This window comes from Mycobacterium sp. IDUB_1 (assembly GCF_055419625.1).
In genome coordinates, this window is sequence record NZ_JBVAYA010000001.1 from 1,677,711 (window position 1) to 1,902,255 (window position 224,545).

A 224,545-nucleotide genomic window follows, 5' to 3' on the forward strand; every position below is an offset into this window, starting at 1 on the left:
CGTTTGGAGATCGTCGCCGAGCGAGAAGCGATGGTCGATCGAGAAGTACGTCTCCGAGAAGCAGCTCTCACTCATCGATCGGAACCTCAATCGTCGCCATGAATAGCAAGAATCCCGACGCGCGCCGTGTCGAAGCATCGCACGATGCGGTCGCGGACCCACACGAGTGGGTCGGCATAGGCTTCGTACTCCTGCCTCGCCCTCTCGGCGATGTCCTCGAGAGATCCGGCGGGTCGTTCGGTGAACGCTGTCAGGAATTGCCAGTCGGGGCTGTTCACGCCGAACTGATGAGGAGCGTCGGACGTCGCGATCATGACGTTCGTTTCGCCCTCCCTGGATGACCGGTAGATCTGAATCCTGCAGTCGGGCAAGCGGTAAAAGACGATGTGGCGCTCGCGGCCGCCGCTGTCGGGGTTATCGTCGATCTGGTCGAGAACGAAGCCGCGAACCGCCAACACAGGCCCGACGATTGCCTCGACATCGTCAAGGAAGCCGCTTGTCATCGACATACTATGACGACCGGTGCTCGACTCATACTGGCGTTCCCCGATTCCATCCCGGCCGCTCGATCAGTCGATCGTCTTGGTCGCGATTTCGGCTCGACTCTGCGAATTCAGCTGCGACGAAGCGGTTCTGCAATAACGCGCGATACTCATCGGCGGCGAGTTCGTAGTACTCCTCATAGTCGACGACTCCGCTGCTCACAGGAATCGAGAGGTATGCCGTGCCGGACTCATCTTCGATGCCGAGGGAGTACCGATCCTGCGCGGAAAAGTACGAGTCAACGTAGACCACAGGCACACCCCTCAAGCGGACGGATCGAGCCGACTGTCCGAGTCAAGCCTACGACTCGTAGCGGTAAGGACCTTGCACCATTTCATGACGACCGGAACTGTTGGGCGAGCGCGTAGTCGCTCAACGAGCGGCCCCGCGATCGGAGCCAGGTGCGAAAACGATGACATCGTCGTGCTCCCGCCGACGGCAGGCCTCGGCGAAAATTGCGGCGTCATCGTCATTGACGATGAACTCGTCGTACTGATCCTCGGTCAACCAGTAGTACTCGATGTAGTCGATCACGCTGTTGGAGACTGGGATACCGAGAAAAGGTCGTCGCGAGACCTCTTCTCGACCGAGCCAATAGCGGCCGTTTTGTGCGAAGTGGGTTTTCGAAAATTGCATGTCACTCAGTGCTCTTGCGGACTGATCGCGGTGATTGTCCCATTTCTGCCTGGCTTACTCTTGCGATATCGTCTTATTTTGTCCCGCAACCTAGGCCGATTGCATGCCGCCGTTGACCAGCCTTTCGATTTCCTCAACCGGCGTCGCCATCAAGTGGCTGAAGATCGTTGCACTGGCGGCTGATAGCGCCGCCGCTCCTTCGCTGCCCCGGATCTCCACGAAGCCTTCGCGTATCTCGCTGACCTCGATTGACGGCGCATAGCCCCTCTTGTAAAGATTGGTCCCCAAGGGCCCCGACGCGAGATTGCTTCGTATAAGTGTTGCCCAGTTCCATATCAAGTACTTTTCCGCCAGATCAAAGTTCGAGAACTTCGCTACTGCGGGATAAAACCTTCTTCGGTCATTGGTCACGTCGATCACCCACCAGCCACCGTCGCGCCTCAGGTGATACGTCTGATCATCGGACTTGAAGACGGCGTCTTGTTTACCGTCCTCGATGATGACCGATGGTTTCCACATCCCTGCCCACGCCGTCCATCTGAGCCAATTGGTACGTAATCGCGAAAAGTCGCGCATAGCTACCTCGCTACTTCGACAGTGGGAACGCTGGGCGACCTTTAGGATCGGAGTAACTCTCTTTAAATACTTGCAGTGGCGCCGACATCCAGTGCGAGGTGCGTACGAGATTAGCTATGTCGGAGATATCCGAAGTGGCGGACATGACATCCTCTCCGTCTTCGTCCACGAGCCTTGACTGACCGGGCACAGATAAATCGATGCGGAAACCTCGGGCCACCTGATCGGCGCGAACGGGAATGCTCAGACGTGGCAATCGCATCCGGCTTCGTCTATCCGCGCCAAAGAATCCCCAGAAGAAGCGTTCGGCCACGTCCGAGTTTCTCGCGCCGAAAAGGTGCTGTTCGCCGCCCGAACGGCTCGCGTTCGTGACATCGATCCAACCGGGTCCATCTGCACTGATTCGAAAGTAGTATCTTTCTTCGCCGCCCTGGTTGAAGAATCGCATGGGCTCTCCGTAACCCTCTGGCTTCCAGGTAAATCCAGATTCAGCAGCCCATGTGACGAGGTCTGGCGATATTTCCATCGGGTTCATTCGAGAATCCCGAGATCGATGAGTTCGTTGATGGTCAACATTCTGCGCTCGTCCGGTTGGTCTCGAGAGAAGACCGTTGTGCCCTGACGGTGACGGTCCTCGATGTTCGCAGCACACGACTTTCGATCCGCATCAACCCAACACTTCTCATATGCGCGGTGGCGTGAAGCGCCCGGGCGAATGGATGGGGACCGGTGGTAAAGCTAGCGCCGTCTCGACTTGCCGCGTGACCAACGCATCAAGTTCGATTTTGTTGGCAGGCAAGCCAGGTGCTGAGCCCGGTTCCTCTAGGAGCACGACCGGATTCTCGAGTCCATCTACGTGAACGAAACCGACCGGCAAAAGCAGGGTCCCCGGCAGCAGAACAGTCTCCATCTCATCGGGGTGTCGGGACAACGGTCCTATGAATCGTCCGCTGGTTGTTGCAATTGCCGCGACGCGCTCCGAGGTGAAGTTTTCACTGGCGACTCGCGGATTGACTGAGGTAGGCAACAATCCGGGAAGCGTGATTGCGTAGCTCGGCGGTGCGCCGGTCATGCCTCGGTATGTGATCCCCGGAAGTGCTGGTAGACGGGAGATCTGCTCGACCAGATCGGTGCTCATGCGGATGCCTTCTTCATTGCTGAAACAGTCGCGGCGGCCGCGCGCTGCAAGACGTCTTCATTCCTCGCCTCGCCATGTATGTTCCATTGCCAACTACCCACGTACTTTGGCCACCGATCTTCCATGGCCGGGAATCCGACTTGCAGTTCGGGTAGAGGCGCAACCATCAGCGCTGGCTTTGACCATTCCTTGATCATCTCGATGATCACCTCCGGCGCGTTCCCGACGTACACGGCCGCGTCGTCACCGGGTTGACCCAGCAGGTATGCATCGGGAGGACCCTCTCCGGGCAGGCTTCTATTCACCGCGACCCACAACGAGTTCCGCCCCTCGCCAATGTGAACCGCGTTGTTCGTCCATACCAAGGGCTGCTCTGACGCGAGCAGGCCGTTGCAGAGATTTGTCATGGGGTCGTCGCGGTGTCGCCATAGGGAGTGCTTCGGAATGCAACCGCCAACATCCCATTTTCTCGCATATGGCCTGGATAGACCCTGGCCGACGCGCCTTCGCGCGGAGAGCTCTTTCATCACGTGGGAAGTTCGCTTCTCGGCGTCTGTCATGGTCCAATCTGCCTTAAGGCTATTCGCATTATTCCGTCGAGTCCCATCTCCATCGACATTACTTCGAATTCAGACGAACGAGGAAAGAGGATTTCTGCCTCGTCGACGTACTGCGATAGTTCCGCTATATTCACCCCGTTGTGACCTTGCACGGTGATAACGGTCGGCGTCGTACCCTCGCCAGCCCTCATAGCGAAAAGCTCGGCTACCCGTTGATCTAGCGAGGTGCTGAAGTACCCGGGATCGTGAAAAGCGCTGCCCGGCTGCAATTTCGCAAGTAGTTCATCCGGAGCATGCATACCTCTCCACGTTGTTGACGTAGCGTCCGAGGGATCAATGCGATATGGCGGAAGCGACGAGAGTCCGTCGTCGATGTGTATGATTCGTTCCTCTAACAGCGCACGTTGTGCATCCGTCATATCGGCTATCGAGTGTGCGTCTAGAACCAGGCGTTGGGTGTAGGTCAGTGGATCCGTGTTGCGCAGGTAGGGATTGATCGCCTCATAGTTCTCAGTCGAGTAGTGATAAATCGCCGCGACACCGTCGGTGCTGATCTGCGGGTACGCTTCCGATACCCGGCGAGTCCACTCTTCGAACCTTTGGGGATCGATTAAGCCCTCGGGGAGCCTGTATTCGGCATTGATCGCGCTCAAATCCGGGAGATGCCCACCGACGATGCCGTGGTTCGGCGGTGGGTCATACAATCCTGTGTGCGGCGGATTGTTCGGAATATCGGGCCCAGGCGGCGGGTCGAATGACTGCTGCGGTGCCGGCAAAGTGGGTTGGTGGGAGGGAGGCGCCGAACCATCCGAGGAAACGCCGGGCTCAGCGCTCGGCGCCTCCACCGGCGCCTTGCCGCCCGCACCCGGAACACCCTGCGCCTCTGGAACTTTGATGCCATCCAGCTTCTCGCCGATTTGCCCGGCCTTGGTGCTGATTCCCTCGGTGGCTGACGCGGCGCGAGTGCCCGCGGCCGCAGCAGCGTCTCGCGTGCCTGCGCCGGCAGCCCGTGCCTCGGCGCCTGCTACGCGTGCTTCCGCGGATGCCGCGCCGGCGGCCGGCCCGGCCTCCCCGGCACCGGGTAGGAACATCGTCCCGAACTGCGCCACGTTGTACCCCAGCGCGCGGAATGGGTCGCCGTTCTCGACATCCTTCCAGTCGACCATCTCTTTCGCGGCGTCAAGACTGCCCTGCGGATCCGAGATCACCTTCTCCGTCAGTAGCGCCGGATTGGTCAGCATCGCAGTCGAATCCGCGAGACTCTTCCATGTCTCGAGCGCACCTTGCGGGTCGTAGGCAAAGCGTCCCGGGTCGAGAGCCTGCAGCCCCTCAGCCGTGACCCCGAGGAACTTCAGTCCGCCTGCAGGCAGACTGGTCAACGCCCTGAAGTCCTGCGACAGCGCGGTACCGACGTCCTCGCCGAACGCTTCCACGAATTCCCTGGAGGCCCAGCTCTGCAGCGATGTCGTCGCTGAATCGAGCGCATTCATGCTCTGGCTGAACAACGTTCGGGAGGCATCGGCCTGCCGCTTCATGTTGGCCAGCACCGTCTTGATCTCGTCGGCGACCTCCTGGACCTTCTGCCACGGGTTCTCGCCGCTGAAGAAGTCGCCCAGCGCGTCGAGGACTCCACTGATGCTCAGCTGGTGCAGCAGTGCCCGGATCGCATTCTGCGTCGCTTCGACGTTCGCTGCGAAAGCTTCTACTTGCGCAGCCAATTCGTTTGCTTGCGCGGCGATGTCAGTCAGACCGCGGCTGATCTGCCCTGTGGCGTCACCCATGTGACCAGCCTCGGGAATCTGTTGTCCCGCGAACGCCGCACCAGCTGCAGCCACGGGTTCCGCCACCGCGCCGACCGCGGTGCCGAACGATCGCCAGGCCGCTGCAGCCGCCCGCATCTCTCCGGGATTTCCATCGGGCCAGACGTCGCCCACCAACGATTCGACGACCGTCCATGCCAGCGGCGCCACGACCCCGCTGCCCATTGGTGGCGGCATCGACGGTGCCGTGAACGCATCAGGCGCGGTGGGCTGATGCACAGATGTCTCGCCACCGCCCACCGTCGACGCGGCGTTGGCTCGCTCGTAATTGAACGCCGACATCTGCACGCCGAAGCCCACTTTGCGGCAGGCATTCACCGCCGACGCCGCGGCGTCGAGAAGTGACGCACCTGCCTGTGTGTAGGTCTGCCGGAAGAGGAGGCCCGCAGCGTCGTGCCCGAATAGTGCCCCGGCTCCTGACAGCGCGGTCGACAGGGTGTGTACCGCGGTGGCGACGGTGACGCCGTCACTGGCAACGGCCGCGCCGGTTCCGGCGAGCGTGACGGGGTCGACGGTGATGGGAGCCGTCACGGGCTAGCCCCACATACGCAGATTCGTCTGAGCCGCCGACGAATAGTTGCCGTGCGCGGTCTCGGCGATCGACCGGAGGCGCGCCAACGCATCACGCATCTCTCGGGCGCCCTCGTTCCACCGTGCCTGGGCTGCCTGCTCAGCCTCGCCGGCATCCCCATGCCACGACGTACCCAGCCGGGCCACGCTGCTCTCGGCCTGCGCCAGGTGCGCCGCCAGCTCCGAGTCGAACGCGGCCATGCGATCCACCGCAGCGAGCAGTGCGGCCGGGTCGGCGCTGAACGCACTCATCAGAGACCAGCTCCGGACACCTCGTCGCCAGATGCCTCATCGGTGAATGAGTACCGTTCGGCCGCCTCCTGCAACAAGCTTGACATCCGACTCAGCCCCTCGGCCACCGCAGCCGCGCCGTCATGCCACTCGCGCCAGACCCCGGTGTAGGCAGCGGCCGCTTGCCCGGACCAGCCTCCGCCCAGCAGTTCTGAGATGTCGGTATCGAGGGAGCCGATGTCCGAACGCAGCGTCTGCGCGAGAAGGTCGAGCTCACCCGATACGGCGACCAGCTCCGACGTCGATACCTGCAGACGCGACACGTCCACGACTCCTTTGCAGTCGAGCGGAATCCCGCCGACCAGCCTATGACTGCCGCGAGGGGGGTCTGAACACCAATTCGTGCTGTTCAGATTGGTGATTGACAGCAAAGAATCGTGCCGTCGATCTTGATGACGGGGGGATTCCCCGATTCCTCATCCCCAATACGTCAGTACCGTCAAAATGGTCAGATCAGGACTCGTCGCTGCAGAATCCAGGGTGGGCAATGAAACGCATCGCCGTTTTGCTCGGAGCACTTCTCATCGCGCCGTCGGCAGGTGTGGCGAACGCGTCGACGGCACTGCTTCTCGGCGGTAAGGGGATCTACGCCGAGCTCAGTGAAGAGCAGATGGCCAACGCCTTCGGCGGCTACTTCTCCACCTACGACCGCCGCATCAACGTCCCCTTCCCGGGCAAGGAGTTCTACTCCTCGGTCAAGATCGGCACCGAGAATCTCTACAACGCCGTCTACGACCCGCAGTACGCCGGACCCAAGACCATCGGCGGCGTCTCCGAAGGCGCGCCCGCTGTCATGGAGGTCCTGCGCCGCCTCGAAGCCGACCGCGAAAACACCACGGATGGTAAGGAACCACCGCCGCCGTCGGAACTGAACGTCGCCGTCTACGGATCGCCCAGTGGCCACTGGATGGGCAAGCTGGCGAACCTCCCGATGCCCGTCACGCCCTACAACATCATCATCGTCACGGCCCAGTACGACGGCATCGCCGACTTCCCCGACAACCCGTGGAACATGCTCGCCGTCTCCAACGCGATCATGGGCGCCGCGATCCTGCATGTGAAGCAGTCCGAATTCGACATCCGCAACAACGACACCTACTACACCGTGGAGACGAACGAGGCCGGCGGCACCACCACCACCATCCTCATCCCGACCGCGGTTCTGCCGATCCTGCAGCCGATGGTCGCGTTCAACTTCGACCCCGACTTCGTCGCGGCGCTGGACGCCAAGCTGCGTCCGAAGATCGACAAGGCCTACAAGCGGACGCCGATGGAGTACGGCATCCCGGACACCCTCAACGGACCGCCCGGAGAGACGCCGACGGTCGCCCGCCAAGATGCCGCCGACGAACAGGACGCGGTCACCGAGTCCACCACCAAGGCCACCAAGAAGAGTTCCGCAACGTCATGGAAGGACGCGGCCGCCGAGCGTCGCGAGGAGCGTAAGCGTCTCCGCGCTGAGGCGCGGGCTGAAAAGCAGGCAGTCAAAGAGGATTCGGACGATACGCCGTCCGTCACCCGGCCTCGTGAGTCCGAGGACAAGGACACCACGTCTACAAACGATCGCGACACGACCAAGCCTGCTGACAAGCCCGAGCACGCCGCGGCGACGTCATCGTCGAGTGACGCCGAGTAACGACAGTCACGCCGCCCCCTGACTCCCGTCGCGCCGCCATGCGCAGACGATACGAGTGAGCACCGACAAAGTTCGCGCACAAAAGTCAGGATGACTGACCGGACGCCGACAATGTCGCTACAGCTGGGCTTTCGCCGCACATGGGTACCGCTGCGGCCCTGCACTCCAAAGTGATTCAACCGCAACGCGATTTGCGTCAGGCCGAGTGGGTAACTGTACGTTCGAGATGATGGACGTATACAACCTCGCCTTCGAATGGACCGAGACCAACCGGCACTGGCTGCTCGAAGTTCCCATCCGGATCGTTGCCTACATCCTGGTCGTGCTGATCGCGCGCTTGCTGCTGCACCGGATGATCGACCGCGCCGCCACCGGTCGACACAACAAAACCCACGACGACGCGGCGGGCAAGAAACCGCCCTTGCTGCGTGGTCTGCGGGACCGCGCACCCTCGAACGCCCGCACCGCCGAACGTCGGCAGCAACGGGCTCAGACCATCGCCTCGGTGCTGAAGTCCAGCGTGTCGATCGTGCTGCTGATCTGGGTCGTGCTCGGCATTCTCAACGTGCTCGGCGTGAACATCGCCCCGTTCATCGCGTCCGCCGGCGTCGTCGGCCTTGCGATCGGATTCGGTGCGCAGAACCTGGTGCGCGACTTCGTGACCGGCGTGTTCATGCTGCTCGAGGATCAGTACGGCGTCGGGGACACCGTCGACCTCGGTGACGCCGTCGGCGAGGTGGAGAGCGTGGGCCTGCGCGTGACCACGGTCCGCGACATCGACGGCACCCTCTGGTACGTGCGCAACGGCGAGATCGCCCGCGTCGGCAACATGAGCCAGGACTACGCCGTCGCCCGCATCGAGGTCCCGGTCGCGCTCGGCGCCGACGTCGAGCGCGCCGAACAGGTCGCCCTCGACGCCGCGCACACTGCCCTTGAGGACCCCAAAATCGCTGCCAAGGTGCTCGGCGAACCGGAGATGCTCGGGGTCCAAGAGCTGCGTCCCGACCAGGTCACGCTGAGGATGACGGTGAAGACCCGTCCCGGTGTCCAGTGGTCGGTGCAGCGCCGGCTGCGTCGCGAGATCCTGCGCGCCTACGACGAGAGCGGCATCGAACTGCCGTACCCGCCCTCGCGCTACGCCGCGGCCGTCAACTCCGAGTAGATCTACGCCGCGAGCTTCTCCGGCACGTCGTGCTCCTCGGGCACGTCCTCGGCGGGGCGGTAGCGCTGCAGATAGCGCTGGACCTGCGCGTTACCAACCGGCTTCGACCAGGCGTTCTTGCCGCGCCGTGAGCCGGCGATCATCGCCACGATGAACACCACCAAGGCCGTGCCGTACGCAACGGCAGCGGCACTGCCGGTGGCGATCGCGTGCACGAAGAGGCCGAGCGCAACGAAGGTCAACAGGAAACTGAGGTAGGCGAACATCGCCATGGTTCTCCTTTCGCCAGAAGCGCTACGCTCACCGTAGCGCTACGTTCAGTGTAGCGTTTTGTCCGACGGGTGTATTCCGGGCGAGGGGAGCGATGATGGCGACGACGAGAGCCGACGTGGACGTAAAGATCGCCGCGGCGACTCTCGAGGTGCTCCGGACCAGGGGCCCACGGGCGGTGACGGTCGAGGCCGTGACCGCACGCTCCGGCGTGGCGAAGACGACGATCTACCGCCGATACAGCGACCGCCGTGACATGCTGGCCGCCGCGCTGTCCTCGATCAGCACAACGACCCCACTCGGCGCACAGACCGACCCGCGCGACCGCCTGCGCTGGGTGGTCGACCACGCCGTCGACGCCGTCGAGGGCGGCATCGGCTTCGGTGGTTTTGCCGCGCTGCTCACCGACGACGACCCCGAATTCGCCGAGGTGTTCCGGCGCATCCTGGCCGAACAGCGCGCGACGCTGGAATCGGTGGTCACGCACACCTGGCCCGGTGTCGACGCGGCGACGCTGATCGATGCGATCGTCGGCGCCTACACCGCCGAGCGGGCCCGCACCGGGGCGGTCGCCGACGGCTGGCAGGACCGCCTGTTCGCGGTGTTCTGGCCCGCGGGCAGCTCAGGCTGAGTCCCGCACCGCCAGATAGTGGTGCGAGGTCGCCGCGCCCTCGACGAGGTCCTCGACCCTGGCCTCGACCGCCTGATCCTGGTTGGTGAGCCGGGTGTAGTGCTGGTGCATGTGCTCGCCCCACGAGCGCACGACGAACGTCTCCACGAACGTCGACTCCTCTTCCACACTGCGGAACAGCCGCCACTGCGAGGCGCCCGTGCGCTGCCGCGAGCGGCCCAGCACCGTCATCGCGGCGATGAAGCGCTCCTCGTTCTCGGGAAGCACCCGATACGACGTGAGCACGAGAACCGGGCCGTCCAGCGGTTCGGGCTCGAACACCAACGAGGGTTCGGGCCAGTGCGACGACGGGGTGAGGTCCAGGTTCCCTGTCTTCGCGTGCAGCGGCCACCACAGTGACGACAGCCCGCAGACCAGCAGCAAGCCCACGCTGACCAGCAAGCTGGTGACGCTGGTGGTCGCGCCCGCGAGCACGCCCCAGACGACCGAACCCAGGGCCTGTCCGCCCATGAAGATCAGCTGGTAGACCGACAGACCGCGCGCCCGCACCCACGCCGGCAGGCTCAGCTGCATCGACGCGTTGAGCGTCGACAACGACAGCAGCCACGACGCGCCGCCCACCACCAGCGCCGCGATCACGATCCCGAACACCGGCACCAATGCCAGCACCGCCGTCGCCGCGGCGAAGCCCACCGCGCCGAGCGTCAGCAGGATGTTCGCGCCGAAGCGCGACCGTAGCCGCGAGAGCACCAGGGCACCGAGCAGGGCGCCGACTCCGAGCGCTCCGAGCAGCAGCCCGTACCCCGCCGAGGACAACTGCAGTTGGTCGGCGGCGATCACCGGCAGCAGTCCCCACAGCGCGCTCGCGGGGGCGATGAACAGCGCGGTGCGCAACAGGATGCGCCGCACGATCGGCGAGCTGCGGATGAAGCGACCGCCGGCGCTCAGGGCCGCCATCGCCCGCTCGGGCGGATAGTCGTGCTGCACCGGCGGGCGGCGCCACCACAGCAGCACCGCGACGATCCCGATGAACGACACGGCGTTGAGCCCGAACACCAGCGTCGGACCGGCCAACGACACGAGCGCGCCCGCGATTGCGGGCCCGATCGCCCTGGCGCCGTTCATGCTCATGCTGCCCAGCGCGGCAGCCGCGGGAATCTGTTGTGGTGGAACCAGATCCGGCTGGATCGCCTGCCAGGCGGGCATCGTCAGCGCCTGCCCGCAGCCGATCACGAACAGGACGATCAGCAACACCGCCGGCGTCGTCAACCCGAACCCGGTCAGCGCTGCCAGGAACGCCACCCCGGCCGCCATCGCGCCCTGCGTCGCAAGCAGCAGCCGCCGCCGATCCACCAGGTCGGCCAGCACCCCGGAGGGCAGCGCCAGCAGCATCACCGGCAGCGTCGTCGCGGTCTGCACCAGCGGCACCAGCACATCCGCGCGCGGATCGCCGACGAGCATCCACTGAGCGCCGACGGTCTGCATCCACGTCCCCAGATTGGAGACCAACTGCGCGATCCACAGCGCACGAAAGACCGGCGAGCGCAGCGGCGCCCAGGTCGAGCTCGTCACGTCGACAATTTTGCGTCGAGAAGCTTCAGCGCGTGCGGGACTGCGTGCTCGGGCAGCGGCGTGTTGTGGGCGGCTCCGAAGATCACGCCGACCATCGCGCCGGCAAGCACCCGCCGCTCGTCCTCGGGGGTGGGCTCCTCGAGCCGGTCCTGCAAGGCATCGGTGATGAGCTCGATCAGTTTGATGAACTCCGCGTAGATCAACCCGTGCGCCTCGGGCACCTGATACAGCAGACGCTGCCCGACGAGATCGTCCTGCCGATCCTCGTCGGACAATCCGCCGAACACCTGCGCTGCGGCGTACTCGTAGGCGGCGATGGGGGTCAGGTGCCGCGGGGCAACGCGGAACGCCGCCACGATCAGCGGCGAATGATCCGCCGAAATCAGCACCGCTTCCTTGACCTTGAAGTAGCGGTAGAACGTTCGCGGCGAGACCTCAGCGGCCTCGGCGATCTGCTCGACCGTCGTGGCGGCAAAGCCCTGCACGGTGAACAGCTCGAACGCCGCGCGGCGGATCGCGCGGCGGGTCTGTGACTTCTTGCGCTCGCGCAGCCCGAGTAGCGGGTCCGTCATCGGTGACCCATGACGCTTGCGGCGTACTCGAAGACCGGCTCGCGCAGCGCGGTGACGTCGTCGCCGCGGGTCAGCGCATTGGTCACCAGCGTCGACACCGCCGCGACCAGCGCCTGGCACGAGAACCGCGCGGCATCGTCGTGGGCGTCGAAGATCTGCGCGACGCCGGCGACGAACTCCTGCTGCAACTCCACCCGCGTGCGCATCGCGTCCGGGCCCGCCGCATAGACCTCGAGCAGGTAGAGCCGGGCGGTGATGGGGTCGGCCGCGATGAACCCGAGGTAGCGGTCCAGCATCACCGCGAAGCGCTCCATCGGGGTGCCGTCGACGGGCAGGGCGCGGATCGCCGCGACGATGAGTCGCTGGGCGCGCGCATAGCCGGACATGAAGAGGTCCTGCTTGGAGTCGAAATGCTCGTAGAACGTGGCGCGGGAAACCTTGGCCTCCCTGATGACGTCGTCGACCGTGGTGTTGGCGAACCCGTTGACCGACATCACCGTCGCGAGCGCCTTGAACAGGCGCTGCTTCTGGTTGGCCGCCACCTCGGCTCGGCTGAGGTGGTGGCGGCCGGCGGCGAGCCGCTCGGACACTGGGTCGCTCCCTTGTGAACGGTTGCCCCATCGGCATGGGCTTTGCGGATGCGAGGGCGTACGCAGTATGGCAGACCTGGCCTCGACGTTTGAGGTAGCAAATCCTTAACATTTCTCAGAAACGGCGATGTTTATGTACGATGCTCTTGGTTTCACTCGTCGGCACTGTCGAGGCGCGCGCAGTTGAGGGGTTGAGCGAAGCCTGTGCAGCGGCGTGCCGGTCCCGATGTCTGTTGATGGGGGAGCAGTGGCCATCGGGGCCGGCGTCGTCGCTTCCGTTCGTATTCTGTCGGAGTGCAGATGCTGGGCCTGATCGGTGGCATGAGCTGGGTCAGCACCGCGCACTACTACCGGGTGATCAACGAACTCATCGCAGACCGTCTCGGCGGACTGCATTCGGCGCGCATCGTGCTCGCCTCGGTCGATTTCGGCGAGATCGAGGCACTCAAACTCGCGGGGGACTGGGATGGAGTTGCCGCGCGCCTGGTCGACGAGGGACGGCGCCTGGAGGACGCCGGTGCCGATGCGCTCGTGTTGTGCACCAACACCATGCATTACGTCGCCCCGGCCATCGAGGCTGCCGTCACGGTGCCGTTCCTGCACATCGCTGACACGACTGCGCGGGCCGTGAAGGCGGCCGGGCTGACCCGAGTCGGCTTGCTGGCCACCGCCTTCACGATGGAGCAGTCGTTCTACGTGTCGCGGTTCGCGTCCTTCGGGGTGGAGGTGGTGACGCCCGACGCCGACGACCGTGCTCTGGTGAGCCGGATCATCTATGACGAGTTGTGCCACAACGTCGTTCGCTCTGAGTCGCGGGCTTTCTACCGCGACGTCGTCGCGCGGATGGCCGGGGTGCAGGGCGTGATCCTCGGTTGCACCGAAGTCGAACTGCTGCTCGGCCCCGACGACGTGGCCGTGCCCGTGTTCCCCACGACGCTGCTGCATGCGCAGGCCGCGGTCGACTTCGCGCTCAGTGGGCCAGCGCCGGAACCTTCGCCCGCATCTGGTGGCGCAACTCCGTGAACTCCGCGATGGAACGGGTCGCCACCGTGGCCACCGGCCGGGCGTTGCGGCCCGTCGCCTCGGTCTTGCTGACCATCACCACGCTGTCGATGTAGGGCTGGATCGTCGTCGCGTTCTGCACCGTCGCGACGATCACCAGCTGGAAGCCGAACTTGCGGAACGCCTGCAGCGCCTGCTGAGCGAACTGCGGATCGGACTTGGAGAACGCCTCGTCGAGCATCAGCTGCGCGAACACCGGCTTGTTGTCGGTACTTTCGGGGCTCGCCAGGTTGAAGCTCAGCGCGCCGGCGAGACAGAACGCCATCAGCTTCTCCTGCTCGCCGCCCGAGTTGTCGCCGGCGTTGCTGTGCGTGCGGATCAGCTCGTCGGACGCGACGTCCCACTCGGCGCAGTCGAAGGTGAACCGGTTGCGCACATCGAGCGCATCGCGCGTCCACGCCTTGTCCTCCGGCGCCGTCGACGCCAGCCGGTTCCGCAACCGCAGGATGTCGGCGTACTGGTCGAGGATCGCCTGCTTGTCCCCGAGCCCGACCTCGGCGATGCGCCTGCTGATCGCCCGCACGATCTCCGTCAGCTCGGATGCCGCGGTCAGGCTGCGCGGTGTGGCGCGCAGCGTCAGACGGGTGCCGCGGTTGAATTCGACTGCCCCCAAACCGGTGTTGACCCGCTCGATCTGCTCGGCGATGCGGCGTGCTTCCTGCTCGGCCACCCGGTGCAGCGTCAGGATCGCATCCGGCGCCTGCTCGGTGACCAGCCGCATCATCCGCTCGTAAGCCTCGGGCAGCTCACGTTCGTCGATGTGCCGGCATAGCGCCACATAGTCGTGCACGCGCTCGTCGAAATTCTCCGAGTCGTTCGGGATCGCGTCGGGGAACGCCGTGTCGAACGTGTTCAGGATGCGGGCGAGCTCGTCGTAGGAGCGGCGCCGGCTCTCCCGCAGCTGCTCCCGTTCCTTCTTGATCGCGCCGAACAGTGCATCGCGGAAGGGCTCTGGGTCCAGCAGCTCGAGGCTGACGGGAAGCTGCGCGCAGTAGCGAGTGAGCAGCTCCGTCAGCGGCTCACTGACGAACGCCGGCGACAGCCGCTCCTCCAATTCGAGCAGCCGCGTCCGCCGGGTGTCCAGATCGTCGCGGCGGGTCTGGATCGCGCCGCGACGCGTCATCAATTTCTGGATTTGCGACCAACATTCGTCGGCGCGTGCGTTGAGAGCCTCGATGTCGGGGTTGTCGGCCAGCAGCAGCTCGTACTGTTCGCGCAACCGGTCGGCGTGCCCGTCGGCGGTCTCGGCGTCGATCTGGCTCCACTGCGGGAACTGCTCGCAGATCGCTTTGCACGCCGCCGCGCGGTCCCGCCACTGCTGACGCTGCGCGGCGATGTCGTCGGCGGTGCGGCGCGCCTTCTGGTACGCCTCCTCGGCGGCGGCCAGATCGACGGTGAGCGCGTTGATCTTCGCCGACACGTCACCCTGGTACAGGTACTCCGACTGCTTGAGCGGGCGCCGGTCGTCCTTGATCGCGAGCCGATCGGAATCCTTGTACAGGCCCGTGTCGGTGACGGCGCGGCGGAACCGGGCGAACACCTCAGGGGTGTCCACGCAGACGTGATCGCCTGCGGCTGTGACGACGTCGACGGCCTCGGCCGCACACGGATGTGAGGGGTCGACGGGAAAGAGCTTTCCTGCCAACGTGTTCGGCTCCGGCTCGACCGGATCAGCACCCAGCATCTTGGCCCGCACATGGTGCAGCGCCAGCCGGCCGCGCATGTTAGTCTCGTTGACGAATGCCAGCACCGCCGTCCAGTGCTGATCGGGCACCATCAGACGCAACCCGACCCCGCGCAGGACCTTCTCGACCGCCGTGCGCCAGCGGGTCTGATCGGCCCGCAGATCCATCAGCTCTGCGACATAGGGCAATTCGGCGGCGTCGACACCGACGGCCGCGCAGATCTGGTCGCGCATCAGCAGCGCGAACTCGGGCAGTGCCGATCCGACGTGTTCGACGCGTTTGAGTTCCTTGGCGGCGTCGTCGCGGGCCATGCGGGCGGCCTTCTGCGCGTACTCGGCGTCGGTGGACGCCTCCCGGTGGCGTTCCACCTTGGCGAGCAGTTCTGCGGCCTGCTGCAGGAGCTCTTCGCGAAGGTTCCAGAACTCGTCCGCGGTGTCGGGGACGTCGAGGTCCTGCGCGGTCAGCATGTCCTCGTAGGCGGCGCGGCGGCGCGAGACCTGCTCTGCCTCGGTCTCCGCGGCGGTCACCTGGCTCTGCAGCGGACCGATGTCCGCGCTGGTGCCGCTGATCTGTGCGTTGAGCGAATCTGCCTCGGCCTTGGCGAGATTCAGCGCTCGGGTGACGTCTTCGTACTCGTTGTCGAGCTGGTCGATCGTGGTGTCGAGCTGGCCGATCTGCGCCGGGCACTGCGCGAGACGGACGTGGTCGGTGTACGCGCGCACCATCGGAAGGTCGACGAGGTCGATGATGCCGAGATCGCTGGATTCCGACGCGTAGCGCTGCTGGATCTTCTCGATGTCACCGAGGATCTTGCGTTTGCGCTGCGCGACGGCCAGCAGCTCACGGGCCTCCACCAGCGGGTCGATCTGCTTGAGCGCCTCGGGCAGCCGGGCCAGGCTGCCCGGCTCGTCGAGCATGAACTCGCGCACGAACTGCTCGAGGCCGCCGACGCTCTTGAGCGACTTGGCTTTTCCGAGCAGCTGCTGGGCCGCGTCGGACGCGCGGATGCCGATGGTCGCGTAGAGCTGCGCCAGGTACTGCGATTCCACCTTCGTGGTGAACCGCCAGCCGTCTTCCTTGAACACACTCGTGTCGAAACGCCCTGCCGCCCACCGGTTACAGACGTCCTCGATGCCGAGATCGCCGTCGCCGAGCACGAACCGGCTCGACGAGTCATTGCGCGACTCGCCCGTCAGCCACTTGAGCACCAGGCCCGTCACCGTGCGGCCGGAGTCGCTGGCATAGGTGACCGCGACCGCCGACCACGCCGTCCCGTCGCCGCGCAGATACATCACCCGGCTGGTGCCGCCGTCGCTGCGCTGGCCCCACGCGCCACGCACGTACTTGTCCACCGTGCGTCGGCCCGCGCTCGAGCCGGCCGCGGTGTTGTCACCCGAGGCGTTGAAGTTGCGTCGGTTGAACGGCAGGAAGCCCAGTGAAATGGCATCCAGCAGTGAGGATTTGCCACTACCAGAGGCGCCGGCGATCAGCGCGCCGCCCTCGCTGAAAGGAATCGAGTGGTATCCGTCGAACACGCCCCAGTTGATGACCTGCAGCCGCGCGAGGTGGAACTGCTCAGTCAAGGTCGGTCTCCTGGTCCTGCGCGGTGTGTACGCCGGTGGTCAGCATCTCGAACTGCTGCTGCAGCTCGGTGATGACGCTGGCCGTCATCACCGCGGTGATCACCGGGCTGATCGTGTAGCTGTCCTCGTCGTCGCGGCTGCGGCGCAGGATCTCCAGACCCATGAGCCGGGCGATCGCCGCGTCGATGCGGCCCGTGAACGTGACCGCGTCCCGGTCCACGTCGTTGAGCACACCGGAGAACAAGCCGTGCATCTCCTCTCGCGAGATCAGCACGCTCTGCCCGCCCGCGGCGCGCATCATCTGTGCCAGATGCAGGGCCAGGATCGAGTCGTACGTGCCGAGCGGTTCGCGGCGTAAGAGCTTGATGCCCTTGGCCGATTCGTAACGGGCCTGCTCGACGAACGCGACGTCGGTCCCGTCCACGATGCGCAGCAGCAGATCCAGTTCCGAGAGCCGCACCGAGAGTTGATGGCGGTACTCGAGCACCCACGCGTAGATGTCGGCGTCCGATTCGGCGCTGATGTAGCGGCGCGTCAGAAGGTGCTGCAGAGCCCAGCAGGCACGGTCGGGGAGTTCGGAAACGTCGCCGTCGAACCGCGGCCGGCGCTGATGCGGCGGACGGGCGGTCTGGTCGACCTGCGGTAGGTCGGAAAACCCGGCGAAGTCGGTGGTTGCATCGGTACTCACGGGGTTACTCCCACGGCAATCGGTTCGGTGAAAGTCACGTCGGGAACGGCGATCTCGCGGTCACGGCCGTCCAGGGATCGGAACCGGACCGTCGTGGACGCTCGGCTGGACTCCTGGGGTTGCTTGAGCGCCCACGACCACAGGACGATGACGTGACCGAGGTAGGCCCCTTGCCCGGACGTGTCCAGTTTCGCCACGGCGTCCGGCAGCGACACCGGCAACGCGCTGTTGATCATCTCCGCCATCGCGGCCGCGTCGACCTGCGTGGTGAGCGCCGCGAAGCTGGTGAGGTCGACATCACCCTCGGCGGGCGCGGCCGGCTTGGGGTTGGACAGGTCGCCGATCTTGAAGCTGAGCGCACCGACGGAGCTGATCGCGTGCCGGGCCAGCGGCAGTTCGAGATCGAGGCGCGAATCGGTCAGCGAGGTCTTGAGCAGCGCCCGCGCGGCACCGATCGCCTCGTTGAGCTGGCGGGCGATGCCGCGGCTCTGCTCGAGAGTGCCGAATGCGGTGAACCGCTTCACCCGCTGCGCGCAGCGCTGCTGGATGCGTTCGACCTCGTCGATCTGATGGCCAACCAGTTCGAAGAAGCCGGCCATCACCGACCGCAACGCCGGGTCCAGATCCGGTAGCGCCCCGGCGACCGCGGCCACGTCGGCCTCGAACTCGGCGCGCTGGTCGGGGTCGTTGATCATGCGCAGAAAGGCGCGGTGGCTGTCGCGGCCCTGTGAATCCCACGCGGCCTGGTAGTCGGCGTACATCTGCCGCTGCCGATCGCGGTAGGCGACGTTGCTGTCGATCGGCTCGTCGAGCGCCGCGGTCGCCTGCTCGATCATCGTGCCGTACTGGCCGATGTCGGTGATCAGGCGTTCCATCTGCAGGGCGATCGCGCGGGCCTCGTCGTGGGCGTCCGTGACATCGGGGGCGGGCCGTTCCCCGGAGTCGAGTTCCTCGAGCTCGCGGCGCAGCGCGTCGATCTCGGCTTCGATGCTCTTGCGGATGCGGGCCGGATCGTTGCCGACCCGGATCGCGACCTGCTTGAGCCGGCCGGCGATGCCGGTGATCGACCCGCCGGTGGCGATCGTGTCCTGGCGCCGCATGCTGCGCAGGAAGTCCAGCGCACGCCGCGCGTCCTGGGTGAGGTAGCAGACGTTCTGGTCGCTTCTCTCATCGACGATCCGGTGCAGCCACCCCTGGCTGGCCCAGGACTTGACCAGCGCGAGGCCGGGCTGATCGTCTCCGAGGTCGGTCAGATCGCGCTCGATACGGACCACGAGATCGGTCTCGGCGACCACGCCGCCGCTCAGGTGCCGGTCCATCAGCGTGGCGTAGAGGTTCAGGTTGGTGGCCGACAGCAGCCGCACCGTCGGGGAGGCCTGCAGCTCGCGGTTGCGCTCGAGCAGCTCGGTCGCCGACAGCTGGTCGTCCACGCACCCTCCTTCTGGTCTCTGGCCGGAGGCCCCAACATAGGCCACGGCGGGGACACCACCGCCGTCCGCGGGGGAGTGTCGCGATGTTTCCGGCGCGTCGTGTGACGGGTGTGACCAGCGGGATTGTCGGGTCTGGTGAGGGTGTCGTCCAGGCCCTCGGCAGGCCGGCCTGGTTGACTGCTCGGATGACCTCGGCGCGGTGGCACACCCCTGCCGTCAGGCTGCTGGGCGCCGCGATCCTGGGCCTGGCAGCCGGCGCTGTGGCGTCCGTCGAGTTCGGGTGGTTCGCGATCCTGATCGGCTGGGACGTGCTCGCGCTCACCTACCTGGTGTGGACGTGGTCGGTGCTGTGGCGATTCGACGCCGACCAGACCGCGTCGCATGCCGAGGTCGAGGAGCCGGGCCGCAGCACCGTCTTCGTACTGATCCTCGTCGGCGCGCTTGCGAGCCTGGTCGGTGTGGGCCTGCTGCTGGCCAACGCGCGGCCCGAGTACATGGGTGCGGTTGCGCCGTTCATCGCGGTGGCCAGCGTGGTGATCTCCTGGTTCGCCGTGCACACGCTCTTCGCGCTGACGTACGCGAAGATCTACTTCCGCGAAAAACCCATCGGTGGAATCGATTTCAACACCTCGGAGCCGCCACGCTACAGCGACTTCGCCTACGTGGCCTACGCCGTCGGCATGAGCTTCGCGATCTCGGACACCAATCTGACGTCATCGCGGATGCGGGCGACCGCACTCAAACACGGTCTGCTGTCCTACCTTTTCGGCTCCGTGATCGTCGCCTCCGTCGTGAACCTGATCGCCGGCGGGCTGTAGCTCACACCAGCCCGAGATCCCGCAGCGAGGCCACGGTGTCGCGCATCGTCTCCGCCAGCGGGCGCGGCTGCCAACCGAGCGTGGCCTTGGCCTTCGCGTTGCTGATCTGCGGCCGTGTGCCCGACGCCTCGTCGGCACGGTCGACCCCGATCAGACGCGCCAGCTCACCGAATGTCACCGCCGGCTCGTCGGCCACCACCAGGAAACGTTCGCCTGCAGCGTCGTTCGTGGTCATGGCGCGTACATGTGCGTCGGCGACATCGCGGACGTCCACGACGCCGAAGTACTGCGACGGCGGGAACTCGCCACCGGTGAGCATCGAACGCACGATCTGTACCGACGTCGAGAGATGCGGACCCAGCGTCGGTCCGAAGATCCCGACCGGGACGATCGTCGTCAGCTCCAGCGCGCCGCCCTCGCTGTCGATGAAGTCCCACCCAGCCCGCTCGGCAATCGCCTTCGACCTGATGTAGGCGGTGTTCTCGTCGGCCGGATCGGTCCAATCCTTTTCCGACCAAAGCTGTTCGGTACTCGGTGAGTACCCCACCGCGGCGAACGACGACGTCATCACCACCCGCGTGCACCCTGCATCACGTGCATGGCGCAGCACTCGCAACGTGCCGTCACGCGCCGGCGCGATGACCTCGTCGTCGGTGCGCGGGTTCTGTGCCGGGAACGGGGACGCGACGTGCATGACGACGTCGGCGCCGGCGACGGCGTCCGCCCAGCCGTCATCGGAACCGAGATCGGCGTACGCGAATTCGACGGTGTCGGAGTCGAATCCGCCCGCGGCCACGGTCTCGCGGACGTTGTCGGCGCGAGTCGGAGCCCGGACCGCGGCGCGCACCCCATAGCCCTCTGCGAGAAGCTGATTGACGAGATGACTGCCGACGTACCCGGCCGCGCCGGTTACCAGGACCAGGTCGCTCACGTCGCGGCCAGCCAGTCGGCGAAGCGGAGCGTGCCCAGCCGGGCACCGTCGCCCGTGACCAGGCTGTCGGTGTCGAGGTGCGCGCCGAAGTAGGTGGCTGCGTCGTCGTCGACCACGGCTGCATCCTCACCCCGGTGGGCCAGTACTGCGCGCGCCAGGTCGGCGAACGTCATCTTCTCCGGACCGCCCACCTCGACGATGCCGTTGGCAGGAGCGCCCTGCGCTGCGTCGGCGACCGCGGCCGCCACCTCCGCCGATGCGATCGGCTGGATTCGGGCCACCGGGACGCGGTACTCACCGCTCACAGCCAGCGATCCGACGATGAGCTCGGCGAACTCATGGAACTGCGTCGCACGCACGATCGTGAACGGCAGCCCGGAGTCGGCGATCGTGCGTTCCTGGACGACCTTGGCCCGCATGTAACCGCTGTCGGTGATGCCGTCCGTGCCGACGATCGACAGCGCGACGTAGTGCTCGACCCCGGCACCCGCGGCGGCCTTGACGAGGTTCGCCGATGCCTTGGTGAAGAACTCGAGCGCTGGATCACCCTCCAGCTGAGGCGAATTGGCGACATCGACCAGTACCGCCGCCCCGGCGAGCGCGTCGTCGAGCCCCTCCCCGGTCAGCACGTTTGCGCCCGTGCGCAGCGATGCCCCGACGACGTCATGCCCGGCTGCGGTCAGAATTTCGACTACTTGAGTGCCGATCATTCCCGACGCGCCCACCACTGAAATCCTCATGACTCCACTCTGACAGTCGGGGCCCGAGAAACAACCCCCGGAAAGTCCGTAGTCTTGAGCGCCATGACGGCGGTGTTCGTACATGGCAATCCGGAGACCCCCGCGATCTGGGGTCCGCTGCTCGCGGTCCTCGGCCGCGACGACGTGGTGCTGCTGACGCCGCCGGGTTTCGGGGCGCCGCTGCCCGACGGGTTCGGTGCGACCTTCCTGGAGTACCGCGACTGGTTGGAAGACGAGCTGTCGTCGATCGAGGGTCCCATCGACCTCGTCGGCCACGACTGGGGTGGTGGGCACGTCGTCAACCTGGTCATGCACCGGCCCGAATTGGTGCGCAGCTGGGCCAGCGACGTCGTCGGATTGTTCGACCCGGAGTACGTGTGGCACGACATGGCGCAGGTGTGGCAGACGCCCGGGGCGGGCGAGGAGTCACTGGACGCCATGCTCGGCGGTGACCTGACCGCGCGCACCGACCTGATGATGTCGTTCGGCATCCCGGCCGACGTCGCCGCGGCGATCGCCGAACACCAGAACGCCGACATGGGCCGGGCGATCCTGGCGCTCTACCGGTCGGCTGCGCAGCCCGCAATGGCCGAGGCGGGGCGGGAGCTCGAGCGGGCTGCCGCGCGGCCCGGTCTGTCGCTGCTGGCCACCGACGACGCCTTCATCGGCGCCCACGACAACCGGCGTCGCGCCTCCGAGCGCGCCGGTGCGCGCATCGAGGTGCTCGAGGGGCTGGGGCACTGGTGGATGGTGCAGGACCCGCACCGCGGCGCCGAGGCTCTGAACGCGTTCTGGGCGACGCTCTCCTGAGCCCTGCGGGGTGCTGAGTCAGGACTTGCGTGCAGTGGCTGCCCTCTGCTTTTTGGTGTCGGCCAGCTGCTCGAGTCGTTCTGCCTGAGCCCGACTTTCGTCGGCTTCGGACTGCTTGGCGTGTGCGCTGTTCAGCTGGGACTGTGCAGCTGCAGTGGCCTTGCCTTCGTTGACGCGGATGTTCTGCTGCGTTGCACGTTTGGCCTCATCGACTGAGTCCTTCCGGCGTTGCGCGACTTCGTCTGCCTGGTGCTTGTCCGCTTCTGCACGCTCGCGGGCAGTCTGTGTTGCCCTGCTCTTGCGCTCCTCGGCGTCGGACCACGCGCGCCTGATGTCGCGGTTGGCCGATGCGCGCGCCTGCTTGCTCTTCTCGGCAACGTTGTCGACTGTGGATCTCAAGTCCGCTGCCGCGTGCGCTTCCTTGCGCGCGGCGGCTGCATCGATGCGGGCGGCACGACTGAGTGCGGCACTGCGCTCGGCAAGAGCCTCACCGCGCATCTGGAGCTCCGAGTCGCCCAGCGCGTTGCCGACGGCCGCGTCGATCAGGCCGAGTGAGCGCTCGTACAACAGACGTGCGGGAGCTTCCGCGTCCATGCGCACGAACAGCCTGTCCTCGATCACCTGGAGCGGGAACCGGGCGATCTTGTACTGCAGACCCAAGACGGCGAAGGGGATAGTGGTGATTCTCATCGATGACTCCTGCGGCTGGCCGGTGCTCATGGCAGATCGGCTTCGTGGGTGAGGCGCGCGGCGCGTGCCCTGATGCGGTCGGCTTCTTCGTGGGCGTTGGTGGTGACGTGCTCCACGGTCTCCCGCTCGTCGACGGCATGCGCGACATCCTGCGCGGCCGCCGACATCTGGGCCTGCTCTTCGGCCTTCGCCTGTTGCACATCGTGCTGCGCGTCGACATCGGCCTGAACCTTTTTCTCGGCGGCCTGTGCAGCGGCGGCGCGTTCGGCCTCGCGCTTCTGATCCTGCTGCTGCTCGTGCACCGCCCGCTCGGTGGCCGCGGCTTCGGCGTTGACCGCGCTGCGCTCCTGCGCACCCCGCCGCTGTGCTTCCGCTGCCTCCGCGCGGGCCTGCACTGCTTCGGCGTCGGCGACCGCCTCCACGGTGTTGGCGTGTTTGTGCTCTCGGGCCGCCATCTGCTCGAGTTGGCCCTCGGCGGTCATCGAGTCGTTGCCAGTCACCGCCCCGACGAATTCTTTGGCCTTGCCTTTCACCATGTCGATCAGACCTTTGCGGGCTCGGCCGGCATCATCATGCTCTGTCATTGTTTCTCCTTGTGTGACAACACGATCGGCGTCGTCGTGAGGCGACCTCGGTGTCGTTGGAAATCGGAACTCTGATCGCTTGCGAGCGGGAAATCAGTCCCGCACTCGTCGTGCCAGCGAATTACCGACGCCGGTGAGGATCTGCGTGGGCCGTTGCTGCTCGCCTTGCTGTGCGCTCAGGATCAGGATCGTGCCCGTGAGTACGGGTAATGCCCACTGCAAGTAGCGCAGCTGACGTTGTGCGTCTGCCACCTCGTCTGGAGTGGCTGCCGTTGGATCTGTCGCCCCTTCTGCCGGAGTCCCATCGCCATCAGTAGTTTTGGCGCCGAGTAGTCCGCTGTACGCGGTGGCGCCCAGCGCTGCACCGGTGAGGAGGGTCTTCGCGATGGTGTTGGACGTGACGCCCGACTGGTGCCTGGCTCGATCGCGATTGGCATAGAGGATCGCGGCGCCACCCAACAGGTGCGCTCCGATGGCCACGGCGCTGACGGGTGCCCATTTGGCCCAACCCACGGCGGCAACGCGGAGGCGGTCATGCGAATCGCGAACAGAGGCAGCAGCGCCGTTGACCCCGACAGCCCCCATCAGTGAACCGCCGAACCACGCTGCGGCGCCGAGGTCGTGCAGGGATCGAACGAGCGTATTGCGTGATGACATGAAGACCTTTGAGATCGTGAGTACGTCGTGGATGCCGAGTGGCTGTCCCGGTCAGTTGGCAACGTCGGGACTCGACGCGACTACACAAGCTCACATGGTGTCTGCGACGAATCACATTCGGGTCGAATGAGATTCGATCTTGACTTGGCTGACTCTCTTGAGTGTACGCCTTGCCTGCTGCCACTCCGGCGATGTTTCTCCGAGCGCGCTATCGGGTACACCTCTCCGCCAAAGAGCGGATCAGTTTCGCTCCCAGAATCGGTCGATGACGCCGGCGACGGATTCGACCGCAGTCAATTCCCCGACGCCCAGCCCGGCGTTGACTGGCGCCAGCCGGTAGTCGCGGAGGGCGACCGCCTTGTGGAGAGCATCTGTCGCTGCGCTGTCGATGTCCTGCTCGCGGCCGCTCCAGCGGTCAGTGAAAGCGTTGCGTAGCAATCGTTCCGGCGTGTCTTCCGGCCACGGGTAGCCGAGTGCGACGTCGAAGACGCGAGAGATGACAGTGTCGTCGGCACTCGCGGTGATCATTGCCTGACGTGCCCCGTCCGGGAGCAGAGACTCTCGGCAGGCTGCGAACGCCGTGCCGATCCACGCACCTACCGCTCCGGCGGCGAGCACGTCGGCCAGCGATCTCCGGGACGCGATGCCGCCTGCGGCCAGCACGGGCAATTCCGTGTGGTCCAGGATCTGCGCAAGCAGCGCCGAGAGTGCCATGCGGGGCTGACCATGGCCGCCGCCCTCGGCGCCCCGCGCGACCAGCACGTCGACGCCGGCGTCTTCGGCTCGTCGCGCCTGGTCGAGATCAGCGACCTGGGTGGCGGTCAGCGCACGGGCATCGTGGGCGGTGTCGACCCACGAGAAGTCGTCGCAGAAGCTGACGGACAGCAGGGTCGGATGTGCCGCGAGGGCGGTCTCCAGCAGGCGGGGGTCATTGCGCACCCGCCAGCCGATCAGGCCGATGCCGAACGGGATGTCGAGGACGTGTGGCAGTTCTGTGAGCAGAGTGGATGGTGTTGCGCTGCTGCCCATTCCGATCATGCCCAGGCCGCCGGCGCGCGAGACCGCTGCGGCCAGCTTCCCGCCGGCGACCCCACCCATCGGTGCGTTGAGGATCGGGACCACGAGATCGAGCATGAAATGATCGTAGGCAGATGTGCTGCGCTCGGTGTGTGGCGAGCGCACGCTGCGGCACGCGACGCGCCGGGTGGCGGCGTGCAGACGCGCGCGCTCGCGGGGAAACGGGGGTAACTTGCATGGGCACTATAAAACTCCCCGTCTCGAGAGTGAGGTCCTGTGAGCGACGACATCGTTCGGCTGATGGAAGAGAACCTGCTTGCGGTGTTCAACGAGCGTGATGCCGATGCCCGGCTCGCGGTGGTGCGCCGCAACTACGCTGCCGACGTTCGGTGGTCAGACGCCGAGGAGACCGTGGTCGGCCAGGATCCATTGCACGCGAAGGCGCAGGTGCTGCTGGACGGGCCGCTGGCCGGGTTGTCGTTCACCCAGGCCGGACCGGTGCATCAGGTGGCCAACATGGGCTACCTGAACTTCGAGGTCTACGTGCCGGGCACCCGCGATGTGCTGGTCGCGGGGTTCGACGTCGCGCTCATCGAGAACGGCGTGATCGCGCAGTTGTTCACCGTTCTGACCCAGGAGCCGGCCACGCCATGAGCGCGATATCGGCCGCGGCGCGCAACTGCCGGCGGGACGCCCCGTCGCGTGCCTTGGCCGACAATCCCCGCAGCACCAGGTCGATGTAGTCGGTCAGCGCGGTCACGTCGACGGTTGCGGGCAGATCACCAGCTCGCTGGGACCGGCGTAGGCGGCGGGCGATCGCATCGCGGCCGGAATCGCGGCGTGCGCGCAGCGTCGGGTCGGAGATGACGAAGCAGCCCGGAGGGTGCGCCGGACGGGTGTACAGCTCGACGGCCCGGTCGAGCATCGTCGCGAACACCTCGTGCGCGGTAGGCGCCTCGAGCGCCGGCGGCACGACCGCGGACCGCTCGTAGAGCTCGACTGTGGCGTCGAACAGCGCCTGCTTGTCGCCGAAAGCGGCATACAGACTCGGTGGGGAGATGCCCATGGCTGCGGTCAGATCGTTGATCGAGGTGCGGTCAAAACCTCTGTCCCAGAACAGATGCATCGCCGCCTGCAGCGCTTCTGCGCGATCGAACTTCGGCGGCCGGCCCACCGTCTGATCCTATGCACCTTCGCGGGGCCTCTGCTAGCGTCGTCGCTTGAACGACCACTACAAAAAAATCGAGAGGCCGCCATGAGCTACGCGATCATCGGTTCGGGGAACATCGGCTCTGCGTTGGCGGGACACTTCGCCCGCACCGGCATCGACGTCGCCGTCGCTGCGTCACGCGGCCCCGACACCGTCGCCCCGTTGGCGCAGCGCCTCGGGCCGAACGTCACCCCGTCCGACGTCTCCGACGCGCTTCAGGCCGGGGTGGTGATTCTGGCCGTCCCGTTCGACGCGGTGCAGGCGCTCGTCGGCCAGGTGCCGGACTGGTCCGGCAGGATCATCGTCGATGCCACGAATGCCATTGACTACAACGACTTCTCGCCAGCGGACCTCGGCGGGCGCGCGTCGTCGGATCTGGTGGAGGAGTGGGCGAGCGGAGCCCGCGTGGTGAAAGCCTTCGGACACACGTGGGCCAAGGTGCTCGCTCGCGAGCCCGGGGACGGCCGCGGCGGGCGGCGGGTGCTGTTCGTCTCGGGCAACGACCCCTCTGCCAATGGCGAGGTCGCGGCACTGATGGAACGCTTCGGCTTCGAGCCAATCGATCTGGGCCGCAACGACGCCGGTGGGCTGCTCCAACAGTTCGGCGGACCGCTGACCACCCGTAGCTTCATCTCGCAGGCGATCGGGGGAGCGTCGCCAGGGGAGATGGACCTGGTGTAGCGCGCCCGCGGTGCGGGCCGTCACCAGTGCGCGGCGAGGAAGGTGCGGAGCGAGGTCGGGGGGCGCCCGGTGATGTCGCGGACGGTTGTCGTCACGAAGTCCTGCTCGCCGGCGCGGATGCATTCGTCGAGCCCGGCCAGCACATCCGCGAAAGTCTGCGGATAGCCGGCAGTGGCCAGGCGGGTTGCGAGTTCGGCCACCGAGACGTCGACATGGCGGATCTGCTCACCGAGCACGTCGGACGCGATCGCCGCGGCATCGGTGTAGGACAGCGACTCCGGGCCGGTCAGGAGCAATTCTTCACCGACGTGCTCGGAGGCGACCAGAGCTTCGACGGCGACGGCGGCGATGTCGTCGGCGTCGATGAAGCCGAGCCGGCCCGCGCCGGTGGCCGTGACGATCTCGTGCGTCTGCCGAATGCTCTGCGACAGCGGGTGGGGACCGACGAAGTTCTGCATGAACCACGAGGGCCTGAGCACGCTGGCTTCGGCGAAGGTGTCGGCGACCATCGCGTGGATCTCGCCCAAACCGGGCTCGCCCCGCTTGATCGCCGACGAACTCAACGCCACGACCCTCTGCACCCCCTGCGCCACCGCCTGCTCGAGGAAGGCGCGCACCATCGGCACCGGATCGGCAGAGCTCGTCGGAGCGACCAGGTACATCGCCCGCACACCGCTCAGCGCCGCGGCGAAGGTCGTGTCGTCGGCCCAGTCAAAGGCGACCGCATCCGGATCGGTGCGATCAGGGTGCCGGCTGGCCGCTCGCGCCCGGTACCCCAGGGCGCGCAGGCGGGCGACGACGGGCGTGCCGGTGTTGCCGGTCGCCCCGAGGACCAGGACGGGATCAGTCATTCCTGACGCCCTTCGCCAGGAGGTCTCCGTCACCGAGCGCCGCGGCGGCTGCAGCCGGGCTCCAATAGTCGCGGTAGTGCCGCACTCCGTCGGGGCCGACGGTGATCACGCCGACGTAGTCCATGTGGTACGGCGAGTTCGATTGCAGGACAACGCCGTCGGCGGAGAACTCCAGGATCACGGTCTCCGGGTCGAGGGTGTGGTGGCGCCGCAGCTCGGTCACGGTGTCGATGCGTAGGATGTTGCTGTAGTCCTTGAGGTAGTCCTGGACGTCTGCGCGGCTGTGCAGCACCGGATAGTCGGCCGCGGCGAACGGGAACTCCATCGACCCGTCAGGCGCCCATTGCGCGGCGAAGGCGGACATGTCGTTGCGGCGCAGGCTCTCGAGCAGGGCGTCGATCACCTCGTCGGCGTGGGCCCGGCGGTCTTCATCAGTTGGCTGAGTCATACGAGACGGAACGGTGTCGTCTCGTTTACTATTCCTGAGATGACGAATCTGCGAGCCCAGGTCACCGATGGAATCGTGGAAGCGGTGCTCGACGAGCTGGCCGCGGTCGGTTTCGGGCGGCTGTCGATGGACGCGGTGGCGCGGCGGGCGCGGGCCGGTAAGGCCGCCCTGTATCGGCGGTGGCCGTCGAAACAGGAGATGGTGCTCGACGTCGTCGCCGGGCTCAGCGTTCCCGCCGCGGCCACGGTGCCGTCAGACGATCTGCGGTCCGACGTCGCAGCGCTCGTCACCGGGGTCGACGAGTGGCTGAACGACTCCCGGATGTCGCGCATACTGCCCGACCTGCTTGCCGAAGCCATGCGCAATCCCGCGCTGGCGGCAGCGCTGACCGATCGTGTCGGGGCCGCCCGGCGCGGCTACGGACAGGCGGTGATCGACGCGGCAATTGCTCGCGGCGAGGTCTCCTCGAATGTCGACAGCGAGTATGTGTTGGATCTGGTTGCCGCGCCGGTGTTCTGGCGGATTTGCGGGCGCCGACAGCAGACCAGCCCGGAGTTCCTCGACCGGGTGGTCGACTCGGTGCTGCACGCCATGGGGTTCCGTGCGCATTGAACGCGCGCTCGGTGGCCGGTGAGCGCGCGCAGAGGCACGCGACACGCCGCGCGGGGATGTACAGACACGCGCGCTCGCGGAACGGGGGCGTCAGCGCACGACGATCGTGTGGTCGGTGCGGGGGACCAGCTCGCCGATGACCGGCGCGCCGGGGATCTCGCCGGCGATCAGCAGCCCGCCCGAGGTCTGCGCGTCGGCCAGCAGCAGCGCCTCGTCCTCGTCGACCGACAGCTCGATGTGCGGACGGACCCACTCCAGGTTGCGCCGCGTGCCGCCGCTGACGTACCCGTCCCGCAGCGCCTCCCGGGCGCCGTCGAGATAGGGCACGGCGCCCGCATCGAGCACGGCTGTCACCCCGCTCGCGCGTGCCAGCTTGTGCAGGTGCCCGAGCAGACCGAAGCCCGTGACATCGGTGGCGCAGCGGACACCGGCCGTCAAGGCTGCCTGAGATGCCTCGGCGTTCAACGTCGTCATCGCATCGATCGCCTGCTCGAAGCGTTCCCCGGTGTTCTTGTGCCGGCTGTTGAGCACACCGATGCCCAGTGGCTTCGTCAACGACAGCGGCACACCGGCCACGCCGGCGTCGTTGCGCAGCAACCGGTCCGGATCGGCGATGCCCGTGACCGCCAGGCCGTACTTCGGTTCGGGATCGTCGACGCTGTGTCCGCCGGCGAGGTGGCAGCCCGCCTGCACGCAGACGTCCATGCCGCCACGCAGCGTCTCGGCGGCCAGGTCGAACGGCAGCACGTCGCGCGGCCAGCCCAGCAGGTTCACCGCCACCACCGGCCGCCCACCCATCGCGTACACGTCGGACAACGCATTGGTCGCCGCGATCCGGCCCCAGTCGTAGGCGTCGTCGACGACGGGAGTGAAGAAGTCCGTCGTCGCGATGAGCGCGGTGCCGCCCTCGATCCGGACCGCGGCAGCGTCGTCGCCGTCGTCCAGGCCGACGAGCAACTCGCCGAGAGCATTCACCGGCGTCCGGTGCCGGAGCCCGCGAACCACCTCTTCGAGCTCGCCGGGCGGGATCTTGCAGGCACAGCCGCCGCCGTGGGCGTACTGCGTGAGCCGGTGCGTCATGGCGTCCATGCTGCCCTGCCATGATGGGGAGGTGGCTCAGGGAGGCGTATCCGGTCTGGTGACCGGCCCGATCTTCAAAATCGCTGAGCGGCAGTTCCTGTCGCTGGCGGGTTCGATTCCCGTCCGCCTCCGCCATTTCCCCCGCGATTTCGGCGTGATCGACGTCGCGGAGCGCAGACAACCACGCCGAAATCGCCATGAGTGACCCGCGCCGTCGGGTGCCGCGCACTGACGCCGTGCTCGCCGATCCGCGGCTGGTCGCCGCGGCTGACACGCTGGGCCGCGTGCTGGTCAAGGGTGTGGTGGCAGACGCACAGCAGCGGGCTCGCGCCGGGGAGATCGACCCCGAGCAGGTCGCCGATCACGCGGTCGCATCGCTACCCACGAGCGCAGCCACGCTGCGGCCTGTCATCAACGCGACCGGCGTCGTCGTGCACACCAATTTGGGCCGCGCCCCGCTGTCGCAGGCGGCGATCGACGCGGTGACCACCGCCAGCGGCGCCACCGACGTCGAGTTCGACCTCGCGACCGGGCGCCGGGCCCGCCGCGGCAGGGGTGCGCTGGCCGCCCTGGCCGCCGCGGTGCCCGCCGCCGAGGCTGTGCACGTCGTGAACAACAACGCGGCCGCGCTGCTGCTGACCGCGATGACGCTCGCGCCCGGCAAGGAGATGATCGTCAGCCGCGGCGAGCTCATCGAGATCGGCGACGGATTCCGGCTGCCCGAGCTGATGACGTCCACCGGCGCCCGCATCCGCGAGGTCGGGACCACCAATCGCACGCACCTGCGCGACTACGCCGACGCGATCGGGCCCGACACCGGCTTCATCCTCAAAGTGCACCCGTCGAACTACCACGTCAGCGGTTTCACCTCGACGGTCTCGGTGCGCGACCTCGCGACGCTCTGCCGGGGCGAGCGTAGCGACGGGGGAAATTCGGTGACGCTGGTGGTCGACATCGGCTCGGGCCTGCTGAGCCCGCACCCGCTGCTGCCCGACGAGCCCGACGCGGCAACCGTGCTGCGCCACGGCGCCGACCTGGTCACCGCCAGCGGTGACAAGCTGCTCGGCGGTCCGCAGGCCGGGTTGCTGTTCGGTGCGGCTGAGCTCATCGAACGACTGCGCCGACATCCCGCGGCCCGCGCACTGCGCGTGGACAAGCTGACGCTGGCCGCGCTGGAGGCCACGCTGGTCGGACCGCCGACGCCGGTCGCGCAGGCGCTGACGGCCGACGTGGCCGAGCTGCGGACTCGAGCCTCGAGGTTGGCGGTTCAGGTGCCCGGCGCCGAGGTCGTCGACTGCATGTCCGCGGTGGGCGGCGGCGGCGCTCCGGACGTCGAATTACCCAGTGTCGCAATCGCTCTCCCTGTGCAGTACGCCGCCGCGCTGAGGACCGGTGAGCGTGCGGTGGTCGGACGTATCGAGGACGGTCGCTGCCTGCTCGACCTGCGCACCGTTGCGCCAGAAGACGATGAGGCGATGCTCGAGGCAGTGCGGTCATGTATGTCGTAGCGACGGCAGGACACGTCGACCACGGCAAATCGACTCTGGTGGAACGGCTCACGGGTATGGGGCCGGACCGGCTCGCCGAGGAGCGGCGTCGTGGCCTGACCATCGACCTCGGCTTCGCGTGGGCCGACATCGCCGGTCGGGAGATCGCATTCGTCGACGTCCCTGGCCACGAACGCTTCGTCGGGAACATGCTCGCCGGCGTGGGGCCCGTCCCGGCCATCATGTTCGTCGTCGCCGCCACCGAGGGCTGGATGCCGCAGTCCGACGAGCACGCCGCCGCACTGCGCGCCCTCGGCTTGCGCCACCTGCTGGTCGTCATCAGCAAGGCCGACCTCGCCGACCCGGCATCGGCCATCGCTGATGTGCGTCAGCAGCTCCCCGACGCAAGGATCGTGCTCGGCACCGACATCGATTCCGTGCGAAGCGAACTCGTGGCGCTCACAGACCGTCTACCGGCGCCGGATCGAGATGCCGATGTGCGGCTGTGGGTGGACCGGTCGTTCACGGTTCGTGGCGCCGGCACCGTCGTCACGGGCACGTTGGCGGCCGGCACCATCCGCGTCGGTGACGAGCTGGTACACAACGGCCGTCGCGTGACCGTGCGCGGCGTGCAGTCCCTCGGCCGAGATCATCAGAAGGTCGCTGCGGTGGCACGCGTCGCCGTCAACCTCCGCGGCGTCGACCACCACGACATCACGCGCGGCGACACCCTCTGTACGCCCGGAGCCTGGCGCGGTACCTGCGAGATCGACGTCGCGCTGCGGGCAGCCGGAAAACTGCAGCAGGAGTTGGTGCTGCACATCGGATCCGCGTCGATGCCCGTCCACGTGCGACCGCTGGGCGATGCAGCGGCACGGCTGCGACTGCCGCGCGCGCTGCCCCTGCGCATCGGCGACATCGGGCTGCTCCGCGATCCCGGCGAACACCGCATTGCCGCCGGAATCGAGGTGCTCGACGTCGCGCCGCCGGCCTTGCAGCGGCGCGGCGATGCCCGTACCCGGGCAGCCGAACTCGCCACCGGGCGGGTCTCGCCACCGGTGTGTGCACGCGTGAAAGATCTGCGCGCCAGGGGTTTCGAGCCTGTGGGCGAGCGCGTGGGGGAGTGGGTGGTCGACGCGAAGTGGTGGGCGCAACGGCGCGAGGACCTGGTGAGCGCGGTGGCGCGCTGGTCAGCCGGGCATGACATCGCCGCGGGCATGCCGACCGAGGAGCTGCGGCGCGACCTCGAGTTGCCCGCCATCGAGCTCGTCACCGCATTGGCCGCCGGCACCGGTCTCGAAGTCGCCGACGGCCGGGTCCGGCGGCCCGGTGCCGCGCTGCCCGATCGCGTGGAGAAAGCGGTGTCCACGCTCGAGGAGTGGCTGGCCGCCGAGCCGTTTCGCGCGCCGGACGCCGACGAGCTGGCCGAGCTGCACCTAGGGCCGAGGGAGCTGGCGGCGGCGGTGCGGGCAGGCCGGCTGGTCAAGATCGCCGACGGCGTGGTGCTCGGTCCGCAGGCCTACCAGCGCGCCGCCGAGGTCCTCGCCGGCGTGCCGCAGCCGTTCACCGTCGCCGACGCCAAACGGGCGCTGGACACCACCCGTCGGGTCGCCGTGCCCCTTCTCGAGGCGCTCGACGCGCGCGGGGTCAGCCGACGCCGTCCCGACGGGACGCGCGTTCTGGCTCCGTGACCGCAGTGTTCTTGGGAGTGGCGCGCAGCGAGCCCGGATGGGCCTTCGCGCTGGGGTCCTTGCGGGTCTTCGCCAGGCTGGCGATGGTGGTGACGGCGAGGATCACGACGATCACCACCAGGCTCAGGTAGGTGTTCACCTCGGGGATGTTCGGGTTGACGTCGACGTGGCCCCAGTGCAGCACCAGCTTCACACCGATGAACGCCAGGATGATCGACAGGCCCGTCGACAGATACACCAGCCGATCCAGCAGGCCCTTGACCAGGAAGAACAGGGCGCGCAGACCCAGCAGTGCGAACGCGTTCGCGGCGAACACGATGTAGGGCTCGGACGTGACCCCGAAAACCGCGGGAATCGAGTCCAGCGCGAACAGCAGATCCACACTGCCGATCGCGATCAGCACCGCGAGCAACGGCGTGGCCATCTTGCGGCCCTGAATGCGGGTGGTCAGCTTCCCGCCGTCGTAGTCGTCGCTCAGAGGCAGGAACTTGCGCGTCGCCTTGATCATGATGTTGTTCTCGACGTCGGGGTCCTCGTCGCGGTGCCGGAAGAGCTGCACCGCCGTCAGGATCAGCAGGATGCCGAAGATCAGGAACATGAACGAGAACAGCGACAGCAGCGTCGCGCCGACGGCGATGAAGATCGCGCGCATGATCAGCGCCAGGATGATGCCGAACGTCAGCACCTTGTGCTGATGTTCCTCGGGCACCGCGAACGTCGCCATGATGATCACGAACACGAACAGGTTGTCGACCGACAGGCTCTTCTCGACGATGTAGCCGGCGAAGTACTGCGTGCCGAAGTCGGTGCCGTAGGTGGCCATGAACCACACCCCGAACGCGATCGCGACGGCGATGTAGAACACCGACCACGCAGTGGCTTCCCGGAATCCGACGCGGTGGGGGCGAACCGCGGCAAGGATCAAGTCGACGGCGAGCAGAGCGACGATCAGACCGATCGTCACCCCCCAGGTCAGAAGGCTGATCTCGAGCATGCACCCTTTGTACAGGAGGTTCGAAGGTTAACCTGCTGTTCACCGGGTAGTCCCCGCCTTGCCAACGCGCACAACCGGCGGTTGGATCGGTGGTGTCGCGGGTGAAGGAGGCGGTGGGTGGATTTCAAGAAGTTGATCGAATCCTGGCCTGTGTACCGACAACTCACCGGCGATGACAAGCTCGGCCGCGGCCATGCCGCCCAGTCGCGGCGTTCGCTGACCCTGACCCCGCGCACGGCCGAAGCCGACCACGTCGCGCACTCGGTGTGCCCCTTCTGCGCCGTCGGCTGCGCGCAGAAGGTGTACGTCAAAGACGACAAGGTCGTCCAGATCGAGGGCAACCCCGACAGCCCGATCTCGCGCGGCCGGCTGTGCCCGAAAGGCTCGGCCAGCAAGCAGCTGGTGACCGGGCCGCAGCGGCTCACGAAAATCCGCTATCGCGCGCCGTACGCCACCGAGTGGCAGGACCTCGATCTCGAGACCGCGATGGACATGGTCGCCGACCGCGTGCTCGACGCCCGCGAGAAGGGCTGGCAACAGTTCGATGCCGACCGCAACACGCTGCGCCGCACGATGGGGCTGGCCAGCCTCGGCGGCGCCACGCTCGACAACGAAGAGAACTACCTGATCAAGAAGCTGTTCACCGCGCTGGGCGCCCTACAGATCGAGAACCAGGCGCGTATTTGACACAGCGCCACGGTTCCCGGTCTGGGGGCCTCCTTCGGTCGCGGCGGGGCGACGGACTACCAGCAGGATCTCGTCAATTCGGACTTCATTGTCATCATGGGGTCGAACATGGCCGAGGCGCACCCGGTCGGCTTCCAGTGGGTGATGGAGGCCAAGGCGCGCGGGGTCGAGGTCGTCCACATCGACCCGCGGTTCACCCGCACCAGCGCGTTGGCCGACCGGCACGTTCCGCTGCGCGCCGGTAGCGACATCGCGTTCCTCGGTGGGGTGATCAACTACATCCTGTCCAACGAGCTCGACTTCCGGGAGTACGTCACCGCGTACACCAACGCGTCGTTCCTCGTCGACGAGGGCTACCAGGACGCCGAGGATCTCGATGGGTTGTTCTCCGGGTACGACGAGGCGACCGCGTCCTACGATCCGGAGACCTGGCAGTACCAGAACACCGACGCCGAGGGCGGCGGGTCGAGCGCCAAGGAGCACGCCGCACCGGATCAGCAGGGCTCCGGCGGGGCTCCGATCCAGGGTGCGGCCGACATCCCGAGCGACCCGACGCTGCAGGACCCGCGCTGTGTCTACCAGATCCTCAAGCGGCACTATGCGCGCTACACCCCCGAGATGGTCGAGCGGGTGTGCGGGGTGCCGTCCGAGCAGTTCCTGGACATCGCACGCCAGTGGACGTCGGCGTCGGGCCGCGACAAGACTGCCGCACTGGTGTACAGCGTCGGCTGGACCCAGCACACGCTGGGCGCGCAGTACATCCGCGCCGGAGCGATCATCCAGCTGCTGTTGGGCAACATCGGCAGGCCCGGCGGTGGCGTGTTCGCACTGCGCGGCCACGCGAGCATCCAGGGCTCCACCGACGTGCCGACGTTGTTCAACCTGCTGCCGGGCTACCTCGCGATGCCGCGGGCCGGACAGGAGACACTGGCCGACTACGTGGACGCGATCACCAGTCGCAATCAAAAAGGCTTCTGGCACAACGCCGATACCTACATGGTGTCGCTGCTCAAGGAGTACTGGGGCGACGCGGCGACGCCGGAGAACGACTTCTGCTTCGATTACATGCCGCGCATCAACGGCGACCACGGCACCTACCGCACCGTGATGGACATGGTGGACGGCAAGGTGTTCGGCTACTTCCTGCTCGGGCAGAATCCGGCCGTGGGGTCCGCGCACGGAAAGTTACAGCGTCTCGGCATGGCGAATCTGGATTGGCTCGTGGTGCGCGATCTCGTCGAGATCGAGAGCGCGACGTTCTGGAAGGACGGGCCGGAGATCGAGACCGGGGAGATCTCGCCCGAGACGTGCCGCACCGAAGTGTTCCTGTTCCCGGCGGCGTCGCACGTCGAGAAGGCGGGTACCTTCACCCAGACCCAGCGCATGCTGCAGTGGCGTGAGAAGGCCGTCGAGCCCCCGGGTGACGCCCGTTCGGAGCTGTGGTTCTTCTATCACCTCGGCCGCATCCTGCGCGAAAAGCTCGCCGGCTCAACCGATGAGCGCGACCGTCCACTGCTCGATCTGTCGTGGAACTACCGGATGGACGGCGACGAACCCTCGGGGGAGGACGTGCTGCGACGCATCAGCGGCATCGACGTCACCACCGACCGCGCCGTCAGCGGCTACACGGAACTGAAGGCCGACGGGTCGACGATGTGCGGCTGTTGGATCTACAGCGGCGTGTACGCCGACGAGGTGAATCAGGCCGCCCGCCGGAAGCCGCACACCGAGCAGGGGCCCTACGACAACGAATGGGGCTGGACTTGGCCGTTGAATCGGCGGGTGCTGTACAACCGGGCGTCGGCCGATCCGGCAGGCAAGCCCTGGAGCGAGCGCAAGAAGTTGGTCTGGTGGGATCCGGACAAGGGTGAATGGACCGGTTACGACGTACCGGATTTCGAGAAGACCAAGCCGCCGGATTACCGTCCCCCCGACGACGCGGTAGGGGTGGCGGCGCTGCGGGGTGACGACCCGTTCGTCATGCAGGCCGACGGCAAGGCCTGGCTGTTCGCCCCCAACGGGGTGCTGGACGGCCCGCTGCCCACCCACTACGAACCGCATGAATCGCCGGTGCGCAACCCGCTGTACCCGCAGCAGGGTAATCCGGCGCGCAAAGTGTATGGGCGAGAGGACAATCCGTCGAATCCGTCATGGCCTGACGCGCACGGCGACGTGTTCCCGTTCGTGTTCACCGCGGCCCGACTGACCGAACATCACACGGCGGGCGGAATGAGCCGGCAGCTGCCGTATCTGGCCGAGCTGCAACCCGCGCTGTTCGTGGAGGTGTCGGCCGCGCTGGCGGCCGAGCGCGGGCTGACGCACATGGAGTGGGCGCACGTGGTGACCAGCCGCGCGGCGGTCGACGCTCGGGTGTTCGTCACCGAACGCATGCGGCCGCTGCGCGTGGATGACCATGTGGTGCATCAGGTCTGGATGCCCTACCACTGGGGCGGCTCGGGGCTGATCGACGGTGACGTGGTCAACGACCTCCTGGGTGTGGTGGCCGATCCGAACGTGTTCATCCAGGAGAGCAAGGTCGCGACGTGCGACATCCGCCCGGGACGGCGGCCGCGTGGGCCTGCGCTGCTGGAGTATCTGGCGGACTACCGCGAGCGGGCCGGGATCACCAAGGCCACCGGCACCGATCTGGACACCACTCGGGTGTCGCCCGATCACACGGAGGAAACGCCATGAGCGGCAACAGCTTCTACGGCCCCCTGCCCGATCCGGCGGGCGACGCGGGCTATGACGAGCATCCGCCGCGGGTCGGCTTCTTCACCGACACGTCGGTGTGCATCGGCTGCAAGGCGTGTGAGGTGGCGTGCAAGGAGTGGAATGACGTGCCCGTCTCCGGTGAGGGCGACGGATTCAACCTGCTCGGTATGTCGTTCGACAACACCGGCAATCTGGGGGCCAACTCGTGGCGGCACGTGGCGTTCATCGAGCAGCCCGGTAAAGCGCCCGTCGACCTCGGGATGCCCGAGGTGACCGAGAAGGCCATCGAGATGGTGGGCGAATTGCCGGACTTCCGCTGGTTGATGGCCTCGGACGTCTGCAAGCACTGCACGCACGCCGGCTGCCTGGACGTCTGCCCGACGGGTGCGCTGTTCCGTACCGAGTACTCGACCGTCGTTGTGCAGCAGGACATCTGCAACGGCTGCGGGTACTGCGTCTCCGGTTGCCCCTACGGCGTGATCGAGCGGCGGGAGGGTGACGGCCGGGCGTGGAAGTGCACGCTCTGCTACGACCGGCTGCACGACGGGCTCGAGCCTGCCTGCGCCAAGGCGTGCCCGACCGACTCCATCCAGTTCGGGGTTCTCGACGAGCTGCGGGAGCGTGCCGCGCAACGCCTGGATGCGCTGCACGAGCGCGGCATCACCGAGGCGCGGCTCTATGGCGAATCGCCCGACGACGGCGTGGGTGGCGACGGGGCGTTCTTCCTGCTGCTCGACGAACCCGAGGTGTACGGGCTGCCACCGGATCCGGTGGTACCCACGCGCGACGCCGGGGCGATGTGGCGCTACGCCGGCATGGCCGCCTCGGCGCTGGCGGGTATCGCAGTGTCGGCGTTCGTCGGGAAGCAGACCTGATGCGCGAAAAGCTCAGCGACACTGACGCATCAGACCGCAACGCCCAGACTCGACACCGTCGCGGCGGGCGAGAGGACATGGCGGTACCGACGGCAGAGTTCCGGTCTTATTACGGCAGGCAGATCCTCAAGACGCCGGTGTGGAACTGGATGATCGCGGCGTATCTGTTCAGCGGCGGACTCTCGGCGGGCTCGGCACTGCTGGCCGCCGGGGCCGACCTGACGGGCCGCACGCAGCTGCGTCGGGTGTCGCGGCTCGGGGCGCTGGCGAGCCTGCTGGCAAGCATGTACTTCCTCATCGGGGATCTCGGCCGGCCCGAGCGGTTTCACCACATGCTGAGGGTGGCCAAGCCGAGTTCACCGATGAGCATGGGAACGTGGATTCTCGGCGCCTACGGCCCGGGTGCCGGATTGGCCGCCGTCGCCGAGCTGTTGCCGTCCCGGTTGCGGCGCTCACTTCCGGGGCGGCTGCTGATGTGGGCGGCGCGGCCCGCGGGCCTGGAGGCTGCCGCTGTCGCCCCGGGGGTGGCGTCCTACACCGCGGTGCTGTTGTCGCAGACGGCGGTTCCCGCGTGGAACGAGGCGCACCCCTACCTGCCGTTCGTGTTCACGGGCTCGGCCGCTGCGAGCGGGGCCGGCCTGGGCATGCTGGCTGCCCCGGTGTCGGAGAGCGGACCTGCGCGGCGGATGGCAGTTGCGGGGGCAGCGTTGGAAGTGGTCGCGTCGCGCGCCATGGAACGCAAACTCGGGTTGGTCGGCGAGGCGTACACCACCGGCCGACCGCACCGGTTGCGTCAGGCGTCGGAACTGCTCACCGTCGGCGGAGCCGTGGGCGCCGTTATCGCCGGTCGTCGGCGCTGGGCCGTCGCAGCCTCGGGCGCCGCGCTTCTGGCGGGCAGTGCGTTGCAACGCTTCGGCGTGTTCGAGGCGGGTGTGGCCTCGACACAGGACCCGAAATACGTGGTGGTGCCGCAGCGGGAGAGATTGGCGCGCCGAGAGGCGTAGCCGTGTCGCGAGTGTGCGTCCTGATACGGGCTCGGTAGCGTCGACTGATGACCTGGATGCTGGACCCTTCGCACGGCGAGCTGCTGGTGACCACCGGCGTCACCGGCCCTGCCGCCGCGATGGGGCATCGGCTGGTCCTCGCGATGACGGCATGGCACGCGACGGTGACGTGGTCCGGCGACGAACCAGCCGGGGTCGACGTGATCGTCGACGTCGACTCCCTGCAGGTGCTGCGCGGCGAGGGCGGAGTCAAAGGCCTCTCCGGCGTGGAGAAGTCGCTCGCTCGCTCCAATGCGCTGAAGACGTTGGACGCCAAGCGCTTTCCGCAGATCCGGTTCTCGGCAGACCAGATCGTCACCGCTACCGACGGGGGCTACCAGCTGACCGGCACGCTCGAGATCCACGGCAAGACCCGCCCGCGGTCAGTGGACCTTCGCGTCAACGATCTGGGCGCGGCGTGGCGCATGACGTGCGACGCCGCGGTGAGCCACGCCGACTTCGGTCTCACGCCGTACTCGTTGATGATGGGCGCCGTGAAGGTCGCCGACCCCGTGACCGTGTCGTTCCGCGCGGAGTACCCAAAGGACTGACGACGAGTGACCTACGGAGCGGGCTTGCGTTCCGTGATGAGCTTCTCGCCGCGGTCGTAGTCGTCGTCGGCGTTGAACGTGAGAACCCCTACAGTCGCGCCGTCGGATGAGTACCAGACGGTGAAGCCGTCGTCGTGCTCGACGAATCGGCTGTCGTCGTACCCGTCACCCCAGGCGTGGTACTTGACGTCGGCGTCGCCGATCGACGTCCAGAACCCCGGCACACCAGACCACGTCGGCTCGTCGTCGCCGGCTGCCGCCGCTCCGGCGACCTCACCCTGGTCAGCTGCGTCCTGCCAGTGTTCGATCGGCAACGCCCGCCCGGCGCCCGCATTGACCGCAACGGCGACGTCACCGGCGGCGTACACCCCGGACACACTCGAGCGCATGTGCTCGTCGACGAGAATGCGACCGTCCTGCATGGCCAGGCCCGCCGTCTCGGCCGCCGCACTGTTGGGTGTCACACCGGTGGCCGCCAGCACGACATCGGCGATCAATACGTCGCCGTTGTCGAGATGGACTGACCGATCGTCCAGTGAGGTCACCTTCGCGCCGCCGACATACCGGGCTCCTGCCTGCTCGACCAATTGCCGAAGGCGTTGCCCGGCCTCGTCGCCGAGACGCTTCTGCTGAGGCACCTCATCGGGGGCGACGAGGGTCACCGAGAGCCCCCGCATCGCCATCGAGGCCGCGGCTTCACAGCCGATGAAGCCCGCACCGATCACCACCGCCGTCTGCGCTGCACCGACGGCGGCACGCAGCTTCTCCGCATCGTCGAGCGACCGCAACTGCAGTGCACGTTCCCCGCCGGGCACCGGAAGCGGACTGGGACTCGCCCCGCACGCGATGACCAGCGCGTCGTAGGCGTATCGCTGCCCGTCGGCGACCACCACGCGCTCATCGACGTCGATGCGTTCCACGGCGGCGCCATGGGTGACCTCGACGGCGTGCTCGTCGAACCACTGCTGCGGATGCATCTCGACGTCGTCGGTCTCACCGCGCAAGAATTCCTTGCTCAGCGGTGGTCGGCTGTACGGGTGCCGGCCGTCGGCGGTGAGAATGCGGATCGGACTGTCGGGACGTCGAGCGCGGTAGGCCTCGGCGGCACCCAGACCCGCCGGGCCGCTGCCAATGACGAGCAAGCCGGGATCAGACATCGGCCCGGCATACCCACTGAACCTCGGCTCACGCCTGTGCCGCGGGGGCGCTTAGCGCTGGTGCGACCGGCCTCCGGACGTCGCGGGACGGCGGGACCGCCGACGCGCAGAACCCGGCGAGCGCCGCGGTGCGGCCGAAGCCGAGGGGCGCGACGGCGCGACCGCACGCTCGACCGGAGCCCGGTACGGCGCGACCTCACCGGCCACCTTGTGCACAGCCTCGGAATGGGCGGTCACCTGCTGAGGAGCCACCTGAATCCCGGCGCGACGCAGCAAAGCCTGTGTCTCCCTGCGCTGTTCGGGCAGAACCACCGTGACGACGTCGCCTGCGCTGCCGGCACGAGCGGTGCGGCCGGACCGGTGCAGATACGCCTTGTGCTCGGCGGGCGGATCGATGTGCACGACGAGTTCGATGTCGTCGACGTGTACGCCGCGGGCGGCGATGTCGGTGGCGACCAGCACGCGGACCTCGCCCGAGCTGAATGCGGCCAGGTTGCGATCGCGAGCCGGCTGAGACAGGTTGCCGTGCAGGTCAACTGACGGAATACCGGCATCGGTGAGCTGCTTGGCCATCTTGCGGGCGTGATGCTTGGTGCGCATGAACAGGATTCGGCGCCCGGTGCCCGACGCCAGCCGGTGCACCAGATCCTTCTTGTCCTGAGGGCCGGCGACGTGGAAGACGTGGTGCGTCATGGCCGGCACATGCGATTCCGGGGTGTCGACCGAATGCAGCACCTCGTTGCGCAGGAAGCGCTTGACCAGCTTGTCGACGCCGTTGTCCAGCGTCGCGGAGAACAGCATCCGCTGCCCGCCGGCCGGGGTGGCGGCAAGGATGCGGGTGACACCAGGCAGGAAGCCGAGATCGGCCATGTGGTCGGCTTCGTCGATGACCGTGACAGCCACGCTGTCGAGGCTGACCAGCTTCTGCTTCATCAGGTCTTCGAGCCGGCCCGGGCAGGCCACCACGATGTCGACGCCGGCACGCAGCGCCGTGACCTGCCGGTGCTGTGAGACGCCACCGAAGATGGTGGTGACAGTGAGGTTGTTCACAGCGGCCAGCGGTGCGAGGGCAGCCGAGATCTGGGTGGCCAATTCGCGCGTCGGCGCCAGGACGAGGCCTGTCGGATGCGACGGGCGGCGCTTGCTGCCGGCGAGGCGGCTGACCAGGGGCAGGGAGAATGCCAGCGTCTTGCCGCTGCCGGTCTTGCCGCGGCCGAGCACGTCTCGGCCGGCCAGGGTGTCGGGCAGGGTCTCCTGCTGGATGGGGAACGGGGAGGTGATCCCACGCGCGGTGAGCGCGTCGATCAGGGGTTGGGACACGCCGAGATCGGCGAAGTTCTTGTCGCTGTTCAACTTTCGATTGCCTTTCAGGCATTGGTGTGCCAAGGCGGCGCAACGTCGGGCGCGGTCCTCAACACAGGGTGGCGAGAGTGCCGGTGGGCACCATCGATCGCCGTGACTTATCTGTGTAGGTCCGCGAGCCATCAGGCCGGGGCGGCCTGGCAAGAGTGCCGGCGCCACTGTCGATGGCTTGCGTTTCACGACGCACCGGCCTGGTGTGAACCGGCCGGTGTGACTCCACCCTACCGCACGTGATCAGGCGAGCCGAATGTTGCGAAGGATGTGACAAGGGCCACCCGCCCACCCTGAGCGACTTTGTCGGCGGAAATCGAGCTCACCTCACCAACCGCCGACACTGTCGCTGACAGTGGGCCGACACCACGGTCAATCCTGGGCTGCAGCTCCCAGCGCCAGGAGCGACACCAGGTCGTAGGCCACATGCGCAGCCGCCACCCCGGTCATCTCAGCGTGGTCGTAGGCAGGTGCGACCTCCACGACATCCGCGCCCACCAGGTTCAGGCCGCGGAACCCGCGCAGGATCTCCAGCAGCTCGCGGCTGGTGATGCCGCCGGCCTCCGGTGTGCCGGTGCCGGGTGCATGGGCGGGGTCGAGGACGTCGATGTCGATCGACACGTACACCGGGCGCGTGCCCACCCGGGTGCGCAGCCGGTCGATGACCTCCCGCACCCCCTGGTAGTACACGTCGGCCGACGTCACGATCCCGAAGCCGAAGCGGCGGTCGTCCTCGAGGTCCTTCTTCCCGTACAGCGGGCCGCGGGTACCCACGTGGCACAGCGCCTCGGTGTCGAGGATGCCCTCCTCGACGGCGCGGCGGAACGGGGTGCCGTGGGTGTAGGCCGCCCCGAAGTAGGTGTCCCACGTATCGAGGTGCGCGTCGAAGTGCACGAGCGCGACGGGCCCGTGCGTGGCCGCCGCGGCGCGCAACAGCGGCAGCGCGATCGTGTGGTCGCCGCCGATGGTCACCAGCTTGGTGTTGTCGGCCGTGAGCTGCGCGGCGGCACCCTCGATGGTCTCGATCGCCTCGTCGATGTTGAACGGGTTGGCCGAGATGTCCCCGGCGTCGGCGACCTGCACGAGCTCGAACGGCGACACGTCCATCGCGGGGTGATACGGCCGCAGCAGCCGCGACGCCTCACGCACGTAGGTCGGGCCGAAGCGCGCGCCGGGACGATAGGACACCCCGGAATCGAACGGGACACCGGCGACGACGATGTCCGCGCGCGTCACCTGATCCAGGCGGGGCACCTTCGCGAACGTGGCCGGTCCGGCAAAGCGTGGGGTGACAGAAGCGTCGACGGGTCCGACAGGCATGGCTCAATCCTCCGAGACGATAGGGATGTTGGCGGCGGGCCCGGCGGGTGCCAACCGGGGGCCTTCAGGCCCGAACACGTCGGCCGGCTCCGGAAACAGCCGCAGCGCAAGCGGATACAACACCGCGGCCAGGCCGAGACCGACGGGGATGCTCAGATCCACTCCGGCGGCGAGATCGCCGAGCGGTCCGACGAACTGGCCCGGCAGATTGACGAAACAGATCGACAGCGCCGCCGCGATCAGCCACGCCCCGAGCCCCCGCCAGTTCCAGCCGTGGCTGAACCAGTAGCGACCGCCCCGCTGACGCCGGTTGAACACCTGCAGGGCATCCGAGTCATACCACCCGCGACGGGTGAACCAGCCCAGCATCATCACCACCATCCAGGGCGCCGTGCACGTGACGATCAGCACCGCGAACGTCGAGATGCTCTGCACCACATTGAAAGCGAAGCGCCCGACGAAGATGAACACGATCGCCAGCGTGCCGATGAAGACGGTGGCCTGCACTCGGCTGAAGCGGGGAAAGACGCTGGAGAAGTCCAGGCCCGTCCCGTAGAGCGCGGTGGTGCCCGTCGACATGCCGCCGATCAGCGCGATCAGGCACACCGGGACGAAGTACCACCCGGGGGAGACGGCGAGCAGGCCGCCGACGTAGTCACCGCCGTCGATGAATTCCGGTGCGGTGGTGGCCACGACGGTCGCGGTGACGAGTCCGAAGAGGAACGGCACCAGCGTGGCGATCTGCGCACCGAACGCGGCGAGCATCGGTTGCCACGACGGGGTGTCGCGGGGGATGTAGCGGGCCCAGTCACCCAGGAACGCACCGAAACTCACCGGGTTCGACATCACGATCAGCGCGGCGCCGACGAATGACGGCCAGTACAGCGGATCGCCTGCGGTCAGGGTGCCGGCGTAGGCCGGGTCGAAGACGCCGCCGAACGCGAAGATGCCTGCCAGGAACAGCAGGGTGGCGGCGACGACGGCGATCTTGTTGACCAGCAGCATGAATCGGAACCCGTAGATGCAGACGACGAGCACCAGGAGCGCGAACACGCCGTAGGCCACGCCGACGGCGATGTCGTTGTCCGGCAACCCCATTGCGCGGTTGGCGCCACCGACGAGCACGTCTCCCGACGTCCACACCGAGATCGAGAAGAACGCGATCGCGGTCAGCAGTGACAGGAACGAACCGACCACGCGGCCGTGCACGCCCAGGTGAGCCGACGACGACACGGCGTTGTTGGTGCCGTTCCGTGGGCCGAACAGCGACATCGGCGCGAGGATCGCTGCCCCCAGCAGCAGGCCGGCCAGCGTCGCGAGCACGGCGTCGCGGAACGAGAGTCCGAAGATGATCGGGAACGTGCCCAGGACGACGGTGGCGATGGTGTTCGCGCCGCCGAAGACCAATCGGAACAGGTCGAGGGGGCCGGCGGTGCGCTCGGCGTCGGGGATGGGCTCGACACCGTGGACCTCGACCTCGGTGGCCTTCGGTGGAGCGGTGCGGCCGGTGGCGGCAGTCGAGGTCATGAGCGGCTCCTGGGGAGTGTGATCGGGACAACGTTAAAACCACTCCCGGTGTGGCGCAATCGATACGATCACGCTCGGACCTCATGTGATCGTGAAATGCCGACTGCAGGTGCCACTACCGTCTTTGATGACAGAATCACGCCAGGCGTACGCACGATCTGGTGGCAGGGTGAGGCGGAAAATTCGTGGACGAAATTGACGGCGCGATCGTCGGCCTGCTGGAGCAGGACGGCCGACTGACCCATCTCGAGATCGCCGCGGCGGTCGGACTGTCCCGGTCGGCGGCCGCGACCCGGGTCCACCGACTGCTCAGCACGGGTCAGGTCGTGGTCCGGGGCGTCGTGCATCCGACGGTGCTCGGCCGCGGCGCGCTCGCGCACCTCGGCATCGTCGTGTCGGGTCGGGCTGCGCCTATCGCGCATGCGCTCGCCACGCGCAGCGATGTCGCGTTCCTGTCGTTGACCAGCGGGCCCCACGGGATGGTCGCCGAGTTCCGGGCAGGGTCGATGGCCGATATCGACCGGGCCATCGGAGAGGTGCGGGCAGTGACGGGAGTGGTCGGCGTCGACACGTTGTCGTATGTGGAGGTGGTCCGCGACGTGGTCGGCCCGGTCGGGGAGGTCGGTGTCACGGTCGACGACGTGGACCGCCGGCTGCTGCGTGCGCTGCAGGACGACGGCCGTGCCTCCTATGTCGATCTTGCTGCGGCCGTAGGACTTTCGGCCGCCGGTGCGCGACGGCGGGTGGTTCGGTTGGTGGCGAACAACGTCGTGCGGGTCGGTGCCGTGGTGCGGCATTCGGGGCAGGATCGGCAGAGCGCGCTGGGGCTGGGAATCCGGCTGGCCGGGGCGCCCGAGCCGGTGGTCGCCGCGCTGCGCGCGATGCCCGCGGCGATCTTCGTCGCGCGGGTGCTGGGTCGGTGTGACGTGCTGGCCACGGTACGGGCCTTCTCTGCGGCTCAGCTGGTGGACGTCGTCGACGAGATCAGGGGTCTGGCCGGTGTCACCGCCGTCGAGAGCTGGGTGCACCTCGACGTGGTCAAGGAGAACTACGCGTCGGGTTTTCCGGAGTGAGTGTGGCCAGCACGTCGTCGACCTCCGCGGCCGTCGTCGCCCAGGAGCACACCAGCCGCCACACCGGCTCCCCGAGATCGGGCTGGTGCACCTGATAGGACCGCGACACCCGTTCGGAGGCAAGCGGACTCAGCCGCACGAACACCTCGTTCGCCTCGACAGGCGAGGCCAAGCTGAGGCCGAGACCCTCGAGGCCGGCGCCGAGCGCGCTCGCCATCGCGTTCGCATGAGCGGCGGCGCGCAGCCACAGCTCGTCGGACAGCAGCGCCAGGAACTGAGCCGCCACATACCGGTGCTTGCTGGCCAGATGGCCGATCTGCTTCTGCACGAAGCTGATTCCGGGGAAGTGTTCGGGCCGGCGAACCAGGATCGCGTCGCCGAACAGCAGGCCGTTCTTGGTGCCGCCCACGGTCACGATGTCCGCGTCGCCGACCGCGTCGATCGGTGACACCTGTTGGCTGGCAATGGCATTGGCCACTCGGGCGCCGTCGACGTGGACGAGCAGACCGAGGTCGTGGGCGTGATCGACGAAGCCCTTGATCGCCGGCGCCGACCAGACGCGCCCGTTCTCGGTCGACTGCGTGATGGTCACGATCCGTGGCTGCGAGTGGTGCACCGGGCCACGGCGGGTCACACGGCGGTCCAACTCGTCGGTTGCGATGATGCCGTCGCTGCTCGGGAGCCGCGTCAACTGCGCACCCGAGAGTCTTACCGGGCCGCCCGCCTCGTCGAGCAGTACGTGCGCGACGTCGCTGCACAGGATCTCGTGCCACGGCTGCACCGCCGAGCTCAGCGCGATGATGTTCGCCGCCGTGCCGGTGAACGCGTAGAGCACCTCGGCACCGGGGGAGTCGAACGCCTCTCGCAGCGCGGCGGCCGCCTCGGCGGTGACGGCGTCGTCCCCGTAGGACGGCGCGGGTCCGGTGTTGGCGCGGACCAGCGCCTCGAGGACCGCGGGGTGTGCGGGTGCGGCGTTGTCGGACGCGAAGGCGGCGGAGACAGGCACGCTTGCCATTGTGCCCCCGGTCAGCGGCCGGCGAGCCAGGCGAAGAACTCCTCGGCCTCGAACACGGGCTTGCCGTACTCGGAGGCCTTGCGCGCCTTACCCGACTGCGTGCCGGCCTCCGCTGTGACGAGCACGTCGCAGCGCGTCTTCGACACCGTCTTGACCGGCACCAAACCGGCTGCTGCCGCCAGCGCCTCCATCTCCGGGCGCTCGACGATGCGTCCCGCGGGATCCTGCGCGGTCCCCGTGAAACAGATGCGCGTGCCCGCAGCGAGTACGGCGTCGATGTCGCGGTCGTCGGCGGCGTCGGCGAGGTCCGCGAGAAGGTCGACCCCGAGCAGAACCGACGCGGAATGCAGGCGTGCGCGGACGTCGGCAGGCAGGCGCACCGCCGATGCAGCACGGCTCAGCTGGTCGGCCACCGTCTGTCGCGCCGCTGCGTCCCACGTCGACCTCGTCTCGGACACCGCGCCCGGCGCCGGCTGCGTGCCGAGCAGCACCGCCCCGACGTCGCGGTTGATCCGTAGCAGGGCTGAGAGCCCGGGCAGGTGCTCGGGCGCCGGTGTCGGCGCCGACGGATCCCGGCTGACCAGCAGCCCCGCGGACTCGACCGCATCGGGCTCGTCGAACGCCGTCGACCCGTCGCTGATCTCCAGATCGCGGTGGGCGTGCATCGCGGCGCGCGCCCGCTCCAGCGCGGTGCGTCCGGTCGCGCGCTCGCCCCGGAGGTCGACGCCCAACGGCATCGCGGTGACATAGCCGAGCCGCTTGAGCTCGAAGTCGATCAGGCCCAGCTGCTCGTCGACCTCGGGCCCGACCGGCGTGAAGCCCGCGAGCATCGGCGCGATCACCGCCCACGCCTCGCGCAGCGTGGGGGCCAGTAGTACGTCGGCCACCGAGATGCCGTACGCCGTGCGCGCGTCGGCCAGATCACGCTGGGGGTTGATCAGCGTCGACACCGCCGTGCCGTCGTCGAACGCGACCGCGAACTCCACTGGCCGCGGCCGCGACATCCGGCCCTCGTCACCCACCGTCAGCATCCCCAACGCGCAGAACCGGCGCGGCCTTGCGCCGTCGTCGCCCCGCAGGAACCGCGCGATCCGCCGATCGATCTTCAGATCCTTCGGCAGCACAGGCCTTTTCAGCACCAGACCGGACAGTGAGGTGCAGCGGCTCAGCGCCACGTAGAGCTGCCCGGTGGAGAACATGCCGCCGGTCAGGTCGACCACCACGCGGTCCAGGGTCTGCCCCTGGCTTTTGTGGATCGTGATCGCCCACGCCAGCTTGAACGGCAGCTGCGTGTAGGAGCCGATCACCTCGCGGCTCAGCGTGCCGCCGTCGAGCACCGGCCGGGTGGCCTCCCAGCTGAACGGGGCCACGTCGACGCACGAGCCGTCCGGGAACTCCACCTCGACCACGGCGCCGTACCGGTCGTAGCCGACCCCGACGACGCGACCGATGCTGCCGTTGACCCAGCGGTCGGCCTGATCGTTGTTGCCCATCATGATCTGCGCGCCCACCTTGAACCGCAGCGTCTCCTCGACCGGTGGATCGAACAGGCTCAGATCACCGGAAACCTTTGCCTGATGGACGAACTCGTCACCGGAAAGCCTCTCGAGCTGCTGCCGGTTGCGCGCCGTCACCAGACGGTTCGTGGGGGCCAGGGTCAGCCAGAACTCATCGTCGGGCGGGACGAAGTCCTTGTCGGCGCGGGCGTTGAGCTGCTCCTGGGCGTGTCCGAGGAGCACGCCCTCGCGGATCTCGTTGAGAATGGCCGTCATTCGGTCATCGCCGAGCTGGCGGAACACGGTGGTCAGCGAGACGGTCGGGAAGTCCTCACGGCGGAACGACTGAGCCGAGAAGAAGTACGGCGTCTCGTAGGTGGAACTGAAGTACCCGGTTTCGTGCTCGCTGACCACCGGCGGCAGCTGATACAGGTCACCGACCAGCACGATCTGCACGCCCCCGAACGGGGTGCCCGGCGCGGGACCGAACCGGGAGAGCGCCGCCGCGATCATGTCGAAGATGTCGGCCCGCACCATCGACGCCTCGTCGATGATCAGCGTCTGCAACGACGCCAACGTCCTGGTGAATCGGCCGGGCCGGTAGTCGCCGCCGCGCACGTCGGACAGCGTCGTCGTCGCCCGGAAACCGAACAGCCGGTGAATGGTGTACCCGTCGACATTGAGCGCGGCGATACCTGTCGGCGCCACCACCACGACGCTGCGATCGGTGTCGGCCAGGAACCGGCGGATCAGCGTCGACTTGCCGGTGCCGGCCTTGCCGGTCAGGAACACGTGCCCGCCGGCGCCGAGTCGGTCGAGTGCGTGGCGGAACTCGTCGGTCAGGACGATCACGGCTTGGACCGCCAGGCCCGCCAGCCGCGGTGCGCGGCGTACGCCCCGGCGCCGGCGGTCAGGCACCACACGACGATCGCGGCGATCAGCAGCGGCGCCGAGAACGAACCGAAGGACGAGCCCAGCGCTGTGTAGGCGAACGCCTTGGGCGCCGAACCGATCACCGCGCCGGCCGCCATCTGCCACACCGGCACGCCGAAGGCGCCGAACGTGTAGGACGCCAGTGCATCGTTGATGCCCGGCACGAAGCGCTGACCGACCACTGCCCACAGCCCGCCGCGGCGGATCAGCGCGTCCACTTTCGCGGAGCGCTCGGGCCCCAGCAGCGCGTGAGCGCTCTCCCGCCCCGCGCGCCGCCCCGCCACGGACGTCAGCACCGCCGAGCCCACCGTGGCACCCAGCGTGACGAACGTGCCGAGCACAGGGCCGAACAGGAAGCCGCTGCCGGCCGCCAGCAGCGGGCCGGGCACCAGCACCGCGCCCAGGACCGAGGACACCGCCACGTAGACCAGCGGCGCCAGCGGGCCGGCGGACTCGATGAACGAGCGCACCTCGGCGACGTCGATGACCTGGCGTATCGCGGTCAGGTAGAACAGCACGGCCAAGACCGCGACGAACAGCGCGAGCCGCACGATGTGGCGGCGTCGCGACGTCTCCGGAGTGTGTTCGGGGTCAACCATGCCGAGAGCCATCCTGCCGTAGCGCTTAAGTTGGCAGGGTGACTGCGACGCCGGGGGAGCTGACGGGAACCGAACGCGCGGTGCTGCTGGTCTTGATGGCCCGGGCCAAGCCCGTGCCGAATTCCGAGCTGGCAGCTCTGGGCCCCGCGCTGGACAAGGCGGGACGGGAGAAGCTGAACCGTTCGGGGTTGATCGATTCCGAGCGGGTCGGCAACCGGTACGTCCACGAGTTGACCGACCGCGGCTGGCGACTGTGCCGCGAACTGCTCGATGCGCCACCACCAGCGCGAGCCACCGGTCCGGCGAAGGCATTGCAGACGATCCTCGCGGGGTTGGGCCGCTACCTCGAGACCGCGCACCTGAGTCTGGCGGACGTGTTCGGCCCTGGGGACGCGCCAGCGCACACGCCGACTGTCGAGGACCGCATCCGCGCGGTCTACACCGAGCTGGCACCGCGGCCCGGCGGCTGGGTGCCGCTGCGCCGGCTGCGCGCCGAGCTCGACGCCCCGCGCGACGCCGTCGACGCCGCGCTGGCCGCGCTGCACCGCAGGCCGGGGGTGAGTGTGATCCCCGAGGAGAACCAGAAACAGCTGACCGACGAAGACCGTGCCGCCGCCGTGCTGATCGGTGACCGGCCCAAGCATCTGATCGCGATCGAGGGCTGATGGACGCATCACAGCGAGAAGCGCTGACCGCGCTGCGCCTGACCTGGGCGCCCACCAGCGACGACCTGTGGCGTCCGCAGGCCGCCACTCACGTCAGCGGGCTCAACGACGCCGCGGTCGACGACGTGATGGCGGCGTTCGGCGACGCGCAGGCCGACCCGGAATCCAGCCCCCTGGGTGTAGTGATCCGCGGCCCCGCCGGCTCGGGCAAGACGCATCTGCTGGGCCAGATCCGTGAGCGCGTGCAGACCGACGGCGGCTTCTTCTTCGTCGTCGAACTGCTCGACGCGGCCAGCTTCTGGGAGTCGGTGCGCAGCGGCGTGCTGGAGAGCCTCGGCAGACCGGGACATCGGCTGGAGACCCAACTCAAGGACGTGCTCTGGGAGCTGGCCTCGCTGGCGCATGTCTCCCGTGCCGATCGGCGGGCGCTGGTCGGCGACGACGACCTGGACGCCGAGACGCTGTACCGCTTCGTGATGGCCCTGGCCAAGGAGCCGTCGGCGAAAGAGACGGTGCGGCAATGCCATCAGGCGCTGCGCGCACTGGTTCTGCTGGCGTCCAACGACTTCATCGCCCACGACATCGGCGAGGGATTCCTGCAGGGCAGTGAGGAGTTCACCGCCGAGGAGCGTGGCCCCTGGGGATTGCGGACCGCGCCCGCCTCGGCGCAGGAATGCGTGCGCGACATCGCCAGGCTGGTCGCGCTGGCCGGCCCTGCGGTGCTGGCCGTCGACCAGATCGACACGCTGATCGCGCAATCGCTTGCCGCCACAGGCCAATCCGCCTCCGACGACGGTGACACCGGCGGGGACATCGTTCTCGAGCAGGTCGCCCACGGGTTGATGGCGGTGCGGCAGACGATGCGGCGGACCGTGCCGGTGGTGGCGTGCCTGCCCGCGGTGTGGGAACACATCCGGGACACGGCGACCGCCAGTGTGGCCGACCGCTTCCGGGTCACCGGGGTGCTCACGCCACTGCCGACCGCCGACATCGGGCGGGCGATCCTGGAGCGCCGCTTCACCGCCAGCTATCGGGCGGTCGGCTTCACGCCGCCGTACCCGAGCTGGCCGATCGCGCCCGAAGCGTTCGACGACGCGCCGTCCTACACGCCTCGACAGCTGCTGATCCGCGCGGACACCCACGTCCGCGAGTGCCTCAAGCACGGCGACGTCGCCGAACTGCACCACCTGGCGGGCGAGGACGTGGTGTGGGAGACGTTGTCGGACAGTGGGTCTGGTCAGGAGGGCGCGGTCCTCGATCGCCGGTTCGCCGAGTACCGGCGGCGTGCGGTGCCGTCGGCGGCGACCGCCTCCGATGGCGAGGACATCACGATGCCCGAACTGCTCGGCGCGGCACTGACCGCGTGGATCGCCGAACGCGACGGTGAACAGACCTTCGCCTGCGACCCGCCGCCAGGAACGCATGTCACGCTGCACGCCCGGCTGCGCGAGACGCTGGACAGCACGACCGAGGACGAACGGCACTGGGCCTTTCGCGCCGTCGCGGCCGACAATGCCAGCGCCGCGCTGAGCCGGGTTCGAAAAGCCATCACCGCAGCGGGTTTCGGGCCTGGAGCCGGCCGGCGCCAGCTGTTCCTGATCCGGAACACGCCCTGGCCGACGGGGAAGAAGACCGCCGAGGAGCTCGCGGCGTTCCACGCGTGGGGTGGCGCGACGGTTCCGGTGTCCGAGGACGACGTGCGGACGATGGCCGCGCTGCGCGACCTGTTCGCCGAGGACGATCCCGGACTGGCGGGGTGGTTACGGACGCGTCGGCCCGCGCACCGGATGACGCTGCTGGCGGACACCCTCGGTGAGGGGGTGGTCGAGGACGAGCCCGAGATCGATACCGGGAGTGAGCCTGTGGACGAGCCCGTCGACGAGACGCCCGCCGTCGACGTCCCCGACAGCGAGGTGCCGCTGGGCCGCGACCTCCACAGCGGCGAACCGGTGTCGATCCCGATGTCGGCGCTGCGCACACACGTCGCGATCTTCGCCGGATCAGGATCGGGCAAGACCGTCCTGATCCGCAGGTTGGTCGAGGAGTGCGCGCTGCGCGGCGTGTCCTCGATCGTGCTGGACCCGAACAACGACCTCTCCCGACTGGGCACCGTGTGGCCGCAGAAGCCCGACGGGTGGCACCGTTCCGACGACGACCGCGCCGAGGACTACCTGCGCTCCACCGAGGTCACGATCTGGACGCCGCGACGCACCAGCGGTCGTCCGCTGAGCTTCCAGCCGCTGCCCGACTTCGCCAGCGTCGTCGACGACCACGACGAATTCTACGAAGCCGTCGAAGCTGCGTGCTCGGCGCTGGAACCGCAGGCGCTGATCACCGGCAAGACCCCGAAGGCCACCCGCGCGCGGGCAGTGTTGCGAGAAGCCCTGCAGCACTACGGCAGAACGACCGATCCGACGTTGGCCGGATTCGTCGGTCTGCTGGCCGATCTGCCGGAGGACGTCAGCAACATGGCCGGCGCGCACGAGATCGCCGACGACCTCTCCCAGAATCTGCGCGCCGCGATGGTCAACGACCCGCTGTTCGGCGGCGCGGGCACCCCTGTGGACCCGGGGATTCTGCTCACCCCCTCCGACGGTTACCGCGCGCGGGTATCGGTGATCAGCATGATCGGGTTGCCGTCCGACGAGCAGCGGCAGAGCTTCGTCAACCAGCTGCAGATGGCGCTGTTCGCGTGGATCAAACGCAACCCCGCGGGCGACCGGCCGCTCGGTGGCCTGCTCGTGATGGACGAGGCGCAGAACTTCGCTCCCGCACGGGGTTTCACGGCGTGCACCCGCAGCACGTTGGCTCTCTCGTCCCAGGCCCGTAAATACGGTCTGGGGCTGGTGTTCGCCACGCAGGCGCCCAAGGGGCTGAACCTGAACATCCCCGGCAACGCGGCCACCCAGTTCTACGGGCTGCTCAACGCGCCCGCGCAGATCGAGACGGCGCGCGAGATGGCCAGGGCCAAGGGTGGACTCGTCGACGACATCAGCCGGCTGCGGGCGGGCAACTTCTACGTCGCGACCGAAGGAGAGTCGTTCCACCGCGTCGTCGAACCGTGGTGCCTGTCCTACCATCCGTCGAGCCCGCCGTCGGCCGACGAGGTCCTCGCTCTGGCGGCGCAGCGATGAGCGGCACGGACGTCTTCATCAGTACCGCGGAACTGGCCGGGATGCTCGAGCGCGGCGAGCCCGTCACGCTGCTCGACGTCCGGTGGTCGCTGCCCGAACCCGACGGGACCGAGGCCTATGGGCACGCTCACCTGCCGGGCGCGGTATACGTGTCGCTCGACGACGAGCTGTCCGACCACAGCGTCACCGGGCGAGGCAGGCACCCGCTGCCGTCGGGCGCGGCGCTGCAGGCCGCCGCGCGGCGCTGGGGCGTCCGCACCGGCGTTCCGGTGGTGGTCTACGACGACTGGAACCGGGCCGGATCGGCGCGGGCCTGGTGGGTGCTGACCGCCGCCGGTATCCCGAACGTCCGCATCCTCGACGGCGGCCTGTCCGCCTGGCGCGGTGAATTACGTTCGGGCACCGAGGTCGTCGAGCCCGGTGACGTCACCGTAGCCCACGACGACCTGTACGACGGTGCGTTGCCGACGGTCACCGCCGACGAGGCGGCCGCGGCGCCGGTGCTGATCGATGCCCGCGCGCCCGAGCGGTTCCGCGGCGACAGCGAGCCCGTCGACCCGGTGGCCGGACACATCCCCGGCGCACGCAACGTCCCCAGCACCAGCCTGCTCGCCGCCGACGGGACGCTGGCCGACGATCTCACCTCTCGGTTCGGGTCCGTCGGCGCACACCCCGCCGTCTACTGCGGGTCGGGTGTCACGGCGTCCCTTGTCGTGGCCGCCCTCGCGTCGGTCGGGGTGGACGCGGCACTGTTCCCGGGCTCGTGGTCGCAGTACAGCGCCGAGTCAGTGCGCCCGGTCGCTCTCGGCGAGTGACCCCGTCTCCTCGAGATCGAGGACGGGGGTGGGCCGCTGGAAGCCGCGCGTCACGACGGCCAGCCAGACGAAACCGATGGCCAGCCAGATCAATCCGATGGTCAGGGCCTCCCCGGACAGGCTGGTCCACAGCCATACCGTCAACAGGAAGCCGATGGCCGGCAGCACCACGTTCAGCACGACGTTGCGCTGCCGCTGATCGACGAAGTAGTGCTTGATCACCGACAGGTTGACCACCGAGAACGCCACCAGCGCACCGAAACTGACCACCGATGCCAGGATCGCGAGATCGATCACCAGTGCGAGCAGCGAGATGACGCTGACCGTGATGATGGCGTACACCGGGGTGCTGAACTTGATCGAGACGTGGCCGAACACCTTGCGCGGCAGGATGCCGTCACGGCCCATGGCGAACAGGATGCGCGCGACCGACGCCTGTGAGGTGAGCGCCGAACCGAGCGCGCCGGCGACGTAGGCGGCCGTGAAGAACACGTTGGCGAACGACCCGCCCGCGGCGAGCATCACGTCCGTCGAGCCGGTGTCGACGGATTCGAACTGGTTGGACGGGAACACCAGCTGCGAGACATACGACAGCACGATGAAGATGATGCCGGACACAATGGTCGCGATCATGATCGCCTGCGGCACGGTGCGTTTGGCGTCGCGGGCCTCCTCGGACAGCGTCGACACGGCGTCGAAACCCAGGAACGACAGGCACAGGATCGCGGCACCGGCCAGAACCGGGCTCATGCCGCCCGCGCTGCCGTCGCCGGTGAAGGGTGCCATCAGATCGACGGTGCCGTAGCCGGAGATCTTCGACAGCGCCAGCGCGATGAACACCACGATGAAGATCGCCTGGATCGCGATGATCAGGAAGTTGGCCCGCGCCACCGACACGATGCCGACGATGTTGAGCACCGTGACGATCGCGATCGAGACGAGCACGATCACCCACGCGGGAAGCGCGGGGACGGCGGCGTTCAGATACAGCCCGATCACCAGGTAGTTCAGCATCGGCAGGAACAGATAGTCGAGCAGCAGTGACCAGCCGGCGAGGAAGCCCACGGGCGCACCGAACGTCCGCTGTGTATACGTGTAGGCGGAACCCGCCACCGGGATGGCGGCCGCCATCCGGGCGTAGGACAGCGCGGTGAACACCATCGCGATCGTGGTGACGACGTAGGACGTCGGCACCCGGCCGCCGGAAGTCTCGGTGACGATGCCGTAGGTGGTGAACACCGTCAGCGGCACCATGTAGACGAGGCCGAAGAGCACCAGCGACGGCAGGCCCAGTGCCCGTTTCAGATGACCCTCGTTGGGGTCGGCGAGGAACGCGCCCGAATCTGTGCTCATGTCAGTTCTCTCCGTTCTCGGCCCGGTAGGCCGGTGCGCCGCGCAGGTAGGTGGCGCGGATGCCGATACCGGGAAGATCCAGCGGCGGCACGGCCCGTGGGTCGCGGTCCAGCCATACCAGGTCGGCGCTCGCCCCCGGGGCGATAACGCCCCAATCGTTATCAGCGAACGCCTGATTCGCAACGCCGGCGGTATATGCCGACAGTGCGCGCTCCACAGGCAGGATCTCGTGCGGCGTCCAGCCGCCCTCCGGCTCGCCCGCGGCGGTGCGTCGTGAGGCCGCCACGGCGATCCCGTCGAGCGGGGCGCCGGAGGACACCGGCCAATCCGAGCCGAAGCCCAGCGGCGCGCCGGAGGTGTCCAGCGTGCGGATCGGATACTGACGGTCCGAGCGTTCGGTGCCGAGCCGGGGGACCGTGAGGACCGTCATCAGCGCGTCGAGCTGCGCCCACAGCGGCTGCATGTTCGGGATCACGCCCAGCGCGGCGAACCGCGACAGGTCGGCCTCGTCGATGAGTTGGCAGTGTGCGATCACCGGCCGACGATCGCGAGGACCGTTCTGTGCGACAACGTATTCGATGGCGTCGAGGGCCTGGCGCACCGCGGCGTCACCGATCGCGTGGATGTGGATCTGCAGTCCGAGCTCGTCGACGCGTTGGGCGGCGTGCGCCAGCGAGTCGCCTTCCCAGTTCCGCATCCCGCGGTTCTCGTGCGCGTGCATTCCGGTGCAGTAGGGCGCCAGCAGCGCACCGGTCTCGTTCTCCACGACTCCGTCGGCGAAGAACTTCACCGTGTTCGCGGTGAGCAGGGGGTTCGCGGCGTCGGCCACCGCGCGCTGCTGCTCGGCGAAATGGGTGACCTGGCTGTCGAAGTGGCGCGGATCGCCGTAGAGAGCGAGGTTGAAACGCATGCGCAAGGCACCGCGGCGGGCCGCCTCGACGTACGTGGCGACATCGGCCGGTTCGACCCAGGCGTCCTGCACCCACGTCACGCCGCGGGAGAGGTAGTAGTCGGCGGCGGTACCGAGAGCCCCGATGCGGACGTCCTCGTCGCGCGGGGGCATCACGTTCATCACGAGATCGGTTGCGCCCCACTCGCGCAGCGTGCCGAGCACCGATCCGTCGTCGCGGTGCGGGATCTCGCCGAGCGCCGGGTCGGGAGTGTCGGCGGTGATGCCCGCGCGCTGCAGCGCCACGCTGTTGCACCACACCGTGTGGTAATCCCACGCGCGCAACACCACTGGCCGATCCGGCACCGCCGCGTCGAGCCAGCGCGCGTCGAACAGCCCGCCGGGGGCGAGGCTGCCGTCATAGGAGGCGCCGACGATCCAGTCCTCGTCGGGATGATCTTCCGCATACTGCTTGACGGCCAGCACGATCTCGTCGACCGATGTGCACGGCCGCACGGCCGGCCCGACGGACTCCAGGCCGCCGTAGAGCGGATGGGCGTGTCCGTCGCCGAACGACGGCATCAGGAAGCCGCCGCCGAGATCGATCGTCTCTGCCTGTGCGGCGCTTGCTTTCGCGTCCTCACCGAGGGCGGCGACGACACCGTCGACGACGAGGACGGCGTCGGTCTCCGTCTCGCCCGTCCACACCACGCCACCTGTGAACAGCGTCGCGCTCACGCGAGCACCAGAGTGAAGGTCATCGAACTCCTAAAACGAATGAAGTTCGTTTATTGTGGACTCACTCACCCGACCGTGCAAGAGGGGAGCACGACGTGGGCCGACCCCGTACGCCTCTGCTGTCGCCCGACCGGATCGCCGAGGCCGCCCTGGACCTGGTGATCAGCACCGGTGGCTTCACGATCGCCGGGGTCGCCCGCAAGCTGCGGGTGCGCCCGTCGTCCCTGTACAACCACGTCGGCGGCCGCGACGACGTGGTCGAACTCCTGCGCGAGCGCGCGATGTCCGACGTCGAGCTGCCCGTCGACGACCCCGAGCGACCGTGGCGCGATGTGGTCGCCGACATCGCACGCTCCTACCGGCGCAGCTTCGCCCGCTACCCGCAGCTCATCCCGCTGCTCACCGAGTACGCGGTCAACAGCCCGCAGGCCATCACGATGTACAACGCGTTGGCGGCCACTCTCACTCGTGCGGGCTTCGACCCGGCAGACACTCTGCGGTCCATCACACTGGTGGATTCCTACGTGCTCGGCTCCGCGTTGGATGTCGCCGCGCCGGACCAGCCGTGGCGCCACCGCGAAGAAGTCGGGCCGGAATTGGCCGCCGCACTGGAGACCGGAGCACCCAAACCACAACGCGCCGACGACGCGTTCGAGTTCGGTCTCGCGGTGCTGTTGCGCGGGCTGGGGTGAAATCACCCGGATTCAAAGGGTTTCGTCGCCGCACCTGACTGCGGCAGCATCGCCAGGAGTGAGCACCTCGCGCAATGACGTGTGCCTGCAGACCGACGTGCTGGTGATCGGGGGTGGGCCCGCGGGAACGTGGGCCGCGATCCGAGCGGCGGAGGCCGGCGTCGACGTCGTGCTGGTCGACAAGGGCTACACCGGCACGAGCGGCGCGACAGCGTCAGCAGGCACAGGAGTCTGGTACGTCGAGCGCGACCAGCGTGAGGCGGCTGTCCTCTCCCGCGAGAAGCTCGGCGCGGGCCTGACCGATCGCACCTGGATGATGCGCGTGCTCGACGAAACCTACTCGCGGATGGACGAACTCGCGCGGGTGCAGCGCTACCCGTTTCCGATCGGCCCTGACGGCTGCCTCGTCAAAGACGACCTCCAAGGGCCCGAGTACATGCGCCGCCAACGGTTACGGGTGCAGAGGCTGGGCGTGCGCATCCTCGATCACACGCCGGCGCTGTGTCTACTCCTCCACGACGGTGTCGTGTCTGGAGCCGAGGCCGTCGAACGCAGCACCGGTCGAGGCGTACGGATCGACGCGGGCGCCGTGGTGATGGCCGCCGGAGGGTGCGCATTCCGGTCGAAGACGCTGGGGTGTGACGTCGACACCGGTGACGGTGCCCTGATGGCCGTCGAGGCGGGCGCAGTGCTCTCGGGGATGGAATTCTCCAACGCGTATGCGATCGCCCCCAAGGGCACCGGTATCACCAAGAACGCCTTCTACAACTGGGCGACGTTCTACCGTGCCGACGGATCTGTTCTCGACATCCCGCGCTCCAAAGACCGCACGGTGCTCGCGCAGACGTTGCTCAGCGAACCGGTTCTGGCCTGCATCGACCGCGCAGCACCCGCACAGCAGGCGATGATGCGCACCGCGCAGCCCAACTTCTTCCTCGGCTTCGACCGGCTCGGCATCGACCCGTTCACCGAGCCCTTCGAGATCACCCTCGTGACCGAAGGCACCGTGCGCGGCACCGGCGGTGTCCGTATCGCCGGAATCGACTGCGCCACAGATGTTCCCGGACTCTATGCGGCCGGCGACACGGCCACCCGCGAACTGATCACGGGCGCGTGGACGGGCGGCGGGGCGCACAACGCGTCCTGGGCAGCCTGCTCCGGGGGATGGGCAGGCACCGGGGCGGCGGACTTCGCGAGGCATCGGGGTCGGCCCGCGCCCGAGGCCGTCGCCACCGAGGGTTCCGAGATCACCGCACACCGCGGCGTCGTCGACGACGTGAAGAGTCAGGTGTTGCCCTACGACATCAACTGCCTCCGCCACGGCGACCGGCTCGGACCCGCGTTGGCCGTGTTGAACGATCTATGGAACTCGACTCGGACGTCACCGCGAGCGACGGGCGAAGACCGGTTCCGCGCTCGCGAGGCGGCTGCCATGCTGGCCCACGGCCGGTGGATGTACCACGCGGCGTTGGCGCGCACGGAAAGCCGCGGGATGCATCGCCGATTCGACCATCCCGAACCCGACCCGGCGCAGTCCCACCGATTGATCACCGGTGGGCTCGAGGAGCTGTGGTCAGTTCCCGAGCCGCGATGGTTGGATGACCGGAGACACGCCGCATGATCGAGATCGTCGACAGTGATCGGTGTATCGGGTGTGACCGCTGCATCGACATCTGTCCCACCAGGGTTTTCGACCGTGGCGCCGACGGAGTGCCGGTGATCGCGCGCCACCTCGACTGCCAGACATGCTTCCAGTGCGAGGCCTACTGCCCTGTCGACGCCCTCTTCGTCGCCCCGATCGTCGAACCGGCGCCTGTCAGCTCACCACTGCGCAGCCTCGAACACGTCGAGAGCGCTGGCCTGCTCGGCTCGTATCGGAGTGCGCTGGGGTGGGGCAAGGGGCGAACTCTGGTTGCGCGCAACGCCATTCAGCCGGACATGGCGTGAACGCTCAGGGCTTCGGATCGTCGCGGTCGTAGTCCCGGAAGGAAGAGACCCGGCGGCTCAGCAGCCAGACCACCAGAAGCATGGCGAGGCCGCCTGCTGTCAGCGGACTCCAGATCGCGAATGCGCTGGCCACCGCGCCGGTCACCACATCGCCGACCCGCGGTCCCCCTGTCACGATGATCGAGAAGATGCTCTGCACTCGGCCTCGCAACTCATCGGGCACCGCGGCCTGCAGAATCGCCCCGCGGAAGATCGCCGACACCCCGTCGGCCGCGCCTCCGACCGCCAGAGTCGCTGCCAGCGCCGCGATCGCGGCAGTCGCCGTTCCGTGTGCCGGTCGCGCCAGCGCGATCAGGATCACGACACCGCCGGCGACGATGGACGCCGCGTAAAGATAGGACACCACCAGGATGGCGACGCCCTGCCGACGCACTGTGCCGGTCCAGCCGGAGAACAGTGCGTTGACCATGGCGCCCGCCGCCGACGCCGCGACCAGCACGCCCACGGTCGTGACGCCGCCGCCCAACGTCACCGCCCCGAGTGCGGGGAACAGCACCCGCGGCTGGACCAAGGCCATCGCGACGAGATCGAGTGTCAGCGCGAATCGGATGTTGTCGGCGCGCCGCAGATAGCCCAGGCCGTCCCGTACCGCCCGCAGCGCGCCGAGCTGCCGCACCCGGTCCAGCGGCCGCAGGGCCGGCAGGGACCACACCCCTATGAACGCTGCGGTGTGCAATACCGCGTCCACCAGGAATGCGGTCTGGAATCCGCCGGCCCCGACCGCCGCGGCACCCAGCAGGGGACCGATCGTCGCCATCAGACCCATGTTGATGCCGTTGAGTGCGGCGGCCGCCGGCAGCAGTTCGCGGGGCAGTAATCGCGGCACGATGGCGCGGCGAGTGATGCCTCCGACCGTGTTCGCCACCGAATTGACCGTGGCCGCGGCGTAGAGGATCCACAGCGACGTGCCGCCCAGCCAGGCGTGGCCGGTCAGCACGAGGATCGCCATCCATGACACCACGGAGGCGACCATCGCGACGCGACGTCGGTCGAACCTGTCGGCCAGAGTGCCTCCGTACAGGCCGATGACGACCATGGGAGCCAGAGCGATACCGGCGATCAGCGACACCGCGAACGTCGACGAGGTGATGGAGTACACCTGCAGGGCGACGGTGACGACCGTCATCTCCTGCCCGATGCTGCCCAGTGCGGTGCCCGCCCACAATCGGCCGAAGGCGCGGCTTTCCCGGAACGGGGAGAGGTCGAGCAGGAGCCTGCGGCGCGTGCCGGGCGGGCTCACCGCGCGAGGCTGCGGGACGGATCGGCGGTCCACTCCGATGCCGACCCCACGTAGAGGCGCGCCCGCACGCCCAGAATTGACAGCACGAACACCTCCGATGACGCGGCGACCCCGCTGCCGCAATACGCCGCCGGTTCGGTGCCCGCCGCGATGCCGAACGCGGCCGCGGTGGCGCGCAGAGCGTCATCGGGCAGTAGATACCCTGCTGCGTCGAAGTATTCGACGATCGGAGCACTGCGAGCGCCGGGTATGTGTCCCGCAGCCGCGTCGAACGGGTGTGAGAATTTGGCGGCGGGGCGGGCGTCGAACAACAATCCCTGGTCGGCGAATCCGGGCACCTCATCGATCTCCACGACCGGCAGACCACCCGGCCGGATGGTGAACGCGGATTCCGGCCTGCCCGTCTCCGATTCGCCGACAGCGATCTCGCCGCGCCACGCGTCGAAGCCGCCGTCGAGCACACGGACCGAGTCGATGCCGGCCCACCTCAGCAGCCACCACGCCCGTGCCGGTGCGGCAGAGCGCGGCGTTCCATAGACGACGACCTCGGTGTCGGAGTCGATTCCCCACCGTCGGACCGTCTTCTCGAAGTCTGCGGGGTCAGGCAGCGGACGCTTGCCATTACGGCCCGTGCTCGTTCCGGCGAGATCGCGGTCCACATCAACGAAGACGGCGCCGGCGATGTGCGCAGCCCGGTAGGCCTCAGGGTCGGGCCGGTCCTCCTCGGCGACGAAGCGAACGTCCAGCACCACGGTCTGCGGCCGGCGGGCGAGTTCCTCGGCGTCGATCAGGTGAGCCGAGCGCGCCGTGTCACCCATCAGTTTTCTCCTCACTCTGAACGTGCCTGTTCCCGAGTTATGTTTCATAACATTGCGAGCGGCACGCGGGGTCGGGAAAAACTACGCCTGACGCAAACTCGCCCGACTTATTCTCGTGGCAAGGGAAATTATGGACGGTCGCCCGCAAAGCTCCTTAATGTGCTTGCACAGCAATGGTTTTGTATCAATTGCGAAGTGACACAAAAGGAGCGTGATGGCTCTCATCACCCGCAGCATCGTCTCGGTCGAGGAGCTCGATGCCGGCCTCGGCGACCCGAACCTGGCCGTCATCGAGGTCCATGCCACCGCTCCCGAGCGCGCACTCATTCCCGGCGCGCGGCCTGTGTACTGGAAGGACCTCGCCTGGCATCCGCTCGAGCGGGAGCTCGCCACCGGAGCGGAGCTGTCCGCGCGGCTGTTCCGTCTCGGCGCCGGCGAAGGGTCGCGCATCGTTCTGGCCGGCGACCCGACGCAGTTCGCCGCCTACGTGCTGTGGGCGCTGCGCGTCCGCGGATACGACGACATCGCCTATCTGGACGGGGGGTTGGAGGCATGGCGGGCATCGGGTGCCGACTCCGACCGCACCGTGGAACGGGTCGCCCCCCGCTCACCTCTGCCGGTTCCCGAACCCACCGCCGAGCACGAGAGGCTGCGCATCGGCCGCGACGACGTGCGCGCGCTGCTGGATCGCGACGACGTCGTGATCGTGGATTACCGCACCCCCGAGGAGTACAGCGGCGCACGGGTCAGCGGACCGAACGCCCCTCTCGACCACGGCGCCGAACGGCACGGTCGGATTCCCGGCGCCCGGCACCTGTTCTTCCGCGACCTGCTCGACGCCCACGGGCGGCTGCGGGACCGTGCTGAACTGCAGCGCATTGTCAGCGAGAAGATCGGTGCCACAGACAATCTCGTGATCAACTACTGCCGACTTTCGCACCGCTCGACACTGGGTTGGATCGCGCTGTCCGAGGTGCTCGGCATCGACAACGTCCGTGTCTACGACGGCTCCTGGACCGAGTGGGGCAGCATCGTCGGCTTCCCCATCGAAAAATAGCGGCGCGACAACGAAAGAACCACATGAGCTTTCCTCACGATTCGATCACCCTCAATCTCAACCTGATTCCCGGCGGTGTGTTCCCCGGAGCATGGCGCGCAGGAGACGGCGACGCCCACCAGTACTCGAGCCTCGAGCACTACATCGAGGTCGCCAAAATCGCCGAACGCGGGCTGTTCGACGCCGTGTTCCTCGCCGACACCCCGGTATGGCGCTACCGAGGTGAGTACCGCCCTTTCCGCGGTTTGGATCCGACACTGGCTTTCGCCGCCGTGGCCCAGCACACATCCCACATCGGTCTGGTCGCCACCGGTTCCAGTTCCTACAACTCTGCCTACAACCTCGCGCGGCGCATCTCCACACTCGACCACATCAGCAGCGGCCGTGCGGCCTGGAATATCGTTGCCACCAACGGTGACGACGTGGCACGCAACTTCGGCCGGGACCAGGGGCTCGATCACGACGCCCGATACCGCCGGGCGCACGAGTTCGTCGAGGCCGTGCTGGCACTCTGGGACGGCTGGGCCGACGACGCCTGGGTCGCCGACCGCGCCACCGGCACGTATGTCGACGAAAAGCGGATCAGGGCAGTCGATTACACCGGCGAATTCATCAATGCCGCCGGACCGCTGCCCTTGCCGCGTTCTCCCCAGGGACATCCGGTCCTGGTCCAGGCCGGTTCCTCGCCGGACGGAATCGGCCTGGCATCGAGGTTCGCCGACGCCGTGTACACCGTGCAGCCGACGATCGAATCGGCCATCGCGTTCCGCGACACCGTGCGGGAGCGGGCCCGGGGCTGGGGCCGCGACCCTGACACGATCCGTGTGCTTCCCGGTCTGATCACCCTCGTCGCTCCCACCGAGGCCGAGGCCCGTGCGCGCGAGATCGAACTGCGCGAACTGCACACCGAACATTTCGCGATCAACGCGCTGGCACTGCAGATCGGCGTTCCCGTCGAGGCGCTCGATCTGGACCGGGAATTGCCATGGGATCTGGTTCCGGCCGACGGTGAACTCGGCGCGCAGGGAGGGCATTTCGCCGCACTGATCGGCACGGCGCGGCGCGAGCGGTACACCGTGCGGCAGATCCTGGCCCGTCAGGGTGGTGGGTTGACTCATGTCACCGCGATCGGTGCGCCCGAACAGGTCGCCGACCAGATCGAGACCTGGGTGAAGGCCGGTGCCGCCGACGGCTTCAACATCATGGCCGCGCAATTACCGGACGTGGCAACCGAGTTCGTGGATCACGTGGTGCCACTGCTGCAACAACGAGGTGTGTTCCGCACCGAGTATCCAGGGTCCACGCTGCGCGACACTCTGGGTCTGGAGCGCCCCGACGACGGCTTCGACGGTCACGTCGCTTCCGGTAAGAGCTTGCACACGGTGGGGGAGGCCGCGTTCGGCTGACCGCCTGACGCGATCACGATGACGCTCCTCGAGACCACACACGCAGGCCTGCCGGTTCCCACGGCTCTTCCCGCGCCACATGTGCGACACACCGGCCGTTGGTCAGGACTGGCTTTCCAATTGCGCTACATCGGCGAGAAAATCTTCGCCGCGGCAGTCGTGTTGTGGTTGGCCGCGTCCGCAGCCTTTCTGGCCGTCCACCTGTCTCCCGGGGACCCCGTCACGCTGCTGATGGGTGAATTCGACACCCCCGCACTCCGCGCGGCCATCGAAGCCCAATGGGGCCTCGACAAGCCTCTGATGGTGCAGTATCTCGACTTCCTGGTTCGCCTGCTCCACGGCGACTTCGGGACGTCCTATGTGCAACGAGTGCCGGTCAGCGACATCCTGTTCGGGCATCGTCTGATCGCCAGTGCACAACTCACCTGCACGGCCACGTTGATCGCCGTCACGGTGGCGCTGCTGGTCGCCCTGTCCACCGCGGGACGGCGCGGCGTGGGTGCTCGGATCACCTACCTGGGTGAGTTGACGTTCGCGTCCATCCCGACGTTCTGGCTGGGAATCGTGTTCATCACGGTGCTGTCGTTCCAACTCGGGCTCTTCCCGGTGGTGGGAGGCAGCACGGCCGCGAAGCTGATCCTGCCCAGCCTCACCCTGGGTCTGCCGCTGGCCGCGGTGCTATCGCAGGTTCTTCGCGAAGGCATCGAACGGTCGCTGGAACAGCCTTACGCCGTGAGCGCGGTGGCGCGCGGCATCTCACCGTGGCGCCTGAAGGTGCGTCACGGTCTGCGGCATGCGCTGATTCCGGCTGCAACCCTTGCCGGCTGGTCGGTCGGCGGCATGCTCACCGGCACCGTCATCGTCGAGCAGGTGTTCGGCCGGCCCGGCATCGGGCAGGCCACCGTCGTCGCCGTCACCCGCCAGGACGTACCCGTGGTGCTGGGCATCACGCTGCTCGCAGTTGCGCTGTACGTGGCGGTCAACACCGTCGTCGACATCCTCTATCTGTGGATCGACCCCCGGTTACGAGTGGGATGAGCTCGATGGCAACCACTTTCGCATTTCCGGGCCGATCCCTGTCCTCGGGGTTGACCCGATTCCGGCGTCCCGGCGTGCTCGTCGCCGTCGCCGTTCTCGCTCTACTCCTGCTCGCCGTTGCCGTTCCGGGGTTGTTCACCGGGCGGGACCCGCTGGCCAGCGACATGTCCAACGCCCTTGCCGCGCCGAGTCTGGAACACGTCTTCGGAACCGATCACCTAGGGCGCGACGTGTGGTCCCGCGTCGTGCACGGAGCGCGCTACTCCATCCTCATCGGGGTGGCCTCCACCGCCATCGGTGTGGTGATCGGTGTGGTTCTCGGACTGATCGCCGGAGTTTCCCACCGGCGCGTCGACGAGGCGATCTCGCGGGTCTTCGATGCCCTGGGTGCCTTCCCCGACCTGTTGTTCGCGCTGATGCTGATCACGCTGATCGGGCCCGGCACGACGAACGTCATCGCCGCGATCGCGATCGCGTCGGCTCCGCGGTACGGACGCGTCGTCCGCGCCGAAACGCTGCGGGTGCGCGAGTCCGACTATGTGGCGCAGTCTCGGCTCGCCATCTCGTCGGCGATGCGGCGCACAGTCCGCCATGTGTTTCCCAATGCGCTCGGCACCGTTCCTGTTCTCGCGACGCTGGGTGTGGGTACCGCGATCATCGGTGCTGCGGGACTGAGCTTCCTGGGTTTCGGACCCACCCCGCCGCTACCCGAATGGGGCTCGATGCTCTCCGACGCGCGGCAGGACCTGCGCCTGGCGTGGTGGGTCGGGTTCTTCCCCGGGGCGTTCATCACCCTCACCGTCGTGAGCGTCTCGGTCGCCGGTCGTCATCTGCAACGCCGCTTCGAACGAAGGGCCCAGGCGTGAAGACCTCCGCGGACGATCTCCTAGTGGACGTCACGGGCCTGACGGTGGCTTTCGACAGCGTCCGGAACGACGACGGGTCGCCGCTGGAGGTGGTGGCTGACATCGACCTACACATCCACCGAGGCCGCATCACGGCGATCGTCGGCGAATCCGGTTCTGGGAAGTCGGTGACCGCCCGCAGCCTCGTCGGTCTCGCCGGCGACGGAAGCCGAACCACCGCAACGACTCTGAACATCCTCGGGGTCGACGCCCGGTCCTACACCGAGCCCGAGTGGCGTGCGGTCCGTGGCGCCCAGGTCGGGTTCGTGCTCCAGGACGCGTTGACGTCGCTCGACCCGCTGCGCACCGTGCAGGCGGAGGTGAGCGAGGCGCTGAACGTCCCGCGCAAGACGCGCACCGACGCCGTCGAGTCGCTCCTGGCCTCGGTCGGTATCCCCGACCCGTCGTACCGGCGGCGCAACTATTCGCACCAGCTGTCGGGCGGCCTGCGTCAACGCGCGCTGATCGCGTCGGCGCTCGCCGGGCAGCCCGACGTGCTCATCGCCGACGAGCCGACGACCGCGCTCGATGTCACCGTGCAGGCGAGAATTCTGGCCCTACTGCGCGAACTCGCCGATGACGGCAGAGGCATCCTGCTGATCAGTCACGATCTCGCGGTCGTGTCCGAGATTGCCGACGACGTGCTGGTCATGCACCGGGGCAGCATCGTCGAACAGGGCCCCGTCGGCGAGGTGATCGGTACCCCGCGCCACGACTACACCCGCGCTCTGGTGGCCGCGGTTCCCGGGCGCGCGACGCGCGGCCGCCGCCTCAGCGACCCGGACACGCCGGCCCCGCCTCCGGTGGCGGTCGGCCCGGACACCGTCGTCGCGGCCGTCGGGTTAGGCAAGTACTACCGGCGCCACCGCCGAGAAGAGTTCGCCGCCGCCGCCGATGTCAGCTTCACGATCCAGCGGGCCGAGATCGTGGGTCTGGTCGGAGAATCCGGTTCGGGCAAGTCGACGATCGCGCGCATCGTGACCGGACTCACCCCCACGGACACCGGCTATCTGGAGATCGGCGGACGGCGCTGGACGGGACGCCGCGGCCATCAACCCCCACGGCTGGGCGCCGTGCAACTCGTCGCGCAAGACTCGATCGCATCCTTCGATCCTCGCTTCACCGTGCGGGAGATCATCGACGAGACCGTCGCCGTGGTGCAGCCGTCGAAAGACAAGCGCGAGGCGCGGATTCGGGAACTTCTCGACCTGGTCCATCTGCCCGAAACGGTGATCGACCGGCATCCGCGATCACTTTCCGGCGGCCAGCGCCAACGCGTGTCGATCGCGCGGGCCCTCGGATCGGATCCGGAACTGCTGGTGTGCGACGAAGCTGTATCCGCGCTCGATGTCTCCATCCAAGCGCAGATCCTCGACCTATTGCTCGAGATTCGCGCTTCGCGAAAGACCGCTCTGCTGTTCATCTCCCACGACATCGGCGTCGTACATCACGTCGCCGACCGCGTGCTCGTGATGTACCGGGGTCGCGTAGTGGAAGAGGGCACCGCCGACGAGGTGTTCGACGCCCCGCGTGACTCCTACACCCGCGCGCTTCTCGCGGCGGTGCCCGCCCTGTGACCTGTCCACGTTCCTGACCAACCCCCCACCCGCCCCGCGGGCCGCGCACGCTGCGCGGCTCCCACGAGATGGAAACACTGAGATGAGACACCAACGACCGTCACGAACCGTCGTCCTGCGCTGGGCCGCCTTGGCGCTGGCCGCACTCCTGACGCTGTCCGCGTGCGGCAGCGACTCCGGCGGCGGATCCGCCGGCGGCGAACCCGTGCGCGGCGGCACGCTGACCGTGGCACAGTCCGACTTCCCCGAAGAAGGCCTGAACCCCCACGTCCGCGGGTGCTGCACCGAAGTGCAAGTGCTGCGCAATGTCTACGACAGCCTGGTGGCCATCGACTACGACGAGACCATCCACCCGTGGCTTGCCGAGAAGTGGGAGCGTTCTCCCGACGGGCTGGTCTACACGTTCACCCTGAAGCGGGGAGTCACGTTCACCGACGGTGAGCCGTTCAACGCCGCCGCCGTCAAGGCCAACTTCGACAAGATCACCGGCGACAAGGAGTATGCGCCGTCGACGGCCAAGAGTACGTTCCAGACGCTGAAGTCCACCGAAGTCGTCGACGACTACACGGTGCGCACCGTGCTCTCGGAACCGACAGCGAACTGGCTGAACACGTTGGCATCCCTGCAGGGCGCGCAGATCTCGCCGAAGTCCCTGAGTAAACCCGACGTCGCCGCGGGCGGTGTCGGGGTCGCAGGTACCGGCCCGTTCGTCCTCACCGAAGTGGTCCCCGGCTCCGAACTCCGCTTCACGCGGAATGACAACTACACCTCGGCGCCGGCACTGGCAGCCCATCAGGGGCCCGCCTACCTCGACGCACTGGTGGTCAAGATCGTGCCGGAGCCCAACGTCCGCGCGGGACTACTCACCTCCGGCGAGGTGGACGGCGTCGCCCAGGTGGCTCCCGCCGACATCGCCTCGTTCGACGGTGTAGACGGCTTCCAATTCGAGTCCAAGCCGTCCAACGTGTCTCCCTGGTCGCTGTACTTCAACGTCACCGGGGACAACACCAAAGACGTGCGAGTCCGGCGCGCGCTGCGCGAAGCCGTCGACCTCAACCCGATCATCGACACAGTGCTGCAGGGGAGTTCGGAGCGGGCCTGGAGCATCGTCGGCCCGCAGAGCCCGTACTACGACGCCAAATACGAGAATGCCTACGGCGGCAACGTGGACCTGGCCAACCAGTTGCTCGATCAGGCCGGATGGACGGGCCGGGACAGCGACGGCTATCGGACCAACGCTGCGGGGCAACGCCTCGTCGTTCGGCTGATCGCCACCGAGCCGAAGCCGCCGCTGTCCACCGTTCTCGAGGCCTACCAAGCAGAGCTGCGGACCAACGCCGGCGTTGCACTGGACCTTCAGTTCCGCGACGAGGGAACCGTCGACGTAGTCCGCGAGGCCAACGCCTACGAAGCCTTCCCCCGCGCCGTGGGCGGCGTCGACATCGGGGTCGTTCTGGAGAAGATCTACGAGACCGGCGGCGCCATCAACGGGCCCAAACTCGAGGATCCGGTGGTCGACGGATGGCTGGCTGACGGGCGTGGCGCCCTCGACGACACCGCGCGCAAGGACGCCTACAACAAGGTGGCTCAGTACGCATTGATCGACCAGGTCACCACGCTGCCGTTGTACACCGAACGCTACAACGCCGCGGCCACCAGTCAGGTCCACGAGATCGAACGCTGGCTGGACCCGCCCCGCGGCATGGTGAACTTCTGGGCCTACGACACGTGGAAAGACCAGTGACGAGACTGCCGGAATTCGGAATCTTCTTCCGGCTCAACGACACCGAGGCCGATCCGGTCCAGCAGTACCACGACGGCTTGGACCTGATCTCCTACGCCGAGGATCTCGGGTTGTCGACGGCGTGGATCACCTCCCACCACTTCAGATCCGACAAGGGGACGATCGCCTCGCCGCTGGTGTTCCTGGCCGCGGCCAGTCAGCGAACGCGTCGCATCAAACTCGGTGCCGGTGTCGTCGTCATCACGCTCGAGAATCCGATCCGGGTGGCCGAAGACGCGGTGATCGCCGACGCGCTGTCACGGGGGAGGCTGCAGCTCGGTCTCGGCTCGGGACTCGAGGACTGGGCGTTCGGTCCGTTCGGTGTCGACTGGGAGGACCGGTTGACGGTCTACTCCGACAAGGTCGCGCGCTTCCGGGAGGTGCTCGCCGGCGCAGATCTCGGCGGCGGCCGGCGGCTCTATCCGCCGGAGCAGGGGTTGCGCCAGCGATTGTGGCGCGTCGCCAGCGACCCCGCGCACGCGGGCGAGATCGGACGTGCCGGGGACAACCTGCTGCTGAGATCGTCGAAAGCGCTCGACTACGAGGGGAATCTACGTCGGCACAGCGAAGCCATCGACGCGTTCCGAGAGGGTGCGGGCCCACAGCAGCGGATCGCCGCCACCCGCACCGTGATCGTGGCGGAGACGACCGCCGCCGCCCGTGCACTGGCCGGACAGGCCGCCATCGACCTGCATCGTCGGAACGGAAACGGCGATCCCTGGTATGGCGACGCTGACCACGTGCGGACGCTGCTCCGCAACGACGCCGAACTCGAGCACGTCGACGAGGTGCTGCTCCAGGTCGCGCCGGCGAAACTGACGCTCGGCCAGTGGCGGGACAGTCTCGCGCGGACGGTGTCGTACGTCTTGGAACCGGAACGCGCTGCGAACCCGAACCATGCCTACGCATCCTGATCGGGGGCGACGGTGGTAACACAGCAAGTCGATGCGGTGTGGCTGGCCGACAAGCTGCGAGCCACATCGTCGAAAGACATCGGCCACGGCCTGACGCGGCTGATCGACGGGGGCGAACTCGCGCCGGGCGTACACCTCCCGACGATCCGCGACTTCGCCCGAGCGGCTGGCGTCAGCCCCGGCACCGTGGTGTCCGCGTGGAGCCGAGTGCGTGACACCGGTCGCCTGCACACACACCGGCGCGGGGGCACCGTCGTCGCCGATCTCTTCCGCGCCACCGCACCGACACCGCCCGTGGCGTGGTCGTCCATCGAGATGTCGATGGTGACACCAGATCCCGCAGTGCAACCCGACCTCGGCGCAGCTTTCGCGGCCGCTCTGGCCACCACCGGCGACCTTCACCGGCCGGAGCGGGCCTACATCACCGAGCGCCTGAGAGCCATGGTCGAGTGCGACTGGCCGTTCACCGCCGAGGCGTGGAACTGCGTGGGCGGCGGCACCGAAGCGGTGGTGCTGGCGACCGCCGCCGCCGCCGGGGGCGGACCCGTGGGCGTGGAGGAACCGGTCAGCCCCGGTTATCTCGACATTCTGCGCCAGCTCGGGATCGACGCCCACGGCATCGAAGCTGACGCAGAAGGACCTACCGTCGAGTCGGTCGTCGATGCTGTCCGTCGCGGCGCGGCCGCGCTGATCCTGCAACCCAGCGGCGCCTACGCCGTCGGTGGAGCGCTCAGCATTCGCCGTGCGGGGGACGTGGCGTCGGCCGTCGCGTCGGTCGCTCCGAACACGTGGATCGTCGAGGACGACAGCGCCGGACCGCTCGCGACGTCCGTGCCGGCGTCCGTGGGCGCCCACCTACCCGATCGCGTCCTTCGGATTCGCAGCTACTGCAAGGCCTTCGGGATCGATCTGCGCAGCGCCGTCCTGGGGGGCAGCGCCGAGCTGATCGACCGAACAGTCCGGTTGCGTAGCTTCGGCATGGCGTCCAACAGCCGCATCATGCAGAACGCGCTGGCGCATCTGCTCGAGGATTCGGCGACCGAGCTGCTCGTCACCCGTGCCCGTGGCCGCTATCGTGCGCAACGACGGGCATTGCTGAAGGCTTTCGCCGACGTCGGGCTGCACGCCTCGGCGAGCAGCGACGGTTTCGTGGTGTGGGTTCGCGTGCCGGACGAGACCACTGCCCTGATCAACCTCGCCAGGCAGGGCATTGTGGCAGCCGCCGGATCGAAGTCGTTCCTCAGTGATGGGGACGGTCTGCTTCGCTTCTCGATCCTGCAACTGCCGGCCGAGCGTGCCGGTGAACTGGCCGAGGCGGTGCGGGGCGCTGTCGACTCCGCCGCGCGCGAATACTTCGACTGATCGAATCTGCGTGCGTCGATAGGGTGCGCACCGATGTCAGGGGTAGCAGATTGGTCGCGTGCGGCTTTCGCCGCCGAAAGGAGTTCGTATGAGCGACAACATCTATCGGGTCGTCGAGATCGTGGGCACGTCATCGACGGGCATCGATGACGCGATCACCAACGCCATCGCCAGGGCGTCGGAGACGTTGCACGGCCTCGATTGGTTCGAGGTGACCACCATCCGAGGTCATCTCGCCGACGGCGCTGTTGCCCACGTCCAGGTGGCATTGAAGGTCGGATTCCGGCTCGACAGTACCGATCAACAGCATTGACTGCGATCAGAACTGCACGCCGCGCGTCAGCGCTCCGTCCACCACGAGATTGGTGCCGGTGATGAAGCTGGCGGCCGAGCTGCTCAGGAACACCACCGCGTTGGCGACCTCCTGCGGCGTGGCCATTCGGCCAGTCGGGTTCAGCGCGAGCGCCTCGGCGAACAACGCGGGATTCTCCGCCTCGATCGTCGGCCACACCCCGCCGGGAAAGTAGGTGTTGCCGGGGCTGACGGAATTCGCGCGCACGCCCTGGGCGGCCAGCTTGTGCGCCACCCCCTGCGTGTAGTGGATGATCGCCGCCTTCATGGTCCCGTACGGCCCGGCCGCGAAATCGACCTCGCGGCCCGACACGCTGGAAATCGTGACGACGGAACCGGATTCGGCTTTCAGCAGGTGCGGCAGCGCCGCGTCGACCAGACCGATCGTACCCATGAGATCGACCTCGAATGTCGTGCGCCAGTTCTCCGCCGACTCACCGATCGCCAGCGCGCTGACGTTCGCGACCACCCCGTCAAGACCGCCGAACGACTCGGCCGTCGCGTTCACCCACGTCGTCAACGCCGCTGTGTCACCCACGTCCACGACCGAACCCACAGCGCTCTCGCCGAATTCCTGCTGTGTGTCGGCGACGGCTTCGGGTGTGCGTGCGCAGTAGGCGACGCTGGCGCCCTCGGTGAGCAGACCCTCCACGACCGCACGGCCGATGCCGCGGGTTCCGCCGGTGACCGCGAAGCGCTTCCCCGCCAGCCCGAGATCCATGCGGTGTCCTCCTAGTAGTTGACGGTCCCTAAACCGTTGGCAGCCGAGCGCATTTCGTTGTGTACGCCGCCGAAGGCCGCCGCGCCGGGCAACAGTCGCTTGTCGATCTTGGTGACCGAACTGTAGTTCGTGTCGACGACGTTGGCGATCGGTGCGAGCGATATCTGGGTCAGCAGCTGGTAGGCGTCGAGACGGTCGAGGTCATAGAGCTCCCCGAGCCAGGTGATCATCTCCACCTGGCCGGCGCGCCACGCCTCCTCCAGTGGGCGGCCCGAGCCCACGCACATCAGATGCGTGTCGGTCTCGATGCGCGGCCACACCGGTCCGCCGCCCTTCACCAGCCCGACGATCGCGGTCACGTTCATCGCGCCCTCGACCGCGGTGCCGCAGGACTCGCCCTCGCCCTGTCGGTAGTGCCCGTCGCCGAGGGAGAACAAGGCGCCGGGCACGTTGACCCGCAGGTAACAGGTGGCGCCCGCCGCCATCTCCGGGGTGTCCATGTTGCCGCCGAACACGTCGGGCACCAGCGAGGTTCGGACCTCGCGGCGGGCCGGTGCGACACCGACGGTGCCCAGCATCGGGTTGGCGGGCAGCGCGAGATCGAAGTCGCTGCCCTGCGCGGAGAACCCGACCGTGCCTGCGGCGGAGTCGTACTCGTAGATGTACGTGCGCTCGGGCAGCGGGTCCTGCAGCGTCGGGCTGGCCGGAACGCTGGTCAGCCCGCCGAAGAACGGGATCAGCGTCGACGCACCCCAGGTGCGCGCGGGCGTCAGGTCGACGAGGTGGACGACGAGCGTGTCTCCGGGTTCGGCGCCCTCGATCCAGAAGGGTCCTGTCTGCGGGTTGAGGTCTTCGGTGTCCAGAGCGGTGGTCGCGACATCCGCTGCGCTCGTGATGCGGCCCCCGTAGGCGTCCTCGGTCCACAGCGTCAGCACCGTCGGAGGCGTGAGCCGCAGGACGGGTGCCGCGCCGCCGAACGTGTACGCCATCTGGTCGGCGGTCGGGATGAAAGTGACGTGATCCATGCCCGCCATACTCGTCCGGCGCACCGCGTCCCGCCATACGATCGAGGCATGGCCGAGGACATGAGCGGTGAACGCAGCTTCAACCAGCGGACCATCGACGAGTTCCGAGCCAACGGCGGCAAGGTGGGCGGCCAGTTCGAGGGTTTCCCGCTGCTGCTACTGACCTCTTCCGGCGCCAAGAGTGGCGAGCAACGCGTGAACCCGGTGGCGTACTTCGAGTTCGACGGGGCGCTGTACGTCGTCGGATCCGCGGCCGGCCGCGATCGAGATCCCTCGTGGGCGTTCAATATTCGCGCGCACCCTGAGGCGCAGGTCGAGATCGGTTCCGATCCGCCGCGGCCGGTGAGGGCGCGCGAGCTGCCGCGCGAGGAGCGCGATCGCCTCTACCCTCGGGTGGTCGAGCAGGCGCCCGGGTTCGGCGACTACGAGAAGCAGACCGAGCGCATCATCCCGATCTTCGAGCTGGTCCCGCACCTCGAGTGATCAGCGCGGCGCCGGTGCCGGCGGGGGCGGCGGCAGGGGTGCCGGCGGCGGTGGCGGAGGCGGCGGGGTCAGCAGGCGCACGATGTCCGGCTTCATCGCCTGCAGCTGCGCACCCCAGTACCCCCAGCTGTGGGTGCCGTTGGGCGGAAAGTTGAAGATCGCGTTGCGCCCGCCGGCCGCGAGGTACTTGTCGCGGAACTCTTTGTTGGTCGCGATCGTGATCGTCTCCAAAGAACCTGCGCTGAGGTTGATGCCCAGATCCGTTCCGGTGTCGAGGTCGGAAGCGACACCGTTGCCGCAGTAGATCCACAGCGCGGTGCGGTTGGCGACGAGCCGGTTGATGTTGAGCATCGGATCGGCCCGCAGCCAGGCCGGCGAGCCGGACGGACCCCACATGTCGTACGAATCGAAGCCGCCGGCGTCCTGCATCGCGATGTCGATCAGCGGCGGCCAGAACTTCTGTGACGGCGCCAGATATCCCGACAGCGAGGCCGCGAACTTGAACTGACGCGGGTAGTAGGCCGCCATCGTCAATGCCGCACCACCTGACATCGACAGCCCGACAACCGCATTGCCGAACGGATCCTGACCGCGGTTGGCGGCGAGCCACGTCGGCAGCTCGTTGGTCAGGAACGTCTCCCACTTGTAGGTCAGCGTCCCGTTGCGGTTCTTGGCCGGCCGGTACCAGTCGGCGTAGAAGCTGGACTGCCCGCCGACGGGCATGATGACCGAGACACCGGACTGGTAGAACCACTCGAATGCGGCGGTGTTGATGTCCCAGCCGTTGAAGTCGTCCTGGGCGCGGAGCCCGTCGAGAAGCAGCACCGAATGCGGCCCGCCACCCTGGAATTCGACGCGGATCGTGCGGCCCATCGACGGCGACGGGACGTCGAGCTGTTCGATCGGCAGGCCCTCGCGGGAGAACGCGTGCGCCTGCGGGGTGATGGTCGGTGGGGTGATGGTCAATGCGGTCGCCGCGAGCAGCGCCGCCACGGCGACGCGACGCAGTCGCTGGCCCAAGGAGATCACGCGCGCGAACCTATTCGCGATCTCGACGCGGCACCCGGGGGCGCGCTCGGCAGTGACCGGGTTGTTATCGATCCGCGATTTCGGCGTGTTCGTCGCCGCTCAGCGACGACAAGCACGCCGAGATCGCCACCGGGCCTTGTGCCATGAAACGCGGTGTGTGACCGCGGTGTTCGTCGGCGGCATGCACGGTGAACGGATGCAGGACGTACATGTCGCCGGGCTCACCGGTGGCGTACCGCACGGGCCGTGACGCGCTCGCGGCGTCGACGAGGGCGCCGGCCGTCACCGCGTCGAGCGGCTCGTCCCCGAGCACGCGTGCCGTGTCGTGGTGGGACCCGACCCGGATGCGCGTCGGCGCGTCGTCGATCGAGACCTCGGACAGCAACGTCAGCACCAGCAGCGTGCGCGGCCGGCTGGTCACGCACCAGACACCGTCCTCGCCGGGGGTGTTCAGGTCGATGTGCCAGCCACGGTCTTCGGCGGGCGGGTGCACCGGGAAGCGAACGGGGATGTTGCCGAGCGCGCCGCGGGGGAGCCACCCACCCTCACCGCAGATCGCATCGAGGGCGGTGGCCAGGCGGGCGCTGCGGACCAGTTCACCGAAGGGCCCCTCGCCGGTCAGGTCGGCGGTCCACACCACCGGTTGGGTCCAGTCCGCGGGTTCCCGTGTGACGCCGAGCCGTTGCCACAGGAGCTCCCGCGCGGCGTCGGCGGCTGCGCGGGGCGCGGCCTGCTCGAGTCTGAGGTAGCCGTCCGCAGTGAAGGTGTCGAGATCGGCCATTCCGGGAGAATGGCACAGGTTCCACGCGGCCTGCCATCGGTTTTCCGCTCAGCGGCGTGCGCTGAGGAACCCGACGAGCGCCACCGCCGCGGCGCACACCATCGCGATACCCAGCGGTGTCGCAGTGTGCTCACCGCCGAGTCCCACGAGCGGCGACACCACGGCCGCGAGCCCGAACTGCGCGGCACCGAGCAGCGCTGACGCGGTGCCCGCGGCCCTGGGCGCGGCGGACAACGCCAACGCGGTGGTGTTGCCGAACACCAGGCCCATGCCCGCGACGGCGAAGAACAGCGGCAGCGACAGCCAGCCCGCGGCAACGCCGGAGATCGCGATCGCCAGCACCGCGACGCTGGCGGTCGAGATGACGGCGAGGCCGGCACCGGCGAGCGTGCGCGGCTCGACGCGCGCGGCCAGCCGTGCGCTCGTGGCGCTCATCAGCAACAGGCCCAGCGCGTTCACCCCGAACATCGCTCCGTACTGCGCCGAGCTGAGCCCCATCATCGTCTGGTAGACGAACGGTGAGGCCGAGATGTAGGCCATCATCGCCGCGAACGCGAAGCCGAATGTCACCAGATGCCCGAGGTATTCGCGGCGGGTCAGGTCCCGCAGCGGGGAGCCTTGGGTGGCCTTGTTCGCCTGCAGCGCGGCGCGACGTTCCTCGGTGTGGGTCTCGCGGATCACCACCAGCGCGGCGACGAGCATGGCGACGACGAGGGCCAGGATCACCGCGAGCGCTCCGCGCCACCCCAGCGGCTGTACCAGGAAGCCGCCCGCCAGCGGGGCGGCGATCGGGGCGATGCCGCCCACGATCATCATCAGGCTGAATGCGCGAGCCGCGGCACGTCCCGTGGCCAGATCCGAGATGATCGCCCGGCCGATCACCATGCCTGCCGCACCCGTCAGGCCCTGCGCGAGCCGCGCCGCGACCAGTACCTCGATGGTGGGGGCGAGGACAGCGACGACACTGGCCAGCACGCACACCGCGGCGCCCAGCACCAGAGGCTTGACGCGCCCGTAGCGATCCGAGAGCGGACCGAACACCAGCTGGCCCGCAGCAAGGCCGACGAGAAACGCGGTCAGCGTGAGCTGCACGTTCGTCGGAGAGGTGTGCAGGTCGTCGACCATCTGGGGGAAGGCCGGCAGGTAGAGGTCGGTGGCGAACGGCGCGACGGCCGACAGCAGGGCGAGCGTGACGAGCAGCCCGACGGTGATCTGTGGCGGGGTCTGGCGGCGCGCCGTCGTGTCGACGGTGGAGGTCATGGGGTTCTCCAAGTAGTTATCAGAAGATAGTTATCATTTAATAAGTATCAGGTAGGGTGGATTCGTGCAAGCCAGCCCGCCCCGCGCCGAGCAACTCGCAGACCTCGCCGATGTCGTCATGGCCGTCGCGCGCGCGGTCAGGTCACAGGCCTCCGCGCACCCCGACGTCGTCGAACTGTCGGCCACCGAAATCACGGTCCTGCGCTACATCGACCACCACCCCGACGTCAGCGCCGGCGCCGTCGCCGCCGGAACGGGCTTGCAACGCAGCAACCTGAGTCGGGCATTGCGCGACCTCGAGGCCAAGGAGCTGGTGCGTCGATCGGCTGACCCGACCGACAGCAGACAGGTCGTCTTGCGGTCGACCCGCCGCGCCGAGGAGAACCTGGCCCGGCTCCGCTCGATCTGGGCGCGCCTCGTCGGCGATGCGCTCGATGCGACGGGGCAGGAGTACGACGTCCCCGCGGCGCTGACGCTCCTGCGTGCGCTGGAACGCGAACTCGACGCGCTCGCGCGATGAACCCATTCCGCCGCCGGCGAATCAGCGTTCCTGTCGCCCGTTTCGATGCCGACGCCGACCGTTGGCGCGGTGTGGACGACCACGGATCGATCGCATCTCATCAGCTGACGGTCGCGACGTTCAACATCTGGTTCAACGAGCTTCACCGTGAGCAGCGCTACCGCGCGATCGCCGACCTGCTCTCCGCAGAAACCCCCGACGTGATGGTGTTCCAGGAGGTGACCCGCTCGGCGCTCGCTGTATTCCTTGCCCAGCCGTGGATCCGGGAAGGCTATCGTCGCGCCGCGGTGGTCGGCGACCACAACTACGGGATGCTCATGCTCTCGCGGCTCCCGGTGCGCCGATGCACCTACACACGGTTGCCCAGTCGCCTGTCCCGGGGCTACCTGGCGGGTGAATTCACCGTCAACGGAAGCGATCTGACGATCGTGTCCGTACACCTCGAAAGCGGTAAGACGGCTGCGCAATTGCGCGCGCACCAGATGTCGAAGCTGTGGCGCGCATTCGGTGACGACCGCGACGTCGTGATGCTGGGCGACTTCAACATGCGTGACGACGAGAGCCGTGCGCTGGACCCGCGGTATCGAGACGTGTGGCCGCACCTGCGGCCGGACGACCCGGGGTTCACCGAAGACACCGCGATCAATCACATGCGCTACGACATGAAGAACAAGCACCGCCAGGTGCGGTTCGACCGGGTCCTGCTCACGGGGCCGGCCTGGCAGGCCGTCGACATCGGCCTGCTCGGCCGCGACCCGATCGCGCCCTCGTTGCTGAGGATCTTCCCGTCAGACCACTTCGGGGTGCTGTGCCGGCTCGAGGCACAACCGGTCGCCGCGGTCGCCGCGGTCGCCGACGACCGTCGACGATGGCTTCGTCGGACTATGCGCGAAAATTCGCGTTGATCCGCTGCTGCAGATAGTCTTTCGCGCTGATTGCCGGATACTTCGCGCGGGGGCCTTCGATGGTCACTTCGCTGTTGGCCTGGGCGAAGAACGCGATGCTGTATCGCGCGGCTCGGTCATCAAACGGGCCGGGACTCTTGACGCGGTGGAAGTTCGACGGCAGCAGGTCGTCGCTCCAGCGCATCAGCATGTCGCCGATGTTGCAGGTGATCGCGTCCTCGGACGGATGCACCGACGTCCACTGCTGGGCGTCGCGCTCCTTGCCGGGGCAGACCTGCAGCCCGCCCTGCCCCTCGCGCTGGAAGAGCAGTGTCAGGCAGTCGAAGTCGGTGTGTGCTCCCGCGCGCCACACCCCGGTCAGATCCGCCTCGGCCGGCAACGCGAAGTAGTGCAGCAGCCGCAGCGTGCTCTGGTAGGTCGGCGACGCCGGGTCATGCGCGCGGGTGAAGAACTCGCGATCGAAACCCAACTTGCCCGCGAACAACGACAGGAGTTCCATCGCGAGCTTCCAGCACCGATGCTCGAAATCGAGCATCGTGGACCGGAAGCCGGCCAACTCCTGGTCGGTGGGCCACAGGTCGTCCATGTTGGACAGCGTCACCTGATAGGACTCCTTCTGGTCGGGCACCCCCACCGACGGCCGGATCTGAGTGAGCTGTTCCCAGCCCGAGTTGAACCGCTTCGGTCTGCGGGCCTTGACGCCCTCCGGAAGTGCGAAGAACCTCTCGGCCATCGCGAACGCACTGCGCACCACCTCGAGGTCGATGCCGTGGTCGACGACCTGGAAGAACCCGATATCGGTTGCGGCGCTCCATATTTCGTCCGCGATAGCGTCCCGGCGTGATTCCAGGTCTGATAGAGATATGCGCCGCACCTCCCGGTCGCTCTCGGTGCCCATCGCCCCCATCGCCCGTTCCCGCTGCAGTTCGGTCATGTCGGCGGCGGTGTCGTGTGACTCCACAGTGTGTGACATCGGTGATCCTCCGGTCAGTTGGCAGCGATCGACGGATCGCTGAATCGGTTGGTGAACAGGTCAGCTCCGGTCATGCCCGCGGGGACGACATTGCCCGTCTTCGCCAGCACTGCACGGAGGTCTTCGACGTTGCGCTCGACGCGGGCCTCGTCGTACACGCCGAATGCGCCGTTGTCCTCGGCGGCCAGGAGGCCTTTCTCCACCAGCAGTGCGGCGCTGAACGCCGCCTCGCCCGCCGAGTACGGCGAGTAGGTGTCGTCCTTGGAGACCACGTCGACGATCGTCGCGTTCGCCGCTTCCGGTGACGCCGCGTAGTCGACGCCGGCCTGCTGGATGATCGGCACCAGCTTCTTCAGGCACGGCGACAGGCTGTCGAGCTTGTCGGCGCGCACCGACATGTTCGACGCATAGATGTCGTAGCCGACGTCTTTGATCAATCCGTAGGCCACCGGCTTGTTCCAGGCGGGGGTGTCGTGCTCATAGGTGTAGGGCTCGGAGTTGGCGAATCCCTGCTGCGCCAACGTCGGATCGCCGACGAACCGCGCCGGCGCGCCGTCGTAACTGGTGTCGATCTGGGTGGCCTTCAGCATGCCCTTGGCCACCATCCACTGCGGGAAGATCTGGTCCTTGGACACGACCACGGTGGCGTCGGTCTTGCCGATGTCGGCGACCGTCTGCCACTCGGGATGACTGGCTGGATCCCACATCAGGATCGCCGGGCTGTACTTCAGCAGCGGGGTGACACCGACGACAGGCTGGTCGGCGGCGGCGGCGATCAACTGGTCGCCGTGCACGACGCCCATGGTCAGCGAGTCGTCGACGTAGAGCTGTGAGGGCACCGACTGGAATCCGATCGCCGGACCGCCTGACTTTAGTGTGAGGTCGACGCCGGTGTCCTTACCGCCCGCCACCAGCGGCCCGGTGACCGATTTCTCCTCGGTGTCCACCCGGTATCCCGGGCCCAGCATGGTGAACAGCGCACCCATGTCGGACTGCGGTTGCCACTGCAGCTGGATGCCGACGTTCGCCGGGCACACACCGGCCAGCTGCTGACCCTCCGGCGCCGATTCCAGCGTGGATTCGGGCCGGGTGTCCTCGGTGCCATAGGCGCAGGCGCTCAGCGCCACGGCACAGGTTGCGGCGGCGACCGCCTTCCGCAGGGGTGACGAAAACATGGGGCTCCTCGATAGCGTGGGGTGGACGGGCGTCGCCAATCCGCGTGGAGCGTCGGGCGGCGGTTGAGTGATTACATGCAATCACAAAACTGCGCCCGCGGTCCTGACGATCCCGCAAAGATCGGTGCTCTCGGGGCGCTCAACTGGACATTTGCCGAGAACTTCGAAAAGTTCTTACACGTGGTTCACGCGACGAAACGTCGTCGTAATACATGTAATCGACTCTTAGGCGGCATATAAAACGTTCTTGCTACATGTAGTCGAGATGAATGGCCAACCCGGGAGTCCTCGTGGAACCGACCCAGACCTTGCCCCGTGACGGGGCGGACGTCGCCCAACCGTCGCCACCGATCGTTTTCGCCGGCGTCTCAAAGCGTTTCGACACCGGCACCGTGGCGATCGAACACGCCGACCTGACGATCGGCGACGGCGAGTTCGTCGCGGTCGTCGGGCCGTCTGGGTGCGGCAAGTCGACGCTCCTGCGGATGGCCGCCGGGCTGGAAGACCCGACGTCCGGATCGGTCGTCGTGAACACCGAGTCGGTCGGTTTCATCTTCCAGGAACCGACGCTGTTGCCATGGCGCTCGGTGCGCGCCAACGTCGAGCTGTGCGCCGAACTGGGTGGAGCCGATCGCAGCCAGACGAAAGAGATTGCAATGGAGTCCATTTCGGCTGTCGGGCTGGAGCAGTTCGCCGACCAACTGCCGAAAACCCTCTCCGGCGGCATGAAGATGCGTGTCTCGATCGCGCGTGCGCTGACGCTCTCGCCGGACGTGCTGCTCTTCGACGAGCCGTTCGGCGCTCTCGACGAGATGACACGCCTCGACATGCAGGTGGAACTGCAACGTCTGTACGCGCACCGTGGCTTCACGTCGATGATCGTCACCCACTCGGTCTCCGAGGCGGTCTATCTGGCCAGCCGAGTCGTGGTGATGACCCCGCGCCCGGGTCGCGTCGCCGGCATCGTCGACGTCGATTTCCCGTACCCGCGGTCGAAGGACCTGCGGTTCGAATCCCGGTACACCGACTACGTCGCCGACGTGTCGACACTCCTGCACCGGGGGGCGGCGTGACAGTCCTGGGCTCAGCACTCGACATCCCGGCCCGTCTGACGGCCAGGCGCGCATCCGGAGACGCGCCTGCTGCTCCCCGAAACGCTGGGCGCAGCAGCAGCATTCGCAGCGCCGTTCTCTATCCGCTGCTGTCGCTGGCCGTCGGGCTCGCGGCCTGGTCGGCAGTCAGCTATCTGGTGCTGGAACCGAATCGGCGGTTCATGCTGCCGCCACCCATCGACGTCGTGCGCCACTCGCTGCTCGACTGGAACCGCCTCGAACCCATGCTCGCCGCGCTGTCGGTCACCGCGCAGGTGACGCTCGTCGGCTTCGTCGTCGCCGTCGTCGTCGGTGTCGCCACCGGCGTCCTGATGTGCCAGGCGCGATGGCTGGAGAAGATCATCTACCCGTACGCCGTAGTCATCCAGGTGATTCCGATTCTCGCCATCGTCCCGCTCATCGGACTCTGGCTGGGCTACGGCATGTCGGCGCGCACGCTGGTGTGCGTCCTGATCGCGGTGTTCCCGATCATCACCAACACCCACTTCGGCATTCGATCCGTGGATCAGGGGATGCACGAGCTGTTCACCATCTCGAAGGCGTCACGCTGGGACCGGCTGGTCAAACTCGAACTGCGCGCGGCGTTGCCCGCCATCCTCACCGGGGTGCGCACCGCGGCGGGGCTCGTGGTCGTCGGCGCCATCATCGGCGACATGTTCTTCGCGAAAGGACAGCCCGGTATCGGCACACTCCTGGACGTCTACCGCGGCCGACTGCAGTCGGATGACCTGATCGCGGCGATCGTGCTGGCATCGCTGTTCGGAGTGATCGTGTTCTCCGCCATGGGCCTGGTGACCCGGCTGGCCGTCGGGCGCTGGCACGAATCCGGCCGTCAACTGTGACAATCAAGGGAGACAACATGTTCGACGTTCCCGTACTGGACGTCAGCTGCTACGTCGCCGGCGGCGACGCCGCGACCGACCACGACTGTGCAGCGGTGGCCGCCGCGCTGGACGCCGCATGCCGCGAGGTCGGGTTCATCCAGATCGTCGGACACGGCATCGACGCGGCCGCGATCGAGGGCCTGACCGCCGCCCTGGACGAGTTCTTCGGACTGCCGCTGGCGGTCAAGAGTTCTTACCGGCGCGACCCGTCGGCCAACCGCGGATACTCGCCGCCCAAGAGCGAATCGCTGGGCATGAGCATCGGGGTGTCGGTCAACCAGATGAACGACTACTACGAAGCGTTCACGATCGGCGCCGAGGCGGAGGCGTTCCTGCCTCTGGATCTGCCCGAAACCAGCTACGCGCGCAACAACTGGCCGGACGCCGCTGCCGGATTCCGGCCCCGGATCGAAAGATACTTCGCCGAGGCGCAACAGCTGGCCCGGACGTTGATGACCGCCTTCACCGACGCGCTGGCACTGCCGCCACGATATTTCGACCCGATGATCGACCACTCGATCGAAGTGCTGAAGATGAACAACTTCGCACTCCCCGAGGGCGATAGCGAGGTCGCCGGTGAGTTGCAGGGGATGGGCGCGCACACCGACTTCGGGATCCTCACCATCCTGTGGGCCGACCAGGTGCCCGGGCTGCAGGTACTCGACCGCGACGGCCACTGGCACGACGTGCAACCCGCCGACGGCGCGCTGCTGATCAACCTCGGCGACGCAATGGCCCGCTGGACCAACGACCGGTGGATGTCGACGGTGCACCGCGTCGACCCGCCGGTGGTCGACGGGCAGATTCAGCGCAGGCGCTCGGCCGCGTTCTTCTTCGACGGCAACTACGACGCGGTGCTGGAAGCGCTGCCCGGCACCCTGGCCGACGGCGAGATCGGATACGAACCGATTACCGTTGCCGAGAACATCGCGATGAAGGTCGCCGGGCTGCGGACGGGGGTGGCACCCACCGCGGTGCTGCGGGAAGCGGCCCGGGTGTCCGCCGCGACGACGTAGGGAGGGTACGACCATGACGTCCTCCGACGGTGCGCTGCTGACCGAGTCGGTGCACCACTCTCTGCAGGAGATGATCTTCAGCGGCGAGCTCGAACCGGGTAGCCCGCTATCGGTGCCCGCTCTTGCGGTCCGGCTCAACGTCAGCCGCACGCCGGTCAGGGAAGCGGTGCAACAGCTGATCTACGAAGGCCTGGCCACCCACACCCGCAACGCCGGGGCACGGGTGACGCTGCTGGACGACGAGACGGTCAAGTCCGTCTTCGATGTCCGGGAAGTCCTCGACGGGCTGGCGGCGCGCAACGCCACGCTGATCGCCAGCCGTGCCGTCGTCGAGCAGCTTCGCAAGATGGTGCAGGTGCAGCGTGAACTGCTCGACGAAGCGCCCGACAGGCACCGCGACGCCAGACTGGACCTGGAATTCCACACCCTGATCCGGGACACCGCACGCAACCGACCGCTCAGCGACGCCCTCGCTCGCCTCGACGGGCAGTCGCACCTGTACCGGTCCGACATGTGGACCACCGATGTGAACCGCCGCCTCGCGGTCGGCGAACACGAACGGATCGTCGCTGCGATCGAGGCCGGTGACGCCGAAGGCGCGAGGGCCGCGGCGTGCGCGCACGTGGCCGGACTGTACGTGCGGACCCGGCGGATCTGAACGGTGACCGCTGCCGCACAACCTGTTTCACTGCTACGGGGGGCCACGCTGGTCGACGGCGCCGTGGTGGACGTCCGGATCGGAACCACAGACGACGGGCACGCCGTCGTCACGTCCGTCGCCCCGGCGGAGCCGTGGGTCGACGACGGTCTGGATCTGCGGGGGTACGTCCTGATGACCGCACCGGCTGAACCGCATGCGCATCTGGACAAGGCGCACTCATGGGATGCGTTGCAACCAAGACTCGGTGATCTGCACGACGCGATCGCGACGTGGAAGGAGGGGTCGCTGCGCTTCGACGAAGTATCGTTTCGGCAGCGCGCCCGGGATGCGGCGCTGGCGCTGCTGCGCAACGGCACCACCGCGGTACGCACCCACGTCGACGTCCTCGCCGGTGACGATCCGCTGCGGGGCGTCCGCGCCGTCGACGCAGTGCGGCGCGAGCTGGCCGGGGTGATGGACATTGAGATCGTCGCTCTGATCAAGGCCTACTCGGATGTCGAGCTGCTGCACGGCGCGCTCGACGCGGGCGCTGACCTCGTCGGTGGGTCACCGCACAGCGCCCCCGACCCGAACGCGGAGTTGGACCGTCTGCTCGGTGTCGCCGAGGTCCGCGGCGTCGGGACGGACCTGCACACCGACGAGTTCCTGTTCGGCGATCATCACACCATCGCGGACTACGCACGACGCGCCGCGACGTGGCCTGCCGACCGCATCAGGACCGCGAGTCATTGCACGCGGCTGGGGACCATGCCTGCCGACGAGCTCGCCGGCCTGCTTCCGCAGATCGCCTGCAGCGGTTTGGGAGTCGTAGCCAACCCGATCACCAATCTGTACCTGCAGGGCCGTGACAACCCTGCGGCGACGCCCCGCGGGATCACCGCGATCGCCGCGTTGCGCGACGCGGGCATCCCGGTGGCGGCGGGTGCGGACAACGTGCGCGATCCGTTCAATCCGCTGGGACGAAGCGATGCGCTGGAAACGGCGATGCTCACCGTCATCGCGGGGCACGTGCACCCCGACGTGGCGATCACGATGGTGACCGACGAGGCGCGCGCGGTGCTCGGGTTGCCCGAGGCAGGTCCTGCGGTGGGCAAGCGTGCCGAGCTTCTCGCGGTGCGCGGCACGAGCGTCCCCGATGTGATCGCCACCGCCCCGGCCGATCGCATCGTGATCCACGACGGTGCCGTGGTGGCGCGCAGCCGAACGCACAGCTGGGTGGCCGCCGCGCCGTGATTTCGGCGTGGTTGCGATCGCTGAGCGACGACGAACACGCCGAAATCGCTAGAGATCGACCGACATCGGGCCCACGCCCCAGATCTCGTCGCAGTATTCGCGGATCGCCCGGTCGGAGGAGAACATCCCGCTGCGGGCGGTGTTGCGAATCGACATCCGCGTCCACACCTCGTCATCGAGCCATGCGCGCGACACCTCGGCCTGCTTGTCGACGTACGCCCGGTAGTCGGCGAGCACCAGGAACGGATCGTGGGCGATCAGGTTGTCGACGACGGGGCGCAACACCTCGGTGTCACCGTGGGTGAACGTGCCCGCCGCGATCAGTTCCAGCACCGCGGCCAGCTCCGGGTCGCGCTCGACGTAGCTCTGCGGCCGATACCCTTCGGCCTTGACCGCCACGACCTGATCCTCGGTGAGCCCGAAGCAGAAAAAGTTCTCCGAGCCGGCCTCCTGGCGGATCTCGACGTTCGCGCCGTCGAGCGTCCCGATGGTCAACGCGCCGTTGATCATGAACTTCATGTTGCCTGTGCCCGAGGCTTCCTTGCCTGCGGTCGAGATCTGCTCGGACAGGTTGGCCGCGGGGTACACCAGATGCGCGCTCTTGACGTTGAAGTTCGGCAGGAACACGACCTTCATGTAGCGATTGACGTCGGGATCGTTGTTGATGGTCGCCCCGACCGCGGTGATCAGCTTGATGATCCGCTTGGCCATGTAATAGCCGGGTGCGGCCTTGCCGCCGAACAGGAACACCCGCGGCGGGATCGTCAGTCCCGGATTCGTCTTCAGCCGGTGGTAGAGCGCCACGATGTGCAGCACCATCAAGTGCTGTCGCTTGTACTCGTGGATGCGCTTGACCTGCACGTCGAACATCCACATCGGGTCCAGCTCGATGCCCGTGGTCGAGTGCACGTACTCGGCGAGCCGGGACTTGTTGGCGCGCTTGACCTCTCGCCACCGTTCCCGGAAGCTCGAATCGTCGATGAACGACTCCAGGCCGTGCAGGCGATCCAGATCCGTCAGCCACCCGGGCCCGATCGCCTCGTCGAGCAGTCCCCGCAGCCCGGGGTTGGACAGGGCGAGGAACCGCCTGGGGGTGACGCCGTTGGTGACGTTGCCGAAGCGCTCCGGCCACATCTCGTAGAAGTCTTTCAGCACACTGGCTTTCAGCAGTTCTGAGTGCAGCGCGGCAACCCCGTTGATCGCGTGGCTGCCGACGGTGGCCAGGTGTGCCATCCGCACCGACTTGCCGCCGTCCTCCCCGATCAGCGACATCCGGCGCACCCGCTCGTCGTCACCGGGGAACTTGTCACGCACCTCCGCGAGGAAGCGGTCGTTGATCTCGTAGATCAGCTCGAGGTGGCGCGGCAGCGCCTCGCCGAACAGATGCAGCGACCACGTCTCCAGCGCCTCGGGCAGCAAGGTGTGGTTGGTGTAGCCGAACGTGCGCACCGTCAGGTCCCACGCGTCCTCCCACGACAGGTGGTGCTCGTCGATCAGCAGCCGCATCAGCTCGGCGACCGCGATGGAGGGGTGAGTGTCGTTGAGCTGGATCGCCCACTTGTCCGGCAGCGCCGACAGCGGCAGGCCCGCCCGTTCGAGGTGGATGTTGAGGATGTCCTGCAGCGAACACGTCACGAAGAAGTACTGCTGCAGCAGGCGCAGCCGCTTACCGGCCTCCGGCTCGTCATTGGGGTAGAGCACCTTGGAGACCGTCTCGGAGACGACCTCCTGGTCGACGGCCTTGTAGAAGTCGCCACTGTTGAAGGCGTCGAGGGCGAATGATTCGACCGCGCGGGCACTCCACAGCGTCAACGTGTTGCAGGTGTTGACCCCGTAGCCCTGCACCGGGGTGTCGTACGAGACGCCCTTGAGGACCCGCTGCGGAATCCACCGCACCCGCAGCCTGCCGGCCAGATCCTCGTAGGTCTCCGTGTGTCCACCCCAGTTGACGAAGTAGCTGGCGTCCGGCTTGTCGATCTCCCACGGGTTGCCGTGCACCAGCCAGTTGTCGGTCTTCTCGATCTGCCAGCCGTCCTGGATCTCCTGGGTGAAGATGCCGAACTCGTAGCGGATGCCGTAGCCGATCGACGGGCGCTCCAGCGTGGCCAGCGAATCCAGATAGCAGGCGGCCAGCCGGCCCAGCCCGCCGTTGCCGAGCCCCGGCTCGCCCTCGCAGTCGAGGATCTCGTCGAGATCCTGGCCGAGGTCGGCCATGGCCTGTCGCGCCTCACCCTCGATGCCCAGGTTCAGCAGGTTGTTGCCCAGCTGCGGTCCCATCAGGAACTCTGCCGACAGGTAGCAGGTGACCTTGGAAGACAGGTCCAGCCAGTCCTGCGTGGTCGCCATCCAGCGCTTCTGCATCCGGTCGCGCACAGCCAGCGACAGCGCACGGTAGTAATGCTCGGCCTGCAGCACCGCCGGCGGGCGGGCGATCGAGTACACCAGGTGGTCGGTGACCGCCGCACGCAGCGCATCAGCGGTCATTCCCGTCCTGGTCTGCCCGGTCGGCCCGGGCCCTCCGCCGCTGACCTGGCCGGATTGATCGGTGGGAACGTTCACGAGGTCGGTCACCGCGCCATTCTGGCGGGTCCATGTTTCGGAAATGAATCCTGATCGTGAACGCGACCTGTAACAGGTTGTGCGCAAACGTTGCCGCGCCGGGAATTGACGCGGTTGACTGTTCCGATGGCGATGGGCGCGCACCCCGTGGTGACGCGCCGTGCTGCCGCCGCTGTGCCCCCGTTACCGCGGCTGATCGGCTGGACCCTGGCCGTCGGTGTCGCCTGCTTCGCGGTCCGCGGGCTGGTCTTCCTGGATAGCTGGTCCTACGCGATGGTGTGGCCCGCGGTCGCACCGCAGCTGGTCGCCCTGCTCACCTCGCCGCGCAGGCAGTGGCCGGTCTATGTGGTCGCGTTCCTGGCGATCCAGATCATCCCGGCACGGCTCGTACTCGGGCTCGCCCCGGAGATCGGAGTCGTGTCCACACTCGCTGCGGTCGTGTTCGCCGCCGCGATGCTCCATCGCGACCAGGACTGGGTGTCCGGCCACAGCGACTCGCTGCGCAGCTGGCAGCGGTTCCTGCTCTACGGCGTCTACCTCGCGCCGGCGCTGGCCAGCCCGATCGGCGTGGCCGGGCTGGTGATCAACGGCGAAGTCGGTACCGGACCGGGGCAGCTGCTCCACGCCGCGATGGCGTGGTACCTGACCGAGGCCGTCGGCATCGCGTTCCTCGTACCCCTGATGCTCCGGTGGCGGCATTACGTACGCCGGCACACCTGGCGCGACGCGGCATGGTTCGCGACGATGAACGCGGTCACCGTGGGGCTGTGCGCGGCGTCTGCGAGGATGACGAGCTTCGTGCTGGTGTTCCTGTCCGGTCTGCCCGCGCTGCTGGTGCTGATCCGATCCGGCATCGCGGCCGCGTTCGCCGCGATGGCCGTCGGTTCGGCGATGGCGCTGGGGGGCACGTTCGCCGGCTACGGCCCGTTCGCGCTGTCCATCGAGACTCCCGGTCAGGCGTTGATCTCGGTGCAGGTGTTCGTCCTCGGCGCGTTCACGATGCTGGTGCTCGTCGCCGCCGCCCTCGAGGATCGGATGCGGCTGGTCGCCCTCGAAGACGTCAGCCACAAGGCCTACGAACTGATCGCCGACCTGACCGGCGACGTGGTGATCCTCGTCGACTCCGACGGCGCCGTGCTGCACCGCGCCAGCAAGGGGCACGAGATCCTCGCGATCCCCGACGGTCCCGTTTCCAAGTCCGCATGGCTCGGCCAGATCCATCCCGACGACCGCGCGGCCCTCGCCGGTTTCCCGGCCGTGATCCAGAGTGCCTCGGAGCCCTTCCGCGTCCGGCGCACCGACGGATCATGGGGCTGGTACATCTTGCACAGTCGGCGCACCGCGGACGGCTTGACCGCCGCGATCATGCGCGACGTGACGCTGGAGCGCGAGGTGCAGGAGTCGTTGACCGACATGGTGAACACCGATCCGCTGACCGGGCTGGCCAATCGCCGGGGGTTGGACGTTCGCGCCGGTGAGATCTGGCTGCGGGCCAGTGCCGCCGGCGAGCAGGTGACGGCGTTGTTCGTCGACATCGACCACTTCAAATCCTTCAACGACCTCTACGGTCACCAGGCCGGTGATGAATGCCTGCGGCACATCGCCGGGGTGCTGGCGCACCTCGCCGACCCCAGCGTGTGCGTCGCTGCGCGATACGGGGGCGAGGAATTCGCGGTCGTGCTCTCGGGGTGCGACGACCCGGCCGGGTTCGCCAAAGGGCTGGTGACGGCCATCCGCTCCCTGGCGATTCCGCATGCCGGAGCTGCGACGGGCACCGTGACGATCAGCGTCGGGGTGGCGACGCTGCGGCCGTGGCGACAGACCGACCCCGATGCAGACCTGGCGATACGGGACCTGCTCGACCGTGCGGACAAGGCGCTCTATGCCGCCAAGAGCAACGGACGCGACGCGGTGTCGATGTACCGGGAGGCCGGGGTCCTACTCGGCGAGTAGGTTGACCGCCCGGCCGAACACCGACGGCAACGCCTTCGCCGCCGGCACGATCGCGCGCCGCACCGGCGATGCGCTCGACCGCACCACCACCGACGTCATCAGGCGGTAGCGGCGGGTGGATCGGCGCCAGAGCTGTTCATAGGCGTCGGGTTCGTCGGCGGCCACGCACCCGGCCAGCGCGCGGGCCGCGGCGAACGACACGCCCAGCCCCTCGCCGGTCAGCGCGTCGACGTAGCCGGCGGCGTCGCCGACGAGCATCACCCGGCCGGCCACTCTGCGGGTCACGCGCTGTCGAAGAGGCCCGGCAGCGCGGTCGGGACCGTGCGGCGATCCCGAGACACGTTCGCGCAGAGCAGGAAACGCCGCGAGGTGATCGTCGAATCCGCCACGACGAGAGGTGAGGATCGCGATGCCGACGCAGTCGTCGGCGACCGGTGTCACGTAGGCCTCCCCGGCGTCGGGATCGGCGGCCCAGTACACCTCGACGCGGTCGGTCCAGGGCGCGATGCCGACATGACGGGTCAGTCCCCATCGGCGTCGCACGCCTCCGGGACGCCGCAGACCCAGCTGAGCCCGGATCGGCGAGTGCAGACCATCTGCCGCCGCCAGGTAGCGGGCTCGAATCCCGTTCACCGACACGCTGTCTCGGTGCTGCTCGATGGTGTCCGCGGTCGTGCTGACGACCCGTACCCCTGCCGACACGGCGGCGTCCAGCATCGCCTGCTGCAGCACCGTGCGCCGCACCCCGAGGCCGGGGCCGGCGGCGAACGTGGCGGTTACCGCACGATTCGGGTCGAGGTAGGTGACACCGCGAAACGGCACCCCGTCGGGGTGGACACCGAGCGCGGCGAGATGGCGGACGGTGTGCGGCATCAGCCCCTCGCCGCATGCCTTGTCGATCGGTGCCTGCCGCCGTTCCATCACCACCGTCTCCAGACCGAGGCGGGCGGCGGCCAGCGCGGTGGCCAGCCCCGCGGGTCCGCCGCCGACTACGGCCAGATCGATCACGGGAGGCGCTCCAAAGCCTGGTTCTCACAGATGATTCGGGCGTGGAGCAGGGCCGCGTTCAGCGCGGTGAACACGACAGCGGTGAGCCAGGCGGTGTGGACCAGCGGCAGCGCGATGCCCTCGGCGACGACGGCGACGTAGTTCGGATGAGACAGGTACCGGTAGGGGCCGCCGGTGACCCGGCCCGCTCCGGGCACCACGATCACCCGGGTGTTCCACTGGTGACCGAGGGTGCTGATGCACCACCATCGCAACCCCTGCGCGGCCAGCACCACGCCGAACATCGGCCACCCCAGTGCGGGCAGGAACGCCCGATGCGCCGCCTCGAGGAGGCAGGCGGCAAGCAGAGCGGTGTGCAACACCACCATCACCGGGTAGTGCCGGGCCCCGAACTCCACGCCGCCGCGTTCCTGGCTCCACCGCAGATTACGTTGTGAAACAACCAGTTCGGCGATCCGCTCGAGGGCGACCGCGGCGATCAGAACGATGTAAGCCAGCACGGCTCACCGCCAACCCAGCAGCACGAACTCCGCGCAGAAGCCAGGCCCCATCGCCATCAGCAGACCGGGCCGACCGGCGGGCGGCTTCTTGGCGATGGTGTCTCGCAGCACGTGCAGCACCGACGACGAGGACAGGTTGCCCACCTCGGCCAGCGAGCGCCACGTCAGCTCCAACGCATCGGGCCCGAGATCGAGAGCGTCCGTGATGGCTTCGATCACCTTGGGGCCGCCGGGATGTGACACCCACGCAGCGATGTCGTCGACCTCGAGATCGTGGGCACCGAGAAACGCGGTCACATCGTCGGCCAGGTAGCGGTCGATGAGCTCGGGCAGGTTCGCCGACAACACGAGCGACAACCCGCTTCCTCCCACCCGCCAGCCCATGGTGTCCAACGTGTCGGGGTAGAGCCGGCTGCGCGAGTCGATCACCGCCGGACCGTGCGGGTCCAGACGACGGGCGCGCTCCTCGCCGACGGCGACCACGGCGGCCGCCCCGTCGCCGAACAGCGCACTGCCCACCAGGCTGGCCATCGTCGGTTCGACGGCTGGGAACGTCAGGGAGCACAACTCGACGGAGATCAGCGCGGCCGTGTGGCCGGGCGCGCCGCGTAGATAGTCGTGCATGCGAGCGATGCCGGCCGCCCCTGCGACGCAACCCAATCCGAACAGTGGAATACGGCGCACATCGGCCCGCAGTCCCATCCGCGTCGCGATGCGGGCGTCCAGGGAGGGCACCGCGATGCCGGTGACGGTGGTGGTCATGATCATGTCCAGATCGGCGGCGTGCAGCCCTGCCTCGTCGAGCGCTGCGGTCAGCGCCTCGCAGGCGAGATCGGCGGCGTGCTCGAGGTACATGTCATTGGCCTCGCCGAAGTCCTGCAGCGCGTGGTACCTCTCGAGTGGCAGGACGAAATGCCGGCTGGCCACCTTGGCGTGCTCGTGCAGAGCGGTGATGACATCGGCGAAGCCGGCGAACGCGGGCATCGCGAGGAAGGTCTCGGTGACTTCCTGCTGGCTGTAGCGGTGTTCGGGGAGGGCGCCGGCGACGCCGGCGATGACACTGACAGGGCTCATGGGGATATCCGTTCCGTGTGTTCTCGAGAAGGCATCGCCGGTGCCTCGGTGAACCCGAGGCGGCGATGAATCCGGTTGAGCCACTGTGGGGCCCACCAGTTCCTGCCCCCCATCAACCGCATGAAGGCGGGTACCGCCACCATGCGCACGAGCGTCGCGTCGGCCAGCACCGCCAGCGTCAGTCCGAGACCGAACATCCGCATGACCGAAGTGCTTGCGGCGATCAGCGCCGCGAAAGAGATGGACATGATCAGCGCCGCGGCAGTGATGATGCGCCCGGTGTGGGCGATGCCCAATGCTACCGATTCATCGGAATCTCCTGTGCGCAGCCAGAATTCGCGGATTCGAGCGACCAGGAACACCTCGTAGTCCATGGACAGGCCGAATGCGATGCAGAACAGCAGCACGGGCATGTTCGCGATCAGCGTTCCCGTCGGCGTGGTTCCGAGCCCGCCGAGATGACCGTCCTGGAACACCCAGACCAGCGCGCCGAACGCGGCGCTGAGCGAGAGAACGTTGAGCACAAGGGCTTTCAGCGGAACGACCAGACTGCCGGTGAGCAGGAACAGCAGCACGAACATGATCGCGCCGATGAGGCCGAGCACCAGCGGCAGGGTGGACGTGATGGCGGCGACACTGTCCCGGTTGGCCGCGGCGGTACCGGTCATCTCCACCGCGCGCCCGCCCGGGCCGGGTACCGCTTCCAGCCGGTTCAGTTGGGTCTCCGAGGCGTCGGAGAACAGCGGCGCGCTGCTGGCCACGGTGAGATAGGAGGCTCCGTCGCGCTCACCGGTCGGAGCCGACGGCGGGCCGGCGAGGCGGCCGTCGACGTAGGTGCCCGTGGGTGCCGAGACCGCGACGACGTCGGTCACGCGGGACAGGTCGGTGGCATACGTCGACAGCTCGGCGGGGTCCAGTCCGCGAGTGTCGGGCAGCACGATCGTGACTGCGGTGTCGGTGTTCTCGGCGAATTCGTCCCGCAACTGGTCGCCGACCTGGTGGGCCGACGCGGACCGGGGGAGCACGCGGTCGTCGGGGAAGCCCCACCGGACGCCGAGGAACGGCAGGCCCGCGACGACCAGCAGCAGGACGACGGCGAGTCCGAGAGGCACGGCGCGGCGCATCACGGCTTTCGCGCAGCGGTACCAGAAGCGCTGCTCCACGGTGACGGGCTCAGGCTCTGGGCGGCGCAGTACGCGGCGCACGAGGCGGCGTACGTCCAGGGCGGTGTGCCGATCGCCGAGCAGCACCAGCGCGGCCGGGGTGACGATCACCGCCGATGCCGCGGCGAACGCAACCGTCGCCACGCCTGCGTAAGCGAAGGACTTGAGGAAGTGCATCGGGAACAGGACCATCACCGACATCGACAACGCGACCGTCGTCGCCGAGAAGATCACCGTGCGCCCAGCGGTGCCCATCGTCGTGCGGATGGCCTGCCGCCGATCTGCGCCCATCGCGAGCTCGTCGCGGTAGCGGCTCAGGATCAGCAGCGTGTAGTCGATGGCGAGCGCCAAGCCCATCGCGGTGGCGAGGTTCAGCGCGAAGATCGACACGTCGGTGAAGACGGTGACCGCCCGCAGCACCGCGAGGGCGCCGACGATCGCCATCACCCCGATCGCCACGGGCAGGGCCGCGGCCAGCAGTCCGCCGAACACCCACACCAGGACGAGGAAGCTCAGCGGGATCGCCAACCCCTCCATCAGCAGCAGGTCGCGCTGTGAATGCTCGGTGATCTGGACGTTGACCATCGCGGTGCCGCCGGTCCGCACGCTGACGCCGTCGGGCACGTCGCGGGTGACCTGTTCGTCGATCTGGGTGGCGTAGGTCTGCTGTTCGGCTTCGGTCCCGCTGATGCCGACCACGACGAGCCCGGCTGTCCGATCGCGGTTGACGAGGCCGGCCTGATCGTTCGGCACAGCCGACGGCGGGGCGGTCGGTGCGCTCCAGGCCGACGACACCGTCGCGACGTGGGGTTCGCGGCTCACCTCCTCGGCGATGCGTTCACCGGTCCGGCGTGCGGCCGGGCTGTCGATGCCGTCGGGCGAGGACACCACGATGACCATGGCGACATCGCCCTGACCAAAGGTGTCCGCAAGGGTCTGCGACGCCCGAGCCGACTCGGAGCCCGGGTCGGCGAAGCCGCTGGGGGACAGGTGGGCGGCGACCGGCACACCGACGAGTGCGAGCAGTGCGGTGAGGACCGCCGCGGCGGCCACGATCCGGCGCGGGGCGGTGAGGGCGAGCGACGCGATTCGGTTCAGCAGTGTCGTCTCCTGTCCGATCGAAGGCCTGAACGGGACACGACGGGGCCGCCGGTTGGGTTCACCGTCTGGGTCAGGTGTGACCTAAGTCATGGCGGGGGAGTCATCGTGGGAGCTCGAAGTGCTGGTAGTCGATCGGTGTGCGCCAGTGCCCGCCCCAGCGCCAACCCCTGGTCACGAAAGCGTCGACGACCGGGTCGCCGTCGTGGAGCATGCCGGCATCGCGGCGGGTGCGATCGAGCCATGGTGTGCCGGTGGCGGGTTCGACACCGCCACCGACACCGACACCGACACCGACACCGCCGCGGGCATCGACGTAGGGATTGACGAGCGGATTGATGTCGACCGCCCGGCCATACGCGTGCCAGGACCAGCTGGTGGACCCGGGAATGCCGCGACAGTTGAACGCCGAGGTGTTGTTGTCACGCATCGACAGTTCGTCCTCGGCGCCGGGATAGCGGTCGGGGCTGTGCATCTTCTCGATCGGGAAGCGCAGCGCCGCGAGGCGGGCGAACACGTCGATGACGGCATCGGTGATCGCGGCGTCGACCACCAGCTCTCCGCGATGGAGGCGGCCGTCGGACCCCCAGTGGTCGAGCTCGACGCGTCGTAGCTGGTCGGGAGACACCGGGCAGCCCGGGCGCCAGGTCGCCCCGAGGTCGGTGGCGGTGACGGGGGTGACGGTCGCCGGTTGAGGCTGCGGCGTCGGTGTGGTCGTGGCGGTCCGGGACGTCGTCGGTGTCGGTGTCGGTGTCGTCGGCGCCGGCGCAGGCGCGCACTGCACGAGGACGGCCGCCAGGGCCGCCATCGGGACGAGCCTGCGCAGGCGCACCCCTGCGAACCTACCGAACCGCCCGTCCTCGCTTAGGCCGCCTAATCGCTTTTGTTAGTGCAGCTTTCGATAGTGCCGTTTGCGCAGTCTTGCTGTGATTTGTGTCATTCCGGAGTTATATTTGTGTCTGCCATCACAAGGAGGACGAACATGGCCGGAATCGGCGAGGGCGCAATGGTCCCGCAGGAGATGACGCCTGCGCGCGGCTCTCACCCCGTCAACTGGCTGATCGGGTTCGTGATGGCGACGGTGTTGATCGCCGGGATCGCGGGAGTGGTCCTCGCACTGGCGGGCGGATTGCCCAATGTCGCGATCGTCGTCGCGCTGGTGACCGGAGCGGTGTTCGCCGGATCCCTCTGCTGAGGAACCGCCGCTGGAGTCTGCGCAGGCAAGATTCGGGCTGAGTTTTTCTCTTACGTAGATCCTGCGAGTCTTCGTAGCGTCTCTCGGTGTGACCGTTCCTGCCTTCTCGCGCCGTCGTGCGCTGCAACTGCTCGGCCTCGCCGGCGGTGCGGCTGTGCTCGCCCCGGCCCTGGCCGCGTGCGGATCGTCGAGCACCAGCTCTGCGCTGCCGTCCACCGCGCCGCTGTCGGGCCGCTTCGAGGGCGTCACGCTCAAACTGCTCGTCAACCAACCGCACGTGACGTCGTTCCGGGACGTCCTCGCCCCGAAGTGGGCAGCGGCCACCGGTGGAAAGCTCGAGGTGACCGCATCGCCCTACGATCAGCTGACCAGTAAACAGATTCTCGACGTACAAAGCGGCACCGGTGAATTCGATGTCTTCGACTATTTCTACTTCGGCCTCGGGGATCTCGTCGACGCGGGAGCGCTGACCGAGCTGACCCCGTGGATCGACGCCAACGCGGCACAGATCGGCGTCGACGGGTACCTGCGCTCGGTGTACGACCCCTACACGTTGCTCGACGGCAAACGGTACGGACTGCCGTACGACGGTGACATCCACATCCTTTTCTACAACGCCGAACTGCTGGATCGTTACGGGGTCACCCCGCCCACCACCTGGGACGAGTACGACGAGGTCGCCGCGAAGATCACCACCGACGCACGCGGTGCGGCATACGGCGCCATCGTTTCTGGCCAACAGGTTCCGATGATCCTCGGCTGCTCCTACATCAACCGGCTCACGGGCTACGGCGGAAACCTGGTCGACGCCGACGGAAAACCCACGTTGACCTCCGACGCCTCGATCGCCGCCCTCAAGCATCTCGTCGACGTGGCGCCGTCTGCCCTGCCGACCCCGCTTCAGATCGGCTTCGACCAGGCCAACACCGCGTTCCTCACGGGCCAGGGAGCGCTGCTCGACACCTGGACCGACATGGCATTGCGGGCCGAGGATCCCACTGCCTCCAAGATCGCCGGCAAGTGGGGTGCGGTCTCGCTACCCGTCGGAGGCACCAACACCACGCCCCGCACCGCGTTGGACGCCGGCTTCGGGCTGGGCATCTCCACCGCGACCAAGAACGCCGACGCGGCAGCCGCATTCGTCAACTGGGCGACCGCAGCCCCGCAGAACCTCGTGGTGTCCTCCACGGCGGGCGCCGGGATCGATCCCGTGCGCACCGAAGTGCTCGACTCCGACGGCTACGCCAAGGTCGTCACCAAGGCGATCGCCCCCATCCGGCAGGGTCTCGGCGGTGATCCGCTGGTGTGGCCGAAGCAAGCCGGTGCGCCGAAACTGTTGCAGGACCTGGTCGATCAGCTCGCGCTGGCGATCAGCGGCAGTCAGACCGTCGAGCAGTCGCTGGACAATGCGCAGCGTGGATGGGAGAGCGCCGCGACATGACACGGCGCGTTCCGCTGTGGCTGGCCGCGCCCGCGATCGCCGGACTGACGCTGTTCCTGGTCTACCCCACGGTCTATCTCATCGGGCTGGCCCTGACGAAATCGTCTCTGGCACATCCGCTGCGCAGCTTCACCGGTGCGGACAACTTCGCGACGGCGTTCGCGTCACCGGCCTTCGTCCCGTCCCTGTGGAAGTCGACGCTGTTCGCTCTCGTCGTCGCCGCAGCCACCACCGCCCTCGGACTTGCCCTTGCGCTGCTGCTGCGCCACCGCGGCGGCGGCTTCGGGATCACCGGGGCGCTGCTGCTGCTCCCTCTGGTGACCGCACCCGTGCTGGTCGGGGTCGCGTGGAAGCTGTTGCTGGCACCCGTCGGTGGAGGATTGGCCGGGATCTTCGCCGCCGTCGGTCTGGGTGGGATCAACCCGCTGGGCTCCGGTGCGGGCGCACTGATCGTGCTGATGGTCATCCACATCTGGCAGTGGACCCCATTCGCGACCCTCATCTCGTTCGCCGCCCTCGGTGTCGTGCGACCCGAGCTCCTGGAGTCGGCCCGCATCGACAACGCCGGATGCTGGCGGACGTTCACGACCGTGACCTGGCCGGCGATCGGCCCGACGGTGTGGGCCGTCGCGGTGCTCGAACTCGTGATCGGCTACAAAGTGTTCGACTCGATCGTCGTCATCACCTCGGGCGGGCCCGGATTCTCCACCGCGCTCTCTCCGTTCGTCATCTACCAGACCGGTCTGCGGGGCAGCTTCGACATGGGCACCGCTGCCGCGCAGACACTGGTGTTCGGCCTGGTGGTCGGTGCCGTGGCGACGGTGGTCACCACGCTGCGGGCACGCGCAGTGAAGGCCGACGGGTGAGCCGTCGGATCGCGCTGGCCTGCGCCGTGATCGTTGCACTGCTGCCCATCGCCTACCTGCTGTCGCTGGCCGTGCGACCTGCCGGTGACGTGCTGAATTCGAGCCTGCTGCCGGATGCGTGGACGATGAGCAACGTCGTGAAAGTCTTCGACACCATCGAACTGGGCAGCATGCTGCAGAACTCGTGGTCCTCAGCCGTGGGAGCTGCCCTGCTCGCAGTCGTGATCGCAGCCCCGGCCGCATATTTCACCGCCCGCCATGTGCACGGCGAGCGCTTGCTCACCGTCTTGCTGGCCAGCTATTGCGCGCCGCCGATCGTGGCGATCATCCCGCTGTTCTTCCTGCTGCGCTGGGTCGGTCTGGTCAACAGCGTCGGGGGCCTGATCCTGGTCAACGGTATCGCCGGAGTGCCCGTCGCGGCGTGGTTGTTGGACGGCTTCGTGCGCCGCATCCCCGTCGAGATCGACGAGGCCGCCGCGATCGACGGGTTGGGGCCGACGGCCACCTTCGGCAAAGTCGTTGTGCCGCTTCTTCTGCCCGGCGTGGTCGCGGCGCTGCTCGTCGTGTTCTTCCTCAGCTACAACGACTTCCTGTTCGCGGTGTACCTCGCCGTGACCAAGGAGAGTCAGACCCTGACCGTCGGGCTGTCACTGTTCCAGGGCGACCGCAACGTGCAATTCGGGCAGCAGGCCGCGGCCGGCCTTCTCGGCATCCTGCCGGTCTACGTGCTCGCGCTCGCCGCCCAGCGTCATCTGGTCGGCGGGCTGACGACAGGAGCCACCAAGTGAGTACCGTCGAACTCCACGACATCACCAAGACATTCGACACATCGTCGGGACGGACCACGGTCGTCGACAGGCTCACCCTGTCTCTTCCCGACGGGTCGATGACCGTTCTGGTGGGACCGTCGGGATGCGGGAAATCCACCACCCTACGGATCGTCGCCGGCCTCGAGTCCGCCGACGCCGGGGCCGTGCACATCGACGGGCGTGACGTCACCGCCGCATCCCCGTCCCAGCGGGACGTGGCGATGGTCTTCCAGAACTATGCGCTCTATCCGCATTTGAGCGTCGAGCGCAACATCGCCTTCCCGCTGCGCAACAGCGGGGTGCCCAAAGACGCCACCGCTGAGCGTGTTCGGCACGCCGCGAAGCGGGTGGGGATCACCGCGCTGCTCGAGCGCAAACCCCGCCAGCTCTCCGGTGGTCAACAGCAGCGGGTGGCGATCGCCCGCGCGCTGGTGCGCACCCCGGCCCTGTTCCTGTTCGACGAGCCGCTGAGCAATCTCGACGCCAAGCTGCGCGTCGAGCTGCGGTCCGAAATCCGGCGGCTGCAACAGGACTCCGGGATCACCGCGCTCTACGTGACCCACGACCAGGAAGAGGCGATGACCATCGCCGACCAGCTCGTGGTCCTGCGGGCAGGACGTATCGTCCAGGCGGGCACTCCGGCCGAGCTGTACCGGCGGCCGGCCAACACCTTCGTCGCAGGCTTCATCGGGTCGCCGAGCACCAACCTCATCCCCGGAGCGGTACGCGACGGTGTCTTCGACGGCGGTGGGTTGCGCGTGCGCGTCGCCGGCGCCGACCACACCGCCGTCACACTCGGCGTCCGTCCCGAGGACCTCACCGTCACCCCGGACGCAACCGGCAACGGAACGCTGGAACTCGTCGAATTACTCGGTCCCCGTTACGTTCTGATCGTCCGGGTGGGAGAGCACCGCCTGACAGCGGTGGTCGAGGCCGCCGCGGTGGCGCAGTGGCCCGGCGCGCCAGCACCCGGGGACACTGTTGCGGTGGACGTCCGAGCCGACCGCGTGCATCTGTTCGACACAGCAAGCGGCGACCGGCTCGGCTAGCTGTCGCGCTGGGTGCGGCCGATACCCCACGCGTATGGCGGGGGAGTGCCGTTGACGGCGTGGGCGCCCAGCACCTTCGCCTTGAACAACCGCGGGTTGTGCGAGGCCACCGTGCGGGCGTTGCGCCAGTGCCGATCCAGCCCGCGGGCGCGCGATGCCGCCGACGCACCGAGGGTGTCGAAGAGGTCGGACGCCGCCTCGACCGCCAGCCGCGACGCCGTCAATTGCGCAGCGGCCGCCTCGAGTTCGGTTCGTTCGGCGGCCGCAGGCAGCGCCTCGTCGTCGGCGGTCGCGGCTGCGTCGATCGCCTCCGCCAGCTTCAGGGCGACCGCCTCGGTGGTGTACGCCGCGGTCCAGATGTCGCCCACCCTGCCCAGGATCTGCCCGTCGTCCCGCACCCGGGCGGCGTTGGCGTGGGAGTAGTTGCGATCACGCTGCTGGACCTCGAACGTCACGTCAGTGAGAACCGCGCGGGTGATGCCGGCCAGCGTTGCCACCAGATTCAGTTGATACAGCCCGGTCTGGTAGGGATGCCTGCGGTCGAAGGGAATGACGTCGTCGGCGACGGCGTCGGTGAACTCGGTGGTGCCGGTCCCCGTACCGCGCTGACCGAAGCCGTCCCAGTCGTCGTGGACCACCACGCCGGGTTGGCGGGTGTCCACGACCGCGGTCGCCCAGCCGTCGCCGTCCTTGACGTAGACATCAGCCCATTCCGCGAAGATCGTTCCCGTCGTGTAGAACTTGCGGCCGTTCACCACGCGACGGCCGTCGCGGTGCGTGACCGTGGTCTGCGCATCGCCCATGGCCGTCGGACCGGTCTCCGTCCATGCGTTCCCCGCGATCTCGCCCTCGACGAACCGGGCGAACCACCGGGACTGGTCCTCACCGCGGCGGTGCCGGAACACGGTGTCCTCGACCAGCACGAAGTGACCGCGCAATGCCTGCGCCAGATTGGCGTCGGCCGCGGCGAGGTCGATCCACAGTGCCGTGATCTCGGTCCAGTCCAGCCCCCACCCGCCGAACTCAACCGGCACTCGCAAGGTTCCGAATCCGGCGTGTTTGAGCAGGGTAACGGCCTCGAACGGTAGAGCGCCGGACAGTTCCCGGTCCCGCGTCCCCGCGGCGATCTCAGCGAACACGTCGGCGAAGTGGGCGCGGGCCTGTGCGAGCCTGGGGCGGGTGGCGATATCTGTCACGACCGCACAGTCGAACACATCTACACCGCAGCGCACCGATTTCACTCCGCCAGAACAGAAGTCGGTACCATCGCGACACATGTCCGTACAGTGTCGGCGATGCCCCGCACGCCCTGGACCGAACCGCTGTCGCCCGCCGAAACCGAGCGCTGGGACGCTGTCTCCGACGACGTCGCGGCGGCCCTTTCTCACGACGTCCTCGAGCGAGACCGCGCCAACCGGCCGCCCGATGCGGAACTGAAGCTACTCAAGGAATCAGGCCTGGCTGATCTGTTGATCCCGGTCTCGTTCGGTGGGGCAGGAGGGCACTGGTCGACCGGGCTGCGCGCGGTGCGGCGCCTCGCCCGCACTGACGGTTCGGTCGCACAGCTCTTGAGCTACCACTACTGCAATCAGGCCAGCATCGTGTTCTTCGGGGACGCGGCGCGGTGGGACCACTGGTTCACCGCGTCGGCGCGAGACAGTTGGCTGTGGGGCGACGCGGTCAACCCCGTCGACCCCGACCTGCTTCTCACCCCCGATGGTGACGGGTACCGCCTCAACGGCCGCAAGCGATTCGCCACCGGAGCAGCCACCGGTGACGTCACACTGGTGATGGCCTCGACCGGGGCGGCCGTGCTGGCATCCGTCGTCGATCACGACCGACCAGGGGTGTGCTTCGTCGACGACTGGGACGCACTGGGGCAGCGGCTGTCCGCCAGCGGCAGCGTCGAGTACAGCGACGTCAGAATCGACCCGGATGACGTACTCGGCGAGGTGGGGGAGGAACCGTACTCGACGCTCGTCACGCCGGGGGTGCAGCTCGGCTTCGCCAACCTGTACCTCGGGATCGCCGAGGGATCCCTCGCGCGGGCCCGCGAGCTCACTCTGCAGCGCCGCGGCGCATGGCTGCTCAGCTCTGCCCCGCATTACTCACGAGACCCGTTCGTGCAGCGCACGTTCGGCGAACTCCTGGCCCGCACCGCCGCCGTCGAGGCACTCGCCGACCGGTGGAACGCCGCGTTCGACGCCGTGCTCGCGCGCGGCGCCGACGTCACCGCCGCCGACCGCACCGAGGTCGAAATCGGCATCGCCGCACTGAAGGTGGTGGCGACCGAGACCGCGCTCGAGGTGGCTCATCGGGTCTACGAGCTCACCGGCGCCAGCTCGACGCTCAGTTCGGTCGGGCTGGACCTGTACTGGCGCAACATTCGCACCCACTCATTGCACGACCCCGTCGACTACAAGAAGCTCGAAGTCGGCGCCCACTACTTGACCGGCGACGTGCAGCCGATCACGCTCTACACCTGAACGACTCAGATCTGCCCGTGCCGCGGCGGCAGGGTGCCCGACAGGGTGTACCGGCCGATGTGCTGCAGCTTCCACCGCGTCGGATCATGCAGCGTGTGTGTGCGAGCATCGCGCCAGAACCGCGACAGGTTGTCCGATGCGGATGCGCTTCGCGTGCCGCCCAATTCGAACAGACCGTTGGACGCAGCCAGGGCCGCGCGCACTGCGCCCACCTTGGCAGCCGCCACCGCCACCGACGCTTCGGCAGCCGACTCCTCGGTCAGATGCGCCGTGGCCTCGTCGACGCGGCGAGCCGCCTCGGACAGCAAGGCCTGGGCCGAACGCACGGTGACGGCGAGTTCACCTGCTGCGTTGATCACCGTCGGATCCTCGACAGCCGCAGGTACCCGCGCCTCGAAATGCGCCCTCGCGCGACCTGCCTGATGCACGCCGGCTGCGAGTGCGCCGGTCGCAATACCGACGTCGATGGCGCTGTGCCACAACTGGGCGCGCGCCCCGTACACCGTCGGCTTCGAGAAGATCGCACTGAACGGTACGACGTGGGCTGCCGGCACCACGACGTCGTCGAGCGTCACCGTCCCGGATGCCGTGGTGCGCTGACCCATGCCGTCCCAGTCGTCGACGACCTCCAGTCCCGTTGCGTCGCGCGGCACGAACGCGACCGCCTTCGGCGTGGACGCCACCGGGACCTCGCCGGAGCCGTCGCTGCACGACGCGCGGACGACCACCCAGTCGGCGAACAATGCCCCCGTGCTGTAGAACTTGCGGCCCGTCAGCACGTAGTCCCCATCCGCGCGAGGTGTCAGTGTCGTCGCATCCACGTCGATGGGATGGGGACCCCGTTCACTCTGTGCGTTGGCCACCAGCGCGCCGGCGAGGACCTCACCGAAGAACAACTCATGCTGTTCGACGGTGCCCTGGAGCCTCAGTGCTTCGAGAAAGGTGAAGTGCGAGTGCGGAATCTGAGCCAGTGACGGATCGGCGTGGGCGAGTATCCGGAACACCTCGGCGACTACCGTTGCCGGGGCTGCGATGCCGCCGCAGCGCTCGGGCACCGTGATGGCCAGCAGACCGGAATCTTTCAACGCCTTGATTTCGGTGTGCGGCAGGAGGCGATGAACGTCACGGTCGGCCGCACCGGCGGCGACATCCTGGGCCACCGATCGCGCAACGGGCAGGACATCGTCGACGGAGGTGATCACCGGCTCGACCCTACGAACGGAATCGACGGTGCAGCAGTGCTTCTCGTTTCCGCCGTGAACAAACCCCGATCACGCAGGATCGGCACCACGCCCTCGCCGAACCAGTACAGCTCTTCCAGATGCGGATAACCCGAGAAGATGAACTCGTCGATCCCCACCTCCGCGTACTCGGCGATGCGGTCGGCGACCTCCTGGTGGCTACCCACCAACGCGGTGCCCGCGCCGCCGCGGACCAGGCCGACGCCCGCCCACAGGTTCGGCGCCACTTCCAGAGACCGTGCGTCGTGCCAGCTTCCGTCGCTGCGACGCTGTTCGTGCAACGCCAGCATCCGCTTCTGCCCCTCAGACTGGCTGCGATGCAGGCCATCCTGAGCCTTGCGTACCGTCTCTTCGTCGAGCGCGGCCACCAACCGGTCGGCCTGCTGCCACGCCTCGTCGGCGGTGTCGCGCGAGATGGTGTGCAGGCGGATACCGAAGCGCACCGGGCGGCCCTCGTCCGCGGCGAGCTTGCGAATCCAGTCGATCTTCTCGGCGACCGCGGCCGGCGGCTCGCCCCAGGTGAGGTAGACATCTGCGTGCTTGGCGGCCACGGGACCCGCCGCCGCGGAGCTGCCCCCGAAGTACAACGGCGGCACCGGATCCGGCAGCGTCGCCAACGCGGCATCGTCGACGCGGATGTGTTCGCCCTCCAACGTCACCCTCTCCCCGGTCCACAGGCGACGAACCACCTCCAAGAACTCGTCACAACGCTGATAGCGGGCGTCTTTGTCGAGGAAGTCGCCGAACGACCGCTGCTCGTGGGCTTCGCCGCCGACGACGACGTTGAGCAACAGACGCCCTGGGGCGTGGCGGGCGAACGTGGCCGCCATCTGCGCCGACAACGTCGGACTGACCAACCCCGGCCGGAACGCGACCAGGAACGCCAGCGACGTGGTCTCCCGGGCCAGCAATGCCGCGGTGACGAACGCGTCCTCGCACCAGGCGCCGGTCGGGATCAACGCGCCTGTGAAGCCGAACGATTCGGCGGCCCGCACGATCGAGGCGAGGTAGTCGATCGAGGCGTCACGGTCGCTGTGCGCGGCACCGGCCGGCGTGCCGTGGCCGCCGCCGACGATCAAGCGGCTGTCGCCGTAGGTGGGCAGGAACCAGTGCAGACGAAGAGACATGGTGTGAATCCTTTCAGCGGCCGCGTGCGGGTTGGGCCGCAACAGAAGCCGAGGACGAGGGAACCGTGGACGGCCGGTCGACGATCGTGGAGCGGGCGCCGCCCACACGGTAAGAGGCGCCGCGGTGCTCGGCGGGCAGTCGATCACCGGCGCCGTTGAGCTTGTGGCGCAGCGTCCCCGGTGTGTAGGCCGACTGGTAGGCGCCCCGCGCGGTCAGTATGGGCACGACGTGGTCGATGAACTGGGAGAACGATCCCGGAGTGACGGCGTAGGCCAGGTTGAACCCGTCGACGTCGGTCTCCTCCACCCACTCCTGTAGTGAATCCGCCACGTATGCGCCCGATCCCACGAACCGGGGACCGATACCGCCGATCTTGCCCCACTCCGCGATGTCGCGAACGGCCCACTCGCGACCGTCGGGATCGGCGGACTGGAACGCCTTGACCGCGGAGAGGATGGCGTTCGAGTCGACGTTGCCCACCGGCTCGTCGAGCCCGTAGCGCGCCAGGTCCACACCCATCCACCCCGACATGAACACCAGTGCGCCTTCGGGATCGCCGTAGGACAGGTACTCGGCGTGGCGCGCGTTGGCCTCCTCGTCCGTGCCGGCGGTGACGATCGTCGACAGGTTGAAGATCTTCACCGAGTACGGGTCGCGACCCGCGATCTCGAGTTCACGACGGATGGTCGACACCGTGTCGCGCAGGATCGCCTTGGTGGGTGCGGCGGTGAAGATCGCTTCGGCGTTCTCGGCGGCGAACCGCACCCCGCGCGGGGACGCCCCGGCCTGGTAGATGACCGGCGTGCGCTGCGGTGACGGCTCACTGAGATGGATACCGGGCACGCGGAAATGCGCACCGTCATGGCCGATGTGGTGCACCTTGTCCGGATCGGTGAACACCCCGCGCGCGGCGTCGCGCACCACGGCGTCGTCCTCCCAGGAGCCTTCCCACAGCTTGTAGAGCACTTCGAGGTATTCATCGGCGTGGTCGTAGCGGGCGTCGTGGGCAGGCTGATCGGTCTGACCCATGTTGCGGGCCGCCGCGGGCAGATACCCCGTCACCACGTTCCAGCCGACCCGACCGCCGGTGAGGTGATCGAGCGTGGACAGGCGTCGGGCGAACGGATAGGGGTGCTCGAAGCCGGTGCCCGTGGTGACGCCGAAGCCGAGGTGTTCGGTGACGTAGGCCATCGCGGAGACCAGCAGCAGCGGGTCGTTCACCGGAACCTGGGCGGCCTGGCGGATCGCGGCCTCGTCACTGGCGCCGTAAACGTCATAGGTGCCCAGCACGTCGGCGATGAACAGCCCGTCGAAGCGGCCGCGCTCGAGGAGGCGGGCGAGCTCGGTCCAGTAGGTCAGGTCCTTGTATCGCCAAGACTGGTCTTCCGGGTGTTTCCACAGGCCAGGGGACTGATGGGCGACGCAGTTCATGTCGAAGGCGTTGAAGCGGATCACACGGGTCACCGCGAAAGGGTGCCGGGTGTGCGCGCCGGGGGCACCAGTTTGTCTCATCGCGATTCTGACTCTGCGGTGGCTTGCTGCTGTTCCGCGGGGTCGGTGGGCTCAGATCATGTCGCGGCGGGTGAGCCAGCGCATGATCGGCCAGCCGACGAACACCGGCAGCCAGCACGTCAGGATGCGGTAGAGCAGCACCGAAGGCACCGCGACCGCGGCCGGCACGCCGAATGCCGCGAGGCCACCGATCAGGGCCGCCTCGACAGCGCCGACACCACCGGGAGTGGGCGCCGCTGAGGCCAGCGTGCCGCCGACCATCGTGACGATCGTGACAGTGACGAAGCTGGCGTCACCGCCGAACGCCTCGATGCTCGCCCACAGCGCCAGTGCGGCTCCCAAAGTGGTTGCGGAACAACCGAGGATGATGAGTCCGAGCCGTTTGGGTTCGCGGGCCAACTCGATGAGATCGTCGACGACCTCCTTGAGGCGCGGCCGCACCGCCGTGGCCAGCCAGCGCCGGAGCTTCGGCACGAACAGGAACACTCCGACCGCCCCGAGCGCCGCCCCCGCGATCAAATACAGCACCGTGGCGCCGGGCACGAACCGGGACAGATTCGCCGATGCCCCGGCCGCCGCGCTGAACGCGATCAGCAGAGCCACATGGGTCAGCACCTGCACCGACTGCTGCAGCGCCACCGCTGTCGTCGCCCGCAGTGCGCCCAGACCGCCCTTCTGCAGGAACCGGGTGCTCAGCGCCAACCCACCCACACCGGCGGGAGTCGTCGTCGCCGCGAACGTGTTCGCGACCTGCATGATGGCCAGATTGCGGAAGCTGACCAGACCATCGGCGCAGGCCCAGAGAGCCGCTCCCGCTCCGAGGTACTTCAGGGCCGAGACCGTCAGCCCGAGCACCGCCCACCACCAATTCGCCGTACTGAGTTCGGCGAAGAACACCGGCACGGAGCTGATGAACGGGTAGGCGACATAGACGAGGGCGACCAGCAGCACGGTCTGGATCAGCTGACTGCGGGTGAAGCGGGTGATCGTCGCCGTGGTGATCTGATCGGCTCCGGTCTGGCGCTTCACCTCGTCGCGCGCGCTCGCCATCGCCTGCGCCGGATCGCGCACCGACTGCCGAATACGTTGGTGCATGGCAGCTTTGGTGAGTCGACGGGAGGCCGCCAGGACGGCGTCGTTGCCGAAAACCGTGATCGCCGCGGCCACTGCCTTGTCGGCGCCGTAGAGATCGGTGGTGGTGACCAGGAGTTGGGCGATGTCGTTGTGCAGGTGAGCTTCTGACGCGCCGTACTCGGCGAGGCCGAACCCGCCGAACAGGGGCGCGCCATCGGCGACGGTGATTTCCTTGCTCCGCAGATCGCCATGCGAGATCTGCTGACTGTGCAGCACCGCCAACGCATCCCACAACCGGGCGACCGGGGTCTGGTCGGCACAGTCGTCGATGGACGTGCCCTGAGCGGGCCGATGCGCATACAGCGTCCAGCCCCGCTCCAGTGCCGACACCGCGATCGGGGCGGTGTTGGCCAGCCCGACATCGCCGACCGCGATCGCCATCAGCGCCCGATGCTCGATCGCGCGGCGCATCGACGTCTGCAGCGGCGCTGTCTCGCTGTCGCGCAGCCGCAGCTTGCGCCAGAACTGCCGCAGGAAGCCGCCGCCGCGCTGATGCGGTCCGTAGAGCTCGACGATCGCCATGCCTTCGTCGGGGTCGGCGTGATCGGCGCCGCGGTCCTGCGTGGCGTGCAGCAGCATCGGCCCGCGGCCCGCCGGCCGCACCACGCGCAGCGCTGCCACCCGGAAACCGCGGCGCGCCATCGCCCGTGCCGCACCGTCGAGCGGAACCTCGAGCGCCGGCGTGCCGACCACGAGCACGACGAGGGCGCCGACGAACCAGCCGACCGACAACCCGAGCAGTGACCGGGCCGGCACCACCGCGCTGACCACGAGGTGGATCGGTACGAACGCCAACAGCAGCGTCCACCACCAGCGTCGCCACCGGGCCGGCAACCACGGCCCGGACACCGTCAGCACGGCGGCCAGCATCGCGATCCACCGTGGGTCGTCGAGGAATTGCGACGCCACGGTGTCGAGACGGTCGGTGAGATCGAAATGCCAACGCGGCGCGGCGATGCCGTTGCCGGTGATCGACAGCGACAGAATCGCGATGATGCCCGCGGCGGCGTACGCGCCGAGCAGCTTCCACTGACGGGCGAGAACGAGGCCGATCAGGATCATGAAGGGCAGCGCCACGATCGCGATGCCGTAGACCAGGTAGACGGTGTTGGACTGCGTGGGGCTCAGGACGCCGACGATCTCGGAGATCGAGCGTTCCAGCGCTTCCCATTCGTAGCGGGTGATCAGCGAGCTGGTCACCACGATCACCAGGAAGAGCCCGGCCGACAGGAGCCGCAGAATGTCGTTGGTACGCCGGGTCAGTGGTTGGAGCAGATCTCCCGAGACAACGATGTCCCGCCCGTCGACGCGCATGGCCCACCGATCATAGCGGCTGGCCGATCACCTCACGGTGACGTAGACGGTCTGGTTGGCGATCGAGCGGAAGTTGTCGCCCTGCGACGTCGCGAACGGAACGCCTTGGCGCACGACGGGGCCGTGGGTGATCGACACGATCGACGCCTCGTCGAGGGGTGCGTTCGACAGGCGGGTGACGATCACGCGGTTGCCTTGGCCCTCGAGTGCTGTGATCGCGGTGTCAGCGTGGCCTGCTCCGGTCGGTGCGGCGACAGCTGGTGCGGCGAGGCTCAGTGCCGCCGCGACTGCAGCGGTCCCGGCGGCCAAGAAAGAAGGTCGGATCATCGGAGTGCTCTTTTCAGGTGGTTCGTGCATTGCGGATTCGTGCCACCCTCTACACGAGAAAGGGGCGCCTCTGGTTCGAGAGGCGCCCCTTTCTGATTCGCACTACTTGACCGTGACGTAGACGGTCTGGCTGCGGACCGTGCGGCTGTTGTCGCCCTGAGAGGTGGCGAACGGCACGCTCTGCGGGATGGCGGGACCGCGGGTGACGGACACGACCGACGCCTTGTCCAGCGGTGTGCTGGATTGGCGGGTCACGACGACCCGAAGCCCCTGAGCCTCCAACGAACTGATGGTGTCGGCGGCGTTGCCACCGGTCGGAGCGGCCTGCGCGGGTGAGGCCAGTCCGAGGATGCCGGCAGTGAGCGCGGCTGCGGCGGCTGTGGTGACGGTGAACTTCTTCATTTCCGGCCTTCTTCGTTTGTGGTGATCTTGGTGATCTGACCTGTCAAACGGCTGTGAGGCGGGGTTCATTTCACCTGGCAGAAATTGCCCGGTTGGTGGCAGAAAGCGCGCGCTGGCGGGGTGCGAGCGCGCGCCGATGCACGGTCGTGGCGGCGCGGCGGCGTGCAAACGCGCGCGCTCGCCGAACGTCAGGCGAGGCGGCGGGCGAGGCCCGACGCGCGCGCAGCGCGCCGGCCGACCGCGGCGCGCACCGACGCCTCGGTGCCCACCACCCGCACCCGCTTCTTGGCCCGCGTCACGGCGGTGTAGAACAGCTCGCGGGTCAGCAGCCGCGACTCCTGCGGCGGCAGCATCACCGTGACCTCGTCGGCCTGGCTGCCCTGGCTTTTGTGGATCGTCATCGCGTGCATCGTGTCGACCTCGGCGAGGCGGCCGGCGGCGAACTCCTGCTCGCCGATCACCACGCGCAAGCCGTCTCCGCGCATGATCGCGACGCCGGTGTCGCCGTTGTAGAGCTTGCGGCCGTAGTCGTTGGCGGTCACCAGGACCGGCCGCCCGGCATACCAATCCGCCCAGATCGGCTCACCGGTCGCGTCGGTCAGCCACCGCTCGACCTGACGGTTCCAGTGCGCGATGCCGAACGGTCCGCGGCGGTGAGCGCACAGCAGGCGATGCTCGTCGAGCGTCTGGAGCGCAGCCCGCGCATCACCGAGGATCGCCGCCTCGCGCAGCCGCAGTGCCGGGGGAAGCAGGACCGGCCGCAGCTGATCACCCGGCTCCTCGTGATCGATCCACTCCACGTGCTCACCGCCGTCGCGCAGCACCTCCAGCACGCCGTCGGCGTCGCCGTCGCGGATCGCCGCCGCCAGCGCTCCGATGCGGACACCGAATCGGTGCGACGTGTGCAGCGCCGCGATCCGCACGTCGGTGCGCGCACCGAGACCGTCGACCAGATCGGCGAGCACCGCACCCGCCTCCACCGAGGCGAGCTGATCCGGGTCCCCGGCGAGTACCAGGCGGCTGTCGGGACGCACCGCCTCTAGAAGGCGCGCCATCAGCGTCAGCGACACCATCGACGTCTCGTCGACGACGATCACGTCGTGAGGCAAGCGGTTCTCCCGGTGATGCCGAAACCGCGAGGCGCTGTCGGGGCGCGGCCGCAACAGTCGGTGCAGCGTCGACGCCGTCAGGGCAGGCAGCCGGTCGCGGTCGGACGCATCCAGAGCCGAGAGCTCTGAACGCACCGCCTCGAGCAGGCGCGCCGCCGCCTTCCCCGTGGGCGCCGCGAGCGCGATACGCAGCTGCGGCCGCCCCTCGAGTGCGGCTTGCTCGGCCAACAGTGCCAGCAACCGGGCCACCGTCGTGGTCTTGCCGGTTCCCGGCCCACCGGTCAGCACCGTCAGCGATTGCGCCAGAGCCACTTCCGCGGCGCGTCGCTGCTCCTCCCAGCCGGACGGGAACAGACGCTCGAGTCCCGGCGCGGCGCCGGACTGCGGTGAGGCCAGCAGCGCGAGCACGTCGTCGCGGACCTGTTGCTCCTCGCGCCAGTACCGATCGAGGTAGAGCAGGTCGGTCCTGGAATCGGACAGCACGTGCACCACCTGCTTGTCCACCAGTGGGCTGGCCTTCACGGCCCGCAGCCATTCCGGCGTTGTGGGCCAGGGGAGTTCGGGTTGGCCCGTCTGCTCGGCCACCGATCTCAGATCGACACACACCGACCCCGCCCGCACGGCCCGCACCGTGAACGCCACGGCCAGCGCGACGGTCGGATCCGACTCGCCGGTCAGCGCGGAGAGGCGTTGCGCCACATGAACATCAGCGGGCTCGAGCACCTCGGCGAACGCGTCGAGCGTCGGCGCGGTCACGGTGACTCCCCGCGCAACCGGACCCGGCGCGCCGTCGAACTCTCGTCGAGTTCGACCAGGTCGTCATGCGAGCGCAGGAATTCGCTGAACGACTTGTAACCGAGCGACTTCTCGGAGAACGACGGGTCCATCCGCTTCATCTGGGCCTTGACCGCCGAGTTGTACAGCCAGTCCACGTCGTCCTTCTCCAGCCCGATGCGCAACGCCCGGGTGAGCAACGCCGTCGCCGCGTCCAGCGGGTCGGGCTCGTCCTCGGTGTCGTCGTCGGTATCGTCCGGCGCGGTGTCCGGGGCCTTGGTCCTGCGGCCGCGCTTCTTCGGTGTCGCGCCAGCCGGGGACCCGTCGCGGGACCTGTCGGGTTCGAACACCGGAACGCCGGGCAGTGCGTCGTAGGTGACGAACTCGTCGCACGCCGCCGCCAGAGAGCGGCTGGACGAGCCGGCGACCCCGATGCCGACGACGTAGCGGCCCAGCCGTTTGCAGCGTTGCGCCAGCGCGATGTAATCGGAGTCGCCGCCGACGATCACGACGTGGGTCAGGTCGGGGAGTCGGAACATGTCCTCGACCGCGTCCACGGCCAGACGTATGTCGGCGCCGTTCTTGCCGTACGCCGCGGCCGGAAACAGCTGCACCAGATCGACGGCGCGACCCACCAATTGACCGCGGTAGTTCGCGTTGACATCGGCCGACCAGTCGGCGTAGGCGCGAGTGAGCACGAGCGTGCCGAACGACGACGCGAAGTCGACGATGGCGCCGACGTCGACGGTGGCGCGGGTGAGTTTGTCGGCGAACTCGCCGGTGCCGTCGTCGCGTGCCCGGTCGCGCTGATACGAATTGCGGCCGTTGACCTGGTCGTAGCGGCTGATCACGATGTTGTCGAAGTCGAAATAGACCGCGACGCGGGAGTCCTGGGAATCCGTCATCGCACCAGTGTCCCCGCTCCGGCCAGCAGATCCGACACCGCCACGATCAGATCCGCCGGCGGCTGCCAGCTGAACACCCCGGCCGGATGTCCGTCCACCACGGGCGTGTCCGGTCCGCACATTCCGCGCACGAACAGATAGAGCACGCCGCCGAGGTGGCGCTGCGGTGTGTAGTCGGAGAGCCGCCAACGCAGGAACCTGTGCAGCACAACGCAGTACAGCAGCGCCTGCAGCGGGTAGTCGGAGTGCAGCATCGCCTCGACCAGCCGGGGGTGCCCGTAGTCGGCGGCGCTGAGCTCACCTCCGGGTGCGCCCAGCCAGTTCGTCTTGTAGTCCACCACCAGATAGCGGTCGCCGAGCCGCAGCACCGCATCCACCGACCCGGTGAGGTAGCCCTTGAGCGGCTGGGCGCCCAGCGCGCCGTCGGAGAGTCGACGGGCGTAGCTCGCCAGCGGATCATCGGGCGGCAGATGCGTCTGCAGTAGTGCGCCGACGTCGGCGAGGGTGAGCGCTCGCGCGGCCGAGCGAATGTCGCCCCCGGCGAGAGGAATTTCGAAATCCATCTCGCGCAATCGGTCTCGCAGCCCGATCGCCCGCAAGGTGGCGCCAGGGGCCAGCGGTCCCAGCGGGGTGTCGTGCAACGGGATCAGCGCCGCGGCCAGATCGGCGGGGGCCACATCGACCGGCCACCACAGAGCGTGGCGGCGGATCTGGGTCTCGAGCTCGGCCCCCAGGTCGGCCGCGAACGGATCAGCCGTCTCGAGCGCCGCATGCACCAGCGTGCCGAACGTGGCGCCGGTCGGCAGATCCGCCATCGGCGAGCGCACGTCGCCAGCGGCGGTGACCGACTCGGACACTTCGACATCGGACACGGCGACATCCGACACTGCGACATCCGACACTGCGACGTCGGCCACTTCGTCGTCGAGTTCGGTCACCTCCGGCTCGCTCGACACCCCTGGCGTCTCCTCGGCCGCACGGATCAGCCCCGAGTAGGACGTCCGGCGCCACGACGTGTCGATGCGGCGGTGAAAGTGGCGTACATCCAAACCGTCAGGCACAGAGTGTGTTTCGACGGGTACCGGCGCGGCGACAACGGACTCCTCGAGAACCGGTCCACCGGCGTCGGCCCAGGCGCGCAGCGCGGCCATGGCGTCGGGGTCGTCGATACGGGGTGGGTCGCAGCGATCGGGCACCGCCGCCTCGCCGGGCCTGCGCCCGCGCAGCAGCCGCGACAGGCCGCCGTTGGGTTCATCGGCCGACGGCGCCCACCACGCCACGATCTGGGACTGCGCACGGGTCATCGCGACGTAGGTGAGCCGGACGTCGTCGCCCGCCGCCTCCCGGCGGCCCTGACGTTGCACCGCGTCGTGATCGGGACTGAGCTCACCGCCGATGTGCAGACAGCGGGTGTCACCCTCGTGATAGAGCACCACGTCGCGGGTCTGGATGTTGCGGTTGAACGCAAACGGCAGATACACGACGGGGAACTGCAGCCCCTTGCTCACCCACACGGTCATGATCTGCACGGCGGCAGCGTCGCTGTCCAAGCGGCGGCTGCGTTCGGCCGCGCCGCCACGCTCGTCGCGCTGTGCGCGCAGCCAGTCCCGCAGCGCCGGAAGGCTGAAGTGCTCCCGGTGTGCGGTCTCCTGCAGCAGTTGCGTCAGGTGGGCCAGATCCGTCATGTGCCGTTCGCCGTCGACCCACGACAGCACCCGCGTGCTCATGCCCGAGCGCTGAGCCGCTTCGAACACCGCCGCCACGCCACGCTCCCGCGCGTGATCAGCCCAGCCGCGCAATGTCTCGGTGATCCGGTCGGTCAGCCGATCACCCTCGGCAACAAGGGTTTCGGCGGTCTCCCCGAAGAACATCGTGGTGGCTGCGGCCCGCACCAGACCCGAGCGGTGGGGCTGGTCGAACGCTTCCAGCAGACACAGCCAGTCGTCGGCCGCGGGTGAGGCGAACACATCAGAGTCACCGGTGTAGACCGCGGGGATGTTCGCGGCGTTCAGCGCCTCGAAGCAGGCGCGGCCGTCGCGGTGGCTCTCGACGATCACCGCGATGTGGCCCGGCAGGAGCGGGTCTCCGCAGTAGGTCGCGCCTGCGGCGAGCAGCGCTGCGATGTCGGCGGCCATGTCCCTCGGGATGTGCTCGCGCAGCCGGTCGATCGGGATCGTCTTGTCGGGCCGGACCCGCAGCTGCTCGCGGGTGACGACCCGGAGCCGGAACGGTGCATCGTGCGGTGCACCAGCGAGGCGATGCTCGGGGTGCGCGGCGTCCACCGCTCGCACCACGATGCGCGGATCCCCGAGTTGGGCGTCGCGCATCACCGCCTGCAAGCTCGCCACCAGTGGGCCGTCGCTGCGAAAGTTGGTGCCCAGCGTGCGTTGTCGGCCCGCGCTGGACGCGGCGTGCAGATACGTGACGATGTCACCGCCGCGGAAGGCGTAGATCGCCTGCTTCGGATCGCCGATCAGGATCACCGTGGAGTGCCCGCTGAACGCCCGGTCGATGACCTGCCACTGCACGGGATCGGTGTCCTGGAACTCGTCGACCATGACGATCGACCAGCGCCGCCGCATCCGGGCGCGCGCGGGGGAGCCGTCGTCCTCCAGCGCATCGGCCAGCCGCGACAGCAGGTCGTCGTAGTGCAGGATGCCGAGCCGCCGTTTGCGCGTCTCCAACTCCGCGCACACCGCGGTCGCGAACTCGACCCGCACCGCCGCATCTGTGCCGGGCGCTGGAGCCGCAGGACGGAGCTCGGTGTGTGCGCCTGCCACGACCTCGCGAGCCAGGCGCAGCACGGCGTCGTAGGACAGCAGCGGCTCATCGCGCTCCTGCCCGAAATGCGCGAGGTACAGATCGTCGACGATGTCGCGCACCACGTCTTCGAGACTCTCCACCAGTTCCACCCCGGAATCGGTGTCGCCCGCCACCCCCAGGCTCTTCAGTACCAGCTGGCAGAACTGGTGTGTGGTCGCGATCGTCGCGGCGTCGAAGCCTGCCAGCGCATCACGCAGCCGCTGCCGACGCAGGTCGAGTTCCTCGGCCGGGCCCGACACCAGATGGGCCAGCAGCGCGTTGTCACCGGCGCGGGACGGGTCGCCCAACGCGAGCAGGGCGTCGAGGATCTGAGCGCGCACCCGCTCCCGCAGCTCCTGGCTGGCCGCCCGACCGAACGTGATCAGCAGCATCTGATCGAGCGTCGCCACCCCCTCGGCGACGTAACGGGTCACCAATCCGGCCAGCGTGAACGTCTTTCCGGTGCCAGCGCTGGCTTCGAGCACCGTCGTGGTGCGCGCCTCGGGCAGCGGACCGAGCAGATCGAACGGTTCCATCTACTCCGGCATCCTCTCCGCACGCAGCATCGGGGACCACAGCCGCGTCGCATACGCCGGGAGGCCGGCGGCGACGAGATCGACCAGCGGACGGCCCGCACCCCACACCGTGACGTGCGCCGGCTCGGCGTCCTCGCCCGGATATTTGCCGGACTTCCACTTCCAGCCGGCCTCCCGCGACGGCGCGCCCCGGTGATGCTCGGTCTCGGCCCACGCGTAGGACGTCTTGGGCGGCAACGGAATCGGCGCACGACGACCGTCGTCGTACATCTCGACGAGGTCGGCCAGCACGCCGACGGGATCCTCGGGCGGCCCCAGCAGCCGCTGCCGCGGCGTGTCGCCGCGTTTGGCGCGGCCGATACACACCGCTGACCACTCCCGGCCGGGGTGGCGAGCGGCCAACGCCACCAACCGAATCCATGATTCCAGCAGATGCCTACCGTCGAGCTTGGAGTAGGTGACCCACACCAGTCGCCCGCCGTAGACGCGCGGCACGGTGCCCGTGACGCGGCGGCCGGCACCGACCGCTGTGTCGATGGCGACGTCGACGTCGAACGCCTGAGGCGCTGACGTGCGGTGCTGCTGAGCGGCGGCGGCCAACGCGGCGGCCCGCTGCGCGAGTTCCTGCGCTTGCCGCCAGCCGAGCCGGCCGGGCGGCAGCGAGCCGCGGCGCCACTCGGCCTGCTGCGCCTGCGCCGGCGTCATGCCGCGCTGCATGTCCTCGAGCATCCGAGCGCCGATCTTCCACTCCGCCAGCGCATCGATCTCGACGGGCATCCCGTCCTCGACAGCGTCGACATCCCACGGCAGCGTGAAGTCCAGCGCCCGGAAGAAGCCCTTGACCGGATCCCTGAAGAAGGCCACCAGATCGTCGAGCCCGACGTCGTCGAGCGGTGGTGCGGGCAGCGGCGCCCCGACCAACGGCGGCTTGACCGTCCGTCGGGCCGTGGCGGCACGGGCCGCGGTCAGCGCGGCGGTGTCGAACGTGAACGGCTCACCCGGACCGGTTCCCAGTGCTCCGGGCGTGACGTTGCGAACATCGAACGGCTGCAACGGATGCCGGATGTGTACGTGGTCGCGTACGGCGTGCGGCGTGGTGACGTCGAGCGCGTCCAGGAGCTCGACGAGCGGCACAGCCGGCGGCTTGCGCTGACCCGAGTATTCGTTGGCGCCGGTGTAGGTGATCACCAGCCGCTCGGTGGCCGCGCCGATCGCGTCGAGCAGGAGCTGGCGATCCTCGGAGCGACTGTCCCGTTCACCGGTCACCGGGTCGCGCGCCAGCGCGTCGTCTCCGTCGGTGACCCCTTGGCGAGGGAAGACACCGTCATCGAGACCGACCAGGCACACCACCCGGTGCGGCACCGAGCGCATCGGCACCATCGTGCAGACGGTCAGTGTGCCGGTGCGGAAATTGGCGCGGGTCGGACGGCCGGCGAGGTGACGGTCCAGTAGCGCCGTGACATCGGCGAGGCGTAACAGTGTCTCGGCGTGCGTTCCGGCGTCGGAGAGGATGTCGGCGAACTCCCGGTCCACCTGCGCCCCCTGCCACGCGTCGGCGTCCGAGGCGGCGGTGAGCTGGTCGAGACCGTTGCGCAACGCGATCAGCCATCCGCGTAATGTCCGTGTGCCGGTCAGGCTTTCGACACTCTCGCGAAGCAGGTCGACGTAGCTGGCAAGCCGGCCGGCCAGCTCCACCCGGTTGCTTCCGACGTCGTCGAGGGGGAGTGTGGTGTCCAACCAGGCGTGGGAGTCCTCGGACATCGCGACGCCGACCAACACCCGGTCGATGCCGAACCGCCAGGTGTTCTGCACGAAGTCCACCCCGTAGGGGTGGCGGTGCTCGCGATCGAAGCCCCAGCGGATGTTGGCCTCCCGCACCCACTCTCCGATCGTGTCGAGATCGTCGTCGGTGAAACCGAATCGGAGGCGCACCGGGGCGGCCTCGGCGAGGTTGAGCACCTCGCTGGCGGTCGCCCGCCCGCCCGCCAAGGCGAGCAACTGGCTCGCCACGCCCAGTAGGGGATTGGTCTGGGTCAGCGCGCGGTCGGCCAATTTGACGCGCAGCCGGTGGGCGGGATGCGTGTCCGACACTCCACTCGCATCGAGGTCGCCGAGACCGAAACCCGCGATGATCAGCGGTGCGTACGTTTCGATGTCGGGGCACATGACGAGGATGTCGCGCGGCTCGAGCGTGGGGTCATCGGCCAGCACACCGAGCAGCACCTCCCGCAGCACGTCGATCTGGCGCGCCGGACCGTGGCAGCTGTGCACCTGAACCGACCGGTCGGCGTCATCGATCCAACGGCCTTGGGGCCGAACGCTGTTGGCGGCGATATCGGACTGCAGCCAACCGAGCAGCGTCTGCGGGCGGGCGGCCGAACCGAGGAATTCGTCGACCGCGGGATCGGCGGGAAGGGTGCGTTGCAGCTCGCGCATATCGCGGCCCAATGTCGCGAGCAGCGGGTGTCCCACGGCGCGATGCGACGTGTCGGTGCGCCGCGGAATCGGGCCGTGGCTGCGCCGCAGGGCCGCCCACAGTTCGTCACTCGGATGCGGCAACCACAGGTGTAGGTCGTGGTGCGTGCTCAGGGCATGCAGCAGTTCGATCTCGGTGAGCGGCAAGCGGGTGTGGCCGAACAGCGACAGCCGCTTCGGGAGGTCGGTACCGGAATCACGCAATCGCGCAAGGGTTTCGGCGTGTCGGACCGGTGGGGGATCGGCATCGACGTGGGCCAGCAGGGCGCGGTAGAGCTCGGGCTGCCAGCTCAGGTCGGCGTCGAGTGCGTCGGTCCGGCCCTCGGCCCAGTCGGTCAACAGCTGCGGGCGCTGCCGCGCGTACGAGGCGAACAGGCCGGCGAGCCGACGGGCGACGGCGTAGCGACGGCCCTGGCGCAGTTCCCGCTCCTCGCCCTGTTCGTGATGGCCGAGATGGGTGGCCAGCGTGGCGCACCAGGGTTGGTCGAGCGAGCTGTCGATGACGGCGAGCAGCGGCCAGACCATGGCGTCGGGTGCCCACGGATCGTCGTCGGTGGTGCCGGTCAGCTCGGCGACGAGCGAGCGCGGATGACGGAAGGTGATCCCGGCGCACACACCGTCCTGGCCGGTGCCGCGGCCCAGAATGTGGGAGAGCCGCTGGCTGAGCCAGCGTTCGGTGCCGCGCGCGGCCACCAGCACCAGGTCCTCGGCGAAGGGGTCGGGTGGTGGGGTCGCCAGCACGGCACCCAGGCCGTCGGCGAGCAGGTCGGTGCGATCAGCCCGATGGAGGTGTAGCGCCATCGCGACTCAGACTACGGGTGCGCGCTCGCCGGAAGGACGTCAGCCGCGCTCGATGACGTTGCCGGAACCCGACTGAGAGGTCTTCGGGTCGCCGGTGCGATAGGTCACCGTGTTGTCGAAGCCCGACACGGTGATGCTGCCCGCGGCCTCCACCGTCAGCTTGTTCTCCATGCCCGACACCGACACCTCGGCACACGACCCCCGCACCTCGATGGTGTTGTTCATGCCGCTGATGCTGACCATCCCCTGATTGCAGATCACCGTCTGCGTGCGGTCGACGCCGCCGATCGACAGCGACCCACCCGCCTCGACCGTGACCACCTGGTCGGTGCCGGGGCTTGCCGGAAGGCCGGGGAAGGACGGGATCGAGGGGATCGACGGGATCGTGGGTGCGGTGAGCGTGCCGCCGCCACCGGATACCGTGGGGCGGCCCTGAAGCGCGCTGTTCCCGAGGAAGTACACGGCGACACCGATGACCCCGCCGAGGACCAGTACGCCGGCGATCAACGGGATCAGCCACGCCGCAGGATTCGCGCGCTTACGGACGACCTGCTGCGGCATGGCGTAATACGGCGTCGGGAACGGATACGAATTCGGGGGAGGTGCCGGCACGGTCGAATCACCCAACTCGCTGGCACTGGCCTGGCCGGCGAGTGGCCGCTCCAGGTCCCGGATGCGGGCCTCGGGATCCCCAGTTGGCTCCATGGGCAGATGCTCGCACACCGGTCGCCGATGCTCGCGCGGATCTGACCAAACGCTGACCGGTGCGTACGCGCACCGGTTGAGTTCGCTGCGCGGTGGTACTCCTGCGCCATGGTGGCACCGGGTTTCCTCGCCATCGGCGGCGGTCCCGCCGGCGTCAGCGCCGCCGAGACGTTCCGTGCCCGGCACCGCCACATCCCCGTACGCATCCTCTCCGCCGATCCCGCATTGCCGTACGCGAAGCCGCCGCTGAGCAAGCAGTTCCTGTGCGGCCAGCCGGCAGAACTGGACCTGCACAGCGCCGGCTGGTTCGAACGCAACGCCATCGATCTGGTCCTCGGGGTGACGGTCGAACGCATCGACACCGCCGCGCAGGAGATCGTCACCGCCGGGGGCGCCCGCTATCCCTACTGGCACCTGGTGCTCGCGTCGGGCTCCCGCGCGGTGCCGCTGACGGTGCCGGGCGCCGACAAAGCGCTACCGCTGCGGTCGTTCGCCGATGCGGTGGCGCTGCGGATGGCGGCCCGCCACGCCGATTCGGCGGTCGTGGTCGGCGCGGGGCTGATCGGCTGCGAAGCGGCGGCCTGCCTGTCGGCGAGCGGTCTGCACACCGTGCTCGTGGCCCCCGAGCCGGTGCCGCTGGCCCGCCGTTTCGGCGTGGACGTGGGCGAGCGTGTGGTCAAGATGCTCTCCGATGCCGGGGTGCGCTTCACCGGTGTGGCCCCGGTCGCCGCGGTCACCGACACCGGGGTGATGCTCGACTCCGGGGAATGCATCGACGCCGATCTGGTGGTCGCGGCCACGGGCGTGCGGCCCGATGCCCGGTTGGCGCAGCAGGCCGGGCTGGAGATGAGCGGAGGACGCGTCGTGGTCGACGAGCACATGCGCACGTCGGTCCACAACGTGTTCGCCGCCGGCGACATCACGCTCGCACACAACCTCACCGCGGGTCGGGCGGTCGCCGCCGAGCACTGGCGCGACGCCGCCCAGCAGGGGCTGGTGGCGGGGCTGACCGCGGCGGGCTACCCGGCGGCGTGGGACCGGGTGCCCGGGTTCTCCTGCACGATCGGCGCGGTCACGATGCGCTACCGCGGCTGGGGCGACGACTGGGATTCCTGCCGGGTCACCGACCAGCGACACGGCTTCGTCGCGACGTACACGCGTCGCGGTGACGAGATCGCAACGCTGACGGCTACCAGCCGCGCATCGTAGGAGTTCGACCGCAGTCCACGCCGTCGTCACCGCTGCGCGACGTGCCGGCCTGACTCTGCTGGCCGCCGCTACCATCGGAATAGCGTGGGGTGCAACGGTTCCGATGCGGCTCTCGACACCGCCGACGCTGTCATCGCAATGGCCCCACTACCCCCGAGATGCTGACCTCGTCTCCCCGGTTCGCGCGCTCGTCGGATGGGGACGGGAGGGCGGGCGTCGTAGACTCTGTGGCGTAGGCACGCGCAGGTCGTCGTCACGGCAACTCCTTCGTTTCGTCCTTTCCAGCTGCGCCTTGATGATCGGTTGGTGACATGACCCTGTCCTCGCCACCGCGCACCGAGGTCTACCTGGTGCAGAGCCGCTTCAACCCGTTCTCGGTGCGAGGCGCGCTCGAACTCACCGACGACAGCGTGCGCTGCACCGTCACCGACTACTCCGGGTGGGTCGAGAGGGCCCTGGGGATATCGGATCTCGACTCTCGGCTGAAAGCCGGAGAAGACGTCGTGGCGTTCGATTCCCGGCGCGATCAGCTGAAGATCAAGTGGCTCAAGCAATTCATGAACGCGGGGTTCTCCGTCTGTGATGGCGGCGCGAGCCGTTGGCTGGTGTCGCTCGTCTATCCCACGGGACTCCTGGCCGTGGTCGAAGTAGTGGATGGCTGGGACGTTCACAACGAATGGCGCCGGGCCCTGCCGTCGACCTGATCCGCGGATTCGTCGACCAACCCCGACCGCAATCCTTGGGCACACGCCGAACGCCACACAGCGCCTACGCTCAGTGACATGACCGACCACGACAAGGTTGCAGCACGGCGTGAGATCGCAGACGCACTTCTGACTGCGCTCGACCGCCGTCACGAACTCTTGGACGCCATCGTCGAAGCCGAGAATCGAGCTGCCGCGGTGACGGCGATATCGCAGCTTCTCGGGGCGTCACCACGTGCGGGCGAAGCCGTCATCGGCATGTCGTTCGAGCAGCTCACCCGAGAGTCGCGACGCACGATCAGAGCCGAACTCGACGATCTCAACGGTCAGCTGACGTTCACGCTCAACGAACGCCCGGCCTCGTCGGGGGACAACCTGGAGTTGAGGCTCTTCTCGTCGGAGGTCGATCGAGACATCTTCGCCGCTCGCACGTCGGACGTCGGCGCCGCGGGCGACGGTTCCGGCGCACCGGCAGGAGATCTCGACAATGAGATCGGCTCGGCGCAGGGACGGGTCAGCGCCGAGGAGGCGGCGTGGTTCGTCGTGCTCGACGGCGACGACAAGGTCGGCATGGTTTTCGGCGAACTCTCCGGGGGCGAAGTCAACGTCCGAGTCTGGGTTCATCCGGAGAAGCGGGGGCGCGGGTACGGCACCGCTGCCTTGCGCAAGTCACGCTCGGAAATGGCGTCGTACTTCCCCGCGGTACCCATGGTGGTGCGGGCCCCGGGCGCCGGCGCCTGACCGGGGTCCACCAGGCAGCCGGACCCGGCTACAACCAGTCCCGGCGCTTGAACGCGATGTAGAGGATCACGACCATCACCACGATCAGCGCCGTGCTCGTGATGAATCCGGCGACCGTCTGAATTCCGGGATACTCCACGTTCTGCCCGTAGTAGCCGGTGATGGCCGTCGGCACCGCGATGATCGCCGCCCATCCGGTCAGCTTCTTCATCACCACGTTCAATCGCGCGTCCTGCAGCGAGAGGTTCGTCTCGAAGACCGTCGTGACCATGTCGCGCAACGATTCCGTCCACTCCGAGGCCCGCAGCACGTGGTCGTACAGATCGGCGTACACCGCGTCGAGCTCCGGTGCGGTCTTCGCGTCGAGCCGGCGGTGCTGGATGGCCGAGACCACCTCCCGCATCGGCAGCACCACTCGTCGGAGCGCGACCAGATCCTTACGCAGCTGAAAGGTCCTGCGCTGCAGCCCTTTCGGTGGTGTGGCGTCAGCGAACAGATCGTCTTCGAGTCCTTCGATCGCATCGTCGAGCGCCTGCACCGCCGCGAAGTGGCCGTCGACCACGACGTCGAGTAGGCCGTGCACCAGCGAGCCGACCCCGTACTCCTGACCACCGAGCTCGTCGAACCGGCGGGACACCTCGTCGATGTCGATGTGTGGTGACAAGCGGACCGTGATCAGCCCGCGCGGCAGCACAAAACCCGAGATGCGGTGGACCTCGAGCAGCGAGGCCACCCCGTCGCCCTGCGCAGCCGGTTCTGCCATCGTGACCGCGTACACGGTGAAGAACGTGTGCGTGCGGTACACCACCGCTTTGGTGCGTTCGGATTCGGCGAGCGCGTCCTCGACGGCCCAGGAGTTCAGATGCAGCTCGGCGGCAAGATCTTTCAGGATCGCGTGGTCGGGATCGTAGATGTCGCACCACACGAGGGTGTCGTCGCCGCTGAGGCAGTCCGAGATCGCCGAGAAGTCGAAGTCGTCCTGAGGTTCACCGTGCCGCCAGATCCGGCCGCGCACGTGGGTCATCGCAGTTGGGGCATGGCTCAGCCCAGCGTGAATTCGGCGGCCAGGCCGTCGATTCCGGCTTGAATGGCGTCGAGGGCGGGCTTGCGGGCCTTGAGCTTGGTGGCCAGGTGGGCGCCGGCGTGCAGCGTGGACGCCGCCTCCTGGGCCACCTGCTGCGCGCGGGCCAACACCTGATCGGCCTCGACGATCTCGTCGAGCCAGCCCGCCGCGATCGCGGCGTCGCCGACGAACGTCGCGGCGAGTGCGGTGCCGCGTTCGAAGGCCGCAGGGGTGAGGCGCATCCGCATGATCTCGATCGCGGAGATCGGGATGGTCATGCCGATCGCGACCTCGATCGCCTGACAGCGTGACTTCGGTGCCCCTACGCGATGGTCGGCCGACAACAGCAGGAACGATCCCATCGCGATCGCGGGGCCCGTCGCGGCGATGATCACCGGGACCGGGAACGTCAGCGTGCGCAGTGAGAGCTTGAAGCCGCCCGAGAGCATGCCGAGCGCCGCCGCGGGATCCCCGGATTGGAACACCGCGAGGTCGAAACCGCCGCTGAACACCCGCGAGTTGCCGGCGAGCACGACGGCCTTGGCCTTGTCTGCCTCGGCGCGGTCCAGTGCCTCGTTGATCGCTGCCTGCATGTCCGGGCCGAGGACGTTGACCTTGCCGTCGTCGAGCGTGATGGTGGCCACGGAATCGGCGAGCTCATAGGACACGGTGCTGGTCATCGGGTCTCCTGGGGCGAGGTGTGAGGGCGCATCGAACCTAACAGCGGAGGGCAGGAGCGAAGCGACCGGGGAAAAGGCAGCGGAGGGCAGGAGCGAAGCGACCGGGGAAAAGGCAGCGGAGGGCAGGAGCGAAGCGACCGGGGAAATAACAGCGGCGGGCAGGAGCGAAGCGACCGGGGAAAGAACAGCGGAGGGCAGGAGCGAAGCGCGCGACTACGCAATCGGTGGCGCGCAGCGTCCCCGTAATTAAGTACTCGACTACGCAAGACCTGGCCGCCACACCTCCATAGCGTGATATCCAAGCGCGGCGGTTACGAGGGGTCGCCGCGCTTACCACGGAGGAGGACGAACGATGCGCGCACACCGCAAGCAGGCAGATCCCGAACCCGACCGCCGCAGGCACCGGGTGAAGGGCCGAAAAGCTCGGCGTACCAGCGGGATTCCCACGCTCAGCCTCTGGGAATGCGGGATCGGCGCCGGCTGGCGCTGACGGTCGATCTCAGGACGTGCTGATGAGCGCGTCCTGCGCGGCGGGCGTCTCTGTGGTCTGTGGGGAGACCATCAGACGCTCGCCGCGCGCCACCCAGTCGGGGTCGGCCCATTCCACCTGAGCGGGCAACCGTCGCCAGTACGCCGGGTGCGCGCGCAGGTAGCACTCAACGCTGGCGTGCACGGCTGCACCGGCGGGCAGGCGGCGCGGCGAGACCGGATGGTGGCTTCCGGCCAGCGCGTCGATCGTATTGGGCGCCTGGTGTCCGGCGGGATCGGCGAGCTCGGCCCCGGCGCTGACCGCACCGTCGAGCACCCAGTCCAGCGCGATGTCTGAGAGCGCCGCGCACGAGTGTCGCGCACGAGTGATGTCACCGTGCGCACCGCGGAACCACACCTGCTGGTGTGCATCCGCGGCGCTGCCGAACGGGATCGCCGACGTGTGTGCGTCGATGGCCAGCGCGTGCCGAGCCGCCTCGACGTGCGTCGCGGGATCGGCGCAGGCGCCACGCGGCACACCCGGGACACCGCGGGTGTCCCACAATCCGAGGAACCGCACCGTCGCCGGAGGCTCGTCCCGTCCGCGCAGTTCCTCGGCCACTCTGCGCAGGCGCTGCCAGTCGGCCCCGTCGCGCGCGGTCCGGGAGATCGCGTAGGTGCTCAGCAGGTAGTCGCGCAGCTCGGCGAGCGAGCCCGTCGCGTCATCTGCGGGCAGCACTCCCACCGTGCCGACCAGCCGGGCCAGGGCGCGGGCGCACACGCCATCTCGACCCGCACCCACGATGAACACGCGGTCCCCGGGCTCCCACGCATCGGTGAGGAAGTCGTAGGCAGCGACGACGTGCCCTCGCGCCGCGTCGAGTTCACGGCGGTGACGCGGCCGGCCGTCTCGTGGCACGTGAGCAGGAGTCCAGACGAGCTGCCCGGCGGATCGGCGCAGCATCCCGGCGAACGCCACGGCGTTGCCGGCCGGATTGAAGTTGTCGAAACACAGCGCGATGTTCTTCACGATGGCCCCCGACGGGATGTGCGGATGCGCCCGGGAGGGAAGTTTGCCAGAACGCGATGCCACCGGGGCCGGAATCGGCAGAACGAGGGCCGTCAGCCGCCCATCAGCGTGCGCCACTGAGCGAGACTGCTCGCACGGTAGACGTAGTTGCTGCGGCGCACGGAATCCAGCGGCGCGCTCTTTGCCGCCGAGTACCAGTGGCCGGGGAACACGGTCGGGTCACCGGGCAGAGCGGCCAACGCCTGCAGGCTGCGGAACATGTCGTCGACGTTGCCGCCCGGGAAATCCGTGCGGCCGCAGCCCTCCAGGAACAACGTGTCCCCGGCGACCAGCCGGCCGTCGAGCAGGAAGCACTGGCTACCGGGCGTGTGACCGGGCGTGTGCAGTAGCTCGATCGCGATCGAGCCGACCTCGACGGTGTCGCCGTGGTGGTGCGCGGTCAGCTCGCTCGGGGCGATCCCGGTGATCCGGGAGACCCAGTCCGCTTCGTGGGTATTGACGTGAACCGGCACGCTGACCCGTTCCAGCAGCTCGGCCAGGCCCTTGAGCTCGAATCCCATCATCGATCCGCCGACGTGATCGGGATGGTGATGGGTGACCAACACCCCGGCCAGCCGCATGCCGTCCGCGTCGAGGACGTCGACCAGATCTCCGGCGGCGTACGCCGGGTCGACGATGACGGCGTCACCGGTCTCGGAGTCGCCGATCAGATAGGCGAAATTGCGCATCTGTTCGGCGATCATGTCGCCGGCCGCGAAATCGCGGCCCGACAGGAGCTGACGGAAATAGAGACGATCGTCTTCGGCCATGCGGGTCAGCGTAGGCGGCCTGCGCCCTGAACAGCCGTGGCGTGCCTGGCACGACCAGCGGTTTGGCGCCGCAATCGGTGAGAATGTACCCTTTTCAAGGCTCGTCGCACCGTGACGTGCTGCAGGCCCCCTTAGCTCAGTCGGTAGAGCGTTTCCATGGTAAGGAAAAGGTCAACGGTTCGATTCCGTTAGGGGGCTCGGTGGACCGCTGTGCGGGTCCGTCCGGGGCGGTGTAGCTCAGCTGGTTAGAGCGCACGACTCATAATCGTGAGGTCGGGGGATCGAGTCCCCCCACCGCTACAAGACACTAACGAGACGTATCTCGAAGAGACGTAGAAGAAAGAGACGACTGCCGTGGCCTCCAGTACCGACGTACGGCCCAAGATCACCTTGGCCTGCGAGGTGTGCAAGCACCGTAACTACATCACCAAGAAGAACCGCCGCAACGATCCCGATCGGCTCGAGATCAAGAAGTTCTGCCCGAACTGCGGCAAGCACCAGGCTCACAAAGAGTCCCGCTAGGACCACCGCTGCGCCGTGTCTTTCCTGGACGAGTTCGTCGGGCTGCACTATCGGCATCCCGATCACTACGTCGTCGGCCGTGAGAAGATCCGCGAGTACGCGACCGCGGTCAAGAACGACGACGACGCGTTCTTCGACGAGCAGGCCAGTGCCGAACTCGGGTACGACGCTCTGCTCGCCCCACTGACGTTCATCTCGGTGTTCGGCTACCAGGCGCAGCGGGCGATGTTCGATTCCGCCGACATCGCGATCGCCGACGCCCAGATCGTGCAGGTCGATCAGTCGCTGAAATTCGTCCGCCCGATCCAGGCCGGCGACACGCTGTACATCGACGTGTGGATCGATTCGGTGCGCACGGCGCACGGCACCGACATCATCGTCACCAAGAACATCGTCAGCAACGGCAACGGCGACGTCGTCCAGGAGTCCTACACCACCCTGGCGGGGCGGAGCGAAGAAGACGGAGAGAGTGGCTTTTCAGATGGCACTGCGTGAGTTCAGTTCGGTCAAGGTCGGCGATCAGCTTCCCGAGCGGGTCATCCCGCTGACGCGGGCCGATCTGGTCAACTACGCCGGCGTGTCCGGCGACCTCAACCCGATCCACTGGGACGACGACATCGCCAAGCAGGTCGGCCTGGACACCGCGATCGCCCACGGCATGCTGACCATGGGCCTCGGTGGCGGGTACGTCACCGCCTGGGTGGGCGACCCGGCCGCTGTCACCGAGTACAACGTGCGCTTCACCGCCGTCGTCCCCGTCCCCAACGACGGCAAGGGTGCCGAGATCGTGTTCAACGGCCGCGTGAAATCCGTTGAGCCGGAATCGAAGTCGATCACCATCGCGCTCACCGCGACCGCAGGCGGCAAGAAGATCTTCGGCCGTGCCGTGGCGACGGCGAAGCTGGCGTAGGCAGGTCTGACTCATGGCACTCAAAACCGACATCCGCGGGATGGTCTGGAAGTACCCCGACACCTTCCTGGTGGGCCGCGAACAGGTCCGCCAGTACGCCAAGTCCGTGAAGGTCACCGATCCCGCCACGCTGGACGAGAAGGCCGCCGCCGAGCTCGGGCACGATTCGTTGATAGCCCCGCCGACGTTCATGTCGATCTTCGCGGTGATGATCCAGAACCACTTCTTCCAGCACGTCGACGTGGGCCTGGCGACCATGCAGATCGTGCAGGTCGATCAGAAGTTCCTGTTCCACCGTCCGATCAGGGCCGGCGACGCGCTCAACGGGACGATGTACATCCAGAGCGTCGACGAACGGTTCGGCGCCGACATCGTCACCACCCGCAACGTCCTCACCGATCCGGACGGCGAGATCGTGATGGAGTCCTTCACCACCCTGATGGGCCACGAAGGTGACAACTCCATCTCGGCGGGGTGGGATCCCGAGACGGGCCAGGTGGTGCGCAAGCCCGTCACACACGACACCTCCGATGACTCGCTGGGCGCGGAGCCGACGACGGATTAGTAACTCCGACCCGCGGCGCGCTACACTCGGTCCTCGGGGTTTTCCCAGTTGAGCGCGCTGTCCGTCGGGGCTTGTGTCACCGCACGGGGAGCGCGCAAATTGTGTGGGCCCTACAGGGAACCCGTCTAGGGGCGTAGCTCAACTGGCAGAGCAGCGGTCTCCAAAACCGCAGGTTGCAGGTTCAAGTCCTGTCGCCCCTGCTCAACTGAATACTCGATACGTGGGACCGGCCGGTCTGGATACTGGACTGGAGGGGCCCGCGAACCGGGACCCATGACGACCGATCACGAGGGAGCACGCGGTGAGCGACGAGCGCGACGGTGCCAGCTCGGCAGGCACCGACAGCGGCGCGGAGACCGACGGCGGTGACGCACGAGCGCAGACCGCGGTCGTGAACCGCCCGCTGCGACCGACGGGCAAGCGGTCGCGCCGGGCGGCGGATGGCAATAGCACTGCCGATGACACCTCCGACACCGACGCGGCACCCGAGGCCGACGGGTCGGGCGGCAAGGACGACGGCAAGGGCCCGAAGGCGAAGAAGAAGACGGCGCGCAAGCCCAAGGACGGGCCGTCGCGCAATCCCATCCTCTTCGTCCTCAACTACCTGAAGGAAGTTGTCGCCGAGCTGCGCAAGGTTATCTGGCCGAACCGCAAGCAGATGGTCAGCTACACCACCGTGGTGCTGGTGTTCCTGGTCTTCATGGTGGCGCTGATCGGCGGAGTGGACCTGGGCCTGGCCAAGCTCGTGACGTTGGTGTTCGGCTGACCTGCACGGTCACCCCACCCCGACGCAATACATCTGTAGAGAGGACTGACACGTGACCAGCTTCGACGGCGAGACTGCCGCGAGCGTGTCCGAGGCGCGCGCCGAAGAGGCCGATCCGGCAGTGGTGATCGCCGACGAGGCCGCCGAGCATCTCGAGGAGACCAGCCCGGCCGAAGCCGTCGAGGACGCGCCCCTGGATGCGGCCGACGAAACCCCCGCCGAGGCCCCTGAAGCCGACGAAGCACCGGTTGTCGAGGAAGACGAAGACCCCGCGGTCGCGCTGAAGAAGGAGCTGCGTCTCAAGCCGGGCGACTGGTACGTGATCCACTCCTACGCCGGGTACGAGAACAAGGTGAAGGCCAACCTCGAGACCCGCGTGCAGAACCTGGACGTCGGCGACTACATCTTCCAGGTCGAGGTGCCCACCGAAGAGGTCACCGAGATCAAGAACGGCCAGCGCAAGCAGGTCAACCGCAAGGTGCTGCCCGGCTACATCCTGGTGCGCATGGAGCTCAACGACGAGTCGTGGGGCGCCGTGCGGAACACCCCCGGTGTCACCGGCTTCGTCGGCGCGACGTCGCGGCCCTCGCCGCTGTCGCTCGACGACGTGGTGAAGTTCCTGCTGCCCCCGGCAGCGGCGAAGAAGCCCGGCAAGGCTGCGTCGACGTCGGCGGCATCGTCCGAGGCGTCGATGGAGCGTCCCGAGATCCTGGTCGACTTCGAGGTCGGCGAGTCCGTCACCGTCATGGACGGGCCGTTCGCGACGTTGCCGGCATCGATCAGCGAGGTCAACGCCGAACAGCAGAAGCTCAAGGTGCTGGTGTCGATCTTCGGTCGTGAGACGCCGGTCGAACTGACCTTCAACCAGGTCGCCAAGATTTAAGCCGGGCCCCTCGGTCGTGAGGACGCCCACGAGATAGAAGAAGGACAGCACAACCATGCCCCCGAAGAAGAAGGTCTCCGGGCTGATCAAGCTGCAGATCCAGGCCGGGCAGGCCAACCCCGCCCCGCCGGTCGGTCCCGCGCTCGGCCAGCACGGCGTCAACATCATGGAGTTCTGCAAGGCGTACAACGCGGCGACCGAGTCGCAGCGCGGCAACGTCATCCCCGTGGAGATCACCGTCTACGAGGACCGCACCTTCACGTTCGCGCTGAAGACGCCGCCTGCGGCCAAGCTGCTGCTCAAGGCTGCCGGCGTGCAGAAGGGTTCCGGTGAGCCGCACAAGACCAAGGTCGCCAAGGTGACCTGGGATCAGGTGCGCGAGATCGCCGAGACCAAGAAGGAAGATCTCAACGCCAACGACATCGATCAGGCCGCGAAGATCATCGCCGGTACGGCCCGGTCCATGGGTATCACGGTCGAATAAGACCACCCCTGTGGGAGAGCCCGCTTCGGCTCGCAACCACGACCTCTGAATCAAGGAGACATCAATGAGCAAGAACAGCAAGGCCTACAAGGAAGCCGCCGAGAAGGTCGACAAGACCCGGCTCTACACGCCGCTCGAGGCCGCGAAGCTGGCCAAGGACACGTCGTCGAAGAAGCAGGACGCCACCGTCGAGGTCGCGATCCGCCTGGGCGTCGATCCCCGTAAGGCCGACCAGATGGTGCGCGGCACCGTCAACCTGCCGCACGGCACCGGTAAGACCGCCCGCGTCGCGGTGTTCGCCGTCGGCGACAAGGCCGAGCAGGCGCTGGCCGCCGGCGCCGACGTCGTCGGCAGCGACGACCTGATCGAGAAGATCCAGGGCGGGTTCCTCGACTTCGACGCCGCGATCGCCACCCCCGACCAGATGGCCAAGGTCGGCCGCATCGCACGCATCCTCGGGCCCCGCGGCCTGATGCCGAACCCCAAGACCGGCACCGTCACCCCGGACGTCACCAAGGCCGTCAACGACATCAAGGGCGGCAAGATCAACTTCCGCGTGGACAAGCAGGCCAACCTGCACTTCATCATCGGCAAGGCGTCGTTCGACGAGAAGTCGCTGGTGGAGAACTACGGCGCCGCGCTCGACGAGATCCTGCGCGCCAAGCCGTCCTCCTCGAAGGGCCGCTACCTGAAGAAGGTCGTCGTCTCGACCACCACCGGCCCCGGCATCCCGGTGGACCCGGCGGTGACCCGCAACTTCACGGAGGAGTAGGCGCCAGCCGAATCCGACCATGGGCACGGAGGAGTAGGCGCCAGCCGAATCCGACCATCGGCACGGAGGAGTAGGCGCCAGCCGAATCCAGCAAGAGTCCCCCGCGCTTCGGCGTGGGGGACTTTTCGGTATGTAGGGGGTGCTGAAAAGCTCCTCGACCACCGACGAGCCCGGCCGAAGGCGCAGCCGTCGTCCCCCACGAACGACAGGTGAGCGGCATCAGCCGGAGATCCGAGTTGTCCCCCACATCGAACCCTGATGCGGTGGTCGAGGAGCCCCTGCCAGGCAACATAACACCGGTGACGGGCAACCGCGCCGTCATCAGTGAAAAGGGAAGGGGCTCAGACGGCCGCGGCACCCGGCTTCAGGTAGGTGACGAGGCTGACGTCGAGCGCTTCGTCGACGTAGTAGTACTGGCAACCGGTCAGGTAGCGCATGTAGTCGTTGTAGCTCTGCTCACCGGCCGCGGCGATAGCCTCGTCCTTGTGCTGCTCGAGGCGAGCGGCCCAGATGCCGAGCGTTTTGATGTAGTGGTTCCGTAGCGACAGCGTCTCGGGCACCGTGAAACCGGCTTTCTCGCCGTGCTCCACCAGCATCTTCGTCGACGGGATGCGGCCACCTGGGAAGATCACCTCGGCCATGAACTTCGCGAAGCGGGCGAGCTCGAAGGTGAGCTTCTTGCCGCGGGCCTGCAGATCGTAGGGGTGGTAGCCGCAGCTGCTCTGGATCGTCATCCGGCCGTCCTCGGGCAGGATGTCGAAGCACGACTTGAAGAAATCGTCGAAACGGTCGAAGCCGAAGTGCTCGATGGCCTCGATGGACACGATGCGGTCGACGGGGGAGTGGAACTGCTCCCAGCCCTCCAGGCGCACGTCGAACGTGCGCTCGGTGTCCAGCCTCGACAGCAACTGATCGCAGTAGGCCTTCTGGTTCTTGCTCAGCGTCAGGCCGATGACGTTGACGTCGTATTTCTCCATCGCTCGCTGCAGCGTCAGCCCCCAACCGCAGCCGACCTCGAGCAGCGTCATCCCCGGCTTGAGGTCGAGCCGATCCAGATGCTGATCGACGTTGGCGATCTGGCCTTCCGACAGCGTTGCGTTGGGACCGGTGAAGTACGCACAGCTGTACTTGCGGGTGGGGTCCTGGAACACACCGAAGAAGTCGTCCGACAGGTCGTAGTGGGCCTGGATGTCCTCGAAATGAGGGGTCAGATCCTTCGTGCCGGTGGAGTTGTCAGACATGCGCTTGTTCGTCCTCAATTTCGTGGGCCCCCGCCCGATGCGACATCGCGATGGTGTCCCGACCGTACCCAAACAGTGCACGGCCTAGCGGTAAACACGCTCTCTTGGGCGATCAGCCTATCGGGTCGGCGTCTGCACGGGCCAATCCGCTCAGGGCTTCTTGACCAACGTGAACTGGTTGACGTCGGTGTAGCCCTTGCGGAACGAATCGGCACAGCCGGTGAGGTAGTGCATGTAGCGGTCGTAGACCTCTTCGGACTGCACGGCGATCGCCTCGTCCTTGTGCGCCTCCAACGCGGCCGCCCAGTGGTCCAGGGTGCGCGCGTAGTGCGGCTGCAGCGACTGCTCGCGAGTCAACGTGAAGCCCGCCTTGCCGGCATACTCACCGACCAGCTCGATCGTCGGCAGGTACCCGCCCGGGAAGATCTCCGTGAGGATGAACTTGATGAACCGGGCGACCGAGAAGGTCAGCGGAATGCCGCGTTCGATCATCTGCGGGATCGTCAGCGCGGTGATGGTGTGCAGCAGCATCACACCGTCGTCGGGCAGCACCTTGTAGGCGGTGGTGAAGAAGTCGTCCCAGCGGTCCTTGCCGAAGTGCTCGAACGCCCCGATGGAGACGATGCGGTCCACCGGCTGGTCGAAGCTCTCCCAGCCCTCGAGGCGGATCTCCTTGGTGCGGGGGCTCTGCGACGCGGCGAACGTGCGCTCCACGTGTGCCTTCTGGTTCTCGCTGAGCGTCAGGCCGATGACGTTCACGTCGTAGAGCTCGATCGCGCGCATCATCGTGTAACCCCAGCCGCAGCCGACGTCGAGCAGCGTCATGCCGGGCTCGAGACCGAGCTTGCCGAGCGCCAGATCGACCTTGGCGCGCTGCGCCTCTTCCAGCGTCATGTCCTCGCGCTCGAAGTACGCGCAGCTGTACATCTGCGACGGGTCGAGGAACAGGCGGAAGAACTCGTCGGACAGGTCGTAGTGCGCCTGGACGTCGTCGAAGTGGGGAGTCAGGTTTTTCTTGTTCGAGGCCATGAGCGTGGCTTCCTGGGCATGCTGCCCGAAGAGGATCTCCTGAAACGGCGGTCACGCATGTCCGACAGGCATGTTACGTGGTCTCCCCGGCAGGTCCCGAATCGCCCGAATTGACGTGCCCGGAGCTTCAGTGCCCCTGTGCGAACGTCGTCTTCAGCTCCCCGACGATGTCGTCCCACAGGGGTTCGGGCAGCTCATGGCCCATGCCGTCGAGCAGAACCAGCCGGGCGTCGGGGATCGCGCGGGCGATTGCGCGGCCGCCCGACGGGCGCATCAACTTGTCGGCCGTGCCGTGGATCACGACCGTGGGCGCGGTGGTCGCGCGGTTGTAGTGGCGCAGGCTGCCGCTGCCCAGGATCGCCGAGAACTGTCTGCCGATCCCCGCCGGGTAGTAGGAGCGGTCGAAGCCCTCGATGGCCTCGGCGCGCAGCGCATCGTCGGACCGGGGGTATCCCGGGCTGCCGATGATCTTGCTGACCTTGACCGCGTTGTCGACGATCGCGTCGCGCCCCGTGCCCGACGGCTTGGACAGGATCGCGAGCAGTTGCTGCGGTCCGGGCGGCGGGAGCGCCGGCTGGTTGTTGCTCGAGAAGATCACGCCCAGCGACCGGGTGCGGTCGGCGTGGCGCGCGGCGAACACCTGCGCGATCATGCCGCCCATCGACGCCCCGACGACGTGTGCGCGCTCGATGCCCAGATGGTCGGCCAGCGCGGCGGTGTCGTCGGCCATGTCCTCGAGCCGGTAGGGCGCCGGGCTCGCGATGCCGAGGAACGAGCGCGCCATGCTGAACGGCAGCGGGGCCCCAGAGCGCTGGCCGCGCAGCTTGCCCGACAGCCCGCAGTCGCGATTGTCGAAGCGGACCACGCGCAGGCCCTGGTTGACCAACTTCTCGCAGAACTCGGTGCGCCAGAAGATCATCTGCGCACCCAGCCCCATGATCAGCAGGACCGCCGGGTCACCCGGGTCACCCATGTCCTCGTAGTGGATGTCGATCTCGCCGGACGGTGCGGTGCCACTGCGCACCTGCATCAGACGTCCAACTCCGCGGTGCTAGTCGGGTCCTCGCGCAAGCGCTCGTCGGAGTGCTCCCGGGACACTTCGACCATGAAGTTCGCGAAGTAACCCGTCAGCGCCGGATCGCTCATCATCTGCCAGCTCGGCGCCAGCAGCTTCATGTAGCGCTCGACGTAGAGGAACTGCTTCCCGATGAGCACCAGCTCGCGGGGCAGTTTCACGTCGTAAGCCTCGGCGAGCGTGGAGAGCTGCTTACCGATCTCGGCATAGCTGAGGTCACCCAGCGACGTCATCGTCAACGGGGTGGCGAACTTCTCGAGATCCTTGGCCGCCTGAGCCTCGGGCTTGACCGTGCCGACCGCACCCATCAGCACGACGATCTTGCCGGCCGCAGCGTGGTCCTTCTTGACGAGCAGCGCGTACACCAGCTCGCGCAGCAGCCACCGGGTCCGCGGATCGATGCGGCCCATGATGCCGAAGTCGAAGAACACGATCCTGCCGTCGTCGTCGACGGAGAGATTGCCGGCGTGGAGATCGCCGTGGAACAGGCCGTGCCGGAGCCCGCCCTCGAACAGGCTGAACAGCAGCGCCTTGACCAGCTCGGTGCCGTCGAAACCCTTCTTGCGGATCGCGGCCACGTCGTCGATGCGAGTACCCGAGACGCGTTCCATGGTCAGCACCCGCTCGCTGGTGAGGTCCCAATAGACCTGCGGCACCCGGATGTTCTTGCCGAGCGGGGAGGCGTGCATGTGGGCCACCCAGGCGTCCATCGACTGCGCCTCCAGCCGGAAATCCAGCTCCTCGGCCAGGTTGTCGGCGAAATCGGCCACGACGTCCTGCGCGGAGAGCCGCTGCCCGAGCTTGGCGAACTCGACGATGCGGGCACCCCGCTTGAGGATCTGCAGGTCCGCGGCCACGCGGCGGCGGATGCCCGGCCGCTGGATCTTCACGACGACCTCTTCGCCGCTATGCAGCGTCGCGTAGTGCACCTGGGCGATCGACGCGGAGGCGAACGGCTTCTCGTCGAACGAGGCGAACAGATTCGTCGGCTCGTCGCCCAGCTCTTCCCGGAACAGTTTGTGCACCGCTTCGGCGTCGGCGGGCGGGACGCGATCCAGGAGGCTGCGGAACTCCCGGCTCAGGGGCTCACCGAAGGCGCCGGGGCTGGACGCGATGATCTGGCCGAACTTGACGTAGGTGGGGCCCAGGTCAGCGAAGGCCTGGGGGATCTGCTTGACGATCTTCTGCTGCAGCGAACCGCGGGAGCGCAGTTTCGCCACCACGCGGGCGCCGGTGCGCGTCACCTGCCATCCAGTCGCGCCGATGCGCGCTGCCTCGACCGGCAGGGGCACCCGATCGAGCTTGGCTACCTCGCGGTGCTGTGTGTTCCGCGTTGTACTCATCCCTGCAGTGTCTCAAAGGAGCCTGCACGCTCGAAAATGTGTGTGCCCCGGGTCACAGGCTGCTCTGTCTGTGAGCCCGCGGCCACCCGTGCTTTCGCCTGGGTGAACTCCGGCATCGCGCCGGAGGCGGCGGAGACGCCGTTGATGATGGACCACACGAGAGCGCGCCGGGCGGTGCGCTCGACGATGTTGGGGTCGCGGTGCTGGATCAGTCCCTTGGCCCAGGACGGCATGGTGTCGCGAACGGCCCAGTTCAGGGCGGCCTGCGGCAGCGGCAGGTTCGGCCCGGTCGCCATGGCGGTGCCGTAGGTGACCGCGAGCTTGGGCAGATAGGACTTCAGGCAGTCCAGCGTGTCGGCTTTCGTGGTGGGCAGATCGGTGCCGCCCAGCGCGTGCCCGACGCGCACGAACTCACCGTAGTAGCGGTCGATCTTCTTGCCGCGCAATGGATTCGGATGGTAGAGCTCGTGTGCGGTGGCGATGCCCCAGGCGACCGTCGCGTAGTTCCAGCGCAACCATTCGGGGTCGTCGGCGTCGTAACGCGCACCGTCGGGCCGGGTGCCCTTGATCGTGTGGTGCATGGAAGCCACGGTGGTGGCCAGGCGCTCGGCGGTCTCGGTCGAGCCGTAGGCCGTGCCGATGAAGAAGGCGACCGAGTGTCCGAGCCGGGTGAGTGCGCCCTTGGGATCGATCTGGGGCATCGGGTCATCGCGGGTGTCGTCTCGAACCAGTCGGGAGTGATGGACGCCCATCCAATAGATGGAGGGGTCGAGACGCTCGAGGAACGCGGCGCACTGCAGCCCGAAGATCAGCGCGTGGGTGTGCGAGTGCACGTGCCACACGGCGCTGTCCGGGCCGAACCAGCCCGGATCTCCCGCGGGGGTCGCGAACTCCATTCCCTTGAAGAAGTGGCGGCGGACGTCCTGGTCGAAGCGACGGTCGAGCACCTGGCCGATCAGCTGGTGCGGCAGGAACATCTGGTCCTCCTGGTCACGGGTGTGCCCAGTTTAGCTTCTGGATACGGTTGTGACCAGATCTGCGGCGGCCTACCCTTATCGGGTGTCGACTCCCACGAGATGGGCGGGCGTCCCGCTGGTCGACCGCCGCGCCGAGCGACGGGAGCTGCTGGTCGACGCCGCCTACCGCATCTTCGGGGAGGGCGGTGAGCAGGCGCTCTCGGTGCGGTCCGTATGCCGGGAGAGCGGCCTGAACTCGCGCTACTTCTACGAGAGTTTCGCCGACGTCGACGCCCTTCTCGGCGCCGTCTACGACCGGGTCAGCGTCGGGCTGACCTCCGCGGTCGACGCCGCGATGACCACAGCGGGCGCATCCCTGTCTGCCCGCACCCGCGCCGGGATGGCCGCGGTGCTCGAGTTCAGCTCCAGTGATCCGCGCCGGGGCCGGGTGCTGTTCACCGACGCCCGGGCCAACCCGGTACTCGCCACCCGCCGGGCCGCCACCCAGGACCTGCTGCGGGAGGCGGTGCTCTCGGAGGGGTGGCGACTACACCCGGGTTCCGACCCGGTGGCCGCGCAGGTGGCGGCCGCGCTGTACGCCGGCGCAATGGCCGAGCTGGCGCAGCAGTGGCTGGCCGGGCGCCTCGGCGACGATCTCGACGCCGTCGTCGACCACGCGCTCGCCCTCGTGCTGCGCTGAGGCTCAGCCAGCTGGGCGCCAGCGCTTGATGAAGTCGGTCTCCGGCCATTCCTCGTGGGCGGCCATCAACTCGTACATCGTTGCGCCATCGCAGGTTTCGCGGATGATGTCGGCGTGACCCGCGTGCCGGGTCAGCTCCTCGATGAGGTGGAATCCCACCCAGCGCACGGTCCAGAAATCCACGTCGCTGGGGAACCACGGCACCTGATGGGGCACCGGGACGGGAGTGTCGAGGTCTTTCTCGGCGAACGCCGCCAGCACGTCGTCGCTGACGCTGCGCAAGTCGTCGAGCAGCTCGGTCAACGTCTCGTCGTCGCGCATCACGTGCTGGTCGGCGTGCTCGGCCATCTGCTCCTCGATGGGCCGCGGGTCGGGGGCGGGGAAGTCGGGCGCCGCGAGGACACGTGCGAGCCAGCCGCGCTGCACGCCGGCGGCATGCTTGACCAAGCCGCCGACCGACAGCGCGCTCGCCGAGGGCGTTGCCCGGGCCTGTTCGTCGGTCAGACCGTGGGTGACGGAGAAGAACGCATTCTGGTTGAACCGGAGGAATTCGATCAGGCTCTGGCGTTCGCCGGTGGCGGGCGGGGGGAGTCCGGGCATTTGTCACTTCTCCTTGTTTTGTGCGCGAAGGTTGGTGTGTGCGTAAAGATCACGGATGCAAGCGATTTCGGCACCGTGGTGGATCATCTCTCGGTTGATGTGCAGCACCAGCGTGATCATCGGGCGCTCGCCGTACGGGCCTTCGGCCGGTCCGCACGGGCGTTCCAGGGCGTCGGCGTCGAGGCTGCGGACACCGCGCAGCCAGCGGTCGTACTCGTCGTCGAGTTGGGCGAGCGCGGTCGCGGCGTCGGTGGCGTAGGGCCAGGAGTCATAGTCCGCGGGCGGTCCCCCGAAGTGCGAGTGACTGCGCATCGCCAGCACTCCGACGATCACGTGCGCCAGCCGCCACGCGATCGTGGTGAACGGTTCGGGATCCGGAGGCGGGGCGGCGAAGTCGACGCGGCCGTCGCGGTGCACCGTCCAGCAGTCCTGGACCGGTTGCCAGTAGTACTCATCGTCGGTGAGCCCGGTCAGCCGCGGCCGCAGCTGCGACCGCCAGTGCAGGTCGAGTTGGTCGATCAGTTCGTCGGTGACGTCCATGGCGTCAGCCTCGCACCCATTCAGGACTGTTCCGGTCCTGAAACCAGACGGTCTCGCAGTTTCTGTGGGTGTAGTCGTGTGACTACACTTGTGTAGTCGATTGACTACACTCTGAGGAGAAATCATGACCGGAACGACGCTCGACGCACGCCGCACCGCGGATACAGCTTCGTGGCTGCGGGGGTACTACGCGGTGCGCGGCGCCGTATCGCTGGCGTGGGTGGCCACAGCCCTGGCCGTCGGCCCGATGTCGCCCGTTCTGTCCGGCGTCCTGCTGGTCGGTTATCCGGCCTGGGACGCGCTCGCCAACATCGCCGACGCCCGGCGCGCGGGCGGTCTCCGGCGCAACCCCACCCACCTGGTCAATGTCCTCGTCAGCGTCGTGACCACGGCGGCTGTCGGCGGGGCGCTCACCCTGGGCATGAACGCCGTTCTGGCCGTGTTCGGCGTGTGGGCGGTCCTGTCCGGCCTACTGCTCGTCGCCACCACCGTGCGCCGCGGCACGGGAGTCGGGGGGCGATGGTTTCTGGTGATCAGCGGCGTGCAATCCGCGGCCGCAGGCGTCATGTTCCTCGTCAAAGCGGGCGGCCAGAGTGTTCCGAGCGTCGCCGACATCGCGCCCTATGCCGCCTTCGGGGCGCTCTACTTCCTCGTATCGGCGGGCTGGCTTTCCGTGTCGCTGCTGCGCTCACGCTGAAGACCCCGGGGGTCGGCGAGCTGGTCGGCCAGCGGGCCGGCGTTCGGGACGGTGGCGAGCGGGCCGTCCTCCAGGCCCGTCGCCACTTTCAAGAACGGTCCGAACAGGCGCCATCCCAGCTGCAGCGCGAGTGCATCGGCGGTGGCCACCCGTGCAGCCTGGTCATCTCCGAGACGATCCCGGGCGACAGCGATCAATTGCTCCACATTCGGGAACCGGTGCTGCATCCGCCCGACGTCGAAACCATCGAGCAACGCCCTGGCGATCACCGTCCAGTTGCGCTGGGCCAGAGCTTCGACATCGCGCGGACCCGCCGCCGTCGAGCGAGCCGCGTCCAGCTCCTCGGCGAGGTGATCCAACGTCGCCGCCACCACGGCGTCTTTGTTGCCGATGTGGCGAAAGATGAGTCCAGCGTTGATGTTCGAGCGCTCGGCGATGTCGCGCAGGCTCGTGGCCGCCGGTCCGCGCTCGGCGAACAGATCCGCGGCGTGGGAGAGCACGACGGGCCGGATGCGCGCACCGGCCTCCCTCTGCGTGCTGCTGTCTGTAGCCACGTGACTACGTTAGCGCCCGCCTCATAGGACAGTTTCGGTCCGCAGACTCTGGCACGCTGACGAGATGTCCGAGACGACCAGCCGCGTTCTGCAGCTCCTCGGCCTGCTGCAGTCACGACGGGTGTGGGCGGGGGAGGAGCTGGCCGCCCGGCTGAACGTGACCACCCGCAGCGTGCGCCGCGACATCGAGCGGCTGCGCGAGCTCGGCTATCCCGTCGCCGCCAGCAGGGGACACGGTGGCGGATACCAACTGGGCGCCGGCGCCGCGCTGCCGCCGCTGCTGCTGGACCCGGACGAGGCGGTCGCGATGGCGGTCTGCCTGCGGCTCGCGGCCGGCGGCAGCGTCGCCGGGGTCGGCGAGTCGGCACTGCGGGCGCTCAGCAAGCTCGACCAGGTGATGCCGCGGCGGTTGCGTTCCCAGGTCTCCGCCGTCCACGAGGCCACGGTCACGCTGACGTCGGGCGCACCCGAATCCGTCGTCGAACCCGACGTCCTGATGACCCTCGCGCGGGCCAGCCGGGACCGCGAGCACGTCACCGCCGGCTACGTGGACCGCGGCGGCACCGCGACGCGACGCCGCCTGGAGCCCTACCAGCTGGTGACCACGGGACGCCGCTGGTACCTGCTCGCCTATGACCGTGACCGGGAAGACTGGCGAAGCCTGCGGCTGGACCGCATGTCCGACGTCGCGGCCGTCGGCACCACGTTCACCGCACGCGACGCCCCCGACGCGGCCGCCTACGTGCGCCGATCCATCAGCACATCGCCCTACCGGTACGTGGCCCGGGTCCGCTACCACGCACCCGTCGACACCGTCGCCCCGTGCTTCCCGCCCGGCTCGGTGAACGTCGAAGCCGACGGCCCCGACGCCACCATCGTCACCGCAGGTGCCGACGATCCCCGGCAGATGGTTCCCTACCTCGCGATGGTCGACGCCGAGTTCGAGGTCCTCGGGTCGCCCGAGGTGGCCGAGGCTGTGGCCGCGGTCGGCGAGCGGTTGCGCCGGGCCACGCACTGAAGAAAGGACGACCTGATGGTCACGCTCGCCCTCGACGTCGGCGGCACGAAGCTCGCGGTCGGACTGGTCGACGACTCCGGTGCGCTGCGATACCGCGCGGAACTGCCGACCCCGCGCGCCGACGCCGAGGCGGTCTGGGCCGTCGCAGACGCCCTGCTCGTCGATGCCCTGGCCGCCGCCGGTGGCGATGTGGACGCCGTCGGCATTGCGTCCGCCGGACCGATCGACGTCCCGGCTGGCACCGTCAGTCCTATCAACATCGTTGCCTGGCAACGCTTTCCGATCGTTGCGCGGGTGGCGCAGCGCACGGGCGCGACCGTGCGTCTCGGCGGTGACGGATTGTGCATGGCGCTGGGGGAGCAGTGGCGAGGAGCGGCCGTGGGAGCCCGATTCCTGCTCGGCATGGTCGTCTCGACCGGCGTCGGCGGCGGCCTCGTTCTCGACGGCGCGCCGTGTCACGGACGGACCGGCAACGCCGGCCACGTCGGTCACGTGGTGGTGGAACCGGACGGCGCTCCGTGCACATGCGGTGGGCACGGCTGCGTCGAGACAGTCGCAGCCGGCCCGTGGCTGGCGCGGTGGGCGCGCGAGCGCGGATGGCAGGCCCCACCTGAGGCCGGCGCGAAGGAGCTGGCCGAGGACGCGCGGCGGGGCGACCCGGTGGCCGTGCAGGCATTCGGTCGCGGTGCCGACGCGCTGGCCCGGATGATCGCCTCTGTCGGCGCCGTGTGCGACCTGGATCGCGTGGTCATCGGCGGCGGTGTGGCCCGCGCCGGGGAGCTGCTGTTCGACCCGCTGCGGGCGGCGCTGCACCGGTACGCGGGGTTGAGTTTTCTCCGCGGCCTGGAGGTGGTGCCGGCCCACCTGGGAGGTGACGCCGGGCTGATCGGCGCCGCCGCTCTCGGCCGTTTTGGCTGATCGGGGCGCAGCAGGCTATTCTTGCCGGGTTCCACCGAAGACCGTCGGTCACCAGTCACATGGTTGAAGGTCCGGGTTTCACCCGGCGGCCCACGCAGGAGGACGAGGCACGTACCTCACATGTGTGCGCCCCGACCTGTCTGCGTCGGGGCGTTCGTCGTTTCACGACGTCACAAGACCTTCTCTCCTGCGTCCGGCCGGCGCTCCTCGACGGGACATCCGTACACCCACCACGAGGAGGCATGCATGGCCAAGGCTGAAAAGGCCACCGCGGTCGCCGACATCGCCGAACAGTTCAAGGAGGCGACGGCGACGCTCGTCACCGAATACCGCGGACTGACGGTCGCCAACCTCGCGCAGCTGCGCCGTTCGCTCGGCGACTCCGCCACCTACACCGTTGCCAAGAACACCTTGGTCAAGCGTGCGGCGGCAGAGGCAGGCATCGAAGGCCTCGACGAACTGTTCGCCGGTCCCACCGCGATCGCGTTCGTCAAGGGAGAGGCCGTCGACGCCGCCAAAGCGATCAAGACCTTCGCCAAGGACAACAAGGCGCTGGTCATCAAGGGCGGCTACATGGACGGCCGCGCGCTGTCCGTCGACGAGGTCAACCGCATCGCGGACCTCGAGTCGCGCGAGGTGCTGCTGGCCAAGCTGGCCGGCGCGATGAAGGGCAATCTGACCAAGGCTGCCGGTCTGTTCAACGCTCCGGCGTCGCAGGTCGCACGTCTGGCTGCCGCACTGCAGGAAAAGAAGGCCGCCGAGGAAGCGGCCTGACGGCTGCTCGGCACACACCCACTGACATCAAGAAGTAACGAAGGAAGGACCATCATGGCCAAGCTGTCCACTGAAGAGCTGCTCGACGCGTTCAAGGAGCTCACCCTGCTCGAGCTGAGCGAGTTCGTGAAGGCGTTCGAGGAGACCTTCGAGGTCACCGCTGCGGCGCCGGTCGCCGTCGCCGCTGCCGGCCCCGCCGGTGGTGCCCCCGCCGAGGCCGCCGAGGAGCAGTCGGAATTCGACGTCATCCTCGAAGGTGCCGGCGAGAAGAAGATCGGCGTCATCAAGGTCGTCCGCGAGATCGTGTCCGGCCTGGGCCTCAAGGAAGCCAAGGATCTGGTCGACAGCGCCCCCAAGCCGCTGCTCGAGAAGGTCACCAAGGAGGCCGCCGAGGACGCCAAGGCCAAGCTCGAGGCCGCCGGCGCATCGGTGTCGGTCAAGTAGTAAGAGGTATTCCGGAGCCGTCGTTCTGACGGTGACGTCAGTCGTGGGGCTGGTCTGGCAAACAGACCAGCCCCGCGCTACGTTCGGGCCCGGTCCGGCCCCGGCCGTGTGACCGGTAGGTTATGGTGACTCAAGCCACAAGCGGGGATCCGTGGCGAGCAGATGCTGGATTGGCGAGAGGAATTCGCGTGGGTATTGGTATCCAGGTCGAGGGGTTGACGAAGTCCTTCGGCTCACAGCGAATCTGGGAAGACGTCACGTTCGATCTGCCCGCCGGCGAGGTGAGCGTTCTGCTGGGCCCGTCGGGTACCGGTAAGTCGGTGTTCCTGAAGTCGCTGATCGGTCTGCTGCGCCCGGAGCGCGGCAAGATCATCGTCGACGGCACGAACATCATCGAGTGCTCGGCCAAGGAGCTCTACGAGATCCGCACGCTGTTCGGTGTCATGTTCCAGGACGGCGCGCTGTTCGGATCGATGAGCCTGTACGACAACACGGCGTTCCCGCTTCGTGAGCACACGAAGAAGAAGGAATCCGAGATCCGTCAGATCGTGATGGAGAAGCTGGACCTGGTGGGTCTGGGCGGTGACGAGGACAAGTTCCCGGGCGAGATCTCCGGCGGTATGCGCAAGCGCGCCGGCCTGGCCCGCTCGCTGGTGCTGGACCCACAGATCATCCTGTGCGACGAGCCGGACTCTGGTCTGGATCCGGTGCGTACGGCGTACCTGTCGCAGTTGCTGATCGACATCAACGCCCAGATCGACTGCACGATCCTGATCGTCACGCACAACATCAACATCGCCCGCACGGTGCCCGACAACATGGGCATGCTGTTCCGCAAGCACCTGGTGATGTTCGGTCCCCGCGAAGTGCTGCTGACCAGCGATGAGCCGGTGGTCAAGCAGTTCCTCAACGGTCGACGGATCGGCCCGATCGGTATGTCGGAGGAGAAGGACGAGTCGACGATGGCCGAGGAGCAGGCCATGGTCGACGCGGGTCACCATGACGGTGGCACCGAGGAGATCGAGGGCGTTCCGCCGCAGGTGATGGCGACCCCTGGCATGCCCGAGCGCAAGGCTGTGGGCCGTCGCCAGGCCCGGGTGCGCGAGATCATGCACACCCTGCCTCCGGCCGCCCAGGAAGCCATCCGCGCCGACCTGGACGGCTCGAACAACAACTCGGCCCGCGATTACGACGCGGAGTCGTCCTCGCGCCGTGACGAGGACGACGCACCCACCGGTCGGATCCCCGTCGGCGGCGAGAACCGCTGATGTCCCGCCCGCTCTGCGGGCGCCCCCTCAACCTGGCGTGAGTCGCTGTCGCGCGCTCTGAATCAGGCCTGTCCGGCGCCGTCTCTTGGCGCCCGTCAAGTTTTCATCGATCGTTGTCTTGCGGCTCCGCCGCGGTGGTTATACAGTTTGCCAGAATCGCGTTGCCGTGCGGAAAATCGCACTTAGGGCACAGAAACGCGGTTTCTCAGCGCTTTCTGACACAGGAGAATAATGGTCGACCGCTATCGGGTCTGGGTTGGGGCAGGCGTTTTAGCGGGGGGAATGTCAGCTGCGATGCTGACGAGCGCGGGTGTCGCGGCAGCCGACGATGCATCGTCGTCGGGCACGGGCACCCAGGCGTCGTCGAATGCCGGCGGCGGGGATGAAGCGTCGCAGGCCAAGACGGTGACTTCGAAGCCGGCGACCTCGAAGACGGTGACGAAACGGGACCGTACGTTCGGGGTGAAGCCGCACCGGACGGAATCGGACAAGCCAGAACCGGAGAAGCCAGACCAGGGCGAGCCCGGGTCGGACAAGCCCGAGCCCGACGTGTCGCAACCCGAGGTGACCCCACCGGACACAGCGGCCCCCGAGGAGTCCGCGATCGACAAGCCGGTGCGCACACCCTTGCGGGACCTGTTCGGCGGCGGTAGACACCGTGCGCCGGAGCCCGACACGGAATCCGTCGCATCCGAGGACGCCGGTGCCACCGACGAGGCCGAACCGGCCGACGAACCCACCGTGACGCCCGTCGTCGAACCATCGTCGTCCGAACCATGGTCGTCTGAAACCGTCGCGCAGCCCCGGCGCCTCGTGCGTCCGAGCATGTTCGCCACCGGCATCGAGACCGATCTGGGCGCGCCGGACGGGGCCATGGTCATGCGCCTGGCTGCCGCCGACGCGCCGCCGGCGCAGACGACGACCCTGCTCGACGTCCTCAACACCATCGGCAAGAAGTTCTACGACTTCTACACCGACACCATGCAGTTCTTTGCCGGCCCGGTCCGCGCGCCGTTCGGCAGCACTGTCCGGGTCGAATCGTCGACGCTGACCATCGGCGGCCACAAGGACGTCCCCGCCGACTGGTACTTCCCCGACACCGACACCCCCGCCGGGTTGATCTACCTGCAGCACGGCTTCCTGGCCAACGCATCGTTCTACAGTGCGACCGCGGCATATCTGGCCGAGAAGACCGACAGCATCGTCGTGGTGCCGTCGCTGACGTGGAATCCATTCGACGTCGAGAACTACCCGCTCGAATGGCCGAGCACCGGTCGAGCGATCGCGGCCCTGTTCGCCGGTGACCGCGCGGCGCTGACGGCCAGCGCACACGCCGCCGGGTACGACGGGGTGCTGCCCGACCGGGTCGTGCTGGCCGGGCACTCGGCAGGTGGCGGCCTGGTGGCGATGGTCGGGAGATACATGGTCCAGACCGGCAACGCCGACGATCTGGCCGGACTGATCATGTTCGACGGGGTCGGCACGCTCAGCTACATGAGCCAGGACATCGCCGCGATCCCGACATCGATCCCCGTGTACAACATCGCGGCCGGGCCCAGCTCCTGGAACTGGTACGGCGACACGAACCGCAAGCTCAGCGCCGTCCGGCCCGGCATGTTCACCGGCGTCACGTTCCGGGACGGGTCGCACGCCGACGGTATGCAGACCACCGCGCCGATCGTGCAGTACTTCGCCTACATGGCGATGGGGCACTCGTCGCCGCTGGACGTGATGGCGAACAAGGTGCTCGCCGCGGGCTGGATCAACGACATGCTCGACGGCACCCACACCGACCGGCTCTACGACAGCGACGCCTCGGCGTGGAGCGTCGTCACCGGCTGGTGGTGGGATCAGTTGACCTCGTCGTCGCCCCGGCGCGTGCGCACCGTGACGATCTGATGTTCCAATTACTCCCAAACACCGCGTTGTCTCTTGACGGAACAGCGAAACCGGGCCAATCTATTGGCCAGCATGTTTGCACGGGATGAGGACGCCAGCCAGCGACCAAGCCTTCACAGCATGCGATCTGTGCCTGGATGTTGAGGAATAGCCCGTCCTGCGCTATCGTTGGACGTTGCGCTGGCTGCATCCTGCCCACCTCATCCGCACCGCCCACGTAGTCGAAGCCTGAGTTCTGCTCAGCGATCTCGACGCGTGCCGTGCGCCGGAGGCGGCTCGTGGAGCCAGCCGAACCGACGCAGAATCGCGGCACGATGGTCCGGTCTCCTCCGGTCTCCACGGTCGCATGAGGTGCTGGAAGGATGCATCTTGGCAGGGTCCCGCCAGATCGAGTCAGTAACCAACAACTCCGTTCCCGGAGCACCAAACAGAATTTCCTTCGCGAAACTCCGTGAGCCTCTCGAGGTTCCCGGGCTGCTCGACGTCCAAACCGAATCGTTCGAGTGGCTGATCGGCGCGCAGGACTGGTTCCAGCGTGCCGTCGACCGCGGCGATGTGGACCCCAAGGGTGGTCTGCAGGAGGTTCTCGAGGAGCTGTCCCCGATCGAGGACTTCTCGGGTTCGATGTCGCTGTCCTTCTCCGACCCACGCTTCGACGAGGTCAAGGCACCCGTCGACGAGTGCAAAGACAAGGACATGACGTACGCGGCTCCGCTGTTCGTCACGGCCGAATTCATCAACAACAACACCGGCGAGATCAAGAGCCAGACGGTGTTCATGGGTGACTTCCCGATGATGACGGAGAAGGGCACCTTCATCATCAACGGCACCGAGCGTGTCGTGGTGAGCCAGCTGGTCCGCTCGCCGGGCGTGTACTTCGACGAGACGATCGACAAGTCCACCGAGAAGACGCTGCACAGCGTCAAGGTGATCCCCGGCCGCGGCGCGTGGCTGGAGTTCGACGTCGACAAGCGCGACACCGTCGGTGTGCGCATCGACCGCAAGCGCCGCCAGCCGGTCACCGTGTTGCTGAAGGCGCTGGGCTGGACCAACGAGCAGATCACCGAGCGTTTCGGCTTCTCCGAGATCATGATGGGCACGCTGGAGAAGGACAACACCGCCGGCACCGACGAGGCGCTGCTCGATATCTACCGGAAGCTGCGGCCGGGCGAGCCCCCGACCAAGGAGTCCGCGCAGACCCTGCTGGAGAATCTGTTCTTCAAGGAGAAGCGCTACGACCTGGCCCGCGTGGGCCGCTACAAGGTCAACAAGAAGCTGGGCCTCAACGCAGGCAAGCCGATCACCAGCTCGACGCTGACCGAAGAGGACGTCGTCGCGACCATCGAGTACCTGGTCCGTCTGCACGACGGCCAGACCACGATGACGGTGCCCGGCGGTGTCGAGGTGCCGGTCGAGGTGGACGACATCGACCACTTCGGCAACCGTCGTCTGCGTACCGTCGGCGAGCTGATCCAGAACCAGATCCGGGTCGGCCTGTCGCGTATGGAGCGCGTCGTGCGTGAGCGCATGACGACTCAGGACGTCGAGGCGATCACGCCGCAGACCCTGATCAACATCCGTCCCGTCGTGGCGGCGATCAAGGAGTTCTTCGGCACCAGCCAGCTGAGCCAGTTCATGGACCAGAACAACCCGCTGTCGGGTCTGACCCACAAGCGCCGCCTGTCGGCGCTGGGCCCCGGCGGTCTGTCCCGTGAGCGCGCCGGCCTCGAGGTCCGCGACGTGCACTCCAGCCACTACGGCCGCATGTGCCCGATCGAGACCCCGGAAGGCCCGAACATCGGCCTGATCGGTTCGCTGTCGGTGTACGCGCGGGTCAACCCGTTCGGCTTCATCGAGACGCCCTACCGCAAGGTCATCGACGGCCGGGTCACCGACCAGATCGACTACCTGACCGCCGACGAGGAGGACCGCCACGTCGTGGCGCAGGCCAACTCGCCGCTCGACGGTGACGGACGCTTCGAAGAGGAGCGAATCCTGGTCCGACGCAAGGGCGGCGAGGTCGAGTTCGTCTCGGCGGCCGAGGTCGACTACATGGACGTCTCGCCGCGCCAGATGGTGTCGGTCGCGACGGCGATGATCCCGTTCCTCGAGCACGACGACGCCAACCGTGCCCTGATGGGTGCCAACATGCAGCGCCAGGCCGTTCCGCTGGTCCGCAGCGAGGCTCCGCTGGTCGGCACCGGTATGGAGCTGCGCGCCGCCATCGACGCCGGTGACGTCATCGTCGCCGAGAAGGCGGGCGTCATCGAAGAGGTGTCGGCCGACTACATCACCGTGATGGCCGACGACGGTTCCCGGCACACCTACCGGATGCGCAAGTTCGCCCGTTCCAACCACGGCACGTGCGCCAACCAGCGCCCGATCGTGGACGCCGGGCAGCGTGTCGAGGCGGGTCAGGTCCTCGCCGACGGTCCGTGCACCGAGAACGGTGAGATGGCACTGGGCAAGAACCTGCTCGTCGCCGTCATGCCGTGGGAAGGGCACAACTACGAGGACGCGATCATCCTCTCCAACCGTCTGGTCGAAGAGGACGTGCTGACCTCGATCCACATCGAGGAGCACGAGATCGATGCCCGCGACACCAAGCTGGGCGCCGAGGAGATCACCCGGGACATCCCGAACGTCTCCGATGAGGTGCTGGCCGATCTCGACGAGCGCGGCATCATCCGCATCGGCGCCGAGGTCCGCGACGGCGACATCCTGGTCGGCAAGGTCACGCCGAAGGGCGAGACCGAGCTGACTCCCGAGGAGCGCCTGCTGCGCGCCATCTTCGGCGAGAAGGCCCGCGAGGTTCGCGACACGTCGCTCAAGGTGCCCCACGGTGAGTCCGGCAAGGTCATCGGCATCCGCGTCTTCTCCCGTGAGGACGACGACGAGCTGCCGGCCGGTGTCAACGAGCTGGTCCGCGTCTACGTGGCCCAGAAGCGCAAGATCTCCGACGGCGACAAGCTCGCCGGACGCCACGGCAACAAGGGCGTCATCGGCAAGATCCTGCCCGTCGAGGACATGCCGTTCATGCCGGACGGCACCCCGGTGGACATCATCCTGAACACCCACGGTGTGCCGCGTCGTATGAACATCGGCCAGATCCTGGAAACCCACCTCGGGTGGGTGGCCAAGGCCGGCTGGAACATCGAGGGAAGCCCGGAGTGGGCGGCCAATCTGCCCGAGGGCATGCAGTCGGCCCCGGCCGATTCCATCGTGGCCACCCCGGTGTTCGACGGTGCCCGCGAGGGCGAGCTGGAGGGCCTGCTGGGCTCGACGCTGCCGAACCGCGACGGTGACGTGATGGTCAACGCCGAGGGCAAGTCGCAGTTGTTCGATGGTCGCAGTGGCGAACCGTTCCCGTACCCGGTGACGGTCGGCTACATGTACATCCTGAAGCTGCACCACCTCGTCGACGACAAGATCCACGCCCGCTCCACCGGTCCGTACTCGATGATCACGCAGCAGCCGCTGGGCGGTAAGGCGCAGTTCGGTGGTCAGCGATTCGGTGAGATGGAGTGCTGGGCCATGCAGGCCTACGGCGCTGCCTACACGCTGCAGGAGCTCTTGACGATCAAGTCCGACGACACGGTCGGTCGCGTCAAGGTCTACGAGGCCATCGTCAAGGGCGAGAACATCCCCGAGCCGGGCATTCCGGAGTCGTTCAAGGTGCTTCTCAAGGAGCTGCAGTCGCTCTGCTTGAACGTTGAGGTGCTGTCTTCGGACGGCGCGGCGATCGAAATGCGAGACGGCGACGACGAGGACCTGGAGCGTGCTGCTGCCAACCTCGGAATCAACCTGTCCCGCAACGAATCCGCCTCTGTGGAAGACCTTGCGTAGATCTGGCCTTGTGAATTTTTCTAGTCCCGAAAGGGGAAAGGGAGTTACGTGTTAGACGTCAACTTCTTCGATGAACTCCGCATCGGTCTCGCGACCGCGGACGACATCCGTAACTGGTCCTTCGGCGAGGTCAAGAAGCCGGAGACCATCAACTACCGCACGCTCAAGCCCGAGAAGGACGGCCTGTTCTGCGAGAAGATCTTCGGACCGACTCGCGACTGGGAGTGCTACTGCGGCAAGTACAAGCGCGTCCGCTTCAAGGGCATCATCTGCGAGCGCTGCGGCGTCGAGGTCACTCGCGCCAAGGTGCGTCGTGAGCGGATGGGTCACATCGAGCTGGCCGCTCCCGTCACGCACATCTGGTACTTCAAGGGTGTGCCGTCGCGGTTGGGCTACCTGCTCGACCTGGCCCCGAAGGATCTCGAGAAGATCATCTACTTCGCGGCCTACGTGATCACCGCTGTCGACGACGAGATGCGGCACAACGAGCTGTCGACGCTCGAGGCCGAGATGGCCGTCGAGCGCAAGGCTCTCGAGGATCAGCGCGACGCCGACCTCGAGGCCCGGGCGCAGAAGCTCGAAGCCGACATGAAGGAGCTCGAAGACGAGGGCGCCAAGTCCGACGTCAAGCGCAAGGTCCGCGACGGTGGCGAGCGCGAGATGCGTCAGCTGCGCGACCGGGCCCAGCGTGAGCTGGACCGGCTCGAGGAGATCTGGACGACGTTCACCAAGCTGGCTCCCAAGCAGCTGATCGTCGACGAGCTGCTCTACCGCGAGCTGCAGGACCGCTACGGCGAGTACTTCGAAGGCGCCATGGGCGCCGAGTCGATCAAGAAGCTCATCGAGACCTTCGACATCGACGCCGAGGCCGAGTCGCTGCGCGACACCATCAAGAACGGCAAGGGCCAGAAGAAGCTGCGTGCGCTCAAGCGACTGAAGGTCGTCGCGGCGTTCCAGACCAATCGGAACTCGCCGATGGGCATGGTCCTCGACGCGGTCCCGGTGATCCCGCCGGAGCTGCGCCCGATGGTGCAGCTCGACGGTGGCCGGTTCGCCACGTCGGATCTCAACGACCTGTACCGCCGTGTGATCAACCGCAACAACCGTCTCAAGAGACTGATCGACCTCGGTGCCCCCGAGATCATCGTCAACAACGAGAAGCGGATGCTGCAGGAGTCCGTCGACGCGCTGTTCGACAACGGCCGTCGCGGCCGTCCCGTCACCGGCCCGGGCAACCGCCCGCTCAAGTCGCTGTCGGATCTGCTCAAGGGCAAGCAGGGTCGGTTCCGTCAGAACCTGCTCGGCAAGCGCGTCGACTACTCGGGCCGTTCGGTCATCGTGGTCGGCCCGCAGCTCAAGCTGCACCAGTGCGGTCTGCCGAAGCTGATGGCTCTCGAGCTGTTCAAGCCGTTCGTGATGAAGCGTCTGGTCGACCTGAACCACGCGCAGAACATCAAGAGCGCCAAGCGCATGGTGGAGCGTCAGCGTCCGCAGGTGTGGGACGTCCTCGAAGAGGTCATCGGCGAGCACCCCGTGTTGCTCAACCGTGCGCCCACGCTGCACCGCCTGGGCATCCAGGCCTTCGAGCCGCAGCTGGTGGAGGGCAAGGCCATCCAGCTGCACCCGCTGGTCTGTGAGGCGTTCAACGCCGACTTCGACGGTGACCAGATGGCCGTGCACCTCCCGCTGAGTGCGGAGGCGCAGGCCGAGGCCCGCATCCTGATGCTGTCGTCGAACAACATCCTGTCTCCCGCGTCGGGCCGCCCGCTGGCCATGCCGCGTCTGGACATGGTGACCGGCCTGTACTTCCTGACCACCGAGATCAAGGGCGACACCGGCGAGTACACGCCGGCCGCCAAGGATCAGCCGGAGTCCGGTGTGTACAGCAGCCCGGCCGAGGCCATCATGGCCCTCGACCGTGGCGCGCTGTCGGTGCGCGCGAAGATCCGCGTCCGGTTGACGCAGCAGCGTCCGCCGGCCGATCTCGAGGCGCAACTGTTCGAGAACGGCTGGACCCCGGGCGACGCCTGGACCGCCGACACGACGCTGGGTCGCGTGCTGTTCAACGAGTTGCTGCCCAAGGGCTATCCGTTCGTGAACGAGCAGATGCACAAGAAGGTGCAGGCCCGGATCATCAACGACCTGGCCGAGCGCTACCCGATGATCGTCGTCGCGCAGACCGTCGACAAGCTCAAGGACGCCGGCTTCCACTGGGCGACGCGTTCCGGGGTGACGGTCTCGATGGCCGACGTGCTGGTGCCGCCGCAGAAGCAGGAGATTCTCGACCGGTACGAGAAGGAAGCCGACGGGATCGAGAAGAAGTACCAGCGCGGTGCGCTCAACCACGACGAGCGCAACGAGGCCCTGGTCAAGATCTGGCAGGACGCGACCGAAGAGGTCGGTAAGGCGCTGGAGGAGTACTACCCCGAGGACAACCCGATCATCACGATCGTGAAGTCCGGCGCGACGGGCAACCTCACCCAGACCCGCACCCTGGCCGGCATGAAGGGCCTGGTGACGAACCCGAAGGGTGAGTTCATCCCGCGTCCGATCAAGTCCTCGTTCCGCGAGGGCCTGACGGTGCTGGAGTACTTCATCAACACCCACGGTGCCCGTAAGGGTCTGGCCGACACCGCGCTGCGTACCGCCGACTCGGGGTACCTGACCCGTCGTCTGGTCGACGTGTCGCAGGACGTCATCGTCCGGGAGAACGACTGCGCGACCGAGCGTGGCATCAACGTCACGCTGGCCGAGCGCCAGGACGACGGCACCATGGTGCGCGATCAGCACATCGAGACGTCGGCCTATGCCCGCACCCTCGCGACCGACGCGGTCGACGCCGACGGCAACGTCGTGGTCGAGCGTGGACACGACCTGGGTGATCCGGCGATCGACGCACTGCTGGCCGCGGGCATCACCGAGGTCAAGGTGCGGTCGGTGCTGACCTGCACGACAGGCACCGGCGTGTGCGCGATGTGCTACGGGCGTTCGATGGCGACCGGCAAGCTGGTCGACATCGGCGAGGCCGTCGGCATCGTGGCCGCGCAGTCCATCGGTGAGCCCGGCACGCAGCTGACGATGCGTACCTTCCACCAGGGTGGTGTCACCGGCGGTCAGGACATCGTCGGTGGTCTGCCCCGCGTGCAGGAGCTGTTCGAGGCACGTGTGCCCCGCAACCGCGCTCCGATCGCCGACGTCACCGGGCGGATTCGCCTGGAGGAGAGCGACAAGTTCTACAAGATCACCATCGTTCCCGACGACGGGGGCGAAGAGGTCGTGTACGACAAGCTCTCGCGTCGTCAGCGTCTGAAGGTGTTCAAGCACGACGACGGCTCCGAGCGTCTGCTCACCGACGGCGACCACGTCGAGGTGGGCCAGCAGCTGATGGAAGGCTCGGCCGACCCGCACGAGGTGCTGCGCGTCCAGGGTCCCCGCGAGGTGCAGATCCACCTCGTCAAGGAGGTCCAGGAGGTGTACCGCGCTCAGGGTGTGTCGATCCACGACAAGCACATCGAGGTCATCGTCCGGCAGATGCTGCGTCGCGTCACGATCATCGATTCGGGTGCGACGGAGTTCCTGCCCGGCTCGCTGACCGAGCGTGGCGAGTTCGAGACGGAGAACCGTCGGGTGGTCGCCGAGGGCAACGAGCCCGCGGCGGGGCGTCCGGTGCTGATGGGTATCACGAAGGCATCGCTGGCCACGGATTCGTGGCTGTCGGCGGCGTCGTTCCAGGAGACCACCCGCGTGCTGACCGATGCGGCGATCAACTGCCGCAGCGACAAGCTGCAGGGTCTGAAGGAGAACGTGATCATCGGCAAGCTGATCCCGGCCGGTACCGGCATCAACCGGTACCGCAACATCCAGGTTCAGCCGACCGAAGAGGCCCGCGCTGCGGCGTACACGATCCCGTCCTACGAGGATCAGTACTACAGCCCGGACTTCGGCCAGGCCACCGGTGCCGCGGTGCCGCTGGACGATTACGGCTACAGCGATTACCGGTAGCGACTACCACTAGTCGGCACAGAGAAGAACCCCCACTCTCGACAGAGGGTGGGGGTTCTTTTCTATTTCTGGAACTCTTCGACGGCGCGCAGCTTGTTGGTGACGTCGAGCGCAGCGATCTTGTAGGCCTCGGAGAACGTCGGATAGTTCAGCACCGCGTCGACGAGGTAGTCGACCGTGCCGCCGCAGCCCATCACGGCCTGTCCGATGTGGATCAGCTCGGTGGCATTGCTGCCGAAGATGTGAATTCCCAACAGCTTTCGGTCTTCGGTCGAGACCAGGAGCTTGAGCATGCCGTGGGAGTCGCCGGCGATCTGTCCGCGGGCCAGCTCGCGGTAGCGGGCCACACCGAACTCGTATGGCACGGCCTTCTCTGTCAGCTCGGCCTCGGTCGCACCGACGAATGACACCTCCGGGATCGTGTAGATGCCGATGGGCTGCAGGGCGGTCATGTCGTTGGCCGGCTCGTCGAACGCGTGGTAGGCGGCCAGGCGCCCCTGGTCCATGGAGGTGGCTGCGAGGGCGGGGAAGCCGATGACATCGCCGACGGCGAAGATGTGGTCGACCGGGGTGCGGAAGTCGTCGTCGACCTGCAGGCGTCCCCGCTTGTCCGCCTCCAGGCCTGCCGCCTTCAGGTCCAGGCCGTCGGTGAGACCCTGCCGGCCGGCCGAGTACATGACGGTGTCGGCGGCGATCCGCTTGCCCGACGCCAGCGTCGTCAGCGTGGTGTCCTCGCCGATCTCCACCCCGGTGACCTCCTCGCCGAAGCGGAACGTCACCGCGTGGTCGCGCAGATGGAAGGTGAGTGCCTCGACGATCTCGGAGTCGACGAACTCCAGCATCGAGGGCCGCTTCTCGATGACGGTCACCTTGGTGCCCAGTGCGGCGAAGATCGAGGCGTACTCGATACCGATGACGCCGGCGCCGACCACCACCATCGACAACGGGACCTTCTTGAGCCCGAGGATTCCGTCGGAATCGAGCACCTTCTCGTCGTCGAACTCGATGTCTTCCGGGCGGGCCGGCTTGGTGCCGGTCGCGATCACGATGTTCTCGGCCGTGACGGTGATGTGTTCGCTGTCGTTGTCGTTCTCCACGATGACGGTGTGTGGGTCGACGAAGCGACCGTGCCCGGTGAACAGGTCGATCCGGTTGCGGATCAGCTGCGAGCGGACCACGTCGATCTCGCGGGTGATGACGTGGGACGTCCGCAAATGCAGGTCCTCGGTGGTGATGTGGTCCTTGACCCGGTAGCTGGTCCCGTAGAGCTCGCGCTGGTTCATGCCGGTCAGGTAGATGACGGCCTCACGCAGCGTCTTCGACGGGATCGTGCCCGTGTTGACGCACACCCCGCCCAGCATCCAGCCCCGCTCGATGACGGCGACGGACTTGCCGAGTTTGGACGCGGCCACCGCCGCTTTCTGCCCTCCCGGGCCCGAGCCGATGACCACCAGGTCGTACTCCGTCTGCGACGCCATGCCCTTACCTTTCCCCATTTCGGCGAGCTACACCCCACACTCGTGGGGTGCGGGTGACATCGCGGGGGTTCGGCATCCACTACACCGTCGCCGGGGTCGGCCCGACTCTGGTTCTTGTGCCGGGAACGCTGCTGGCGGCCAGTCAGTGGAAGGACCTCGGCTACGTCGATGCGCTGGCCGAGCGGTGGCGGGTGATCGCCGTGGACCCCCTCGGGCACGGCGACAGCGACAAGCCCCACGATCCCGAGGTCTACCGGGCGTCGGGTGTGGCGGCGGATCTGGTCGCGGTCCTCGACGCCGAAGGGGTCTCGCAGGCGACCGTGTGGGGGTACTCGCGCGGCGGCTGGTTGGCCGCCGCCCTGGCCAGCCGCCACCCCGACCGCGTGGCACACCTGGTCGTGGGCGCCTATGCGATGCATGCCCACGAGATGGAGGGCGCCCGGCTGCTGACGCGGTTCGCCGAGCTGTTGGGCCGCTGCGACTGGGCCGGCATCTGGACGGCGTTCGGCATCACCGACACCGCGGTGCAGGACATGCTCGAAGGAGGCAACGATCCGCTCGCGGTGGCGGCCGCGATCACAGGATCCCTGCAGCCCACCCGGTACATCGACCCCGCGTCGATCGCCTGCCCGGCCACCTACTACGTGGGAGCGCGGGACTGGATCGTGCCGTATGTCCGCGACGACGTCGCGGCGCTGTCCCACCGCCCACTTCGTCGCAGCGTGACCCTCGACGTGATCGCCGGCCAGACCCACTTCGGGGTGTTCCTCACCGCGGTGGCGCCCGTGCTCGAGTTGATCGTCGCCCGCCTGGCCTCGTAGGCGGCTCCTCAACGCGGCTCGTGCCTCACCGCTTGATCGTCGCCCGCCTGGCCTTGCAGGCGGCTCCTCAACGCGGCTCGTGCCTCACCGCTTGATCGTCGCCCGCCTGGCCTTGCAGGCGGCTCCTCAACGCGGCTCGTGCCTCACCGCTTGATCGTCGCCCGCCTAGACTCGGCGGGGTGCTGATCGGATCCCACGTTCACGGTGACGACCCCCTGGCCGCGGCCGCCGCTGACGGCGCCGACGTCGTCCAGTTCTTCCTCGGAAACCCGCAGAGCTGGAAGAAGCCGAAGCCGCGCGAGGACGCCGCGGTGCTGCGGGCCGCGAGCACACCCATCTACGTGCACGCGCCGTACCTGATCAACGTGGCCTCGGCGAACAACCGCGTGCGCATCCCGTCGCGCAAGATCCTGCAGGACACCTGCGACGCGGCCGCCGACGTCGGCGCCACCGCGGTGATCGTGCACGGCGGCCACGCCGACGACAACGACATGGACGCCGGCTTCGAGCGCTGGGTGAAGGCGCTGGACTATCTCGAGACCGACGTGCCCGTCTACCTCGAGAACACCGCGGGCGGCGACCACGCGATGGCCCGCCACTTCGACACGATCGGCCGGCTGTGGGACCACATCGGCGACAAGGGCATCGGCTTCTGCCTGGACACCTGCCACGCCTGGGCGGCCGGCGAGGCGCTGGTCGACGCGGTCGAGCGCATCAAGGCGATCACCGGCCGCATCGACCTGGTGCACTGCAACGACTCCCGGGATGCCGCAGGCTCGGGTGCGGACCGCCACGCGAACTTCGGCACCGGGCAGATCGATCCCCAGCTGCTGGTCGCGGTCGTGTCCGCAGCCGGCGCGCCGGTGATCTGCGAGACCGCCGACGAGGGCCGCAAGGACGACATCGCGTTCCTGCGCGACAACCTCTGACGACCTCATCAGACCGTCACAACTTCGTAGCCGAACGCATGTTGAACGGCAGCTGGCCGCAAGGTTAATTAGTCTGACGCCGGGAATCCTTGCCCTTCCCGTGTCGAAAGGCTCATGTGTCCGCAATCGAACAGACGTCGATTGCGGTCGCGCCCGCTCCCGACACCCCGCCGCGGCGCCGGACCAGCCGACTCCGCATCCTGCGGTGGATCGCCGTCGCGCTCTGGGCCGCCGTTGTCGTGTACCGGACGGTGACCGACGGTCTGGCGTTCAACCGCGAACTGCTGCTGGTCTACATCTGCACCGGACTGCTCGCGGCCAGCATCGGTCAGGGCCGGCGGATGATCGCGGTGATCCGCGACTGGCTGCCGTTCGCGCTGGTACTCATCGCCTACGACCTGAGCCGGGGGGCGGCCACGCTGATCGGCCGGCCCACGCTGTGGCACTGGCAGGCCGACGCCGACCGTGCGATGTTCCACGGCGCGATGCCCACGGTATGGCTGCAGGAACGCCTCAAGATGCCTACTCCGCCGTGGTGGGAGGTGGTGATCAGCGCGGTCTACATGTCGTTCTTCATCCTGCCGTATGTGATCGCGGCCGTGCTGTGGCTGCGCGACCGGCAGGAATGGAAGGCGTTCGTCCGGCTGTTCGTCGGGCTGAACCTGGTCGCGTTGCTGATCTATGCGCTGCTGCCCGCCGCCCCGCCGTGGGCTGCCGCGCGCTGCACGCCCGGTGACGTGAGCGGCGGGCCGTCCGGGCCGGGCTGCATGTTCCGGCCGGCCCGCGGTGTGCCCGACGGGGGACTGCTCGGCTCGATGCAGTTCACCCAGGACGGCGCCAACGACTGGGTCGAGCGCATCGTCGGCCGGGGCTGGGGCAAGCTCAACCTCCACTCGGCGACCGCGCTGCTGGACCAGGGCCAGGCCAGCGTGAACCTGGTGGCCGCGATCCCGTCGCTGCACGCCGGGATGTCGGCGGCGCTGGCCGCTTTCCTGTGGACCCGGGTGCAGCGGCGCTGGCGTCCTCTGCTGGTGGCTTATCCGCTTGTCATGGCGTTCACCCTGGTCTACAGCGCCGAGCACTACGTGGTCGACCTCCTGCTGGGGTGGGCGCTGGCCGCGGTGGTGATGATCGGGCTGCATCGCTACGACGCGTGGCGGCGCCGTCCGGCTGTTACAGATCTTGTGTGACCGTCGCAAAGATGTAACAGTGTGCGCATGGACACGCACGTCGTCACCAATCAGGTCCCGTCCCTGGCGGATTTCAACCCCGCCGCCTCACCCGTCCTCGCCGAAGCGCTGATCCGGGAGGGCGGGCAGTGGGGCATGGACGAGGTGCACGAGCTGGGCGCACTCGGTGGCTCCGCTGCGGCGCAGCGCTGGGGTGAGCTCGCCGACCGCAACCGGCCGGTGCTGCACACACACGATCGGGTGGGCCATCGCGTCGACGAGATCGAGTTCGACCCTGCGTACCACCAGCTGATGACCGTGGCGATCGGCCACGGACTGCACGCCGCCCCCTGGGCCGACGACCGGCCGGGCGCCCATGTCGTGCGCGCCGCCAAGACCTCGGTGTGGACCCCCGAACCCGGTCACATCTGCCCGATCTCGATGACCTATGCCGTCGTGCCCGCGCTGCGGCACAACCCCGAGCTGGCGGCGATCTACGAGCCGCTGCTCACCAGCCGCAGCTACGACCCCGAACTGAAGGTGCCGACCACCAAGGCCGGTATCACCGCCGGCATGTCGATGACCGAGAAGCAGGGCGGGTCCGACGTCCGCGCCGGCACCACCCAGGCCACCCCGAACGGCGACGGCACCTACTCCCTGCGCGGGCACAAGTGGTTCACCTCGGCGCCGATGTGCGACATCTTCCTCGTGCTCGCGCAGGCGCCTGCGGGTTTGAGCTGCTTCCTGCTGCCGCGCGTGCTCCCCGACGGCACCCGCAACCGGATGTTCCTGCAGCGGCTCAAGGACAAGCTGGGCAACCACGCCAACGCCTCCAGTGAGGTCGAGTACGACGGAGCGACGGCGTGGCTGGTCGGTGAGGAAGGCCGCGGTGTGCCGACCATCATCGAGATGGTGAACCTCACGCGGTTGGACTGCACGCTGGGCAGCGCCACGAGCATGCGCACCGGGCTGATGCGCGCCATCCATCACGCCCAGCACCGCTCGGCGTTCGGCGACTACCTGATCGATCAGCCGCTGATGCGCAACGTGCTGGCCGATCTCTCCGTGGAGGCCGAGGCGGCGACGATGCTGGCGATGCGGATGGCCGGTGCCACCGATCACGCGGTCCGCGGCGACGAGCGCGAGACACTGCTGCGCCGAATCGGTTTGGCCGCGGCCAAGTACTGGGTGTGCAAGCGGGCGACACCCCACGCCGCCGAGGCGATGGAGTGCCTGGGCGGCAACGGCTACGTCGAGGACTCCGGCATGCCGCGGCTTTACCGCGAAGCGCCGCTGATGGGCATCTGGGAGGGCTCGGGCAATGTCAGTGCGCTGGACACGTTGCGCGCCATGATGACTCGGCCGGAGTGTATCGACGTGCTGTTCGACGAACTGGGCGCGACGGCGGGGCACGACCCGCGGCTGGACAGCCACGTCGCCGCGCTGCGGCAGGCACTGGGCGATGTGGAGGACCCTGTGACGATCCAGTACCGGGCACGGCAGGTCGCCGAGAACATCGCGTTGGCCCTGCAGGGCGCGCTGCTGGTCCGACACGGCCATCCCGCGGTCGCCGAGGCGTTCCTGGCCACCCGGATGGGTGGCCAGTGGGGCGGCGCGTTCGGCACGATGCCCACCGGGCTCGACCTGTCGCCGATCCTCGAGCGGGCCATGGTCAAGGCATGACTTCCCAGCGAGAAGCGAAGCGGGATCGCGCATGACACATGCGATCAGGCCGGTGGACTTCGACGATTTGAAGACGATGACCTACGAGGTCACCGATCGCGTCGCCCGCATCACGTTCAACCGGCCCGAGAAGGGCAACGCGATCGTCGCCGACACCCCACTGGAGTTGTCGGCGCTGGTCGAACGCGCCGATCTCGACCCGAACGTCCACGTCATCCTGGTCTCGGGCCGCGGAGAAGGATTCTGTGCCGGCTTCGACCTGTCGGCCTATGCCGAGGGCTCGTCGTCGGCCGGCGGTGGCAATCCCTACCGCGACACCGTGCTGTCCGGCAAGACGCAGGCGATCAATCACCTTCCGGATCAGCCGTGGGACCCGATGATCGACTACCAGATGATGAGCCGGTTCGTCCGCGGGTTCGCCAGCCTGATGCACGCCGACAAGCCGACCGTGGTGAAGATCCACGGTTACTGCGTGGCCGGCGGAACCGACATCGCGCTGCACGCCGACCAGGTGATCGCCGCCGCGGACGCGAAGATCGGCTATCCGCCCACCCGGGTCTGGGGTGTGCCTGCGGCGGGCTTGTGGGCGCATCGCCTCGGTGACCAGCGCGCGAAAAGGCTTCTGCTGACCGGAGATTGCATTACCGGCGCCCAGGCCGCCGAGTGGGGCCTGGCAGTGGAGGCGCCCGCGCCCGAGGATCTCGACGAGCGCACCGAACGTCTTGTCGAGCGGATCGCCGCGATGCCGGTGAACCAGCTGATCATGGTGAAGCTCGCGATGAACAGCACGCTGATCAACCAGGGTGTCGCCACCAGTGCGATGGTCTCCACGGTGTTCGACGGCATCGCGCGGCACACCCCTGAGGGACATGCCTTCGTGGCCCAGGCCCGCGAGCACGGATTCCGGGACGCGGTCCGCCGCCGCGACGAACCGTTCGGCGACCACGGGCGCGCGACGTCGGGGGTGTGAATGCCCCAGCCGGTGAGGCGGATGACGGCGCGCTCGGTGGTGCTGAGCGTGCTGCTGGGTGCGCATCCTGCCTGGGCGACCGCGAGTGAATTGCTGCGTTTGACAGCCGATTTCGACCTCAAGGAGCCGACGGTACGAGTGGCGTTGACCAGGATGGTCAGCGCGGGTGATCTGGTGCGTTCCCGTGACGGCTATCGGCTGTCCGACCGGTTGCTGGCCCGGCAGCGCCGGCAGGACGACGCGATCGACCCGCGCACCGTGTCCTGGGACGGTTCCTGGATCGGGGTGGCGGTGACCAGCGTCGGCAACGATGCCCGCACGCGATCTACGATGCGAACAGCGTTGCACGACAGCAGGTTCGGTGAACTCCGCGAGGGGTTGTGGTTGCGGCCGGCCAATCTGGACATCACGCTGCCGGATGACGTGCGCCCGCACACCCGGGTGCTGCGGGTGCACGACGACGATCCGGCAGGGCTCGCCGCGGCGCTGTGGGATCTTCCCGGCTGGGTGGCCTCCGGCGAGCACCTGCTCGCCGAGATGGCCGGGGCCCCAGACGTTCCCGGCCGCTTTGCCGCGGCCGCCGGTATCGTGCGGCACCTGCGCACCGACCCCGTGCTGCCCGCGGAGCTGCTGCCGGCTGGCTGGCCCGGCGCGGCGCTGCGGTCGGTGTACCAGGACTTCGCCGCGGAACTGGCCGCACGGCGGCACGACGAGATCATGGAGGCACGATGACAGGCACGGTGAGCGAACACGGAGTGCGGGTCGAGAAGAACGGCCCGGTCACCACAGTGATCATGAACCGTCCGCACGCCCGCAACGCGGTCAACGGGCCGACGGCGGCCGCTCTTTACGCCGCCTTCGACGAGTTCGACCGCGACGATGACGCGGCGGTGGCTGTGCTCTGCGGTGACAACGGAACCTTCTGTGCCGGAGCTGATCTCAAGGCCTTCGGCACCCCTGAGGCCAACGCGGTGCATCGCAGTGGTCCGGGACCGATGGGTCCGAGCCGGATGGTGTTGTCCAAGCCGGTGATCGCCGCGGTGAGCGGCCACGCGGTGGCCGGGGGACTGGAGCTGGCGCTGTGGTGCGATCTGCGGGTGGTCGAACAGGACGCGGTGATGGGCGTGTTCTGTCGGCGCTGGGGGGTGCCACTCATCGACGGAGGCACGGTGCGGCTGCCCCGACTGATCGGCCAGAGCCGGGCGATGGACCTGATCCTGACCGGGCGGGCGGTCGAGGCCGACGAGGCGCTGGCCATCGGGTTGGCCAACCGCGTGGTGCCTACCGGGCAGGCTCGTGCCGCGGCCGAGGAACTCGCCGCCGAACTCGCCCGCCTCCCGCAGCAGTGCATGCGCAGCGACCGGCTCTCGGCGCTGCACCAGTGGGGACTGTCGGAGGCCGACGCGATGGACGTCGAGTTCGGCAGCATGTCGCGGGTCGCCGCGGAATCTCTCGATGGCGCAGCGCGTTTCGCCGCCGGCGCGGGCAGGCACGGGGCCAGCGCGACCTGAGCCCGGCGTCAGCCCTTGCTGATGGTGTTGTTGCTGCCGGTGTCGTTGACCTTCGGATCACCGTCACGGTAGGTGACCGTGTTGTTGATCCCCACCACCGACAACTCTTTGTCGACCTTGTCGAAGGTGATCTTGTTGTCGGCCCCGCCGATGTTCACGTTCGCGCAGGTGCCCGCGACCGTGAGGGTGTTGTTCGACCCTCCGACGTTGAGAGACTTTCCGTCTGCGCAATCCAGGTCGGCCGTCGTACCCAGTGAGCCGTAGTTGATCGTGTTGCCGATCTCCACCTGCGCGCCCGACGAACCCGCTGTCGCCGTGGGCTGATCGGTGTCAGAGCTGGTGGAGCCGCATGCCGAGAGACCGAGCGCGGCCGCGCACAGCGCCGCACCGCCGAGGAGAAGTCGATTCACGGCTACGCGGGTACCCGATCCACGCGATTTGTCATCCCCAGTTCGCGGCCGCGATCCCACACCACCGGCGACCCGGTCTTGTAGAACACCGCCTGGTCGTATCCGTACACGGTGATGTCGTTGATGACGTTGTCGGCGACGATCGTGTTGCTCGATCCCTGCACGGTCACCGCCCAGCAGGTTCCGAGCGCGTTGATCTGATTCCCTGTGCCCACCACGATCAGCGTCGCGTTGTTGCAGTCGATGGTCCTGCTCACGCCCTGCCCGGTGATGTGGGTGTCACCGTTCTTGGCCTGCGCGTTCGGCGAGACCATCAGCATGGCGGACACCGTGAGGACGCCCGCGGCCAGCACTCGTCGTGAAGAGGTCACCTCGGCAGCGTACGACGTCGAGCGAGTCGCCACAGCGAGTTGCGCTGGGTACCGTGAGCTGCGATGCACCAGCCTGTCAGCCACCGTGTGATGGATGCCCTCGCCGTTGCTGTCGCCGGTGTCCTCGCGACGGCGACGGTGGGTGGTTGCGCGCACACGGTCGGTGGCACCGCGCAGCGCGAGGAGGGGTCGGTCCCCGACCCCGATCGGTCGTACGGATACGTCGACGACCGGTGCGGTCTGCTCGACGACAGCACGGTTCAGGCGACGCTCGGCGCCGACGACGTGATCCGGCCCTACAGCGGCGCGGTGTGCCAGTACATCCTGTCCCGGCCGGGGGCGGTCACGGTCGACGTGACGTTCTCGTGGTTCGACACCGGCTCCCTCGCGCGGGAGCGCGAGGTGGCCGCCGCACGCGGAGCCGTCGTGAAAGACACGGTGATCGAACGGCATCAGGCGTTCTCGGCCCGCCGCGACGTCACGGGGGCGGCGTGCTCGGCGACAGCCGCCGCGGGCACCGGGGTGCTGAGCTGGTGGGTGCAGTACCGCAACCAGAAGGCCGGGGACCCGTGTGTGGACGCAGTGAAGCTGCTGACGGCGACCCTGCGCTCGGACATGTGAGATGACGACCGCGCGCATGATCGCCGGGCTGGGCCTGGCGCTGAGCATCTCGACGGCCGCTTGCGGCGGGCCGGCGGGTCCCGCCGCGTCGTCCACAGACGCCGGCTCCGCCCGGGGGGCAGGCTTCCGCAGCGCCGACTGCAACGGCATCACCGACTCCGACGTCGCCGCGGCGGCCGGCTCGAACCTGTTCACCCGCGCCGTGGTCAGCGACACCGGATGCTTCTGGCAGGAGAACACGATGATCGGCGATGTCGGCGCCGGCATGGGCATCTCGACCTGGTGGTACCGCGGCAGTGACATGGACACCGAGCGGGAACTCGAGCAGCAGGCCGGCCGCACCCTGACCGAGATGTCGCTGGACGGCAACAAGGGCTTCAAGGCGTTCGACGACTCGGCGTGCAGCATTTACGTGGCCAAGGGGAGCGACGTCATCACCTGGTCCATCCAGACCCTGAACTCGGAGACCCTGCCCGATCTCTGCACCATCGTCGAGCAGCTTGCCCAGCTCAGCCAGGAGCGCGTGAACTAGAGTCTCTCGTCTACCCGGATGGACGGGCCGTGAAGGGGGAACGACGACATGGCTACTCGGCCGCCGCGTACGGCGAGGCTGAGCCGTGAAGCCATCGTCAACGCCGCACTGACCTTCCTCGACCGCGAAGGCTGGGACGCGTTGACCATCAACGCCCTGGCCAACCAGCTCGGCACCAAAGGGCCGTCGCTGTACAACCACGTGCACAGCCTCGACGATTTGCGTCGCTCCGTGCGGATGCGGGTGGTCGGCGACATCATCGAGATGCTCAACACCGTCGGGCAGGGGCGCACCCCCGACGACGCGGTGATGGTGATGGCCGGCGCCTACCGCAGCTATGCCCACCACCACCCGGGCCGCTATTCGGCGTTCACCCGGATGCCGCTGGGCGGCGACGACCCGGAGTTCACCGAAGCAACCCACGCCGCCGCGGCCCCGGTGATCGCCGTGCTGTCGACCTACGGGCTGACCGAGGAATCGGCGTTCTTCGCGGCGCTGGAGTTCTGGTCGGCGATGCACGGGTTCGTGCTTCTCGAGATGACCGGGGTGATGAGCGGCATCGACACGGACGCGGTGTTCAGCGATATGGTCATGCGTCTGGCCGCCGGCATGCGACACCGGTGACGTCACTTACGCAGGTCAGCGGGTTTTGTCGAGGTCGCGCGCCCTGGTATCGTGGATCGTCGTGCCTGGCAGACTAGGCGCCTGCGGCTGAATTCGAGCCGCAAGCACACCTGCGCGCCGGGCCACTTCGCATGTCTGGTGCCGCGGTGCTTGGAAAATACTCCGAGATCACGCGGTCGCCGCATGCGACACGCCCGGATGCGGGGTAGCCCGCGACACGAAACTTCAAAAGACGAAAGCAACACAGGAAGCCGGTACATGCCAACGATCAACCAGCTGGTCCGCAAGGGTCGCCACGACAAGGTCGCCAAGGTGAAGACCGCGGCGCTGAAGGGGAGCCCCCAGCGTCGCGGCGTGTGCACCCGCGTCTACACCACGACCCCCAAGAAGCCGAACTCCGCGCTGCGCAAGGTCGCCCGCGTCCGGCTCACCAGCTCGGTCGAGGTCACCGCGTACATCCCCGGTGAGGGCCACAACCTGCAGGAGCACTCGATGGTGCTGGTGCGTGGTGGTCGTGTGAAGGACCTCCCGGGTGTGCGTTACAAGATCATCCGTGGGTCGCTGGACACCCAGGGCGTCAAGAACCGCAAGCAGGCCCGCAGCCGTTACGGCGCGAAGAAGGAGAAGAGCTGATGCCGCGCAAGGGACCCGCGCCCAAGCGTCCGTTGGTCAACGATCCGGTCTACGGGTCGCAGCTGGTCACCCAGCTGGTCAACAAAGTCCTGCTGGACGGGAAGAAATCGCTGGCTGAACGCATTGTTTATGGTGCGCTCGAACAGGCTCGCGAGAAGACCGGCACCGATCCGGTGGTCACGCTCAAGCGGGCCATGGACAACGTCAAGCCCTCGCTCGAGGTGCGCAGCCGCCGTGTCGGTGGTGCCACCTACCAGGTTCCCGTGGAGGTCCGTCCGGACCGCTCGGTGACGCTGGCGCTGCGCTGGCTGGTCAGCTTCTCGAAGGCTCGCCGCGAGAAGACCATGATCGAGCGCCTGGCCAACGAGATCCTCGATGCCAGTAACGGCCTGGGTGCCGCGGTCAAGCGCCGCGAGGACACCCACAAGATGGCCGAGGCCAACCGCGCCTTCGCGCACTACCGCTGGTGATTTAGCACCCCCGGCAGTGGTGCCGAGGGTGGTGCAAGACGACAGCAACCAAGCAAGCGAAAGAGTGGGAACTTAGCCGTGGCACAGGACGTGCTGACCGACCTCACGAAGGTCCGCAACATCGGCATCATGGCGCACATCGATGCCGGCAAGACGACGACGACCGAGCGCATCCTCTTCTACACCGGCATCAGCTACAAGATCGGTGAGGTGCACGACGGTGCCGCCACGATGGACTGGATGGAACAGGAGCAGGAGCGGGGTATCACGATCACCTCGGCTGCCACGACCTGTTTCTGGAACGACAACCAGATCAACATCATCGACACCCCCGGCCACGTCGACTTCACCGTCGAGGTGGAGCGCTCGCTTCGCGTGCTCGACGGTGCCGTGGCCGTGTTCGACGGCAAAGAGGGCGTGGAGCCGCAGTCCGAGCAGGTGTGGCGCCAGGCCGACAAGTACGACGTGCCGCGCATCTGCTTCGTCAACAAGATGGACAAGCTGGGCGCCGACTTCTACTTCTCGGTGCAGACGATGAAGGACCGCCTCGGCGCCAACGTCGTCCCGATCCAGCTGCCGATCGGCTCCGAAGGTGACTTCGAGGGCGTCGTCGACCTGGTCGAGATGAAGGCCAAGGTCTGGCGTGGTGAGACCAAGCTCGGCGAGAAGTACGACGTCGTCGACATTCCCGCGGACCTTCAGGAGAAGGCCGAGGAATACCGCACCGCCATGATCGAGGCGATCGCCGAGACCGATGACGATCTCATGGAGAAGTATCTGGGCGGCGAAGAGCTGTCCATGGAGGAGATCAAAGGTGGCCTCCGAAAGCTGACCGTCACCAGCGCCGGCTACCCGGTGCTCTGTGGTTCGGCGTTCAAGAACAAGGGCGTGCAGCCCATGCTCGACGCCGTCATCGACTACCTGCCGACCCCGCTGGACGTCGCGGCAGCCGAGGGCCATGCACCGGGCAAGGAAGACGAGATCATCTCTCGTAAGCCGTCGGCCGACGAGCCGTTCTCGGGGCTGGCGTTCAAGGTCGCCACGCACCCGTTCTTCGGCAAGCTGACCTACGTGCGCGTCTACTCCGGCAAGGTGGATTCGGGTTCGCAGGTCGTCAACTCCACCAAGGGGAAGAAGGAGCGTCTGGGCAAGCTGTTCCAGATGCACTCCAACAAGGAGAACCCGGTCGAGACGGCGTCTGCCGGCCACATCTACGCCGTGATCGGGCTGAAGGACACCACCACCGGTGACACCCTGAGCGACCCGAACCATCAGATCGTCCTGGAGTCGATGACGTTCCCGGATCCGGTCATCGAGGTCGCCATCGAGCCCAAGACCAAGAGCGACCAGGAGAAGCTGGGTACCGCGATCCAGAAGCTCGCCGAAGAGGATCCGACCTTCAAGGTGCATCTGGACCAGGAGACGGGCCAGACCGTCATCGGCGGCATGGGCGAGCTCCACCTGGACATCCTGGTGGACCGGATGCGTCGTGAGTTCAAGGTCGAAGCCAATGTCGGCAAGCCGCAGGTGGCTTACAAAGAGACCATCAAGCGCGCAGTCGAAAAGGTCGAGTTCACCCACAAGAAGCAGACGGGCGGTTCCGGTCAGTTCGCGAAGGTGCTGGTCAGCATCGAGCCCTTCGTCGGCGAAGACGGCGCGACGTACGAGTTCGAGAGCAAGGTCACCGGCGGACGCATTCCCCGCGAATACATCCCCTCGGTGGACGCCGGTGCACAGGACGCCATGCAGTACGGCGTGCTCGCCGGATATCCGCTGGTCAACGTCAAGCTGACGCTGCTCGACGGCGCCTACCACGAGGTCGACTCGTCGGAAATGGCGTTCAAGGTTGCCGGTTCTCAGGTCATGAAGAAGGCCGCCGCGCAGGCGCAGCCGGTCATCCTGGAGCCCGTGATGGCCGTCGAGGTGACGACACCCGAGGACTACATGGGTGAAGTGATCGGCGACCTGAACTCTCGCCGTGGTCAGATCCAGGCCATGGAGGAGCGAAGTGGTGCACGTGTCGTCAAGGCGCACGTGCCGCTGTCGGAGATGTTCGGCTACGTCGGAGACCTGCGGTCGAAGACTCAGGGCCGGGCGAACTACTCCATGGTGTTCGATTCGTACGCTGAAGTTCCGGCGGCCGTGTCGAAGGAGATCATCGCGAAGGCTACGGGCCAGTAATCGGAGTGAACGGCCCAGTAGGGTCGGCCCAATAACCGGTAAGTTCGCAGACCACACAACTGAACACATCAACACACCTGCTTAAGTAAAAGCACCAACAAGTCCAGGAGGACACAGAAGTGGCGAAGGCGAAGTTCGAGCGGACGAAGCCGCACGTCAACATCGGGACCATCGGTCACGTTGACCACGGCAAGACCACGCTGACCGCAGCAATCACCAAGGTGCTGCACGACCAGTACCCCGATTTGAACGAGTCGCGCGCATTCGACCAGATCGACAATGCGCCCGAGGAGCGTCAGCGCGGTATCACCATCAACATCTCCCACGTGGAGTACCAGACCGAGAAGCGTCACTACGCGCACGTCGACGCCCCCGGCCACGCTGACTACATCAAGAACATGATCACCGGTGCCGCGCAGATGGACGGCGCCATCCTCGTGGTCGCCGCCACCGACGGCCCGATGCCCCAGACCCGCGAGCACGTGCTGCTCGCCCGTCAGGTCGGCGTGCCCTACATCCTGGTCGCGCTGAACAAGTCCGACATGGTCGACGACGAGGAGCTCCTCGAGCTCGTCGAGATGGAGGTCCGCGAACTGCTGGCCGCCCAGGACTTCGACGAGGACGCCCCCGTGGTCCGCGTCTCGGCGCTCAAGGCGCTCGAGGGCGACGAGAAGTGGGTCAAGTCGGTCCAGGAGCTCATGGCTGCTGTCGACGAGTCGATCCCGGATCCGGTCCGCGAGACCGACAAGCCGTTCCTGATGCCCGTCGAGGACGTCTTCACCATCACCGGCCGCGGCACCGTGGTGACCGGTCGTGTGGAGCGCGGCGTGATCAACGTGAACGAGGAAGTCGAGATCGTCGGCATCCGCCCGGGCGTCACCAAGACCACCGTCACCGGTGTCGAGATGTTCCGCAAGCTGCTCGACCAGGGCCAGGCCGGTGACAACGTCGGTCTGCTGGTTCGTGGCATCAAGCGCGAGGACGTCGAGCGCGGCCAGGTCATCGTCAAGCCCGGCACCACCACCCCGCACACCGAGTTCGAGGGCAGCGTCTACATCCTGTCCAAGGACGAGGGTGGCCGCCACACGCCGTTCTTCAACAACTACCGTCCGCAGTTCTACTTCCGGACCACGGACGTGACCGGCGTTGTGACCCTCCCCGAGGGCACCGAGATGGTGATGCCCGGTGACAACACCGACATCTCCGTCAAGCTGATCCAGCCCGTCGCCATGGACGAGGGCCTGCGCTTCGCGATCCGCGAGGGCGGCCGTACCGTCGGCGCCGGCCGCGTGTCGAAGATCATCAAGTGATCTAGATACTCAGCCATACGGAAGTGGCGCTCACCCGATGCGGGTGGGCGCCACTTTTGTCTGTGCACCGTAACGCTTCGGCGCGCAGCGACGATGTATTTCACGGCGGCGGTCGAGGGGTCCGCCGCTTTCACTTTGTACAAAGGTTGGGATCTCTTGAGTATTCGCTCGCTCGCTGCAGCTGCAGCCGCTGCCCTCGTCGGTGGCGCAGCCATGATCGGTCTGTCCACCGGCTCAGCTGCCGCCCAGCCCGGATGCCCTGACGTGCACTGGATCGGGGCGGCCGGCTCGGGTGAGCGCACACCCGCCGACATCGTCGCCGACAACGGCATGGGCCGCGTGGTGAACACCTCCTATCGCGACTTCGCGCAGCTGGTGCAGCGCAGCGGTCGCACGATCACGGCCGAAGCCGTCAACTATCCCGCCGTCCCGGTGCCGCCCGACGGAGGCGCCATGGAGTGGCTGGGCTTCATGGGCAGTGTCGACACCGGTGCGGCGGCGCTGGGTGCGCAGTACGCCGCGTTCGTCGCGCAGTGCCCGACGACGCAGGTGGTGCTCGCCGGTTACTCGCAGGGTGCGATGGTGGTGCACCGTAACCTCGCTGCGCTGGAGACCAGCCCCAATCTCTCGGCCGCCCTGCTGGTCGCCGACGGCGATCGTCTGCCGGCCGATCCCACGCTGAACCTGGGCTCGGTCACGGCCGTTCCGGGGCGCGGCAAGGGTGTCGCGCAGGACTGGCCCATCCTGGCCCACACGCCTGCCCCGCTGACCCCGGCGATGGGTGCCCGCACGATCAGCGTCTGTGATCTCGGCGATGCGGTCTGCGACTACGACCCTGACGCCGAGGACGACATGAACCCGGCGGCGGTGGCCGTGCACACCAGCTATGCGCGGACCCCGTCGTCCGCCGACGAGTGGGTGGCCCCGCTGTTCCAGCTGGTCCAGCAGCGTCCTGTTCCGATTCCTGACGCCAATCCTGTGCAGGTCCCGCCCGGATCCTGAGTGCCCGGGTCATAATTTGACCCGTGTCGACCCTCTGGCGCTACATCAAGATCCAATTGTTCGTGCTGCTGTGCGGCATCGTCGGGCCGATCTTCCTGGTGATCTACTTCGCCAGCGGCCGCGATCCGATGATGAGTTGGATGTTCTGGGGTGGCCTGATCATCACCGCGATCGACATCCTCATCGCACTCGGGATCACCGGGTTCGGGGCCAAGGCCGCCGCGAAAACACAGGAGTTGGAGGCCAGCGGGGTGCTGGCCCTGGCGCAGGTCGTGGGGATTCACGAGACGAACACCCAGATCAACGACCAGCCCCTGGTGAAGTTGGACCTGCGGATCTCCGGGCCGGGCATCACACCGTTTTCCACGCAGGACAAAGTGGTGGCCTCGATGGGCCGTCAGCCGATGATCATGAGTCGCAAGCTGGTCGCACTGGTCGACCCGGTCACCAACGAGTACCAGATCGACTGGGAGCGCAGTTCCCTGATCAGCGGGCTGATGCCGGCGACCTTCTCGGTGGCCGAAGACAACAGGACATACGACCTGACCGGCCAGGTCGAGCCGTTGATGGAGATCCTGCAGGTGCTCAAGGCCAACGGGATCGGCATCAACAGCATGGTCGATCTGAGGTCGAATCCGGCTGCGCGGCAGCAGGTGCAGGCCATCGTGCGCCGCGCAGCCGCGCAGCAGCAGGCGCCGCCCCCCGTGCCGGTCGCGCCGTCCGCGCCGCCCATGACGCCCGCCCCGCCGACGGTCGCGCAGCGACTCCAGGAACTCGAGACGCTGCGTGCCACGGGCACCATCAGCGAAGCGGAGTACACCGCCAAGCGTCAGCAGATCATCGCCGAACTCTAGGGACTAGAACGCGTTCTAGTTCTGCTGTTAGCCTGAGCCGGTGACATCACTGGAAGGGCGCGTCGCGCTGATCACCGGGGCGGCGCGGGGGCAGGGCCGCGCGCATGCCGTCAGGTTGGCTGCCGAGGGCGCCGACATCATCGCGATCGACGTCTGCGCGGCGGTCACCGACACCGTCACCTATCCGATGCCCACCGCCGAGGATCTCGCCGAGACGGCCCGGCTGGTCGAAGAGGCCGGCCGCAAGGTGCTCACCCGGGAGGTCGACATCCGGGATCTCGCGGCCCAGCAGCAGCTCGTCGCCGACGGTGTCGAGCAGTTCGGCAGGCTCGACATCGTGGTCGCCAACGCGGGCATCTTGAGTTGGGGCCGGATCTGGGAGATGTCGGAAGAGCAGTGGGACACGGTCATCGACGTCAACCTCAACGGGACGTGGCGCACCATCAGGGCGGCCGTCCCGGCGATGATCGAGGCGGGCAACGGCGGATCGATCGTCATCGTCAGCTCGTCCGCGGGGACCAAGGCCACCCCGGGCAACGCCCACTACTCGGCGTCCAAGCACGGTCTGGTGGCGCTGACGAACGCGCTCGCGATCGAGGCCGGTGAGTTCGGCATCCGGGTGAACTCCATCCATCCGTACTCGATCGACACGCCGATGGTGCAGCCGGAGGCGATGATGGAGATCTTCGGCAAGTATCCCGCGTTCCTGCACAGCTTTTCGCCGATGCCGTATCAGCCAATGCACCACGCGGGCAAGAAGGGCCTCAAGGAGTTCATGACTCCCGAGGAGGTGTCCGACGTGGTCGCGTGGCTGGCCGGTGACGGTTCGGCGACCATCTCCGGCTCGCAGATCGCCGTCGACCGGGGCACGGCCAAGTACTAGGCCAGCACCTCGGCCAATTGCTGTACAGCCCAGGTGATCTCGTCGGCGGTGACGACGATCGGCGGGGCGAAGCGCAGCGTCGAACCGTGGGTGTCCTTGACCAGGACGCCGCGCTCGGCCAGTCGAAGGCTGATCTGCTTACCGGTCCCGTGCACCGGGTCGATGTCCACCCCGGCCCATAGTCCCTTGCCGCGCACGCTGAGCACGCCGCGGCCGAGCAGGTCACCCAGTCGGGCATGCAGGAGGCTGCCGAGGTCGGCTGCGCGACGCTGGAATTCGCCGGTCTCGAGGAGGTTCACGACGGTGTGGCCGATGGCTGCGGCCAACGGGTTACCGCCGAACGTCGACCCGTGTTCGCCCGGGTGCAGCACGGCGAGCACCTCACGGTCGGCGACCACGGCCGACAGCGGCACCACGCCGCCACCGAGCGCCTTGCCCAGCAGATACATGTCCGGGACGACGTTCCAGTGGTCGCAGGCGAACGTCGCACCAGTGCGGGCCAGGCCGGCCTGGATCTCGTCGGCGATCATCAGCACCTCACGTTCGGTGCACAGGGCGCGCACCCGCGGCAGGTAGTCGTCGGGCGGCGCGATGATGCCGGCCTCGCCCTGGATGGGTTCGAGCAGGACCGCCACGGTGTGGTCGTCGATCGCGGCGGCCAGCGCGTCGGCGTCACCGAAGGGCACCGCCCGGAACCCGGGGGTGTACGGGCCGAATCCGCGCCGGGCGGTCTCGTCGTCGGAGAAGCTGATGATCGTGGTCGTGCGACCGTGGAAGTTGTTGTGCGCCACGATGATGTTCGACTCGTTCGCGGGCACGCCCTTGATGTCGTGGCCCCATTTGCGGGCCACCTTGATGCCACTCTCCACGGCTTCGGCGCCGCTGTTCATCGGCAGCACCATGTCCTTGCGGGCCAGCGTGGCCAGCGCAGCACAGAACGGGGCGAGTGGCTCGGCGTGGAAGGCCCGGCTCACCAATGTCACTCGGTCCAGTTGCGCGTGGGCGGCGGCGATGATGTCCGGGTGCCGGTGGCCGAAGTTCACGGCAGAGTACGCGGCCAGGCAGTCCAAATAGCGTCTGCCCTCGACGTCGGTGATCCAGGCGCCCTCGGCGTGTGCGGCGACGACGGGGAGCGGCGCGTAATTGCGTGCGACGCAACGGCTGTCAAGAGCGACGGCATCCTCGGTGCGGGTGGGGGCGTGCATCGCGGTCATGAATGAACCTCCAGGGTGCAGCATTTCACCGAGCCGCCGCCCTTGAGCAACTCGGACAGATCGATGCCGACCGGCCGGAATCCGTGGTGACGCAGCTGCTCGGCGAAGCCGGCGGCGGCGGCGGGCATCACGACGTTGAGACCATCGGAGACGACGTTGAGGCCGAGGGCGTAGGCGTCGGCGCTGGCGACCTCGATGGCCTGGGGGTACAGCTGGCGCAGCGTGGCCTGTGAGTGCTCGGCGAACGCGGGCGGGTAGTAGGCGATGGTGGTGTCGTCGAGAACGGCCAGGGCGGTGTCGAGGTGGTAGAACCGCGGGTCGACGAGTTCCAGGCTGACCAGCGGCATGTCGAGATGGTCGGCGATCTCCCGGTGGGCGCGTCGGTCGGTGCGAAAGCCGTAGCCGGCCAGGATCGTCGAGCCGACGAGCAGCAGATCACCCTGCCCCTCGTTGGTGTGGCGGGTGTGGACGCATGAGAAGCCCTGGTCGAGAAGCCAGGCTTCGTGCGCCGGTGCCTCGCCGGCGCGTTCGGGGTGGGCGAAGCGCGCGACCGCCGCGCGACCGTTGACGATCATGGCGCCGTTGGCCGCGTAGACCATGTCGGGCAGACCGTGCAGTGGGCCGACTTCCTCGACGGTATGGCCGAGGTCGATGTAGGCCTGCCGCAGCGCTTCCCACTGCGCGAGCGCACGTGCGGTGTCGACGGGCGTGGACAGGTCCATCCATGGGTTGATGACGTAGTCGACGGCGAAATGAGTGGGACGGATCATCACGAAGCGACGCGGTCGAGCGGTGCGATCTACCGTCTTTACAGGGCGGGGAAGCGCGGTCGCGGCGATGTCCATCGTCATGCCTGCACGATATGGGGCGGGGTTCTGCGCAATCAATCTTCACCTGTTGCGTGTCTACCAGTGGTTTGTTGTGCCAAACTGCTGCGAGCAACGATTTGTTGCGCGAAGGAGGCGAAACGTGGCCGACCGGCTGGACGAGACCGACGAACTGATCCTCGCGGAGCTGGCAGACAACGCTCGAGCGACCTTCGCCGAGATCGGGCAGCGCGTGAATCTCTCGGCGCCCGCGGTCAAACGCCGCGTCGACCGGATGCTCGACACCGGGGTGATCCGCACCTTCACCACCGTCGTGGATCGCACCGCGCTCGGCTGGACCACCGAGGCGTACGTGCAGGTGTTCTGCCACGGCACGATCGCGCCGGATCAGCTCCGTGCTGCCTGGCAGGACATCCCCGAGGTGGTCAGTGCCGCCACCGTGACCGGTACGGCCGACGCGATGCTGCACGTGCTGGCCCGCGACATGCGCCACCTCGAAGAGGCGCTCGAACGCATCCGGTCGAGCGCCGACATCGAGCGCAGCGAGAGCATCGTGGTGTTGTCGAACATCATCGAGCGGGCCCGGAGCTGAGCACGCGGTGCGGGGTGGCGCTCACCGGTCTGTCTTGATGAGGTAGAAAACCCAGATGAGCACTTCTGGTGTGGTGATCGTCGGGGGCGGTTTGGCGGCGGCGCGGACAGCTGAACAGCTGCGCCGCGCAGAGTATGCGGGGCCGGTGACCATCGTCAGCGACGAGGAGCACCTGCCGTACGACCGTCCGCCGCTGTCGAAGGAGGTGCTGCGGGCCGAGCTCGACGAGACGACGTTGAAGCCGGCCGACTTCTACGCCGAGAAGGACATCACGCTCGTCCTCGGCAACGCTGCGCGCACAGTGGACACCGCGGCGCAGACGGTCACGCTGGCCGACGGTTCGCAGCTCGGCTACGACGAGCTCGTGATCGCGACAGGTCTGGTACCCAAGCGGATTCGGTCGTTCCCTGAGCTGGCGGGCATTCACGTGCTGCGTAACGTCGACGAGAGTCTGGCGCTGCGTCAGGAGTCGGCCGATGCCCGGCACGCCGTGGTGATCGGTGCGGGTTTCATCGGCTGCGAGGTGGCGGCGAGCCTGCGCGCACGGGGTGTCGAGGTCGTGCTGGTCGAGCCGCAGCCGGCGCCGTTGGCGTCGGTGCTGGGTGAGCAGATCGGCGGCCTGGTGACGCGGTTGCACCAGGCCGAGGGGGTGGACGTGCGCTGCGGCGTCGGGGTGGACTCCGTGAGCGGGGATACGCGGGTGCGTTCGGTGACCCTGTCCGACGGTGAGCAGATCGACGCCGACCTCGTCGTGGTGGGCATCGGGTCGCATCCGGCCACCGACTGGCTCGACGGCAGCGGTATCGCGGTGGACAACGGCGTGGTGTGCGACCACGTCGGCCGGGCCAGCGCGCCGCATGTGTGGGCGATCGGCGACGTCGCCTCCTGGCGCGATGAAGCGAAAGGCCAAGTGCGCGTAGAGCATTGGAGCAACGTCGCTGATCAGGCGCGGGCGCTCGTGCCGGCGCTGCTGGGCCAGGACGCGCCGGCGGCGGTGTCGGTGCCGTATTTCTGGAGCGATCAGTACGACGTCAAGATCCAGGCCCTGGGTGAGCCGGAGGCCACCGACACCGTGCACCTGGTCGAGGACGACGGGCGCAAGTTTCTGGCCTACTACGAGCGCGACGGTGTCGTGGTCGGCGTGGTGGGTGGCGGCTTCCCCGGCAAGGTGATGAAGGTGCGGGCCAAGATCGCCGCGGGCGCACCGATCAGCGATCTGCTGGGCTGAGCTTCCTCCGCGGAGGTTGTCCCCAATCCGGCATCCATCCACAGGCGCGAGCCAGGGGTGCTTCCGGCACGCCGGATCGTCGGCTCACGGCGGCATACTCGAAGCATGTTCGAACACATGTTCGCCGATGTCGCCGACGAGGCGTTGGTGGGCGCGATCGAACAGGCGGCGGTCGAGGAGGGCAAGGCGTGTGCGCGGCGGCTGGCCGCCATCGCCGAATTGACCCGGCGCAGTGTCGATGACGACGACGAGCGCGCACGCTGGGCTTTCGACCCGTGGGCCCTGACCGCCGCGCGAATCGGCGCTGCGCTCACCATCGGTCAGCGGCGTGCGTCGGCACAGATGCGCATTGCGATGGCGCTGCGGGACCGGCTGCCCCGGGTGGCGGCGCTGTTCTGCGAGGGCCGGATCAGCATCCGGGTGATCAGCGAACTGACGTGGCGTACCCATCTGGTCGACGACGATCGAGTGCTGGAGGAAATCGACGCGGCGCTCGCCGAGCGTGCGGTGTCCTGGGGAGCCCTCTCGGAGGAGAAGCTGACCGGGGCCGTCAACGCTCTGATCGACCGCTACGACCCCGACGCGGTGCGGTTCACGAAAGACATTGAGCAGGAACGGGATTTCCGGGTCGGAGCCCATGACGACGGCGCGGAGACCACCTCGGCGTGGGGTCGGTTGATGGCTGCCGACGCTATCGCGGCCGAACGGCGCATCGTCGCGATGATCAACGGAGTGTGCGGCAACGATCCGCGCAGCGTCGGCGAGCGCCGCTCCGATGCCGCAGGCGCGCTGCTCAACGGCCGTGAGCACCTGCCGTGCCGCTGCGGGTCACCGACGTGCCCGAAGGCTGACGCACCCGCGCCGGCTTCGCAGGTGGTGGTCCACGTGATCGCCGATCAGGCGGCGCTGGACGCGGCGACGAAGCCGGCGTCTGAAGGAGATGTTGCCGTCGAGTCCGACGAGCCGGCCCCGTTGACTGACACCGGAGTCGCGCTGCTGCCCGGTCTCAAGGTCATGCCGGCCACTGCCCTAGCCGACGCCATCGCCGGCGGCGCGAAGGTCACGCCTCTGGGGATGCCCGGGCCTGATCCGGAGCCGAACTACCGGCCCTCGGCCAAGCTGGCGCAGTTCGTCCGGCTGCGGGACATGTTCTGCCGATTCCCCGGGTGCGACGTGCCTACCGATCGCTGCGACATCGACCATTGCGTGCCATGGCCATACGGGCCCACTCACGCGTCGAACCTCAACGCAAAGTGCCGGACTCACCATCTCATGAAGACCTTCGTCTTCGATTCCGATGGCTGGACCGAGGTGCAATCAGCTGACGGCACAGTGACGTTCGCGGCACCCGACGGCCGCAGCTACACCACCAGACCGGGTAGCACGCTGTTCTTCCCGCGCTTCATTGCAGCCACCGCCGACCTGCCGCCGCCACCGCCAGTGCCGCCCGACGCCGCGGCGAAGAGAGTCACGGTTCCGCGGAGACGCCGCCTGCGTAGCGCGGAGATTGCCGCGCGGGTGAAAGCCGAACGCGCGCAAAACCGAGAGGTCCGCGCAGCGGCTGGCACCCCGCGCGATGGCGGCGGCGGTCACGCCCCGTTCTGAGCCTCCAGCCCGGCCAGCCCGCCGGCCAGCAGATCGAAGGCTCCGCCGAGCGCGGCGGCCAGGGACACCGACTCGTCGGCGAGCCACTGCCCGTACGCCGTCAGCGCCACCGCCAGCATCGTCCACGCCACCGTCTGCGGGATCAGGTCCTCGGGGGAGATCTCGAGGCGGCGCGCGACGTAGGCGGCGACCACGGCCCGCCAGCCGGCGTACATGGTCATCGAATATGCCTGCAACGCCTCGGTTTCCAGGATCAACCGCATGCGCTGGCGGTGTCGGTCCGCATCGTCGAAGTCGTTGAAGGCCAACAGCGCGGTGCGCAGCGCCTCGTGAATCGGCGCTGTCGGATCGGTGGCCGCCAGCAACCCCTTCATCCGGCCCAGATGGGCGTCGAAGTCTCCCCACGGCAGCGCGTTCTTCGAGGGGTAATAGCGGAACAGGGTCCGCCGGGCGATGCCCGCGGCCGTCGCGACGTCGTCGACGCTGACGTCGTCGAACCCGCGCTCGGTGAACAGGTCGATCGCGACCGCGCTGATGTGCTCCCAGCTGGTCGACCGACGGCGCCCGACACGTGCCTTGGCGGGTTGCATCGACGTCCCCCTTCCATTTAGGCACCCAGTGCCTTATTGTTGCGATCTGCGTCACAAATGTCGAGCCCCACCGAACAGAAAGGCAGTGCCATGGAGCCGAGTCAGCACACTGAGAACGACGAGCTCGTGACCGAGAGTCTGGTCGAAGAGGTGTCCATCGACGGGATGTGCGGGGTCTACTGATCATGACCGCGCCGACCTTCGATCCGGACCAGCGCTGGCGGCTGCATCCGCAGGTGGCCGTCCGGCCCGAGCCGTTCGGCGCGCTGCTCTACCACTTCGGGACCCGCAAGCTGTCGTTCCTGAAGAACCGGACGATCGTCGAGGTGATCAACTCGCTGTCTGATCACCCCGACGTTCGATCCGCTTGTCGCGCAGCAGGACTCGAAGACGACCAACTGACGCCGTACCTACACGCGATGGGCGTGCTGGTCTCGTCGAACATGCTCATCACAGGAGAGGACCGATGACCGTCACCGCCCCCGTGCCCCGGCTCGTCGACCAGTTCGAACGCGGCCTCGACGCCCCGATCTGCCTGACGTGGGAACTCACCTACGCGTGCAACCTGTCCTGCGTGCACTGCCTGTCCTCGTCCGGCAAGCGCGATCCGCGCGAGCTGACGACCCAGCAGTGCAAGGACATCATCGACGAGCTCGAGCGCATGCAGGTCTTCTACGTCAACATCGGCGGCGGCGAGCCGACGGTGCGATCGGACTTCTGGGAGCTCGTCGACTACGCGACCGCTCACCACGTCGGGGTCAAGTTCTCCACCAACGGCGTGCGCATCACCGAGGAGGTCGCCGCCAAGCTCGCGGCCAGCGACTACGTCGACGTGCAGATCTCCCTCGACGGCGCCACCGCCGAGGTCAACGACGCGGTCCGCGGCCCGGGCAGCTTCGCGATGGCCACGCGCGCGCTGGAGAACCTGCGCGCCGCCGGCTTCTCCGATGCCAAGATCTCCGTCGTCGTCACCCGCCACAATGTCGACCAGCTCGACGAATTCAAGGCCCTCGCCGACAGCTACGGTGCCACCCTGCGCATCACCCGGCTGCGCCCCTCGGGCCGCGGCGCCGATGTCTGGGACGAACTGCACCCCACCGCCGCGCAGCAGGTCCAGCTCTACGACTGGCTCGTCGCCCGCGGCGAGCGCGTGCTCACCGGCGATTCGTTCTTCCACCTGTCAGGTCTCGGCGAGCCCGGCGCGCTGGCGGGGCTGAATCTGTGCGGCGCGGGGCGGGTGGTCTGCCTGATCGACCCGGTCGGTGACGTCTACGCCTGCCCGTTTGCGATCCACGACACCTTTCTGGCCGGAAACATCCTGACCGACAACGGTTTCCAGAGCGTGTGGCAGAACTCCGAACTGTTCCGTGAGCTTCGGGAGCCGCAGTCGGCCGGTGCGTGCGGCAGCTGCGGACACTACGACGCCTGCCGCGGTGGCTGCATGGCGGCGAAGTTCTTCACCGGCCTTCCGCTCGACGGTCCCGATCCCGAATGCGTGCAGGGTTTCGGCGAACCCGCCTTGGCCGCCGACCGGAACAAGCCCAAGCCCAGCGTCGACCACTCGCGCAGCGGCGGCCGCACCCCCAAGGGTCCGATTCCGCTGACCCTGCTCAGCGCCCCTCCGAAGAAGTTCTGCAACGAAAGTCCTGTGTAGTCCCATGGCCCGTGACACCTGGTTCGAAACCGTCGCCATCGCCCAACAGCGCGCCAAGAAGCGCCTGCCGAAATCGGCGTACTCGTCGCTGATCTCCGCCAGCGAGAAGGGGGTGACGGTCGGCGACAACGTCGAGTCGTTCTCCGAACTCGGCTTCGCGCCGCACGTCATCGGCGCCACCGAGAAGCGCGACATGGCGACAACGGTGATGGGCCAGGATGTTTCGCTGCCCGTCATCATCTCCCCGACGGGTGTGCAGGCAATCGATCCCGACGGTGAGGTGGCCGTGGCGCGTGCCGCCGCCGCCCGGGGCACCGCGATGGGCCTGTCGTCGTTCGCGAGCAAGCCCATGGAAGAGGTCACCGCGGTCAACGACAAGATCTTCTTCCAGATCTACTGGCTCGGCAGCCGCGACGAGATCCTCGCCCGCATGGAGCGGGCCCGCGCCGCCGGGGCCAAGGGCCTGATCTTGACCACCGATTGGAGTTTCGCGCACGGCCGCGACTGGGGCAGCCCGAAGATCCCGGAACGGATGGATCTGAAGACGATGATCCGGATGTCCCCGGAGGTCGTCACCAAGCCCCGCTGGTTCTACAGCTTCGCCAAACAGCTGCGCCCACCTGACCTGCGTGTTCCCAACCAGGGCCGGCCCGGCGAGCTCGGTCCGACGTTCTTCGAGGCCTACGGGCAGTGGATGGGCACCCCGCCCCCCACCTGGGAGGATGTGGCCTGGCTGCGCGAACAGTGGGGCGGCCCGTTCCTGCTCAAGGGCACCGTGCGCGTGGACGACGCCAAACGTGCTGTGGATGCTGGTGTTTCGGCGATCACGGTGTCCAATCACGGCGGCAACAACCTCGACGGCACCCCCGCGGCGATCCGCTGCCTCCCCGCGATCGCCGACGCCGTCGGCGACCAGGTCGAGGTTTTGCTGGACGGCGGTATCCGCCGGGGAAGCGACGTCGTCAAGGCGGTTGCTCTGGGCGCCCGTGCCGTCATGATCGGGCGCGCGTACCTGTGGGGCCTGGCGGCCAACGGGCAGGCCGGCGTGGAGAACGTCCTCGACATCATGCGCGGCGGTATCGACTCCGCCCTGATGGGCCTGGGGAAGTCGTCGATCCACGATCTGACCCGCGAGGACGTCCTGATTCCCGACGGCTTCACCCGCACGCTCGGGGTGTGACGGACGGGGCGCGAGGTGATGCCCTGACCACGTGGGGAAATCTCTTGCGACGCATGCGCCAACAACTGGCGCACGACAGGTGAATTCGGCCTACCATGCTCGCGTGGCTTCACCCCACGAGCTCGGGAACTCGACGTCGAGACAGCTGCAGAATGGCGCGTCCGCACTCATCGTTCCCGTCGGATCCACCGAGCAGCACGGTCCCCATCTGCCGCTGGACACCGATACTCGGATCGCCACCGCTGTGGCTGAGGCTCTCGTCAACCGGCTGATGGGGCAGTGGCTGGTTGCTCCCGCGATCGCCTACGGCGCCAGCGGTGAGCACGAGGGATTCGCCGGAACCATTTCCATTGGCACACCGGCAGTGACACAACTTCTGGTCGAATTCGCCCGTTCGGCGTGTCGTTGGGCCTCGCGGATCGTGTTCGTCAACGGCCACGGCGGCAATGTCGGCGCGCTGCGCGACGCGGTGTCGCTGCTGCGTTACGAGGGCCGCGACGTCGCCTGGTGTTCCTGCGTGGCTCCCGGCGGCGACGCACACGCCGGGCACACCGAAACGTCTGTATTGCTACATATTTCGCCCGGTGTGGTCCGAGAGGATCTGAGAGTTCCGGGTAATCAGGGGTCGCTGGCGGAGTTGATGCCGCAGATGCGCCGAGGGGGAGTGGCCGCCGTCAGTTCGCTGGGTATCCTCGGAGATCCGACGACGGCGACGGCGGCAGAAGGGGGCAGGATCTTTGCTGGGATGGTCGACACCGGGGTTGACCGGATCACTCGCTGGGCGCCTGACGGCCAGGGGATGTTGAGGTGACGGGACAGCGACTGCCCGATGGTTTCGCCGTTCAAGTCGACAGACGTGTGCGCGTCCTCGGGGAGGGGGCGGCGCTGCTCGGCGGCTCGCCGACGCGTCTGCTGCGGCTGGCGCCCGCCGCCCAGACGATGCTCAACGGCGGCCGGCTCGAGGTCCACGACGCGGTCAGTGCGCAGCTGGCCCGCACGCTGCTCGACGCGACCGTCGCTCACCCGCGGCCGCTGAGCGGACCGTCGCACCGCGACGTCACCGTGGTGATCCCCGTGCGGGACAATCCGTCCGGACTCGTCCGTCTCCTCGGCGCCGTACGTGGGCTAAAGGTGGTGGTCGTCGACGACGGCTCCACGATTCCGCTGCGCGAAAACGATTTTCGTGACGTCCACGGCGACGTCCGCCTGCTCCGGTTGGAGCGCAACCGCGGTCCCGCTGCGGCGCGTAACGCAGGACTCAAGGCGTGCGACACCGACTTCGTCGCGTTCCTGGACTCCGATGTCGTCCCGCGGCGGGGCTGGCTGGAGGCGTTGCTCGGGCATTTCTGCGATCCCGCGGTCGCTCTCGCCGCGCCGCGCATCGTCGCGCTGCAGCCCTCCGACAGCGTGGTCGCGCGCTACGAGGCGGTCCGGTCGTCGCTGGATCTCGGGCTGCGGGAGGCTCCGGTCGTACCGTTCGGCACCGTGTCCTACGTGCCCAGCGCCGCGATCATCTGCCGGCGCAGCGCACTGCTCGAGCTGGGTGGCTTCGACGAGACGTTGACCTCCGGCGAGGACGTCGATCTGTGCTGGCGGCTCAATGAAGCCGGTGCCCGGCTGCGCTACGAACCGATCGCGATGGTGGCCCACGACCACCGGGTCGAACTGCGAAAGTGGTTCGCACGCAAGTCTTTCTACGGTGGTTCAGCTGCGCCGCTGTCCATCCGTCACCCGGGCAAGACGGCACCGCTGGTGATCTCGGGTTGGACGCTGGTGGTCTGGCTGCTGGTCGCCCTGGGATCGCGGCTCGGTTATCTGGGTTCGGTGGCGGTGGCGGTGTTCACGGGCCGCCGGCTCGCCAGGTCGCTGGCGAGTGTGCGCACCGAACCGATGGAGGTCGCCGTCGTCGCCGCCCACGGGCTGTGGTCGGCTGCGCTGCAGTTGGCCTCGGCGATCTGTCGGCACTACTGGCCGGTGGCGCTGGTGGCCGCGGTGTGCTCGCGACGGTGCCGGCAGGTGGTCCTGGTGGCCGCCGTCCTCGACGGCGTGTTCGACTGGGCCACCCGCGGCCACAGCGGCGTCGACGACGACACCAAGCGCGTCGGCATCATCACCTTCCTGCTGCTGAAACGCCTCGACGACATCGCCTACGGCCTCGGCCTGTGGACCGGAGTGATCCGCGAACGCCACGCCGGGGCTCTCAAGCCGCAGATCAGAACCTGACGCCGCGTTGGCCGCCGCCGTGGATGATGTGCTGATCATCGGGGCCGGCAGCGCCGGTTCCGTTCTGGCGGAGCGACTCTCCGCCGACGAGCGCTGCACGGTCACCGTCGTCGAAGCCGGTCCGTCGCCGAGCGATCCGCGGGTACAGGAGCAGATCAGCGACGGTCTCCGCCTGCCCATCGGGGTGGCGAGTTCGGTGGTGCGGCGCTACACGGCTCGGTTGACCGAACACCCTCTTCGGCACGCAGAGATCATCCGCGGCGCCGTAGTCGGCGGCTCGGGCGCGGTCAACGGCGGATACTTCTGTCGTGCGCTGCCCTCCGACATCGACGGATGGGATGCGCCCGGCTGGGGCTGGGACGACGTCCTGCCCCATTTTCGTGCCATCGAGAACGACCTCGACTTCACCGGTCCGCTGCACGGCTCCAGCGGACCCATCAAGGTCCGGCGGATCGCCGAATTCGACGGCTGCACATCAGCGTTCGTGGCTGCGGCGCGGGACGCGGGGTTCTGCTGGATCGACGACCTCAACGGCTCGGCGCCGGGTCGGGCGATGACGGCTGGTGTCGGGGCCGTCCCGCTCAACATCGACGGCGGCACCCGGGTGGGACCGGGCGGCGCCTTCCTGGCGCCCGCTGCGGCCAGGCCCAACGTGACGGTGCTGACCGATACGCTGGCCAGGCGGATCCGCTGTGCCGATGGGCGTGCCGTGCACGTCGAGTGCGCAGGTCCCCACGGTCCCGTGACGCTGACCGCGGACCGGATCGTGCTCTGTGCCGGTGCGATCGCCACGGCACACCTGCTGCTGTTGTCCGGAATCGGTCCCGAGTCGCTGCTGACCGACGTCGGCGTGCCGATCGTGGCGAACCTGCCGGTGGGGGTGGACACCGTCGACCATCCCGAATGGGTCCTGCCGGTCACCTGGTCACCGACGCATGGTGTGCCGCCGCTCGAGGCGGTGCTCACCACCGATGACGGAGTCGAGATCCGGCCTTACACAGCAGGATTCGGCGCGATGACGACCGGACGCCGCGACGATCCCACGGACCGTCCGCACCTCGGTGTGACACTGATGTGCCCCCGCTCACGGGGGCGGCTCACGCTGGCCTCGGCCGACCCTGACGTCGACCCGGTGATCGAGCATCGGTACGACACCGCGCAGTCCGATGTCGACGTATTGCGTGAGGCCACCCGGCTGGCGCGCGAGATCGTCGGTGACACCGCGCATTCGGAGGCCTTCTGGTCGACGTCGCAACACCTGTGCGGCACTGCGAAGATCGGGGAGGTCGTCGATGCGCGGTGCCGGGTGTTGGGATTCGAGAATCTGTGGGTCGTCGACGGTTCGATACTTCCCCAGATTCCCAGCCGCGGACCGCACGCGACGATCGTGATGGTCGGCCACCGGGCCGCCGAGTTCGTCAGCTGAGCCGCACCAGCTCGTCGTCATCGTTTTCGATGGCGGCCTCCGGCCGCGCCACCGACGACGCTGTCGCCGCGGCGCAGGAATGCCCACTGCTGGCCGTCGCGACCCGGCGCCCAGAGCGCCATGAGGACCGCCCCGCCCACAACGGTGGCCGCCAGCACCGTCATGGCCAGCCCGCTCGCGTCGACGAACGCGCTCCGCGCCATGCGGGTGAGCGGCTCGCCGGCGGGTCCCATCTGCTGCGCGGCCGCCAGCGCTGCAGCCAGGGAGTCCGTGGCAGCGTCGCGGACCGGCGCCGGCAATGCGGCGACCGAGGGAGCGAGTGCGTTGCTGTACGCAGCGGCCAGCACGGAGCCCGCGGCAGCGATACCCACGGCGGCGCCGATCTCGCGGGTCGCGTCGTTGACCGCGGACGCCACGCCCTGTTTCTCGTCCGGGACGGCCTCCATGATCGCCGCCGTCGCCGGAGTCGCGACGAACCCCAGGCCGATAGAGCTCACGAGCATCGGACCGATCAGATCGACGTACACCGCGTCGGCCGACAGCGTGGCCATCCACAGCAGACCGGCGGACAGGAGAAGCAGACCGAAAGTCATCGAGACTCGCAGTCCGATCTTCGGCAGGAACAGGTGAATGGTGGTGCTGACGATCAACATGGGCACCGCGAGCGGCGCCAGCGCGAACGCGGTCTGGAGCGCCGAGTAGCCCATGACCAGCTGGATGAACTGCATGACGACGAAGAAGAACCCGAACATCGCGAAGAACAGCAGGGTGATGGCGGCCGCCCCGGCGCCGAAATCCGCCGCGGCGAACAACCGCACGTCGAGCAGGGGGTGGCTGGCGCGCAGCTGGGTCCAGGCGAACATGCCCGCCAGGCCGAGTCCGGCTGCGAGACAGACGAGTACGACGACATCGGTCCATCCCCGCGCCGGCGCCTCGACGATACCGAGGACGAACACCGCGATGGCCATGCCGCTGAGCAATGCCCCGATCCAGTCGATCGGGGTGGCGTGCTCGTCGCGGGAGGAGCTGACGGTGACCGTCGCCGCGATCATGATCACGCCGGCGCCGGCGAAGCCGTAGAAGATGGCGCCCCACGAGAAGAAGTGCAGCATCGTGCCCGCGCCGAGAAACCCGAAGATGGCAGACGATCCGACCGCACCGGCCCAGATGCCGACGGCCTTGCTGCGTTCGCCACGGGGAAAGGCCGACGTGAGCAACGACAGCGTCGCAGGCATGACCAGCGCGGCGCCGACGCCGGCCACGGCCCGCGCGACGATGAGCTGTCCCGGGTCGCTCCAGAGGATGGGCGCGGCGGAGGCCAGGGTGAAGATGACCAGGCCGACCAGCAGGGCGCCGCGCCGGCCGTAGCGATCGCCGAGCGCGCCCGCCGGTAGCAGCAGACAGGCCAGTGCCAGGGTGTAGCTGTCGACGATCCACGTCAGTTGCGTCTGGCTGGCCGAGGTTTCCACCGCGATGTCGGGCAGCGCCGCGTTGAGTGCGACCATCGACGCGACGACGAGCAGCACGTCGAGACTGGCGACGGTCAGCAGCCATCGGCGCCGCCACGGCGACAGTGTCGGGGGCCTTTCGAGAGTCGGGGTCGCGGTCACGCGTCGACCGTCTCGCGTGTCGACGTCCGCCCTCGCAATCGGCGCAGAACGGCCCACTGCCGGCCGTCGCGCCCGGGGGACCAGATCGCGATGAACGCCGCTCCGACCAGGAGCACCGCACCGAGTGCAACCAGCGCATCGTGTGAGGCCTCCATGAAGGCGGTCCGCGCGGCGTCGGTCAGCCCGGTGGCCGCCGGCCCGGTTCGCTCGGCGACGGCCATCGCGTTCGCCAGTGATTCGTTGGCGGCGTCACGGATTCGAGCGGGAAAGGCGTCCAGCGCGGGCGCCAGTGACGCGCGATAGGCCGCGGCGAGAATCGAGCCTGCCACGGCGATGCCGACAGCGGCGCCGATTTCACGGGTGGCGTCGTTGACCGCGGAGCCGACGCCCTGTTTCTCCGGGGGAGCGGCATTCATGATGGCCGAGGTCGTTGGCGCGGTGCACAGTCCGATGCCCGACGCCATCAGCATCAGCGGTCCGACCATCGACATGTACGTGGAGTCCACGTGCAATCGACTCATCCACAGCATGCCCGCCGCCATCAGCATCAAGCCGCCGCTGACGGCGACGCGCAGGCCGACCCTCGGCAGGAACAGGTGCACGCTCGCGCTGAGGAGGAGCACGGGCACGGCGAGCGGCGACAGCGCGAATGCGGTCTGAATGGGTGTCATGCCCATCACGAGCTGCATGAACTGCATCTCGATGAAGAAAAATCCGAAATTGGCCAGGAACAGGAAGGTGATTCCGAGGGCACCGGTGGCGAAGTCGGGCCGGCCGAAGAGACGGACGTCGAGCAACGGGTGCTGCCGACGCAGCTGGGTGACGACGAACAGTGCGGCGATGCCGACGCCGAGCGCAAGACAGGCGATCACCAGCGTGTCGGTCCAGCCCCGCACCGGCGCCTCGACGACGCCGAGGACGAACACCGCGATCGCGGATCCGACGAGGCCGGCGCCGAGCCAGTCGATCGGTGTCGCCGTCTCGTCGCGCGACGATCCGATGGTGCACGTGCACACGAACATCAGGAGGGCCCAGCCCGCGAACGCGTAGAAGATCGACTGCCAGGAGTAGTGCTCGAGAAGCAGGCCGGTCCCGAGGAAACCGAAGATTGCGCTGGACCCGGCCACCCCCGCCCAGATGCCGATTGCCTTGTTACGACCCTCCGGAGGGAACGCCGAGGTCAGCAGAGACAGCGTTGCGGGCATGATGAGGGCGGCACCGACGCCGGCGACGGCGCGCGCGGAAATCAACGCGGTCGGGCTGCTCCACACGATGGGTGCGAGCGAGGCGAGTCCGAAGACGGCCAGGCCCACCAGCAGGGCACGTCGCCTGCCGTACCGGTCGCCGAGCGCTCCGGCCGGCAACAACAGGCAGGCAAGCGCGAGTGTGTAGCCGTCCACTATCCAGGTCAGCTGGCTCTGCGTCGCTGCCGTCTCGACGGCGATGTCGGGCAGCGCCGCATTGAGCGAGATCATGGCGCTGACGACGAGAAGGACGTCGATGCTGGCCACCGTCAGCAACCACCGCCGCCGCCGCTCGGATGTGTCGTGAGCCATGCGGTCCCTCCCGAGGGGTACGTTCGGTGCGAATGCCGTAGGGTCTTCGAGACCAACAGTATCGGAACGAGACCGACGGTCTTGTTCCCTTTCGCGAGGTGGTGGAAACCATGACGGCCGGCGGTGGCGATCCGAGACCGGCTCGCTCGCGCGCACGACTGCTGGAGGCCGCGACAACGCTTCTCCGCGCAGGCGGCCCGAGCGCGGTCACGATCGACGCCGTGACCCGGCACGCGAATGTCGCGCGCGCGACTCTCTACCGGCACTTCCCGAGCTCGAATGATCTTGTCGCAGCGGCATTCATGAGCCTGATCCCGCCGCCGCCGATGCCGCCGACGGACGGCACGCTGCGGGAGCGCCTGATCGCCGTCGTGGGGGAGTGGGCCGACGCCATCGCCGACGCCCCGACCCTGTTGACGGCCATGGCGTGGCTTTCGCTGGGGCCCGACATCGCCGAAGTGCCGACTGCCGGGGGCGTGGTGGGCACGCTGCGGGAGCGGATCGCCGAGCAGTACTCGGCGCCGTTCGACGCGATCTTCGAGGGCACCGACGCCGTGGAGCTTCTCGGACGCGTCGACAGGACGACCACGTTCGCGCTGCTGATCGGCCCGCTGGTGTTCGGACGGATCAGCACGTTGACCGAATTCGATTACCGCGCAACAGCTGTCGCGGCGGTGGACGGATTCCTCGCGGTCAGCGCACGGAGTACCGGATCGGCAGGTGCTTGAGTCCGCCGACGAACGTCGTCGCGGCCAGTTCGGGCTCGCCGGCCAGCTCGATCGACTCCAGTCGGGGCACCAGCTCGGTGAACAGGCTGTTCATCTCCATGCGGGCCAGCGCGGCGCCGAGGCAGAAGTGCACGCCGTAGCCGAAGGACACGTGCTTGTTGGGGTCGCGGGAGATGTCGAAGCGGAACGGTTCGTCGAACACCTCTTCGTCCCGGTTGCCCGACACATAGGCCAGGTACACCGATTCGCCCTTGGCGATCGGCACGCCACGCACCGTGGTGTCCTCCGCGGCGGTCCGCATGAACTCCTTGACCGGAGTGGTCCAGCGGATCATCTCCTCGATCGCGGTCGGCATCAGATCCATGTTGTCGCGCAGTCGGGCCAGTTCGCCGGGGTTCTCGATCAGCGCGAGCAGCCCGCCCGAGATGGCGTCCTTGGTGGTGTCGTGGCCCGCGCTGGCCACGATCACGTAGTACGACGCGGTGTCGATGTCCGAGAGGGGCTCGCCGTCGATGCGGCCGTTGGCGATCGCCGACGCCAGGTCGTCGGTCGGGGTCTCCCGGCGTGACGCGGTCAGCGCGGAGAAGTAGGTGAAGAAGTCGAGCAGCACGGCCATCTGCTCCTCGGGGCTCACGCCGCGCTTGTACTCGTCGTCGTCGCCGCCGAACATCTCCTGGGTCAGCGCATGCATGCGGCCGTAGTCCTCCTCGGGCAACCCGAGCAGCGACATGATCACGTACAGCGGGAACTGCACCGCGATGTCGGTGACGAAGTCGCACTCACCGCCGTTGTCACGCATCCGGTCGACGTACCGCTTGGCCAGCTCGTCGACCCTCACCTTGAGGTCCCGCATCGCCTTGGGTCGGAACCAGTCAGCGCCGATGGAGCGCACCTTGCGGTGGTGCGGATCGTCCATGTGGATCAGCGTGCGAAGCCCGACACCGGCTTCCATCTGCTGGGCCATGTAGTCGTCGGCGGCCGCCGTGGCCAGCAGGGGACGCGGCTCGGAGAGCCACAGATCGTTGGCGCGCTCGATCGCCATGATGTCGGCGTGCTTGGTGATCGCCCAGAACGGCCGGTACGGAGCGTTGTCGACCCACGCCACCGGCTCGTTGGCGCGCAGATGTTCCAGTGCCTCGTGCAACCGGGCGTCGTCGGCGTACGCGGACGGGTCGGCCAGGACTTTCGCGGCATCGTCCATCGTGCGTGGGTGGCTCATTCGCATCTCCTCGAGGGGCTACTTGACGCATGTCAACTTACCCATTCTATGTGACGGGCGCCACCCTCGACTCTGCCAGAGCGCCGAGGAGTTGGTTGAACGCCTCGGTCATCGACGGATGCGTGTAGATCTCGTCCCGCAACTGCGTTGCGGTGATGCGGTGGCGGATGGCCAGCGCGACGGTGTTGATGACCTCGTGCGAGTCATGACTGAGCAGTGCCACGCCCAGGATCTCGTCGGTGTCGGCGTCGACGACGGCTTTCATCATCCCTTCGGGCTGTCCGACGATCCGCGCACGCGGCACGGTGGCCATCGACGCCACCGGCAGTGCGGCGACTTTCACGCGGCGCCCGTCGGCGCGGGCGGCACGTTCGGTCAGGCCCACCCGCGCCAGCGGAGGCGTCATGAACAGCACGTAGGGGACCGCCACCCGATCGGCGGTGCTGCGACGGCCCGTCCCGGTGAGTTGGTCGAGCACCACGCGATAGTCGTCGAGGGAGACGTAGGTGAACTGGGGCCCGCCGTTGACGTCGCCGACGGCGAAGACGTGGGGCTGGTTCGTGCGCAGGTGCTCGTCGACGACGACCGATCCGTCGCTGCGGGTGTCGACCCCGGCCCTGTCCAACCGCAAGTCCGCGGTGACGGGCCTGCGGCCCAGCGCGACGAGGATGCGCTCACCCTGGGCCGTCGCCGATGTCCCGTCGACGTCGTAGCGCACGGTTGCGCCGTCGACGGCCGTGACGGTGGCCGACGTGACGATCCGGACGCCCGCGGCGGCCAGCAGCGTGGCGGCCATCGTCGCGACGTCGTCGTCCTCCTGGCCGAGGATGGACGAATGTCGTTCCAGGACAGTCACTTCCGCGCCGTACCGGGCGTACATCGCGGCGAACTCCAGGCCCACGTAACCGCCGCCGAGGACCACGAGCTGCCGCGGAAGCTCCTCGGTCGTGAGCAGGTCGGTGCTCGTGACCACGCGATCGTTGCCGTGTAGCCCGGGGATGTCCGGCAGTACCGGTTCTGATCCGGTGCCGATGACGATGTTCTCACCGGTCACCGTGACCTCTCCGTCCGCGGTCTGCACCGAGACGGTGTGGGCGTCGGTGAAGGAGGCGAATCCGGTGAGCACGTCGACGGTCGGCAGACTGTCGAGCATCGCGAAGTTCTTGGCGCGCAGATCGGCCGTCAGGTCGGTCGTCGCGCGCACCGCATGGGTGTAGATCCCGGGATCGGGCGGATCGCCCACCTCCGTCTGCTGAGCGTGCTCTGCTTGGTACACCAGCGATTTGGTGGGCACGCAGCCGATGTTGATGCACGTACCCCCGTACATCTTGTCCGACTGCTCGATCATGACGACGCGTCGACCGTGCGCGCCGAGCGCGGCCGCCAGGGTCTTGGCCGCCTTGCCGAAGCCGATGGTGACCAGGTCTGCCTGCAGGTGTCGTGCGGTCATGCGGTGATCCTCTCGTCGAGTTGTCGACCATCTTCACCATCTAGGCTCGCGGATGTGCGATGGACGCGGCTGCCGGCCTGCCTGACAGCCTTTCTGACGGCCGTGGTTCTGCTGGCCGGCTGCGTCCGCAGCGACGGACAGCCTGCCGCGGCACCGCAACCCACCGATCCCGCCGTCGTGCAGACCGCATCCGGCACCCTGCGCGGCGTCGTCGCGCCGGATCACCGCCTGTTCGCCGACGTGCCCTACGCCGCCCCACCCGTTGGGCCGTTGCGCTTCGCGGATCCGCAGCCGCCGGTTCCGTGGCAGGGGGTTCGCGACGCCACGGCCTTCGGTCCTCGGTGCATGCAGAGCCTCGACGGCGACATCGAGCTGGGCCGCCAGACCGCCGAGGACTGTCTGAGCCTCAACGTCTGGACCCCCGCGCAGCAGACGACGCAGCCGCGTGCGGTGATGGTGTGGATTCACGGAGGCGCGTTCGTCAACGGCAGTGGACGCATCTACGACGCACGCCGGCTCGCGGCACGTGGCGACATCGTCGTCGTCACGATCAACTACCGGCTCGGCGCTCTCGGCTTCCTGGCCCACCCCGCACTAGGCCCGCCCGGGCAGGTCGGCAACTACGGGCTGGCCGATCAGCAGGCAGCGCTGCGGTGGGTCCGCGACAACATCTCCGCCTTCGGCGGTGACCCCGACCGCGTGACCGTCGCGGGGGAGTCCGCCGGCGGAATGTCGGTGTGCGATCACCTCGTCGCGCCCGGCTCGCGGGGCCTGTTCTCCGCCGCCATCATCCAGAGCGGGCCGTGCCAGGCGCAGGCGACTCTTCCCGCCGGCCAGGACCGCTCGCTCGCCTACGCCGTCGAACGTGGCTGCGCCGATCCGGCCGCGGCCGCCCAGTGTCTGAGGTCGCTGCCCGCCGACAGGCTGCGGGAGCCGGTGTGGCTCTACGGCATCGGCGATGACCAGCTCAGCGGGCCGGTCACCGGCTCTGCGACGCTCCCCGTGGACCCCGCGCGGGCGATCGGCGGCACCGACGCGCAGCGGGTTCCGGTGCTGATCGGCACCACCCGCGACGAGTTCACCCTGTTCGTCGGCATGCAGTACCTCCGCGACGGGGTGCGCTACGGCCCGCAGGACTATCCGCGGCTGCTGGCCAGCGCGTTCGGACGAAACGCTCGCGCCGTCGAGGAGCGCTACCCGCTCTCGGCCTACCCGGACGTTCCGCTCGCCTATTCCGCAGCCGTCACCGACGGCGTCTTCTCCTGCCTCGGGGACCGGCTGGCTCGCGCGATCCGCGACGAGCCCGTCTACTTCTACGAGTTCAACGACCGGGCCGCCCCGGCGCCGGAACCACTGAAGACCCTGCCGTTCCCCGTCGGCGCGAGCCACTCCCTGGAACTGCGGTACCTGTTCGACGTGGGGTCTGCGCTGCCGCTCGATCCCGCACAGCAGAAGTTGGCCGACCAGATGATCGACTACTGGGCGTCCTTCGTGAAGACCCAGACGCCGGACACCGGCGGCCAGCCGCAGTGGGACGACTTCGGTGACGGCAACCGGGTGATGTCGCTGCAGCCCGACGGCAGCCGCATGACCGGCGACTTCCGCGCGGTCCATCAGTGCGACTTCTGGGACGGCATCTCCTAGCTCAGGCGGGCGTCACCCAGCAGGTGATGTCGGCGTGGACGACCTCGGTGCCGTTGTCGTCGACGACGCTCACCGGGATCACGAGCTCCGCCCCCTCGGTGATCTGGCTGAAGTCCGGCGGATCCAGTCGCGCCGTCGCGCGCAGTGACGTCGTGGCCTTGTGCAGGTAGGCGACGGTCATCGACTTCGGAATCCAGCGGTGCGTCGTCGGCACCGTCGCCTCCATCACCATCCCCATCGCGGCCTCCGCTGCGTTGCACGACGCGATCGCGTGCACCGTGCCGAGGTGGTTGTAGAGGAAGAACCACTTGGGGACCGACACCTCGGCCACGCCGGGCTCCATGCGCCGGACATGGGGGAGGATCGACGCGAAGTACGGCACTCTGGCCATCGCGGCCAGAGAAAAGACCCTCGATCCGCCGGGCACACGATCGAGCCGCTGCCATGCGCGATACGTCGGAGAACTCGTCATCACCGGAACCTTACTCGCCGGTAAGTTCGGTCTGACCAGGGATTTGGAGCACGCGCCGATCTGAGGCATACTGTTCGGGTTGCCTTGAGCCGGGTTCGCCTGGCCTCGGCATGCGACTGGCGCCCCTTGCGGGGCGCCTCCGGTCCCACCCGGTTCTACGGGCGACACACCCGACCGCGGGGACCGGTGAACCACAGACAGGTAAACAGCGGCGGCACAGCCAGGCCCTTTCGAGGGCCCGTTAGTAGTGAGGTAGGAGAAGCGTGGCGGGACAAAAGATCCGCATCAGGCTCAAGGCCTACGACCATGAGGCCATCGATGCCTCGGCGCGCAAGATCGTCGAGACGGTCACCCGGACGGGCGCAAGCGTGGTCGGCCCGGTGCCGCTGCCGACCGAGAAGAACGTGTATTGCGTCATTCGGTCCCCGCACAAGTACAAGGACTCGCGGGAGCACTTCGAGATGCGCACCCACAAGCGGTTGATCGACATCCTCGACCCCACGCCGAAGACGGTCGACGCGCTGATGCGTATCGACCTGCCGGCCAGCGTCGACGTCAACATCCAGTAAAGGAATTCCAGAGCAATGGCTAGAAAAGGCATTCTGGGCACCAAGCTGGGCATGACGCAGGTGTTCGACGAGAACAACAAGGTCGTGCCGGTGACGGTCGTCAAGGCCGGGCCCAACGTCGTGACGCGCATCCGTACCCCGGAGCGCGACGGCTACAGCGCCGTGCAGCTCGCCTACGGCGAGATCAGCCCCCGCAAGGTCACCAAGCCGGTGACCGGTCAGTTCGCTGCTGCGGGCGTCAACCCGCGCCGGCACCTCGCCGAGCTGCGGCTCGAGGACGAGGCAGCGGCCGCCGAGTACGAGGTGGGCCAGGAACTGACCGCCGAGATCTTCGTCGACGGCGCGTTCGTCGACGTGACCGGCACCAGCAAGGGCAAGGGCTTCGCGGGCACCATGAAGCGCCACGGCTTCAAGGGCCAGGGCGCCAGCCACGGCGCGCAGGCCGTGCACCGTCGGCCCGGCTCGATCGGTGGCTGCGCCACCCCGGGCCGTGTGTTCAAGGGCACGCGCATGTCGGGCCGCATGGGTAGCGACCGCGTGACCACGCAGAACCTGAAGGTGCACAAGGTGGACGCCGAGAACGGCGTGCTGCTGATCAAAGGTGCCGTCCCCGGGCGTAACGGTGGACTGGTCGTTGTCCGCAGCGCAATCAAGCGAGGCGAGAAGGCATGACACTCAAAATTGATGTTCAGACTCCGGCCGGCAAGAAGGACGGCTCGATCGAGCTGCCCGCAGAGCTGTTCGATGTCGAGCCCAACATCGCGCTGATGCACCAGGTGGTGACGGCGCAGCTCGCCGCCAAGCGCCAGGGCACCCACGCGACCAAGACGCGCGGACAGGTTTCCGGCGGCGGCAAGAAGCCGTACCGCCAGAAGGGCACCGGTCGCGCCCGCCAGGGTTCGACGCGCGCTCCGCAGTTCACCGGTGGCGGTGTCGTGCACGGTCCGCAGCCGCGCGACTACAGCCAGCGCACCCCGAAGAAGATGATCGCGGCTGCCCTGCGTAGCGCGCTCTCGGACCGGGCGCGCAACGACCGGATCCACGCGATCACCGAGATCGTCGAGGGCCAGGCGCCGTCGACCAAGAGCGCGAAGTCGTTCCTGGCGACGCTGACGGATCGCAAGCAGGTGCTCGTGGTCATCGGCCGCACCGACGAGACCAGTGCGCTGAGCGTGCGCAATCTGCCTGGCGTGCACGTGATCTCGCCGGATCAGCTGAACACCTATGACGTGCTCAAGGCCGACGACGTGGTCTTCAGCGTCGAGGCGCTCAACGCCTACATCGCAGGCGCGACGAAGAAGACTGAGGAGGTGTCGGCCTGATGGCTACCGTGACCGATCCCCGCGACATCATCCTGTCCCCGGTGATCTCGGAGAAGTCCTACGGGCTCATCGAGGACAACGTGTACACGTTCGTCGTGCACCCGGACTCGAACAAGACGCAGATCAAGATCGCCATCGAGAAGATCTTCAACGTCAAGGTCGCCTCGGTGAACACCGCCAACCGGCAGGGCAAGCGCAAGCGCACCCGCACCGGCTTCGGTAAGCGCAAGGACACCAAGCGCGCGATCGTGACGCTCGCCGCGGGCAGCAAGCCCATCGACCTGTTCGGAGCGCCGGCCTAGCCGGCAGGGAGAACTAGAGAATCATGGCAATTCGCAAGTACAAGCCGACGACCCCCGGTCGCCGCGGTTCGAGCGTCTCCGATTTCGCCGAGATCACGCGTGACCATCCGGAGAAGTCGCTGGTTCGTCCGCTGCACGGCAAGGGCGGTCGCAACGCACACGGCCGTATCACCACCCGCCACAAGGGCGGTGGCCACAAGCGTGCCTACCGCGTCATCGACTTCCGTCGCCACGACAAGGACGGCGTCAACGCCAAGGTCGCGCACATCGAGTACGACCCGAACCGCACCGCGAACATCGCGCTGCTGCACTACCTGGACGGCGAGAAGCGCTACATCATCGCGCCGCAGGGTCTGAAGCAGGGTGCGGTCATCGAGTCGGGCGCCAACGCCGACATCAAGCCCGGCAACAACCTGCCGCTGCGCAACATCCCCGCCGGCACCGTGATCCACGCTGTGGAGCTGCGGCCCGGCGGCGGCGCGAAGCTCGCCCGCTCAGCCGGTGTCAGCATCCAGCTGCTCGGCAAGGAGGGCACCTACGCCTCGCTGCGTATGCCCAGCGGTGAGATCCGCCGCGTCGACGTGCGCTGCCGCGCCACCGTCGGTGAGGTCGGCAATGCCGAGCAAGCCAACATCAACTGGGGCAAGGCCGGCCGTATGCGCTGGAAGGGCAAGCGCCCCACAGTCCGTGGTGTCGTGATGAACCCGGTCGACCACCCGCATGGCGGTGGCGAGGGCAAGACCTCCGGCGGCCGCCACCCGGTCAGCCCGTGGGGCAAGCCCGAGGGCCGCACCCGCAAGCCGAACAAGGCGAGCGACAAGCTCATCGTCCGTCGCCGGCGCACCGGCAAGAATAAGCGCTAGGGAGTAAAGCGATGCCACGCAGCCTCAAAAAGGGCCCGTTCGTCGACGACCATCTGCTCAAGAAGGTCGACGTGCAGAACGAGAAGAACACCAAGCAGGTCATCAAGACCTGGTCGCGCCGGTCCACCATCATCCCGGATTTCATCGGCCACACCTTCGCCGTCCACGACGGTCGCAAGCACGTGCCGGTGTTCGTCACCGAGTCGATGGTCGGGCACAAGCTGGGCGAATTCGCCCCCACCCGCACCTTCAAGGGTCACATCAAGGATGACCGGAAGGCCAAGAGGCGCTAATCATGACTACAGCCATCGAATATCCGTCCGCGTCGGCGAAGGCGCGCTTCGTGCGCGTCTCGGCCACCAAGGCCCGCCGCGTCATCGACCTGGTCCGCGGGAAGAGCGTCGAGGAAGCCCTCGACATCCTCCGCTGGGCGCCGCAGGCCGCCAGCGAGCCGGTCGCCAAGGTGATCGCGAGCGCTGCTGCCAACGCGCAGAACAACGACGGGCTGGACCCGACCACGCTGGTGGTCGCGACCATCATGGCCGACGAGGGGCCGACGGCCAAGCGCATCCGGCCGCGCGCGCAGGGTCGTGCGTACCGGATTCGTAAGCGCACCAGCCACATCACCGTGATCGTGGAGAGCCGACCGGCCAAGAACGCAGGCAGGCAGGGTGCGTCTGCGTCCGCAGCACGCGCTCGCCGCGCGCAGGCCAGCAAGGCCGCCAGCAACAAGGGAGGCTCGGAGTAGTGGGTCAGAAGATCAATCCGCACGGTTTCCGTCTCGGCATCACGACCGAGTGGAAGTCGCGGTGGTTCGCCGACAAGCAGTACGCGGACTACATCAAGGAAGATGTGGCGATCCGCAAGCTGCTGGCCACGGGCCTGGAGCGCGCCGGCATCGCCGACGTCGAGATCGAGCGCACGCGTGACCGCGTACGGGTGGACATCCACACCGCGCGCCCCGGCATCGTGATCGGTCGCCGCGGCACCGAGGCCGACCGCATCCGCGCCGACCTGGAGAAGCTCACCGGTAAGCAGGTCCAGCTGAACATCCTCGAGGTCAAGAACCCCGAGTCGGTGGCGCAGCTGGTGGCCCAGGGTGTTGCCGAACAGCTGAGCAACCGCGTGGCGTTCCGCCGTGCGATGCGCAAGGCGATCCAGTCGGCGATGCGTCAGCCCAACGTCAAGGGCATCCGGGTGCAGTGCTCGGGTCGCCTGGGTGGCGCCGAGATGAGCCGCTCGGAGTTCTACCGCGAAGGTCGAGTGCCGCTGCACACGCTGCGCGCCGACATCGACTACGGCCTCTACGAGGCCAAGACCACCTTCGGCCGGATCGGCGTGAAGGTGTGGATCTACAAGGGCGACATCGTCGGAGGCAAGCGCGAGCTGTCCGCCGCCGCACCCGCTGCGGACCGCCCGCGTCGCGAGCGTCCGTCGGGCACCCGGCCGCGCCGCAGCGGCGCATCGGGCACCACGGCGACGAGCACCGACGCCGGTCGGGCCGCCACCGAGAGCCCGGCAGAAGCACCCGCTGAGGTCACCGCTGCTGCGGGTGCATCCGCCCCGGAAAACACGGAGAGCTAGTCATGCTGATTCCCCGCAAGGTCAAGCACCGCAAGCAGCATCACCCGCGGCAGCGCGGCGTCGCCAGCGGCGGCACGACGGTCAGCTTCGGTGACTACGGCATCCAGGCACTGGAGCACGCCTACATCACCAACCGGCAGATCGAGTCCGCTCGTATCGCCATCAACCGGCACATCAAGCGTGGCGGCAAGGTGTGGATCAACATCTTCCCCGACCGCCCGCTGACCAAGAAGCCCGCCGAGACCCGCATGGGTTCCGGTAAGGGTTCGCCGGAGTGGTGGGTGGCCAACGTCAAGCCGGGCCGCGTGCTGTTCGAGCTGAGCTACCCCGACGAGGCGACCGCACGGGCCGCCCTGACCCGTGCCATCCACAAGCTGCCGATCAAGGCTCGCATCGTCACCAGAGAGGAGACCTTCTGATGGCAGTAGGAGTTTCGACGGGAGAGCTCCGTGAGCTCACCGACGACGAATTGACCGACAAGCTGCGCGAGTCGAAGGAAGAGCTGTTCAACCTGCGCTTCCAGATGGCGACCGGCCAGCTTGCCAACAACCGCCGGCTGCGTGTCGTCCGGCAGGAGATCGCACGGGTGTACACCGTGCTGCGCGAACGTGAGTTGGGTCTGGCCGCCGGACCCGGAGGTGAGGATTCCTAATGGCAGAAACGCAGCCAGACACCGTGAAGGGTGAGAAGAACACCCCTCGGACCGAGCAGCCGCGCGGCCGTCGCAAGACCGCCATCGGTTACGTCGTGTCGGACAAGATGCAGAAGACGATTGTCGTCGAGCTCGAGTCCCGCAAGTCGCATCCGTTGTACGGCAAGATCATTCGGACCACGACCAAGGTCAAGGCGCACGACGAGAACGGCGATGCCGGTGTCGGCGACCGCGTCTCGCTGATGGAGACCCGGCCGACGTCGGCGACGAAGCGCTGGCGCCTCGTCGAGGTCCTCGAAAAGGCCAAGTAACGCAAAGCGGCACAGCCTGTCAAAACCCCCGTACGCCACCAGGCGGCGGGGGTTTTGCCTGCTGGTGACCTTCGCTGGGTGTACTGTCCGGCGCTATGGCCTCGGAATTCAACGGCAAGATCGAACTCGACATCCGGGATTCCGAACCCGACTGGGCCCCGTACGCGGCCCCTGTCGCTCAGCCCGAGGCGCCCAACGTCCTCTACCTCGTCTGGGACGACACCGGCATAGCCACGTGGGACTGCTTCGGCGGGCTGGTCAACATGCCCGCGATGAGCCGCATCGCCGAACGGGGAGTGCGCCTGTCCCAATTTCACACCACCGCGCTGTGCAGCCCGACGCGCGCCTCGCTGCTGACCGGTCGCAACGCCACGACGGTGGGGATGGCCACCATCGAGGAGTTCACTGACGGCTTCCCCAACTGCAACGGCCGAATTCCGTTCGACACCGCGCTGCTTCCTGAGGTGCTCGCCGAGAACGGCTACAACACCTACTGCGTCGGCAAGTGGCACCTCACCCCGCTCGAGGAGTCCAATCTCGCCTCGACCAAACGTCATTGGCCGTTGGGCCGTGGGTTCGAACGGTTCTACGGGTTCATGGGCGGGGAGACCGACCAGTGGTATCCGGAGCTGGTCTACGACAACCATCCGGTCCCGCCGCCGGCGACGCCCGAAGAGGGCTACCACCTGTCGAAAGACCTGGCCGACAAAACGATCGAGTTCGTCAGGGACGCCAAGGTGATCGCCCCGGACAAGCCGTGGTTCACCTACCTCTGCCCGGGTGCCGGACATGCGCCGCACCACGTGTTCGCCGAGTGGGCCGACCGGTACGCCGGCGCGTTCGACATGGGCTACGAGCGTTACCGCGAGGTCGTGCTGGAGAACCAGAAGAGACTCGGAATCGTGCCGCCCGACACCGAACTCTCTCCGATGAACCCGTATTCGGATGTCACCGGCCCGGACGGCCAGGCGTGGCCCGCCCAGGACACCGTGCGGCCGTGGGATGACCTCACCGATGACGAGAAGCGGTTGTTCAGCCGGATGGCGGAGGTGTTCGCCGGGTTCCTGTCCTACACCGACGACCAGATCGGCCGCGTCCTCGACTATCTCGAGGAATCAGGCCAGCTCGACAACACGATCATCGTCGTGATCTCCGACAACGGCGCGAGCGGCGAAGGCGGACCCAACGGATCGGTCAACGAGGTCAAGTTCTTCAACGGCTACATCGACTCAGTCGAGGAGAGCCTCAAACACTTCGACGATCTGGGCGGCCCGCAGACCTACAACCATTACCCGATCGGCTGGGCGATGGCGTTCAACACCCCCTACAAGCTCTACAAGCGCTACGCCTCCCATGAGGGCGGGATCGCCGACACCGCGATTGTGTCCTGGCCCAAGGGAATTGCCGCGCACGGCGAGGTGAGGGACAACTACGTCAACGTCTCCGACGTCACGCCCACGATCTACGACCTGCTCGACATCACCCCGCCCGCGATCGTGCGCGGGGTGCCACAGAAGCCGCTCGATGGCGTGAGTTTCAAAGTGGCTCTGGAAAATCCGCATGCCCCGACGGGCAAGGAGACACAGTTCTACACGATGCTCGGCACGCGTGGCGTCTGGCACAAGGGCTGGTTCGCCAACACGGTGCACGCCGCATCGCCTGCGGGCTGGTCGCACTTCGACGACGACCGCTGGGAGCTGTTCCACATCGAGGCCGACCGCAGCCAGTGTCACGATCTGGCCGCCGAACATCCCGAGAAGCTCTCGGAGATGGTCGATCTGTGGTTCGCCGAGGCGGCGAAATACAACGGGCTCCCGCTGTCCGATCTGAACATCCTCGAGACGATGTCGCGGTGGCGGCCCTACATCGCCGGTGAGCGCCAGTCCTACACCTACTATCCCGGGACCGCGGACGTCGGCATCGGCGCGGTGGTGGAACTGCGGGGACGGTCGTTCGCCGTGCTCGCGGAGGTCAGCGTCGACTCAGGCGGTGCCGACGGTGTGATCGTCAAACACGGCGGCGCACATGGTGGTTACGTGATGTACGTGCAGGACGACCGACTGCACTTCTGCTACAACTTCCTCGGCGAGCAGGAACAGACCCTGTCGTCGACGGAGCCGCTGACGCCCGGACAGCACACCTTCGGTGTCGCGTTCACGCTGACGGGAACGGCGCAAGGCTCCCACACTCCGATCGGCGACGCAGCGCTCTACATCGGTGATGCGCAGGTGGCCGAGTACCGCGAGATGCGCGTACACCCGGGCACGTTCGGTCTGGCCAGTGCCAGCCTGAGCGTCGGTGCGAACAGCGGTTCGCCCGTGTCGCGTGCGTTCGCCGCGCCGTTCCCGTTCACCGGCGGCGCCATCGCGCAGGTGAGAATCGACGTGTCCGGTGCGCCGTACACCGACCTCGAACGCGACTTCGCCCGAGCTTTCAACAAGGACTGATCGCCCCGGCTGACCAGCGATTTGGTGCATTCGCCGAGCGCACCTAGTATGTAGGGGTTGCCTAGGGCAGACCTCGGTTATCTCGCGTGCGGGAAAACCCTGCGTGCTCTTTAGGTGACACAGACCGCGCACGTCAGGGTCGGTAATCCTGCGTGCATACGAAAACCCAGGTCGAGGAGATCGAGTGATTCAGCAGGAATCGCGGCTCAAGGTCGCCGACAACACGGGCGCCAAGGAGATCTTGTGCATCCGCGTTCTCGGTGGCTCGTCGCGGCGCTACGCCGGCATCGGTGATGTCATCGTGGCCACCGTCAAAGACGCCATCCCCGGCGGCAACGTCAAGCGCGGCGATGTCGTCAAGGCCGTCGTCGTGCGCACCGTCAAGGAGCGCCGCCGCGCCGACGGCAGCTACATCAAGTTCGACGAGAACGCCGCCGTCATCATCAAGGCCGACAACGACCCGCGCGGCACCCGCATCTTCGGGCCGGTCGGTCGCGAACTGCGCGAGAAGAAGTTCATGAAGATCGTTTCGCTCGCCCCGGAGGTGTTGTGATGAAGGTTCGCAAGGGCGACACGGTGCTCGTCATCTCGGGCAAGGACAAGGGCGCCAAGGGCAAGGTCCTCGTGGCCTACCCCGAGCGCAACAAGATCCTGGTCGAGGGCGTGAACCGGATCAAGAAGCACACCGCGCAGTCCGCCAACGAGCGGGGCGCCTCCTCCGGCGGCATCGTCACCCAGGAAGCCGCGATCGCGGTGTCCAACGTGATGCTGCTCGATTCCGACGGCAAGCCGACCCGCGTCGGCTACCGCATCGATGACGAGACCGGCAAGAAGGTCCGCATCGCCAAGACCAACGGCAAGGACATCTGAGCGAGATGACCACTGTAGAGAACGCAGAGAAGACCCTGCCCCGCCTGAAGCAGCGCTACCGCGAAGAGATCCGCGAGTCGCTGCAGAAGGAATTCGGCTACGCCAACGTGATGCAGATCCCGGGCGTGGTCAAGGTCGTCGTCAACATGGGTGTCGGTGACGCCGCCCGCGACGCGAAGCTGATCAACGGCGCGGTCAACGATCTCGCGCTGATCACCGGTCAGAAGCCTGAGATCCGCCGGGCCCGTAAGTCCATCGCCCAGTTCAAGCTGCGCGAAGGCATGCCCATCGGTGCCCGCGTCACGCTGCGCGGCGACCGCATGTGGGAGTTCCTGGATCGGCTCATCTCGATCTCGCTGCCGCGTATCCGCGACTTCCGCGGCCTCAGCGGCAAGCAGTTCGACGGCACCGGCAACTACACCTTCGGCCTGACCGAGCAGTCGGTGTTCCACGAGATCGACGTGGACAGCATCGACCGCCCGCGTGGCATGGACATCACCGTCGTCACCACGGCGACCAACGACGACGAAGGTCGGGCGCTGCTGCGGGCGCTGGGCTTCCCGTTCAAGGAGAACTGAGCAATGGCAAAGAAGGCTCTGGTCAACAAGGCCAACAAGAAGCCCAAGTTCAAGGTGCGGGGCTACACGCGCTGCAACCGTTGCGGTCGCCCGCACGCGGTGTTCCGCAAGTTCGGCCTGTGCCGTATCTGCCTTCGCGAGATGGCACACGCCGGCGAACTGCCCGGTGTCCAGAAGTCCAGCTGGTAATCCCAGACCCAACCAGAACATGTTGCGGCAGGCCCCGCTTGAGTCATTCAAGAGGGGAACCGCCGCGAGAAAGGTGAACCGGCTGTCATGACCATGACGGATCCGATCGCAGACTTCCTGACACGTCTGCGCAACGCCAATTCGGCGTACCACGATGAAGTGACCCTTCCGCACAGCAAGATCAAGGCGAACATCGCCGAGATCCTGAAGTCCGAGGGATACATCAGCGACTACCGCACCGAGGACGCCCGCGTGGGCAAGGCCCTCGTCGTGCAACTCAAGTACGGGCCCAGCCGGGAACGCAGCATCGCCGGCCTGCGCCGGGTGAGCAAGCCCGGTCTGCGCGTGTACGCCAAGTCCACCAACCTGCCGCGCGTGCTCGGCGGGCTGGGTGTGGCCATCATTTCCACGTCGTCCGGTCTGAGGACCGATCGCCAGGCCGCCCGTGAGGGCGTCGGCGGCGAAGTCCTCGCCTACGTGTGGTGAGGGAGGACTAGTCACATGTCTCGCATTGGAAAGCAGCCGGTCCCGGTTCCCGCCGGTGTCGACGTCACCATCAACGGACGCAACGTCGAGGTCAAGGGCCCCAAGGGCACGCTGACCCTGGACGTCGCGGAGCCGATCGAGGTGTCGCGCGACGACGAAGGCGCCATCGTGGTGACCCGGCCCAACGACGAGCGGCGCAACCGCTCTCTGCACGGACTGTCCCGCACGCTGATCGCCAACCTGGTGACCGGCGTGACGCAGGGCTACACCACCAAGATGGAGATCTTCGGCGTCGGTTACCGCGTGGTGGCCAAGGGCAGCGACCTCGAGTTCGCCCTGGGTTACAGCCACCCGGTGCTGATCAACGCCCCCGACGGCGTGACCTTCGCGGTCGAGACGCCCACGAAGTTCTCGATCTCGGGCATCGACAAGCAGGCCGTCGGCCAGGTCGCGGCCAACATCCGTCGTCTCCGTAAGAGCGATCCCTACAAGGGCAAGGGCATTCGCTACGAAGGCGAGCAGATCCGCCGCAAGGTCGGAAAGACAGGTAAGTAGTAGATGGCTACCAACACCAAAACCCCAGCAGCGACCGGGCACACCCCGGTCGGCAAGAACGTGTCCCAGGTTCGCCGTACGGCGCGCACGCGCCGGCATGCGCGGCTGCGCAAGAAGGTCGCCGGCACCGCCGAGCGGCCGCGCCTCGTGGTCAACCGCTCGTCGCGGCACATCCACGTGCAGCTGGTCGACGACGCCCAGGGCGTCACGCTGGCGGCGGCCTCCTCCATCGAGGCCGACGTGCGTGCGCTCGAGGGTGACAAGAAGGCCGCCAGCACGCGGGTGGGTCAGCTGATCGCCGAGCGCGCCAAGGCCGCCGGCATCGATCAGGTCGTGTTCGACCGCGGTGGCAACACCTACGGCGGACGTATCGCGGCACTGGCCGACGCGGCGCGCGAAGGCGGGTTGAAGTTCTGATGACGTACAACGAGAGGACTGCATGATGGCCGAGCAGGCTGGCGCCGGTTCGGCGCAGGACAATCGCGGCGGTGGCCGTGACGGTGGCCGGGGCCGCCGCGATGATCGCGGTGGCCGGGGCGGACGCGACGACCGCGAGAAGAGCCAGTACCTGGAGCGCGTCGTCGCGATCAACCGCGTCTCGAAGGTCGTCAAGGGTGGTCGCCGGTTCAGCTTCACCGCGCTGGTGATCGTCGGCGACGGCAAGGGCATGGTGGGTGTCGGCTACGGCAAGGCCAAAGAGGTGCCCGCCGCGATCGCCAAGGGTGTCGAGGAAGCACGCAAGAACTTCTTCCGCGTCCCGCTGATCGGCGGCACCGTGACCCATCCCGTGCAGGGTGAGGCCGCGGCCGGCGTCGTGATGCTGCGCCCGGCCAGCCCCGGTACCGGCGTCATCGCCGGTGGTGCGTGCCGCGCGGTGCTGGAATGCGCCGGCGTGCACGACGTGCTGGCCAAGTCGCTGGGCAGCGACAATGCGATCAACGTGGTGCACGCGACCGTCGCCGCGCTGAAGCTGTTGCAGCGCCCCGAAGAGGTTGCGGCTCGCCGCGGCCTCCCGATCGAAGATGTGGCACCCGCCGGCATGCTCCGGGCTCGTCGTGAGGCCGAGGCTGCAGCCGCAGGCGCCGCGCGTGAGGGAACGGCTTAGGAACATGGCAGAACTCAAGATCACCCAGGTGCGCAGCACCATCGGTTCCCGCTGGAAGCAGCGGGAAACCCTGCGGACCCTCGGGTTGCGCAAGATCCGCCAGTCCGTCGTGCGCGAGGACAACGCGCAGACACGCGGACTGATCAAGACCGTGCACCACCTCGTCACGGTGGAGGAGGTTTAACCCATGGCTCCGATCAAACTGCACGACCTGCGGCCGGCTCCCGGGGAGAAGACGCCGAAGACCCGCGTGGGTCGTGGTGAAGGCTCCAAGGGCAAGACCGCGGGCCGCGGCACCAAGGGCACCGGCGCCCGCAAGAACGTTCCGGTGGGCTTCGAGGGCGGCCAGATGCCGATCCACATGCGCCTGCCCAAGCTCAAGGGCTTCCGCAACCGCTTCCGTACCGAGTACGGCGTGGTCAACGTCGGCGACATCGCCAAGGCGTTCCCCGAGGGCGGCACCATCGGTGTCGACGAGCTGGTGGCCAAGGGCCTGGTCCGCAAGAACGTTCTGGTGAAGGTCCTCGGCGACGGCAAGCTGTCGGCCAAGGTCGACGTCACCGCTCACAAGTTCAGCGGCAGCGCCCGCGAGGCGATCACCGCCGCCGGCGGCAGCGCGACCGAACTGTAAGGCGATACACAGCCAAGGACCCCCGCTCCGGCGGGGGTTTTTGGTTGGTGGACGGTAACGTCGAGCCGTCCGGAGACGACAGAGTTGTCGACCGGGGAGACGTTTGACACGGGGACGAAGGAGCAGCTTGCAATGATCAACCGGCGCGCAGTTGCGGCGTTCGTCGCCGCCGGGATCGCCCTCGGTATGGCGGCACCCGCGCAGGCGCAGACCACCGACGAGGCGTTCACCGCCGCGGTGACCAAGCTGGGCATCCCGTTCGCGCCGAACACCGATCTGCCCGCGGTGGGCAAGCAGGTGTGCGAGCTACTGACCTCTTCCCTGGCCGCCAACAGCGTCAATCCGGTGCCCGCGGTGCGCGGGGTCGTCAGTCAACTGTCCAGCCGGGGCCTCGATCGCGGCCAGGCCGGGAGCCTGCTGAAATTGTCGGTGCAGGCGTACTGCCCGCAGCAAGCCCGCTTCGTCGGGCGCTGAGCGTCGCTCCGGGCGTCGGTACGCTCGGAGCCATGGTTTCTGTGCTTTCAGGTGTTCCCGGGTTCGACGACGTCCGCGAGTTGGTTCGTAAGGTCGACACCGCCCGCCATCAAGGAGTGCCCGACGGCGCCATCCTGGAGATCGACCTGCAGCAGGCGCCGGCGGAGACCGCCGGTTTCGACCCCATCGCGGCGGTCTCGGGCATTTTCGGCTCCAGTCGACCACTGCTTCTGCGCGAGACCGTCGCCGCGATCCACCGCGCCGCCGAGGATCCCCGCGTTTCCGGACTGATCGCGCGCGTCCAGATCGACGCCGCCCCACCGGGACCCGTGCAGGAGCTTCGTGCCGCGATCGCGGCGTTCACCGAGCACAAGCCGTCGCTGGCGTGGGCGGAGACCTACCCGGGCACGCTGTCGTACTACCTCGCATCGGCATTCGGCGAGGTGTGGATGCAGCCGTCGGGAGCCGTCGGGCTGGTCGGTTTCGCGACCAGCGCACTGTTCCTCCGGGACGCACTCGACAAGCTCGGCGTCGAGGCGCAGTTCACCGCCCGCGGCGAATACAAGTCCGCGGCAAACCTCTTCACCCAGGACGGGTACACCGAGGCGCACCGCGAGGCCGACACTGCGTTGGTCAACAGCTTGCGCGCGCAGGTGTGGGAGGCCGTGGCCGCGTCGCGGGGCATCGAGGTCGGGGACCTGGACGGCCTGGCCGACCGGGCGCCGCTGCTGCGCGACGACGCCGTGACCGCGAAGCTGGTGGACCGCATCGGGTTCCGCGACGAGGCGTACACCCGCATCGCCGAGATGGCCGGTGCGCCGGCCGAGGACAGCGAGGCCGCGCCGCGGCTGTTCCTGTCCCGCTACGCACGCACCAACCGGCCCTCGATGCCGACCCCGCCGCTGCCGGGCCGGGGCCGGCGCGGGATCGCCGTGGTGACACTGGCCGGACCGATCGTCAGCGGCAAGGGGCGTCCGGTCTCGCCGCTGGGCGGCGCGAGCGCCGGCGGGGACACCATCGCCGCCGCGCTGCGACAGGCCGGCGCCGACGACGACGTCGCGGCGGTCGTGCTGCGCGTCGACAGCCCCGGGGGCTCGGTCACCGGGTCGGAGACCATCTGGCGCGAAGTGGTGCGCCTGCGCGAGAGCGGCAAACCGGTGGTGGCCTCGATGGGCGCGGTGGCCGCCTCGGGTGGTTACTACGTGTCGATGGCAGCCGACGCGATCGTCGCCAACGCCGCGACGATCACCGGCTCGATCGGCGTCGTCACCGGCAAGCTGGTGGCACGCGATCTGAAGGACCGGCTCGGCGTGGGTTCGGGCACGGTGCGCACCAACGCCAACGCCGACGCGTGGTCGGTCAACGCGCCGTTCACCGACGAGCAGAAGGCCCAGGTGGAAGCCGAGGCCGACCTGTTCTACAGCGACTTCGTGCACCGCGTGGCCGACGGCCGCGGCATGACCCCGGAAGCGGTGGACGACGTGGCCCGCGGCCGGGTGTGGACGGGCGCCGACGCGCTCGAGCGTGGTCTCGTCGACGAGCTCGGCGGTCTGCGCACGGCGATCACCAGGGCCAAAGCCCTGGCAGGTATCGCCGAGGGCACCAAGGTCGACATTCTGCAGCTGCCCGGCTCGTCGCTGCGAGACATGTTGCGGCCCAAGGCATCATCGCAACCCGCAGCGGCGTCGCTGTCGGAACTGTTCAGCGTGGTGGCGGTGCGTTCGCTGACCGAGGTGGTCGAGCAGTCTCAGCGGTCGCTGACCGGCGTCAACGTGCTGTGGCTGGGGGCGTCACGGTACTGAGCCCGGCGTGCAATTCGGCACTGATGTAGATGATCTCGCCCAACGGGTCGACGGCGTCGCCATCTGGGGGCTGCGGCCTGCCGTAGCGAGTGAACAACTCTTCGCGCGCTGCCGCGGTGACGTGCCAGCCTGCCGACTGCAGGTAGTCGGGGACCGGGGTCCGCGGCCCGGTGTAGACCAGCGAGGGCATGTCGACGTCGAGACCGTGCTCGCGTAGCGGTGCCGTCGCAGTGCGTGCTTTCTCTTCGTCGAGGTCGACGATGCCGGGCACGTACTCGGTGGTGATCGTGCTGCCCGGTGCCGAGAGCGCGGTGATGCGATCGAACAGCTGATCCTGCGCCTGCGGCGGCAGATAGATCAGCAGACCTTCGGCCACCCATGCCGTGCGGGCGCCTGCATCGAAACCGTTGTCGCGCAAGACCTTCGGCCAATCCTCACGCAGGTCGACGGCGATCGCGCGCGTCTCCGTCGTGGGTTGGGCGCCGAGTGCGGCCAGTGTCGAGGACTTGAACGCGATCACCTCGGGTTGGTCGAGTTCGAACACGGTGGTCTCGTCGGGCCAGGCGAGCCGGTAGGCGCGGGCGTCGAGACCAGACGCCAGGATCACCACCTGGCGGATGCCGGCGGCCGTCACCGCCAGGATGCAGTCGTCGAAAAAGCGGGTGCGGACCGCCATCCCGTCGATCATCGCCTCGGCCCGCGCCGGGGACAGCGCGCTCAGGGCTGCCGTGTCCAGCGTGCCGTCGACCATCGCGGTGAAGAAGTCGACGCCGACCGCGCGCACCAGGGGAGCGGCGAACGGGTCGTCGATGAGGGCCTCGGGCGCGGCGGTGGCCATCGCCCGTCCGGCGGCGACGAGTGTCGCCGTCGTCCCGACGCTGGAGGCGAGATCCCAGGAGTCTCCGTCGGTGCGGCTCACGCTTTCACCGCCGTGAGCGCCAGCGAGTTCTTCAACGTGTCGAGGAACTCTCCGCTGCCGAACGTCCGCCCGTAGGAGGCGAACACCTCGGGGCGCGACCGCGTGCTGACCTCCCACCCCAGTCCCGCAAGGTAGTCGGCCGGGGGAGTCCGCTCACCGGGGTAGAAGAGCTCTCCGAGATCGGGGATGTTGCCGTCCTTGTCGTGTGCTTTCCACTGCTCCCGCAGCGCGCGGGAACGTTCCCCGAGGGATGCGCCGGCGTCGGGGTGGTATTCGGTGGCCAGCCGGCTGCCGGGCGCCGACAGTTCGGTGATGGCGTCGAAGAGCCGGTCCTGCGCGTCCGGGGGCAGGTACACGAGCAGGCCTTCGGCGGTCCACGCAGTCGGTGCGGTCGGGTCGAAGCCGTGCTCGCGCAGCGCGGCGGGCCAGTCGTCGCGCAGGTCGACGGCCACCGCGCGCCGGTCCGCGGACGGACGGGCCCCGATCGCGGCCAGCGTGGCGTCCTTGAAATCCAGCACCTGCGGCTGGTCGATCTCGAACACGACGGTGCCGTCGGGCCAGTCCAGCCGGTAGGCGCGCGCATCCAGGCCGGAAGCCAGGATCACCGCCTGGCGCACTCCCGCGGCCGTCGCGCCGGCGAAGAAGTCGTCGAAGAACTTCGTGCGTACGGCCATCACGTCGGTCATCACCCGCGCGACCCCGGATTGGTCGCCGTCCTCCAACGACACTTCACCGTCGACGAGCTTGGTGAAGAAATCGACACCGACTGCCCGCACCAGCGGTGCGGCGAACGGGTCGTCGATCAGCGGATCGGGTTCCCGGCTGGCGACCGCGCGAGCGGCCGCGACCATGGTCGCGGTGGCGCCGACGCTCGACGCCAGATCCCACTGATCGTTGTCGGTCCTCGCGCCGCTCGCCATGCCGGCTGCCCTACTTCTCGGCGCTGACGTAGGAGACGTCGCCGAAACCTTGGTCCGCGTCGATCGGGGCCAACCCGTACCGGCGGAGCAGGTCGTTGGCCGGCGTGCCCTGCGCAGTCCACCCGCGGCCGGTCAGGTACTCGGCGACATCGGCGCGCTCCCCGAAGAACACCAGATCGGAGAACTCGAGGTCGAAGCCGTGTTCGCGCCACTGGTCGGTAGAGGCCTGCATGCGCTCACGCGTCTCCTCCTGATCGGCCTGTTGTTGCGACGGCACCGCCTCGACCGCCACCCGGCTGCCCGGCGCGCTCAGCTCGCTGATCTGATCCAGCAGCCGGTCCTGCGCCTCGGGGGGCAGGTAACCCATCAGTCCCTCGGCGATCCACGCCGTGGGACGGCTTGCGTCGAAGCCCGCCTCGGCCAGCGCCCGCGGCCAGTCCTGACGCAGATCGATCGCGACGGCCCTCAGGTCGGCGGTGGGCTCCACGCCGAGACCGGCCAGCGTCTGCCGCTTGAACGCGATCACGTCGGGCTGGTCGATCTCGAAGACCACCATGTCGGCAGGCCAGTTCAGGCGGTACCCGCGGGCGTCGAGACCGGAGGCCAGGATGACGGCCTGGCGGACTCCGCCGGCCGCGGCCGCAGTGAAGAAGTCGTCGAAGAACTTGGTCCGGCCGGCCATCATGTCGGCGAAGTTGGTGACCCCGACAGGGTTCTCGCCGTCGACGTCGAGATCGTCTGCAGTCAGCTCGCCGGTGGCGAGTTTGGTGAAGAAGTCGACGCCCACGGCCCGCACCAGGGGCTCGGCGAACGGATCGTTGATCACGGGCTCGTCGGCTCGGCTGGCCACGGCCCGGGCGGCGGCGACCATCGTCGCAGTCGCTCCCACGCTGGATGCCAGATCCCAGGTGTCGTTGTCGGTGCGCGCCACGGCGGCCTCCTGTTGTTGTCGGGAACCAGGTCGTCCTGCGATGTCCGCAGAAATTAGCTAGTTCGGTTAACGAATATCTGTCGGCACTGTATTCCCTGAAACTGAGAGGTTCCGTCGAGTCTCGTGTCGTACAGCGAGGGGCCGTCAGATTCGGGGCAACCAAGATGCAACTGTTAGTCTCGTAGACTGTTCCAACGCGTGACCTGCGCAGGCCGTTTCGCCTGCCCGGGACCGTCGCGCACAAGACTTAACCGACGCTGGTCACGCCAGCCACATGAGCACGCCACGAACCACAGCTGGCCGTGCAGGAGGAAAGAGTGCTCTCGGCTTTCATCTCATCACTGCGGACAGCTGATCTGAGGCGAAAGATCCTGTTCACGCTGGGCGTCGTGATCCTCTATCGGGTGGGTGCCACGGTCCCGTCTCCCGGGGTGAACTACCCGAACGTGCAGCAGTGCATCGCGCAGGTCAGCGGCGGCGACTCCGCACAGATCTACTCCCTGATCAATCTGTTCTCCGGCGGCGCCCTGCTGCAGCTGTCGGTGTTCGCCGTCGGCGTCATGCCGTACATCACGGCGAGCATCATCGTGCAGCTGCTCGGTGTCGTGATCCCGCGCTTCGAACAGCTGCGCAAAGAAGGACAGGCCGGCCAGGCCAAACTCACGCAGTACACCCGCTACCTCGCGATCGCGCTGGCGATCCTGCAGTCCACCTCGATCGTCGCGCTGGCCGCCAACGGCGGGCTGCTGCAGGGCTGCACGCTCGACATCATCGTGGGCCAGAGCGAGGGCATGAACCTGTTCCGCCTGGTCATCATCGTGCTGGTGATGACGGCCGGTTCGGCACTGGTGATGTGGATGGGCGAGCTCGTCACCGAGCGTGGCGTCGGCAACGGCATGTCGCTGCTGATCTTCGCCGGTATCGCCGCCCGCATCCCCAGCGAGGGCAAGACCATCCTGGACAGCCGTGGCGGCATGGTGTTGACGCTGGTCGCCATCGCAGCGCTGATCATCATCGTCGGCGTCGTGTTCGTCGAGCAGGGCCAGCGCCGTATCCCGGTGCAGTACGCCAAGCGCATGGTCGGCCGCAAGATGTACGGCGGTACGTCGACCTACCTGCCGCTGAAGGTGAACCAGGCGGGCGTCATCCCGGTCATCTTCGCGTCGTCGCTGATCTACATCCCGCACCTGATCACGCAGCTGATCCAGAGCGCCAGCGACAACCCCGGTAACGGCTGGTGGCAGACGTTCGTCGCCGACTACCTGACCAATCCGGCGGACCCGGTCTACATCGCCCTGTACTTCGGCCTGATCGTGTTCTTCACCTACTTCTACGTCTCGGTCACGTTCAACCCCGACGAACGTGCCGACGAGATGAAGAAGTACGGCGGCTTCATCCCGGGCATCCGGCCGGGCAAGCCGACCGCGGACTACCTGCGGTTCGTGCTCTCCCGCATCACGCTGCCCGGCTCGATCTACCTGGGCGTCATCGCCGTGCTGCCGAACCTGTTCCTCGAGATCGGCAACACCGGGTCGGTACAGAACCTGCCGTTCGGCGGTACCGCCGTGCTGATCGCGATCGGCGTCGCCCTGGACACCATCAAGCAAATCGAAAGCCAGCTCATGCAGCGCAACTACGAGGGTTTTTTGAAGTGAGAGAGGGTTCCTAAGTTGAGAATCGTGTTGTTGGGACCGCCCGGCGCGGGCAAGGGAACCCAGGCCCAGAAGCTGGCCGACAAGCTCGGCGTGCCGCACGTCTCCACCGGCGACCTGTTCCGGTACAACATCAGCAACAACACCGAGCTCGGTGTGGAAGCCAAGAAGTACCTCGACGCCGGCGACCTCGTTCCGGCCTCGCTGACCAACGCGCTGGTCGACGACCGGCTCGACGACGAGGACGCCCAGGCCGGCTTCATCCTCGACGGCTACCCGCGCTCGGTGGAGCAGGCCGAGGCGCTGGACGAGATGCTCGCCAAGCGCAACCTCTCGCTCGACGCCGTCCTGGAGTTCAGGGTGCCCGAGGAAGAGCTGGTCTCGCGCCTGCAGGGTCGTGGCCGCGCCGATGACACCGAAGACGTGATCCGCAACCGTTTCAAGGTGTATCGGGACGAGACGGCCCCGCTGCTCGACCACTACAGCGACTCGTTGACCACCGTCGACGCGGTCGGCGACCTCGACGAGGTGTTCGCCCGCGCGCTGAAGGCGCTCGGCCACTAGACATGGTGTCCCTACCCGGGCTGCGCAGCCGCAAAGTCGTTCCCCAGCGGACCGCCGGGGAACTCGACGCGATGGCCGCTGCCGGCGCGCTGGTGGCGGCGGCACTGCGTGCGGTTCGCGAGGCGGCCGCACCCGGGGTGTCGACGCTGGACCTGGACCGTGTCGCCGAAGCGGTGATCCGCGACGGTGGCGGGGTCCCGTCCTTCCTCGGCTATCACGGGTTCCCGGCCACGATCTGCTCGTCGGTCAACGACCGCGTCGTGCACGGCATCCCGTCGGCGACGGAGACGCTGGCCGCCGGTGACCTGGTCTCGATCGACTGCGGCGCGATCCTCGACGGCTGGCACGGCGACTCCGCGTTCACCTTCGGTATCGGCGACCTCATCGAGGCCGACGCCAACCTCTCGGCTGCGACCCGCGAGTCGATGGAGGCCGGAATCGCCGCGATGGTGCCCGGGAACCGGCTCACGGACGTCTCCCATGCGATCGAAGCAGGTACCCGGGCCGCCGAGAAGCGCTACGACCGGCGCTTCGGCATCGTCGCCGGTTACGGCGGCCACGGCATCGGCCGCGAGATGCACATGGACCCGTTCCTGCCCAATGAGGGCGCTCCCGGGCGGGGGCCCCACCTGGCACCTGGCTCGGTGCTCGCGATCGAACCGATGCTGACGCTGGGAACGACCGAGACGCGAACCCTCGCCGACGACTGGACTGTGGTCACCACAGACGGCTCCCGGGCCGCACACTGGGAGCACACCGTTGCGGTCACCGACGACGGGCCGAGAATTCTCACTCTCTGATTTTCTTCTCGGGGGTTGAACCGGGCCGGCGCCGACACCGTGTAGTACACGGAGGTTGGGAATGGACGATCCGGAGGCCGCCATGATGCGCGTGCTCTACGACGAACACGGTGCTGCGCTGTGGCGCTATGCGCTGCGACTGACCGGTGACCGGGCCCGGGCCGAGGACGTGGTCCAGGAGACGCTGCTGAAGGCGTGGCGACACCCCTCGGTCACCGCCGACGCTGAGCGCTCCGCGCGGGCCTGGCTGTTCACCGTGGCCCGCAACATGATCATCGACGAGCGGCGCAGCGCGCGGTTCCGCAACGAGGCGAACGAACCGGTGCCCGACGACGTCGCAGACCGCGCGTCGTCCGACGCGGTGGACACCGCACTGAACCGCATCCTGCTCGGCACCGCACTGGCCCAGCTGACCGACGAACATCGCGCCGTCGTCCGGCGTGCCTACTACCAGGGCTGGACGACCGCGCAGATCGCCGCCGACCTCGGTATCGCCGAAGGCACGGTGAAATCCCGGCTGCACTACGCCATGCGGGCCCTGAGATTGGGACTCCAGGAGATGGGAGTGACCCGATGACCATCAACGATCGCGACGACCGGTACGTGACCTGGGACGCCGCCTATGTGCTGGGCTCACTCAGCAGCGACGAGCGCCTCGAGTACGAGGCCCACCTCGCCCGCTGCGCCGAGTGCCGCGGCGCCGTGGCCGAACTGTCCGGCATGCCGGGCCTGCTCGGCCTGCTCACCGCCGACGACGTCGCAGCACTCGAAGAGGAGCAGCCGGATCCGCCGCTGCGACCCGAGGTGCTCGACTCCGTGCTGGCCAAGGTGCGGTGGCGCCGGCGCCGCAGCCGGTGGGTCACCTCGGCTGTCGTCGGATTGGCCGCCGCCGTGCTGGCGGTGGGCATCCTGCTGGTGGCCCGGCCCGCGATCGTCGGGCTCGACACCACCCCCGACACCCAGAACACCGCGCAGATGGTCGACATGGTCAAGATGGCTCCGACGCCGATCAACGCCAGCATCGCGCTGACCGACTTCGGCTGGGGCACCCGCATCGACATGTCGTGCTCCTACGGCGAGTGGGGTGACGGTTCCGCGCCGCCCAAGGATCTCGGCATGGTCGTCATCGCCCGCGACGGCACCCGGTCGCAGATCGCGACGTGGCTGGGGATTCCCGGCGCCACCGCGCTGCCGAGCGGGACGACGCCGATGCAGCGCGACGACATCGCCGCTGTGCAGATGGTGTCGATGAACGACGGAAAGGTGCTGCTGGAGAAGCAGCTGTGATGCGGTAAGAAGAGGCGTGCCCCGTGACCCGATCGCTGCCGCCCGCGCCAACTGGGAGGCCTCGGGGTGGGGCGAGGTGGCCGACGGCATGGTCGCGGTGACGTCGGTGATGCGTGCTCACCAGATCCTGCTGGCCCGGGTCGAGGCCGCGCTACGGCCCTACGACCTGAGCTTCTCGCGGTTCGAGCTACTGCGGCTGCTGGCGTTCAGCCGGACCGGGGCGCTGCCGATCACCAAGGCCTCCGACCGGCTGCAGGTGCACGTCACCAGCGTCACGCACGCGATCCGCCGCCTGGAGGCGGACGGTCTGGTGGAGCGCATCCCGCACCCCACCGACGGGCGCACGACGCTGGTGCGGCTCACCGATCTCGGCCGCTCCACGGTCGAGGACGCCACGGTCACGCTGAACACCGAGGTGTTCGCCGATCTCGGCATCACCGGTGAGCAGTCGCGGGCCCTGGCGTCGGCGATCGAGACGCTGCGCCGTGCCGCGGGAGACTTCTAACGGCTGGGGAGGGGGATCGTCGCCGTGACCGTGGTGCCCGCGCCGGGGCGGGACCGGATGTTGAGCCGGCCGCCGACGATCTCGGCGCGTTCGGCCATCGACAGCAGACCGTAACCGCCCATCTCGTCGCTGCCGAGCGGGCGTTCCAGGGTGTCGAACCCGACGCCGTCGTCGGCGATCTCGAGCCGCGCCGTCTGGTCGTCGACGCCGAACGTCAGCCGCGCCACCGTCGCCCGCGCGTGTTTGACGACGTTCTGCAGGCACTCCTGGGCGATCCGGTACAGCGCGAGCTCGATGTGGTCGGGCAGCCGGGTGTCGGCGAGATCGGTGTTGATTTTGACGTCGACCCCGACCTGCGGGATGGATCGGGCCAGGCTGGCCAGCCCGCCGGACAGTCCCAGGTCGTCGAGCACCGGCGGACGCAGACCGCTGATCGCGGCGCGGGCCTCCTGCAGCGTGAGGTCCGCCAGCTCGCGGGCGCGGTCCAGCTGCTCGGTCAGCGCGTCGCGGTCGTCGGGGGAGCGCGCGGCCTGCGCGGCTGCGTCCAGCCGGTAGGACAGCGTCACCAGCCGCTGCGAGATGCCGTCGTGGATGTCGCCGGCCAGCCGGCGCCGCTCGATCTCCTGGGCCTCGATGACCTGCTCGACGAAGTTCTCGTGGGCGCGTTCGCGGGCCACCAGCTGGCGGTGCAACCGGGCCTGGTGCATGGCTCCGGCGATGAGCCGGCCGATCACCAGCAGCAGCTCGACGTCGCGGTCCCCGAAGTCACGCTCGGCCACGGTGTGCACGTTCAGCACGCCGACCAGCCCGCCGGGAGTGGACTCCATCGGCACCGACACCATCGAGGTGAAGTCGCGCCCGCGCAGCGACTCGAAAGGCAGGTAGCGGGGGTCGGACTCCTTGTCCCGCCGGATCACCACCGGTTCCAGATGGCTGGCCACCCAGCCCGAGATACCTTGTCCCAGCGGCAGTCTGATCTTGCCGACCTCTGCGTCGAACGGCGGGGTGGCGCCGGCCAGCGTCAACGACCGCTCGGTGTCGTCGAGGACGTGCACGAAGCAGACGTCGCTGTCGGTGGCCGCGGTGATCATCCGGGCTGCCGCGGCTGCCAGCGGTTCCACACCGGGCCCGCGCGACGCCGCCTGGATCAGTTCCCGCAGCAGCGCGAGCTCCCGGTCGGCGGTCAGGACCGGCCGGGCGCTCACTGGTAGATGCCTTCGCGCAGAGCGGTGGCGACCGCACCGGTGCGGTCGCTGACCCCGAGCTTGCGGTACAGCGAGCTCAGGTGGGTCTTGACGGTCTCGTCGCCGATCACCAGCTTGGCCGCGATGGCCCGGTTGGACAGGCCGTTGACCACCAGCGCCAGGATCTCGCTCTCGCGCTGGGTGAGGCCTTGGCGCGCGCCCGGCCAGAACTCGTCGCGTTGCAGGCGGGCAGCGGTGTCCACCGCGCGGGCCGCCATCACCGGATCGATCGCCGTCGCCCCCGTGTGGACGAACTCCAGTTGGCGCACCAGCTCCTCGCTGCTGATGCTCTTGAGCAGGTAGCCGGCCGCCCCGACGCGCAACGCCTGGAAGAGGTACTGCTCGTCGTCGTAGACCGAGAGCATCACCACACGCCTGCCCTGGTCGCACTCGCGCAGCCGCTGGCACAGATCCAGCCCGCTGGAACCCTGCATCCGCACGTCGCACAGCACGATGTCGGGGTCGAGGTCGGCGACCACGTCCATGGCCTTCTCCGCCCCGACCGCCTGCCCCACCACGATGACCCTGCTGGCGAACGCCGCGAGCATCGCCTTGAGGCCCTCGATCACCATCTCGTGGTCGTCGACCAGCACGATTCGCACCGGTTCGCTGTGCTCCGGCGGGCTGGGCATGGCCCTCACCTTAGAGGCGGAATCCCGGAATCCCCGCTCAATCCCCCTAATGGGGGAGGCGGCCGCAATGTGACCTGGGCCACCATTGCGGGCATGGAGACCTCACACCAGAAAGCATGGCGAGCCGGTCGGTTCTGGTGGGACTCGGCCGGTCCTGACAGCAGCTTGCCGCCGTCTCTGCAGGCGGTGGTCTTCGACCTCGACGCGATCGCCGACATCGAGTGCGCCGGGCATCGCCTCGCGTTCAATGCGGCGTTCGCCGAGCTCGGACTCGGCATCGTCTGGTCCGAGGCGCGCTACCGGCAGCTGCTGGCGCTCAGCGACGAACGCCGACGGGTGGCCGCCGAACTCCGCAAGCGCGGCGTCAGCTCCGAATGCGATGTGCTCGCCGAACTGCTGGTCGACGACATCTGCGCGCGCAAGAACCGGATACTCGCTACGACGATCCTCGACGCGGACATCACCGCGCGCGCCGGCCTGGTGGACCTCATCACCGAGGCCTACGCCGCCGGCATCAGCGTCGCCGTGGTCAGCTCCGGGGCTCACTCCTGGGTGGCGCCGCTGGTCCGCCAGCTCGTCGGAGATGGCGTGGTGGCCGCGATCGTCACCGCCGAGGACGCGCCCGGCGCGGACCTGTTCCGGGCGGCGCTGGCGGAGCTGGGTGTCTCGGCCCGATGTTGTCTGGCGTTCGCGGGGTCGCCGGCGAGCCTCAGGTCCGCGACGGGCACCGGGATGGCGACTATCCCCGTCAGCTCCGAGGGTGCGGGCGCCCTGCACCGGGTCGCCGAGTGCCGGCAAGCCCACGGCTCCTGGCGCGACACCCATCCCACGCCGACCGCCGCCTAGCGTCGCGGGGAGACGCCGGGATCTATCCTGGCGCGGATGAGCACGACCCGATCCCGTAACGCGTCGAAGACGCGCGCGGAGATCCTGGCCGCGGCCCGTGCGCGGTTCGGTTCCGAGGGATATCAGGCCACCACGATGCGCGCGGTGGCCGCCGACGTCGGCGTCGACCCGGCATTGATCAACCGGTACTTCGGCAGCAAGCAGGAGTTGTTCGCCGAGGCTGCCGATTTCACGCTCGATCTGCCCGATCTCACGGCCGTGGCACCCGACGAGATCGCCGATGTCCTATTGTCCCGGTTCTTCACGATCTGGGAGCACGACAGCACCTTCCTCGCGCTCCTGAGGGCGGCGATGACGAGTGAGTCCGCCGTCGACGCGATGCGGCGGGTGTTCGCCACGCAGGTCGGCCCGGCGCTGGCGGCGATCGCCCCCGACCATCCCGCCCAGCGGGCCGGCATGATGGGTGCGTTCGTCATCGGCTTGGCTACCACCCGCTACGTGATGGCCAACCCCGCGGTCGCGGACATGAGCCGCGACGAGCTGATTCGCTTCGCCCGCCCGGTGATTCGGCAGATCCTGCTGGGGCCTGTCTAGCCGCGCAGCAACTCGATCACAGCGCTGAAGTCCTTGTCGGCGTGGGCCTCGTTGAACTGTGCGTAGATCTCGGCGGCGTGGGTGCCCAGCGGCGCCTGCGACCCCGTCGACTCCACCGCCGCCATCGCCAGACCGAGGTCCTTGTTCATCAGCGCGGTCGCGAACCCGGGCGTGAAGTCGTTGTTGGCCGGTGACGTCGGAACAGGCCCGGGCACAGGGCAATTCGTGTGCACCGCCCAGCAGTTTCCGGTCGCGCCGGTGATCACGTCGAACAGTGACTGCGCGGGCAGGCCGAGCTTCTCGGCGAGCACGAACGCCTCGCCGATCGCGATCTGCTGCACGGCGAGCACCATGTTGTTGCACAGTTTGGCGGCCTGGCCCGCGCCCGAGTCGCCGCAGTGGATGATCTTGCCCGCCATCGGTTCCAGCACCGGTCGGGCCCGCTCGACGGCCTCGACCTCACCGCCGAGCATGAACGCGAGCGTGCCCGCGGTCGCGCCCTTGATACCGCCCGAGACGGGTGCGTCGATCTGCGCGAGGCCGCGCTCGGTGGCCCTGGTGTGAAGAGCGCGGGCGTCGTCGACAGAGATCGTCGACGTGTCGATGAGCAGCGCTCCACTGGTCGCGGCGGGCAGCACCTCGTCGTAGACAGCTCCGACGATGTCGCCATTGGGCAGAGACGTGATCACCACCTCGGCTCCACTGACCGCTTCTGCGCCGCTGTGGAACACCGCCGCGCCCTTTTCCTCGGCGGCGTCACGCAGGCCGACCACCGGGTCGAAGCCGCGCACGGTGTGCCCGGCGGCCACCAGGTTCGCAGCCATCGGCCCGCCCATGTGACCCAGTCCCAGGAACGCGATCGTCGTCATGACAGCTCTCTCCTCACGAGGCGCGGGCCCGCGCGGCAGCTGCCCGCCCGACCACCACGCGCATAATTTCGTTGGTGCCTTCCAGGATGCGATGCACCCGCAGATCGCGGACGATCTTCTCCAAGCCGTACTCGCGCAGATAGCCGTACCCGCCGTGTAGTTGCAGCGCCTGGTCGGCGACGTCGAAGCAGGCGTCGGTGACGTACCGCTTGGCCATCGCGCACAGCTCCACCCGGTCGGGGTGGTCCTCGTCGAGCGCAGTTGCCGCTCGCCACAGCATCATTCGCGACGTCTCGAGCGCGGTCGCCATGTCGGCCAACGTGAACCGGATCGTGGGCTCGTCGATCAGCGCCCCGCCGAAGGCCTGCCGGTCGGTGAGATAGGCGGTCGCCTTGTCATACGCCGCCTGAGCGCCGCCCAGCGAGCAGGCCGCGATGTTGATGCGGCCGCCGTTGAGCCCCTTCATCGCGATGCCGAAGCCGGTGCCCTCCTCGCCGCCGAGCAGCGCGTCGGCGGGAACCCGAGCGCCGTCGAGGACGACCTGTCGGGTGGGTTGGGCGTTCCATCCCATCTTCTGTTCGTCGGCGCCGAAACTCAGCCCGGCGGTGTCCTTCTCGACGATGAACGCGGAGATGCCCTTCGGGCCATCGGCACCGGTGCGCGCCATCACGACGTAGACGTCGGACTCACCCGCGCCGGAGATGAACTGTTTGACGCCGTCGAGCACCCACCCGTCACCGTCGCGAACCGCCTTGGTGCGCAGGGCGCCTGCGTCGGAGCCCGCGCCCGGTTCGGTCAGGCAGTAGCTGGCGATCGCGTCCATCGAGGCCAGCCGTGGCACCCATGCCTTGCGCTGTTCATCGGTGCCGAAGGTGTCGATCATCCACGCGCACATGTTGTGGATCGACAGGAACGCGGCGACGGTCGGGTCGGCGGTCGCGAGCTGCTCGAAGATCCGTACGGCGTCGATGCGCCGCAACCCGCTGCCGCCGACGTCTTCATGGCAGTAGATCGCGGCCATGCCGAGATCGGCTGCCTCCCGCAGCACGTCGGTGGGGAAGTGGTGCGTCTCGTCCCACTCCAAAGCGTAGGGCGCCATGCGTTTTTCGGCGAACGCCGCAGCCGTCTCGGCGATCACGCGGTCGTCATCGCCGAGGCTGAAGAAGTCCACGTCGCTACTTCATGGTCGGGATGACGAATTCGGCGCCGTCTTTGATGCCCGAGGGCCAGCGCTCGGTGACGGTTTTGACCTTGGTGTAGAACTGGATCGAGGCGGGGCCGTGCTGGTTGAGGTCGCCGAAGCCGGAGCGTTTCCAGCCGCCGAAGGTGTGGTAGGCCACCGGAACCGGGATGGGCACGTTGACCCCGACCATGCCGACCTGCACGCGGGAGACGAAGTCGCGGGCGGCGTCGCCGTCGCGGGTGAAGATCGCCACGCCGTTGCCGTACTCGTGGGTGCTCGGAAGGCTCAGTGCCTCTTCGTAATCGTGGGCGCGCACGATGCACAGCACGGGGCCGAAGATCTCGTCGGTGTAGATGCTCATGTCGGTGGTGACGTGGTCGAACAGCGTGGGGCCGATGAAGTAGCCGCCTTCGAGGCTCTGGTCGTCGAAGGACAGTTCGTCGGTGGCGCGTTCGCGGCCGTCGACCACCAGGTCGGCGCCGGCCTCCACACCCGCGGCGATGTAGCTCTTCACCCGCTCGAGGGCGGCTGCGGTGACCAGCGGGCCGTAGTCGGCTTTCGGGTCGAGGCTGTGCCCGACGCGCAGCTGATTGACCCTTTCCACGAGCCGGTTACGCAGCCGGTTCGCGGTCTCTTCGCCGACGGGGACGGCGACGCTGATCGCCATGCACCGCTCACCGGCGCTGCCGTATCCGGCGCCGATGAGTGCGTCGACGGCCTGGTCGAGATCGGCGTCGGGCATCACGATCATGTGGTTCTTGGCGCCGCCGAAGCACTGGGAACGCTTACCGTTCGCGGCGGCGGTGGAGTAGATGTACTGCGCGATGTCGGAGGACCCGACGAACCCGACGGCGGCGATGTCGGGGTGGTGCAGGATCGCGTCGACGGCTTCCTTGTCGCCCTGGACGACCTGGAACACCCCGGCGGGCAGACCGGCCTCGAGGAACAGTTCGGCCAGCCGCACCGGGACCGAGGGGTCGCGCTCGGAGGGTTTGAGGATGAACGCGTTCCCGCATGCCAGGGCGGGACCGGCTTTCCACAGCGGGATCATCGCGGGGAAGTTGAACGGGGTGATCCCGGCGACCACGCCCAGGGGTTGGCGGATGGAGTAGACGTCGATGCCGCCGCCGG

General features: G+C 67.8%; 224 protein-coding genes, 4 tRNA genes and 1 pseudogene (2 of these 229 only partly in view). 133 read left to right on the plus strand and 96 right to left on the minus strand.

The window, feature by feature from the left end:
• The 11 genes from ACZYYX_RS08605 to ACZYYX_RS08655 all read right to left on the minus strand — a co-directional run.
• On the minus strand, positions 1-75 hold the 5' portion of the coding sequence (locus tag ACZYYX_RS08605) for a hypothetical protein (RefSeq protein ID WP_463814000.1). It extends 198 nt beyond the left edge of the window; 75 of the gene's 273 nt are visible here — the first part of the coding sequence; it begins with the start codon at positions 73-75; its stop codon lies off the left edge, out of view.
• Positions 76-86: 11 nt separating this feature from the next.
• Positions 87-503: a hypothetical protein gene (locus ACZYYX_RS08610; RefSeq protein WP_463814001.1), complete on the minus strand. Its 417-nt coding sequence runs from the start codon at positions 501-503 to the stop codon at positions 87-89.
• A 28-nt stretch (positions 504-531) separates the two neighbouring features.
• Complete coding sequence (locus ACZYYX_RS08615; protein WP_463814002.1) at positions 532-795, minus strand: hypothetical protein; 264 nt, start codon at positions 793-795, stop codon at positions 532-534.
• A 120-nt stretch (positions 796-915) separates the two neighbouring features.
• On the minus strand, positions 916-1,077 hold the full coding sequence (locus tag ACZYYX_RS08620; protein WP_463814003.1) for a hypothetical protein: 162 nt from the start codon (positions 1,075-1,077) through the stop codon (positions 916-918).
• 192 nt (positions 1,078-1,269) lie between these two features.
• Positions 1,270-1,755, minus strand: a complete 486-nt coding sequence (locus tag ACZYYX_RS08625; protein ID WP_463814004.1) for a hypothetical protein — start codon at positions 1,753-1,755, stop codon at positions 1,270-1,272.
• A gap of 10 nt (positions 1,756-1,765) precedes the next feature.
• Positions 1,766-2,290 (minus strand): Imm61 family immunity protein, encoded by a 525-nt coding sequence (locus ACZYYX_RS08630; RefSeq protein WP_463814005.1) that lies wholly within the window; start codon positions 2,288-2,290, stop codon positions 1,766-1,768.
• 147 nt (positions 2,291-2,437) lie between these two features.
• Entirely contained in the window at positions 2,438-2,893 is a 456-nt protein-coding gene (locus ACZYYX_RS08635) for an ADP-ribosyltransferase family protein (protein ID WP_463814006.1), read from the minus strand.
• The gene (locus ACZYYX_RS08640) at positions 2,890-3,453 is read right to left on the minus strand and encodes a hypothetical protein (RefSeq protein ID WP_463814007.1); all 564 of its coding nucleotides are present in this window, start codon (positions 3,451-3,453) and stop codon (positions 2,890-2,892) included. Before ACZYYX_RS08640 ends, ACZYYX_RS08635 begins: the two co-directional genes overlap by 4 nt.
• On the minus strand, positions 3,450-5,804 hold the full coding sequence (locus ACZYYX_RS08645) for an ADP-ribosyltransferase (protein WP_463814008.1): 2,355 nt from the start codon (positions 5,802-5,804) through the stop codon (positions 3,450-3,452). Before ACZYYX_RS08645 ends, ACZYYX_RS08640 begins: the two co-directional genes overlap by 4 nt.
• Positions 5,805-5,807: 3 nt before the next feature.
• The gene (locus tag ACZYYX_RS08650) at positions 5,808-6,095 is read right to left on the minus strand and encodes a WXG100 family type VII secretion target (RefSeq protein WP_463814009.1); all 288 of its coding nucleotides are present in this window, start codon (positions 6,093-6,095) and stop codon (positions 5,808-5,810) included.
• Positions 6,095-6,397, minus strand: coding sequence for a WXG100 family type VII secretion target (locus tag ACZYYX_RS08655; protein WP_463814010.1), 303 nt, complete (start codon positions 6,395-6,397; stop codon positions 6,095-6,097). The genes ACZYYX_RS08650 and ACZYYX_RS08655 overlap by 1 nt, the downstream gene beginning before the upstream one ends.
• Before the next feature lie 224 nt (positions 6,398-6,621).
• On the opposite strand from ACZYYX_RS08655, the gene ACZYYX_RS08660 reads away from it, so the two are divergent.
• Both ACZYYX_RS08660 and ACZYYX_RS08665 read left to right on the plus strand, forming a co-directional pair.
• Entirely contained in the window at positions 6,622-7,770 is a 1,149-nt protein-coding gene (locus ACZYYX_RS08660; protein ID WP_463814011.1) for a PE-PPE domain-containing protein, read from the plus strand.
• A 229-nt stretch (positions 7,771-7,999) separates the two neighbouring features.
• The gene (locus ACZYYX_RS08665; RefSeq protein ID WP_463814012.1) at positions 8,000-8,932 is read left to right on the plus strand and encodes a mechanosensitive ion channel family protein; all 933 of its coding nucleotides are present in this window, start codon (positions 8,000-8,002) and stop codon (positions 8,930-8,932) included.
• Positions 8,933-8,934: 2 nt separating this feature from the next.
• On the opposite strand, the gene ACZYYX_RS08670 is transcribed toward ACZYYX_RS08665, so the two are convergent.
• Complete coding sequence (locus ACZYYX_RS08670) at positions 8,935-9,204, minus strand: hypothetical protein (protein WP_463814013.1); 270 nt, start codon at positions 9,202-9,204, stop codon at positions 8,935-8,937.
• A gap of 95 nt (positions 9,205-9,299) precedes the next feature.
• On the opposite strand from ACZYYX_RS08670, the gene ACZYYX_RS08675 reads away from it, so the two are divergent.
• Positions 9,300-9,833 carry a TetR/AcrR family transcriptional regulator gene (locus ACZYYX_RS08675; protein WP_463814014.1) on the plus strand — a complete coding sequence of 178 codons (534 nt, stop codon included), beginning with the start codon at positions 9,300-9,302 and terminating at the stop codon, positions 9,831-9,833.
• On the opposite strand, the gene ACZYYX_RS08680 is transcribed toward ACZYYX_RS08675, so the two are convergent.
• The 3 genes from ACZYYX_RS08680 to ACZYYX_RS08690 are packed head-to-tail and all read right to left on the minus strand — an operon-like array spanning position 9,825 to position 12,567.
• Positions 9,825-11,414, minus strand: a complete 1,590-nt coding sequence (locus ACZYYX_RS08680) for an MFS transporter (RefSeq protein WP_463814848.1) — start codon at positions 11,412-11,414, stop codon at positions 9,825-9,827. The two genes, ACZYYX_RS08675 and ACZYYX_RS08680, sit on opposite strands and share 9 nt — an antisense overlap.
• Positions 11,402-11,977 carry a TetR/AcrR family transcriptional regulator gene (locus tag ACZYYX_RS08685; protein ID WP_463814015.1) on the minus strand — a complete coding sequence of 192 codons (576 nt, stop codon included), beginning with the start codon at positions 11,975-11,977 and terminating at the stop codon, positions 11,402-11,404. The genes ACZYYX_RS08680 and ACZYYX_RS08685 overlap by 13 nt, the downstream gene beginning before the upstream one ends.
• Entirely contained in the window at positions 11,974-12,567 is a 594-nt protein-coding gene (locus ACZYYX_RS08690; protein WP_463814016.1) for a TetR/AcrR family transcriptional regulator, read from the minus strand. Before ACZYYX_RS08690 ends, ACZYYX_RS08685 begins: the two co-directional genes overlap by 4 nt.
• Before the next feature lie 300 nt (positions 12,568-12,867).
• Here ACZYYX_RS08690 and ACZYYX_RS08695 point away from each other — a divergent pair, with 300 nt between their 5' ends.
• On the plus strand, positions 12,868-13,590 hold the full coding sequence (locus tag ACZYYX_RS08695; RefSeq protein WP_463814850.1) for an aspartate/glutamate racemase family protein: 723 nt from the start codon (positions 12,868-12,870) through the stop codon (positions 13,588-13,590).
• On the opposite strand, the gene ACZYYX_RS08700 is transcribed toward ACZYYX_RS08695, so the two are convergent.
• The 3 genes from ACZYYX_RS08700 to ACZYYX_RS08710 are packed head-to-tail and all read right to left on the minus strand — an operon-like array spanning position 13,538 to position 19,015.
• Positions 13,538-16,897, minus strand: coding sequence for an ATP-binding protein (locus tag ACZYYX_RS08700; protein WP_463814017.1), 3,360 nt, complete (start codon positions 16,895-16,897; stop codon positions 13,538-13,540). The genes ACZYYX_RS08695 and ACZYYX_RS08700 overlap by 53 nt on opposite strands.
• Positions 16,890-17,585, minus strand: coding sequence for a DUF4194 domain-containing protein (locus ACZYYX_RS08705; protein WP_463814018.1), 696 nt, complete (start codon positions 17,583-17,585; stop codon positions 16,890-16,892). The genes ACZYYX_RS08700 and ACZYYX_RS08705 overlap by 8 nt, the downstream gene beginning before the upstream one ends.
• Positions 17,582-19,015: a DUF3375 domain-containing protein gene (locus ACZYYX_RS08710; protein WP_463814019.1), complete on the minus strand. Its 1,434-nt coding sequence runs from the start codon at positions 19,013-19,015 to the stop codon at positions 17,582-17,584. The genes ACZYYX_RS08705 and ACZYYX_RS08710 overlap by 4 nt, the downstream gene beginning before the upstream one ends.
• Positions 19,016-19,200: 185 nt before the next feature.
• On the opposite strand from ACZYYX_RS08710, the gene ACZYYX_RS08715 reads away from it, so the two are divergent.
• Entirely contained in the window at positions 19,201-19,833 is a 633-nt protein-coding gene (locus tag ACZYYX_RS08715) for a DUF1345 domain-containing protein (protein ID WP_463814020.1), read from the plus strand.
• Position 19,834: 1 nt separating this feature from the next.
• Here the strand turns inward: ACZYYX_RS08715 and ACZYYX_RS08720 are convergent, their stop codons facing one another.
• Both ACZYYX_RS08720 and ACZYYX_RS08725 read right to left on the minus strand, forming a co-directional pair.
• Complete coding sequence (locus ACZYYX_RS08720; protein ID WP_463814021.1) at positions 19,835-20,764, minus strand: NAD-dependent epimerase/dehydratase family protein; 930 nt, start codon at positions 20,762-20,764, stop codon at positions 19,835-19,837.
• Positions 20,761-21,504 carry an SDR family oxidoreductase gene (locus ACZYYX_RS08725; protein WP_463814022.1) on the minus strand — a complete coding sequence of 248 codons (744 nt, stop codon included), beginning with the start codon at positions 21,502-21,504 and terminating at the stop codon, positions 20,761-20,763. Before ACZYYX_RS08725 ends, ACZYYX_RS08720 begins: the two co-directional genes overlap by 4 nt.
• Before the next feature lie 63 nt (positions 21,505-21,567).
• On the opposite strand from ACZYYX_RS08725, the gene ACZYYX_RS08730 reads away from it, so the two are divergent.
• Positions 21,568-22,314, plus strand: a complete 747-nt coding sequence (locus ACZYYX_RS08730; protein ID WP_463814023.1) for an alpha/beta fold hydrolase — start codon at positions 21,568-21,570, stop codon at positions 22,312-22,314.
• An 18-nt stretch (positions 22,315-22,332) separates the two neighbouring features.
• On the opposite strand, the gene ACZYYX_RS08735 is transcribed toward ACZYYX_RS08730, so the two are convergent.
• The 4 genes from ACZYYX_RS08735 to ACZYYX_RS08750 all read right to left on the minus strand — a co-directional run bounded on the left by ACZYYX_RS08735 (position 22,333) and on the right by ACZYYX_RS08750 (position 25,379).
• Positions 22,333-23,004: an IF2 family translation initiation factor gene (locus ACZYYX_RS08735; RefSeq protein WP_463814024.1), complete on the minus strand. Its 672-nt coding sequence runs from the start codon at positions 23,002-23,004 to the stop codon at positions 22,333-22,335.
• Positions 23,005-23,030: 26 nt separating this feature from the next.
• Positions 23,031-23,588: a CsbD family protein gene (locus ACZYYX_RS08740; RefSeq protein ID WP_463814025.1), complete on the minus strand. Its 558-nt coding sequence runs from the start codon at positions 23,586-23,588 to the stop codon at positions 23,031-23,033.
• A gap of 93 nt (positions 23,589-23,681) precedes the next feature.
• Positions 23,682-24,245 (minus strand): hypothetical protein, encoded by a 564-nt coding sequence (locus ACZYYX_RS08745; protein ID WP_463814026.1) that lies wholly within the window; start codon positions 24,243-24,245, stop codon positions 23,682-23,684.
• Positions 24,246-24,485: 240 nt separating this feature from the next.
• Positions 24,486-25,379, minus strand: a complete 894-nt coding sequence (locus ACZYYX_RS08750; RefSeq protein ID WP_463814027.1) for an NAD(P)H-dependent flavin oxidoreductase — start codon at positions 25,377-25,379, stop codon at positions 24,486-24,488.
• Positions 25,380-25,538: 159 nt separating this feature from the next.
• Between ACZYYX_RS08750 and ACZYYX_RS08755 the strand changes: the two genes are divergently transcribed.
• Entirely contained in the window at positions 25,539-25,916 is a 378-nt protein-coding gene (locus ACZYYX_RS08755) for a nuclear transport factor 2 family protein (protein WP_463814028.1), read from the plus strand.
• Here ACZYYX_RS08755 and ACZYYX_RS08760 read toward each other — a convergent pair.
• Positions 25,882-26,436 (minus strand): TetR/AcrR family transcriptional regulator, encoded by a 555-nt coding sequence (locus tag ACZYYX_RS08760; protein WP_463814029.1) that lies wholly within the window; start codon positions 26,434-26,436, stop codon positions 25,882-25,884. The genes ACZYYX_RS08755 and ACZYYX_RS08760 overlap by 35 nt on opposite strands.
• Positions 26,437-26,517: 81 nt before the next feature.
• Here ACZYYX_RS08760 and ACZYYX_RS08765 point away from each other — a divergent pair, with 81 nt between their 5' ends.
• A complete protein-coding gene (locus ACZYYX_RS08765; protein WP_463814030.1) occupies positions 26,518-27,153 on the plus strand; it encodes an NADPH-dependent F420 reductase in 636 nt (211 codons plus the stop codon).
• A gap of 20 nt (positions 27,154-27,173) precedes the next feature.
• Here ACZYYX_RS08765 and ACZYYX_RS08770 read toward each other — a convergent pair whose 3' ends face one another.
• Both ACZYYX_RS08770 and ACZYYX_RS08775 read right to left on the minus strand, forming a co-directional pair.
• Positions 27,174-28,004: an NAD(P)H-binding protein gene (locus ACZYYX_RS08770; RefSeq protein ID WP_463814031.1), complete on the minus strand. Its 831-nt coding sequence runs from the start codon at positions 28,002-28,004 to the stop codon at positions 27,174-27,176.
• Entirely contained in the window at positions 27,997-28,452 is a 456-nt protein-coding gene (locus tag ACZYYX_RS08775; protein WP_463814032.1) for a nuclear transport factor 2 family protein, read from the minus strand. The genes ACZYYX_RS08770 and ACZYYX_RS08775 overlap by 8 nt, the downstream gene beginning before the upstream one ends.
• Positions 28,453-28,491: 39 nt before the next feature.
• On the opposite strand from ACZYYX_RS08775, the gene ACZYYX_RS08780 reads away from it, so the two are divergent.
• Positions 28,492-29,064, plus strand: coding sequence for a TetR-like C-terminal domain-containing protein (locus tag ACZYYX_RS08780; protein WP_463814033.1), 573 nt, complete (start codon positions 28,492-28,494; stop codon positions 29,062-29,064).
• Between the two features lie 90 nt (positions 29,065-29,154).
• Here ACZYYX_RS08780 and selD read toward each other — a convergent pair whose 3' ends face one another.
• Positions 29,155-30,144 (minus strand): selenide, water dikinase SelD, encoded by a 990-nt coding sequence (gene selD, locus ACZYYX_RS08785; RefSeq protein ID WP_463814034.1) that lies wholly within the window; start codon positions 30,142-30,144, stop codon positions 29,155-29,157.
• Between the two features lie 40 nt (positions 30,145-30,184).
• Between selD and ACZYYX_RS08790 the strand changes: the two genes are divergently transcribed.
• From ACZYYX_RS08790 to ACZYYX_RS08800, 3 genes are all read left to right on the plus strand, one after another.
• Positions 30,185-30,279 (plus strand) — tRNA-Sec (locus ACZYYX_RS08790).
• Between the two features lie 62 nt (positions 30,280-30,341).
• On the plus strand, positions 30,342-31,652 hold the full coding sequence (gene selA, locus ACZYYX_RS08795; RefSeq protein ID WP_463814035.1) for an L-seryl-tRNA(Sec) selenium transferase: 1,311 nt from the start codon (positions 30,342-30,344) through the stop codon (positions 31,650-31,652).
• Entirely contained in the window at positions 31,640-33,322 is a 1,683-nt protein-coding gene (locus ACZYYX_RS08800; RefSeq protein WP_463814036.1) for a SelB domain-containing protein, read from the plus strand. The genes selA and ACZYYX_RS08800 overlap by 13 nt, the downstream gene beginning before the upstream one ends.
• On the opposite strand, the gene ACZYYX_RS08805 is transcribed toward ACZYYX_RS08800, so the two are convergent.
• On the minus strand, positions 33,279-34,316 hold the full coding sequence (locus ACZYYX_RS08805) for a TerC family protein (RefSeq protein WP_463814037.1): 1,038 nt from the start codon (positions 34,314-34,316) through the stop codon (positions 33,279-33,281). The genes ACZYYX_RS08800 and ACZYYX_RS08805 overlap by 44 nt on opposite strands.
• A gap of 117 nt (positions 34,317-34,433) precedes the next feature.
• Here ACZYYX_RS08805 and fdh point away from each other — a divergent pair, with 117 nt between their 5' ends.
• The 4 genes from fdh to ACZYYX_RS08825 are packed head-to-tail and all read left to right on the plus strand — an operon-like array spanning position 34,434 to position 40,187.
• Positions 34,434-37,697, plus strand: a complete 3,264-nt coding sequence (fdh, locus tag ACZYYX_RS08810) for a formate dehydrogenase (RefSeq protein ID WP_463814038.1) — start codon at positions 34,434-34,436, stop codon at positions 37,695-37,697.
• A complete protein-coding gene (locus tag ACZYYX_RS08815; RefSeq protein WP_463814039.1) occupies positions 37,694-38,593 on the plus strand; it encodes a 4Fe-4S dicluster domain-containing protein in 900 nt (299 codons plus the stop codon). Before fdh ends, ACZYYX_RS08815 begins: the two co-directional genes overlap by 4 nt.
• Positions 38,593-39,597, plus strand: a complete 1,005-nt coding sequence (gene nrfD / locus ACZYYX_RS08820; protein WP_463814040.1) for an NrfD/PsrC family molybdoenzyme membrane anchor subunit — start codon at positions 38,593-38,595, stop codon at positions 39,595-39,597. The genes ACZYYX_RS08815 and nrfD overlap by 1 nt, the downstream gene beginning before the upstream one ends.
• A 47-nt stretch (positions 39,598-39,644) precedes the next feature.
• Positions 39,645-40,187, plus strand: a complete 543-nt coding sequence (locus ACZYYX_RS08825; protein WP_463814041.1) for a YceI family protein — start codon at positions 39,645-39,647, stop codon at positions 40,185-40,187.
• 11 nt (positions 40,188-40,198) lie between these two features.
• Here ACZYYX_RS08825 and ACZYYX_RS08830 read toward each other — a convergent pair whose 3' ends face one another.
• The 4 genes from ACZYYX_RS08830 to ACZYYX_RS08845 form a co-directional block, all read right to left on the minus strand.
• A complete protein-coding gene (locus ACZYYX_RS08830) occupies positions 40,199-41,344 on the minus strand; it encodes an NAD(P)/FAD-dependent oxidoreductase (protein ID WP_463814042.1) in 1,146 nt (381 codons plus the stop codon).
• A gap of 51 nt (positions 41,345-41,395) precedes the next feature.
• The gene (locus ACZYYX_RS08835) at positions 41,396-42,697 is read right to left on the minus strand and encodes a DEAD/DEAH box helicase (RefSeq protein ID WP_463814043.1); all 1,302 of its coding nucleotides are present in this window, start codon (positions 42,695-42,697) and stop codon (positions 41,396-41,398) included.
• A gap of 372 nt (positions 42,698-43,069) precedes the next feature.
• Positions 43,070-44,017, minus strand: coding sequence for an agmatinase (gene speB, locus ACZYYX_RS08840; protein ID WP_463814044.1), 948 nt, complete (start codon positions 44,015-44,017; stop codon positions 43,070-43,072).
• 3 nt (positions 44,018-44,020) lie between these two features.
• The gene (locus ACZYYX_RS08845; protein ID WP_463814045.1) at positions 44,021-45,544 is read right to left on the minus strand and encodes a purine-cytosine permease family protein; all 1,524 of its coding nucleotides are present in this window, start codon (positions 45,542-45,544) and stop codon (positions 44,021-44,023) included.
• A gap of 185 nt (positions 45,545-45,729) precedes the next feature.
• Here ACZYYX_RS08845 and ACZYYX_RS08850 point away from each other — a divergent pair, with 185 nt between their 5' ends.
• Entirely contained in the window at positions 45,730-46,617 is an 888-nt protein-coding gene (locus tag ACZYYX_RS08850; RefSeq protein WP_463814046.1) for an Lrp/AsnC family transcriptional regulator, read from the plus strand.
• Here ACZYYX_RS08850 and ACZYYX_RS08855 read toward each other — a convergent pair.
• Genes ACZYYX_RS08855 through ACZYYX_RS08865 form a run of 3 tightly spaced genes read right to left on the minus strand, consistent with a single transcriptional unit; the run spans position 46,583 to position 50,660 of the window.
• On the minus strand, positions 46,583-47,632 hold the full coding sequence (locus ACZYYX_RS08855) for a threonine aldolase family protein (protein WP_463814047.1): 1,050 nt from the start codon (positions 47,630-47,632) through the stop codon (positions 46,583-46,585). The genes ACZYYX_RS08850 and ACZYYX_RS08855 overlap by 35 nt on opposite strands.
• An 11-nt stretch (positions 47,633-47,643) precedes the next feature.
• Entirely contained in the window at positions 47,644-49,977 is a 2,334-nt protein-coding gene (locus ACZYYX_RS08860; RefSeq protein ID WP_463814851.1) for an AAA family ATPase, read from the minus strand.
• Positions 49,977-50,660, minus strand: coding sequence for a TVP38/TMEM64 family protein (locus ACZYYX_RS08865; RefSeq protein ID WP_463814048.1), 684 nt, complete (start codon positions 50,658-50,660; stop codon positions 49,977-49,979). The genes ACZYYX_RS08860 and ACZYYX_RS08865 overlap by 1 nt, the downstream gene beginning before the upstream one ends.
• Before the next feature lie 38 nt (positions 50,661-50,698).
• Between ACZYYX_RS08865 and ACZYYX_RS08870 the strand changes: the two genes are divergently transcribed.
• From ACZYYX_RS08870 to ACZYYX_RS08880, 3 genes are read left to right on the plus strand one after another with little or no spacing between them, the layout of a single operon-like run.
• Positions 50,699-51,325, plus strand: a complete 627-nt coding sequence (locus tag ACZYYX_RS08870) for a hypothetical protein (RefSeq protein ID WP_463814049.1) — start codon at positions 50,699-50,701, stop codon at positions 51,323-51,325.
• Positions 51,325-54,459: a helicase HerA domain-containing protein gene (locus ACZYYX_RS08875; RefSeq protein WP_463814050.1), complete on the plus strand. Its 3,135-nt coding sequence runs from the start codon at positions 51,325-51,327 to the stop codon at positions 54,457-54,459. The genes ACZYYX_RS08870 and ACZYYX_RS08875 overlap by 1 nt, the downstream gene beginning before the upstream one ends.
• On the plus strand, positions 54,456-55,274 hold the full coding sequence (locus ACZYYX_RS08880; protein WP_463814051.1) for a sulfurtransferase: 819 nt from the start codon (positions 54,456-54,458) through the stop codon (positions 55,272-55,274). Before ACZYYX_RS08875 ends, ACZYYX_RS08880 begins: the two co-directional genes overlap by 4 nt.
• Here ACZYYX_RS08880 and ACZYYX_RS08885 read toward each other — a convergent pair.
• Complete coding sequence (locus tag ACZYYX_RS08885; RefSeq protein WP_463814052.1) at positions 55,245-56,627, minus strand: APC family permease; 1,383 nt, start codon at positions 56,625-56,627, stop codon at positions 55,245-55,247. The two genes, ACZYYX_RS08880 and ACZYYX_RS08885, sit on opposite strands and share 30 nt — an antisense overlap.
• A gap of 1 nt (position 56,628) precedes the next feature.
• Positions 56,629-58,254 carry an amidohydrolase gene (locus ACZYYX_RS08890; protein ID WP_463814053.1) on the minus strand — a complete coding sequence of 542 codons (1,626 nt, stop codon included), beginning with the start codon at positions 58,252-58,254 and terminating at the stop codon, positions 56,629-56,631.
• 95 nt (positions 58,255-58,349) lie between these two features.
• Between ACZYYX_RS08890 and ACZYYX_RS08895 the strand changes: the two genes are divergently transcribed.
• From ACZYYX_RS08895 to ACZYYX_RS08905, 3 genes are read left to right on the plus strand one after another with little or no spacing between them, the layout of a single operon-like run.
• Positions 58,350-58,946, plus strand: coding sequence for a TetR/AcrR family transcriptional regulator (locus ACZYYX_RS08895; protein WP_463814054.1), 597 nt, complete (start codon positions 58,350-58,352; stop codon positions 58,944-58,946).
• A 58-nt stretch (positions 58,947-59,004) separates the two neighbouring features.
• The gene (locus tag ACZYYX_RS08900) at positions 59,005-60,567 is read left to right on the plus strand and encodes an FAD-dependent oxidoreductase (protein WP_463814055.1); all 1,563 of its coding nucleotides are present in this window, start codon (positions 59,005-59,007) and stop codon (positions 60,565-60,567) included.
• The gene (locus ACZYYX_RS08905) at positions 60,564-60,893 is read left to right on the plus strand and encodes a 4Fe-4S dicluster domain-containing protein (RefSeq protein ID WP_463814056.1); all 330 of its coding nucleotides are present in this window, start codon (positions 60,564-60,566) and stop codon (positions 60,891-60,893) included. Before ACZYYX_RS08900 ends, ACZYYX_RS08905 begins: the two co-directional genes overlap by 4 nt.
• Before the next feature lie 4 nt (positions 60,894-60,897).
• On the opposite strand, the gene ACZYYX_RS08910 is transcribed toward ACZYYX_RS08905, so the two are convergent.
• Both ACZYYX_RS08910 and ACZYYX_RS08915 read right to left on the minus strand, forming a co-directional pair.
• Positions 60,898-62,193 (minus strand): MFS transporter, encoded by a 1,296-nt coding sequence (locus ACZYYX_RS08910; RefSeq protein ID WP_463814057.1) that lies wholly within the window; start codon positions 62,191-62,193, stop codon positions 60,898-60,900.
• Entirely contained in the window at positions 62,190-63,011 is an 822-nt protein-coding gene (locus tag ACZYYX_RS08915) for a sulfurtransferase (RefSeq protein WP_463814058.1), read from the minus strand. Before ACZYYX_RS08915 ends, ACZYYX_RS08910 begins: the two co-directional genes overlap by 4 nt.
• A gap of 214 nt (positions 63,012-63,225) precedes the next feature.
• Here ACZYYX_RS08915 and ACZYYX_RS08920 point away from each other — a divergent pair, with 214 nt between their 5' ends.
• The 9 genes from ACZYYX_RS08920 to ACZYYX_RS08960 all read left to right on the plus strand — a co-directional run bounded on the left by ACZYYX_RS08920 (position 63,226) and on the right by ACZYYX_RS08960 (position 73,366).
• Complete coding sequence (locus ACZYYX_RS08920) at positions 63,226-64,068, plus strand: sulfurtransferase (RefSeq protein ID WP_463814059.1); 843 nt, start codon at positions 63,226-63,228, stop codon at positions 64,066-64,068.
• A 23-nt stretch (positions 64,069-64,091) separates the two neighbouring features.
• Positions 64,092-65,474, plus strand: a complete 1,383-nt coding sequence (locus ACZYYX_RS08925; RefSeq protein WP_463814060.1) for an NtaA/DmoA family FMN-dependent monooxygenase — start codon at positions 64,092-64,094, stop codon at positions 65,472-65,474.
• 18 nt (positions 65,475-65,492) lie between these two features.
• On the plus strand, positions 65,493-66,512 hold the full coding sequence (locus tag ACZYYX_RS08930; protein WP_463814061.1) for an ABC transporter permease: 1,020 nt from the start codon (positions 65,493-65,495) through the stop codon (positions 66,510-66,512).
• 5 nt (positions 66,513-66,517) lie between these two features.
• On the plus strand, positions 66,518-67,378 hold the full coding sequence (locus tag ACZYYX_RS08935; RefSeq protein WP_463814062.1) for an ABC transporter permease: 861 nt from the start codon (positions 66,518-66,520) through the stop codon (positions 67,376-67,378).
• Positions 67,375-68,994, plus strand: coding sequence for a dipeptide ABC transporter ATP-binding protein (locus ACZYYX_RS08940; RefSeq protein ID WP_463814063.1), 1,620 nt, complete (start codon positions 67,375-67,377; stop codon positions 68,992-68,994). Before ACZYYX_RS08935 ends, ACZYYX_RS08940 begins: the two co-directional genes overlap by 4 nt.
• Positions 68,995-69,076: 82 nt before the next feature.
• Positions 69,077-70,738 (plus strand): ABC transporter substrate-binding protein, encoded by a 1,662-nt coding sequence (locus ACZYYX_RS08945; RefSeq protein ID WP_463814064.1) that lies wholly within the window; start codon positions 69,077-69,079, stop codon positions 70,736-70,738.
• Positions 70,735-71,691, plus strand: coding sequence for an LLM class flavin-dependent oxidoreductase (locus ACZYYX_RS08950; protein WP_463814065.1), 957 nt, complete (start codon positions 70,735-70,737; stop codon positions 71,689-71,691). The genes ACZYYX_RS08945 and ACZYYX_RS08950 overlap by 4 nt, the downstream gene beginning before the upstream one ends.
• A 12-nt stretch (positions 71,692-71,703) precedes the next feature.
• Entirely contained in the window at positions 71,704-73,053 is a 1,350-nt protein-coding gene (locus tag ACZYYX_RS08955) for an aminotransferase class I/II-fold pyridoxal phosphate-dependent enzyme (protein WP_463814066.1), read from the plus strand.
• Between the two features lie 88 nt (positions 73,054-73,141).
• The gene (locus ACZYYX_RS08960; protein WP_463814067.1) at positions 73,142-73,366 is read left to right on the plus strand and encodes a dodecin; all 225 of its coding nucleotides are present in this window, start codon (positions 73,142-73,144) and stop codon (positions 73,364-73,366) included.
• A gap of 6 nt (positions 73,367-73,372) precedes the next feature.
• On the opposite strand, the gene ACZYYX_RS08965 is transcribed toward ACZYYX_RS08960, so the two are convergent.
• Together ACZYYX_RS08965 and ACZYYX_RS08970 are read right to left on the minus strand one after the other, a co-directional pair.
• Positions 73,373-74,125 (minus strand): SDR family NAD(P)-dependent oxidoreductase, encoded by a 753-nt coding sequence (locus ACZYYX_RS08965; RefSeq protein WP_463814068.1) that lies wholly within the window; start codon positions 74,123-74,125, stop codon positions 73,373-73,375.
• An 11-nt stretch (positions 74,126-74,136) separates the two neighbouring features.
• The gene (locus ACZYYX_RS08970; protein WP_463814069.1) at positions 74,137-75,150 is read right to left on the minus strand and encodes an acetamidase/formamidase family protein; all 1,014 of its coding nucleotides are present in this window, start codon (positions 75,148-75,150) and stop codon (positions 74,137-74,139) included.
• Positions 75,151-75,198: 48 nt separating this feature from the next.
• Between ACZYYX_RS08970 and ACZYYX_RS08975 the strand changes: the two genes are divergently transcribed.
• Positions 75,199-75,633 carry a nitroreductase family deazaflavin-dependent oxidoreductase gene (locus ACZYYX_RS08975; RefSeq protein ID WP_463814070.1) on the plus strand — a complete coding sequence of 145 codons (435 nt, stop codon included), beginning with the start codon at positions 75,199-75,201 and terminating at the stop codon, positions 75,631-75,633.
• Here ACZYYX_RS08975 and ACZYYX_RS08980 read toward each other — a convergent pair whose 3' ends face one another.
• The 3 genes from ACZYYX_RS08980 to ACZYYX_RS08990 all read right to left on the minus strand — a co-directional run bounded on the left by ACZYYX_RS08980 (position 75,634) and on the right by ACZYYX_RS08990 (position 78,703).
• Positions 75,634-76,641 (minus strand): esterase family protein, encoded by a 1,008-nt coding sequence (locus ACZYYX_RS08980; protein ID WP_463814852.1) that lies wholly within the window; start codon positions 76,639-76,641, stop codon positions 75,634-75,636. It abuts the gene before it with no gap.
• An 85-nt stretch (positions 76,642-76,726) separates the two neighbouring features.
• A complete protein-coding gene (locus ACZYYX_RS08985) occupies positions 76,727-77,443 on the minus strand; it encodes a phytanoyl-CoA dioxygenase family protein (protein ID WP_463814071.1) in 717 nt (238 codons plus the stop codon).
• Between the two features lie 48 nt (positions 77,444-77,491).
• Entirely contained in the window at positions 77,492-78,703 is a 1,212-nt protein-coding gene (locus ACZYYX_RS08990; protein ID WP_463814072.1) for a multidrug effflux MFS transporter, read from the minus strand.
• Positions 78,704-78,767: 64 nt separating this feature from the next.
• Here ACZYYX_RS08990 and ACZYYX_RS08995 point away from each other — a divergent pair, with 64 nt between their 5' ends.
• Together ACZYYX_RS08995 and ACZYYX_RS09000 are read left to right on the plus strand one after the other, a co-directional pair.
• Positions 78,768-79,223 (plus strand): MarR family winged helix-turn-helix transcriptional regulator, encoded by a 456-nt coding sequence (locus ACZYYX_RS08995; protein WP_463814073.1) that lies wholly within the window; start codon positions 78,768-78,770, stop codon positions 79,221-79,223.
• Positions 79,220-80,128 (plus strand): endonuclease/exonuclease/phosphatase family protein, encoded by a 909-nt coding sequence (locus ACZYYX_RS09000; RefSeq protein WP_463814074.1) that lies wholly within the window; start codon positions 79,220-79,222, stop codon positions 80,126-80,128. The genes ACZYYX_RS08995 and ACZYYX_RS09000 overlap by 4 nt, the downstream gene beginning before the upstream one ends.
• Here ACZYYX_RS09000 and ACZYYX_RS09005 read toward each other — a convergent pair.
• Both ACZYYX_RS09005 and ACZYYX_RS09010 read right to left on the minus strand, forming a co-directional pair.
• The gene (locus tag ACZYYX_RS09005) at positions 80,106-81,101 is read right to left on the minus strand and encodes an isopenicillin N synthase family dioxygenase (RefSeq protein ID WP_463814075.1); all 996 of its coding nucleotides are present in this window, start codon (positions 81,099-81,101) and stop codon (positions 80,106-80,108) included. The two genes, ACZYYX_RS09000 and ACZYYX_RS09005, sit on opposite strands and share 23 nt — an antisense overlap.
• 14 nt (positions 81,102-81,115) lie before the next feature.
• Positions 81,116-82,276 carry a nitrate ABC transporter substrate-binding protein gene (locus ACZYYX_RS09010; RefSeq protein WP_463814076.1) on the minus strand — a complete coding sequence of 387 codons (1,161 nt, stop codon included), beginning with the start codon at positions 82,274-82,276 and terminating at the stop codon, positions 81,116-81,118.
• 290 nt (positions 82,277-82,566) lie between these two features.
• Here ACZYYX_RS09010 and ACZYYX_RS09015 point away from each other — a divergent pair, with 290 nt between their 5' ends.
• From ACZYYX_RS09015 to ACZYYX_RS09035, 5 genes are all read left to right on the plus strand, one after another.
• Positions 82,567-83,349 (plus strand): ABC transporter ATP-binding protein, encoded by a 783-nt coding sequence (locus ACZYYX_RS09015; protein WP_463814077.1) that lies wholly within the window; start codon positions 82,567-82,569, stop codon positions 83,347-83,349.
• A 101-nt stretch (positions 83,350-83,450) separates the two neighbouring features.
• A complete protein-coding gene (locus ACZYYX_RS09020) occupies positions 83,451-84,230 on the plus strand; it encodes an ABC transporter permease (protein WP_463814853.1) in 780 nt (259 codons plus the stop codon).
• Positions 84,231-84,247: 17 nt separating this feature from the next.
• Positions 84,248-85,288, plus strand: coding sequence for an isopenicillin N synthase family dioxygenase (locus ACZYYX_RS09025; protein WP_463814078.1), 1,041 nt, complete (start codon positions 84,248-84,250; stop codon positions 85,286-85,288).
• A gap of 13 nt (positions 85,289-85,301) precedes the next feature.
• Entirely contained in the window at positions 85,302-85,946 is a 645-nt protein-coding gene (locus tag ACZYYX_RS09030; protein WP_463814079.1) for a GntR family transcriptional regulator, read from the plus strand.
• A 3-nt stretch (positions 85,947-85,949) separates the two neighbouring features.
• On the plus strand, positions 85,950-87,182 hold the full coding sequence (locus tag ACZYYX_RS09035; RefSeq protein WP_463814080.1) for an amidohydrolase family protein: 1,233 nt from the start codon (positions 85,950-85,952) through the stop codon (positions 87,180-87,182).
• A gap of 48 nt (positions 87,183-87,230) precedes the next feature.
• On the opposite strand, the gene ACZYYX_RS09040 is transcribed toward ACZYYX_RS09035, so the two are convergent.
• Positions 87,231-89,753 carry a glycogen/starch/alpha-glucan phosphorylase gene (locus ACZYYX_RS09040; protein WP_463814081.1) on the minus strand — a complete coding sequence of 841 codons (2,523 nt, stop codon included), beginning with the start codon at positions 89,751-89,753 and terminating at the stop codon, positions 87,231-87,233.
• 114 nt (positions 89,754-89,867) lie between these two features.
• On the opposite strand from ACZYYX_RS09040, the gene ACZYYX_RS09045 reads away from it, so the two are divergent.
• Positions 89,868-91,694 (plus strand): sensor domain-containing diguanylate cyclase, encoded by a 1,827-nt coding sequence (locus ACZYYX_RS09045; RefSeq protein ID WP_463814082.1) that lies wholly within the window; start codon positions 89,868-89,870, stop codon positions 91,692-91,694.
• On the opposite strand, the gene ACZYYX_RS09050 is transcribed toward ACZYYX_RS09045, so the two are convergent.
• From ACZYYX_RS09050 to ACZYYX_RS09070, 5 genes are all read right to left on the minus strand, one after another.
• Positions 91,680-92,702: an NAD(P)/FAD-dependent oxidoreductase gene (locus tag ACZYYX_RS09050; RefSeq protein ID WP_463814083.1), complete on the minus strand. Its 1,023-nt coding sequence runs from the start codon at positions 92,700-92,702 to the stop codon at positions 91,680-91,682. The two genes, ACZYYX_RS09045 and ACZYYX_RS09050, sit on opposite strands and share 15 nt — an antisense overlap.
• The gene (locus ACZYYX_RS09055; protein ID WP_463814084.1) at positions 92,699-93,202 is read right to left on the minus strand and encodes an isoprenylcysteine carboxyl methyltransferase family protein; all 504 of its coding nucleotides are present in this window, start codon (positions 93,200-93,202) and stop codon (positions 92,699-92,701) included. Before ACZYYX_RS09055 ends, ACZYYX_RS09050 begins: the two co-directional genes overlap by 4 nt.
• A gap of 3 nt (positions 93,203-93,205) precedes the next feature.
• Entirely contained in the window at positions 93,206-94,276 is a 1,071-nt protein-coding gene (locus ACZYYX_RS09060; protein ID WP_463814085.1) for a type III polyketide synthase, read from the minus strand.
• A complete protein-coding gene (locus tag ACZYYX_RS09065; RefSeq protein WP_463814854.1) occupies positions 94,273-96,540 on the minus strand; it encodes an MMPL family transporter in 2,268 nt (755 codons plus the stop codon). Before ACZYYX_RS09065 ends, ACZYYX_RS09060 begins: the two co-directional genes overlap by 4 nt.
• Positions 96,541-96,640: 100 nt before the next feature.
• Entirely contained in the window at positions 96,641-97,345 is a 705-nt protein-coding gene (locus ACZYYX_RS09070) for a M15 family metallopeptidase (protein ID WP_463814855.1), read from the minus strand.
• A 174-nt stretch (positions 97,346-97,519) separates the two neighbouring features.
• Between ACZYYX_RS09070 and ACZYYX_RS09075 the strand changes: the two genes are divergently transcribed.
• From ACZYYX_RS09075 to ACZYYX_RS09095, 5 genes are all read left to right on the plus strand, one after another.
• Positions 97,520-97,732, plus strand: a complete 213-nt coding sequence (locus ACZYYX_RS09075; protein WP_463814086.1) for a hypothetical protein — start codon at positions 97,520-97,522, stop codon at positions 97,730-97,732.
• A gap of 88 nt (positions 97,733-97,820) precedes the next feature.
• Complete coding sequence (locus tag ACZYYX_RS09080) at positions 97,821-99,173, plus strand: extracellular solute-binding protein (protein ID WP_463814087.1); 1,353 nt, start codon at positions 97,821-97,823, stop codon at positions 99,171-99,173.
• A complete protein-coding gene (locus ACZYYX_RS09085; protein WP_463814088.1) occupies positions 99,170-100,039 on the plus strand; it encodes a carbohydrate ABC transporter permease in 870 nt (289 codons plus the stop codon). Before ACZYYX_RS09080 ends, ACZYYX_RS09085 begins: the two co-directional genes overlap by 4 nt.
• Positions 100,036-100,827 carry a carbohydrate ABC transporter permease gene (locus ACZYYX_RS09090; protein WP_463814089.1) on the plus strand — a complete coding sequence of 264 codons (792 nt, stop codon included), beginning with the start codon at positions 100,036-100,038 and terminating at the stop codon, positions 100,825-100,827. The genes ACZYYX_RS09085 and ACZYYX_RS09090 overlap by 4 nt, the downstream gene beginning before the upstream one ends.
• Entirely contained in the window at positions 100,824-101,897 is a 1,074-nt protein-coding gene (locus tag ACZYYX_RS09095; protein WP_463814090.1) for an ABC transporter ATP-binding protein, read from the plus strand. Before ACZYYX_RS09090 ends, ACZYYX_RS09095 begins: the two co-directional genes overlap by 4 nt.
• Here the strand turns inward: ACZYYX_RS09095 and ACZYYX_RS09100 are convergent.
• On the minus strand, positions 101,894-103,093 hold the full coding sequence (locus ACZYYX_RS09100) for an acyl-CoA dehydrogenase family protein (RefSeq protein ID WP_463814091.1): 1,200 nt from the start codon (positions 103,091-103,093) through the stop codon (positions 101,894-101,896). The genes ACZYYX_RS09095 and ACZYYX_RS09100 overlap by 4 nt on opposite strands.
• Positions 103,094-103,192: 99 nt before the next feature.
• Here ACZYYX_RS09100 and ACZYYX_RS09105 point away from each other — a divergent pair, with 99 nt between their 5' ends.
• Complete coding sequence (locus ACZYYX_RS09105) at positions 103,193-104,383, plus strand: acyl-CoA dehydrogenase family protein (protein WP_463814092.1); 1,191 nt, start codon at positions 103,193-103,195, stop codon at positions 104,381-104,383.
• A 5-nt stretch (positions 104,384-104,388) separates the two neighbouring features.
• Here ACZYYX_RS09105 and ACZYYX_RS09110 read toward each other — a convergent pair whose 3' ends face one another.
• From ACZYYX_RS09110 to ACZYYX_RS09160, 11 genes are all read right to left on the minus strand, one after another.
• Positions 104,389-105,585, minus strand: a complete 1,197-nt coding sequence (locus tag ACZYYX_RS09110; protein WP_463814093.1) for an SfnB family sulfur acquisition oxidoreductase — start codon at positions 105,583-105,585, stop codon at positions 104,389-104,391.
• Positions 105,582-106,751, minus strand: coding sequence for an LLM class flavin-dependent oxidoreductase (locus tag ACZYYX_RS09115; RefSeq protein WP_463814094.1), 1,170 nt, complete (start codon positions 106,749-106,751; stop codon positions 105,582-105,584). The genes ACZYYX_RS09110 and ACZYYX_RS09115 overlap by 4 nt, the downstream gene beginning before the upstream one ends.
• 13 nt (positions 106,752-106,764) lie before the next feature.
• Positions 106,765-108,216 carry an LLM class flavin-dependent oxidoreductase gene (locus ACZYYX_RS09120; RefSeq protein ID WP_463814095.1) on the minus strand — a complete coding sequence of 484 codons (1,452 nt, stop codon included), beginning with the start codon at positions 108,214-108,216 and terminating at the stop codon, positions 106,765-106,767.
• A gap of 99 nt (positions 108,217-108,315) precedes the next feature.
• Positions 108,316-110,712, minus strand: coding sequence for a lysylphosphatidylglycerol synthase domain-containing protein (locus tag ACZYYX_RS09125; RefSeq protein ID WP_463814096.1), 2,397 nt, complete (start codon positions 110,710-110,712; stop codon positions 108,316-108,318).
• 27 nt (positions 110,713-110,739) lie between these two features.
• Entirely contained in the window at positions 110,740-111,039 is a 300-nt protein-coding gene (locus ACZYYX_RS09130; protein ID WP_463814097.1) for a hypothetical protein, read from the minus strand.
• Between the two features lie 102 nt (positions 111,040-111,141).
• Complete coding sequence (locus ACZYYX_RS09135) at positions 111,142-111,441, minus strand: hypothetical protein (RefSeq protein ID WP_463814098.1); 300 nt, start codon at positions 111,439-111,441, stop codon at positions 111,142-111,144.
• Positions 111,442-111,629: 188 nt separating this feature from the next.
• On the minus strand, positions 111,630-113,306 hold the full coding sequence (gene recD, locus ACZYYX_RS09140; protein ID WP_463814099.1) for an exodeoxyribonuclease V subunit alpha: 1,677 nt from the start codon (positions 113,304-113,306) through the stop codon (positions 111,630-111,632).
• A complete protein-coding gene (locus ACZYYX_RS09145) occupies positions 113,303-114,229 on the minus strand; it encodes an NYN domain-containing protein (protein ID WP_463814100.1) in 927 nt (308 codons plus the stop codon). Before ACZYYX_RS09145 ends, recD begins: the two co-directional genes overlap by 4 nt.
• Positions 114,226-117,567, minus strand: coding sequence for an exodeoxyribonuclease V subunit beta (gene recB / locus ACZYYX_RS09150; RefSeq protein WP_463814101.1), 3,342 nt, complete (start codon positions 117,565-117,567; stop codon positions 114,226-114,228). The genes ACZYYX_RS09145 and recB overlap by 4 nt, the downstream gene beginning before the upstream one ends.
• Positions 117,568-120,843, minus strand: coding sequence for an exodeoxyribonuclease V subunit gamma (gene recC / locus ACZYYX_RS09155; protein ID WP_463814102.1), 3,276 nt, complete (start codon positions 120,841-120,843; stop codon positions 117,568-117,570).
• A gap of 39 nt (positions 120,844-120,882) precedes the next feature.
• Positions 120,883-121,548, minus strand: a complete 666-nt coding sequence (locus ACZYYX_RS09160) for a DUF3060 domain-containing protein (protein ID WP_463814103.1) — start codon at positions 121,546-121,548, stop codon at positions 120,883-120,885.
• 108 nt (positions 121,549-121,656) lie between these two features.
• On the opposite strand from ACZYYX_RS09160, the gene ACZYYX_RS09165 reads away from it, so the two are divergent.
• The 3 genes from ACZYYX_RS09165 to ACZYYX_RS09175 all read left to right on the plus strand — a co-directional run bounded on the left by ACZYYX_RS09165 (position 121,657) and on the right by ACZYYX_RS09175 (position 124,202).
• Positions 121,657-122,757 (plus strand): NAD(P)/FAD-dependent oxidoreductase, encoded by a 1,101-nt coding sequence (locus tag ACZYYX_RS09165; protein WP_463814104.1) that lies wholly within the window; start codon positions 121,657-121,659, stop codon positions 122,755-122,757.
• 311 nt (positions 122,758-123,068) lie between these two features.
• Positions 123,069-123,461 carry a hypothetical protein gene (locus ACZYYX_RS09170; RefSeq protein WP_463814105.1) on the plus strand — a complete coding sequence of 131 codons (393 nt, stop codon included), beginning with the start codon at positions 123,069-123,071 and terminating at the stop codon, positions 123,459-123,461.
• A 78-nt stretch (positions 123,462-123,539) separates the two neighbouring features.
• The gene (locus ACZYYX_RS09175; RefSeq protein WP_463814106.1) at positions 123,540-124,202 is read left to right on the plus strand and encodes a GNAT family N-acetyltransferase; all 663 of its coding nucleotides are present in this window, start codon (positions 123,540-123,542) and stop codon (positions 124,200-124,202) included.
• Positions 124,203-124,230: 28 nt separating this feature from the next.
• Here ACZYYX_RS09175 and ACZYYX_RS09180 read toward each other — a convergent pair whose 3' ends face one another.
• Together ACZYYX_RS09180 and ACZYYX_RS09185 are read right to left on the minus strand one after the other, a co-directional pair.
• The gene (locus ACZYYX_RS09180) at positions 124,231-125,226 is read right to left on the minus strand and encodes a magnesium transporter CorA family protein (RefSeq protein WP_463814107.1); all 996 of its coding nucleotides are present in this window, start codon (positions 125,224-125,226) and stop codon (positions 124,231-124,233) included.
• Positions 125,227-125,243: 17 nt separating this feature from the next.
• Positions 125,244-125,945 (minus strand): crotonase/enoyl-CoA hydratase family protein, encoded by a 702-nt coding sequence (locus ACZYYX_RS09185; protein ID WP_463814108.1) that lies wholly within the window; start codon positions 125,943-125,945, stop codon positions 125,244-125,246.
• A 352-nt stretch (positions 125,946-126,297) separates the two neighbouring features.
• Between ACZYYX_RS09185 and ACZYYX_RS09190 the strand changes: the two genes are divergently transcribed.
• Entirely contained in the window at positions 126,298-126,435 is a 138-nt protein-coding gene (locus ACZYYX_RS09190; RefSeq protein WP_463814109.1) for a hypothetical protein, read from the plus strand.
• A gap of 9 nt (positions 126,436-126,444) precedes the next feature.
• Here the strand turns inward: ACZYYX_RS09190 and ACZYYX_RS09195 are convergent, their stop codons facing one another.
• Positions 126,445-127,560, minus strand: a complete 1,116-nt coding sequence (locus ACZYYX_RS09195) for a phospholipase effector Tle1 domain-containing protein (protein ID WP_463814110.1) — start codon at positions 127,558-127,560, stop codon at positions 126,445-126,447.
• The gene (locus tag ACZYYX_RS09200) at positions 127,536-128,252 is read right to left on the minus strand and encodes an MBL fold metallo-hydrolase (RefSeq protein WP_463814111.1); all 717 of its coding nucleotides are present in this window, start codon (positions 128,250-128,252) and stop codon (positions 127,536-127,538) included. Before ACZYYX_RS09200 ends, ACZYYX_RS09195 begins: the two co-directional genes overlap by 25 nt.
• Before the next feature lie 125 nt (positions 128,253-128,377).
• On the opposite strand from ACZYYX_RS09200, the gene ACZYYX_RS09205 reads away from it, so the two are divergent.
• The 11 genes from ACZYYX_RS09205 to rplA all read left to right on the plus strand — a co-directional run bounded on the left by ACZYYX_RS09205 (position 128,378) and on the right by rplA (position 133,154).
• Positions 128,378-128,450: transfer RNA gene (locus tag ACZYYX_RS09205), tRNA-Thr, on the plus strand.
• 28 nt (positions 128,451-128,478) lie between these two features.
• A tRNA-Met gene (locus ACZYYX_RS09210) sits at positions 128,479-128,552 on the plus strand.
• A gap of 54 nt (positions 128,553-128,606) precedes the next feature.
• Entirely contained in the window at positions 128,607-128,774 is a 168-nt protein-coding gene (gene rpmG / locus ACZYYX_RS09215; RefSeq protein WP_003929651.1) for a 50S ribosomal protein L33, read from the plus strand.
• Positions 128,775-128,789: 15 nt separating this feature from the next.
• Complete coding sequence (gene hadA, locus ACZYYX_RS09220) at positions 128,790-129,269, plus strand: (3R)-hydroxyacyl-ACP dehydratase subunit HadA (protein WP_463814112.1); 480 nt, start codon at positions 128,790-128,792, stop codon at positions 129,267-129,269.
• Positions 129,256-129,684, plus strand: coding sequence for a (3R)-hydroxyacyl-ACP dehydratase subunit HadB (gene hadB, locus ACZYYX_RS09225; RefSeq protein WP_463814113.1), 429 nt, complete (start codon positions 129,256-129,258; stop codon positions 129,682-129,684). Before hadA ends, hadB begins: the two co-directional genes overlap by 14 nt.
• A 13-nt stretch (positions 129,685-129,697) precedes the next feature.
• The gene (gene hadC, locus ACZYYX_RS09230; protein ID WP_463814114.1) at positions 129,698-130,249 is read left to right on the plus strand and encodes a (3R)-hydroxyacyl-ACP dehydratase subunit HadC; all 552 of its coding nucleotides are present in this window, start codon (positions 129,698-129,700) and stop codon (positions 130,247-130,249) included.
• Positions 130,250-130,376: 127 nt separating this feature from the next.
• A tRNA-Trp gene (locus ACZYYX_RS09235) sits at positions 130,377-130,449 on the plus strand.
• Between the two features lie 101 nt (positions 130,450-130,550).
• Positions 130,551-131,015 carry a preprotein translocase subunit SecE gene (gene secE, locus ACZYYX_RS09240; RefSeq protein WP_463814115.1) on the plus strand — a complete coding sequence of 155 codons (465 nt, stop codon included), beginning with the start codon at positions 130,551-130,553 and terminating at the stop codon, positions 131,013-131,015.
• A gap of 193 nt (positions 131,016-131,208) precedes the next feature.
• The gene (nusG, locus tag ACZYYX_RS09245) at positions 131,209-131,898 is read left to right on the plus strand and encodes a transcription termination/antitermination protein NusG (RefSeq protein ID WP_463814856.1); all 690 of its coding nucleotides are present in this window, start codon (positions 131,209-131,211) and stop codon (positions 131,896-131,898) included.
• Between the two features lie 55 nt (positions 131,899-131,953).
• Positions 131,954-132,382 carry a 50S ribosomal protein L11 gene (gene rplK, locus ACZYYX_RS09250; RefSeq protein WP_046361080.1) on the plus strand — a complete coding sequence of 143 codons (429 nt, stop codon included), beginning with the start codon at positions 131,954-131,956 and terminating at the stop codon, positions 132,380-132,382.
• A 64-nt stretch (positions 132,383-132,446) separates the two neighbouring features.
• On the plus strand, positions 132,447-133,154 hold the full coding sequence (gene rplA, locus ACZYYX_RS09255; protein WP_463814116.1) for a 50S ribosomal protein L1: 708 nt from the start codon (positions 132,447-132,449) through the stop codon (positions 133,152-133,154).
• A gap of 341 nt (positions 133,155-133,495) precedes the next feature.
• Here rplA and ACZYYX_RS09260 read toward each other — a convergent pair whose 3' ends face one another.
• The 5 genes from ACZYYX_RS09260 to ACZYYX_RS09280 form a co-directional block, all read right to left on the minus strand.
• A complete protein-coding gene (locus ACZYYX_RS09260) occupies positions 133,496-134,395 on the minus strand; it encodes a cyclopropane mycolic acid synthase family methyltransferase (protein ID WP_463814117.1) in 900 nt (299 codons plus the stop codon).
• A 150-nt stretch (positions 134,396-134,545) separates the two neighbouring features.
• Positions 134,546-135,424 (minus strand): cyclopropane mycolic acid synthase family methyltransferase, encoded by an 879-nt coding sequence (locus ACZYYX_RS09265; protein WP_463814118.1) that lies wholly within the window; start codon positions 135,422-135,424, stop codon positions 134,546-134,548.
• Positions 135,425-135,551: 127 nt separating this feature from the next.
• Positions 135,552-136,454 (minus strand): alpha/beta fold hydrolase, encoded by a 903-nt coding sequence (locus ACZYYX_RS09270; protein WP_463814119.1) that lies wholly within the window; start codon positions 136,452-136,454, stop codon positions 135,552-135,554.
• Positions 136,454-137,842: an ABC1 kinase family protein gene (locus ACZYYX_RS09275; protein ID WP_463814120.1), complete on the minus strand. Its 1,389-nt coding sequence runs from the start codon at positions 137,840-137,842 to the stop codon at positions 136,454-136,456. Before ACZYYX_RS09275 ends, ACZYYX_RS09270 begins: the two co-directional genes overlap by 1 nt.
• Positions 137,839-138,819: an oxygenase MpaB family protein gene (locus ACZYYX_RS09280; protein WP_463814121.1), complete on the minus strand. Its 981-nt coding sequence runs from the start codon at positions 138,817-138,819 to the stop codon at positions 137,839-137,841. Before ACZYYX_RS09280 ends, ACZYYX_RS09275 begins: the two co-directional genes overlap by 4 nt.
• 82 nt (positions 138,820-138,901) lie before the next feature.
• Between ACZYYX_RS09280 and ACZYYX_RS09285 the strand changes: the two genes are divergently transcribed.
• Positions 138,902-139,498 (plus strand): TetR/AcrR family transcriptional regulator, encoded by a 597-nt coding sequence (locus ACZYYX_RS09285; protein WP_463814122.1) that lies wholly within the window; start codon positions 138,902-138,904, stop codon positions 139,496-139,498.
• 3 nt (positions 139,499-139,501) lie between these two features.
• On the opposite strand, the gene ACZYYX_RS09290 is transcribed toward ACZYYX_RS09285, so the two are convergent.
• Together ACZYYX_RS09290 and ACZYYX_RS09295 are read right to left on the minus strand one after the other, a co-directional pair.
• Positions 139,502-140,098 (minus strand): DinB family protein, encoded by a 597-nt coding sequence (locus ACZYYX_RS09290; RefSeq protein WP_463814123.1) that lies wholly within the window; start codon positions 140,096-140,098, stop codon positions 139,502-139,504.
• Positions 140,099-140,101: 3 nt separating this feature from the next.
• On the minus strand, positions 140,102-140,638 hold the full coding sequence (locus ACZYYX_RS09295; RefSeq protein ID WP_463814124.1) for a DinB family protein: 537 nt from the start codon (positions 140,636-140,638) through the stop codon (positions 140,102-140,104).
• Between the two features lie 124 nt (positions 140,639-140,762).
• Between ACZYYX_RS09295 and ACZYYX_RS09300 the strand changes: the two genes are divergently transcribed.
• Complete coding sequence (locus tag ACZYYX_RS09300; protein WP_463814125.1) at positions 140,763-141,335, plus strand: DUF308 domain-containing protein; 573 nt, start codon at positions 140,763-140,765, stop codon at positions 141,333-141,335.
• Here the strand turns inward: ACZYYX_RS09300 and ACZYYX_RS09305 are convergent.
• Positions 141,281-141,889, minus strand: a complete 609-nt coding sequence (locus tag ACZYYX_RS09305) for a TetR/AcrR family transcriptional regulator (RefSeq protein ID WP_463814126.1) — start codon at positions 141,887-141,889, stop codon at positions 141,281-141,283. The two genes, ACZYYX_RS09300 and ACZYYX_RS09305, sit on opposite strands and share 55 nt — an antisense overlap.
• A gap of 64 nt (positions 141,890-141,953) precedes the next feature.
• On the opposite strand from ACZYYX_RS09305, the gene ACZYYX_RS09310 reads away from it, so the two are divergent.
• The 8 genes from ACZYYX_RS09310 (at position 141,954) to ACZYYX_RS09345 (ending at position 156,058) form a co-directional block, all read left to right on the plus strand.
• Complete coding sequence (locus tag ACZYYX_RS09310) at positions 141,954-142,907, plus strand: helix-turn-helix transcriptional regulator (RefSeq protein ID WP_463814127.1); 954 nt, start codon at positions 141,954-141,956, stop codon at positions 142,905-142,907.
• A 15-nt stretch (positions 142,908-142,922) separates the two neighbouring features.
• Positions 142,923-143,825, plus strand: coding sequence for an ROK family protein (locus ACZYYX_RS09315; RefSeq protein ID WP_463814128.1), 903 nt, complete (start codon positions 142,923-142,925; stop codon positions 143,823-143,825).
• Positions 143,826-144,071: 246 nt separating this feature from the next.
• Positions 144,072-144,599 (plus strand): 50S ribosomal protein L10, encoded by a 528-nt coding sequence (rplJ, locus tag ACZYYX_RS09320; protein ID WP_463814129.1) that lies wholly within the window; start codon positions 144,072-144,074, stop codon positions 144,597-144,599.
• 54 nt (positions 144,600-144,653) lie between these two features.
• Positions 144,654-145,043, plus strand: a complete 390-nt coding sequence (gene rplL, locus ACZYYX_RS09325) for a 50S ribosomal protein L7/L12 (protein WP_046361092.1) — start codon at positions 144,654-144,656, stop codon at positions 145,041-145,043.
• Between the two features lie 188 nt (positions 145,044-145,231).
• Entirely contained in the window at positions 145,232-146,311 is a 1,080-nt protein-coding gene (locus tag ACZYYX_RS09330) for an ABC transporter ATP-binding protein (protein ID WP_463814130.1), read from the plus strand.
• Between the two features lie 294 nt (positions 146,312-146,605).
• On the plus strand, positions 146,606-148,210 hold the full coding sequence (locus ACZYYX_RS09335) for an alpha/beta hydrolase (protein WP_463814131.1): 1,605 nt from the start codon (positions 146,606-146,608) through the stop codon (positions 148,208-148,210).
• A 351-nt stretch (positions 148,211-148,561) separates the two neighbouring features.
• Positions 148,562-152,056 carry a DNA-directed RNA polymerase subunit beta gene (gene rpoB, locus ACZYYX_RS09340; protein ID WP_463814132.1) on the plus strand — a complete coding sequence of 1,165 codons (3,495 nt, stop codon included), beginning with the start codon at positions 148,562-148,564 and terminating at the stop codon, positions 152,054-152,056.
• A gap of 48 nt (positions 152,057-152,104) precedes the next feature.
• A complete protein-coding gene (locus ACZYYX_RS09345; RefSeq protein WP_463814133.1) occupies positions 152,105-156,058 on the plus strand; it encodes a DNA-directed RNA polymerase subunit beta' in 3,954 nt (1,317 codons plus the stop codon).
• A 62-nt stretch (positions 156,059-156,120) separates the two neighbouring features.
• Here ACZYYX_RS09345 and sthA read toward each other — a convergent pair whose 3' ends face one another.
• The gene (gene sthA, locus ACZYYX_RS09350; protein WP_463814134.1) at positions 156,121-157,536 is read right to left on the minus strand and encodes a Si-specific NAD(P)(+) transhydrogenase; all 1,416 of its coding nucleotides are present in this window, start codon (positions 157,534-157,536) and stop codon (positions 156,121-156,123) included.
• A 47-nt stretch (positions 157,537-157,583) separates the two neighbouring features.
• On the opposite strand from sthA, the gene ACZYYX_RS09355 reads away from it, so the two are divergent.
• The 7 genes from ACZYYX_RS09355 (at position 157,584) to ACZYYX_RS09385 (ending at position 164,619) form a co-directional block, all read left to right on the plus strand.
• Positions 157,584-158,357, plus strand: coding sequence for an alpha/beta fold hydrolase (locus ACZYYX_RS09355; RefSeq protein WP_463814135.1), 774 nt, complete (start codon positions 157,584-157,586; stop codon positions 158,355-158,357).
• A gap of 179 nt (positions 158,358-158,536) precedes the next feature.
• Complete coding sequence (locus ACZYYX_RS09360) at positions 158,537-159,286, plus strand: deoxyribonuclease IV (protein WP_463814136.1); 750 nt, start codon at positions 158,537-158,539, stop codon at positions 159,284-159,286.
• A 116-nt stretch (positions 159,287-159,402) separates the two neighbouring features.
• Positions 159,403-160,476, plus strand: coding sequence for a phosphatase PAP2 family protein (locus ACZYYX_RS09365; protein ID WP_463814137.1), 1,074 nt, complete (start codon positions 159,403-159,405; stop codon positions 160,474-160,476).
• Positions 160,477-160,503: 27 nt separating this feature from the next.
• A complete protein-coding gene (locus ACZYYX_RS09370) occupies positions 160,504-162,138 on the plus strand; it encodes an acyl-CoA dehydrogenase family protein (protein ID WP_463814138.1) in 1,635 nt (544 codons plus the stop codon).
• A gap of 31 nt (positions 162,139-162,169) precedes the next feature.
• Positions 162,170-163,108 (plus strand): crotonase/enoyl-CoA hydratase family protein, encoded by a 939-nt coding sequence (locus ACZYYX_RS09375; RefSeq protein ID WP_463814139.1) that lies wholly within the window; start codon positions 162,170-162,172, stop codon positions 163,106-163,108.
• Between the two features lie 21 nt (positions 163,109-163,129).
• On the plus strand, positions 163,130-163,840 hold the full coding sequence (locus ACZYYX_RS09380) for a PaaX family transcriptional regulator C-terminal domain-containing protein (RefSeq protein WP_463814140.1): 711 nt from the start codon (positions 163,130-163,132) through the stop codon (positions 163,838-163,840).
• The gene (locus tag ACZYYX_RS09385; protein WP_463814141.1) at positions 163,837-164,619 is read left to right on the plus strand and encodes a crotonase/enoyl-CoA hydratase family protein; all 783 of its coding nucleotides are present in this window, start codon (positions 163,837-163,839) and stop codon (positions 164,617-164,619) included. The genes ACZYYX_RS09380 and ACZYYX_RS09385 overlap by 4 nt, the downstream gene beginning before the upstream one ends.
• Before the next feature lie 8 nt (positions 164,620-164,627).
• Here the strand turns inward: ACZYYX_RS09385 and ACZYYX_RS09390 are convergent, their stop codons facing one another.
• Entirely contained in the window at positions 164,628-165,029 is a 402-nt protein-coding gene (locus tag ACZYYX_RS09390) for a DUF3060 domain-containing protein (protein ID WP_463814142.1), read from the minus strand.
• Between the two features lie 2 nt (positions 165,030-165,031).
• Positions 165,032-165,349: a DUF3060 domain-containing protein gene (locus tag ACZYYX_RS09395; protein WP_463814857.1), complete on the minus strand. Its 318-nt coding sequence runs from the start codon at positions 165,347-165,349 to the stop codon at positions 165,032-165,034.
• A gap of 141 nt (positions 165,350-165,490) precedes the next feature.
• Between ACZYYX_RS09395 and ACZYYX_RS09400 the strand changes: the two genes are divergently transcribed.
• The 10 genes from ACZYYX_RS09400 to ACZYYX_RS09445 all read left to right on the plus strand — a co-directional run bounded on the left by ACZYYX_RS09400 (position 165,491) and on the right by ACZYYX_RS09445 (position 174,510).
• A complete protein-coding gene (locus ACZYYX_RS09400; RefSeq protein ID WP_463814858.1) occupies positions 165,491-166,021 on the plus strand; it encodes a DUF3558 domain-containing protein in 531 nt (176 codons plus the stop codon).
• A 1-nt stretch (position 166,022) separates the two neighbouring features.
• Entirely contained in the window at positions 166,023-166,553 is a 531-nt protein-coding gene (locus ACZYYX_RS09405; protein ID WP_463814143.1) for a DUF3558 family protein, read from the plus strand.
• A 48-nt stretch (positions 166,554-166,601) separates the two neighbouring features.
• The gene (locus tag ACZYYX_RS09410; protein ID WP_463814144.1) at positions 166,602-167,177 is read left to right on the plus strand and encodes a TetR/AcrR family transcriptional regulator; all 576 of its coding nucleotides are present in this window, start codon (positions 166,602-166,604) and stop codon (positions 167,175-167,177) included.
• A gap of 258 nt (positions 167,178-167,435) precedes the next feature.
• On the plus strand, positions 167,436-167,810 hold the full coding sequence (gene rpsL / locus ACZYYX_RS09415; RefSeq protein ID WP_046361107.1) for a 30S ribosomal protein S12: 375 nt from the start codon (positions 167,436-167,438) through the stop codon (positions 167,808-167,810).
• A complete protein-coding gene (rpsG, locus tag ACZYYX_RS09420; protein WP_011895901.1) occupies positions 167,810-168,280 on the plus strand; it encodes a 30S ribosomal protein S7 in 471 nt (156 codons plus the stop codon). Before rpsL ends, rpsG begins: the two co-directional genes overlap by 1 nt.
• A 78-nt stretch (positions 168,281-168,358) precedes the next feature.
• Positions 168,359-170,461 carry an elongation factor G gene (gene fusA, locus ACZYYX_RS09425; RefSeq protein WP_111508486.1) on the plus strand — a complete coding sequence of 701 codons (2,103 nt, stop codon included), beginning with the start codon at positions 168,359-168,361 and terminating at the stop codon, positions 170,459-170,461.
• A gap of 119 nt (positions 170,462-170,580) precedes the next feature.
• Positions 170,581-171,771: an elongation factor Tu gene (tuf, locus tag ACZYYX_RS09430; RefSeq protein WP_463814145.1), complete on the plus strand. Its 1,191-nt coding sequence runs from the start codon at positions 170,581-170,583 to the stop codon at positions 171,769-171,771.
• A 213-nt stretch (positions 171,772-171,984) separates the two neighbouring features.
• Positions 171,985-172,773, plus strand: coding sequence for a cutinase family protein (locus ACZYYX_RS09435; RefSeq protein ID WP_463814859.1), 789 nt, complete (start codon positions 171,985-171,987; stop codon positions 172,771-172,773).
• A gap of 23 nt (positions 172,774-172,796) precedes the next feature.
• On the plus strand, positions 172,797-173,627 hold the full coding sequence (locus ACZYYX_RS09440) for an SHOCT domain-containing protein (protein WP_463814146.1): 831 nt from the start codon (positions 172,797-172,799) through the stop codon (positions 173,625-173,627).
• A 49-nt stretch (positions 173,628-173,676) separates the two neighbouring features.
• The gene (locus tag ACZYYX_RS09445; RefSeq protein WP_463814860.1) at positions 173,677-174,510 is read left to right on the plus strand and encodes a mycofactocin-coupled SDR family oxidoreductase; all 834 of its coding nucleotides are present in this window, start codon (positions 173,677-173,679) and stop codon (positions 174,508-174,510) included.
• Here ACZYYX_RS09445 and rocD read toward each other — a convergent pair.
• Both rocD and ddaH read right to left on the minus strand, forming a co-directional pair.
• Complete coding sequence (gene rocD, locus ACZYYX_RS09450) at positions 174,507-175,724, minus strand: ornithine--oxo-acid transaminase (protein ID WP_463814147.1); 1,218 nt, start codon at positions 175,722-175,724, stop codon at positions 174,507-174,509. The two genes, ACZYYX_RS09445 and rocD, sit on opposite strands and share 4 nt — an antisense overlap.
• Positions 175,721-176,569 (minus strand): dimethylargininase, encoded by an 849-nt coding sequence (gene ddaH, locus ACZYYX_RS09455; RefSeq protein ID WP_463814861.1) that lies wholly within the window; start codon positions 176,567-176,569, stop codon positions 175,721-175,723. Before ddaH ends, rocD begins: the two co-directional genes overlap by 4 nt.
• Positions 176,570-176,693: 124 nt before the next feature.
• On the opposite strand from ddaH, the gene ACZYYX_RS09460 reads away from it, so the two are divergent.
• The 3 genes from ACZYYX_RS09460 (at position 176,694) to ACZYYX_RS09470 (ending at position 179,976) form a co-directional block, all read left to right on the plus strand.
• Positions 176,694-177,143, plus strand: a complete 450-nt coding sequence (locus ACZYYX_RS09460) for an Lrp/AsnC family transcriptional regulator (protein WP_463814148.1) — start codon at positions 176,694-176,696, stop codon at positions 177,141-177,143.
• 55 nt (positions 177,144-177,198) lie between these two features.
• Positions 177,199-178,371: an NAD(P)/FAD-dependent oxidoreductase gene (locus ACZYYX_RS09465; protein ID WP_463814149.1), complete on the plus strand. Its 1,173-nt coding sequence runs from the start codon at positions 177,199-177,201 to the stop codon at positions 178,369-178,371.
• Between the two features lie 105 nt (positions 178,372-178,476).
• Positions 178,477-179,976 (plus strand): HNH endonuclease signature motif containing protein, encoded by a 1,500-nt coding sequence (locus ACZYYX_RS09470; protein WP_463814150.1) that lies wholly within the window; start codon positions 178,477-178,479, stop codon positions 179,974-179,976.
• Here ACZYYX_RS09470 and mftR read toward each other — a convergent pair.
• Positions 179,961-180,566 (minus strand): mycofactocin system transcriptional regulator, encoded by a 606-nt coding sequence (gene mftR, locus ACZYYX_RS09475; protein WP_463814151.1) that lies wholly within the window; start codon positions 180,564-180,566, stop codon positions 179,961-179,963. The two genes, ACZYYX_RS09470 and mftR, sit on opposite strands and share 16 nt — an antisense overlap.
• Positions 180,567-180,656: 90 nt before the next feature.
• Between mftR and mftA the strand changes: the two genes are divergently transcribed.
• The 7 genes from mftA (at position 180,657) to mftG (ending at position 187,049) form a co-directional block, all read left to right on the plus strand.
• Complete coding sequence (gene mftA / locus ACZYYX_RS09480; protein WP_073682527.1) at positions 180,657-180,749, plus strand: mycofactocin precursor MftA; 93 nt, start codon at positions 180,657-180,659, stop codon at positions 180,747-180,749.
• A 2-nt stretch (positions 180,750-180,751) separates the two neighbouring features.
• Positions 180,752-181,036, plus strand: coding sequence for a mycofactocin biosynthesis chaperone MftB (gene mftB, locus ACZYYX_RS09485; RefSeq protein ID WP_463814152.1), 285 nt, complete (start codon positions 180,752-180,754; stop codon positions 181,034-181,036).
• The gene (mftC, locus tag ACZYYX_RS09490; protein ID WP_463814153.1) at positions 181,033-182,220 is read left to right on the plus strand and encodes a mycofactocin radical SAM maturase; all 1,188 of its coding nucleotides are present in this window, start codon (positions 181,033-181,035) and stop codon (positions 182,218-182,220) included. The genes mftB and mftC overlap by 4 nt, the downstream gene beginning before the upstream one ends.
• Positions 182,221-182,224: 4 nt before the next feature.
• Positions 182,225-183,400 (plus strand): pre-mycofactocin synthase MftD, encoded by a 1,176-nt coding sequence (gene mftD, locus ACZYYX_RS09495; RefSeq protein ID WP_463814154.1) that lies wholly within the window; start codon positions 182,225-182,227, stop codon positions 183,398-183,400.
• A gap of 79 nt (positions 183,401-183,479) precedes the next feature.
• Positions 183,480-184,211, plus strand: a complete 732-nt coding sequence (gene mftE / locus ACZYYX_RS09500) for a mycofactocin biosynthesis peptidyl-dipeptidase MftE (RefSeq protein WP_463814155.1) — start codon at positions 183,480-183,482, stop codon at positions 184,209-184,211.
• Positions 184,208-185,623 (plus strand): mycofactocin biosynthesis glycosyltransferase MftF, encoded by a 1,416-nt coding sequence (gene mftF, locus ACZYYX_RS09505; protein ID WP_463814156.1) that lies wholly within the window; start codon positions 184,208-184,210, stop codon positions 185,621-185,623. Before mftE ends, mftF begins: the two co-directional genes overlap by 4 nt.
• Positions 185,624-185,642: 19 nt before the next feature.
• On the plus strand, positions 185,643-187,049 hold the full coding sequence (gene mftG / locus ACZYYX_RS09510; protein WP_463814157.1) for a mycofactocin dehydrogenase MftG: 1,407 nt from the start codon (positions 185,643-185,645) through the stop codon (positions 187,047-187,049).
• A gap of 17 nt (positions 187,050-187,066) precedes the next feature.
• Here mftG and ACZYYX_RS09515 read toward each other — a convergent pair whose 3' ends face one another.
• Both ACZYYX_RS09515 and ACZYYX_RS09520 read right to left on the minus strand, forming a co-directional pair.
• Positions 187,067-188,659 carry an MFS transporter gene (locus tag ACZYYX_RS09515; protein ID WP_463814158.1) on the minus strand — a complete coding sequence of 531 codons (1,593 nt, stop codon included), beginning with the start codon at positions 188,657-188,659 and terminating at the stop codon, positions 187,067-187,069.
• Complete coding sequence (locus tag ACZYYX_RS09520; protein ID WP_463814159.1) at positions 188,656-190,215, minus strand: MFS transporter; 1,560 nt, start codon at positions 190,213-190,215, stop codon at positions 188,656-188,658. The genes ACZYYX_RS09515 and ACZYYX_RS09520 overlap by 4 nt, the downstream gene beginning before the upstream one ends.
• Before the next feature lie 110 nt (positions 190,216-190,325).
• Here ACZYYX_RS09520 and ACZYYX_RS09525 point away from each other — a divergent pair, with 110 nt between their 5' ends.
• A complete protein-coding gene (locus ACZYYX_RS09525) occupies positions 190,326-190,943 on the plus strand; it encodes a TetR/AcrR family transcriptional regulator (protein ID WP_463814160.1) in 618 nt (205 codons plus the stop codon).
• On the opposite strand, the gene ACZYYX_RS09530 is transcribed toward ACZYYX_RS09525, so the two are convergent.
• The gene (locus ACZYYX_RS09530) at positions 190,909-192,162 is read right to left on the minus strand and encodes a cytochrome P450 (protein ID WP_463814161.1); all 1,254 of its coding nucleotides are present in this window, start codon (positions 192,160-192,162) and stop codon (positions 190,909-190,911) included. The genes ACZYYX_RS09525 and ACZYYX_RS09530 overlap by 35 nt on opposite strands.
• A gap of 46 nt (positions 192,163-192,208) precedes the next feature.
• On the minus strand, positions 192,209-193,612 hold the full coding sequence (locus ACZYYX_RS09535) for an FAD-dependent oxidoreductase (RefSeq protein ID WP_463814162.1): 1,404 nt from the start codon (positions 193,610-193,612) through the stop codon (positions 192,209-192,211).
• Positions 193,613-193,666: 54 nt separating this feature from the next.
• On the opposite strand from ACZYYX_RS09535, the gene ACZYYX_RS09540 reads away from it, so the two are divergent.
• On the plus strand, positions 193,667-195,256 hold the full coding sequence (locus tag ACZYYX_RS09540) for a carboxylesterase/lipase family protein (protein ID WP_463814163.1): 1,590 nt from the start codon (positions 193,667-193,669) through the stop codon (positions 195,254-195,256).
• A 1-nt stretch (position 195,257) separates the two neighbouring features.
• Here the strand turns inward: ACZYYX_RS09540 and ACZYYX_RS09545 are convergent, their stop codons facing one another.
• Entirely contained in the window at positions 195,258-195,728 is a 471-nt protein-coding gene (locus ACZYYX_RS09545; RefSeq protein WP_463814164.1) for a hotdog fold domain-containing protein, read from the minus strand.
• Between the two features lie 263 nt (positions 195,729-195,991).
• On the opposite strand from ACZYYX_RS09545, the gene rpsJ reads away from it, so the two are divergent.
• The 24 genes from rpsJ to sppA all read left to right on the plus strand — a co-directional run bounded on the left by rpsJ (position 195,992) and on the right by sppA (position 210,468).
• Positions 195,992-196,297, plus strand: a complete 306-nt coding sequence (rpsJ, locus tag ACZYYX_RS09550) for a 30S ribosomal protein S10 (protein ID WP_003883485.1) — start codon at positions 195,992-195,994, stop codon at positions 196,295-196,297.
• Between the two features lie 15 nt (positions 196,298-196,312).
• A complete protein-coding gene (rplC, locus tag ACZYYX_RS09555) occupies positions 196,313-196,969 on the plus strand; it encodes a 50S ribosomal protein L3 (protein ID WP_463814165.1) in 657 nt (218 codons plus the stop codon).
• Positions 196,966-197,619, plus strand: coding sequence for a 50S ribosomal protein L4 (gene rplD / locus ACZYYX_RS09560; protein ID WP_335332016.1), 654 nt, complete (start codon positions 196,966-196,968; stop codon positions 197,617-197,619). Before rplC ends, rplD begins: the two co-directional genes overlap by 4 nt.
• Positions 197,619-197,921: a 50S ribosomal protein L23 gene (rplW, locus tag ACZYYX_RS09565; RefSeq protein ID WP_143818599.1), complete on the plus strand. Its 303-nt coding sequence runs from the start codon at positions 197,619-197,621 to the stop codon at positions 197,919-197,921. Before rplD ends, rplW begins: the two co-directional genes overlap by 1 nt.
• Positions 197,922-197,944: 23 nt before the next feature.
• Positions 197,945-198,784, plus strand: coding sequence for a 50S ribosomal protein L2 (gene rplB / locus ACZYYX_RS09570; RefSeq protein ID WP_335332018.1), 840 nt, complete (start codon positions 197,945-197,947; stop codon positions 198,782-198,784).
• Between the two features lie 11 nt (positions 198,785-198,795).
• On the plus strand, positions 198,796-199,077 hold the full coding sequence (gene rpsS / locus ACZYYX_RS09575) for a 30S ribosomal protein S19 (protein ID WP_006245110.1): 282 nt from the start codon (positions 198,796-198,798) through the stop codon (positions 199,075-199,077).
• Between the two features lie 2 nt (positions 199,078-199,079).
• The gene (gene rplV, locus ACZYYX_RS09580; RefSeq protein WP_463814166.1) at positions 199,080-199,532 is read left to right on the plus strand and encodes a 50S ribosomal protein L22; all 453 of its coding nucleotides are present in this window, start codon (positions 199,080-199,082) and stop codon (positions 199,530-199,532) included.
• Complete coding sequence (gene rpsC / locus ACZYYX_RS09585; RefSeq protein WP_463814167.1) at positions 199,532-200,368, plus strand: 30S ribosomal protein S3; 837 nt, start codon at positions 199,532-199,534, stop codon at positions 200,366-200,368. The genes rplV and rpsC overlap by 1 nt, the downstream gene beginning before the upstream one ends.
• 2 nt (positions 200,369-200,370) lie before the next feature.
• Positions 200,371-200,787: a 50S ribosomal protein L16 gene (rplP, locus tag ACZYYX_RS09590; RefSeq protein WP_221358061.1), complete on the plus strand. Its 417-nt coding sequence runs from the start codon at positions 200,371-200,373 to the stop codon at positions 200,785-200,787.
• Positions 200,787-201,020 (plus strand): 50S ribosomal protein L29, encoded by a 234-nt coding sequence (gene rpmC / locus ACZYYX_RS09595; RefSeq protein ID WP_046362683.1) that lies wholly within the window; start codon positions 200,787-200,789, stop codon positions 201,018-201,020. Before rplP ends, rpmC begins: the two co-directional genes overlap by 1 nt.
• Positions 201,020-201,331 (plus strand): 30S ribosomal protein S17, encoded by a 312-nt coding sequence (gene rpsQ, locus ACZYYX_RS09600; RefSeq protein WP_463814168.1) that lies wholly within the window; start codon positions 201,020-201,022, stop codon positions 201,329-201,331. Before rpmC ends, rpsQ begins: the two co-directional genes overlap by 1 nt.
• A 95-nt stretch (positions 201,332-201,426) precedes the next feature.
• Positions 201,427-203,778, plus strand: a complete 2,352-nt coding sequence (locus ACZYYX_RS09605; protein WP_463814169.1) for an arylsulfatase — start codon at positions 201,427-201,429, stop codon at positions 203,776-203,778.
• Positions 203,779-203,962: 184 nt separating this feature from the next.
• Positions 203,963-204,331, plus strand: a complete 369-nt coding sequence (rplN, locus tag ACZYYX_RS09610; protein ID WP_024440402.1) for a 50S ribosomal protein L14 — start codon at positions 203,963-203,965, stop codon at positions 204,329-204,331.
• Positions 204,331-204,648 carry a 50S ribosomal protein L24 gene (gene rplX / locus ACZYYX_RS09615; protein WP_043405792.1) on the plus strand — a complete coding sequence of 106 codons (318 nt, stop codon included), beginning with the start codon at positions 204,331-204,333 and terminating at the stop codon, positions 204,646-204,648. The genes rplN and rplX overlap by 1 nt, the downstream gene beginning before the upstream one ends.
• A gap of 5 nt (positions 204,649-204,653) precedes the next feature.
• Entirely contained in the window at positions 204,654-205,226 is a 573-nt protein-coding gene (gene rplE, locus ACZYYX_RS09620) for a 50S ribosomal protein L5 (RefSeq protein ID WP_463814170.1), read from the plus strand.
• A gap of 3 nt (positions 205,227-205,229) precedes the next feature.
• Complete coding sequence (locus tag ACZYYX_RS09625; protein ID WP_011778599.1) at positions 205,230-205,415, plus strand: type Z 30S ribosomal protein S14; 186 nt, start codon at positions 205,230-205,232, stop codon at positions 205,413-205,415.
• 87 nt (positions 205,416-205,502) lie between these two features.
• Positions 205,503-205,901: a 30S ribosomal protein S8 gene (gene rpsH, locus ACZYYX_RS09630; protein ID WP_463814171.1), complete on the plus strand. Its 399-nt coding sequence runs from the start codon at positions 205,503-205,505 to the stop codon at positions 205,899-205,901.
• 15 nt (positions 205,902-205,916) lie between these two features.
• The gene (rplF, locus tag ACZYYX_RS09635) at positions 205,917-206,456 is read left to right on the plus strand and encodes a 50S ribosomal protein L6 (protein ID WP_463814173.1); all 540 of its coding nucleotides are present in this window, start codon (positions 205,917-205,919) and stop codon (positions 206,454-206,456) included.
• 3 nt (positions 206,457-206,459) lie between these two features.
• Complete coding sequence (gene rplR / locus ACZYYX_RS09640; protein ID WP_463814174.1) at positions 206,460-206,873, plus strand: 50S ribosomal protein L18; 414 nt, start codon at positions 206,460-206,462, stop codon at positions 206,871-206,873.
• A 25-nt stretch (positions 206,874-206,898) separates the two neighbouring features.
• Positions 206,899-207,561, plus strand: coding sequence for a 30S ribosomal protein S5 (gene rpsE, locus ACZYYX_RS09645; protein ID WP_048425044.1), 663 nt, complete (start codon positions 206,899-206,901; stop codon positions 207,559-207,561).
• A gap of 4 nt (positions 207,562-207,565) precedes the next feature.
• Positions 207,566-207,745, plus strand: a complete 180-nt coding sequence (gene rpmD, locus ACZYYX_RS09650; protein WP_046362692.1) for a 50S ribosomal protein L30 — start codon at positions 207,566-207,568, stop codon at positions 207,743-207,745.
• 3 nt (positions 207,746-207,748) lie between these two features.
• On the plus strand, positions 207,749-208,192 hold the full coding sequence (rplO, locus tag ACZYYX_RS09655) for a 50S ribosomal protein L15 (protein ID WP_046362693.1): 444 nt from the start codon (positions 207,749-207,751) through the stop codon (positions 208,190-208,192).
• Positions 208,193-208,324: 132 nt separating this feature from the next.
• Entirely contained in the window at positions 208,325-208,666 is a 342-nt protein-coding gene (locus ACZYYX_RS09660) for a DUF732 domain-containing protein (RefSeq protein ID WP_463814175.1), read from the plus strand.
• A gap of 32 nt (positions 208,667-208,698) precedes the next feature.
• Positions 208,699-210,468: a signal peptide peptidase SppA gene (sppA, locus tag ACZYYX_RS09665; protein ID WP_463814176.1), complete on the plus strand. Its 1,770-nt coding sequence runs from the start codon at positions 208,699-208,701 to the stop codon at positions 210,466-210,468.
• Here sppA and ACZYYX_RS09670 read toward each other — a convergent pair.
• The 3 genes and pseudogenes from ACZYYX_RS09670 to ACZYYX_RS09680 form a co-directional block, all read right to left on the minus strand.
• Complete coding sequence (locus tag ACZYYX_RS09670; RefSeq protein WP_463814177.1) at positions 210,434-211,387, minus strand: class I SAM-dependent methyltransferase; 954 nt, start codon at positions 211,385-211,387, stop codon at positions 210,434-210,436. The genes sppA and ACZYYX_RS09670 overlap by 35 nt on opposite strands.
• Before the next feature lie 68 nt (positions 211,388-211,455).
• Positions 211,456-212,307, minus strand: a pseudogene (locus ACZYYX_RS09675) (class I SAM-dependent methyltransferase); the annotation flags it as partial.
• A 10-nt stretch (positions 212,308-212,317) separates the two neighbouring features.
• Complete coding sequence (locus tag ACZYYX_RS09680) at positions 212,318-213,238, minus strand: class I SAM-dependent methyltransferase (RefSeq protein ID WP_463814178.1); 921 nt, start codon at positions 213,236-213,238, stop codon at positions 212,318-212,320.
• Between the two features lie 317 nt (positions 213,239-213,555).
• On the opposite strand from ACZYYX_RS09680, the gene secY reads away from it, so the two are divergent.
• The 6 genes from secY (at position 213,556) to ACZYYX_RS09710 (ending at position 218,046) form a co-directional block, all read left to right on the plus strand.
• Positions 213,556-214,893 (plus strand): preprotein translocase subunit SecY, encoded by a 1,338-nt coding sequence (gene secY / locus ACZYYX_RS09685; RefSeq protein ID WP_463814179.1) that lies wholly within the window; start codon positions 213,556-213,558, stop codon positions 214,891-214,893.
• A 15-nt stretch (positions 214,894-214,908) separates the two neighbouring features.
• Entirely contained in the window at positions 214,909-215,454 is a 546-nt protein-coding gene (locus ACZYYX_RS09690) for an adenylate kinase (protein WP_463814180.1), read from the plus strand.
• Between the two features lie 2 nt (positions 215,455-215,456).
• Positions 215,457-216,254 carry a type I methionyl aminopeptidase gene (gene map, locus ACZYYX_RS09695; RefSeq protein ID WP_463814181.1) on the plus strand — a complete coding sequence of 266 codons (798 nt, stop codon included), beginning with the start codon at positions 215,457-215,459 and terminating at the stop codon, positions 216,252-216,254.
• 61 nt (positions 216,255-216,315) lie between these two features.
• Positions 216,316-216,831 carry a sigma-70 family RNA polymerase sigma factor gene (locus ACZYYX_RS09700; RefSeq protein ID WP_463814182.1) on the plus strand — a complete coding sequence of 172 codons (516 nt, stop codon included), beginning with the start codon at positions 216,316-216,318 and terminating at the stop codon, positions 216,829-216,831.
• Positions 216,828-217,541: a zf-HC2 domain-containing protein gene (locus ACZYYX_RS09705; protein WP_463814183.1), complete on the plus strand. Its 714-nt coding sequence runs from the start codon at positions 216,828-216,830 to the stop codon at positions 217,539-217,541. Before ACZYYX_RS09700 ends, ACZYYX_RS09705 begins: the two co-directional genes overlap by 4 nt.
• Before the next feature lie 16 nt (positions 217,542-217,557).
• On the plus strand, positions 217,558-218,046 hold the full coding sequence (locus ACZYYX_RS09710; RefSeq protein WP_463814184.1) for a MarR family transcriptional regulator: 489 nt from the start codon (positions 217,558-217,560) through the stop codon (positions 218,044-218,046).
• Here the strand turns inward: ACZYYX_RS09710 and ACZYYX_RS09715 are convergent.
• Positions 218,043-219,251 carry a GAF domain-containing sensor histidine kinase gene (locus ACZYYX_RS09715; protein ID WP_463814185.1) on the minus strand — a complete coding sequence of 403 codons (1,209 nt, stop codon included), beginning with the start codon at positions 219,249-219,251 and terminating at the stop codon, positions 218,043-218,045. The genes ACZYYX_RS09710 and ACZYYX_RS09715 overlap by 4 nt on opposite strands.
• Entirely contained in the window at positions 219,248-219,922 is a 675-nt protein-coding gene (locus tag ACZYYX_RS09720) for a response regulator (RefSeq protein ID WP_463814186.1), read from the minus strand. Before ACZYYX_RS09720 ends, ACZYYX_RS09715 begins: the two co-directional genes overlap by 4 nt.
• A gap of 93 nt (positions 219,923-220,015) precedes the next feature.
• Here ACZYYX_RS09720 and ACZYYX_RS09725 point away from each other — a divergent pair, with 93 nt between their 5' ends.
• Positions 220,016-220,768, plus strand: coding sequence for an HAD family hydrolase (locus ACZYYX_RS09725; protein ID WP_463814187.1), 753 nt, complete (start codon positions 220,016-220,018; stop codon positions 220,766-220,768).
• A gap of 36 nt (positions 220,769-220,804) precedes the next feature.
• Entirely contained in the window at positions 220,805-221,362 is a 558-nt protein-coding gene (locus tag ACZYYX_RS09730; RefSeq protein WP_463814188.1) for a TetR/AcrR family transcriptional regulator, read from the plus strand.
• On the opposite strand, the gene mmsB is transcribed toward ACZYYX_RS09730, so the two are convergent.
• The 3 genes in view from mmsB to ACZYYX_RS09745 are tightly spaced (at most 13 nt apart) and all read right to left on the minus strand, a layout consistent with a single transcriptional unit that may run on beyond the window.
• Entirely contained in the window at positions 221,359-222,231 is an 873-nt protein-coding gene (gene mmsB, locus ACZYYX_RS09735; protein WP_463814189.1) for a 3-hydroxyisobutyrate dehydrogenase, read from the minus strand. The genes ACZYYX_RS09730 and mmsB overlap by 4 nt on opposite strands.
• A 13-nt stretch (positions 222,232-222,244) precedes the next feature.
• Positions 222,245-223,402 carry an acyl-CoA dehydrogenase family protein gene (locus ACZYYX_RS09740; protein ID WP_463814190.1) on the minus strand — a complete coding sequence of 386 codons (1,158 nt, stop codon included), beginning with the start codon at positions 223,400-223,402 and terminating at the stop codon, positions 222,245-222,247.
• Positions 223,403-223,406: 4 nt separating this feature from the next.
• Positions 223,407-224,545, minus strand: partial view of a CoA-acylating methylmalonate-semialdehyde dehydrogenase gene (locus ACZYYX_RS09745; protein WP_463814191.1) — the 3' portion only. It continues 382 nt past the right edge of the window; the window shows 1,139 of its 1,521 coding nt (coding positions 383-1,521); its start codon lies off the right edge, out of view — the gene reads right to left on this strand; it ends in the stop codon at positions 223,407-223,409.

Excerpts from the sequence above, each read along its gene's own strand:
- ACZYYX_RS08610 (WP_463814001.1), bottom strand. The coding sequence starts at position 503 with ATGACAAGCGGCTTCCTTGACGATGTCGAGGCAATCGTCGGGCCTGTG.
- ACZYYX_RS08625 (WP_463814004.1), bottom strand. The coding sequence starts at position 1,755 with ATGCGCGACTTTTCGCGATTACGTACCAATTGGCTCAGATGGACGGCG.
- ACZYYX_RS08630 (WP_463814005.1), bottom strand. The coding sequence starts at position 2,290 with ATGAACCCGATGGAAATATCGCCAGACCTCGTCACATGGGCTGCTGAA.
- ACZYYX_RS08635 (WP_463814006.1), bottom strand. The coding sequence starts at position 2,893 with ATGAGCACCGATCTGGTCGAGCAGATCTCCCGTCTACCAGCACTTCCG.
- ACZYYX_RS08640 (WP_463814007.1), bottom strand. The coding sequence starts at position 3,453 with ATGACAGACGCCGAGAAGCGAACTTCCCACGTGATGAAAGAGCTCTCC.
- ACZYYX_RS08650 (WP_463814009.1), bottom strand. The coding sequence starts at position 6,095 with ATGAGTGCGTTCAGCGCCGACCCGGCCGCACTGCTCGCTGCGGTGGAT.
- ACZYYX_RS08660 (WP_463814011.1), top strand. The coding sequence starts at position 6,622 with ATGAAACGCATCGCCGTTTTGCTCGGAGCACTTCTCATCGCGCCGTCG.
- ACZYYX_RS08665 (WP_463814012.1), top strand. The coding sequence starts at position 8,000 with ATGGACGTATACAACCTCGCCTTCGAATGGACCGAGACCAACCGGCAC.
- ACZYYX_RS08670 (WP_463814013.1), bottom strand. The coding sequence starts at position 9,204 with ATGGCGATGTTCGCCTACCTCAGTTTCCTGTTGACCTTCGTTGCGCTC.
- ACZYYX_RS08675 (WP_463814014.1), top strand. The coding sequence starts at position 9,300 with ATGGCGACGACGAGAGCCGACGTGGACGTAAAGATCGCCGCGGCGACT.
- ACZYYX_RS08685 (WP_463814015.1), bottom strand. The coding sequence starts at position 11,977 with ATGACGGACCCGCTACTCGGGCTGCGCGAGCGCAAGAAGTCACAGACC.
- ACZYYX_RS08695 (WP_463814850.1), top strand. The coding sequence starts at position 12,868 with ATGCTGGGCCTGATCGGTGGCATGAGCTGGGTCAGCACCGCGCACTAC.
- ACZYYX_RS08715 (WP_463814020.1), top strand. The coding sequence starts at position 19,201 with ATGACCTCGGCGCGGTGGCACACCCCTGCCGTCAGGCTGCTGGGCGCC.
- ACZYYX_RS08725 (WP_463814022.1), bottom strand. The coding sequence starts at position 21,504 with ATGAGGATTTCAGTGGTGGGCGCGTCGGGAATGATCGGCACTCAAGTA.
- ACZYYX_RS08730 (WP_463814023.1), top strand. The coding sequence starts at position 21,568 with ATGACGGCGGTGTTCGTACATGGCAATCCGGAGACCCCCGCGATCTGG.
- ACZYYX_RS08735 (WP_463814024.1), bottom strand. The coding sequence starts at position 23,004 with ATGAGAATCACCACTATCCCCTTCGCCGTCTTGGGTCTGCAGTACAAG.
- ACZYYX_RS08740 (WP_463814025.1), bottom strand. The coding sequence starts at position 23,588 with ATGACAGAGCATGATGATGCCGGCCGAGCCCGCAAAGGTCTGATCGAC.
- ACZYYX_RS08745 (WP_463814026.1), bottom strand. The coding sequence starts at position 24,245 with ATGTCATCACGCAATACGCTCGTTCGATCCCTGCACGACCTCGGCGCC.
- ACZYYX_RS08750 (WP_463814027.1), bottom strand. The coding sequence starts at position 25,379 with ATGCTCGATCTCGTGGTCCCGATCCTCAACGCACCGATGGGTGGGGTC.
- ACZYYX_RS08765 (WP_463814030.1), top strand. The coding sequence starts at position 26,518 with ATGAGCTACGCGATCATCGGTTCGGGGAACATCGGCTCTGCGTTGGCG.
- ACZYYX_RS08770 (WP_463814031.1), bottom strand. The coding sequence starts at position 28,004 with ATGACTGATCCCGTCCTGGTCCTCGGGGCGACCGGCAACACCGGCACG.
- ACZYYX_RS08775 (WP_463814032.1), bottom strand. The coding sequence starts at position 28,452 with ATGACTCAGCCAACTGATGAAGACCGCCGGGCCCACGCCGACGAGGTG.
- ACZYYX_RS08780 (WP_463814033.1), top strand. The coding sequence starts at position 28,492 with ATGACGAATCTGCGAGCCCAGGTCACCGATGGAATCGTGGAAGCGGTG.
- selD (WP_463814034.1), bottom strand. The coding sequence starts at position 30,144 with ATGACGCACCGGCTCACGCAGTACGCCCACGGCGGCGGCTGTGCCTGC.
- selA (WP_463814035.1), top strand. The coding sequence starts at position 30,342 with ATGAGTGACCCGCGCCGTCGGGTGCCGCGCACTGACGCCGTGCTCGCC.
- ACZYYX_RS08800 (WP_463814036.1), top strand. The coding sequence starts at position 31,640 with ATGTATGTCGTAGCGACGGCAGGACACGTCGACCACGGCAAATCGACT.
- ACZYYX_RS08805 (WP_463814037.1), bottom strand. The coding sequence starts at position 34,316 with ATGCTCGAGATCAGCCTTCTGACCTGGGGGGTGACGATCGGTCTGATC.
- ACZYYX_RS08815 (WP_463814039.1), top strand. The coding sequence starts at position 37,694 with ATGAGCGGCAACAGCTTCTACGGCCCCCTGCCCGATCCGGCGGGCGAC.
- nrfD (WP_463814040.1), top strand. The coding sequence starts at position 38,593 with ATGCGCGAAAAGCTCAGCGACACTGACGCATCAGACCGCAACGCCCAG.
- ACZYYX_RS08825 (WP_463814041.1), top strand. The coding sequence starts at position 39,645 with ATGACCTGGATGCTGGACCCTTCGCACGGCGAGCTGCTGGTGACCACC.
- ACZYYX_RS08830 (WP_463814042.1), bottom strand. The coding sequence starts at position 41,344 with ATGTCTGATCCCGGCTTGCTCGTCATTGGCAGCGGCCCGGCGGGTCTG.
- speB (WP_463814044.1), bottom strand. The coding sequence starts at position 44,017 with ATGCCTGTCGGACCCGTCGACGCTTCTGTCACCCCACGCTTTGCCGGA.
- ACZYYX_RS08845 (WP_463814045.1), bottom strand. The coding sequence starts at position 45,544 with ATGACCTCGACTGCCGCCACCGGCCGCACCGCTCCACCGAAGGCCACC.
- ACZYYX_RS08855 (WP_463814047.1), bottom strand. The coding sequence starts at position 47,632 with ATGGCAAGCGTGCCTGTCTCCGCCGCCTTCGCGTCCGACAACGCCGCA.
- ACZYYX_RS08865 (WP_463814048.1), bottom strand. The coding sequence starts at position 50,660 with ATGGTTGACCCCGAACACACTCCGGAGACGTCGCGACGCCGCCACATC.
- ACZYYX_RS08875 (WP_463814050.1), top strand. The coding sequence starts at position 51,325 with ATGGACGCATCACAGCGAGAAGCGCTGACCGCGCTGCGCCTGACCTGG.
- ACZYYX_RS08880 (WP_463814051.1), top strand. The coding sequence starts at position 54,456 with ATGAGCGGCACGGACGTCTTCATCAGTACCGCGGAACTGGCCGGGATG.
- ACZYYX_RS08885 (WP_463814052.1), bottom strand. The coding sequence starts at position 56,627 with ATGAGCACAGATTCGGGCGCGTTCCTCGCCGACCCCAACGAGGGTCAT.
- ACZYYX_RS08905 (WP_463814056.1), top strand. The coding sequence starts at position 60,564 with ATGATCGAGATCGTCGACAGTGATCGGTGTATCGGGTGTGACCGCTGC.
- ACZYYX_RS08915 (WP_463814058.1), bottom strand. The coding sequence starts at position 63,011 with ATGGGTGACACGGCGCGCTCGGCTCACCTGATCGACGCCGAGGAACTC.
- ACZYYX_RS08920 (WP_463814059.1), top strand. The coding sequence starts at position 63,226 with ATGGCTCTCATCACCCGCAGCATCGTCTCGGTCGAGGAGCTCGATGCC.
- ACZYYX_RS08925 (WP_463814060.1), top strand. The coding sequence starts at position 64,092 with ATGAGCTTTCCTCACGATTCGATCACCCTCAATCTCAACCTGATTCCC.
- ACZYYX_RS08930 (WP_463814061.1), top strand. The coding sequence starts at position 65,493 with ATGACGCTCCTCGAGACCACACACGCAGGCCTGCCGGTTCCCACGGCT.
- ACZYYX_RS08935 (WP_463814062.1), top strand. The coding sequence starts at position 66,518 with ATGGCAACCACTTTCGCATTTCCGGGCCGATCCCTGTCCTCGGGGTTG.
- ACZYYX_RS08945 (WP_463814064.1), top strand. The coding sequence starts at position 69,077 with ATGAGACACCAACGACCGTCACGAACCGTCGTCCTGCGCTGGGCCGCC.
- ACZYYX_RS08960 (WP_463814067.1), top strand. The coding sequence starts at position 73,142 with ATGAGCGACAACATCTATCGGGTCGTCGAGATCGTGGGCACGTCATCG.
- ACZYYX_RS08965 (WP_463814068.1), bottom strand. The coding sequence starts at position 74,125 with ATGGATCTCGGGCTGGCGGGGAAGCGCTTCGCGGTCACCGGCGGAACC.
- ACZYYX_RS08970 (WP_463814069.1), bottom strand. The coding sequence starts at position 75,150 with ATGGATCACGTCACTTTCATCCCGACCGCCGACCAGATGGCGTACACG.
- ACZYYX_RS08975 (WP_463814070.1), top strand. The coding sequence starts at position 75,199 with ATGGCCGAGGACATGAGCGGTGAACGCAGCTTCAACCAGCGGACCATC.
- ACZYYX_RS08985 (WP_463814071.1), bottom strand. The coding sequence starts at position 77,443 with ATGGCCGATCTCGACACCTTCACTGCGGACGGCTACCTCAGACTCGAG.
- ACZYYX_RS08990 (WP_463814072.1), bottom strand. The coding sequence starts at position 78,703 with ATGACCTCCACCGTCGACACGACGGCGCGCCGCCAGACCCCGCCACAG.
- ACZYYX_RS09000 (WP_463814074.1), top strand. The coding sequence starts at position 79,220 with ATGAACCCATTCCGCCGCCGGCGAATCAGCGTTCCTGTCGCCCGTTTC.
- ACZYYX_RS09005 (WP_463814075.1), bottom strand. The coding sequence starts at position 81,101 with ATGTCACACACTGTGGAGTCACACGACACCGCCGCCGACATGACCGAA.
- ACZYYX_RS09010 (WP_463814076.1), bottom strand. The coding sequence starts at position 82,276 with ATGTTTTCGTCACCCCTGCGGAAGGCGGTCGCCGCCGCAACCTGTGCC.
- ACZYYX_RS09025 (WP_463814078.1), top strand. The coding sequence starts at position 84,248 with ATGTTCGACGTTCCCGTACTGGACGTCAGCTGCTACGTCGCCGGCGGC.
- ACZYYX_RS09030 (WP_463814079.1), top strand. The coding sequence starts at position 85,302 with ATGACGTCCTCCGACGGTGCGCTGCTGACCGAGTCGGTGCACCACTCT.
- ACZYYX_RS09045 (WP_463814082.1), top strand. The coding sequence starts at position 89,868 with ATGGCGATGGGCGCGCACCCCGTGGTGACGCGCCGTGCTGCCGCCGCT.
- ACZYYX_RS09060 (WP_463814085.1), bottom strand. The coding sequence starts at position 94,276 with ATGAGCCCTGTCAGTGTCATCGCCGGCGTCGCCGGCGCCCTCCCCGAA.
- ACZYYX_RS09070 (WP_463814855.1), bottom strand. The coding sequence starts at position 97,345 with ATGGCGGCCCTGGCGGCCGTCCTCGTGCAGTGCGCGCCTGCGCCGGCG.
- ACZYYX_RS09075 (WP_463814086.1), top strand. The coding sequence starts at position 97,520 with ATGGCCGGAATCGGCGAGGGCGCAATGGTCCCGCAGGAGATGACGCCT.
- ACZYYX_RS09085 (WP_463814088.1), top strand. The coding sequence starts at position 99,170 with ATGACACGGCGCGTTCCGCTGTGGCTGGCCGCGCCCGCGATCGCCGGA.
- ACZYYX_RS09105 (WP_463814092.1), top strand. The coding sequence starts at position 103,193 with ATGCCCCGCACGCCCTGGACCGAACCGCTGTCGCCCGCCGAAACCGAG.
- ACZYYX_RS09115 (WP_463814094.1), bottom strand. The coding sequence starts at position 106,751 with ATGTCTCTTCGTCTGCACTGGTTCCTGCCCACCTACGGCGACAGCCGC.
- ACZYYX_RS09125 (WP_463814096.1), bottom strand. The coding sequence starts at position 110,712 with ATGCGCGTCGACGGGCGGGACATCGTTGTCTCGGGAGATCTGCTCCAA.
- ACZYYX_RS09130 (WP_463814097.1), bottom strand. The coding sequence starts at position 111,039 with ATGATCCGACCTTCTTTCTTGGCCGCCGGGACCGCTGCAGTCGCGGCG.
- ACZYYX_RS09135 (WP_463814098.1), bottom strand. The coding sequence starts at position 111,441 with ATGAAGAAGTTCACCGTCACCACAGCCGCCGCAGCCGCGCTCACTGCC.
- ACZYYX_RS09145 (WP_463814100.1), bottom strand. The coding sequence starts at position 114,229 with ATGACGGATTCCCAGGACTCCCGCGTCGCGGTCTATTTCGACTTCGAC.
- recB (WP_463814101.1), bottom strand. The coding sequence starts at position 117,567 with ATGGAACCGTTCGATCTGCTCGGTCCGCTGCCCGAGGCGCGCACCACG.
- recC (WP_463814102.1), bottom strand. The coding sequence starts at position 120,843 with ATGGCGCTACACCTCCATCGGGCTGATCGCACCGACCTGCTCGCCGAC.
- ACZYYX_RS09160 (WP_463814103.1), bottom strand. The coding sequence starts at position 121,548 with ATGGAGCCAACTGGGGATCCCGAGGCCCGCATCCGGGACCTGGAGCGG.
- ACZYYX_RS09165 (WP_463814104.1), top strand. The coding sequence starts at position 121,657 with ATGGTGGCACCGGGTTTCCTCGCCATCGGCGGCGGTCCCGCCGGCGTC.
- ACZYYX_RS09170 (WP_463814105.1), top strand. The coding sequence starts at position 123,069 with ATGACCCTGTCCTCGCCACCGCGCACCGAGGTCTACCTGGTGCAGAGC.
- ACZYYX_RS09175 (WP_463814106.1), top strand. The coding sequence starts at position 123,540 with ATGACCGACCACGACAAGGTTGCAGCACGGCGTGAGATCGCAGACGCA.
- ACZYYX_RS09180 (WP_463814107.1), bottom strand. The coding sequence starts at position 125,226 with ATGACCCACGTGCGCGGCCGGATCTGGCGGCACGGTGAACCTCAGGAC.
- ACZYYX_RS09185 (WP_463814108.1), bottom strand. The coding sequence starts at position 125,945 with ATGACCAGCACCGTGTCCTATGAGCTCGCCGATTCCGTGGCCACCATC.
- ACZYYX_RS09190 (WP_463814109.1), top strand. The coding sequence starts at position 126,298 with ATGCGCGCACACCGCAAGCAGGCAGATCCCGAACCCGACCGCCGCAGG.
- ACZYYX_RS09200 (WP_463814111.1), bottom strand. The coding sequence starts at position 128,252 with ATGGCCGAAGACGATCGTCTCTATTTCCGTCAGCTCCTGTCGGGCCGC.
- hadB (WP_463814113.1), top strand. The coding sequence starts at position 129,256 with ATGGCACTGCGTGAGTTCAGTTCGGTCAAGGTCGGCGATCAGCTTCCC.
- hadC (WP_463814114.1), top strand. The coding sequence starts at position 129,698 with ATGGCACTCAAAACCGACATCCGCGGGATGGTCTGGAAGTACCCCGAC.
- rplK (WP_046361080.1), top strand. The coding sequence starts at position 131,954 with ATGCCCCCGAAGAAGAAGGTCTCCGGGCTGATCAAGCTGCAGATCCAG.
- rplA (WP_463814116.1), top strand. The coding sequence starts at position 132,447 with ATGAGCAAGAACAGCAAGGCCTACAAGGAAGCCGCCGAGAAGGTCGAC.
- ACZYYX_RS09260 (WP_463814117.1), bottom strand. The coding sequence starts at position 134,395 with ATGTCTGACAACTCCACCGGCACGAAGGATCTGACCCCTCATTTCGAG.
- ACZYYX_RS09265 (WP_463814118.1), bottom strand. The coding sequence starts at position 135,424 with ATGGCCTCGAACAAGAAAAACCTGACTCCCCACTTCGACGACGTCCAG.
- ACZYYX_RS09270 (WP_463814119.1), bottom strand. The coding sequence starts at position 136,454 with ATGCAGGTGCGCAGTGGCACCGCACCGTCCGGCGAGATCGACATCCAC.
- ACZYYX_RS09275 (WP_463814120.1), bottom strand. The coding sequence starts at position 137,842 with ATGAGTACAACGCGGAACACACAGCACCGCGAGGTAGCCAAGCTCGAT.
- ACZYYX_RS09280 (WP_463814121.1), bottom strand. The coding sequence starts at position 138,819 with ATGTTCCTGCCGCACCAGCTGATCGGCCAGGTGCTCGACCGTCGCTTC.
- ACZYYX_RS09290 (WP_463814123.1), bottom strand. The coding sequence starts at position 140,098 with ATGCCCGGACTCCCCCCGCCCGCCACCGGCGAACGCCAGAGCCTGATC.
- ACZYYX_RS09295 (WP_463814124.1), bottom strand. The coding sequence starts at position 140,638 with ATGGACGTCACCGACGAACTGATCGACCAACTCGACCTGCACTGGCGG.
- ACZYYX_RS09300 (WP_463814125.1), top strand. The coding sequence starts at position 140,763 with ATGACCGGAACGACGCTCGACGCACGCCGCACCGCGGATACAGCTTCG.
- ACZYYX_RS09310 (WP_463814127.1), top strand. The coding sequence starts at position 141,954 with ATGTCCGAGACGACCAGCCGCGTTCTGCAGCTCCTCGGCCTGCTGCAG.
- ACZYYX_RS09315 (WP_463814128.1), top strand. The coding sequence starts at position 142,923 with ATGGTCACGCTCGCCCTCGACGTCGGCGGCACGAAGCTCGCGGTCGGA.
- rplJ (WP_463814129.1), top strand. The coding sequence starts at position 144,072 with ATGGCCAAGGCTGAAAAGGCCACCGCGGTCGCCGACATCGCCGAACAG.
- rplL (WP_046361092.1), top strand. The coding sequence starts at position 144,654 with ATGGCCAAGCTGTCCACTGAAGAGCTGCTCGACGCGTTCAAGGAGCTC.
- ACZYYX_RS09335 (WP_463814131.1), top strand. The coding sequence starts at position 146,606 with ATGCTGACGAGCGCGGGTGTCGCGGCAGCCGACGATGCATCGTCGTCG.
- sthA (WP_463814134.1), bottom strand. The coding sequence starts at position 157,536 with ATGGCGTCGCAGACGGAGTACGACCTGGTGGTCATCGGCTCGGGCCCG.
- ACZYYX_RS09370 (WP_463814138.1), top strand. The coding sequence starts at position 160,504 with ATGGACACGCACGTCGTCACCAATCAGGTCCCGTCCCTGGCGGATTTC.
- ACZYYX_RS09375 (WP_463814139.1), top strand. The coding sequence starts at position 162,170 with ATGACACATGCGATCAGGCCGGTGGACTTCGACGATTTGAAGACGATG.
- ACZYYX_RS09380 (WP_463814140.1), top strand. The coding sequence starts at position 163,130 with ATGACGGCGCGCTCGGTGGTGCTGAGCGTGCTGCTGGGTGCGCATCCT.
- ACZYYX_RS09385 (WP_463814141.1), top strand. The coding sequence starts at position 163,837 with ATGACAGGCACGGTGAGCGAACACGGAGTGCGGGTCGAGAAGAACGGC.
- ACZYYX_RS09395 (WP_463814857.1), bottom strand. The coding sequence starts at position 165,349 with ATGCTGATGGTCTCGCCGAACGCGCAGGCCAAGAACGGTGACACCCAC.
- ACZYYX_RS09400 (WP_463814858.1), top strand. The coding sequence starts at position 165,491 with ATGGATGCCCTCGCCGTTGCTGTCGCCGGTGTCCTCGCGACGGCGACG.
- ACZYYX_RS09405 (WP_463814143.1), top strand. The coding sequence starts at position 166,023 with ATGACGACCGCGCGCATGATCGCCGGGCTGGGCCTGGCGCTGAGCATC.
- ACZYYX_RS09410 (WP_463814144.1), top strand. The coding sequence starts at position 166,602 with ATGGCTACTCGGCCGCCGCGTACGGCGAGGCTGAGCCGTGAAGCCATC.
- rpsL (WP_046361107.1), top strand. The coding sequence starts at position 167,436 with ATGCCAACGATCAACCAGCTGGTCCGCAAGGGTCGCCACGACAAGGTC.
- rpsG (WP_011895901.1), top strand. The coding sequence starts at position 167,810 with ATGCCGCGCAAGGGACCCGCGCCCAAGCGTCCGTTGGTCAACGATCCG.
- ACZYYX_RS09435 (WP_463814859.1), top strand. The coding sequence starts at position 171,985 with ATGATCGGTCTGTCCACCGGCTCAGCTGCCGCCCAGCCCGGATGCCCT.
- rocD (WP_463814147.1), bottom strand. The coding sequence starts at position 175,724 with ATGACCGCGATGCACGCCCCCACCCGCACCGAGGATGCCGTCGCTCTT.
- ddaH (WP_463814861.1), bottom strand. The coding sequence starts at position 176,569 with ATGGACATCGCCGCGACCGCGCTTCCCCGCCCTGTAAAGACGGTAGAT.
- ACZYYX_RS09465 (WP_463814149.1), top strand. The coding sequence starts at position 177,199 with ATGAGCACTTCTGGTGTGGTGATCGTCGGGGGCGGTTTGGCGGCGGCG.
- ACZYYX_RS09470 (WP_463814150.1), top strand. The coding sequence starts at position 178,477 with ATGTTCGAACACATGTTCGCCGATGTCGCCGACGAGGCGTTGGTGGGC.
- mftR (WP_463814151.1), bottom strand. The coding sequence starts at position 180,566 with ATGCAACCCGCCAAGGCACGTGTCGGGCGCCGTCGGTCGACCAGCTGG.
- mftA (WP_073682527.1), top strand. The coding sequence starts at position 180,657 with ATGGAGCCGAGTCAGCACACTGAGAACGACGAGCTCGTGACCGAGAGT.
- mftB (WP_463814152.1), top strand. The coding sequence starts at position 180,752 with ATGACCGCGCCGACCTTCGATCCGGACCAGCGCTGGCGGCTGCATCCG.
- mftC (WP_463814153.1), top strand. The coding sequence starts at position 181,033 with ATGACCGTCACCGCCCCCGTGCCCCGGCTCGTCGACCAGTTCGAACGC.
- mftD (WP_463814154.1), top strand. The coding sequence starts at position 182,225 with ATGGCCCGTGACACCTGGTTCGAAACCGTCGCCATCGCCCAACAGCGC.
- ACZYYX_RS09520 (WP_463814159.1), bottom strand. The coding sequence starts at position 190,215 with ATGGCTCACGACACATCCGAGCGGCGGCGGCGGTGGTTGCTGACGGTG.
- ACZYYX_RS09525 (WP_463814160.1), top strand. The coding sequence starts at position 190,326 with ATGACGGCCGGCGGTGGCGATCCGAGACCGGCTCGCTCGCGCGCACGA.
- ACZYYX_RS09530 (WP_463814161.1), bottom strand. The coding sequence starts at position 192,162 with ATGAGCCACCCACGCACGATGGACGATGCCGCGAAAGTCCTGGCCGAC.
- ACZYYX_RS09535 (WP_463814162.1), bottom strand. The coding sequence starts at position 193,612 with ATGACCGCACGACACCTGCAGGCAGACCTGGTCACCATCGGCTTCGGC.
- ACZYYX_RS09545 (WP_463814164.1), bottom strand. The coding sequence starts at position 195,728 with ATGACGAGTTCTCCGACGTATCGCGCATGGCAGCGGCTCGATCGTGTG.
- rplC (WP_463814165.1), top strand. The coding sequence starts at position 196,313 with ATGGCTAGAAAAGGCATTCTGGGCACCAAGCTGGGCATGACGCAGGTG.
- rplD (WP_335332016.1), top strand. The coding sequence starts at position 196,966 with ATGACACTCAAAATTGATGTTCAGACTCCGGCCGGCAAGAAGGACGGC.
- rplW (WP_143818599.1), top strand. The coding sequence starts at position 197,619 with ATGGCTACCGTGACCGATCCCCGCGACATCATCCTGTCCCCGGTGATC.
- rplB (WP_335332018.1), top strand. The coding sequence starts at position 197,945 with ATGGCAATTCGCAAGTACAAGCCGACGACCCCCGGTCGCCGCGGTTCG.
- rpsS (WP_006245110.1), top strand. The coding sequence starts at position 198,796 with ATGCCACGCAGCCTCAAAAAGGGCCCGTTCGTCGACGACCATCTGCTC.
- rplV (WP_463814166.1), top strand. The coding sequence starts at position 199,080 with ATGACTACAGCCATCGAATATCCGTCCGCGTCGGCGAAGGCGCGCTTC.
- rplP (WP_221358061.1), top strand. The coding sequence starts at position 200,371 with ATGCTGATTCCCCGCAAGGTCAAGCACCGCAAGCAGCATCACCCGCGG.
- rpmC (WP_046362683.1), top strand. The coding sequence starts at position 200,787 with ATGGCAGTAGGAGTTTCGACGGGAGAGCTCCGTGAGCTCACCGACGAC.
- rpsQ (WP_463814168.1), top strand. The coding sequence starts at position 201,020 with ATGGCAGAAACGCAGCCAGACACCGTGAAGGGTGAGAAGAACACCCCT.
- ACZYYX_RS09605 (WP_463814169.1), top strand. The coding sequence starts at position 201,427 with ATGGCCTCGGAATTCAACGGCAAGATCGAACTCGACATCCGGGATTCC.
- rplX (WP_043405792.1), top strand. The coding sequence starts at position 204,331 with ATGAAGGTTCGCAAGGGCGACACGGTGCTCGTCATCTCGGGCAAGGAC.
- rplE (WP_463814170.1), top strand. The coding sequence starts at position 204,654 with ATGACCACTGTAGAGAACGCAGAGAAGACCCTGCCCCGCCTGAAGCAG.
- ACZYYX_RS09625 (WP_011778599.1), top strand. The coding sequence starts at position 205,230 with ATGGCAAAGAAGGCTCTGGTCAACAAGGCCAACAAGAAGCCCAAGTTC.
- rpsH (WP_463814171.1), top strand. The coding sequence starts at position 205,503 with ATGACCATGACGGATCCGATCGCAGACTTCCTGACACGTCTGCGCAAC.
- rplF (WP_463814173.1), top strand. The coding sequence starts at position 205,917 with ATGTCTCGCATTGGAAAGCAGCCGGTCCCGGTTCCCGCCGGTGTCGAC.
- rplR (WP_463814174.1), top strand. The coding sequence starts at position 206,460 with ATGGCTACCAACACCAAAACCCCAGCAGCGACCGGGCACACCCCGGTC.
- rpsE (WP_048425044.1), top strand. The coding sequence starts at position 206,899 with ATGGCCGAGCAGGCTGGCGCCGGTTCGGCGCAGGACAATCGCGGCGGT.
- rpmD (WP_046362692.1), top strand. The coding sequence starts at position 207,566 with ATGGCAGAACTCAAGATCACCCAGGTGCGCAGCACCATCGGTTCCCGC.
- rplO (WP_046362693.1), top strand. The coding sequence starts at position 207,749 with ATGGCTCCGATCAAACTGCACGACCTGCGGCCGGCTCCCGGGGAGAAG.
- ACZYYX_RS09660 (WP_463814175.1), top strand. The coding sequence starts at position 208,325 with ATGATCAACCGGCGCGCAGTTGCGGCGTTCGTCGCCGCCGGGATCGCC.
- sppA (WP_463814176.1), top strand. The coding sequence starts at position 208,699 with ATGGTTTCTGTGCTTTCAGGTGTTCCCGGGTTCGACGACGTCCGCGAG.
- map (WP_463814181.1), top strand. The coding sequence starts at position 215,457 with ATGGTGTCCCTACCCGGGCTGCGCAGCCGCAAAGTCGTTCCCCAGCGG.
- ACZYYX_RS09700 (WP_463814182.1), top strand. The coding sequence starts at position 216,316 with ATGGACGATCCGGAGGCCGCCATGATGCGCGTGCTCTACGACGAACAC.
- ACZYYX_RS09705 (WP_463814183.1), top strand. The coding sequence starts at position 216,828 with ATGACCATCAACGATCGCGACGACCGGTACGTGACCTGGGACGCCGCC.
- ACZYYX_RS09720 (WP_463814186.1), bottom strand. The coding sequence starts at position 219,922 with ATGCCCAGCCCGCCGGAGCACAGCGAACCGGTGCGAATCGTGCTGGTC.
- ACZYYX_RS09725 (WP_463814187.1), top strand. The coding sequence starts at position 220,016 with ATGGAGACCTCACACCAGAAAGCATGGCGAGCCGGTCGGTTCTGGTGG.
- ACZYYX_RS09730 (WP_463814188.1), top strand. The coding sequence starts at position 220,805 with ATGAGCACGACCCGATCCCGTAACGCGTCGAAGACGCGCGCGGAGATC.
- mmsB (WP_463814189.1), bottom strand. The coding sequence starts at position 222,231 with ATGACGACGATCGCGTTCCTGGGACTGGGTCACATGGGCGGGCCGATG.